This window comes from Vreelandella salicampi, assembly GCF_013415105.1.
GTDB lineage: Bacteria > Pseudomonadota > Gammaproteobacteria > Pseudomonadales > Halomonadaceae > Vreelandella > Vreelandella salicampi.
The window spans coordinates 169,809-400,494 of sequence record NZ_JACCDF010000002.1; the positions used below are offsets into that span (position 1 = coordinate 169,809).

General features: G+C 57.3%; 199 protein-coding genes, 7 tRNA genes and 2 pseudogenes (2 of these 208 only partly in view). 108 read left to right on the forward strand and 100 right to left on the reverse strand.

What is annotated here, in order from left to right; all coding sequences use genetic code 11:
* Positions 1-2,059, forward strand: the 3' portion of a protein-coding gene (polA, locus tag HZS81_RS03625) for a DNA polymerase I (protein ID WP_179929197.1). 707 nt of this gene lie to the left of the window's left edge; only the last 2,059 of its 2,766 coding nucleotides appear in the window; its start codon lies beyond the left edge, outside the window; the stop codon is at positions 2,057-2,059.
* 98 nt (positions 2,060-2,157) lie between these two features.
* On the opposite strand, the gene HZS81_RS03630 is transcribed toward polA, so the two are convergent.
* Positions 2,158-3,183, reverse strand: a complete 1,026-nt coding sequence (locus HZS81_RS03630; RefSeq protein ID WP_179929451.1) for a Fe(3+) ABC transporter substrate-binding protein — start codon at positions 3,181-3,183, stop codon at positions 2,158-2,160.
* Positions 3,184-3,415: 232 nt separating this feature from the next.
* Between HZS81_RS03630 and HZS81_RS03635 the strand changes: the two genes are divergently transcribed.
* Positions 3,416-4,555 carry an ABC transporter ATP-binding protein gene (locus HZS81_RS03635; protein ID WP_179929198.1) on the forward strand — a complete coding sequence of 380 codons (1,140 nt, stop codon included), beginning with the start codon at positions 3,416-3,418 and terminating at the stop codon, positions 4,553-4,555.
* Here HZS81_RS03635 and HZS81_RS03640 read toward each other — a convergent pair.
* The 4 genes from HZS81_RS03640 to dctP form a co-directional block, all read right to left on the reverse strand.
* Positions 4,508-6,196, reverse strand: coding sequence for an ABC transporter permease (locus HZS81_RS03640; protein WP_179929199.1), 1,689 nt, complete (start codon positions 6,194-6,196; stop codon positions 4,508-4,510). The two genes, HZS81_RS03635 and HZS81_RS03640, sit on opposite strands and share 48 nt — an antisense overlap.
* Before the next feature lie 183 nt (positions 6,197-6,379).
* On the reverse strand, positions 6,380-7,705 hold the full coding sequence (locus HZS81_RS03645) for a TRAP transporter large permease (protein ID WP_179929200.1): 1,326 nt from the start codon (positions 7,703-7,705) through the stop codon (positions 6,380-6,382).
* Positions 7,702-8,205 (reverse strand): TRAP transporter small permease subunit, encoded by a 504-nt coding sequence (locus HZS81_RS03650; protein ID WP_179929201.1) that lies wholly within the window; start codon positions 8,203-8,205, stop codon positions 7,702-7,704. Before HZS81_RS03650 ends, HZS81_RS03645 begins: the two co-directional genes overlap by 4 nt.
* 81 nt (positions 8,206-8,286) lie before the next feature.
* Complete coding sequence (gene dctP / locus HZS81_RS03655) at positions 8,287-9,390, reverse strand: TRAP transporter substrate-binding protein DctP (RefSeq protein WP_179929202.1); 1,104 nt, start codon at positions 9,388-9,390, stop codon at positions 8,287-8,289.
* A gap of 366 nt (positions 9,391-9,756) precedes the next feature.
* On the opposite strand from dctP, the gene HZS81_RS03660 reads away from it, so the two are divergent.
* Positions 9,757-11,883, forward strand: a complete 2,127-nt coding sequence (locus tag HZS81_RS03660) for a tRNA(Met) cytidine acetyltransferase TmcA (protein WP_241697355.1) — start codon at positions 9,757-9,759, stop codon at positions 11,881-11,883.
* A 52-nt stretch (positions 11,884-11,935) separates the two neighbouring features.
* On the forward strand, positions 11,936-13,390 hold the full coding sequence (locus HZS81_RS03665) for an aminoacyl-histidine dipeptidase (RefSeq protein ID WP_179929203.1): 1,455 nt from the start codon (positions 11,936-11,938) through the stop codon (positions 13,388-13,390).
* Positions 13,391-13,615: 225 nt separating this feature from the next.
* Here the strand turns inward: HZS81_RS03665 and HZS81_RS03670 are convergent, their stop codons facing one another.
* Positions 13,616-14,092: a Dps family protein gene (locus HZS81_RS03670; RefSeq protein ID WP_179929204.1), complete on the reverse strand. Its 477-nt coding sequence runs from the start codon at positions 14,090-14,092 to the stop codon at positions 13,616-13,618.
* Positions 14,093-14,283: 191 nt separating this feature from the next.
* The gene (locus HZS81_RS03675) at positions 14,284-15,420 is read right to left on the reverse strand and encodes a glycerate kinase family protein (RefSeq protein WP_179929205.1); all 1,137 of its coding nucleotides are present in this window, start codon (positions 15,418-15,420) and stop codon (positions 14,284-14,286) included.
* A gap of 99 nt (positions 15,421-15,519) precedes the next feature.
* On the opposite strand from HZS81_RS03675, the gene HZS81_RS03680 reads away from it, so the two are divergent.
* Together HZS81_RS03680 and HZS81_RS03685 are read left to right on the forward strand one after the other, a co-directional pair.
* Entirely contained in the window at positions 15,520-16,158 is a 639-nt protein-coding gene (locus HZS81_RS03680; protein ID WP_422141485.1) for a DUF1007 family protein, read from the forward strand.
* Complete coding sequence (locus HZS81_RS03685; RefSeq protein WP_179929206.1) at positions 16,149-17,192, forward strand: nickel/cobalt transporter; 1,044 nt, start codon at positions 16,149-16,151, stop codon at positions 17,190-17,192. The genes HZS81_RS03680 and HZS81_RS03685 overlap by 10 nt, the downstream gene beginning before the upstream one ends.
* On the opposite strand, the gene HZS81_RS03690 is transcribed toward HZS81_RS03685, so the two are convergent.
* A complete protein-coding gene (locus HZS81_RS03690) occupies positions 17,189-17,626 on the reverse strand; it encodes an HIT domain-containing protein (RefSeq protein WP_179929207.1) in 438 nt (145 codons plus the stop codon). The genes HZS81_RS03685 and HZS81_RS03690 overlap by 4 nt on opposite strands.
* Positions 17,627-17,806: 180 nt before the next feature.
* On the opposite strand from HZS81_RS03690, the gene HZS81_RS03695 reads away from it, so the two are divergent.
* Positions 17,807-17,938 carry an entericidin A/B family lipoprotein gene (locus tag HZS81_RS03695; protein ID WP_179929454.1) on the forward strand — a complete coding sequence of 44 codons (132 nt, stop codon included), beginning with the start codon at positions 17,807-17,809 and terminating at the stop codon, positions 17,936-17,938.
* A gap of 81 nt (positions 17,939-18,019) precedes the next feature.
* Here HZS81_RS03695 and HZS81_RS03700 read toward each other — a convergent pair whose 3' ends face one another.
* The 6 genes from HZS81_RS03700 to HZS81_RS03725 form a co-directional block, all read right to left on the reverse strand.
* Positions 18,020-18,544 carry an acyl-CoA thioesterase gene (locus HZS81_RS03700; protein ID WP_179929208.1) on the reverse strand — a complete coding sequence of 175 codons (525 nt, stop codon included), beginning with the start codon at positions 18,542-18,544 and terminating at the stop codon, positions 18,020-18,022.
* Positions 18,545-18,647: 103 nt separating this feature from the next.
* On the reverse strand, positions 18,648-19,964 hold the full coding sequence (locus HZS81_RS03705) for a short-chain fatty acid transporter (protein ID WP_179929209.1): 1,317 nt from the start codon (positions 19,962-19,964) through the stop codon (positions 18,648-18,650).
* Positions 19,965-20,048: 84 nt separating this feature from the next.
* Positions 20,049-21,353, reverse strand: coding sequence for an MATE family efflux transporter (locus HZS81_RS03710; RefSeq protein ID WP_179929455.1), 1,305 nt, complete (start codon positions 21,351-21,353; stop codon positions 20,049-20,051).
* Between the two features lie 37 nt (positions 21,354-21,390).
* Positions 21,391-21,639, reverse strand: a complete 249-nt coding sequence (locus tag HZS81_RS03715; RefSeq protein ID WP_179929210.1) for a YfhL family 4Fe-4S dicluster ferredoxin — start codon at positions 21,637-21,639, stop codon at positions 21,391-21,393.
* Between the two features lie 81 nt (positions 21,640-21,720).
* A complete protein-coding gene (gene coaD / locus HZS81_RS03720; protein WP_179929211.1) occupies positions 21,721-22,200 on the reverse strand; it encodes a pantetheine-phosphate adenylyltransferase in 480 nt (159 codons plus the stop codon).
* Positions 22,200-24,059: a beta-ketoacyl synthase gene (locus HZS81_RS03725; protein WP_179929456.1), complete on the reverse strand. Its 1,860-nt coding sequence runs from the start codon at positions 24,057-24,059 to the stop codon at positions 22,200-22,202. The genes coaD and HZS81_RS03725 overlap by 1 nt, the downstream gene beginning before the upstream one ends.
* Positions 24,060-24,279: 220 nt before the next feature.
* Here HZS81_RS03725 and trmB point away from each other — a divergent pair, with 220 nt between their 5' ends.
* The 6 genes from trmB to HZS81_RS03755 all read left to right on the forward strand — a co-directional run bounded on the left by trmB (position 24,280) and on the right by HZS81_RS03755 (position 31,035).
* Positions 24,280-24,945: a tRNA (guanine(46)-N(7))-methyltransferase TrmB gene (gene trmB, locus HZS81_RS03730; protein ID WP_179929212.1), complete on the forward strand. Its 666-nt coding sequence runs from the start codon at positions 24,280-24,282 to the stop codon at positions 24,943-24,945.
* Positions 24,942-25,271, forward strand: coding sequence for a DMT family transporter (locus HZS81_RS03735; RefSeq protein ID WP_179929213.1), 330 nt, complete (start codon positions 24,942-24,944; stop codon positions 25,269-25,271). Before trmB ends, HZS81_RS03735 begins: the two co-directional genes overlap by 4 nt.
* 101 nt (positions 25,272-25,372) lie before the next feature.
* Positions 25,373-26,752 (forward strand): D-alanyl-D-alanine carboxypeptidase/D-alanyl-D-alanine endopeptidase, encoded by a 1,380-nt coding sequence (gene dacB / locus HZS81_RS03740; protein ID WP_241697375.1) that lies wholly within the window; start codon positions 25,373-25,375, stop codon positions 26,750-26,752.
* A 34-nt stretch (positions 26,753-26,786) separates the two neighbouring features.
* Positions 26,787-27,158: a diacylglycerol kinase gene (locus tag HZS81_RS03745; protein WP_179929215.1), complete on the forward strand. Its 372-nt coding sequence runs from the start codon at positions 26,787-26,789 to the stop codon at positions 27,156-27,158.
* Positions 27,159-27,186: 28 nt separating this feature from the next.
* The gene (gene glnE, locus HZS81_RS03750) at positions 27,187-30,141 is read left to right on the forward strand and encodes a bifunctional [glutamate--ammonia ligase]-adenylyl-L-tyrosine phosphorylase/[glutamate--ammonia-ligase] adenylyltransferase (protein WP_179929216.1); all 2,955 of its coding nucleotides are present in this window, start codon (positions 27,187-27,189) and stop codon (positions 30,139-30,141) included.
* On the forward strand, positions 30,142-31,035 hold the full coding sequence (locus HZS81_RS03755) for an AEC family transporter (RefSeq protein ID WP_179929217.1): 894 nt from the start codon (positions 30,142-30,144) through the stop codon (positions 31,033-31,035). It abuts the gene before it with no gap.
* Positions 31,036-31,042: 7 nt separating this feature from the next.
* Here the strand turns inward: HZS81_RS03755 and HZS81_RS03760 are convergent, their stop codons facing one another.
* Entirely contained in the window at positions 31,043-31,396 is a 354-nt protein-coding gene (locus tag HZS81_RS03760) for a hypothetical protein (RefSeq protein ID WP_179929218.1), read from the reverse strand.
* Between the two features lie 279 nt (positions 31,397-31,675).
* Between HZS81_RS03760 and HZS81_RS03765 the strand changes: the two genes are divergently transcribed.
* From HZS81_RS03765 to HZS81_RS03790, 6 genes are all read left to right on the forward strand, one after another.
* Entirely contained in the window at positions 31,676-31,897 is a 222-nt protein-coding gene (locus HZS81_RS03765) for a hypothetical protein (RefSeq protein ID WP_179929041.1), read from the forward strand.
* Positions 31,898-31,919: 22 nt separating this feature from the next.
* Entirely contained in the window at positions 31,920-33,263 is a 1,344-nt protein-coding gene (locus tag HZS81_RS03770; RefSeq protein ID WP_179929219.1) for an MFS transporter, read from the forward strand.
* A 19-nt stretch (positions 33,264-33,282) separates the two neighbouring features.
* The gene (locus tag HZS81_RS03775) at positions 33,283-33,828 is read left to right on the forward strand and encodes a retropepsin-like aspartic protease family protein (RefSeq protein WP_179929220.1); all 546 of its coding nucleotides are present in this window, start codon (positions 33,283-33,285) and stop codon (positions 33,826-33,828) included.
* A gap of 111 nt (positions 33,829-33,939) precedes the next feature.
* Positions 33,940-34,119 (forward strand): PLDc N-terminal domain-containing protein, encoded by a 180-nt coding sequence (locus HZS81_RS03780; RefSeq protein ID WP_179929221.1) that lies wholly within the window; start codon positions 33,940-33,942, stop codon positions 34,117-34,119.
* A 185-nt stretch (positions 34,120-34,304) separates the two neighbouring features.
* Positions 34,305-35,063, forward strand: coding sequence for a winged helix-turn-helix domain-containing protein (locus tag HZS81_RS03785; protein ID WP_241697356.1), 759 nt, complete (start codon positions 34,305-34,307; stop codon positions 35,061-35,063).
* Between the two features lie 48 nt (positions 35,064-35,111).
* Positions 35,112-36,719, forward strand: coding sequence for an ATP-binding protein (locus tag HZS81_RS03790; protein ID WP_179929222.1), 1,608 nt, complete (start codon positions 35,112-35,114; stop codon positions 36,717-36,719).
* Here HZS81_RS03790 and HZS81_RS03795 read toward each other — a convergent pair.
* Positions 36,682-37,620 carry a LysR family transcriptional regulator gene (locus HZS81_RS03795; protein WP_179929223.1) on the reverse strand — a complete coding sequence of 313 codons (939 nt, stop codon included), beginning with the start codon at positions 37,618-37,620 and terminating at the stop codon, positions 36,682-36,684. The genes HZS81_RS03790 and HZS81_RS03795 overlap by 38 nt on opposite strands.
* Positions 37,621-37,720: 100 nt before the next feature.
* Between HZS81_RS03795 and metE the strand changes: the two genes are divergently transcribed.
* The gene (gene metE, locus HZS81_RS03800) at positions 37,721-40,018 is read left to right on the forward strand and encodes a 5-methyltetrahydropteroyltriglutamate--homocysteine S-methyltransferase (RefSeq protein ID WP_179929224.1); all 2,298 of its coding nucleotides are present in this window, start codon (positions 37,721-37,723) and stop codon (positions 40,016-40,018) included.
* 85 nt (positions 40,019-40,103) lie between these two features.
* Here metE and ppk1 read toward each other — a convergent pair whose 3' ends face one another.
* Entirely contained in the window at positions 40,104-42,296 is a 2,193-nt protein-coding gene (gene ppk1 / locus HZS81_RS03805) for a polyphosphate kinase 1 (RefSeq protein WP_179929225.1), read from the reverse strand.
* Between the two features lie 90 nt (positions 42,297-42,386).
* Positions 42,387-43,406, reverse strand: a complete 1,020-nt coding sequence (gene hemB, locus HZS81_RS03810; protein WP_179929226.1) for a porphobilinogen synthase — start codon at positions 43,404-43,406, stop codon at positions 42,387-42,389.
* A 318-nt stretch (positions 43,407-43,724) separates the two neighbouring features.
* Here hemB and elbB point away from each other — a divergent pair, with 318 nt between their 5' ends.
* Complete coding sequence (elbB, locus tag HZS81_RS03815; protein ID WP_179929227.1) at positions 43,725-44,384, forward strand: isoprenoid biosynthesis glyoxalase ElbB; 660 nt, start codon at positions 43,725-43,727, stop codon at positions 44,382-44,384.
* Positions 44,385-44,461: 77 nt separating this feature from the next.
* On the opposite strand, the gene tatC is transcribed toward elbB, so the two are convergent.
* From tatC to HZS81_RS03880, 13 genes are all read right to left on the reverse strand, one after another.
* A complete protein-coding gene (tatC, locus tag HZS81_RS03820) occupies positions 44,462-45,244 on the reverse strand; it encodes a twin-arginine translocase subunit TatC (RefSeq protein WP_179929228.1) in 783 nt (260 codons plus the stop codon).
* Positions 45,241-45,690 carry a Sec-independent protein translocase protein TatB gene (gene tatB / locus HZS81_RS03825; protein WP_179929229.1) on the reverse strand — a complete coding sequence of 150 codons (450 nt, stop codon included), beginning with the start codon at positions 45,688-45,690 and terminating at the stop codon, positions 45,241-45,243. Before tatB ends, tatC begins: the two co-directional genes overlap by 4 nt.
* Positions 45,691-45,693: 3 nt before the next feature.
* Positions 45,694-45,969, reverse strand: coding sequence for a Sec-independent protein translocase subunit TatA (gene tatA, locus HZS81_RS03830; RefSeq protein ID WP_179929230.1), 276 nt, complete (start codon positions 45,967-45,969; stop codon positions 45,694-45,696).
* A 71-nt stretch (positions 45,970-46,040) separates the two neighbouring features.
* A complete protein-coding gene (locus tag HZS81_RS03835) occupies positions 46,041-46,406 on the reverse strand; it encodes a phosphoribosyl-ATP diphosphatase (RefSeq protein ID WP_179929231.1) in 366 nt (121 codons plus the stop codon).
* A 67-nt stretch (positions 46,407-46,473) separates the two neighbouring features.
* Complete coding sequence (ubiB, locus tag HZS81_RS03840) at positions 46,474-48,096, reverse strand: ubiquinone biosynthesis regulatory protein kinase UbiB (RefSeq protein ID WP_179929232.1); 1,623 nt, start codon at positions 48,094-48,096, stop codon at positions 46,474-46,476.
* A complete protein-coding gene (locus tag HZS81_RS03845; RefSeq protein ID WP_179929458.1) occupies positions 48,093-48,776 on the reverse strand; it encodes a ubiquinone biosynthesis accessory factor UbiJ in 684 nt (227 codons plus the stop codon). Before HZS81_RS03845 ends, ubiB begins: the two co-directional genes overlap by 4 nt.
* Positions 48,777-48,855: 79 nt before the next feature.
* Entirely contained in the window at positions 48,856-49,611 is a 756-nt protein-coding gene (gene ubiE, locus HZS81_RS03850) for a bifunctional demethylmenaquinone methyltransferase/2-methoxy-6-polyprenyl-1,4-benzoquinol methylase UbiE (protein ID WP_179929233.1), read from the reverse strand.
* Positions 49,612-49,740: 129 nt separating this feature from the next.
* Positions 49,741-50,124 (reverse strand): gamma-butyrobetaine hydroxylase family protein, encoded by a 384-nt coding sequence (locus HZS81_RS03855; RefSeq protein ID WP_179929234.1) that lies wholly within the window; start codon positions 50,122-50,124, stop codon positions 49,741-49,743.
* A 138-nt stretch (positions 50,125-50,262) separates the two neighbouring features.
* On the reverse strand, positions 50,263-51,585 hold the full coding sequence (hslU, locus tag HZS81_RS03860) for an ATP-dependent protease ATPase subunit HslU (RefSeq protein ID WP_179929235.1): 1,323 nt from the start codon (positions 51,583-51,585) through the stop codon (positions 50,263-50,265).
* Between the two features lie 3 nt (positions 51,586-51,588).
* Positions 51,589-52,107, reverse strand: coding sequence for an ATP-dependent protease subunit HslV (gene hslV, locus HZS81_RS03865; protein WP_179929236.1), 519 nt, complete (start codon positions 52,105-52,107; stop codon positions 51,589-51,591).
* Positions 52,108-52,266: 159 nt separating this feature from the next.
* Positions 52,267-53,022, reverse strand: a complete 756-nt coding sequence (locus tag HZS81_RS03870) for an SPOR domain-containing protein (RefSeq protein WP_179929237.1) — start codon at positions 53,020-53,022, stop codon at positions 52,267-52,269.
* Between the two features lie 3 nt (positions 53,023-53,025).
* Entirely contained in the window at positions 53,026-54,711 is a 1,686-nt protein-coding gene (gene argS / locus HZS81_RS03875) for an arginine--tRNA ligase (protein ID WP_179929238.1), read from the reverse strand.
* Between the two features lie 95 nt (positions 54,712-54,806).
* Positions 54,807-57,038 carry a primosomal protein N' gene (locus tag HZS81_RS03880; protein ID WP_179929239.1) on the reverse strand — a complete coding sequence of 744 codons (2,232 nt, stop codon included), beginning with the start codon at positions 57,036-57,038 and terminating at the stop codon, positions 54,807-54,809.
* 146 nt (positions 57,039-57,184) lie between these two features.
* Between HZS81_RS03880 and rpmE the strand changes: the two genes are divergently transcribed.
* Together rpmE and HZS81_RS03890 are read left to right on the forward strand one after the other, a co-directional pair.
* Positions 57,185-57,397, forward strand: coding sequence for a 50S ribosomal protein L31 (gene rpmE / locus HZS81_RS03885; protein WP_179929240.1), 213 nt, complete (start codon positions 57,185-57,187; stop codon positions 57,395-57,397).
* Positions 57,398-57,711: 314 nt separating this feature from the next.
* Positions 57,712-58,980, forward strand: coding sequence for a malic enzyme-like NAD(P)-binding protein (locus HZS81_RS03890; RefSeq protein WP_179929241.1), 1,269 nt, complete (start codon positions 57,712-57,714; stop codon positions 58,978-58,980).
* 131 nt (positions 58,981-59,111) lie between these two features.
* On the opposite strand, the gene HZS81_RS03895 is transcribed toward HZS81_RS03890, so the two are convergent.
* Positions 59,112-59,945, reverse strand: a complete 834-nt coding sequence (locus HZS81_RS03895) for an acyl-CoA thioesterase (RefSeq protein WP_179929242.1) — start codon at positions 59,943-59,945, stop codon at positions 59,112-59,114.
* A gap of 76 nt (positions 59,946-60,021) precedes the next feature.
* Between HZS81_RS03895 and tadA the strand changes: the two genes are divergently transcribed.
* Positions 60,022-60,480 carry a tRNA adenosine(34) deaminase TadA gene (gene tadA, locus HZS81_RS03900; RefSeq protein WP_179929243.1) on the forward strand — a complete coding sequence of 153 codons (459 nt, stop codon included), beginning with the start codon at positions 60,022-60,024 and terminating at the stop codon, positions 60,478-60,480.
* Here the strand turns inward: tadA and HZS81_RS03905 are convergent.
* Both HZS81_RS03905 and mltF read right to left on the reverse strand, forming a co-directional pair.
* A complete protein-coding gene (locus HZS81_RS03905) occupies positions 60,477-62,423 on the reverse strand; it encodes a sensor domain-containing diguanylate cyclase (RefSeq protein WP_179929244.1) in 1,947 nt (648 codons plus the stop codon). The two genes, tadA and HZS81_RS03905, sit on opposite strands and share 4 nt — an antisense overlap.
* Positions 62,424-62,435: 12 nt before the next feature.
* Positions 62,436-63,899 (reverse strand): membrane-bound lytic murein transglycosylase MltF, encoded by a 1,464-nt coding sequence (mltF, locus tag HZS81_RS03910; protein WP_179929245.1) that lies wholly within the window; start codon positions 63,897-63,899, stop codon positions 62,436-62,438.
* Between the two features lie 196 nt (positions 63,900-64,095).
* Here mltF and purL point away from each other — a divergent pair, with 196 nt between their 5' ends.
* The 10 genes from purL to nadA all read left to right on the forward strand — a co-directional run bounded on the left by purL (position 64,096) and on the right by nadA (position 74,631).
* Positions 64,096-68,064, forward strand: coding sequence for a phosphoribosylformylglycinamidine synthase (gene purL / locus HZS81_RS03915; RefSeq protein WP_179929246.1), 3,969 nt, complete (start codon positions 64,096-64,098; stop codon positions 68,062-68,064).
* A 17-nt stretch (positions 68,065-68,081) separates the two neighbouring features.
* The gene (gene radD / locus HZS81_RS03920; RefSeq protein WP_179929247.1) at positions 68,082-69,929 is read left to right on the forward strand and encodes a DNA repair helicase RadD; all 1,848 of its coding nucleotides are present in this window, start codon (positions 68,082-68,084) and stop codon (positions 69,927-69,929) included.
* A gap of 62 nt (positions 69,930-69,991) precedes the next feature.
* Entirely contained in the window at positions 69,992-70,234 is a 243-nt protein-coding gene (locus tag HZS81_RS03925) for a DUF4160 domain-containing protein (RefSeq protein WP_179929248.1), read from the forward strand.
* Positions 70,218-70,466, forward strand: a complete 249-nt coding sequence (locus HZS81_RS03930) for a DUF2442 domain-containing protein (protein WP_179929249.1) — start codon at positions 70,218-70,220, stop codon at positions 70,464-70,466. Before HZS81_RS03925 ends, HZS81_RS03930 begins: the two co-directional genes overlap by 17 nt.
* Positions 70,467-70,468: 2 nt before the next feature.
* Positions 70,469-71,410, forward strand: a complete 942-nt coding sequence (locus HZS81_RS03935; RefSeq protein ID WP_179929250.1) for a segregation/condensation protein A — start codon at positions 70,469-70,471, stop codon at positions 71,408-71,410.
* Positions 71,407-72,189: an SMC-Scp complex subunit ScpB gene (gene scpB, locus HZS81_RS03940; RefSeq protein WP_179929251.1), complete on the forward strand. Its 783-nt coding sequence runs from the start codon at positions 71,407-71,409 to the stop codon at positions 72,187-72,189. Before HZS81_RS03935 ends, scpB begins: the two co-directional genes overlap by 4 nt.
* Positions 72,173-73,069: a 23S rRNA pseudouridine(2605) synthase RluB gene (gene rluB / locus HZS81_RS03945; RefSeq protein WP_179929459.1), complete on the forward strand. Its 897-nt coding sequence runs from the start codon at positions 72,173-72,175 to the stop codon at positions 73,067-73,069. Before scpB ends, rluB begins: the two co-directional genes overlap by 17 nt.
* Positions 73,070-73,146: 77 nt before the next feature.
* A tRNA-Lys gene (locus HZS81_RS03950) sits at positions 73,147-73,222 on the forward strand.
* 40 nt (positions 73,223-73,262) lie between these two features.
* Positions 73,263-73,338: transfer RNA gene (locus HZS81_RS03955), tRNA-Lys, on the forward strand.
* Positions 73,339-73,602: 264 nt separating this feature from the next.
* The gene (gene nadA, locus HZS81_RS03960; protein ID WP_179929460.1) at positions 73,603-74,631 is read left to right on the forward strand and encodes a quinolinate synthase NadA; all 1,029 of its coding nucleotides are present in this window, start codon (positions 73,603-73,605) and stop codon (positions 74,629-74,631) included.
* A 36-nt stretch (positions 74,632-74,667) separates the two neighbouring features.
* Here nadA and HZS81_RS03965 read toward each other — a convergent pair whose 3' ends face one another.
* A complete protein-coding gene (locus tag HZS81_RS03965) occupies positions 74,668-76,146 on the reverse strand; it encodes a M48 family metalloprotease (RefSeq protein WP_179929252.1) in 1,479 nt (492 codons plus the stop codon).
* 191 nt (positions 76,147-76,337) lie between these two features.
* On the opposite strand from HZS81_RS03965, the gene HZS81_RS03970 reads away from it, so the two are divergent.
* Both HZS81_RS03970 and HZS81_RS03975 read left to right on the forward strand, forming a co-directional pair.
* Positions 76,338-76,601, forward strand: coding sequence for a sulfurtransferase TusA family protein (locus HZS81_RS03970; protein WP_241697357.1), 264 nt, complete (start codon positions 76,338-76,340; stop codon positions 76,599-76,601).
* Positions 76,598-77,722 carry an AI-2E family transporter gene (locus tag HZS81_RS03975; protein WP_179929254.1) on the forward strand — a complete coding sequence of 375 codons (1,125 nt, stop codon included), beginning with the start codon at positions 76,598-76,600 and terminating at the stop codon, positions 77,720-77,722. Before HZS81_RS03970 ends, HZS81_RS03975 begins: the two co-directional genes overlap by 4 nt.
* Positions 77,723-77,797: 75 nt before the next feature.
* On the opposite strand, the gene HZS81_RS03980 is transcribed toward HZS81_RS03975, so the two are convergent.
* Positions 77,798-78,283 carry a peroxiredoxin gene (locus HZS81_RS03980; protein ID WP_179929255.1) on the reverse strand — a complete coding sequence of 162 codons (486 nt, stop codon included), beginning with the start codon at positions 78,281-78,283 and terminating at the stop codon, positions 77,798-77,800.
* Positions 78,284-78,521: 238 nt separating this feature from the next.
* On the opposite strand from HZS81_RS03980, the gene dapA reads away from it, so the two are divergent.
* From dapA to purC, 3 genes are all read left to right on the forward strand, one after another.
* The gene (dapA, locus tag HZS81_RS03985) at positions 78,522-79,406 is read left to right on the forward strand and encodes a 4-hydroxy-tetrahydrodipicolinate synthase (RefSeq protein ID WP_179929256.1); all 885 of its coding nucleotides are present in this window, start codon (positions 78,522-78,524) and stop codon (positions 79,404-79,406) included.
* 77 nt (positions 79,407-79,483) lie between these two features.
* Positions 79,484-80,482, forward strand: a complete 999-nt coding sequence (locus HZS81_RS03990) for an outer membrane protein assembly factor BamC (protein WP_179929257.1) — start codon at positions 79,484-79,486, stop codon at positions 80,480-80,482.
* A gap of 33 nt (positions 80,483-80,515) precedes the next feature.
* Complete coding sequence (gene purC / locus HZS81_RS03995) at positions 80,516-81,232, forward strand: phosphoribosylaminoimidazolesuccinocarboxamide synthase (RefSeq protein WP_179929258.1); 717 nt, start codon at positions 80,516-80,518, stop codon at positions 81,230-81,232.
* Between the two features lie 15 nt (positions 81,233-81,247).
* Here purC and tsaA read toward each other — a convergent pair whose 3' ends face one another.
* Positions 81,248-81,967, reverse strand: a complete 720-nt coding sequence (gene tsaA, locus HZS81_RS04000; RefSeq protein ID WP_241697358.1) for a tRNA (N6-threonylcarbamoyladenosine(37)-N6)-methyltransferase TrmO — start codon at positions 81,965-81,967, stop codon at positions 81,248-81,250.
* A gap of 139 nt (positions 81,968-82,106) precedes the next feature.
* Between tsaA and HZS81_RS04005 the strand changes: the two genes are divergently transcribed.
* Positions 82,107-82,634, forward strand: a complete 528-nt coding sequence (locus tag HZS81_RS04005; RefSeq protein ID WP_179929260.1) for a GNAT family N-acetyltransferase — start codon at positions 82,107-82,109, stop codon at positions 82,632-82,634.
* Between the two features lie 56 nt (positions 82,635-82,690).
* On the opposite strand, the gene nadC is transcribed toward HZS81_RS04005, so the two are convergent.
* Positions 82,691-83,545: a carboxylating nicotinate-nucleotide diphosphorylase gene (nadC, locus tag HZS81_RS04010; protein WP_179929261.1), complete on the reverse strand. Its 855-nt coding sequence runs from the start codon at positions 83,543-83,545 to the stop codon at positions 82,691-82,693.
* A 100-nt stretch (positions 83,546-83,645) separates the two neighbouring features.
* On the opposite strand from nadC, the gene ampD reads away from it, so the two are divergent.
* The 7 genes from ampD to HZS81_RS04045 all read left to right on the forward strand — a co-directional run bounded on the left by ampD (position 83,646) and on the right by HZS81_RS04045 (position 93,151).
* Entirely contained in the window at positions 83,646-84,263 is a 618-nt protein-coding gene (gene ampD / locus HZS81_RS04015; RefSeq protein WP_179929262.1) for a 1,6-anhydro-N-acetylmuramyl-L-alanine amidase AmpD, read from the forward strand.
* A 388-nt stretch (positions 84,264-84,651) separates the two neighbouring features.
* Complete coding sequence (gene aceE / locus HZS81_RS04020) at positions 84,652-87,324, forward strand: pyruvate dehydrogenase (acetyl-transferring), homodimeric type (RefSeq protein ID WP_179929263.1); 2,673 nt, start codon at positions 84,652-84,654, stop codon at positions 87,322-87,324.
* A 54-nt stretch (positions 87,325-87,378) separates the two neighbouring features.
* Entirely contained in the window at positions 87,379-89,412 is a 2,034-nt protein-coding gene (aceF, locus tag HZS81_RS04025; RefSeq protein WP_179929264.1) for a pyruvate dehydrogenase complex dihydrolipoyllysine-residue acetyltransferase, read from the forward strand.
* Positions 89,413-89,687: 275 nt separating this feature from the next.
* Positions 89,688-90,344, forward strand: a complete 657-nt coding sequence (gene adk, locus HZS81_RS04030; protein ID WP_179929265.1) for an adenylate kinase — start codon at positions 89,688-89,690, stop codon at positions 90,342-90,344.
* Positions 90,345-90,592: 248 nt separating this feature from the next.
* Complete coding sequence (gene tsaB / locus HZS81_RS04035) at positions 90,593-91,291, forward strand: tRNA (adenosine(37)-N6)-threonylcarbamoyltransferase complex dimerization subunit type 1 TsaB (RefSeq protein WP_179929266.1); 699 nt, start codon at positions 90,593-90,595, stop codon at positions 91,289-91,291.
* Complete coding sequence (locus HZS81_RS04040; protein WP_179929267.1) at positions 91,288-91,992, forward strand: class I SAM-dependent methyltransferase; 705 nt, start codon at positions 91,288-91,290, stop codon at positions 91,990-91,992. The genes tsaB and HZS81_RS04040 overlap by 4 nt, the downstream gene beginning before the upstream one ends.
* A 34-nt stretch (positions 91,993-92,026) precedes the next feature.
* Complete coding sequence (locus HZS81_RS04045; protein ID WP_179929268.1) at positions 92,027-93,151, forward strand: phospholipase D-like domain-containing protein; 1,125 nt, start codon at positions 92,027-92,029, stop codon at positions 93,149-93,151.
* Here the strand turns inward: HZS81_RS04045 and HZS81_RS04050 are convergent, their stop codons facing one another.
* Complete coding sequence (locus HZS81_RS04050; protein ID WP_179929269.1) at positions 93,152-93,808, reverse strand: UPF0149 family protein; 657 nt, start codon at positions 93,806-93,808, stop codon at positions 93,152-93,154.
* 83 nt (positions 93,809-93,891) lie between these two features.
* Here HZS81_RS04050 and HZS81_RS04055 point away from each other — a divergent pair, with 83 nt between their 5' ends.
* From HZS81_RS04055 to HZS81_RS04065, 3 genes are all read left to right on the forward strand, one after another.
* Complete coding sequence (locus HZS81_RS04055) at positions 93,892-94,425, forward strand: SprT family zinc-dependent metalloprotease (protein ID WP_179929270.1); 534 nt, start codon at positions 93,892-93,894, stop codon at positions 94,423-94,425.
* A gap of 177 nt (positions 94,426-94,602) precedes the next feature.
* The gene (gene acs, locus HZS81_RS04060; protein ID WP_179929271.1) at positions 94,603-96,552 is read left to right on the forward strand and encodes an acetate--CoA ligase; all 1,950 of its coding nucleotides are present in this window, start codon (positions 94,603-94,605) and stop codon (positions 96,550-96,552) included.
* Positions 96,553-96,794: 242 nt separating this feature from the next.
* Positions 96,795-97,457: a response regulator gene (locus tag HZS81_RS04065; RefSeq protein WP_179929272.1), complete on the forward strand. Its 663-nt coding sequence runs from the start codon at positions 96,795-96,797 to the stop codon at positions 97,455-97,457.
* Positions 97,458-97,488: 31 nt separating this feature from the next.
* On the opposite strand, the gene HZS81_RS04070 is transcribed toward HZS81_RS04065, so the two are convergent.
* From HZS81_RS04070 to HZS81_RS04085, 4 genes are all read right to left on the reverse strand, one after another.
* Entirely contained in the window at positions 97,489-101,430 is a 3,942-nt protein-coding gene (locus HZS81_RS04070; protein ID WP_179929273.1) for a hybrid sensor histidine kinase/response regulator, read from the reverse strand.
* Between the two features lie 170 nt (positions 101,431-101,600).
* Complete coding sequence (locus HZS81_RS04075) at positions 101,601-102,116, reverse strand: hypothetical protein (protein WP_179929274.1); 516 nt, start codon at positions 102,114-102,116, stop codon at positions 101,601-101,603.
* A gap of 130 nt (positions 102,117-102,246) precedes the next feature.
* A complete protein-coding gene (locus HZS81_RS04080) occupies positions 102,247-104,043 on the reverse strand; it encodes a sodium:solute symporter family protein (RefSeq protein WP_179929275.1) in 1,797 nt (598 codons plus the stop codon).
* 6 nt (positions 104,044-104,049) lie between these two features.
* Complete coding sequence (locus HZS81_RS04085) at positions 104,050-104,310, reverse strand: DUF4212 domain-containing protein (protein WP_179929276.1); 261 nt, start codon at positions 104,308-104,310, stop codon at positions 104,050-104,052.
* Between the two features lie 824 nt (positions 104,311-105,134).
* Between HZS81_RS04085 and HZS81_RS04090 the strand changes: the two genes are divergently transcribed.
* The 3 genes from HZS81_RS04090 (at position 105,135) to ttcA (ending at position 108,605) form a co-directional block, all read left to right on the forward strand.
* Complete coding sequence (locus HZS81_RS04090; RefSeq protein ID WP_179929277.1) at positions 105,135-106,952, forward strand: putative nucleotidyltransferase substrate binding domain-containing protein; 1,818 nt, start codon at positions 105,135-105,137, stop codon at positions 106,950-106,952.
* On the forward strand, positions 106,949-107,623 hold the full coding sequence (locus HZS81_RS04095; RefSeq protein WP_241697359.1) for a 3'-5' exonuclease family protein: 675 nt from the start codon (positions 106,949-106,951) through the stop codon (positions 107,621-107,623). The genes HZS81_RS04090 and HZS81_RS04095 overlap by 4 nt, the downstream gene beginning before the upstream one ends.
* A 76-nt stretch (positions 107,624-107,699) precedes the next feature.
* The gene (gene ttcA, locus HZS81_RS04100; RefSeq protein WP_179929278.1) at positions 107,700-108,605 is read left to right on the forward strand and encodes a tRNA 2-thiocytidine(32) synthetase TtcA; all 906 of its coding nucleotides are present in this window, start codon (positions 107,700-107,702) and stop codon (positions 108,603-108,605) included.
* On the opposite strand, the gene fnr is transcribed toward ttcA, so the two are convergent.
* The 11 genes from fnr to ccoN all read right to left on the reverse strand — a co-directional run bounded on the left by fnr (position 108,592) and on the right by ccoN (position 119,728).
* Complete coding sequence (fnr, locus tag HZS81_RS04105; RefSeq protein WP_179929279.1) at positions 108,592-109,344, reverse strand: fumarate/nitrate reduction transcriptional regulator Fnr; 753 nt, start codon at positions 109,342-109,344, stop codon at positions 108,592-108,594. The two genes, ttcA and fnr, sit on opposite strands and share 14 nt — an antisense overlap.
* Positions 109,345-109,470: 126 nt before the next feature.
* Positions 109,471-110,898: an oxygen-independent coproporphyrinogen III oxidase gene (gene hemN, locus HZS81_RS04110; RefSeq protein ID WP_179929280.1), complete on the reverse strand. Its 1,428-nt coding sequence runs from the start codon at positions 110,896-110,898 to the stop codon at positions 109,471-109,473.
* A 152-nt stretch (positions 110,899-111,050) separates the two neighbouring features.
* On the reverse strand, positions 111,051-111,749 hold the full coding sequence (locus tag HZS81_RS04115) for a sulfite exporter TauE/SafE family protein (protein ID WP_179929281.1): 699 nt from the start codon (positions 111,747-111,749) through the stop codon (positions 111,051-111,053).
* Positions 111,746-111,979, reverse strand: coding sequence for a cbb3-type cytochrome oxidase assembly protein CcoS (gene ccoS, locus HZS81_RS04120; protein WP_179929282.1), 234 nt, complete (start codon positions 111,977-111,979; stop codon positions 111,746-111,748). The genes HZS81_RS04115 and ccoS overlap by 4 nt, the downstream gene beginning before the upstream one ends.
* Entirely contained in the window at positions 111,976-114,456 is a 2,481-nt protein-coding gene (locus HZS81_RS04125) for a heavy metal translocating P-type ATPase (RefSeq protein WP_179929283.1), read from the reverse strand. The genes ccoS and HZS81_RS04125 overlap by 4 nt, the downstream gene beginning before the upstream one ends.
* A gap of 11 nt (positions 114,457-114,467) precedes the next feature.
* Positions 114,468-114,974, reverse strand: coding sequence for a FixH family protein (locus tag HZS81_RS04130; RefSeq protein WP_179929284.1), 507 nt, complete (start codon positions 114,972-114,974; stop codon positions 114,468-114,470).
* A gap of 4 nt (positions 114,975-114,978) precedes the next feature.
* Positions 114,979-116,418 carry a cytochrome c oxidase accessory protein CcoG gene (gene ccoG / locus HZS81_RS04135; protein WP_179929285.1) on the reverse strand — a complete coding sequence of 480 codons (1,440 nt, stop codon included), beginning with the start codon at positions 116,416-116,418 and terminating at the stop codon, positions 114,979-114,981.
* 107 nt (positions 116,419-116,525) lie between these two features.
* A complete protein-coding gene (ccoP, locus tag HZS81_RS04140; RefSeq protein WP_179929286.1) occupies positions 116,526-117,455 on the reverse strand; it encodes a cytochrome-c oxidase, cbb3-type subunit III in 930 nt (309 codons plus the stop codon).
* A complete protein-coding gene (locus HZS81_RS04145) occupies positions 117,452-117,670 on the reverse strand; it encodes a cbb3-type cytochrome oxidase subunit 3 (protein ID WP_179929287.1) in 219 nt (72 codons plus the stop codon). The genes ccoP and HZS81_RS04145 overlap by 4 nt, the downstream gene beginning before the upstream one ends.
* 3 nt (positions 117,671-117,673) lie before the next feature.
* Complete coding sequence (ccoO, locus tag HZS81_RS04150; RefSeq protein ID WP_179929288.1) at positions 117,674-118,282, reverse strand: cytochrome-c oxidase, cbb3-type subunit II; 609 nt, start codon at positions 118,280-118,282, stop codon at positions 117,674-117,676.
* A gap of 18 nt (positions 118,283-118,300) precedes the next feature.
* Positions 118,301-119,728: a cytochrome-c oxidase, cbb3-type subunit I gene (ccoN, locus tag HZS81_RS04155; RefSeq protein ID WP_179929289.1), complete on the reverse strand. Its 1,428-nt coding sequence runs from the start codon at positions 119,726-119,728 to the stop codon at positions 118,301-118,303.
* A gap of 164 nt (positions 119,729-119,892) precedes the next feature.
* Here ccoN and HZS81_RS04160 point away from each other — a divergent pair, with 164 nt between their 5' ends.
* The 6 genes from HZS81_RS04160 to HZS81_RS04185 all read left to right on the forward strand — a co-directional run bounded on the left by HZS81_RS04160 (position 119,893) and on the right by HZS81_RS04185 (position 121,289).
* Complete coding sequence (locus HZS81_RS04160) at positions 119,893-120,630, forward strand: alpha/beta fold hydrolase (protein ID WP_179929290.1); 738 nt, start codon at positions 119,893-119,895, stop codon at positions 120,628-120,630.
* 75 nt (positions 120,631-120,705) lie between these two features.
* Positions 120,706-120,781: transfer RNA gene (locus HZS81_RS04165), tRNA-Val, on the forward strand.
* Between the two features lie 86 nt (positions 120,782-120,867).
* A tRNA-Asp gene (locus tag HZS81_RS04170) sits at positions 120,868-120,944 on the forward strand.
* A gap of 41 nt (positions 120,945-120,985) precedes the next feature.
* A tRNA-Asp gene (locus HZS81_RS04175) sits at positions 120,986-121,062 on the forward strand.
* 19 nt (positions 121,063-121,081) lie between these two features.
* A tRNA-Val gene (locus HZS81_RS04180) sits at positions 121,082-121,157 on the forward strand.
* 55 nt (positions 121,158-121,212) lie between these two features.
* A tRNA-Asp gene (locus HZS81_RS04185) sits at positions 121,213-121,289 on the forward strand.
* Between the two features lie 78 nt (positions 121,290-121,367).
* On the opposite strand, the gene HZS81_RS04190 is transcribed toward HZS81_RS04185, so the two are convergent.
* The 5 genes from HZS81_RS04190 to HZS81_RS04210 form a co-directional block, all read right to left on the reverse strand.
* Positions 121,368-121,772 carry a heme-binding protein gene (locus HZS81_RS04190; protein WP_179929291.1) on the reverse strand — a complete coding sequence of 135 codons (405 nt, stop codon included), beginning with the start codon at positions 121,770-121,772 and terminating at the stop codon, positions 121,368-121,370.
* A gap of 62 nt (positions 121,773-121,834) precedes the next feature.
* Positions 121,835-123,067 carry a glycolate oxidase subunit GlcF gene (glcF, locus tag HZS81_RS04195; protein WP_179929292.1) on the reverse strand — a complete coding sequence of 411 codons (1,233 nt, stop codon included), beginning with the start codon at positions 123,065-123,067 and terminating at the stop codon, positions 121,835-121,837.
* A 27-nt stretch (positions 123,068-123,094) separates the two neighbouring features.
* Positions 123,095-124,195 carry a glycolate oxidase subunit GlcE gene (gene glcE, locus HZS81_RS04200; protein WP_179929293.1) on the reverse strand — a complete coding sequence of 367 codons (1,101 nt, stop codon included), beginning with the start codon at positions 124,193-124,195 and terminating at the stop codon, positions 123,095-123,097.
* A gap of 19 nt (positions 124,196-124,214) precedes the next feature.
* A complete protein-coding gene (gene glcD, locus HZS81_RS04205; protein WP_179929294.1) occupies positions 124,215-125,714 on the reverse strand; it encodes a glycolate oxidase subunit GlcD in 1,500 nt (499 codons plus the stop codon).
* A gap of 194 nt (positions 125,715-125,908) precedes the next feature.
* Positions 125,909-127,612: an L-lactate permease gene (locus HZS81_RS04210; RefSeq protein WP_179929295.1), complete on the reverse strand. Its 1,704-nt coding sequence runs from the start codon at positions 127,610-127,612 to the stop codon at positions 125,909-125,911.
* A 368-nt stretch (positions 127,613-127,980) separates the two neighbouring features.
* Here HZS81_RS04210 and HZS81_RS04215 point away from each other — a divergent pair, with 368 nt between their 5' ends.
* The 3 genes from HZS81_RS04215 to HZS81_RS04225 all read left to right on the forward strand — a co-directional run bounded on the left by HZS81_RS04215 (position 127,981) and on the right by HZS81_RS04225 (position 130,367).
* A complete protein-coding gene (locus tag HZS81_RS04215; RefSeq protein ID WP_179929296.1) occupies positions 127,981-128,682 on the forward strand; it encodes a glutathione S-transferase N-terminal domain-containing protein in 702 nt (233 codons plus the stop codon).
* 129 nt (positions 128,683-128,811) lie between these two features.
* Positions 128,812-129,204 (forward strand): phasin family protein, encoded by a 393-nt coding sequence (locus HZS81_RS04220; RefSeq protein WP_179929297.1) that lies wholly within the window; start codon positions 128,812-128,814, stop codon positions 129,202-129,204.
* Between the two features lie 164 nt (positions 129,205-129,368).
* Positions 129,369-130,367 (forward strand): NADP-dependent oxidoreductase, encoded by a 999-nt coding sequence (locus HZS81_RS04225; protein WP_179929298.1) that lies wholly within the window; start codon positions 129,369-129,371, stop codon positions 130,365-130,367.
* A gap of 109 nt (positions 130,368-130,476) precedes the next feature.
* Here HZS81_RS04225 and HZS81_RS04230 read toward each other — a convergent pair whose 3' ends face one another.
* The gene (locus HZS81_RS04230; RefSeq protein ID WP_422141422.1) at positions 130,477-132,519 is read right to left on the reverse strand and encodes a TonB-dependent receptor family protein; all 2,043 of its coding nucleotides are present in this window, start codon (positions 132,517-132,519) and stop codon (positions 130,477-130,479) included.
* 178 nt (positions 132,520-132,697) lie between these two features.
* Between HZS81_RS04230 and HZS81_RS04235 the strand changes: the two genes are divergently transcribed.
* Positions 132,698-132,871: a YqaE/Pmp3 family membrane protein gene (locus tag HZS81_RS04235; protein WP_179929299.1), complete on the forward strand. Its 174-nt coding sequence runs from the start codon at positions 132,698-132,700 to the stop codon at positions 132,869-132,871.
* Between the two features lie 89 nt (positions 132,872-132,960).
* Here HZS81_RS04235 and HZS81_RS04240 read toward each other — a convergent pair whose 3' ends face one another.
* Complete coding sequence (locus tag HZS81_RS04240) at positions 132,961-134,223, reverse strand: dicarboxylate/amino acid:cation symporter (protein WP_179929300.1); 1,263 nt, start codon at positions 134,221-134,223, stop codon at positions 132,961-132,963.
* A 243-nt stretch (positions 134,224-134,466) separates the two neighbouring features.
* Between HZS81_RS04240 and pyk the strand changes: the two genes are divergently transcribed.
* The 5 genes from pyk to HZS81_RS04265 are packed head-to-tail and all read left to right on the forward strand — an operon-like array spanning position 134,467 to position 139,145.
* Entirely contained in the window at positions 134,467-135,948 is a 1,482-nt protein-coding gene (gene pyk, locus HZS81_RS04245; protein ID WP_179929301.1) for a pyruvate kinase, read from the forward strand.
* Between the two features lie 24 nt (positions 135,949-135,972).
* Positions 135,973-136,800 carry a molybdate ABC transporter substrate-binding protein gene (gene modA / locus HZS81_RS04250; protein WP_179929302.1) on the forward strand — a complete coding sequence of 276 codons (828 nt, stop codon included), beginning with the start codon at positions 135,973-135,975 and terminating at the stop codon, positions 136,798-136,800.
* On the forward strand, positions 136,800-137,480 hold the full coding sequence (gene modB, locus HZS81_RS04255) for a molybdate ABC transporter permease subunit (RefSeq protein ID WP_241697360.1): 681 nt from the start codon (positions 136,800-136,802) through the stop codon (positions 137,478-137,480). The genes modA and modB overlap by 1 nt, the downstream gene beginning before the upstream one ends.
* A complete protein-coding gene (locus tag HZS81_RS04260) occupies positions 137,473-138,582 on the forward strand; it encodes an ABC transporter ATP-binding protein (RefSeq protein WP_338401807.1) in 1,110 nt (369 codons plus the stop codon). The genes modB and HZS81_RS04260 overlap by 8 nt, the downstream gene beginning before the upstream one ends.
* A gap of 14 nt (positions 138,583-138,596) precedes the next feature.
* A complete protein-coding gene (locus HZS81_RS04265) occupies positions 138,597-139,145 on the forward strand; it encodes a DUF192 domain-containing protein (RefSeq protein ID WP_179929304.1) in 549 nt (182 codons plus the stop codon).
* Between the two features lie 97 nt (positions 139,146-139,242).
* On the opposite strand, the gene HZS81_RS04270 is transcribed toward HZS81_RS04265, so the two are convergent.
* Positions 139,243-139,977 (reverse strand): ParA family protein, encoded by a 735-nt coding sequence (locus HZS81_RS04270; protein WP_179929305.1) that lies wholly within the window; start codon positions 139,975-139,977, stop codon positions 139,243-139,245.
* Positions 139,978-140,151: 174 nt separating this feature from the next.
* Positions 140,152-141,012: an EamA family transporter gene (locus tag HZS81_RS04275; RefSeq protein WP_179929306.1), complete on the reverse strand. Its 861-nt coding sequence runs from the start codon at positions 141,010-141,012 to the stop codon at positions 140,152-140,154.
* Positions 141,013-141,252: 240 nt separating this feature from the next.
* On the opposite strand from HZS81_RS04275, the gene HZS81_RS04280 reads away from it, so the two are divergent.
* The 10 genes from HZS81_RS04280 (at position 141,253) to HZS81_RS04325 (ending at position 154,127) form a co-directional block, all read left to right on the forward strand.
* Positions 141,253-142,263, forward strand: coding sequence for a DctP family TRAP transporter solute-binding subunit (locus HZS81_RS04280; protein ID WP_179929307.1), 1,011 nt, complete (start codon positions 141,253-141,255; stop codon positions 142,261-142,263).
* Between the two features lie 84 nt (positions 142,264-142,347).
* Complete coding sequence (locus HZS81_RS04285; RefSeq protein ID WP_179929308.1) at positions 142,348-142,827, forward strand: TRAP transporter small permease; 480 nt, start codon at positions 142,348-142,350, stop codon at positions 142,825-142,827.
* On the forward strand, positions 142,817-144,118 hold the full coding sequence (locus HZS81_RS04290) for a TRAP transporter large permease (protein ID WP_179929309.1): 1,302 nt from the start codon (positions 142,817-142,819) through the stop codon (positions 144,116-144,118). Before HZS81_RS04285 ends, HZS81_RS04290 begins: the two co-directional genes overlap by 11 nt.
* A 267-nt stretch (positions 144,119-144,385) precedes the next feature.
* The gene (locus tag HZS81_RS04295) at positions 144,386-145,774 is read left to right on the forward strand and encodes a KamA family radical SAM protein (RefSeq protein ID WP_179929310.1); all 1,389 of its coding nucleotides are present in this window, start codon (positions 144,386-144,388) and stop codon (positions 145,772-145,774) included.
* Positions 145,775-146,085: 311 nt separating this feature from the next.
* The gene (locus HZS81_RS04300; RefSeq protein WP_179929311.1) at positions 146,086-147,066 is read left to right on the forward strand and encodes a TAXI family TRAP transporter solute-binding subunit; all 981 of its coding nucleotides are present in this window, start codon (positions 146,086-146,088) and stop codon (positions 147,064-147,066) included.
* Between the two features lie 135 nt (positions 147,067-147,201).
* A complete protein-coding gene (locus tag HZS81_RS04305; protein WP_179929312.1) occupies positions 147,202-149,796 on the forward strand; it encodes a TRAP transporter permease in 2,595 nt (864 codons plus the stop codon).
* Between the two features lie 13 nt (positions 149,797-149,809).
* Positions 149,810-150,238 (forward strand): universal stress protein, encoded by a 429-nt coding sequence (locus HZS81_RS04310; RefSeq protein WP_179929313.1) that lies wholly within the window; start codon positions 149,810-149,812, stop codon positions 150,236-150,238.
* 230 nt (positions 150,239-150,468) lie between these two features.
* Positions 150,469-151,290, forward strand: a complete 822-nt coding sequence (locus tag HZS81_RS04315) for a DUF2189 domain-containing protein (protein WP_179929314.1) — start codon at positions 150,469-150,471, stop codon at positions 151,288-151,290.
* A gap of 124 nt (positions 151,291-151,414) precedes the next feature.
* Entirely contained in the window at positions 151,415-151,930 is a 516-nt protein-coding gene (locus HZS81_RS04320) for a putative pterin-binding protein (RefSeq protein ID WP_338401808.1), read from the forward strand.
* Positions 151,920-154,127 carry an ATP-binding protein gene (locus HZS81_RS04325; RefSeq protein WP_179929315.1) on the forward strand — a complete coding sequence of 736 codons (2,208 nt, stop codon included), beginning with the start codon at positions 151,920-151,922 and terminating at the stop codon, positions 154,125-154,127. Before HZS81_RS04320 ends, HZS81_RS04325 begins: the two co-directional genes overlap by 11 nt.
* Positions 154,128-154,157: 30 nt before the next feature.
* On the opposite strand, the gene dauA is transcribed toward HZS81_RS04325, so the two are convergent.
* The 4 genes from dauA to HZS81_RS04345 all read right to left on the reverse strand — a co-directional run bounded on the left by dauA (position 154,158) and on the right by HZS81_RS04345 (position 160,234).
* The gene (dauA, locus tag HZS81_RS04330; RefSeq protein WP_179929316.1) at positions 154,158-155,897 is read right to left on the reverse strand and encodes a C4-dicarboxylic acid transporter DauA; all 1,740 of its coding nucleotides are present in this window, start codon (positions 155,895-155,897) and stop codon (positions 154,158-154,160) included.
* 129 nt (positions 155,898-156,026) lie between these two features.
* Positions 156,027-157,205, reverse strand: coding sequence for an AAA family ATPase (locus tag HZS81_RS04335; protein WP_179929317.1), 1,179 nt, complete (start codon positions 157,203-157,205; stop codon positions 156,027-156,029).
* A 407-nt stretch (positions 157,206-157,612) separates the two neighbouring features.
* Positions 157,613-159,649, reverse strand: a complete 2,037-nt coding sequence (gene betT, locus HZS81_RS04340) for a choline BCCT transporter BetT (RefSeq protein ID WP_179929318.1) — start codon at positions 159,647-159,649, stop codon at positions 157,613-157,615.
* 201 nt (positions 159,650-159,850) lie between these two features.
* Positions 159,851-160,234 carry a hypothetical protein gene (locus tag HZS81_RS04345; protein WP_179929319.1) on the reverse strand — a complete coding sequence of 128 codons (384 nt, stop codon included), beginning with the start codon at positions 160,232-160,234 and terminating at the stop codon, positions 159,851-159,853.
* A 178-nt stretch (positions 160,235-160,412) separates the two neighbouring features.
* Between HZS81_RS04345 and HZS81_RS04350 the strand changes: the two genes are divergently transcribed.
* Positions 160,413-161,333, forward strand: a complete 921-nt coding sequence (locus HZS81_RS04350; protein ID WP_179929465.1) for an alpha/beta hydrolase fold domain-containing protein — start codon at positions 160,413-160,415, stop codon at positions 161,331-161,333.
* Between the two features lie 45 nt (positions 161,334-161,378).
* On the opposite strand, the gene HZS81_RS04355 is transcribed toward HZS81_RS04350, so the two are convergent.
* From HZS81_RS04355 to HZS81_RS04390, 8 genes and pseudogenes are all read right to left on the reverse strand, one after another.
* Positions 161,379-161,879 carry a hypothetical protein gene (locus tag HZS81_RS04355; RefSeq protein ID WP_241697362.1) on the reverse strand — a complete coding sequence of 167 codons (501 nt, stop codon included), beginning with the start codon at positions 161,877-161,879 and terminating at the stop codon, positions 161,379-161,381.
* A 152-nt stretch (positions 161,880-162,031) separates the two neighbouring features.
* Positions 162,032-162,355 carry a type II toxin-antitoxin system PemK/MazF family toxin gene (locus HZS81_RS04360; RefSeq protein WP_179929320.1) on the reverse strand — a complete coding sequence of 108 codons (324 nt, stop codon included), beginning with the start codon at positions 162,353-162,355 and terminating at the stop codon, positions 162,032-162,034.
* Positions 162,352-162,471: pseudogene (locus tag HZS81_RS18260) on the reverse strand (antitoxin MazE-like protein); the annotation flags it as partial. The pseudogene HZS81_RS18260 and the gene HZS81_RS04360, both read right to left, overlap by 4 nt.
* A 15-nt stretch (positions 162,472-162,486) precedes the next feature.
* Positions 162,487-163,182, reverse strand: coding sequence for a response regulator (locus HZS81_RS04370; protein ID WP_179929321.1), 696 nt, complete (start codon positions 163,180-163,182; stop codon positions 162,487-162,489).
* A 30-nt stretch (positions 163,183-163,212) separates the two neighbouring features.
* Positions 163,213-164,601, reverse strand: coding sequence for an ATP-binding protein (locus HZS81_RS04375; RefSeq protein ID WP_179929322.1), 1,389 nt, complete (start codon positions 164,599-164,601; stop codon positions 163,213-163,215).
* Complete coding sequence (locus tag HZS81_RS04380; protein WP_179929323.1) at positions 164,598-167,693, reverse strand: efflux RND transporter permease subunit; 3,096 nt, start codon at positions 167,691-167,693, stop codon at positions 164,598-164,600. Before HZS81_RS04380 ends, HZS81_RS04375 begins: the two co-directional genes overlap by 4 nt.
* Positions 167,690-168,865: an efflux RND transporter periplasmic adaptor subunit gene (locus HZS81_RS04385; RefSeq protein WP_179929324.1), complete on the reverse strand. Its 1,176-nt coding sequence runs from the start codon at positions 168,863-168,865 to the stop codon at positions 167,690-167,692. The genes HZS81_RS04380 and HZS81_RS04385 overlap by 4 nt, the downstream gene beginning before the upstream one ends.
* 231 nt (positions 168,866-169,096) lie before the next feature.
* Positions 169,097-169,849: an SDR family NAD(P)-dependent oxidoreductase gene (locus tag HZS81_RS04390; protein ID WP_179929325.1), complete on the reverse strand. Its 753-nt coding sequence runs from the start codon at positions 169,847-169,849 to the stop codon at positions 169,097-169,099.
* 153 nt (positions 169,850-170,002) lie between these two features.
* Here HZS81_RS04390 and HZS81_RS04395 point away from each other — a divergent pair, with 153 nt between their 5' ends.
* Positions 170,003-171,856 carry a sensor domain-containing diguanylate cyclase gene (locus HZS81_RS04395; RefSeq protein WP_179929326.1) on the forward strand — a complete coding sequence of 618 codons (1,854 nt, stop codon included), beginning with the start codon at positions 170,003-170,005 and terminating at the stop codon, positions 171,854-171,856.
* Positions 171,857-172,079: 223 nt separating this feature from the next.
* Here HZS81_RS04395 and HZS81_RS04400 read toward each other — a convergent pair whose 3' ends face one another.
* From HZS81_RS04400 to HZS81_RS04415, 4 genes are all read right to left on the reverse strand, one after another.
* A complete protein-coding gene (locus HZS81_RS04400) occupies positions 172,080-172,613 on the reverse strand; it encodes a winged helix DNA-binding protein (protein ID WP_179929327.1) in 534 nt (177 codons plus the stop codon).
* A gap of 31 nt (positions 172,614-172,644) precedes the next feature.
* Positions 172,645-173,940: a TRAP transporter large permease gene (locus tag HZS81_RS04405; RefSeq protein WP_179929328.1), complete on the reverse strand. Its 1,296-nt coding sequence runs from the start codon at positions 173,938-173,940 to the stop codon at positions 172,645-172,647.
* Between the two features lie 16 nt (positions 173,941-173,956).
* Complete coding sequence (locus tag HZS81_RS04410) at positions 173,957-174,508, reverse strand: TRAP transporter small permease (protein ID WP_179929329.1); 552 nt, start codon at positions 174,506-174,508, stop codon at positions 173,957-173,959.
* Positions 174,509-174,569: 61 nt separating this feature from the next.
* Positions 174,570-175,574, reverse strand: a complete 1,005-nt coding sequence (locus HZS81_RS04415; protein ID WP_179929330.1) for a TRAP transporter substrate-binding protein — start codon at positions 175,572-175,574, stop codon at positions 174,570-174,572.
* Between the two features lie 204 nt (positions 175,575-175,778).
* Between HZS81_RS04415 and HZS81_RS04420 the strand changes: the two genes are divergently transcribed.
* The 8 genes from HZS81_RS04420 (at position 175,779) to HZS81_RS04455 (ending at position 182,001) form a co-directional block, all read left to right on the forward strand.
* Complete coding sequence (locus HZS81_RS04420) at positions 175,779-176,549, forward strand: 5-oxoprolinase subunit PxpA (protein WP_179929331.1); 771 nt, start codon at positions 175,779-175,781, stop codon at positions 176,547-176,549.
* On the forward strand, positions 176,546-177,268 hold the full coding sequence (pxpB, locus tag HZS81_RS04425; RefSeq protein WP_179929332.1) for a 5-oxoprolinase subunit PxpB: 723 nt from the start codon (positions 176,546-176,548) through the stop codon (positions 177,266-177,268). Before HZS81_RS04420 ends, pxpB begins: the two co-directional genes overlap by 4 nt.
* A 61-nt stretch (positions 177,269-177,329) precedes the next feature.
* On the forward strand, positions 177,330-178,274 hold the full coding sequence (locus HZS81_RS04430; protein ID WP_179929333.1) for a 5-oxoprolinase subunit C family protein: 945 nt from the start codon (positions 177,330-177,332) through the stop codon (positions 178,272-178,274).
* A 113-nt stretch (positions 178,275-178,387) separates the two neighbouring features.
* Positions 178,388-178,873 (forward strand): hypothetical protein, encoded by a 486-nt coding sequence (locus tag HZS81_RS04435; protein WP_179929334.1) that lies wholly within the window; start codon positions 178,388-178,390, stop codon positions 178,871-178,873.
* Between the two features lie 53 nt (positions 178,874-178,926).
* Positions 178,927-179,367, forward strand: a complete 441-nt coding sequence (trxC, locus tag HZS81_RS04440) for a thioredoxin TrxC (RefSeq protein ID WP_179929335.1) — start codon at positions 178,927-178,929, stop codon at positions 179,365-179,367.
* A gap of 524 nt (positions 179,368-179,891) precedes the next feature.
* Positions 179,892-180,425 carry a hypothetical protein gene (locus tag HZS81_RS04445; protein ID WP_179929336.1) on the forward strand — a complete coding sequence of 178 codons (534 nt, stop codon included), beginning with the start codon at positions 179,892-179,894 and terminating at the stop codon, positions 180,423-180,425.
* A gap of 56 nt (positions 180,426-180,481) precedes the next feature.
* Positions 180,482-180,955, forward strand: a complete 474-nt coding sequence (locus HZS81_RS04450) for an NfeD family protein (RefSeq protein ID WP_179929337.1) — start codon at positions 180,482-180,484, stop codon at positions 180,953-180,955.
* Between the two features lie 20 nt (positions 180,956-180,975).
* On the forward strand, positions 180,976-182,001 hold the full coding sequence (locus HZS81_RS04455; protein ID WP_179929338.1) for an SPFH domain-containing protein: 1,026 nt from the start codon (positions 180,976-180,978) through the stop codon (positions 181,999-182,001).
* Between the two features lie 113 nt (positions 182,002-182,114).
* Here HZS81_RS04455 and HZS81_RS04460 read toward each other — a convergent pair.
* Together HZS81_RS04460 and HZS81_RS04465 are read right to left on the reverse strand one after the other, a co-directional pair.
* Positions 182,115-182,697, reverse strand: a pseudogene (locus tag HZS81_RS04460) (IS4 family transposase); the annotation flags it as partial.
* Positions 182,698-182,761: 64 nt separating this feature from the next.
* Positions 182,762-184,366 (reverse strand): GMC family oxidoreductase, encoded by a 1,605-nt coding sequence (locus HZS81_RS04465; protein ID WP_179929340.1) that lies wholly within the window; start codon positions 184,364-184,366, stop codon positions 182,762-182,764.
* 150 nt (positions 184,367-184,516) lie between these two features.
* Between HZS81_RS04465 and HZS81_RS04470 the strand changes: the two genes are divergently transcribed.
* A complete protein-coding gene (locus HZS81_RS04470) occupies positions 184,517-185,524 on the forward strand; it encodes an AraC family transcriptional regulator (protein ID WP_241697363.1) in 1,008 nt (335 codons plus the stop codon).
* Positions 185,525-185,539: 15 nt separating this feature from the next.
* Here HZS81_RS04470 and HZS81_RS04475 read toward each other — a convergent pair whose 3' ends face one another.
* Genes HZS81_RS04475 through HZS81_RS04495 form a run of 5 tightly spaced genes read right to left on the reverse strand, consistent with a single transcriptional unit; the run spans position 185,540 to position 192,423 of the window.
* Positions 185,540-187,192 carry a fatty acid--CoA ligase gene (locus HZS81_RS04475; RefSeq protein ID WP_179929341.1) on the reverse strand — a complete coding sequence of 551 codons (1,653 nt, stop codon included), beginning with the start codon at positions 187,190-187,192 and terminating at the stop codon, positions 185,540-185,542.
* A 29-nt stretch (positions 187,193-187,221) separates the two neighbouring features.
* Positions 187,222-188,409 carry a beta-ketothiolase BktB gene (bktB, locus tag HZS81_RS04480; RefSeq protein WP_179929342.1) on the reverse strand — a complete coding sequence of 396 codons (1,188 nt, stop codon included), beginning with the start codon at positions 188,407-188,409 and terminating at the stop codon, positions 187,222-187,224.
* Between the two features lie 48 nt (positions 188,410-188,457).
* On the reverse strand, positions 188,458-189,564 hold the full coding sequence (locus tag HZS81_RS04485; protein ID WP_179929468.1) for an acyl-CoA dehydrogenase family protein: 1,107 nt from the start codon (positions 189,562-189,564) through the stop codon (positions 188,458-188,460).
* Positions 189,565-189,608: 44 nt separating this feature from the next.
* Positions 189,609-191,147, reverse strand: a complete 1,539-nt coding sequence (locus HZS81_RS04490; protein WP_179929343.1) for a fatty acyl-CoA synthetase — start codon at positions 191,145-191,147, stop codon at positions 189,609-189,611.
* Between the two features lie 52 nt (positions 191,148-191,199).
* Positions 191,200-192,423 (reverse strand): ABC transporter substrate-binding protein, encoded by a 1,224-nt coding sequence (locus HZS81_RS04495; RefSeq protein WP_179929344.1) that lies wholly within the window; start codon positions 192,421-192,423, stop codon positions 191,200-191,202.
* A 435-nt stretch (positions 192,424-192,858) separates the two neighbouring features.
* On the opposite strand from HZS81_RS04495, the gene pyp reads away from it, so the two are divergent.
* From pyp to HZS81_RS04520, 5 genes are all read left to right on the forward strand, one after another.
* Positions 192,859-193,236 carry a photoactive yellow protein gene (gene pyp, locus HZS81_RS04500; RefSeq protein WP_179929345.1) on the forward strand — a complete coding sequence of 126 codons (378 nt, stop codon included), beginning with the start codon at positions 192,859-192,861 and terminating at the stop codon, positions 193,234-193,236.
* 50 nt (positions 193,237-193,286) lie between these two features.
* Complete coding sequence (locus HZS81_RS04505; RefSeq protein ID WP_179929346.1) at positions 193,287-194,423, forward strand: AMP-binding protein; 1,137 nt, start codon at positions 193,287-193,289, stop codon at positions 194,421-194,423.
* A gap of 183 nt (positions 194,424-194,606) precedes the next feature.
* Positions 194,607-194,978 (forward strand): thiol-disulfide oxidoreductase DCC family protein, encoded by a 372-nt coding sequence (locus tag HZS81_RS04510; RefSeq protein ID WP_179929347.1) that lies wholly within the window; start codon positions 194,607-194,609, stop codon positions 194,976-194,978.
* A gap of 160 nt (positions 194,979-195,138) precedes the next feature.
* A complete protein-coding gene (locus HZS81_RS04515) occupies positions 195,139-196,125 on the forward strand; it encodes a diguanylate cyclase (RefSeq protein WP_179929348.1) in 987 nt (328 codons plus the stop codon).
* The gene (locus tag HZS81_RS04520; protein ID WP_179929349.1) at positions 196,125-199,631 is read left to right on the forward strand and encodes a response regulator; all 3,507 of its coding nucleotides are present in this window, start codon (positions 196,125-196,127) and stop codon (positions 199,629-199,631) included. The genes HZS81_RS04515 and HZS81_RS04520 overlap by 1 nt, the downstream gene beginning before the upstream one ends.
* Here the strand turns inward: HZS81_RS04520 and HZS81_RS04525 are convergent.
* The 4 genes from HZS81_RS04525 to ftsH all read right to left on the reverse strand — a co-directional run bounded on the left by HZS81_RS04525 (position 199,628) and on the right by ftsH (position 206,039).
* A complete protein-coding gene (locus HZS81_RS04525; RefSeq protein WP_179929350.1) occupies positions 199,628-200,764 on the reverse strand; it encodes a lipocalin-like domain-containing protein in 1,137 nt (378 codons plus the stop codon). The two genes, HZS81_RS04520 and HZS81_RS04525, sit on opposite strands and share 4 nt — an antisense overlap.
* Positions 200,761-203,253, reverse strand: a complete 2,493-nt coding sequence (locus HZS81_RS04530) for an ABC transporter permease (protein WP_338401809.1) — start codon at positions 203,251-203,253, stop codon at positions 200,761-200,763. The genes HZS81_RS04525 and HZS81_RS04530 overlap by 4 nt, the downstream gene beginning before the upstream one ends.
* Positions 203,250-203,915 (reverse strand): ABC transporter ATP-binding protein, encoded by a 666-nt coding sequence (locus HZS81_RS04535; RefSeq protein WP_179929351.1) that lies wholly within the window; start codon positions 203,913-203,915, stop codon positions 203,250-203,252. Before HZS81_RS04535 ends, HZS81_RS04530 begins: the two co-directional genes overlap by 4 nt.
* Before the next feature lie 135 nt (positions 203,916-204,050).
* Positions 204,051-206,039, reverse strand: coding sequence for an ATP-dependent zinc metalloprotease FtsH (gene ftsH, locus HZS81_RS04540; protein WP_179929352.1), 1,989 nt, complete (start codon positions 206,037-206,039; stop codon positions 204,051-204,053).
* A gap of 188 nt (positions 206,040-206,227) precedes the next feature.
* Here ftsH and HZS81_RS04545 point away from each other — a divergent pair, with 188 nt between their 5' ends.
* Genes HZS81_RS04545 through HZS81_RS04555 form a run of 3 tightly spaced genes read left to right on the forward strand, consistent with a single transcriptional unit; the run spans position 206,228 to position 208,405 of the window.
* Positions 206,228-206,797, forward strand: coding sequence for a GbsR/MarR family transcriptional regulator (locus HZS81_RS04545; RefSeq protein ID WP_179929353.1), 570 nt, complete (start codon positions 206,228-206,230; stop codon positions 206,795-206,797).
* Between the two features lie 15 nt (positions 206,798-206,812).
* Positions 206,813-207,493: a cysteine hydrolase family protein gene (locus tag HZS81_RS04550; protein ID WP_179929470.1), complete on the forward strand. Its 681-nt coding sequence runs from the start codon at positions 206,813-206,815 to the stop codon at positions 207,491-207,493.
* A 30-nt stretch (positions 207,494-207,523) separates the two neighbouring features.
* Entirely contained in the window at positions 207,524-208,405 is an 882-nt protein-coding gene (locus HZS81_RS04555) for a glycine betaine ABC transporter substrate-binding protein (protein ID WP_179929354.1), read from the forward strand.
* A 116-nt stretch (positions 208,406-208,521) separates the two neighbouring features.
* Here HZS81_RS04555 and HZS81_RS04560 read toward each other — a convergent pair whose 3' ends face one another.
* Genes HZS81_RS04560 through HZS81_RS04595 form a run of 8 tightly spaced genes read right to left on the reverse strand, consistent with a single transcriptional unit; the run spans position 208,522 to position 219,250 of the window.
* The gene (locus HZS81_RS04560) at positions 208,522-209,994 is read right to left on the reverse strand and encodes a sensor histidine kinase (RefSeq protein ID WP_179929355.1); all 1,473 of its coding nucleotides are present in this window, start codon (positions 209,992-209,994) and stop codon (positions 208,522-208,524) included.
* 23 nt (positions 209,995-210,017) lie between these two features.
* Complete coding sequence (locus HZS81_RS04565; protein WP_179929356.1) at positions 210,018-210,443, reverse strand: response regulator; 426 nt, start codon at positions 210,441-210,443, stop codon at positions 210,018-210,020.
* A 12-nt stretch (positions 210,444-210,455) separates the two neighbouring features.
* A complete protein-coding gene (locus HZS81_RS04570) occupies positions 210,456-211,784 on the reverse strand; it encodes a sensor histidine kinase (protein ID WP_179929357.1) in 1,329 nt (442 codons plus the stop codon).
* Positions 211,784-214,753 (reverse strand): PhnD/SsuA/transferrin family substrate-binding protein, encoded by a 2,970-nt coding sequence (locus HZS81_RS04575; RefSeq protein WP_179929358.1) that lies wholly within the window; start codon positions 214,751-214,753, stop codon positions 211,784-211,786. The genes HZS81_RS04570 and HZS81_RS04575 overlap by 1 nt, the downstream gene beginning before the upstream one ends.
* 40 nt (positions 214,754-214,793) lie before the next feature.
* Positions 214,794-216,125, reverse strand: a complete 1,332-nt coding sequence (locus HZS81_RS04580; RefSeq protein ID WP_179929359.1) for a diguanylate cyclase — start codon at positions 216,123-216,125, stop codon at positions 214,794-214,796.
* A gap of 23 nt (positions 216,126-216,148) precedes the next feature.
* Positions 216,149-216,571, reverse strand: coding sequence for a response regulator (locus HZS81_RS04585; RefSeq protein ID WP_179929360.1), 423 nt, complete (start codon positions 216,569-216,571; stop codon positions 216,149-216,151).
* The gene (locus HZS81_RS04590) at positions 216,555-218,390 is read right to left on the reverse strand and encodes a sensor histidine kinase (RefSeq protein WP_179929361.1); all 1,836 of its coding nucleotides are present in this window, start codon (positions 218,388-218,390) and stop codon (positions 216,555-216,557) included. The genes HZS81_RS04585 and HZS81_RS04590 overlap by 17 nt, the downstream gene beginning before the upstream one ends.
* A complete protein-coding gene (locus HZS81_RS04595) occupies positions 218,387-219,250 on the reverse strand; it encodes a substrate-binding domain-containing protein (RefSeq protein ID WP_179929362.1) in 864 nt (287 codons plus the stop codon). Before HZS81_RS04595 ends, HZS81_RS04590 begins: the two co-directional genes overlap by 4 nt.
* 446 nt (positions 219,251-219,696) lie before the next feature.
* Here HZS81_RS04595 and HZS81_RS04600 point away from each other — a divergent pair, with 446 nt between their 5' ends.
* The 7 genes from HZS81_RS04600 (at position 219,697) to HZS81_RS04630 (ending at position 223,606) form a co-directional block, all read left to right on the forward strand.
* Positions 219,697-219,906 (forward strand): zinc ribbon domain-containing protein, encoded by a 210-nt coding sequence (locus tag HZS81_RS04600; RefSeq protein WP_179929363.1) that lies wholly within the window; start codon positions 219,697-219,699, stop codon positions 219,904-219,906.
* Between the two features lie 71 nt (positions 219,907-219,977).
* A complete protein-coding gene (locus HZS81_RS04605; RefSeq protein WP_179929042.1) occupies positions 219,978-220,178 on the forward strand; it encodes a hypothetical protein in 201 nt (66 codons plus the stop codon).
* A gap of 49 nt (positions 220,179-220,227) precedes the next feature.
* Positions 220,228-220,464 (forward strand): hypothetical protein, encoded by a 237-nt coding sequence (locus HZS81_RS04610; protein WP_194249269.1) that lies wholly within the window; start codon positions 220,228-220,230, stop codon positions 220,462-220,464.
* A 117-nt stretch (positions 220,465-220,581) separates the two neighbouring features.
* Positions 220,582-221,442 (forward strand): ABC transporter substrate-binding protein, encoded by an 861-nt coding sequence (locus HZS81_RS04615; protein ID WP_179929364.1) that lies wholly within the window; start codon positions 220,582-220,584, stop codon positions 221,440-221,442.
* A 62-nt stretch (positions 221,443-221,504) separates the two neighbouring features.
* A complete protein-coding gene (locus HZS81_RS04620) occupies positions 221,505-222,173 on the forward strand; it encodes an amino acid ABC transporter permease (RefSeq protein WP_089706938.1) in 669 nt (222 codons plus the stop codon).
* Between the two features lie 20 nt (positions 222,174-222,193).
* Entirely contained in the window at positions 222,194-222,934 is a 741-nt protein-coding gene (locus tag HZS81_RS04625; protein WP_089706937.1) for an amino acid ABC transporter ATP-binding protein, read from the forward strand.
* A gap of 3 nt (positions 222,935-222,937) precedes the next feature.
* Positions 222,938-223,606: an amino acid ABC transporter permease gene (locus HZS81_RS04630; RefSeq protein WP_089706936.1), complete on the forward strand. Its 669-nt coding sequence runs from the start codon at positions 222,938-222,940 to the stop codon at positions 223,604-223,606.
* A gap of 100 nt (positions 223,607-223,706) precedes the next feature.
* Here HZS81_RS04630 and HZS81_RS04635 read toward each other — a convergent pair whose 3' ends face one another.
* Positions 223,707-224,285, reverse strand: a complete 579-nt coding sequence (locus tag HZS81_RS04635) for an antibiotic biosynthesis monooxygenase (RefSeq protein WP_179929365.1) — start codon at positions 224,283-224,285, stop codon at positions 223,707-223,709.
* A 397-nt stretch (positions 224,286-224,682) separates the two neighbouring features.
* Between HZS81_RS04635 and HZS81_RS04640 the strand changes: the two genes are divergently transcribed.
* The 3 genes from HZS81_RS04640 to HZS81_RS04650 all read left to right on the forward strand — a co-directional run bounded on the left by HZS81_RS04640 (position 224,683) and on the right by HZS81_RS04650 (position 228,814).
* A complete protein-coding gene (locus tag HZS81_RS04640) occupies positions 224,683-226,212 on the forward strand; it encodes a diguanylate cyclase domain-containing protein (protein ID WP_206679529.1) in 1,530 nt (509 codons plus the stop codon).
* A gap of 78 nt (positions 226,213-226,290) precedes the next feature.
* Positions 226,291-227,451: a nitric oxide-sensing protein NosP gene (gene nosP, locus HZS81_RS04645; protein WP_179929473.1), complete on the forward strand. Its 1,161-nt coding sequence runs from the start codon at positions 226,291-226,293 to the stop codon at positions 227,449-227,451.
* A 10-nt stretch (positions 227,452-227,461) separates the two neighbouring features.
* Positions 227,462-228,814, forward strand: a complete 1,353-nt coding sequence (locus tag HZS81_RS04650) for an ATP-binding response regulator (RefSeq protein WP_179929366.1) — start codon at positions 227,462-227,464, stop codon at positions 228,812-228,814.
* Positions 228,815-228,828: 14 nt separating this feature from the next.
* Here HZS81_RS04650 and HZS81_RS04655 read toward each other — a convergent pair whose 3' ends face one another.
* Entirely contained in the window at positions 228,829-229,539 is a 711-nt protein-coding gene (locus tag HZS81_RS04655) for a LuxR C-terminal-related transcriptional regulator (protein ID WP_179929367.1), read from the reverse strand.
* 120 nt (positions 229,540-229,659) lie between these two features.
* On the opposite strand from HZS81_RS04655, the gene exaC reads away from it, so the two are divergent.
* Positions 229,660-230,686 carry the 5' portion of an acetaldehyde dehydrogenase ExaC gene (exaC, locus tag HZS81_RS04660; protein WP_179929368.1) on the forward strand. The gene runs 494 nt beyond the window's last position, so the window shows 1,027 of its 1,521 coding nt (coding positions 1-1,027); the start codon lies at positions 229,660-229,662; its stop codon lies off the right edge, out of view.

A 230,686-nucleotide genomic window follows, 5' to 3' on the forward strand; every position in this document is an offset into this window, starting at 1 on the left:
ACACCGCGATCAGGCGTTTCTCTCTTATCAGCTCGCCACCATCAAAACCGACTGCGACCTGCCGGTAGGGCTCGATGATCTGGATATCGCCCACCCTGACCGCGAGCGGTTGCTTGAGCTTTACCGCACGCTTGAGTTCAAACAGTGGCTCGCCGAGCTTTTAGACGGCAGAGACGAAGGCGTTGACGATGTTGCGGGCGGCGCGCCGATTGATGACGCGGAAGAAGAAGCGGGAACCCAATCTCCCACTGCGCGCCAGGATCACGTCATCACCGAGCAGCGTGAACTGGACGCCTGGCTTGAGCGGCTAGAAAAGGCCGAGCGTTTCTGCGTCGACTTGGAAACCACTAGCCTGAACTATATGGAGGCCGAGATCGTCGGCGTAGGGCTCGCGCTTGAGCCCGGCGAGGCGGCGTATATTCCGCTGGCGCATGATTACTTGGATGCCCCCGCGCAGCTGGATCGCGACGCGGTGTTAAACGCGCTCAAGCCGCTACTCGAAGACAGTACCAAAATCAAAATCGGCCAGAACCTTAAGTACGATATGTCGGTGCTCGCCAACGTCGGCATTACCCTTGCCGGGCCGCTGGCCGACACCATGCTGGCGTCCTACGTGCTCAACTCCACCGCCACGCGTCATGACATGGATTCACTGGCACTGAAGTACCTAGGTGAGACAACCATTTCGTTTGAAGACATTGCCGGCAAAGGGGCGAAACAGCTCACCTTCAACCAGATCGCGCTGGAGCAAGCCGCGCCCTACGCCTGCGAAGACGTGGATATTACCCTGCGCTTGCACGAGATGCTGCGCCCGCAGGTGGAGCAAGAAGGCGAGTTGGCCGCAGTGCTCGACGCGCTTGAGCTGCCGCTGGTGCCGGTGCTTTCGCGCATAGAGCGCAATGGTGTGTCGCTGGATGCCGAGCGTCTGCATACCCAGAGTCACGAGCTTGCCGGGCGTATTCGCGAGCTTGAGAGCGAGGCGTTTAAGCTCGCCGGGCGCGAGTTCAATCTCGGCTCGCCCAAGCAGCTTGGCGAGATTCTGTTCAACGAGCAGAAGATTCCGGTGATCAAGAAAACGCCCAAAGGCGCGCCATCCACCGCCGAGGCGGTGCTCGAGGAGCTGGCGCTGGACTACCCGCTGCCCAAAGTGATCATGGAGCACCGCGGGTTATCCAAGCTGAAATCGACCTACACCGACAAGCTGCCGCGCTTGATTAACCCGCGCACCGGGCGTGTACATACGAGCTACCATCAGGCGGTGACCGCTACCGGGCGGCTCTCTTCCTCTGATCCTAACCTGCAAAATATCCCCATTCGCACCGAAGAGGGACGCAAGATCCGCCAGGCGTTTACCGCGCGCCCGGGGTATCGCATCGTCGCCGCTGACTACTCGCAAATCGAGCTGCGCATCATGGCGCACCTGTCGGAAGATAAAGGGCTGTTGAACGCCTTCGCGGAAGGCAAGGACATTCACGCTGCCACCGCCGCCGAGGTGTTTGGCACCTCGCTTGAGAAGGTCTCCGGCGATCAGCGCCGCAGCGCCAAAGCGATCAACTTTGGGTTGATCTACGGCATGAGCGCCTGGGGGCTATCGCGGCAGCTGCATATCGAGCGCAATCAGGCTCAAACCTACATCGACCGCTACTTCGACCGTTATCCGGGGGTGGCACGTTACATGGAGCGTATTCGCGCCCAAGCGGCAGAAGATGGCTATGTCGAGACGGTGTTTGGCCGGCGCCTCTACCTGCCGGAGATTCACTCGCAAAACCGCAACCGCCGCCAGGGGGCAGAGCGCACGGCGATCAACGCGCCCATGCAGGGCACTGCGGCGGATATCATCAAACGCGCGATGATCGACGTCGATGGTTGGCTTGCTGAAAGCGGCTTCGACGCGCTCATGGTGATGCAGGTTCACGATGAGCTCGTGTTTGAAGTCGCCGAGAGCCAAGTCGAGGAATTTATCGCCGAGGTGCAAAAGCGCATGCAGGCTGCCGCCGAGCTTAAGGTCGAACTTACCGTGGAAGCCGAAAGCGGCGCTAACTGGGATGAAGCGCACTAATGCATCGCGTTTGATCGTTAGTAAACAAAAGCGCCCGCTGCCATGGCAGCGGGCGCTTTTTTTACAGACGTTGCGGTACGCGTGGTAACGCGCCCAGCTTAACGCCAGCCAACGCGATCAAAGATGCGGATCGCTTCAGGGTTGTTTTCACCCAGTTCGCTGATGTTCAGGTTATCTTTTTTGAAGTTGCCCCAGGATTCCAGTACCGGGTCTTTCTTCACGCCGTCAACCACCGGGAACTCATTGTTGCCGGAAGCGAAGATTTCCTGGGCGGTTTCGGAGGACAAGAACTCCAAAAAGCGCACGGCGTTCTCGCGGTTGGGTGCACCTTCAACGACACCGGCACCGCCGACGTTCACGTGAGCGCCACGGCCGTCTTGGTTGGGGAAGATGATGCCCACTTTGCGCGCGGCTTCACGGTCATCGTCGTCGTCCGACTTAAGCAAGCGCACGTAGTAGTAGTGGTTGGCAACGGCTAAGTCGCACTGGCCGCTTGCGACACCGCGGATTTGGTCGGTATCACCGCCTTCCGGGTCACGCGCCATGTTATCGACCACGCCCTGCGCCCACTCTTCAGCGCCTTCTTCGCCGTGATGGGCGATCATCGATGCCAAGAGCGACTGGTTGTAGATATTGTTAGACGAACGAATGCACACGCCGCCTTCGAATTGCGGATCGGCCAAGTCTTCGTAAGCGCTGATCTGGCTGGGGTCAAAGTTTTCGCGGTTATAGTAAATGGCGCGAGCGCGCTGGCTAAAGCCAAACCACAGACCTTCCGGGTGGCGCATTGATTCCGGCAAACGTTCGGCTAGTACATCCGATTCAACGCCTTGGAAGATGCCTTCTTGTTCAGCACGCCATAGGCGGCCAGCGTCGACGGTCAGCATGACATCGGCGGGGCTTGCCACGCCTTCGCGCTGGATCCGCTCGATAAGCTGATCGGAATCGCCTTCGAGCACGTTGACTTCAATACCGGTTTCTTCGGTAAAGGCGGTGTAAAGGCGCTCATCCGAATCGTAGTGGCGAGCGGAATACAAGTTGAGCTCGTCAGCCAATGCTGTGCTGGCAAAAGCACTACCCACCAGAACGGCAGCCACCGGAGCGGCGAAGCGTATTGTTTTCATCATTGAACGTCCTTCTGATAGTTAATGATAATAAGTTGCATTACTAAACTCTTTGTATTTAAGCGCTTAGCGCACGCTACGTCAAGCCAATGAGAAAGAAAACCATCTAATGCAATCGATAAAGTCATTGATAACGGCGAGAAAAGCTATCGGTAAAGACGAGAAAGGTGCATTGGCGGCCAATAAAAAATAGAATGCGAATAGCTTTCAATTCTCTCATTGGCGGAGTGTCATGACGGTTACGATGAATACGGCGGAAGTTGCAGCGCCAGTCAATGCGCTGGCACTGCACAACGTGTGCCATACGTTTGATGGCAACACCGTAGTAAAAGGCATCGACTTGGAGGTCGAGCCCGGCGAAGTGGTGTGCTTATTAGGGCCTTCCGGGTGCGGAAAAACCACCCTGCTGCGCATTGCGGCCGGGCTAGAAGTGCTGCAAGAGGGCAGCGTGTCACTTGAAGGTGACGTGATTGCGCTACCCGGGCAGCGTCATATGCCGCCGGAGAAACGCAATGTGGGCCTGGCATTTCAGGATTCGGCGCTGTTTCCTCACCTAACCGTGCTGGAAAACGTGATGTTTGGGCTCAAAAAGCTGTCGGGTCCTCAGCGGCGTAAACGCGCCAAAGAGCTGTTAGAGCAGCTTGGCATGGCACGTTATACGGATACCTATCCGCACATGCTCTCGGGTGGGCAGCAGCAACGCGTGGCGCTAGCGCGGGCATTGGCCCCCGAACCGCGTCTCATGCTGCTGGATGAGCCGTTTTCGAGCCTGGACGCGCGCCTGCGCGACCAAATCCGTGACGATACCCTTCACGTGCTAAAAAAGGTTGGCGCAGCAACGCTTTTGGTCACCCACGACCCTGAAGAGGCGATGTTTATGGCCGACCGCATCGCCTTGATGCGCGACGGCAAGATCATCCAAGTGGGCACGCCGCGAGAGCTTTACTGCGCGCCTAACGACCCCTTTGTGGTGACGTTTTTTGGCGAAGTGAATGAGCTCGATGGGACGGTAAAAAATGGCAAGGTGGCGACGCCGGTAGGGAGCGTCGAGGCCGGCTGGCTGCCGGAAGGTAGCCAAGCGAAAGTAATGATTCGCCCTGAGGCGTTACGGATTGCTGAGTGCGACGCAGACCTCAGTGCGCACGACCATAGCCATGTGATTATGGCCAAGCTGTTAGGCCGTACCAGTCTGATTCACCTGTGCGCCCACGGTCAGCAGGGCGACGAAGCGCACCTGCACGCCCGGGTGCCGGGGCTTTTTCTTCCCGGCGAAGGTCAGCCCGTGGATATTCACCTGGATCTGTCCCAGGTATTCGTTTTTGCGTCACCTGGCGCTGCTGCCGGGGCGAGCACGTCGCATCGCAACGCTTAACAAAATCACCGGGATAATCCCCACCGCCACAATCGCTAGCGAGGCCGTTGAGGCCTCCGCTAGGCGCTCATCAGCGGCGAGGTTGTGCGCGCGTACAGCCAGCGTATCGAAGTTAAACGGGCGCAAAATAATCGTGGCCGGTAGTTCTTTCATCACGTCGACAAACACCAAGATCCCGGCGGCCAATAAGCTGCTGCGCATCAGCGGGGTATGGATGCGCCGTAGTGTGCCGCCCGCCGTTTGGCCCAGCGTGCGCGCGGCGGCGTCCATGCTTGGTGTAACTTTGCCCAGGCTCGCCTCTACCGCGTTAAACGAGACCGCCAAAAAGCGCGCCACATAGGCATAGATCAAAATGAACGCCGAACCGCTAAAAATCAGCCCGATGATGTGGCCGTAGTTGGCTTGAAGCCAGGTGTTAATGGCGTTATCCAGCCAAGCAAAGGGGATTAATATTCCCACCGCGACCACCGAGCCAGGAATGGCGTAGCCCATTGCCGCAATGCGCGAGCTGACCCGCGCAAACGGCGTATTGTGAATGCGCACGCCATAGCTTAAAAGCACCGCCATTCCCACCGCGAGCAGAGCGGCAATGGTGGCAAGTGAAAGGCTGTTGAAGGCAAAACCGATAAAGCGTGTGCCGAAAAGCGAATCCCCCTCGGCGATGGCCATTTGCAGCAAAATCGCGCTCGGGAGTAAAAAGCCGATGAGTACCGGTAGCAAACAGGCGACTAGAGCACTTGCCGCACGCCAGCCATAGAGCGGATATTCCGGCAGCTGTTGATAGCGGTTGGTGCTGTGGAAGTAGCGCCGTTTGCCCCGCGAGGCGCGTTCAAAAAGCACCAGGGCGACCACAAAGGTAAGCAGGCAAGCCGCGAGCTGTGCGGCGGCGACCGGCTCACCCAGGCCGAACCAGGTACGATAAATCCCTGTCGTGAACGTATCGACCCCGAAATACTGCACCGCGCCAAACTCGTTGAGTGTCTCCATCAATACTAGCGACACACCGCCCACCAACGCCGGGCGTGATAGCGGCACCGCGACCGTGGCAAACAGATGCCAAGGCCCGCGGCCCAAAGTGCGGCCGACATCCAGCACGCAAACTGACTGCTCTAGAAAAGACGCCCGCGCGAGTAAGTAGACGTAAGGGTAGAGCACCAGCGTAATCAGCGCCGCCGCGCCACCCAGCGAGCGAATATTGGGGAAAAAGTAATCGCCATACTCCCAGCCGAAAGTGTCGCGCAAAAGGCTCTGCAAGGGGCCGGCGACTTGCAGAAAATCGGTGTAAGCGTAAGCAATCACATAAGTCGGCACTGCCAGCGGCAAAAGCAGCGCCCACTCAAAAATGCGTTTACCGGGGAAGCGACACATCACCACCAGCCACGCCGTGCCGGTGCCGATCACCAGCGAGCCGATCCCCACCATCAGCACTAGCCAAAACGTATTGGTTAAATAGCGCGGCAGCACGGTGCTGGCAAGATGCTGCCAAACGCCCTCGGTGGGCATAAAAATGTGCGCAAAAATGACAATGACGGGAAGCGCCACGATTAACGCAATCAAAAAAAGCGTCACTGACCACACATTGACGCGGTTAGAGAAGCGCTCGGTGAGGGCGGAAAGCCCGCGACTGTCAGAATGGGACAAGGGACCCCTCCTTGAAAAGCGACTGGCGTGCGATCATAACGCGGCAATAATGCGATGAAATATCAGTCGCAAATAATATCACTTGAGCGCTGACCGTGTACAAAGCACCGGCATGAAAAGGCCTTCGCCTGCGTTGGAATAACGCAGGCGAAGGCGGGAGACACAAAAACAGAAGGGTGTCGGCTAGTTGAGCAGTATCGCCGGTAGGCCGGTGACCAGCGCAGGGAAAAACGCCATCAGCGCGCACGCGAACAGAATGATCGCCACAAAGGGAACCACCGCTTTGTAGAGGTCAACGATTTCCACCCCAGGCGGCGCCACCCCTTTGAGGTAGAACAGCGCGTAGCCAAACGGCGGTGTGAGGAAGGACGTCTGTAGCACGACGGCCACCATCACTACGAACCACAGCACATCGATGCCCATCGACTCAACAATGGGCAGCATGATCGGGAAACTCAACAGCACGATCCCGGTCCAGTCGAGGAACATGCCCAAAATAAACACCAAAAAGAGCATCAATAGCAGGGCGCCGAAGGTGCCACCGGGCATGGCGAGAACGAGTTCGCTGATCACGGTCATACCGCCGCCAAGGGAGAAAACCCCGGTAAACGCGGTGGCGCCGACCAAGACCAGCATTACCATGGTGGTGGTTTTGCCCGCCTCGATCATCGTGCTGTAGCAGGTGGAGAGCTTACGGTCACCGAAGATCATAAACAGGATAAAGGCGATGAAAACGCCAATGGCCGAGGCTTCGGTCGCTGTCGCGATACCGGTAAACAATGCCCCCAATACGCCAAGAATCAATGACATCGGCGGTACGACGTATTTCGCCAGCATGATCAAAAGCCCCTTGGTGCTGACTTCTGCCTGCTCTGCCGCCGGCACTTTAGGGCCGTAAGAGGGCTTCACAAAGCAGATGATCAACACATACAGCGCGTACATCACGCCGAGCATTAAGCCGGGGACTAATGCGCCAGCAAACAGCGCGCCGACCGACACGGGTGAGTAGCTCGCCATCAAAATCAGCATGATGCTGGGCGGAATCAAAATGCCCAAACAGCCGCTTGCCATGATGACACCGGCGCTTAACTCTTTGTTGTAGCCGTACTTCAACATCGGTACCAGGGCAATCATGCCCATCACCGCAATGGAGGCGCCGACGATGCCCGTGGTAGCGGCGAGTAGCACCGAGACCACGACCACCGTCAGCGCTAACCCGCCGCGTAGGTTGGCGAGCAATAGGCGCATGGCGTCGAACATTTTCTCGGTGACGCCCGAGTCGTTCAGAAAGCGCGCCATCAAAATAAACAGGGGAATCGCCACCAGGACGTAGTTGTCCATGGCGTTGCCGTAGACGTTATTGATAATAATGCCGAGGGTATTGGTACCTGGGCCTAGAAAGGCGCCAATCACGGCCACACCACCCAGCACAAACGCCAGCGGATGCCCCATAAACAGGCCAACCAGTAGGCCACCAAACATCACCAGGGTGAGTAATTCTGCACTCATGCGTGGTTCTCCTCACGCAGCTGAATAATAGCGCGCAGCACGACGGCAATGGCCTGCAGCAAGATCAATACTGCGGCCAGCACGATCACGCCTTTCACGGGGTAAACGGGAATCGCCACCATACCGTAGGTGGTTTCGCCACGGCTGATGGAGCGCTCGAAAAAGGCCCAGCCGTAGGTCAGCATCAGCCAGATAAAAGGCACGAAAAAAACCGCGTAGCCGATAAGCTCCAACACCGCCTGCTTTTTGCGTGATAGCAGCCGCTTTAACACATCGACTTCCACATGGGCGTGATGACGTAACCCGTAGGCGGCCATGAGCATAAAGTGAGCGCCGAATAGCATTTTAGTGACATCAAATGCCCAGTCGCTGGGGCGCCCGAGGAAAAAGCGCATCGCGATGTCATATAACACAATCAGGGTGATGATCCCGATAAGAGGCGCCACAATTCGTCCAAAGAGCTCATTGAACGAATCAATGGCTTTTGCGATCACATGCATGGGAAGTCTCCCGGTTCTCAATGAAGGCGCTTGACGAAAAAACCGCCCCGACGCAAGGGTCGGGGCGGTTACGATGGCAGATTACATGCAGGCTTCGATTTCTTCTAGCGACGGCAAGTTGTCGATAGAGCGGCTCATGTTGAACGGCACGGTCACATCACGCCAGTTAGCGTAGTGCTCCATGTAGCTGATCATGGAGTGATAGACTTTTGCGTGCATCGGGTCTTCACAGGCACCGCGCAGAATCACTTCGTTGGTCGCGTCTTGAATGGTCGCGAGATCGGCTTCGTCGAGTGAGGTGATTTCAACGCCGTCTTCTTGGAACTTCACCGTGGCTTCGGTGGACTGACGCTCTGACCACGCCAGCGACCACGCCATGGTAGCGTCGGCGGCGATTTTCAGCGTTTCCTGAGTTTCTTCGGGCAGTTCGTCCCACGCATCTTTGTTGATCATGACGCCGAAGACGCTGGCGGATTGGTGCCAACCCGGCGTTGACCAGTAATCGGCGACTTCGGAGAAGCCGGCATTGTAGTCGACGCCTGGCGTGGAGAATTCACCGGCGTCGATCACGCCCCGCTCAATCGCTTGGTACACTTCGCCACCGGCGAGTGTCACCTGCGAGCCGCCAAGTTTCTCTAACACGCGACCTTGGTCACGGCCCGAGAGACGCAGGCGCTTGCCTTCGAGATCGGCGATGCTTTCGATGGGGGTGTTGCCCATAAAGCCGGATTCGTTGTTAGTAATACCGTAGGGCAGGTACACCATATTGTAGTTGCCGTAGACTTCCTGGTAGAGCTCAAAGCCGCCCCACTGCTGAATCCAGTTGAGGTAGTCAACGCCGTTGAACAGGCTGGTGGTGGTGGCGAGCGGCGAGAATGCGGGGCTAAGGCCTGCCCAATAGCCTGGCCAATCGCCTGAGGCTTGAATGGCGCCGGTTTGGGTAGCGTCAAACACCTCGCTGCCGGGCATCAGCGTGCCGCCAGCGCGGAAGTTGATCTGCAGTTCTTCGCCGGCGAGCTTGTTAACCAATTCGACCCAGTGCTGGTCGATTTTGATCAAATCCAGGTTATCCGGCCAGGTGGTGGTCATGGTCCACTGTTCCTGGGCATGTGCGGTAGTGGAAAGCGCGGCGAGGGCGATGCCGGCAGCAAGACCGGTAACGGCAAATTTGGTCATCTTTGTCATTTTTAACTTCCTGATGAGGTTGGCGTTTAGCGTTATTGGGTAACGGGTTGTCATCGATGATTAACTACGACGACGGCCCTCCTACCCTAGTGTAGCGCCTTTTTAGGCAAGCAAAGTTTACGTTAACGTAAGTTTTGCTTGCTGTTGCAGAAACAACCTAGCACAGACGTCCGGTTGCAGCGCAATATCAGTAAAAAACGGCGGTCAACGCCAATGCGCGCCGGAAATTATTTAAAAAATGATTTTTATCATGAAGTTACGCATCGATAGTGACGGCCCGCACGGCGAAAAATGGGAATAAAGCGTTGAAAAATCTGCATTTTTACAACCAAAGTCGTAACCGATCTGCCTGGTTTCAGGTGCGATATGATGACGCACGTTAAATCAGCATCTCCTTTATCCCGCGCGCTTAGCGCCGTGCTTATGCACACGCAACGGCTTAAACGGCGTGGCTGGCGGCAGTGGCTGTGGCTTCAGGGTGACCCGGAGCACGCACGCCGCGAGGCACGCACTCTTTGGCACGCCCACGCGTGGCAGGCACCACTGTGGGTGGGGGAGCACCCCCTTTGCGAGCCTGCTCTGCCCGTCTCGCAAGCGCGCACGCGGCTCGGCCAAGAGCATCAACTCATTGTTTACGATGCCATAAGCGGCGGATTTGACCCGGATGCGCTCGGCGCGCTCGGCGGCACGCTGATGGCCGGTGGCTTGTTGGTGCTGATCACCCCGTGCGACTGGGGCAGCGCGCCAGATCGCGATTATCGCCGCATGGCGGATTACCCTTACGCCTGGGTATCGCTGACGTCTCACTACTTAGCCCGGCTTGCCCGTTTGTTGCGTGCTGACGTGAGCGTCATCCACTGGCGAGTCGGCGAGGGTGTGCACTTGCCGCGCTTACCCCCCAGCGCTCAGCGGCCAGCACCGCCGCCGGATGCGGACTGCCTTACGCGCGATCAAGCCCGGGCAGTGGCAATGCTCGCCGGGCTTAAGCGTCGCCGCCCGCTGGTTATCACCGCGGACCGCGGCCGTGGGAAAAGCGCGGCGCTCGGCATCGCTTGCGCGCGGCTGCTGGATAAAGGCATTGCAACGATTTGGGTGACCGCGCCGCGCCCGGCTGCCGTGGCGCCACTTTTTGAGTGCTTGGCGACGCTTTGCCCGCAGAGTGAGCGGCCCTCGCCCCATGAAGTGCGCCTGGCGAGTGGCCAGCGCGTGGCGTTTATCGCGCCGGATGCGCTGAGTGCCAGCGTTGAGCGCGCTGAACTCGGCGGCGATGGCAGCTATTTGCTGGTGGATGAAGCCGCCGCCATTCCTGCGGTGCTGCTCGGCCGCTGGCTGCAAGCCTTTCCACGGATCGCCTTTGCGACGACGGTACACGGCTACGAAGGCTCCGGACGCGGCTTTGCACTGCGCTTTCGCGACCAGCTTGACCGTTATACGCCGCAGTGGCGCGAGCTAACGCTAAACACCCCCGTGCGCTGGCGCGAAGGTGATCCGTTGGAGGCCACGCTCAACCGTCTTCTGCTGCTCAAGGCGCCGCTACCGCCGCGAGTCAATGACGTCGGCCCGTCTTGTCGCGTCACGCAAGCAGCGCTCGCTCAGGATGAAACCGCGCTAAACGCACTCTTTGGGCTGCTGGTGCAGTCTCATTATCGCACCACGCCTGCGGATGTGCGTCAGCTGCTGGATGGCCCCGCCACGCAGATTCGCGTTCATGGGTCAATTCATGCCCCGCAGGGCGTAGTGGTCACCCGCAGCGAAGGTGGGTTTACGTCTGAGCTTGCCGAGCAGGTTGCTCGTGGCGAGCGCCGCCCTCAGGGGCACTTACTGGCGCAGTCGTTGGCCGCGCATGGGGGGTGTCGCCGCGCTTTAACTGCCCGCTGGCGCCGGGTCACGCGGATCGCCGTTCACCCTGACGCGCGACGTCATGGCAATGGCCAGGCGCTGTTGACGGCGGAAATGGCGGCTGCCCGCGACGAGGGCATTGATCTTTTCGGGGCCACGTTCGGGGCCGAGGCGGGGCTTGTTCGCTTCTGGCGCCAGGCCGGTTTTATGCCGGTGCGGCTGGGGATTGCGCGCGATACGGCCACCGGCGAGTTCGCTGTCATGGTGACCAAGGCGCTTAACCCCCGTGGCGAGCGCGTGCTGGCCGAGCTGCGTCAGCGCTTTCAAGAGGCGCTTTTCAACCTGCTGGCGTTTGAGCTACGCGAACTGCCCGCTGGTGTACTGGTCCAGCTACTGAAAGGTTGGCCGCGACTGACGCTGAGTGAGTCGCAGCGACAAGATGTCGAGGATGTGGCCTATGCCAAGCGCGACCCGCGTTTAGCTCGGGCCGCGTTGCAAGCGTTTTCGGTTATCGCCGCCCAACAAGCGCTAACGCGCGAACAACAGGCAGCGCTTGTCGCCCTTGTCGGCTGGGCGTTTCAAAATCGGCCGCTGGAAAAAGGCCACAAGGCCGCCGTTGTGGCGCTACGCCAAGCGGTGGCGGCGCTGCTCTAGCGGTGCTAGCGCCATGGCGGTAAAGTGGCCGGGTGAATTTTTTGGAGTTGTCATGAACGAACATCTTGAAGCGCTCGACCCGGCGCCGCTATGGCGCCATTTTCGTGCTTTGTGCAATACACCGCGCCCATCTGGTGAAGAGGCGGCGTTGGTGGCAATGCTGGAGGCGTGGGCCGATGCACAGGGCCTTGCGCATGATCGCGACGCCTTTGGCAACCTGCGAATCAAAAAGCCTGCTTCGCCCGGCAGCGAAAAGGCGCCTGGGGTGATTCTGCAAGGGCATTTGGATATGGTCGCGCAGGCCAATGCAGGCACTGAGCACGACTTCAGCCGCGACCCCATTCGCACGTATGTCGAAGATGGCTGGCTGCACGCCGATGGCACTACGCTCGGCGCGGACAACGGTCTCGGCGTGGCGGCGGCATTGGCCGTGTTGGAAGATAAAACGTTAACCCACGGCCCGCTGGAAGCGCTGTTTACCCTGGAAGAGGAAACCTCAATGGGCGGCGCGCTGAACCTGGCAGCAGGCTGGCTTGAAGGCGAGCGACTGATCAACCTGGACTCCGAAGAGCGCGGCGAGGTATACATCGGCTGCGCTGGCGGCAGCGACGTGGTGGTGGATGCCCAGCTGCCCACCAGTGAGGTCAGCGATGACGAGCGCGGCTTGCGTGTGGCGCTTACCGGGCTGAAGGGTGGCCACTCGGGGATGGATATCCACCAACCGCTGGGCAATGCCAACCGCCTGCTGATTAGGGTGCTGCGCGCGCTGGAGCCGCTAGGGGCACGGCTTGGCGACTACGCGGGTGGCACGTTGCGTAACGCCATCCCTCGCGAGGCGTTTGCCACGTTGTTGCTGCCCGCCGACACCGTCGAGGCAGCCGTCGTGACGGTCAACCAACTCGAGCAAACGCTGAAACGCGAACTCGGCAGCACCGATAGCGGCCTGCAGTTGTCGGCAGAACCTGCGCATTTTGAAGGCGAAGCCTTGAATCGTGATGCCAGTGCCATGCTGGTGGCAACGCTCCACGCCGCTCCCTGTGGGGTGGAGCGCATGAGCGCGGATGTGCCCGGCGTGGTCGATACCTCGAACAATCTAGGTGTATTAAGTCTAGAAGCAGGGCGTTTTCATCTCTGCGCGCTGGTGCGCTCGCTTCACGATAGCGCCGTTGAGGCCATGGTCGATCGCTTTCAAGCGTTGTTTGGCTTGATGGGCGCACGGGCAAAAGCCGAGCACGGCTACCCTGGCTGGGTGCCCAACCCCAAGGGCGAGCTTCTGGCCGCGTTTAAGGCGCAACATCAAGCGCTTTTGGGCCGTGACGCCGGCGTTAAGGTGATCCATGCAGGACTTGAATGCGGCATTATCGGCAGCAAGTACCCGCACCTGGACATGATCTCGTTTGGGCCGTCGATCCGTGGTGCCCACTCACCGGATGAGCGGGTGGAGCTTGCGTCGGTCACGGAATTTTGGCACATGCTTTCAGCGCTACTGGCTGCCACAGCACGCTAGGGTTTGACGAAAACTGTCTGCGCTCGCCAATACGGCGTTAAAAATCATCTCAAAATGCTCATTTACACTTTGTAAACTCCGCTTTTTCGTTGATTTTTGCCTTGTCTAGCCTTCGCTCGCCAACTTTTCGTACAAACCCAAAATAGTGTAATGCAAAGAAACGGCGCCTCTTGGGAGGCGCCGTTTTGCGCGTTACCGGCTTAGCATTATGTTCCTAGCGAGGCGTTATTTACCTAGATAGGCGTTAAGCATCCACACCGTTTTTTCCTGCTCGCGGATGTAGTCGCCTGCTTGGGCTGCGGTGCCTTCGTCATCAGCATCGGAGGCCAACGCCAGCAATTCACGCTGTAGTTCAATCAGCGCCTGATAGCCTTGGAGCACGCCCTTTACACAGGCTTCGCCGTCTTGAACGTCTTTATCTTCTTGAATGCGGGAAAGTTTCACGTAATCGGTGTACGCGTGAACCGGCTTATGGCCAAGGGTTAGAATACGTTCGGCCACTTCATCCACTTTGGTCAGCAGATCGGTGTAGAGCTCTTCAAACTTGGCGTGCAGCTCAAAGAAATTGCTGCCTTTTACGTTCCAGTGGTAGCCGCGTACATTCATGTAAAAAATCTGATAGTTGGCCAGTAGGTCGTTGAGCTTTTCTGCGAGCTGGCTGGCGCTGCCAGAATGTAGGCCAATGCTATTGGTATCGGTCATACATGCCTCCTTGTCAGTGCCGCTTGGGGGCGGCGAGTGCGTCTGCATCTTAGTAAAGCTTTTCTAAGCTTAGCGTTATTAAGCATAGAGGTTCTGAGCGACGCTAGGAAAAAGAACGTTTATATGGCGCTTATAGTGTTAGCGCATCACCTTAAACAATAAGTCCTTTATGCTGTCAGCGACGGGGCTTTTCAAGAGCCTGCTGCCTGCCACAGCCGAATTAAACTCTCGCAACGTGCTTCCAGCAGCGGGGCGGTGCGCGCGACGGCATCGTCGAGCGAGATTGGGCCGTCGGCGAGCGCAAACGCGGCGGTCACGCCCTCGGCGTAGCAGGCTTCCCAGCCGTCGCCTAGGCTGCCCGTAAGCAAAACGACCGGCTTGCCTGCCTTGCGCGCGGCGCGGGCGACGCCAATCGGCGTTTTTCCGCCAAGGCTTTGACCATCGAGGCGGCCTTCGCCGGTGATGACAAGATCCGTGCGTTCCAGTCGGCGCGACATATCGGCCTGCTGCATAATGAGCTCGATGCCGGGCTTGAGCGTGGCGGAGAAAAAGGCGCGTGCGGCAAAGCCCATGCCGCCAGCAGCCCCCGCACCGGGCAACGCACGGTGATCCTCGCCTAAAGTGTGCGCGGTTATTTCGGCAAAATGAGCAAGCGCACGGTCGAGCTCAGCGACGTGTTCGGGGGTGGCGCCTTTCTGTGGGCCAAATACGGCGCTTGCGCCGTGGCTGCCGAGTAGCGGATTATCGACGTCGACGGCAGCTTCCACATGAAGGCGCGCAAGGCGCGAGTCGAATTCGCTAAAATCGAGCGAGTGCAGGCCGGCTAATGCCGCCCCGCCGGGGGCGAGCGGCTGGTTGTCGCGATCCAAAAGTTTGGTGCCAAGGGCTGCCAACATGCCGGCGCCGGCATCGTTGGTGGCGCTGCCGCCAAGCAGCAACAGGGCTTTCTCGGCGCCAGCATCCAGGGCTTCACGAAACAGCTCGCCGACGCCATAGGTGGTGGTGGCGCGGGCATCGCGCTCGTTGGCGTTAAGCGACTGTAGCCCACTGGCTTCTGCTAGCTCGATAAACGCGGTACGCTCCTCCCCAAGCCAGCCCCAAGCGGCCTGGGCAGGTCGGCCTAGTGCGTCATGCACGTGAGCAGTGCGCCGCTCGGCGCCGGTGGCGGCAATCAACGCTGCAAGGCTGCCTTCGCCGCCGTCCGCCAATGGGCACAGATCGACCTGCGCGTGGGGCGCGGCGCGTTGTATTCCGCGTGCCATCGCCTCGGCGGCCATCTGGCCGCTTAGCGCATCTTTAAAACTGTCGGGGCAGAGTAGAAGGTGCATCGGGACTCCATCATGATCGCAAGGCATTAGTAGGCGAGAGAACGTCTTATGAAGAGCGTAACGCAAAACGTGAGAACACGCTGGTTAGCCCGAGGGCTGATGTGGTGGATGAGTGGCATGCTAGCAAGCGCGCTGCCGAGCGCTGCCTTGGCGCACCCACATGGCTGGATTGACCTGAGCGTGGAGGTCGTCACGGATGCTGACGGCAACGCCACGGCGCTACACCAAACGTGGCGAATGGACCCTTTCTATAGTCTTGTGGTGTTGGAGGAACTTTCACGGGGGGAGGAGGCAAACTTAGACGAAGAATTGGACCAACTCGGTCATGAAATTCGCGACAATGTAGCGGCCCAGCACTACTTTACCGAGGTGCGGCTTAACGGCGAGCGTCAGGCACTTGGCGAAGTAACCAATTACACCGCCTTGGCGCGAAATGGGCGGTTACATTTTATGTTTCGGCTGCCGTTGGCGGAACCGCAGCCGTTAGAAGAGAACGAGCTAACGTATCAAGTTTTTGACCCGACCTATTATCTGGAAGTGGTGCACGAAGCGGAAGATAATATCATCCGTGATGACGCGCTTACGCTGCACGGTGAGCGCGAGTGCTCGTTAAGCGTCGAGCCTGCCGACCCGGACCCTGAGCTCATCATGCGTGCGACAATGTTGGATAAAGATGAATCGGGAGAGCCTGGGCTTGGGCGGCATTTTGCTGAAACGGGGGTGGTGGCGTGTCGTTAAGCTGGCGTCAATGCATTGTGGCGGTAGGGCTGGCTGCGCTTCTGGCGGTGCTGGCCTACGCCGCGTTATCCGGTGCCTTTCAGGTGCTGAGCTATCAGCTTTTGAGCTGGCAGCGTGACTTGCACCGCGCGCTGACACTGACGATCACCGAGCTTTCCCAAACACCCTCCGCCGCGACCTGGATGATGCTGATCGGCGTTAGCTTTGGCTATGGCGTGTTCCACGCGGCAGGCCCGGGGCACGGTAAAGCCGTATTGGCAACGTACCTTGCCTCCCACGGTGGCGCGACGCGCCGGGCGCTGGGGCTTTCGTTTGCCGCCTCGATGCTGCAAGGGGTAACCGCTATCGCGCTGGTGGTGGTGCTGGTGCACGCGCTGGGTTGGGTCACGAGACAGGCCATGGGGAGCGTCACGGTGGTGGAGCAAGCGAGCTTTTTGCTCGTGGCTCTGCTCGGTGTTTGGCTCTGTGTTCGCGCCCTCAAGCAGCTTTACGCGGCGTACCGCTTGCCGAGTGCGCAAGCGCATGATCACTCCACTACCCATCAGTTCCATCATCACCATGAACACACGCATCAACATGACCACCACCAACACGATGCGTCATGTGGCTGCGGTAACGCCCATCATATCGCTCCGGCGAACGCCTTGGATTGGCGCACGGCGATAATGACGGTGGTTTCCATCGGCATGCGCCCGTGTAGTGGTGCGGTCTTGATGCTTGGCGCGGCGAGCCTGCTGGGGCAGTTTATGTTGGGCATAGCGGCCGTGGTGGCGATGTCGTTAGGGACGGGACTGACGGTGTCAGCATTGGCGTTGGCGACGGTCTTTGCTCGTGATTGGGCCAAACGGCGGTTGGTAAGTCAGCGCCAACGCCAGCGCGGACACAAAATTGCCGCTTGGCTAGCGCTGACCGGAGGCGTGGTGATTGTTGCGCTGGGCGTATCGCTAAGTCTGACGGGGGCCGCGCAGCCTAGCGGCATGCCGCTGCTCAACGAGCCGGCTACGCGGCAAGAAGGTAATCCGTTAAGAGGCTAAACGTTGTTCTCGGGGTCTAGGTCGAGCCCTTCAATTAGCGCTAATAACCTGTCGCGCACGTCGCCTTGGTGCTCAAGGTCATACGATATCGGCTCGCCCACGCCCCATACCGGGCCGGGCCAGGCGGCGTCGCTATGGTGGCGCACGATGATATGGATATGTAGCTGGCTGACCACGTTGCCGAGGGTGGCAATGTTCATTTTGTCGCCCTCAAACCCCTCTTTCATGGCGTCGGCTAGCGCGCCGGCTTCTCGCCAGAGCTGCGTTTGATCATCAGCGCTAAGCTCGAACACTTCGCTTACATTGGGTTGGCGGGGCACCAGCACCACCCAGGTAAAGCGTGTGTCGTCCATTAACAGCACCCGGCATAGCGGTAGTTCGGTCACCGGGAAGGTGCCCGCTTCCAAGCGCTCATCCAAGGCGATATCGTTCATGCTAGATTCCTTTGTTCTGGCGTGAAGCATGAGCATAGCAGCCTTAATGAGCGTAAAACTATTATTGCTGTTACGCTGAGATAACGCACGTTTTGGATAAAGTCAGCCATGAACGGCGCCGATCAATTTTTAATTGATGAAACGTGAGAAGGGAAGGAGAGAGTAATGAAACGATTCAACATGAAAAAAGCCCTTGCAGGCAGCTTTATCGCGCTATTGGCCATGGGCGCACTAAGTGGTTGCAATACCATGGCCGGCATGGGGCAAGACGTGGAAGAGGGCGGCGAAGCCGTTCAGGAAGCGGCAAGCTAAATTTGCCAGTCCCCGTGTCGCGAGTCGTTTTGCGCCACGGGGAGTCTTTGTAACGGACCGTCTTAATATCAAGACGCGCGTTTAGCTCGATGCTTCGTGTTGCTGTTGCGTCAAAAGCTCTTCTCGCTCGGCTTGTTTGCGCAGTTTCTTGCGCAGTGCAGCCTTTTCAAAACGCAGCTTTTGCAGCGGCGTTTCTAAACTAAGCGGCGGTACGCGCGCTGGTTTTCCGTCCCCATCTACCGCGACCATGCTGAGATAGCAGCTATTGGTATGGCGGATGACCTTTTGACGAATATCTTCCGCCACCACTTTGACGCCGACTTCCATAGAAGATCGCCCGACGTGGTTGACGCAGGCGAGAAATGTCACCAACTCCCCCACGTGAATGGGTTGCTTAAACAGCACCTGATCCACCGAGAGCGTAACCACGTAGTGGCCCGAGTAGCGGCTGGCGCAGGCAAAAGCGACTTCATCGAGCTTTTTGAGAATCGCGCCGCCGTGAACCTTACCGCTGAAGTTGGCCATGTCCGGCGTCATTAGCACGGTCATGGAAAGATCGCGTTGTCCCGGCAGCGGTGCGTCATGGGCATCGTTGGAAGAGGACATGAAAACTCCCATTGCGGTAGGTGGCGATTTAAAAGCCGGCCACCCTAACGGCAACGCCCACGGCTTTTACCGTGAGCGCGGCGTACTCTCACTGAGTGAGCGTTTAGAACCACACTAAGCCTACGGAAATGATCGCACCGGTGATGAATAGCTGCACCAAGCAAAAGCCCATAATGTCTTTGGCTTTTAGCCCGGCAATGGCCAGCACCGGCAGCGCCCAGAACGGCTGCAACAGGTTGGTCCAGGCATCGCCCCAGGCGACCGCCATGGCGATACGCGAGACATCCGCGCCCAGTGCTTCAGCAGCGGGCAACATCACCGGCGCCTGCACCGCCCACTGGCCGCCGCCGGAGGGTACGAACAGGTTGACGATACCGGCGCTAAGAAATGTCCAGAACGGCAGCGACGTCTCGGTGGCAAACGAGACCAGCCATTCCGACATGCTGGCGGCGAGCCCTGACTGAATCATAATCGCCATGATGCCGGCGTAGAACGGGAACTGGATGACGATGCCGGCACCGCCTTTGACCGCTTCGTGCAAACTGGTCAAAAGGCTACGCGGCGTGCGGTGGAGCACAATGGCTAAGAACAGGAACATGAAGTTAACCACGTTCAGGTTCAGGCCACCGCCGCGTAGCAAGAAGTGGTCGAGCAGGAAGATAAGCCCCGGGATCCCCACCATCCAAGCGAGAATAACGCTGTTTTCCATACGCTCTGCCGGGCGGGTAATGCGCATAGGACCTTGCTCATCGGTGGCGTCTTCTAGCTGGTCGCGTTCAACGTAGACGCTGTCTTTCTCGTCCGGCAGCATCATGCGGTTAACCAGCGGCATGACGATAAACAGGCACGCCACAATCGCCAAGTTGAAGAAGGCAAAAATGGTAGAGCCGGTGCCGATCACGCCGATCTGGTCTGCAGTAAAGTGGCCGTCGGTGGCAATGGTCAGAGGGATAGAGCCCGCCAACCCCCCGTGCCAGATCACAAAGCCCGAGTAGGCACTGGCAACCAGCAGGCGGTAGTCGACTTTAATCAGCTTGGCGAGCTCTTTGGCGAACAGCGCGCCCACCACCAGGCCGAAGCCCCAGTTGATCCAGCTGGCGATAAGCGAGACATACGTCACCAGCAAAATCGCACCGCCGGGGGTGTTCGCGAAGCTGGCGATTTTTTGCAGCAGGCGCTTAACGGGGGGTGAGCTTGCCAGCATAAAGCCGGTCACCAGCACCAGCAGCATCTGCATCGAGAAGGTAAGAAGGTTCCAAAATCCATCACCCCACATCCGCATGACGGCCAGTGGCGTCTGGCGTTCAACGGCAATCGCCGCGACGGCGGCAATAATGGTGAGGAGGAGAACGAAAATATACGGGTCAGGCAAATAACGCTCGACCAGCTTAACCGCCGGCCTTGAGATCATCTTTAACATGAGAGGCTCGCTTTTATTGGTTATACGTTACGTGCACTACCAATATACGGTCTTTGAAGAGAATTTTGCAGCCTTTGCACGTGCTTAGCGCCAACGAGTTAAACGGTAGCGGCGATAGTAGGCGATCAAAACGCCCGAGCGCACCAGGGTAAACAGCGTAAAAGCGAACCAGAGCGCGTGGTTATGATACCGGTCGCTCAACATCTCGGTGGCGAGCCACCAGGCAGGCAAATAGGCCGCGAGGCCGATAAAAATGCTGTTACGCATTTCTTTGACGGCCGTGGTGCCGATAAACACACCGTCAAGCAAATAGCTCCATACCGCGATAAGCGGCATGGCCACCATCCACGGCAGGTACATCGCCGCCGTGGCGCGCACTTCCGGCAGCCCCGTGAGCAGGGCGATGAGCGCGTTACCCCCAAGGGCAAACGCCAGCGATGCGGCAAGGGTCGTCCACAGCGAAAAGCGCGCCGCCGCTTTTACCGTCGCTGCAAACGCTTGCCAGTCGCGGCGGCCAAAGGCGCGCCCAATGAGCGACTCGGCGGCGTGGGCAAAGCCATCCAAGGCGTAACTCACCAGCATAATGAACTGCAGCAGCACGGCGTTGGCGGCTAGGATGGTATCGCCTTGGCCCGCGCCCTGAGCGGTGAAAAACGCCATCGCGAACAGAAGCCCGAGGGTGCGCACGAATAGATTGGCGTTAACGTGAAAAATCGCGCGGTAAGCGTTAAGGGAGGTAAGTTCTCGGCGCAGAAAGCGCCCTTCGAGATAGCCGAGTTGGCGTAGTACGAGCGTGGCGCCAAAGATAAGTGCTGCGTAGTCGGCCAGCACGCTCGCCCAGGCGACGCCGTCGCTGGTCATTTTAAGCCCTACGACAAACCATAGGTCGAGCACGATATTGACGCTGTTGGTCAGCACCAAAATCATCAGCGTAACGCGTGAATTCTGCTGGCCGAGAAACCAGCCCAAAATGGCGTAGTTCGCCAACACCGCCGGGGCCGAGAGAATGCGGATTTCGGCGTATTGCCGCGCCAGCGGTGTCGCGGTCTCGCTGCCATCAAGAAGCCACAGACCCAGCGAAATCAGCGGCGAGCCAAAAACGATTAAGAGCACGCCAATGACGGCGGCCATGATCAACGCCTGGCCGAGCAGGTTGCGCACCTGTGTATCGTTTTCACGCCCGACCGCTTGGGCGGTGAGCCCGGTGGTGCCCATGCGTAAAAAGCCAAAGCCCCAGTAGAGAAAGCTAAATAGCGTCGCCCCGAGCGTAACGGAGGCTAAATAGCGCGAGTCCGGTAGGTGGCCGACCACGGCCGTATCCACTAGCCCCAGTAGCGGGACGGTAATGTTGGAGAGAATAATCGGCCACGCCAGCGCCCAGATGCGCAGACGTGGTGGGGAGGCGGCAGCGGACACAGAAGCGAGGTTAGCTCGAGGTGATCCGGTGGTACTTTTCCATTAGCTGGTCGTGGGTTTCAGGTCGCTCAGCGTCGAGAGGAATGCAATCCACCGGGCATACTTGCTGGCACTGCGGCTCATCGTAATGCCCCACGCACTCGGTACACAGATTGGGGTCGATCACGTAGATCTCCTCGCCGGGAGAAATCGCATCGTTGGGGCATTCGGGTTCGCAGACGTCGCAGTTAATGCACTCGTCGGTAATCATTAAGGCCATGGGTATACCTCGTGTATGGCGTCGCCACTCGGCATTGCGGCGGGCAATACCTGAGTGTTTTACTCAACAATTGGCACTTGGCTAGCTATTGTAGTGCTTGTAAAGCGCCTGCGCGACCTGTGAGTGCACCATCAGCGAAATATCGCCGCCAAGTTTGGCGATTTCGCGCACCATGGTGGAAGAAATATACGAGTTTTCTAACGCCGGCGTGAGAAACACGCTCTCAAGCTCGGGGTTTTGGGTGCGATTCATATTGGCGAGCTGCAGTTCGTACTCAAAGTCCGACATCGCGCGAAGCCCGCGAAGAATGATATTGGCCTGCTGCTCGCGCATGAAAGTGGTCAAAAGCGATGAGAAACCAACGACCTCGATATTGGGCAGCTCGGCGCAAACCTTCCGAGCGAGCGAAATACGCGTGTCGAGATCCAGCGAAGGGCGCTTGCCGGGGCTCTCTGCTACGGCCACCACGACCTTATCGAACATGCGTGCGCCGCGCTCGATCAGGTCAAAGTGGCCGTTGGTAATGGGGTCAAAGGTGCCAGGGTACACGGCGATATTCATCACGCTTCCTCGTCATCCGGTGTCTCATCGTTCAGGCGGCCAAAAGGGTTGTCGACGCTTAGCGAGACGGCTTTATCGTAGCCGGGAATATGAATCCGGTCAGCGTGAATCTCAAGCTCGGGGCCTTCCAGTACCTGCTCGCCGAATTGATAGCGCGGCTGGTAGTGCCCGCGGTCAGCTTGCTCAAGGAAGGTGTTGGCGGCTTCGCGCACGCCGTCGCGGCGCTTTTTCCAGGCGTTGACGGCGCGTGCGCCATGGCGTTGAGTCAGCAGCCGCTCGGTGACCTGCGGCGAGAGCACCACACCGGTCGCGTTATTGCCGCCAAAGCCCTTAGCGTTAATGAAAGCGGCATCGGCGTGAAACGCTTGCGCTGACTGTGAAAAGCGTAGACGGCTGGCATAAACGTCATCGGCAACGGCATCCAGCGTTGGGATACCCGGCAGCATGCCGTGAGCGAAACTCCCCAGCGCGCTCATAAGCTGATCGCCCGCCGACGAGCCCTGCGAGTGGCCGATAAACGCTTTAATCGCCACGACCGGCCAATCCGAAATCCCATTGGCGCGAGCAATTTCATCGAATACGTGGGATTCGGTGATGCGGTTTTTTGGCGTGCTGGTGCCGTGGGCGTGGAGGAACGTCCGCTCTTGTAGCGCGCGTTCGCCGAGCAGGCTGCGTGTTAACGACGCAGCCTTGCCCAACGTGATGTAATTACCGATGCCAGGCGCGGAGATAGAGCGTTTGAAACCGTCGGCATTGACGAATACATCTGGCACCGCGCCGAGGATATCCGCGCCGGTTTCCAGCGCCAGCGCATCGTCCATCAGCATCACAAACTGGCTTGACTCGGCCATTGTGAAGCCACAGTTGCGCGCAAACGGGCGGCAGGCGCGCTGGTAGTCAGCGTCGGTTAGCATTTCCAGCGCGTCTAACGCTTTCAAGCCCGCGTCATCGGCCAGTGCGCCCATGGCGCGAAAGCCTTCGATGATTTCCGGTGTGATCGGCGCATCCGAGGTGCCGACCATCACCACCCGGCAGCGCCCGGCACGAATGTCATCAATGCCTAAGCGCAGGTTATACAGAAAGCTGGCGCAGGCGCCGAGCGCAGTGCCGGTGCCGCCTACGCTACCGAGTACATAGGCGTTCAAAAAATCAGCCGGCATCTGCGCGTAGCCAAGCGGCATTTGTTTGGACGTCGCGCGCTGCCCGCTGACCAGGCTTTTGATCAGCCCACCCCAGCCTTGATCATCCAGCTGCCCGATGGAATTGCCGGCATACACGGCAATCTGGTCTGGGTCGAGCTGCTGGCGCAGGGTCTCCCAGGTGAAGCCGCTCGCCCCGATGCAGTCGCTGGCGCTAAAAATCGCCATGGAAAGCCCGCGCGGATGGTGAACGCTGCGGTAAAGCGCCGCTGGATCAAAACCACTGGGCAGCTGGGCCGCCGTTGAGACTTTGGGCGTCTGGGCGTCGGGTAGCAGCACGTTGAAGTCACCCGCGGGCACGCTGACTTCCACCTGGCGCGCATCAAGTTCGCGCACCTCCCAGTGATCGGGAATGTGCTCGGGGAGTTGGCGGCGGCGCAGCTGAAAGCGCAGCGGCTCACTTAGGCTAAGCGAGGCTTGGCGGTTGGCGGGCAGCCCCGGGGGGGTAAAGCGCGAGTCTTCATTGCGGCGCACCAACGTGTGTTTGAGCACCGTCTCACGCAGCGCCTCAAAGGACGGCAGGGCGTCGGCGTTAAGGCGCATGAGTGCGGCCAGGCTCTCTAAAGTCTGGCGTTGCTGATCGGTAGAGAGTGCATCAAGCACGGTGCGGCGAAAGGCCTGATGGCCCGAGGTTCTGCCGGCGGGATTGATGCCGCCCATGCCGACAATCACCGGTAAGTGTGACAAGCCGGGTTCCTCGTGGTGCGGTGGTGGTCAAAATCGTTTTATCGACACGTGGTCACGGTAATGTGATTGTCACGTGCGCTTCATCATTTTCTGGGGTGTGATCATAGCACCAGGCGTGCAACGCCGTCATGCTACAAGCACACGAGCCTGATAGAATCTGCCTCTTTTGGACTAATGATGGGTGAAAAACGCCATGCAGACGCGATCACGCGCGGTGGAATCGAATCAGCCAGGGCCGCACCCAGACGTATCGCGCTGGGTGGCGCGCGCGCTTGCGCACCCGCTGCAAAAGCCCATCGCCGCGCACACGCAAACCGCGTTTGAAACGGCTGAGACTTGGCTAAGCAAGCGGCGTGCCCCGCTTATTTTGGATGCCGGCTGTGGAGTAGGGCTCTCCACGCGGCGCTTAGCGGCTACCTTCCCCGACCATGCGGTGATCGGGGTTGATCGTAGCGAAGATCGCCTGGGGCGTGACCACGGCGCACCGCCGGATAACGCCTTTCTCGTGCGCGCCGATTTGGTCGATTTCTGGCGCTTGGCACAACGTGCGGGCTGGTCGCCGTCGCGACACTATTTGCTTTACCCCAACCCATATCCCAAGGCGGCGCATTTGAACCGTCGCTGGCACGGGCACCCGGTCTTTCCCACGCTGCTGGCGCTTGGAGGGCGGCTGGAGTTGCGTTCGAACTGGAAAATTTACGTCGAAGAGTTTGCCCAGGCCGTGACGCAAGCTACGAATAAGTCGCCGGACGTTGCGGCGTATTCCCCCAACGGCGACTATTTAACCCCGTTTGAAGCGAAGTATGACCATAGCGGCCAGGCTCTCTGGCGTCTCACCGTGAATCTGGAGCGTGTATGACCTTTGTCTATTTAGTGCTCGCGATTGTGGCCGAAGTGGTGGCCACCAGCGCGCTTAAAGCCTCGATGGGCTTTACCCGCCCGCTGCCGAGTATCGTGGTGGTAGTGGGCTACGGCGTGGCGTTTTACTTGTTAAGCTTGGTGCTGCGCACGCTGCCGGTCGGTTTGACCTACGCGATTTGGGCGGGCCTGGGCATTGTGCTGGTCACCCTAGTGGGCATTGTGGCGTTCGGCGAGCGGCCCGATTGGCCCGGTATGCTGGGTATCGGGTTCATTGTAGCCGGCGTGGTATTGCTACAGGTATTTTCCAAAATGAGCGTGCATTAAGGATGCGAATTGTGACGAAAACGTTATTGAAAAGGCGCCCCCGGCTTATCGTCGGCTCGCTAGTGGCAGCAGCACTTGCGCTGTTGTCGAGCCCCACGGTGATGGCGGATTTTTCACGTTTGGCCGAACTGCAAGACAGCGGTTTTGCGATTAGCGCTGAAGCGCGATTGCTGAACGCCCCCGAGGTGACGTTGGCGAGCATTAATCCCAACGCCGAGCGCTCGCCCGCTTCTGTTACCAAAGCGTACCTGGGGGCTGCGGCGCTTAACCGCTTTGGCCCCCAGCATCGCTTTACCACGCAATTGGTTAGCACCGGCGAGATCGATGCCAACGGCGTGTTGCAAGGCGATTTGGTGTTTGACGGCGGCGGTGACCCCGGGCTTACCAGCGAGAATTTATGGCGCTTGGTACAACGGCTACAGCAGGCCGGTGTACGCGACGTCGCGGGCGGCTTGGTAGTGAGTCAGTGGCGTTTTGGCCCGGTAGAGTGCATCACGACCGACCGCTGCGATGCGCTATCTCGGGTGGCGAATAGCTACAGCGCGCCGCTTTCATCGGCTGGGGTTAACTTTGGCAGCTGGTGCGTCAACGTCGCACCAGCAAGCACGCCGGGAGAACCCGCGCGTATCACCCACTGCGACGGTCCGTCGTCGCTTACGCGGGTGGATAACCGCGTTACGACCCGCCCCGATAACAGTGGCACCAAGCTCAACGCCGAGCGCATTACCGACGAGCGCGGCGATATCATGCGCATCAGCGGGCAGATTTCCACTAACGCCTGGCCGCGCGATGTTTACCGGGCGGCTAGCGACAGCGCCGCGCAAACCGCGCAAACGCTTCACGCCATGCTCATGCGGGCGGGCATTGTGATGGGGAGCGAACCGCGGGTGACAGCCGAGCCGCCGCCCCAAGGCGCAAGCCGACTGGCGGCGGTAGACAGCAAGCCGCTGCAGGAGATTTTGTTGCGGATAATGAACTACTCCAATAATTACATGGCCGATGTGCTGGCGCTAAATTTGGTGGAGACACCCAAGGCGCAGCTGCGCCAGGCCGGTGAGGCGTTAGAGACGTACGCCACAAGCCTGCCGGGGCACGGTCCGGTCACGCTGGAAAGCGGTAGCGGCTTGACCACCGGCAACCGCACCAGTGCCCACAGTATCAACGTAATGCTGGAATCGATGTTTCACCAAGCGTCGTTGTTCCCAAGCTTTGTGGCCACGTTTCAATCGCCTGCCAACGGGGTAATGCGATTTATTCGCCGCGGCCCTGATGTCTTCCAAACTAACGTGATGATAAAAACCGGTACGCTCAATCAACCGTTTGCGGTACGCGCCGCGGCGGGCTATTTCCGTACCGTTAGCGGGCGTTGGGGGGTGTTCAGTGTGTTGGTAAACGGCGATTCGAGCACGCCATACCTCAACTGGACCAAAGTGCTAGAGCCGCTGGCGCAAGATTTGGATGAAATGATACGGGCTCATTAACCACCAAAATGGGCTTGCCACGTGAGGACGCACGATGAAACCTGGCCATACGGGCTTAAAGCACTTAAAGCACTCCACGCGCTACTCGCTAAAAGGATTAAAAGCGGCGTTTCGCCACGAAGCCGCGTTTCGTCAGGAAGTTGGCATCACGCTCGTGCTGCTACCGTTTGCCTGGTGGATCGGCGAGGGGCCGCTCGCCTGGTTAATGCTGATTGGCAGCTGCGTACTGGTGTTGATTACCGAGCTGTTAAATAGCGCGATCGAAAACGTGGTCGATCGCATTGGTTCTGAGCACCACGAGCTCTCCGGGCGGGCCAAGGATATTGGTTCGGCCGCAGTGATGCTTGCGCTCATACTCGCCGGGCTAACTTGGGGCCTGCTAGGCTGGCAAAAGTTCTTGGGATAAGAAACCACCAACGACCAACGAGGGCGCTATGGAACTCAATGACGACGTGTTACCGCTGGATTTTCTGCCCGCGCCTCTAAAGGCGCCAGCGCAACAGGCCCGCGAGCGCTTAAATGAAACGCTGGCGCAGGCGGATAACATCGCGTCCATGAGCGATCAGGAATCGCCTTCGGAAAGCTGGGAAGCGCTCAGCGCGTCGCGGCGTGAGGCGCTTGCCAAGGTCATCACGATTTCCACCTTTGCGCTGGATGTCCTGGTGCGCACGCCGACGTTACTCGCCGAGCTCGATGCCGCTGGTGAGCTGGACGCGACCCCCAGCCGCGAGGCGCAGGAGACGTGGCTGGCTGATCGTTTAGACGGTGTCGAAGATGAAGCCACCATGCATCAAGCGATTCGTCGCTTTCGCCGCTCGCGCATGCTCGGCATTGTCTGGCGCGACCTTAATCGCCCCGAAGGCTACACGATGTGGGACACCGCTGCGGCGGTGTCGGCGCTTGCCGAAGTGTGCCTGGAAGGCGCGCTTGCTTGGTTGGAGGCGTTTTTGCAGCCGCGCTGGGGGTCGCCTGCCCAGCGCCGCGACGAGAGTGAGCAGCGCCTGGTCGTGCTGGGGATGGGCAAGCTCGGCGCTGGGGAGCTTAACCTTTCCTCGGATATCGATCTGATTTTCGCCTTCCCGGAGAACGGCGATACCGCGGGGGGGCGCAAGTCGCTTGAGCACCAGGAGTACTTTACCAAGCTAGGGCAAAAGCTTATTGGGGCGCTGGACGCGGTGACCGCCGACGGTTTTGCGTTTCGCGTGGATATGCGCCTGCGTCCGCTAGGCGACGGCGGCCCGCTGGTGGGCAGTTTCTCGGCGCTTTCGGCCTATTATCAAGATCAAGGCCGCGAGTGGGAGCGCTATGCCATGCTCAAAGCGCGCCCCGTCGCGGGGGATCTTGACGCGGGCTTTGAACTGCTCGCCAGTTTGCGTCCCTTTGTGTACCGCAAGTACCTTGATTTTGGGGCCATTGAGTCGCTGCGCGAGCTGAAAGCGATGATCAATCGCGAAGTGAAGCGCAAGGGTATGGAGAGCAATATTAAGCTCGGCCCGGGCGGCATTCGCGAGGTCGAATTCGTGGTGCAGGCGTTTCAGTTGATCCGAGGCGGCCGCGATACCGAGCTGCAGGTCACCTCGCTGCACACCGCGCTCAAACGTCTGCCGGAGCTGGGGCTGTTGCCGGAAGAGGTGGTGGATGAACTCATCCCTGATTACGCCTTTCTGCGCGATGTCGAGCACGCGCTGCAGGCGCTGGAAGACCGCCAGACACAGCGCCTTCCGGATGATGATCTTAACCGTGAGCGCGTGGCTTTGGCGCTCGATATGGAAGATTGGCCCGCGGTCAGGGCGAAATTGGACGAGGTACGCGAGCGGGTGCGCCGCCACTTCGATGCCGTGATTGCCGACCCGGAAGATGACGTTGAAGAGACCAACGACAGCGAGGCGGGCCTTGAACAGTGGCGTTTGGTGTGGCGCGGCGAGTTAGACCAGGACGAGGCCGAAAACTATTTGGCGGATGCCGGTTTCGTTGAGCCGGCCAAGGCGCTCAAGCGCCTTAGCGGGCTTTATCATTCGCGCGCGGTGCAGAGTATGCAGCGGATCGGTTATGAGCGCTTGGATGCGCTGATGCCGCTGCTGCTCGACGCGCTGGCGCAAAGCGAGACACCCGATGCCGCGCTACCTCGGGTGCAGCCGCTGATTGAAGCAGTGCTGCGGCGCACCGCGTACCTAGCGCTGTTGCGTGAAAATCCGCAGGCGCTCGAGCACCTGATGCACCTGTGTTCGGCAAGCCCTTGGATTGCCGAACAGCTCGCGCGCTACCCGATTTTGCTCGACGAGCTGTTGACGCCGGAATCGCTCTACACCCCGGCGGATAAAGACCGGCTCGCCGATGAGCTGCGTCAAGCGTTGAACCGCCTTCCCGAAGACGACGAAGAGGCGCAGCTAGAAGCGCTGCGGGTGTTCAAGCACGCCCAGACCTTACACGTCGCCGCTTCCGATATCGCTGGCACGCGGCATCTGATGAAAGTAAGCGATTACTTAACCTACATCGCCGAGGTGATACTCGACGCCGTCATTGCCATGGCGTGGAAGCACTTAACGCGCAAGCACGGTACGCCGCCCGGAATGAGCGCCGAGCAGGCCGCGTTTCTGATCGTTGGCTACGGCAAGCTAGGCGGTATCGAGCTTGGCTACAGCTCCGATCTGGATCTGGTCTTCCTCCATGACAGCGACGGCAAAGGCGCCACCGATGGCCCGCGGGCGTTGGATACACCGGTGTTTTTCACCCGCCTCGGCCAGCGCATTATTCATCTATTAACGGCTGTGACACCTGCGGGCTCGCTTTATGAGGTCGACATGCGTCTGCGCCCCTCGGGCAACGCCGGGCTTTTGGTCACCTCGATCAATGCCTTTGCCGACTATCAACGCGCAAATGCCTGGACCTGGGAGCATCAGGCGCTGGTACGCGCTCGCGTGGTGGCGGGCAACGAGGCGCTCGCGGAGAAGTTCAACGCCGTGCGCGGGGAGATTTTGGCGCAGCCCCGTGATAGAGAATCGCTGCGCGAGGATGTGGTCAAAATGCGGCATAAAATGCGTGACCATCTGGCGAGCAAAAAAACCGGCACTTTCAATCTCAAGCACGACGCCGGTGGCATGGTGGATATCGAGTTTCTGTGCCAGTACGCGGTGCTTTCGCTGGCCCATGAAACGCCGGAGCTTCTCACCTACAGTGACAATATCCGCATTCTGGAAACCCTGGCAACGAGCGGCCACGTGCCGGAAGACGAAGCCGAGCGCTTGCGTGATGCGTACTTGGCCTACCGCAGCACCACCCATCGCGCGGCCTTGACCGGTGACAAAGCGAGCGTGGACGAAGGCGATTTTCAGGCCGAGCGCGATACCGTGAAAGCGCTGTGGGAGCGCTTTTTGGGGGCCGAGAAGTAAATGATCGGGCAGATTCTCGCCACGCTCTTGCCGGTGTTTTTGATTGTTGGCTGTGGCGCGGCCTACGGGCGCTTTCGCACACCGGATATTAGAAGCCTCAATACGCTCAACATGGAGCTATTCGTTCCGCTTTTGGTGTTTGCGGTGCTTGCCGACCGGCAGGCGCCGCTCGCCGACTACGCTTGGCTGGCCGCAGCGGCGGCCGCAGTGGTTTTAGGGTCAGGTCTTGTACTCTGGCCGCTCGCCAAGTGGCTCAAGCTCGATACCAAAGTGTTTTTGCCGCCGATGATGTTCAACAACTCTGGCAACATGGGCGTGCCGCTTCTGGTGCTGGCGTTTGGCGAACAAGCGCTGCCGGCGGCGGTGGTGGTGTTTATCGTCGAGATGTTGCTGCACTTTTCGGTGGGGCTTTATATGCTCGACCCGCGCACCTCGCTTTGGCACTTACTGCGCATGCCGATTGTGTTCGCAAGCCTTGCCGGGCTTACGGTGAACTTGGGCGGGGTGCCGCTGCCGGGCTGGCTTCTTGAATCGATGCACATGCTGGGTGGGGTGTGCATTCCACTCATGCTGTTCGCCCTCGGCGTGAGGCTTTTGGAGATCGACTTCAGCGACTGGCGCAGCGGTTTGCTCGGCGCGCTTTTGTGCCCGCTATCAGGTCTCGTTATTGCGCTGCCGCTGATGGTGCTGCTGCCGTTGAACCCGTTACAACTGGCGGTGCTTTTGGTGTTTGCCGTGCTGCCACCAGCGGTGTTGAACTATCTGGTTGCCGAACAGTACCAGCTCGCGCCGCAGAAGGTCGCTTCCTTGGTGCTGATCGGCAACCTTGGCAGTCTCGTGGTCATGCCGTTAACACTGGCCGCCGCTTTCGCATGGCTATTTCCGCCGGTGTAGCGATGTATCAGGCGCGTCGGTCTTTTTCTTTGACCTCGTAATGACCTTCTAGCACATCTTGCCGGTGGCGCGACTGTTGGTAAGCGTGACTGCCGCCGATATCCTGCGCTTGGTTAGCCCGCATCGCCTCCATGCGCTTTTTCATTTTGTGGCGCACAAACGGCATCATGGCCCAGCCCACCAGCAAAAATAAAAGCCCTAATATCACGCCGACGATCATCAGCACGCCAAACGCGAGCCAAGTGAAAAATAGCTTAATAGTGCCCATTAAGCCATCAGGGCGCGTTTGCGCAGCCCGGGCACGCCATTGATGGGCAGCCTGCCAAGCGGCGTTGCGTTGATCGTGGTTTGGGTGTGGCATGTAAGCCTCCAAAGAGTCGTGTTAGCTACCCGATTGGAACACACTTATCTTGTCGAGTTCACTGCTGCCCGCCGAGTTCACTGCTGCCCGCCGAGTTCATTGTTGTTTCGTAATTCTGAGTTGTTCCACAATTCAGAGTTGTCAGCCCTGACTGTATGGTGGCGGATACCGACGAGGGTGAATATCTAGGGCACAACGAATCGCATATTACCGGTGCAGGACCCAACGGAAGTTGATAGCATCGAAGCGTTAAGCGTGTAACTTCCGATGAAGACTGTGATGGAAGATTGTCTTGGTGCGCAGGCCGCGACGCTAACGCGCACCTCAAGGGGAGCGACGTATGGAGGCAATCGTCTGATGAAGGGGCAGAACCGCCACGGCGCCACGCGGCGCAACAAAGATGCCGCGTTTGACCGCTGGCTGAACCTTGCGGTGAGTGTGGCGGTCACCACGGCGATACTGGTGGGGTTAGCCGCCGTACTTGCCCACTGGCTTTTATAGCCTCCAACGACCGAGTCTTACTATGCTCACCGCCGCTGCCGCTGATTCCCGCTGTTACGCTTCTCGCCGTGAAATATTCGGCTGGGCGATGTTCGATTTCGCCAATCAAGCTTATACACTGCTGATTATCACCGTCGTGTTTGGTGAGCTTTTCACCACGGTTATCGTGGGGGATCGAGGCGACGGCTACCGGCTGGCGAACTTTCTGTGGAGCATGGCGCTTGCCGCCAGTTATTTGTTAGTGGTGTTAACCGCTCCGCTGTTGGGCGCTGTGATGGATTACCGCGCACAGAAAAAGCGGTTTTTGTTTTTCAGCTACATCGCCACCGTCGTCGCCACTGCGCTTTTGTACTTTGTCGCGCCAGGCTATATATGGCTGGGCGTTGTGCTTATTATCCTCTCCAACTATGCCTACTCCATGGGCGAATCCTTTATTGCCGCTTTTTTGCCCGAACTCGGGCCGCCTAGCGCGCTGGGTAAAATTTCCGGGTTCGGGTGGGCGCTTGGCTATATCGGCGGCCTCTTTGCCGCAGGGTTTACGCTGGTCGTGCTGGGTGAGGCGACGGCGGATAACTTTGAGCGCATCCGTTGGGTGGGGCCGTTTGCCGCGGGGTTTTTCCTGATCGCGGCGATACCCACGTTTTTGACGTTGAAAGAACGCGGCCAGCCGCAGCCGGTGGCAGCATCTTATCGCCACATCGCCCGTTTGCGCGTCGCGGCTACGCTGCACGATTTGCGCTATTTTAAAGACCTGAGCGTGTTCCTAGTGTCGTTGCTCTTCTCGATGGCCGGGGTCTACATCATTATTGCCTTTGCCTTTATCTATGGCGCGCAGGTGATCGGCTGGGATGAGGGTGTGCGCAATCTCATGTTTATTATCGTCCAAGTCACGGCGGCGGCGGGCGCTTTGGCATTCGGCTGGGTGCAAGATCGCCTCGGGGCAAAAGTGACGTATCTCATCACGCTGGCACTTTGGGTCTTGGCAATTGTCTTTATTTGGGCGACACCGGGTATCACCGAGATAGCGAATCGGCACTTTGGCTGGCAGTGGCAGTCTCAATATGTGTTTCTGGTGGTGGGCTGTTTGGCGGGGTTGAGTTTGGGCTCCAGCCAATCGGCGAGCCGCACGCTGGTGGGGCTTTTTGCGCCGCTTTCCAAAACGGCCGAGTTTTTTGGCTTTTGGGGCTTAGCCAATAAGCTGGCGGGGGTATTGGGTATTGTGTTGCTCGGTACGCTGCAAACGCTGGTAGGGTTGCAGGCATCGATTTTACTCTGCGCGGTACTGTTTATTACGGCTATGCTGCTGTGTATACGGGTGAATGAGCCCCGTGGGCGAGACGCCGCCGAGCAATGGCAGGCGCCTTAAAGGGCGCGGGAGGTGTCGGATGACCCAGCGCGACGGCTCCAAGCGCAATCGGGGCAGTGGCCTTGTGATGATGCTGCTGTTTTGGGTGCTGCTGATGGCGGTTGGCACATGGTGGCTGCACGGTGGGTTAGAAGCGACGCTGCGCCCCAATGCTCACATCGCTCAGAGCGACAGTGACGGTGAGCCGCTAACGCTTAAGCGCAACCGCGCGGGACACTTTCAAGCGCCGGGGTCTATCAACGGCGAGCCGGTGACGTTTTTACTCGATACCGGCGCGACGTATGTTGCCGTACCGCAAAACATGGCCGATAGGCTGGGTTTAGAGCTTGGTCGTAGCGCTTGGTTTAACACCGCTAACGGGCGTGTGGAAGGCAACATAACGCAACTCGATGAGGTGCGTTTGGGCGGCATTCGAATTGAAAATGTACAAGGCTCGATTGGCCCCGGCATGGAACGCGATACCGTGCTTTTGGGCATGAGTTTTCTCAACTTACTCTCCATTGAGATGTCACAAGGGGAGATGGTGCTGAGCTTGCCGGAAAAATGCGCGGATCAGTCTTGTTAAGCGGTCGACCTTGTTAAGTGGTCGATCTTGTTAAGTGATTGTGCCTGTGCTTAGCTTTCATAATATTAATGTCATACGGTTAAATTTGGATTTCCGGTTTAAGGAGTTTTTATGGGAATTGAAGTTGGGGGGCTGTTAGGGCTCATTTGGCTCGTTATCGTGATTTGGGCGATTATCAAAGTAGCGAAAAGCTCAGCCGGTGGGATTTCCAAGCTGCTGTGGATTTTAGTGCTGCTATTTTTCCCCTTTATCGGTTTGCTGATCTGGCTGTTGCTCGGACCAAAAGGATAGCCACCAACACTCAGCAACCTGAGTTCAAGTCATAAAGACAAGTCGTAAGACTTGCCTGCTAGCTCGTTCTACCTTCAGACGCAGTTGAAGCTGCTTTAATAAGGTATTCTGGCGAATTACATCACCACCCGTCTCAGTTCAGGGAAGCGGGAAAAGCGCGTACTAAAGCGGAGTAACGAAGACGCATGGTCGACCACTTAGAAAAACAGTTTGAAGCGCTTGGCGCCCAAGAGCCCACGGTGCCTGATTATCCCGATCAGGATCACATTTTGATTATTGAAGATGACCAGCGCCTGGCTGAACTCACGCGTGATTACTTGGAAGCCAACGGCTTTCAGGTCACGTTAGAGGCTGATGGTTCTAAAGGGGTTGATCGTATCTTAACCCTGCAGCCTGACTTGGTGATCCTGGATTTGATGCTGCCTGGCGAAGACGGTTTGGCGATCTGTCGTCGCGTCCGGCCCAATTTCGCCGGTCCGATCATGATGATGACCGCGCGCACCGATGATTTAGATCAGGTGTTGGGGCTAGAAATGGGGGCGGACGATTACGTGCCAAAACCGGTGCAGCCGCGGGTGCTGCTCGCGCGTATGCGGGCGCTTTTACGCCGTGCGGATGGCCCCGCCCCCAGCGGCGAGATGCGCTTAAGGTTTGAAAACTTAGACATCGATAACGCGACCCGTGAGGCGTGGTTATCCGGTGAACGTATTGATCTGACCAGCGCCGAATTCGATCTTTTGTGGCTATTGGCCAGCAATGCCGGCCGTGTGCTCACCCGGGAGGAGATTTTTAGCGATTTGCGTGGCATTAAGTACGACGGCCAAGACCGCTCTATTGATGTGCGGGTTTCGCGGATTCGACCCAAAATTGGCGACGACCCCAACCAACCTCACCGGATTAAAACCGTGCGCAGTAGGGGTTATTTGTTTGTTAAAGACGGCTAATCGTTTGTTAAATAAAGCTAATTTCGCCTTGAGTAAGGCGTGAACACGATGCGCTGGGTGCTAAACCATAGCTCTTTTTTGCGTTTTTATCTGCTTCTCGGCGTGGCGTTATTGGTGCTTTTTATGATGGCGCTCGGCGGGCGGATGCTGATTGAGAAAATACGCCACGAGGCGTATTACGAGCAGCTCGTCTCGCTACCTATGTCGTTGCTGGTCGCAGAGCTCTCGCCACTGCCCCCTTGGCAGCGCGAAAAACGCATGGCGGTCTTGGCCGAGCATTTTGGCGTATCGCTAGCGCTAACGCCGCTGGCTGAGGCAGACCTGAGTTACTTTGAGCGTGCCCGCCTTGAGCGGGGTAAAGTGCTGGTGGAAAAGTCCCCTTGGCGGGTGCGCAAACGCCTTGTTGATTCGCCTTGGTTGATCCACGCAAGTGTTGGCGAGTGGCGCGATCAGCAGTGGCACGCAAGCCTTGCGTTGGCCGCCGAGCATCTTGTAGCGATACCGGTTTCCGAGCGCGAGAGGCAGCTTGACGCTTTGGATAGTGGCAGTTGGCCGCTGCACCTGCTGGATTCGCCCCCCGAAGAGCTAACGGCGACGCAGCGCGCTCAGCTTGCTCAAGGGGAAATCGTGACTCGCCTAAGCGGTGAGGAACTTAACGTGTCTCTTCTTATCGCGCTGCCTCGCACTGGCGAAGGTACTTCTCAATGGCTAGAAGCCGGGCCGATGCGGCGCAGTGACCTGCTGCCACTCAACTTGCACCTGCCGCTGCTGATCGGGGTGATGGTGGTGCTGACGCTGGTGATCTACTTGATTATGCGCAGCATTGAAGCGCGCATGGCACGCCTTGAGCTCGCGGCGACACGGATCGCTAGCGGGCGCTTGGAAACCCGCGTCAAGGTGGAAAGCGGTGACTTTCTGGGCCGAGTGGGGATGGCCTTTAACGGTATGGCCAGCCAAGTGCAGTCGCTTCTGCGTGGCCAACAAGAGATGATCCGCGCAGTATCGCACGAGCTGCGTACGCCGGTGGCGCGGATTCGCTTTGCCGTACAGATGGTCGAGGACATGACCGAACAGCCTGCCATCCGCCGCCAGCTGCAAGGAATTGACGCCGATATCGCTGAACTTGATACGCTAGTGGATGAGATTCTCACCTATGCGCGCTTGGGGGGCGAAACCATCAATGGCGCAGAAATGGAAATGTCGCTCGTTGATTGTCGCGCGATGGCCGAGCGGGTGATCGATTCGCTGTCGCCGCTGCATGAGGGCTTAACACTAACGCTTGCGCCCGGACCCGACATTGAGCTTCTCGCCGAGCCACGTTATTTACAGCGCGCGCTACAAAACCTAGTGAGTAACGCCTGCCGCTACGGTCACTCCCAGGTGGTAGTGCGCCTTTGGGATGAGCCGAATCTGGTACGTATTGACGTCGAAGACGACGGTCCCGGTGTGCCCGTGGAGTCGCGTGGTGATATTTTTAAGCCCTTCTCCCGCTTGGACGATAGCCGCACGCGTAGCTCTGGCGGCTATGGGCTCGGGCTTTCGATCGTGCATAAAATTATGTCAGGCCACGGCGGCAGCGTGACCGTGGATATCAGCCCGACACTGGGCGGCGCGCGCTTTACTCTGCTGATTCCGCGTCGCGAGTCGCTGGCTTAATGCCTGAGAGCACTGCAAACGAGGTCTCGCGTGCGGTGCGTAAAAAATCCTGCATCCAGGGTGCTTCCAGACTATCTTCTCGAATAGCAGCGTAAAGTGTGCCCCACACGCCTTCCTCCCCAAGTTTTACCGCGCTCACGTAGGCGCGCTCTAAATATTCGGTTAACGCCCAGTTGGGCAGCGCACACACGCCACGGCCGCTCGCCACCAGCTGCATCATCATAATGGTGAGCTCGGCGGTACGAATCTCTTTCGGTCGCACATTGGCCGGGTTCAAAAAGTGGGTAAACACATCCAGCCGTGATTGCTCTACCGGGTAGGTGATCAGGGTTTCCCCTGCGAGCTCTTGCGGGGTGACGGCGCTTTTTTTGGCAAAGGGGTGCTGGCGGGAAACTGCCAAAAGTCCCTCGTAGCGAAATAGCGGCGCATAGTGCACCCCGTCAAGCGGCTGCGGGTCAGCGGTGATGACCAGATCAAGTTGCTCGCGGGCAAGCGCCGGGAGCGGGTCGAAGTGATGGCCGCTGGGAATATCGATCTCCACTTCTGGCCAGTGATCGCGAAAGTAATCCACCGTCGGCATCAGCCACTGAAAGCAGCTATGGCACTCAATGGCCATGTGCAAACGCCCCTGCTCGCTGCCGGTGAGCCGGGCAATATCGCGCTCGGCGCGGCGCACTTCTGGGAGTACGTGGTCGGCGAGCGTGAGCAGGCGCAAGCCGGCGCGGGTGAACTCGACCGGGCGGGTTTTGCGCACAAAAAGTGGGCTCTCTACTCGGCTTTCCAGGTCTTTTAGCTGATGCGACAGCGCCGACTGCGTAAGGTGGACGCGCTCGGCGGCTTCCACTAGCGAACCGGTTTCGCGCAGCGCAAGTAGGGTGCGGAGGTGGCGAAGCTCAATCATGGTGATGTTATTTCATGTTGTGTATTAAAAATATTAGTTTGATTCACTTATAGCCGAGGCTCAGACTGTGTGAAATCATTCACGTTAACGAGCATTTATCATGACAGTTTCTCATATTCTTGGCTATCCGCGTATCGGCGCTCAGCGCGAATTAAAAAAAGCCACCGAAGCTTATTGGGCCGGTGAGCAATCCCGTGAGGCGCTAGAAACCCAAGGCAAAACGCTGCGTCAAGCGCATTGGCAAGCGCAGTTTGACGCCGGTCTCGACTATGTCAGCGTCGGTGATTTCGCCTTCTATGATCAGGTGCTAAACGTCTCTGTTTTGTTAGGGGCCGTACCCGAGCGGTTTAACGCCAGCGATGAGATCGCGCGTGGTGATATTGACCTCGACACTGCGTTTCGTATGGCCCGCGGACGGGCGCCGAGCGGTGAGCCCGCCGCGGCGTGTGAAATGACCAAGTATTTCGATACCAATTATCACTACCTAGTCCCTGAGCTACATCAGGGGCAGCGTTTCGCGCTGGCTTGTGAGCGACTCTTTGAGGAAGTCGATGAAGCGCAAGAAACGGGTTTCGCACCGAAAGTCACGCTTACCGGCCCGCTGACCTGGTTGTGGCTGGGGAAGACGAAAGGGAACTCATTTGATCGCCTGACGCTTTTGGAGGGCGTGTTAGACGTTTACGTGGAAGTGCTAAATCGCCTGGCGAAACAAAATATTGAGTGGGTACAACTGGATGAGCCAGCGCTGGTGCAGGATTTGCCGCTCGCCTGGCAGCAGGCATATGAACGCGCCTATCATCGCCTGCAGGCCGCGCCGGTGAAGCTGATGGTGGCGAGCTACTTCGGAGGCCTCGGCGATAACCTATCGGTTGCCACTCGGCTGCCGGTGGCGGGGTTGCACGTGGACGCCGTGCGCGCGCCGGAGCAGCTTGAGCTTGTGATCGACCGGTTAAGCCCGCACCAGGTGCTTTCCATCGGTATGATCGACGGGCGTAACGTCTGGCGGTCGGATCTGGCCGTGCTGCGTGAGCGCTTGATGCCGTTGAAAGTGCGCTTGGGCAACCGCCTGTGGCTGGCGCCAAGCTGCTCGTTATTGCACGTACCGGTGGATCTGGAAGCCGAAACCGAACTGGATGAGGAATTGAAAAGCTGGCTTGCGTTTGCACGTCAAAAGCTCAATGAAGTGGTGACCCTGACGCGGCTTCTCGACCACCGTGCCACGGCCGAAGACGAAACGCGCTTGGCCGTTGCCACGCAGGCATTGGATGCACGCCGGGCTTCAGCACGCATTCATCGTGGCGTGGTGAAAGAGCGCCTAGCACGGCTTAGTCCGGCGGATAGCCAGCGCACCTCACCCTATGCCAAGCGCGCAGTGGCGCAGCGGCGCGAACTGGCGCTGCCACCTTTTCCTACCACCACGATTGGCTCGTTTCCGCAGACAAACGCGATACGCGCAACGCGCCGGGCGTATAAAAACGCCGAGCTCGACGTCGATACGTACGAAACCAAAATGCGTGAAGAAATCGCCTACGCGGTGGCCCGCCAAGAAGCGTTGGATATTGACGTGTTGGTGCACGGCGAAGCCGAGCGTAACGACATGGTGGAGTATTTTGGCGAGCAGCTCGATGGCTTTGCCTTTACCCGCTTTGGCTGGGTGCAAAGTTACGGCTCGCGCTGCGTTAAACCGCCGATTATCGTCGGCGATGTCTCGCGTCCCACGCCGATGACGGTGCGCTGGAGTGAGTATGCGCAATCGCTTACCGATAAGCCCATGAAAGGCATGCTGACCGGGCCGGTGACGATTTTGCAGTGGTCGTTTGTGCGCGATGACCAACCGCGAGAAACGACCTGTAAACAGATTGCCCTGGCGCTTCGAGATGAAGTGGCCGACCTTGAGGGCGCTGGGATTAGCGTGATTCAAGTCGATGAGCCGGCGCTGCGCGAAGGCTTGCCGCTACGCCAAAGCCAGTGGCAAGCGTACTTAAATTGGGCGGTCGAGAGTTTTCAGTTAAGCGTTGCCGGCGTGGAAGACGCCACCCAAATTCATACCCACATGTGCTATTCGGAGTTTAACGACATCATTGGCGCGATTGCAGCACTGGATGCCGATGTGATCACCATCGAAACCTCGCGCTCGGATATGGAGCTTTTGGAAGCATTTCAAGACTTCGCTTACCCCAATGAAATCGGCCCCGGGGTTTACGATATCCACACCCCCAACACGCCGGATGTGGCGTGGATGGTTACCCTGATGGAGAAAGCGCTAGAGAAAATACCCGCCGAGCGGCTGTGGGTGAACCCGGATTGTGGGCTCAAAACTCGCCGCTGGGAGGAGGTCGAGCCGGCGCTTGCCAACATGGTGGCCGCAGCGAAAGCACTGCGCAAACGCTACGCGTAACACCTGCCCAAGAATGCCAACGCCCCGCTAAAGTGCGGGGCGTTGTCGGTTGCAGTAGGGTAAAGAGTGTTTGGTAGAGAGCCGCTTAGCTTTTGGTGGCGTAAGCGTAAAGCAGCGTTTCTTGTGCGCTGATCGGGGCGCTGTCACCAGCATCTTGTTTACGGTAACTGCCATCCGGCTGCAGCAGCCAGCTTTGGCAGTTATCCACCAAGTAGGTTTCCAAATCCTTACGCACCCGAGTGGCGAGCTTTTTGTCCAGCAGAGGGAAGCAGGTCTCTACCCGGTGGAACATGTTACGCGACATAAAGTCGGCGCTAGAGCACCAGGTCTCAGGCTTGCCGTCATTATGGAAGTGAAAAACGCGCGTGTGCTCCAAAAAACGGCCAATAATCGAACGCACGCGAATGTTGTCAGAAATTCCTTCCAGACCGGGTTTTAAACAGCACATGCCGCGAATGATCAGGTCACACTCTACGCCTGCTTGCGACGCACGATAGAGCGATTTTATCAACCTAGGCTCGGTCAGCGAGTTGCACTTGATAATGATATGCGCGCGTTTGCCTTTGCGTGCATTTTGCGCCTCGCGCTCGATCATTTCGGTGAGCCGCTCGTGAAGGGTAAAAGGTGCGTGCAGTAGCGTATCGATTCGCCGTGCGCGCCCCATTCCTGAAAGCTGCTGGAATACTCGGTGTACATCGGCACATAGCGTTTCGTTGGCGGTGAACAAGCTATAGTCGGTGTAGAGCTTGGCCGTTTTGGAGTGGTAATTGCCGGTGCCGAGATGAGCGTAGTGGCGCAGCTCGCCCTTTTCCCGGCGCACGATATGTAGCATTTTGGCGTGAGTTTTGTAGGCCATTATGCCGTAGATCACGATGGCGCCGGCCTCCTGGAGGCGCGAGGCGAGCTGTAGGTTGTCGGCTTCATCAAAACGTGCGCGCAGCTCAATCACCACGGTGACTTCTTTGCCCTGGCTGGCGGCATCCACCAAGGCGCTGACCATTGGCGAATCGGCACCTGTGCGGTAAAGCGTCTGTTTGATGGCCAATACGTTTGAGTCGCGCGCCGCCTCGCTAAGCAGGTCTTCAATCGGCGAGAACGACTGGAACGGGTGGTGGAGTAACAAATCGTTTTTACGAATGGTATCGAAAAGACTACCGTTTCGAAGTGCTTTGGGGATGCCGGGAATAAAGGGCCGGTAGAGTAACTCGGGCCGGTCAACATCCCCGAGTACCGACATCATGCGGGTGAGATTGACCGGTCCTTCGACGCGATAGAGATCCTCGGCTTCCAGGCTGAACTGGCGCAGGAGAAAGTTGGTAAGGTCTTCAGGGCAATTATTGGCGACCTCAAGGCGCACGCCACTGCCGTAACGCCGGGCCAACAGCTCGCCGCGCAGGGCCGAGGCGAGATCCGACACTTCTTCCGGGTCGACGGTCATATCGGCGTTACGCGTTAAGCGAAACTGGTAGCAGCCGCGCACGCGCATGCCGGGAAATAACTCCTCGGCGTGAGCATGAATCATCGACGACAGAAAAATATACTCCGAGAAGCCTTCTTCGCAGAGCTCCTTGGGCAGCGCCATCAGGCGCGGTAGCGAGCGTGGTGCGGGCAAAATGGCCATGCCGCCGGCCCGACCGAAGGCATCTTTGCCTTCTAGCTCGACGATAAAGTTAAGGCTTTTGTTGACCAAGCGTGGGAAGGGGTGCGAAGGGTCAAGCCCGATTGGGCTGATCACCGGCATGATTTCATTATCGAAAAACGCGCGCACCCACTGTTTTTGCTCTTCGGTCCACTGATTGCGGCGGCGAAACCGCAGCCCTTGTGCCTCTAACGCAGGCAGAAGAGTGTCGTTGAGAATCTGGTACTGGCGGTTGATTTGCTCGTGAGAAATCTGGGAAATTTCACTCAGCACGGCCTTGGGAAGACGACCATCCGCGCCGGTAGTGTCATCGCCCAGCGCGATCTGGTGCTTGAGACCCGCGACGCGGATCTCAAAGAACTCATCCATGTTGGACGAGAAAATCAGCAAAAACATCAGCCGATTGAGCAGCGGGTGCGCTTCGTCTAGCGCCTGCTCTAACACGCGAATGTTGAACTGTAAGTGGGAAATTTCGCGGTTGAAGTAAAGTTGCGGGTCGTCGAGATCGGTTTCGGCTTGGTTATCCCGTGCTTGTACGCCTGTTGGCGTGCGGTTAACGCGTAGCGTCGGCGCTTCGCTTTCGGTCGCGACTTGGTCGACCCCTTGTTTGGGGGATGCGTCTGAGGCTTGAGAGTCCATTACCGTTCCTTCTCGAAAGACAAATACATAAGGCAATGCTTTCAGTATGGCGGATAAAGATGACAGAGAGGTGTCATCCTGTTGTCATCTTTAAACTATGCGTTGAGCACGCAGCAAGCGTGCGGCATCAAGCGCGAAGTAGGTCAAAATGCCGTCGGCCCCGGCACGTTTGAAACACGTAAGCGACTCGAGTATCACGCTATCGGCATCCAGCCAGCCGTTATCGAAAGCGGCGCGGTGCATGGCGTACTCCCCACTTACCTGATAGGCGAAGGTGGGGGCGTGCAGCTCGGTTTTGATCCGGCGTACCACGTCAAGGTACGGCATGCCCGGCTTTACCATCACCATATCGGCACCTTCGGCAAGGTCGAGCGCGACTTCGTGCAGGGCTTCATCGCTATTCGCCGGGTCCATCTGGTAGGTACGCTTGTCCGCTTTCCCCAGGTTGCCCGCCGAGCCCACCGCATCGCGGAAGGGGCCATAATAGTGCGAGGCATACTTGGCGCTGTAAGCCATGATCTTGACGTTGTGCAGGTGCTCTTGCTCCAGTACCTGACGAATCGCACCGATGCGGCCATCCATCATATCCGACGGTGCCACGATATCGGCGCCGGCTTCCGCGTGGGAGAGCGCTTGCTTGAGCAGGGTATCGACGGTGCGGTCGTTCAACACATAGCCGTGCTCGTCGATGATGCCGTCCTGGCCGTGGCTGGTATAGGGGTCAAGCGCCACGTCAGTGATGATGCCCAGCTCCGGCAGCGCTTGTTTTAGTGCACGAACACTACGCTGCACCAGGCCGCCCGCGTTGTAGGCTTCTTCGGCGAACTCCGACTTCAGCGCTGAACCGACCACCGGGAAAAGTGCCAGCGCCGGAATCCCAAGCGCAAAGGCTTCGCGTGCCTGCTCGATCAAAAGGTCCAACGAAAGACGCTCAACGCCAGGCATGGAGGGGACGGCTTCGCGCTGGTTTTCGCCTTCTAGGACAAAGACCGGCAAGATGAGATCCGACGGTGTCAGGGTATTTTCCTGCATCAGGCGGCGGGAGAAATCATCGCGGCGCATACGCCGCATACGCGTGGCCGGAAAGTGGCGCGGGGTCGGGGTACTCAAGGCATTCTCCTCGCTGTCATCAAAGTAGGTTATCGCTTTCAGTGAGTATATCAGGCCCTATGTTTAGGAGAACATGCTGAGGAGAACATGTTGGGGGCGTGAGGGATATATGGTGAGGGGGAAGATGTGCGCCGAAAGCTATGTTGTGGAGAGTCGGCAAACTGCATAAAGTGAAGCGCAACAGGCAAGCCGTATTGAGAATGCCTACCAAGAAATCGTACTGAGAAATCGTACGCTGAAACCGTACTTTGAGATATTACTTTGAGATAGTACTTTGAGATAGTACTTTGAAATAGTGCTGATAAAAAGGGGAATAGCATGACCAAACAGGTGGCGGTGATTCTGGCCGGTTGCGGCGTCTTTGACGGCTCGGAAATTTATGAAACCACGCTTACACTCCTGCGCTTAGATCAGCTGGGCATTGGCTATCGCTGCTTCGCGCCGGATATAGAGCAGCACCACGTGATTAACCACGCGACCCACGAGGTGGCCGAGGGGCAAACTCGTAACGTGTTGGAAGAAGCTGCGCGGTTGGCACGCGGTGACATCAGCCCGCTGAGCGAATTAGATGCCGATGAATTCGATGCGGTTATCGTTCCCGGTGGTTTTGGCGTGGCGAAAAATCTCTCAGACTTCGCGACTGCCGGTGATGGCATGGACGTCATCGAGCCGCTGAAAGCGGCGTTGGTGGGTTTTCGTGAGGATGCCAAACCCATCGGCTTGATATGTATCTCCCCAGTGATGGCGCCTCGCTTGTTAGACGAAGGCATTGCCGTGACGGTGGGCCATGACCCCGGCGTATCCGGCGCCATTAGCGCGATGGGTGGCCTGCACCGCAGCTGCGGGGTCGACGATATCGTGGTGGATTTCGAGAACCGCGTTGTCTCCACGCCCGCCTATATGCTTGCCACGCGCATCAGTGAAGCGGCGACCGGTATTTTTAAGTTGGTCGACCGTATCGATGAAATGATGGGGTAAGCGATTACGTTTTAGCCGTTCATAACGCAAAACCTCCACTGTGTATGGCGGAGGTTTTTTAGCGCGCTTAACGGTTTCTAGCCTTCGATGTCAGAACTTTTTTCAGCGTCTTCGCGGCGCTTACGCCGAACTAAGCGACCAAACAGCAGACCAACTTCGTAAAGCAGGTACATCGGTACTGCGAGTAAGCTTTGCGATACCACATCAGGCGGGGTGAGCAACATGCCCACCACAAAACAGCCCAAAATGATGTAAGGCCGCTTTTTGGCAAGGCTCTCGACGGAGGCGGCGCCGGAAAGCACGAGTAAGAATGTGGCAATGGGGATTTCAAAGGCCACGCCAAAGGCAAAAAAGAGTTTCAGTACGAAGTTCAGGTACTGATTGATATCGGTCATTATCGTGATGTCTTGCGGCCCGGTTTGGGTGAAAAACGCAAACAACAAGGGAAATACCGCGTAGTAGGCAAACGCAGCGCCGGCATAAAAAAGCCCCACGCTTGAAGCCAGAATCGGAATCGCTAAGGCTTTTTCGTTATCGTAAAGCCCTGGGGCCACAAACGCCCACGCTTGGTGAAGGATGAACGGCACCGCAATAAACACGGCCACGACGAGTGTTAGCTTAAACGGGGCTAAAAAGGGCGAAGCCACTTCAGTGGCGATCATCTGCGAGCCTTCCGGTAGCAGTGCCATTAGCGGCTGTGCCACAAAGGTGTAGATGTCATTGGCAAACGAGTACAAGGCGAGAAAAATGACCAGCACCACCATGACCGCGCGCATAAGGCGTGATCGCAGTTCGACCAAGTGCTCAATCAAAGGGGCCTGTTTTTGAGCGTTCTGCTCCTGAGAGTCGCCACTGCTCATCGCTGTTCTTCGTCCTTTTGAGATTGAGCTTTTTGGGAAGAGTCCTGTTGCCCTCCGTCCTGCTGACCTGAAGAGGGCGCTTTCGGCGTCTCGGAGGGGGCGTCTTCACGCACGGTATTCAGCGCATCATCTAACCGCGCCGTGGCGTCCGCTAGATTTTTCTCCTCTTTTTGAGAGGCAGGCGGCGCCTCGGCTAGGCTTTCAACGTCTTGTTTGGCCTTTTTGAGGCTGTCATCGAGCGATTTCTGCTGATCGTTCAGCTTTTGCCTTAGTTCTTCGGCCTCAAGCTGAGAGCTGATTTCGCGCTGCATGCCCGATACCGTGCGTTTGATCTTGCCAACCCATAGCCCTGCCGTGCGTGCCGCACGCGGCAAACGCTCGGGGCCGAGCACTAAAAGCCCCACCACCGCAATGATCAACAGTTCGAGAAAGCCGATATCCAGCATGGTTTATTTGCGCTCGTCGCTTTGTTCAGCCTTTTTTTCTTCTGCCTGAACGTCGTAGGTGTTGCCAGCCTCTTCGTGGCTGACTTTTGCCTGCGGTTTGTCGGCGTCCGCGTCTTTTTTGTTTTCACCCTCTTTTTCTTCGTCGTGTATGGCTTTCTTAAAGCCTTTTACCGCACCGCCTAAGTCAGTGCCCACGTTGCGCAATTTTTTGGTGCCGAAAATCAGGATGATGATCCCCAGAACAATCAGCAGCTGCCAAATACTGATACCACCTAACATATGCGTGTCCTCGTTTTGTATGCGACAAGGGAATCTTGCGCTATTTAAAAGTACTCTTTAAGCGAGCTTTTTTACCGAGCAGCTTTTTCATCGTGGCCCGATACCCCAAAGCGGCGCGCCAGTTCATCCAGTACATCTTGGTGATCCATCCCTAAGTGGGAGAGCATCACAAGCGTATGAAACCATAGATCGGCGGTTTCAGCGATAAGCGCTTGGTGTTTCGTCTCATCGCCACCGTCGGCGTCTTTGGCGGCGAGCAGTGTTTCGGTCGCTTCTTCACCGACTTTCTCGAGTATCTTGTTCAAACCCTTATGATGCAAGGACGCGACATAAGAGTCTTCCGGCGCGGCATGACGCCGCTGCTTGAGAACGTCGGCGAGCGTCTCTAGCACGGTGTCCGTGGCAGGCGACGTATTGGGTGGTGCCGTGTTTGTCATCTCGTCAGTCCGTGTTTTTTGCTAAGAGCTCTTGGCCAATGTTGCTTCGTCAATATCTGCGTGCGCGCTAATGCCACGCCAGTAGCAGTAACCCGATCACCGCCGCGACGAGCACTGGCCACTCCTGGGTGGCCGCCCACTGGCTGAGCGGCTGCCACGCCAGTGCGATGGCGAGCAGAATCAGCCCTAAGCGAAGGCGATAGGATCGCTTGCCTTGGCGCGTTAGGTGGTGACGAATCGAGGTGATCGCGCTGGATTGTTGGTGGCGTTGACGATGCTCATACTCCATGCGGCTAAGCGCCTTGTGAGCTAACACCGGTAGCTCCGGTAGCTGGTGGGAGAGCTCGGGCGCCTGGCGTTTGAGAGAATCCCACAGCCCGCGTGCGCCCGCACGCTCTTTCATCCAGCGCTCTAAAAACGGCTTGGCAGTGCTCCACAGGTCTAAATCTGGGTAAAGCTGGCGGCCAAGGCCTTCGATGTTGAGTAGCGTTTTTTGCAACAGTACCAGCTGCGGCTGCACTTCCATATTAAAGCGTCGCGCCGTTTGGAATAAGCCGAGCAAAACTTGGCCAAATGAGATGTCTTTTAACGGTTTTTCTAAAATCGGTTCGCACACGGTTCGAATCGCTGCGGCGAATTCGTTGGCGCGGGTGTTTTCACCCACCCAGCCAGACTCGATGTGCAGCGCTGCGACTTCATAGTAATCCTGGTGGAAAAACGCCAGCAGGTTACGCGCCAAGTAGTCTTGGTCCTCGCGGGTGAGGCTGCCGACAATGCCGCAGTCGATAGCAATGTACTGGGGATTTTCGGGGTCATCGCAGTTAACGAAAATATTGCCCGGGTGCATGTCGGCGTGAAAGAAGTTATCGCGAAAGACTTGGGTAAAAAATAACTCCACGCCGCTCTCGGCGAGTTTTTTCAAGTTGGTGTTGCAGGCAGTCAAGGTGGCCATATCGGCCACCGGCACGCCGCGAATACGCTCTTGCACCATGACGTGTCGCCGTGTGTAAGGCCAGTGAATGGTGGGCACGAACAGCAGCGGCGAGTCTTTAAAATTGCGTTTAAGTTGCGAGGTGTTGGCCGCCTCTTTGTAGAGATCAAGCTCATCAAACAATGTCGATTGGTAGTCGCGGATCACTTCCACCGGACGCAAGCGTCGCGCTTCGGGCACTTTAGATAGCAGCTTGGCGATCTGGTAGAGCAGCGCGATGTCTTGGCGCATGATGCGCATAATGCCCGGGCGAATGATTTTGACCACCACTTCTTCGCCGCTGTGAAGCGTGGCGGCGTGGACTTGGGCAATTGACGCCGAGGCCAGCGGAACGCGATCAAAACTGGCAAACGCATCGCTAAGCGACATATCGAGCTGCTTTTCTACCCGTGCCACGGCCGCATCGCCGGGGAAGGGGGGGACTTGATCCTGTAGGCGTTTGAGTTCGTCGGCGATATCTTCGGGGAGTAAATCGCGGCGCGTTGAGAGCATCTGGCCGAGCTTGACGAAAATCGGCCCCAAGCCTTCTAGCGCTAAGCGCAAGCGCTCGCCGCGGGAGCGCTCATCCCGAGGGAAAAGTTTTAGCGGCGAGAACCACAGCAGCGTACGCATCCACCAGGGAAGGCGCTCCAGCGGGATTAACGTATCCAAACGGTGGCGGGCAATGATCCAGCCAATGCGCACTAAGCGTAGGCTCATGTCGGCGTCTCTCCCGAACTGTCCGTCACACTTTTTTCTTGGGCCTCGCTATTTTGCTGGGTTAAGCGTCGGTGTAAGCGCTTTAAGCGTGCCTCTAAGCGGTCGGTAGCGACCTCAAGATCGGTGAGATGATCGCGTAGTACCTCGCGCTGCTGACGCCCGGGTAGCAGCCGCGCCTCTTCAAATACGTATTCGGAGACATCCGCCATCAACTCGTCTTTGGCGCGCAGGCCCCAGCGCGCCGCGCGGCGCAGACCCTCGGCCAGCGAATGGGCGGGCGTTGCTCCCAGCCAGCGAGCGAGCTCGCTTTCCCAGTCGATATCCAGATCTGTTAGAAGCTCACGGGTGGATTCCAGCAGGTGCGTGCGGCCACGCACCGAGAGCTTGCCTTCAAACATTAGTCGCTCAACGGAAGTGCCGCTGATCCACTCGGATAGCGCCTCCGGCGTAAGCTCAACCACTGCATCGGCGCCGGCTTCGTCGAGCGCCTCGGCGCGGAGCAAATCGATGCCGCCGCGATGAAAGTGCAGCAAGAGCTGAAGGTGTGGCTGCTCTAAGCGAATCAGCAGCCGGCTGCCTGCGAGGGCTTCAAGGCGTGCTGGGGCGGCAGGGTCACGGGCTAGCAGCGCGTTTAGCGTGCGCTCGCAGCCAGCCAATAGCAGGGCGGGCGTTACCAGCATGCTGACCTCGTCGTCGCTGCGCATATCGTCGCGGAGTCCTTCGTGGCTAACCTCATTGATACTGGCGTTGTCGATTGCTTCATAGTTTGATGCCGCGGTGCAGCGCGACAATACCACCGGTCAGGTTGGTGTACTCAACGCGGTCAAGTCCCGCAGTTTCCATCATGCCTTTGAGTGTTTCTTGATCCGGGTGCATGCGGATGGATTCGGCCAGGTAGCGATAACTTTCTTCATCGCCGGCAACAAACTGACCTATTTTCGGCAGCAAACGGAACGAATACTCATCGTACGCCTTGGTGAGCAGCGGGTTGTCGGGCTTGGAAAACTCCAGCACGAGAAGACGCCCGCCGGGTTTTAGCACGCGGGCCATGGAGCGCAGAGCAGCGTCTTTATCGGTGACGTTGCGCAGGCCAAAGGCAATAGTGATGCAGTCAAAACTGTTATCGGGAAACGGCAAGCACTCGGCATTGGCCTGCACGTACTCGACATTGCCGCCCACGCCGTTATCCATCAGCTTGTCGCGCCCCACGTGCAGCATCGAGGCGTTGATGTCGGCGAGTACGACCTTGCCGCGCGGGCCCACCATGCGCGAAAACTTAAGTGTTAAATCGCCCGTGCCGCCGGCGATATCCAACACGTGATGACCGGGGCGAACGCCCGAGCGCTCAATCGTTAGACGCTTCCATAGGCGATGAATGCCCATCGACATCAGGTCATTCATGACGTCATAACGGGCGGCAACGGAGTGGAAAACATCGGCGACGCGCGAGGCTTTCTCATCGACCGACACTTCTTCGTAGCCGAAGTGGGTCGTGCGCTTTTCCGTGGGGCTCATGGGGCGGTAGCTCCCGAAGTCGAGACGGTTAAACCGTGGGTGAAGTCGTAGTTAACACTGTCGTAAAAAAGTTGAGCGCCATTGTAGCCTTGTCTGCCCCGATTTGTCTGCGCTGCTGCGGCGATTCACCTAGACCGGCTTAACCTCAATGCCTAGCGGCTCGCGGGAAGCGCCAGCGTCTTCAAGCCGCTGCAAATAGTCGCGCCAGTAATCGTCTTGGTGAGTGGCAAGCTCGTAGAGATAGTTCCAACTAAATAGGCCGCTGTCGTGGCCGTCGTCAAAATGCAGCTTGAGGGCGTAGTTGCCCGCCGGGGTAATGTTTTGCAGGCCCACGTGTTTTTTGCCAACTTGCAAGACGGCCGTGTCGCCGCCGTGGCCGCGCACTTCCGCAGAAGGCGAGCATACACGCAAAAGCTCAATCGGTAGCCGATAGCTTTCGCCGTTGGCATAGCCGAGTTCAAGTTCGCGGGCTTTCTTATGGTAGTGAACGCGGGTAGGCGTATTAGCGCTCATGACGGTGCCTCATGGCTGGGAGCTAACATGGAAAAGGACGAACGAACATAGATAAGAGCTAGCATAGATAAGAGCTAGCGCAAACTGCCCAGCGGAGCCGGGCAGTTTGTAGGCGCGAATTACACAACGATTTACATGTTACAAGATATAGCGTGAGAGATCTTCGTCAACGGCAAGTTCGCCAAGCTGCGCGTTGACGTAGTCGGCGTCAATTGAGAGCGGGCTTTCCATATCGCCACCGCGGAACGACGCTTCTTCCAAGAGTCGCTCCATTACCGTGTGTAGGCGGCGTGCGCCGATATTTTCGGTGCCTTCGTTAACCTGCCAAGCAATCTCGGCGATGCGCTCGATGCCGTCTGGGGTGAAGTCAATATCCAGCCCTTCGGTGGCCAGTAACGCTTGATATTGCGCGGTCAGCGATGCCGACGGTTCGGTGAGGATGCGTTTGAAATCCCCCGGTGTGAGCGCGTCGAGCTCAACGCGAATCGGCAGGCGGCCCTGTAATTCGGGAATCAAATCCGACGGACGCGACAGGTGGAATGCCCCCGAGGCGATGAACAGAATGTGGTCTGTCTTGACCATGCCGTGCTTGGTCGACACGGTGGAACCTTCGATCAGCGGCAATAAGTCGCGCTGCACACCCTCGCGGGAAACCTCGCCACCGCTGGATTGGCCGCTGCCCTTGGCGACTTTATCGATTTCATCCAGGAACACGATACCGTGCTGCTCGACCGCTTCCACAGCGCGCGATTTGATATCCTCCTCGTTGACCAGCTTGCCCGCTTCCTCGTCGCGCAGCAGGCCAAAGGCGTCTTTGACTTTGACGCGGCGCGTTTCGCGCTTTTGTTGGCCCATGTTGGAGAACAGGCTCGACAGCTGCTGGGTCATCTCCTCCATGCCCGGCGGCGTCATGATATCCACGTTCGGCCCCTGCTGAGATAGCTCGATATCGATCTCTTTATCATCGAGCTGGCCTTCGCGCAGTTTCTTGCGGAAGGTCTGGCGTGTGCCGTTATCTTCGCGGGGTTGGTCTTCCTGACCGCGGGGCGGCGGCAGCAGCGCATCGAGGATGCGGTCTTCCGCCGCGTCTTCGGCGCGGTGACCCACTTCCTCTTTGGCTTGCTCGCGCACCATTTTGATCGCGGCTTCCATCAAATCGCGGATGATCGATTCGACATCGCGGCCCACGTAGCCCACTTCGGTGAACTTGGTCGCTTCCACCTTGATAAAGGGCGCGCGGGCAAGCTTGGCCAAGCGGCGGGCAATTTCGGTTTTACCCACGCCAGTCGGGCCGATCATCAGGATGTTTTTGGGCGTCACTTCTGCGCGCAACTCGTCGTCGAGCTGCATGCGGCGCCAGCGGTTACGCAAGGCGACGGCGACGGCGCGCTTGGCATCTTGCTGGCCGATGATGAACTGATCTAACGCGTGAACGATCTCGCGGGGAGTCATCTGAGTCATGGCTTATAGCTCTTCCATCGTGACGTGGTGGTTGGTGAACACGCAGATGTCACCGGCGATTTCTAGCGATTTCTCGGTAATCTCACGCGCCGAAAGGTCGGTGTTTTCCAACAGCGCCCGGGCGCTTGAAAGCGCGAAGTTGCCGCCGGAGCCGATGGCGATAATGCCACGCTCGGGCTCAACGACATCGCCATTACCGGTAATGATCAGCGAGGCGCTGTGGTCGGCTACCGCCAAGAGCGCCTCTAAGCGGCGTAGGGCACGGTCGGTACGCCAATCTTTCGCCAGCTCCACGGCGGCCTTGGTGAGGTGGCCTTGGTATTTCTCTAGCTGCGCTTCAAAGCGCTCAAACAGCGTGAAGGCATCGGCGGTGCCGCCGGCAAACCCGGCCAGCACTCTTCCGCGGTAGAGGCGGCGGACTTTACTGGCGTTGCCTTTCATCACGGTGTTGCCCAGTGACACCTGGCCATCCCCTGCCAGCGCAACTTGGTCACCGCGACGCACGGAAACAATCGTAGTCATGGAGATAACTCCTTGTGGGAGGCGAGCTCCCGATGACGAACCGGCCGCCAAGGCGGCGGCCGCTGAAAAAAAGCGAGTCCCAACAAAATGCGGGCAGCCGATAAAAAATCAACCGCCCGCTGAGCTGTGCTGGCACGTTTTTCAGTTCCGGTGTGTGTTTTAGTTCTGTAGCTGGATCAAAAGCGGCTCAATGCCTTGCGTGCCCATCAAATCCTGCGCCCGCGTGAGCTCGCGGGTGTCTTCGTAAGGGCCTACTTGCACCCGGTGCCAGGTATTACCACCGGCCTGTACTTCGCTAATTTGCGCCAACAGGCTCAAATTACGCAGTCGGCTGCGTAGCTTTTCGGCATCGTTGAGCTCGCGAAAAGACGCTGCCTGCAGCATATAGCGCCCCGGCGGCGGGGGCTCCGTTTGTGCGTTAGTTGATGGGCTGGTGTCGGTGCTATTGGCCGCGATCACTCGGGCGATGGGGTCATCCTCGCTGACCGAGGGGGTGCTATCGCTTGGCACCGATTCATTCACTGGCGGTTCCGCGATGACTTCGGTCGCATCGGCGGTTGCCTCTGGGCGATTGACGCTAGAAGGCACGGTGCCTCCCGGGGCGATAACTTCGGTTTCCGGCAGCAGCGTGTAAAACTCAAACGTCGGCATCGAGGGCTCGTCGTCCTGCTCGGTTTCTCGGGCGGCGTTTTGCGCCTCGCGCTGCTCTTTGGAGATCACCGTGGCTTGGGGTGTGTCGTCCGGCTGCTCCTGCCACGGCGCGGTGCCATGCTGATGCTGTGCCAGGAAGAACCCCGCCGCCATCCCGGCCAACCCCCATAGCCAGCCGGGTAGCCGAAAACCCGCCTGCTTTTTAGCTGGCTTTTTGCGCTGCGAGGTGGCGCCACGGGTGGGTTTCTTGCGCGGGGTGGCCATGGGTTACATCTCCTCTGGCGCGCTAACACCCATCAAATCGAGGCCGTTGCGCAGCACTTGGCGCGTCGCCAGGCCTAAACTCAAGCGGGCGTTACGGGTGGCATCGTCATCGACCATTACCTTCACCGCGTTGTAGCAGGTGTGGAAATCGCCAGCAAGGTCCAGCAGGTACTGCGCGACCTGCTGCGGCTCGCGGTTTTTGGCGGCATGTTCGACCACTTCAGGAAAGCGCGCTAAGCGATTGAGCACGGCTTTTTCCTGATCGCTGTCTAGCAGCGCCAAGTTTTCCAGCGCCAAGTCGTGCATAAACGGCTGATCGGCGTCTTGGGCTTTACGCAGCATACTGCACACCCGCGCGTGGGCGTACTGAATGTAGTACACCGGGTTGTCGTTAGACTGCGAGCGGGCGAGATCAATGTCGAAAGTCAGCTGCGAATCGGCGCGGCGGGCGGCGAGGAAAAAGCGCGTCGCGTCGCGGCCGACTTCATCGATCAAGTCGCGCACGGTTACGTAGCTGCCCGCGCGCTTGGAGAGTTTTACCTCGACGCCTGAGCGGGTCACCATCACCATCTGGTGCAGTACGTAATCCGGCCAGCCCTTGGGAATGCCGACTTCCAGCGCCTGCAGGCCAGCACGCACACGGGTCACGGTGGAGTGGTGGTCGGCGCCTTGCTCGTTGATCACGGTTTTGTAGCCGCGCTGCCACTTATCGAGGTGGTAGGCGACATCGGGCAGGAAGTAGGTGTAGCCACCTTCGCGCTTGCGCATCACGCGGTCTTTGTCGTCGCCGAAATCGGTGGTGCGAAGCCACAGGGCGCCGTCTTCCTCAAACGTGTGGCCGCCATCGATCAGTTTCTCAACGGTGGCGTCGACCTTGCCATCCTGGTAGAGCGACGATTCAAGGAAGTAGACGTCGAATTCAACGCCGAACGCCTTGAGGTCGAGGTCCTGCTCGCGGCGCAGCCACGCTACGGCGAACGCTTGAATCGCATCGAGATCATTTGGGTCGGTCATGGCGGTCACTTCGCGGTCGTCGGCGGTGACGGTCTTGCCCGCGAGGTAGTCGTTGGCGACATCGGCGATGTACTCGCCGCGATAACCCTCTGCGGGCCAGCTGGCGTCGTCGGGACCGAGGCCCTTGGCGCGCGCTTGCACCGAGAGCGCGAGGTTTTTGATCTGCGCGCCGGCATCGTTGTAATAAAACTCGCGGGTGACGTCATAACCGGTTGCTTCGAGCAGCCGGCACAGGCAATCGCCAATCGCCGCGCCGCGGCCGTGGCCCACGTGCAAGGGCCCGGTGGGGTTGGCGGAGACAAACTCGACCTGCACCTTTTCGCCTTTGCCGAGCATGCTGCGGCCAAAGGTGTCGCCGCAGTCGAGCACTTGCGCCACCACCTGCGCGGCGGCATCGGCGGCGGCGAAGAAGTTGATAAAACCGGGGCCGGCAATCTCGGTTTTTTGCACGGCATCGCTTTCCGGTAGGGCGTTAATCACGGCGTCTGCCAGCTCGCGCGGTTTCATGCCCGCCGGTTTGGCCATCGCTAGCGCCAAGTTGGTGGCGTAATCGCCGTGGGCTTTGTCTTTGGTGGGGTCGACTTTGATCGTCGGGGACATATCGTTTGGCAGCACGCCTTGGTGCTTGAGCGCGGCAACGGCGCCTTCGAGCAGAGAAACAATGGTGTCTTTCATGGGCAGTATCCGGGTAACGTCGGTGGCGGCGTGCGCGGGCGCCTGTAACGGGCGCGCATCGTAAAGGGCGTATTATCGGCGATTGTTGCCCACTTTCAAACCAGTGTCTGTGGGTCGATGTCCAGCGACCAGCGAACGCGGCGTGCGTCGCGGCTTTGCTCCAACCACTGCACCAACACGCTGGCGGCCTGGTGGAGCTGGCTGCGTTTGTCGGCGCTAAGCATGATGTGCAGGTGGTAGCGGTTTTGGCGTCGCTCCATGGGCGCTGGCACCGGGCCTAAACAGCGCACCGGGCTTTGCTGGGTGTTGACCCACTCGTGCAGGTAAAGCGCGGCATCTTGGGCCAGCGTCGTGGCGGCATCGATCTGCGGGCTTTCCACGCGCAACAGCGCCATAAAGCTAAACGGCGGCAGCTGCGCGATGCGGCGCTCTTCGAGTAAATGGCGCGCCAGCGCTCCGTAGCCGTGTTCGGCCAGTTGGCTAAGATGCGGGTCGTCGGGGTGGAGCGTTTGCACCAGCACACGGCCGGGGTCGGCAGCGCGCCCGGCGCGCCCCGCGACTTGCTCCAATAATTGCGCGCTGTGCTCCAAGGCGCGAAAGTCGGCCGCATACAGCCCGCCGTCGGCATTGATCACCACCACCAGTGTGACATGAGGCAAGTGGTGGCCCTTGGCCAGCATTTGTGTCCCCACCAGAAGACACGGTTCGCCGCGCTGGATGTCTTTGATGATTTGCTCGAAGCTATCTTTGCGCCGGGTACTATCGCGGTCGATGCGATATACCGGCGTTTTGGGGAATAAGCCCTGCAGTGTCTCTTCGGTGCGCTCGGTGCCAGCGCCGAGCGCGCGCAGGTCACCGCTGCCGCAATCGGGGCATGCATCCGGCAGTGCACGGCGGCTATCACAGTGGTGGCAGGCCAACAGCGGGGGGTGGCGGTGGAGCGTCATGCGGGCATCGCACGCGTCGCAATCGGCGATCCATCCACAGGCGTGGCAGGCCAGTGTCGGGGCAAAGCCGCGACGGTTGATAAAAACCAGCACCTGCTTGCCCGCTTTGAGCGTGTGTTTAATCGCCTTGATAGCGCCGGGCAGTAGTCCACCCTGGCGCGGTTGATGGCGCAGGTCGGTCAGTTCGATTTTCGCCGGCGGGTGGCGGCTGGCACGCTGGGTCAAGTGTAGATGACGGTAAGTGCCGTCGAGCCCGCGCTGCAAGCTCTCTAAAGAAGGCGTGGCGCTGCCCAGCACCACTGGGATTTGGTGGTGATGGGCGCGGGCGACGGCGAGATCGCGGGCGTGGTAACGTAGGCCATCCTGCTGTTTGTAAGAGCCGTCGTGCTCTTCGTCGACGATGATCGCGCCGGGGTTGGCAAGCGGGGTGAATATCGCCGAACGGGTGCCGATGATGATTAGCGCGCGACCGCTGGTGGCGGCTTCCCATACGTCAAGGCGTTCGGGGTCGGTGAGGCCCGAGTGCAGCGCCAGCACCGGCACGTTAAAGCGGCGGCGAAAGCGTGCCAACGTCTGCGGCGTGAGGCCGATTTCCGGCACCAGCACTAGCGATTGCTTGCCCTTGGTGGCGACGGCTTCGATCAGCTGTAAATACACCTCGGTTTTGCCGCTGCCGGTGACGCCTTCGATAAGGCAGGGGTGAAAGCCATCAAGCTTCTCGTGCAGCGCAGCAAGCACCGCGGCTTGCTCGCGATTAAGCGGCAGCGCCGGGGAGGCGAGTAAGTGCCCGCTCGGCGAGGCGGGTGCGGTGAGCGTAATCTCGCGGGACTCAATCAGCCCTTTTTGCGCCAGCCGTGTGAGCGTGTCGTGGCTGAAACCGTGGGCGCTAATGGCCCGCCCCGGCATACCGTGCGGGTGCTGCCCAAGAAGTGCCCAAAGCTCGGCTTGGCGTGTGGCGCGGCCAAAATTCGGCTCCGCAGGTGACGTGGGTGAGCGCTGCCACAGAGTTTGCGTGCGCCCGGCCATGGGGTGGCCTTGACGCAGCCGGGCGGGCATGGCATTGGCGAGTGTATCGCCCAGGCTGTGCTGATAGTAGCGGGCAGTAAAGCGGCACAGCCACCGCCAGTCCGCCGGTAGCGGTGCGTCGTCGAGGGCCTCGCTTACCGCGCGAAGCTGCGCTTGCGGCAGTTCGCTCTTCTCGGCTAACTCCATCACCACACCGATGACCTCGCGGCGCCCAAGCGGCACGCGCACGCGTAATCCCGGCTGCCAACCGCAGGCAGGCGCTGACGCGGCGGGCAAGTAGTCAAACAGGCGCCTTAGCGGGGAAGGAAGCGCCACGCGTAAAATAGGCGAGGCGATAGAAAGGGTACGTGGCAATTGGCCTCCGGCGTTAGGTTTGCTAGAATGTGCGGCCGCTTGAATCCAGGCGATTCGAGCGATTAACCGGTTAATCGTTTTTCAAAACCCGTATGCGGTGCCTGGCATGTGATCAGGTGGCGGCATACAGCTCAACGAGGCTCAAGATGAAACAAGGTATCCACCCAAAATACAACACGGTCACCGCCACTTGTTCGTGCGGCGCTGAGTTCCAGGTTGGCTCCACGTCTAACGAAGGCTTTAGCTTGGACGTCTGCTCTAATTGCCACCCGTTTTACACCGGTAAGCAGAAGCAAGCGACCACCGGTGGCCGTGTCGAACGCTTTAACAAGCGTTTTGGCGCCGCAATCAAGCGCTAAGTCGCTCGACTGCATCGCTTAAGTACGCTACGTGTTGATCTAAACCCCTGGCTTTGGCCGGGGGTTTTTTATAAAAAACGCGTTGGTTTTGGAATAAGTTTCCATAAATGTTACCCAAAATCGCTAAGGTATGCGTTATGGCGGGCGTGTTTTTATATAAGTTTCAGCAAATAATGCCGAAATGACGTGAAAAAGAACGAAAAGTCTATTAAACGGCCGTTTTGTGCTGCTGCGAGCCTCATGCTTGAGGCGCTTGGCGTTTTTCTATACTCTGAAATAACGATTTGATTTCTACGTTAACTTGGACCCTGACCATGACGGATGCATTTAAGCAGGCTGCTTTGGATTATCACGCCAAACCCATTCCCGGTAAGCTCTCGGTAGAGCTGACCAAACCGACCGCCACCGGGCGGGATTTGGCGTTGGCGTATAGTCCTGGCGTGGCGGAGCCGGTGCGAGAAATTGCTCGTGATAGCGAGAATGTCTACCGCTATACCGGGAAGGGTAATCTCGTTGCCGTTATCTCTGATGGCAGCGCCATTTTGGGTTTGGGAAATCTCGGCCCGATGGCGAGCAAGCCGGTGATGGAAGGTAAAGGCGTGCTATTTAAGCGTTTTGCCGGAATTAATTCGGTGGATATCGAAGTCAATGCGGAAAGCCCACAAGCGTTTATCGACACCGTAGCGCGCATCGCCGATACCTGGGGCGGCATCAACCTTGAGGATATTAAAGCGCCAGAGTGCTTTGAGATCGAAAAAGCCCTGATTGAGCAGTGTAATATCCCCGTGTTTCACGATGATCAGCATGGCACCGCGATTGTTACCGCTGCCGGTATGCTCAACGCCTTGGACATCGCCGGAAAAGCGATTGAAGACGTGAAAATCGTCTGCATGGGCGCCGGGGCCGCCGCCATTGCTTGCATGCGCCTGCTGGTGGCCTGTGGCGCGAGCCAGGACAAACTCGTGATGCTCGACCGTCGTGGCGTTATCCATAAAAGCCGAGAAGGCATCAATGCGTATAAGGCCGAGTTTGCGCTGGATACCGATATGCGCACTCTGGATGACGCCATCGATGGCGCCGATGTGTTTGTCGGCCTTTCCGGCCCTGGACTGCTTTCCGCCGATCAGGTGAAGAAGATGGCGGCGGACCCGGTCATTTTCGCCTGCACCAACCCCGACCCGGAAATTCACCCGGATGTCGCCCGCGAAGCGCGCCCGGATGTGATCATGGCCACCGGTCGGTCGGATTTCCCCAATCAAGTCAACAACGTGCTGGGCTTTCCGTTTATCTTCCGCGGAGCGCTGGACGTTCGCGCCAGGCGTATCAACGAGGCAATGAAGGTTGCTGCGGTTCACGCACTAAAAGATCTCGCCCGCGAGCCGGTACCGCAAGAGGTACTCGATGCCTACGAGTGCGACGAAATGAGTTTCGGCCGCGAGTACATTATCCCTACACCCGTGGATATTCGCCTGTTGGATCGTGTCTCTTCGGCCGTCGCGCAGGCTGCGGTGGAGACTGGCGTGGCGCGCAAACCTTACCCGGCGCACTACCCGCTGCAAAGCATCAACGACGTTTACGGTTAATGGCGTAATGCGCGCGTGACGCGCGTTATCGATCAAAACGACGATGCCCGCTTTTTGCGGGCGTCTGTCTTTCTAGCAGAACCGTTTTAGCAGAATCGTTTTTCGCTGACTCGCTTGTAGCAAAACCCGCTTTAACGGATCGGTTCATCATGCAGGCGCATTAAGCCTTCCTGCGCCGTGGAGGCGATCAGCAACCCTTCGCGGTTATAGATGTGTCCGCGCGCGAGCCCGCGTGCGCCACCGGCCCAAGGGGAGTCGGTAGCATATAACAACCAATCATCCAGGCGAGCGTCGTTGTGTAGCCATAGGGCATGATCGAGGCTGGCGATACGCAGTTTGGGGTCGGTGTATTCTACGCCTTGGGGCAGAAGTCCGGTGGTAAGCAAATTGAAATCCGACGCGTACGAGAGCAGGTGACGGTGCAGCGGCGCATCATCGGGAAGCTTCCCTCCGGCGAAGCGAAACCATAGGCAGCGTTCGGCGGGTAGATGGCCGTCGAGTTTGCCGGGCAGGTATAAAAACTCGCTTGGATGGCCCTTAAAGCGCGAATGGTGCGCTTGACCGTTTTCCAGGAGCATTTCCGGCGTGGGAACATCCGGCATCCGGCACTGATGGGCAATCGGGTTGGGCTCCGGCGTATGAAAAGAAGCACTGCAAAAAAAGATCGGCCGCCCTTTTTGAATCGCGGTGACCCGGCGGGTGGTAAAGCTTCCGCCGTCGCGCACGGTGTCGACTTGGTAGACCACGGGGCGGTGGGGGTCGCCGGGGCGTAAAAAGTAGCCATGTTGCGAGTGCGGGTGGCGCTCGCCGGGCACGGTGCTGGAAGCGGCCGCGAGCGCTTGCCCGAGAACTTGGCCGCCGTACAGCTGAGGGAAACCTAAATCCTGGCTCTGGCCGCGAAACAGCGTTTCTTCTAGTGGCTCTAGATTGAGCAGGTCAACAAGCTGGTTCAGTGCGTCAGTCATAAAAAGCGGGTTCCTTGAACGGTATCCTTATCGCTATCATACGGGCGTTTGGCCTACCATAACGGAGTTTGCCACCATGCGCAGCGATGAATTTTACATGCACCGGGCGCTCGATCAGGCGCATTTGGCTTTTGCGGCAGGCGAAGTGCCGGTGGGCGCGGTCGTGGTGGCACCCGATGGTGAAGTGCTCGCCGCCGCTTACAACACCCCGGTGGCCGGCTGCGACCCTAGTGCTCATGCGGAAATTCTTGCCCTGCGTCGCGCCGGTGAAAAAGCCCGCAACTACCGCCTGGATGGTTGTACGCTGTTTGTGACGTTGGAGCCGTGCATGATGTGCGCTGGCGCCATGGTCCACGCGCGCATTGCGCGGCTAGTCTACGCCGCCCCAGAGCCGCGTACGGGCATGGTGGAGTCAAAAGCCAACTTGCTCGCTCAGCCGTGGTTCAACCACCAAGTGGCGGTGACGGGTGGCGTGCTAAAGGCACCGTCAAAGCAGCTGCTGAAAGCTTTTTTTGCCGACCGCCGTTCAGACTAATCGGTTTTAGCGCTTGCTACGCGGTTGCGTCCCTGCGTTTTGGTGCGGTAAAGCGCCTCGTCAGCGGCCTGCATCAAGCGCGGCATATCGACCTCGCCTTGAGTATGAGTGACAACACCCGCGCTTAGCGTCAACGGCGTGTCGTCAGCGTGGGCCAGCGAGAGCGCCATCATTTGGCGTCGCAGCTGCTCGGCAATCGCCAAGGCGTGTTGATGATCGACCCCCGGTAGCCACGCGACAAACTCCTCACCGCCATAGCGCGCAAAGATGCCGCCGTGCTGTTCAATAAGAGCTGCACCGAGCTTGGCGGTGGCTTTTAAATAGTCATCTCCTACTAGGTGGCCAAGCTGGTCGTTGATGCGTTTGAAGTGGTCAATATCACAAAGAATCAGGCTTAGCGGGAGCGCCTGTGTGTCATCGCGAGCCCGTTCTAAAAAGTGGCGGCGATTGGCGATCCCAGTGAGTTCGTCGTGGCGCGCAAGCCACTCCACCTCTTTTTGCAGTTGGCTGCGCTTTTTAATTTCTCGCTGCAGCATATGGTTACTAAAGCGCATGGCGCGATGCTGTTCACCGAGGCGCTTGAAAGTATAGAGCACCAGATAAAGCAGATACGCCAGTACAAGCGCAATGCTTAAGCCAATGGAAGGCAGTCGCTGCATTTGGCTCAGTAGGTAATCGCGGTTGGGCTGGCGGGAGAGCGTGAGTGGTTCTTGGCCGAGGGTCAGCGTGTAATGGTGCTGCCAAGGGCCAGGGTGAGTCGAGGTGCCAAAGCGCGCGAGAACGTTGCCGTTATCGTGCCAGCGCAGCGCCGCATGCTCAGGAGTGAGGGGAGCAAATAAAATGTCCGCGAGCATCGGGATGCTCACCGCCATCGCGGCCGCGCCGACCGGGGTTTGGTTGGCGGTTTTGATCGGCCAATAATAAATGATACCGGGTCCGCCTTGTAACAGTTCCACCAGCCCCGTGCTGCCTTTGCTTTCCCCCTGGAGCGCCGGCGCTAACGCTTGTCTACCGCTCGGCTGAGCCTCAAACAACCGTTGCCCCTGGATATTGCGATTGAGCAGCGTGGGTGGGTAAACGTGGGTGACTTGGCTGTCGTTCGCGATAAAGGCGATATTCAGGAAGTAACGAAAATCAGCGTGGTAATCTGCCGCCTGACGCGCCCATTGTTGCGCGCTAGGTGCTTCATCGAGCAGTTGCCAAAAGCGCGAGAAACGGCGCATGGCTTGGCGGTGCGCTTGGATATCGGACGTTAATCGGCTGATCAGCTCCTTGCCTTCGGCGTGGGTGCGTTGATAAAGCGCCGATTCCATATAGCGATGCTGCTGTTGCCATAGCAGTAACGCCAATAGCATTAGGGTGATCGCGGGCCATAACGCGCTGCCAATGTAGCGCTTGTCGCGCCAGTGCGACCAAACAAACGCGATGTGGGTAGCGATCATCAGGGTCAACGTAAAAAGGGCGCCGCCGCTTGCGTTGTAGTGGAGCAGGGTAGGTGGGTCGTGGCCAATGATCCGGTCAATTAGCTGGGTGCAGAGCAACAGTAGCGCGGCAGCCAGCAGCACAGGCGCCCCAAGGCGGGCTAGCTGGCGCAGCAGCAGGCTAAGCGCGAGCAGTGCAAGCGTTAGTGTTACCAGTAGCGGCGCGCGCCACGTTTCAAGCCGGCTGTCGGATAGAACCCCGCTGGCCCAGGCTTGCCATTGTGCCGTGCTGATCCATCCTTCCGGCGTGATGTAGCTTAAAAAACCCGGTAGCAGTAGCACCAACGTGAGCCCAGCGAGGCTACGCGCCAACACCTCGCGTTGGATAAGTGACGCCCATAACGCGAGTGTCGAGGTGATTAAGGTGACCGTGCTGATGCTAAGGGCGTTGGCAAACCCAACGGCCGCCGCTGCGCTGGTTAATATCAGCCACCATGTGGCGGGGCGGGTGGGTAATCGCATGAAGCCCTCGGATTAATTAAGCGGCGGCACAGGGTCAAAGAGTAGCAGACCCTCATCGTTGACCGTCGTTTGCTCAAGTTGGAAGAACTGCCGCCGGCTACGCTCAATGTACTCGATCATTTCATAGTAGCGACGGATGTTACGCACATAGATCACGGGTTCCCCACCGCGGGCGTAGCCGTGGCGCGTTTTGCTATGCCATTCGCGCTGTTGCAAAAGGGGCAGTGCCTCGCGCACATCCGCCCAGCTATCCGGGTTGTCGCCGCGCATTTCCGCGATTTTACGCGCGTCATAAAGATGCCCCAGGCCGACGTTGTACGATGCCATCGCCATATACAAACGGTCATCGCCGGTAATGCTCTCAGGCAAGCGGTCGTGAATGCTGCGTAAATAGCGCGCGCCGCCGTCGATACTCTGTGCCGGGTCGCGGCGGTTTTCGATCCCCACCTCTTTCGCCGTGGGGCGGGTAAGCATCATCAGCCCGCGCACGCCGGTGGGGGAGACTGCATCCGGGTCCCAGTGCGACTCTTGATACCCGAGGGCGGCAAGCAGCTTCCAATCAAAGCCGGTCTTGCGGGCGGCTTGCTTGAACAGCCCCTCATAGCGCGGCAGGCGCGAATCTAGGTGGGATAAAAACGTGCGGGTGCCCACGTACTCCAAATAATCGTCGTGGCCGAAATAGCGCGACTTGAGACGATCGAGCATGCCGCTCCCCTGAAGGTCTTCCAGGAAGCGGTTGGCAGCTTGTAAAAAGCCCAGCCCACGCCCACTGGGTACCGCCCACGCCATGGAAATGGGTTCGCCAATGAAAAAGCCTCGCTCGACGTTGGGAAAAAAAAGCCGGTTGAGACGAAATTGATGATCATAGATCACCGCCGCATCAAGGCTTTCGTCTTCGATTTGCGCCATGAGCTCGGCCACTTCGAGCTCGTTGGACTCTTTCCAGCTCAGCGCAGGGTAATCGGCCTGTAACTCGCGCAGGTTGGCCGATGTGCCCGAGGCGCTTAAGGTACCGATTTCCAAGCCGATCAAATCGGCTGGCTCGTCAATGCCATAAATCCCCCGGCGATAGACCAAAAGCGGCTGCATGTTAATAATCGGCCGGGTGAAGTGAATGCCCGGTGTGTCAGGCGCAAGCGGCAGCCCCGCCGCGCCAAGATCGCCCCGTTCACGCACGGCAGGGAGCACGCTGTCCACGTGGTGGCTCGCGTCGAGGTTTAGGCTCACTCCTAAATAGTCGGCGAAGCGGCGCATCAGCTCGTACTCAAACCCCGTCGGGCCGCGGCGCCCCTCATAGTAGGTCGTGGGTGAGGTGCGGGTGTGCACCGTCATAAAATCGCGGTCGTGAATTTGGTTTAAGTGCTCGCCGGGCGGGGTGAGCGAAATCGTCGGCACCATCACCAGCAACACGACGGCAATAAGCGCGTAGTAGAAGCTGGACAGGGCCGAAAAGTGGCGGTAAATCAGCGTTGTCATGGCATCTTATCGGCATGGGTCATGACGTCACGATACCCAGGCCGAGCCTGGCTGTCATCTTGCCGATTTCGTGTGTTCCACGCTTTCCAGTATCATAGGGCTCAATCAGTGTCATAAAAGAGGGTCGCCCTGCGGCCTGGTGATTTCCTGCTTGAACGTTACCCAGAACCTTTTCCTGCTTTAGAGGCTCCCTGATATGCTCGAACTGCGAGGCGCGCCCGCCCTATCTGCTTTCCGTCATGCTCGGCTACTGGAAACGCTGCGTGAACGTGTGCCCGAGGTTGAGGCGTTTACAGCGGACTACATCCATTTCATTGACCATCACGGTGAGTTAACCGAACCCACTCGCGAGCGTTTGGTACAGCTGCTGGATTATGCCAAAGACGATGGCATACACAGCAGCGAGCCGGTTGAGCCACTAAACGGCGCGCAGCGTTTTCTGGTGGTGCCGCGCATCGGCACGCAGTCGCCCTGGTCATCGAAAGCGACCGATATCGCCCACAACTGTGGCGTGAGCGACGTGGCCCGTATCGAGCGCGGTATCGATTACCGCATTGCATTCAGCTCGCCGCCGGATGAAGACGCGTTCAACGCCCTGGTGGCGCTTTTGCACGACCGCATGACCGAAACCGTGCTGTTTGACGCCTCTGATGCGGCGAAGCTCTTTGCCCATCACGAGCCGGCGCCGCTGGGCCGGGTGGATGTGCTCAATGGCGGACGTGAGGCGCTGGCAACCGCCAATCGTGAGTTGGGCCTTGCTCTCGCCGATGACGAAATCGACTATCTGGTGGAGGCGTTCATCGAGCTTGATCGCAACCCCACCGATGTCGAGCTGATGATGTTTGCTCAGGCTAACTCCGAGCACTGCCGGCATAAGATATTCAACGCCGACTGGGTGATCGACGGCGAAGCGCAGTCGCATTCGCTGTTCAAGATGATCAAGAATACCTTTGCTTCCTCGCCGGATAATATTCTTTCCGCCTACAGCGATAATGCCGCGGTGATCAAGGGCTCTCACGCGGGGCGTTTTTTCCCCACGCCGTTAACCGGTGCGGATGATGAGCGCGCGCAGTACACCACCCATCAGGAGCCGATCCATATCCTGATGAAAGTAGAGACCCACAACCACCCCACGGCGATTGCGCCGTTTCCGGGGGCGGCGACCGGCTCCGGCGGCGAGATTCGCGACGAAGGCGCCACCGGTATCGGCGGCAAGCCCAAAGCGGGTCTTTCGGGCTTTACCGTCTCCAACCTGCGTATTCCTGAGTTTGTTCAGCCGTGGGAGGCGTTTGATTACGGCAAGCCAGAGCGGATGGAGTCGGCGCTGAACATTATGCTCGAGGGCCCGATTGGCGGCGCGGCGTTTAACAACGAGTTTGGCCGCCCCAATCTCACCGGCTACTTCCGCACCTACGAACAGGAGTCGCTCAACGAAGGCGGTATCGAGCGGCGTGGCTACCATAAACCCATCATGCTCGCTGGCGGCTACGGCAATATCCGCCCTCATCACGTTCAAAAGGGCGATATCCCGGTGGGCGGTAAGCTGATCGTGATGGGCGGCCCGGCGATGTTGATTGGCCTCGGCGGCGGCGCGGCCTCGAGCATGGCCTCCGGGGTATCGAGCGCCGATCTCGATTTTGCCTCGGTACAGCGCGAAAACCCCGAAATCGAGCGTCGCGCCCAAGAAGTCATCGATCGCTGTTGGGCATTGGGGGAGCAAAACCCCATTCGCTTTATCCACGACGTCGGCGCCGGTGGGCTTTCCAACGCCTTGCCGGAGTTGGTGAAAGATGGCGGCCGCGGCGGATTATTTGATATTCGCGCCGTGCCTAACGCCGAGCCCGGCATGAGCCCGCTGGAAATTTGGTGCAACGAGTCGCAAGAGCGTTACGTACTCGCCGTAGCAGCGGAAGATATCGACACCTTTGACGCCCTTTGCCAGCGAGAGCGCTGCCCCTACGCCGTGGTGGGTGAAGCGCTGGAAGCGCACCACTTGGAAGTCCGCGATGGCCACTTCGAGGCGCAGACCGACGAGACCAAGCCCGTCGATCTCCCCATGAGCGTGTTGTTCGGCAAGCCGCCCAAAATGCAGCGCGAATTCAGCCGCCACACGCCCGAGCTTTCCGGCGTGATGCTGGATAACTTGGATTTGCGCGAAGCGATGGTTCGCGTGCTGCGCCTGCCAACGGTGGCGTCCAAAAGCTTTTTGATCACCATTGGCGACCGCTCGATTACCGGCCAAGTGGCACGCGACCAGATGGTCGGTCCGTGGCAGGTGCCGGTGGCCGATGTCGCGGTGACCACGGCAAGTTTCGACACTCACGCCGGTGAGGCGATGGCGATGGGCGAGCGCCCGCCGGTGGCGCTGATTAACCCGGCGGCGAGCGCGCGTCTCGCGGTGGCGGAGGCGATCACCAACCTCGCCGCCGCGCCGATTGCCAAGCTCAGTGATATCAAGCTCTCCGCCAACTGGATGAGCGCCGCTAACCACCCCGGCGAGAACCAGGCGCTGTATGACGCCGTGCATGCCGTGGGGATGGAGCTTTGCCCGGCGCTGGGCATTGCCATTCCGGTGGGCAAGGATTCGATGTCGATGCGTACCGCCTGGCAAGCGGAGAACGCCAAAGGCGAAACCGAGGAGAAAAGCGTCACCTCGCCGCTCTCCCTGGTGGTGACCGGCTTCGCCCCGGTAACCGATGCCATGGCCACGCTCACTCCCCAAATCAACTTGGATCAGGAAGAATCCGACCTGATCCTGATCGATTTGGGCAACGGCCAAAACCGCATCGGCGGCTCGGCCTTGGCGCAAGTTTACGGCCAAGTTGGCAATGAGTGCCCGGATGTCGATGACCCGGAAGATATCAAAGCGTTTTTCGAGGTGATTCAGGGCTTAAACCGCGACGGCAAGCTGCTCGCCTACCACGACCGCAGCGACGGCGGCCTGCTGGTGACGCTGTTGGAGATGGCGTTTGCCTCTCACGCGGGCCTTGAGATCAAGCTCGACTGGCTGATCGACGAGCCGGTAGAAGCCTTCAATGCGCTGTTCTCGGAAGAGCTGGGGGCGGTGATTCAGGTCAAGCGTGCCGATACCGAAGCGGCGTTGACGCAGTTCGCCATGGCAGGGATTGAAACCTGCGGCGTCATCGCCCGCCCGCGTTACGACGATCAGGTACGCGTGACGCTGTTTGAAGAACCGCTGCTCGAAACCACTCGCCAGTTGACGCAGCGCACTTGGTCGGAGACCAGCTACCGCATGCAGGCGCTGCGTGATAACCCCGAATGCGCCAAGAACGAGTTCGATAACTTGCTGGATGCTCGCGACCCCGGGCTTTCGGCGACGCCAACGTTTGATGTCGACGAGGATATTTCCGCGCCGTTTGTCAACACGGCCAAGCCGGCGATGGCGGTGTTGCGCGAGCAGGGCGTCAACGGCCAGGTGGAAATGGCCTGGGCGTTCGATAAAGCGGGCTTTGACGCGGTCGACGTACACATGAGTGATATCCTCGAAGGCCGAGTCTCGCTGGACGAGTTCAAGGGCTTGGTGGCGTGTGGCGGCTTCTCCTATGGCGACGTGCTCGGCGCTGGCGGTGGCTGGGCGAAATCGGTGCTGTTTAACGAGCGTGCCCGCGAGCAGTTCGCCCGCTTCTTCCAGCGCGACGACAGCTTCTCGCTGGGCGTATGTAACGGCTGTCAGATGTTATCGCAGCTGAAGTCGCTGATTCCCGGCGCGCAAGATTGGCCCACCTTCTTGCGTAACGAGTCCGAACAGTTTGAAGCGCGGGTGGCGATGGTGCGCGTAGAGCAAAGCCCGTCGATTCTGCTCGCTGGCATGGAGGGCTCCCAACTGCCCATCGCCGTCGCCCATGGCGAGGGCCGCGCTGCGTTCCGCGACAGCGCCCATCTGCGCAACATGCAGTCGAGCCAACAGGTGGCGCTGCGCTACATCGATAACTATGGCCAAGCCACCACACGCTACCCGGCTAACCCTAACGGCTCGCCCTCGGGGATTACCGGCCTAACCACCCCCGACGGCCGCGTGACCATCATGATGCCGCACCCAGAGCGCGTGACCCGCGCGGTCACCAACTCCTGGCGCCCCACTGAGTGGACCCAAGACGGCGCTTGGCTGCGGCTATTCCGCAACGCCCGCGTTTGGCTCGGCTAACGTGGTTAACTAACACGATGCCTGTCAGCCACGACCAGAAGGCGGCCATCGGGCCGCCTTCCCTGTCTTCGTCATCTACGTCTTCGCCACCATGCTTGCGCCCTTACCAGCGCGAGGCGGTTAAGCGTGTGGTGAAGCATTTTCGCGAATCGAGCGACCCCGGCGTGGTGGTGCTGCCCACCGGGAGCGGAAAATCGTTGGTGATCGCGGAGCTTGCGCGTTTGGCGAAGGGGCGGGTGTTGGTGCTGGCCCATGTGCGTGAGCTAGTGGAACAGAACCACGCCAAGTTTGAGGCGTACGGCTTAAAGGCGGATATCTTTAGCGCCGGGCTAAAGCGCAAAGAGGCCGCGCGCCAAGTGGTGTTTGGCTCGGTGCAATCGGTGGTGCGCAACTTGGCAAGCTTTGAGGACGCTGGCTTTACCCTGCTGGTGATTGACGAATGCCACCGTGTCTCGCTGGATGACAACGCCAGTTACCGCCAAGTGATCGATCACCTGCGCGCCCAGAACCCTACGCTTAAGATTTTGGGGTTAACCGCGACGCCCTTCCGGCTGGGGCAGGGGTTTATCTACCATCGTCACCACCACGGCATGGTGCGCGGAAGTGACGACTGCTTCTTTCGCGACTGCGTGTTCGAGCAGCCGCTGCGTCTGATGGTCAAGCAGGGCTATCTGGCAAGGCCCGAGCGGCGCGATATGGCGGTGGCGCACTACGATTTCTCGGCGCTGGCGCCGGGTAGCCACGGCGTTTTTCGTGAGGAGGATTTAAACCGTGTGGTCGCGGGTAACCGCGCCACGCCGCAGATTATCGCTGATATCATTGAGCACGCGCGTGAGCGAGAAGGCGTGATGATCTTTGCCGCGACGGTCGCCCACGCCGAAGAGATCATGGGCTATCTGCCCAGGGAACAAGCGGCGCTGATCACCGGTGGAACGGCGTCTGAAACGCGCACGCGCTTGATTGAGGCGTTTAAAGCGCGAGAACTTAAGTACCTGGTTAACGTCGCCGTGCTTACGACCGGGTTCGATGCGCCGCATGTGGATTTGATTGCCATACTGCGGCCCACCGAGTCGGTGAGTCTCTACCAGCAGATTGTCGGGCGCGGCCTGCGTCTTTCGCCGGGCAAGGAGGAGTGCCTGGTGCTCGACTACGCGGGCAACCCTTGGGATCTTTACGCGCCGGAAGTGGGCGAACCCAAGCCCGATGGCGACAGCGAACCGGTACAGGTGGAGTGCCCTAACTGCGGCCACGCCAATCTGTTCTGGGGCAAACGCGACGGTGAACTCGTAATTGAGCATTTTGGCCGTCGCTGCCAAGGCTTGGTCGAGAGTGACAGCAACAACCTTGGCGCGGCATCGGGCGCTTATAAAAAGCAATGTGAGTTTCGTTTCCGCTTTAAGGTTTGCAGCGACTGCGGCGCTGAAAACGACATCGCCGCGCGGCGCTGCCACGGTTGCCAACAGCTTTTGGTGGACGCCGACGACAAGCTCAAAGATGCCTTAAAACTTAAAGACGCCCGGGTGCTGCGCGTGGCCGGCATGCAGCTAGAAACCACCGCCAACGGGCGGGGGTTGCCGCGCTTGAAAGTGACGTATTTCGATGAAGATGGCATCACCCTCGCCGAGTGGTTTGCGCTGGAGACGCCGGCCCAACGGCGTGCGTTTTACGTCGCTTTTCTGCGCGACCACCTACGTGCCCCCGGGAGTGGATGGCAGCCAACGACGCCTGAAGAGGTGTTAAGTGAGCAGCGCCGTTTACGCCACCCGGATTTTGTCGTCGGCCGCAAGGTAGGGCGGCATTTTCAAATCCGCGATAAGCTGTTTGACTACCAAGGGCGCTTTCGCAAAGCGGTGGAGGCAAGGTAGCATTAAAGCTAGTTTTGTATCACCTTCGTTCCAAACGATAGCCATTACACAGGGAGTACACCGTGCCCGTGGTTCTGCGCTTGCAAGGATTCAAGTTCTTTTTCTATTCAAACGAAGGTGACCCGTTGGAGCCTGCCCATATCCATGTTTTCAAAGCAGGTTCGGAAGCGAAGTTTTGGCTGTCGCCTGACGTACAGCTGGCGCAAAATGATGGGTTTGATGCCAAAGAGTTGCGTAACATCAACTCAATGGTAGTACAGCACCGTAACCGCCTGGAGGACGCCTGGCATGACTACTTCTCCTAAAAGCGTGACCTTCGATGACGATAATTTTTGGGTAGCGTTAAGTGACGGACGAACCCTCGGTGTGCCACTCGCCTGGTATCCGAGACTGCTTAATGCAACGACAAACCAGCGAAGGCAATACGAGTTGAGTGCCCGAGGGATTCATTGGGATCTGCTAGATGAAGACATTTCCGTCGACGGTTTGTTGGCTGGGCGCGGTGATATGACGCGCCATCGACAAGCTGTTGCATAAGCGTGAGCGAGACGCCTGAGATCAGTGAACCGATAACCGACAGCGACGCCGCTGTGACACAAGCGGTGGCGCGGCTGTTTGATGAGCCTATTACAAAGCTACCGGAGGATTTGTATATTCCGCCGGAAGCGCTGCGGGTGTTTCTGGAGGCCTTCGAAGGGCCGCTGGATCTGCTCTTGTACCTCATCCGGCGCCAAAACCTGGATATCCTTAACATTAACGTCGCCGCTATTACCCATCAGTACATCGAATACGTCGAGCTGATGAAGGCGATGGAAATTGAGTTGGCCGGTGAGTACCTGCTGATGGCGGCGATGCTCGCCGAGATCAAATCGCGCACGCTACTGCCGCGCCCGCCCAAGGAGGAGGGCGACGACGAGGAAGACCCCCGCGCTGAACTCATCCGGCGGTTGCAAGAGTACGAACGCCTCAAAGAAGCAGCGGAATCGCTCGATACGCTGCCGCGCATGGGGCGCGATTGGTTCAGCGTGCAAGCGGGGCTGCCGCCATTGGAATCACGCGTCGTTCACCCCGAGGTCGAGCTGGACGAGCTTCTCGGCGCACTCGCCGGGCTTCTCAAACGCGCCGAGCTGACCCAGACGCACCATATCACCCGCGAAGTGCTCTCCACCCGTGAACGAATGCTTGCGATCATGGATCAGCTGCAGCGTGCGCCCAGCCGCTATACGCCCTTTGAAGCGCTTTTTACTCTGGAAGAGGGCCGCGCTGGGGTAGTGGTCACGTTTATGGCCATTTTGGAGCTGGCCAAAGAAGCGATGATCGAAATTGTACAAAATGCCCCGCTTTCACCCATCCACGTACGAGCACGGCAAGTGGCGCCAGAAGGACCTATCGAGGTGACGGAAAGCGGTGAAGGCGTTGCTGATGAAACCTCTTTTGATGAAAGCCCCTTTGATGAAACCCCGTTCGAGGACATGACATGAGCGATCACGGGGCAACGACCTTAGACGATATTCTCGAAGCCGCGCTGCTCGCCGCCGGTGAGCCGCTAGCGCTTGAGCGGTTAGAAACGCTGTTTCTGGATGCCGAATGCCCGCCGCGAGGCGATATCAAACAGGCGCTTTCGCGCTTGGAACGCCGCCACGCTAACGGCGCGTTAGAACTCATCGAAACAGCCTCGGGCTATCAGCTGCGCATTCGCCCACGGCTTTCCCCCTGGGTATCGCGGCTGTGGGACGAGCGCCCACAGCGCTACTCGCGGGCGCTATTAGAGACGCTGGCGCTGATTGCCTACCGCCAGCCGGTGACCCGCGGTGATATCGAAGAGGTGCGCGGGGTAAGCGTGTCGAGCTCGATTGTTCGCACGCTGATGGAGCGTGGCTGGATTCGTGTGGTAGGGCATCGCGATGTGCCGGGTCGTCCGGCGGTTTACGCCACCACGCGCGGTTTTTTAGACGACTTCGGCCTGAAAACCTTGGACGCGCTGCCGCCGATGCATGCGCTTACGGCAGCGGCGACGGTGGATGGCGAAAGCCCAGACAGCGGCGCTGCAGAATTACCCCTAGACGCCGACGATAAAACGGGGCAGGATGCGCCCCCTGAGACGGCCGAGAAGGCCGACCCACACGCCGAGACGGCGTTAAACTCGCCGCTGAGCTTTGCCGATTTGGAAGCACGGCTAGCGGCACGTGCGCAGCGCGGCGATGAGCCCGAACGCACGTCGACAGAAGAGACATCAGATGAGCATGAATCAGGACAGTAACACCTCCCCCGTCACCAGCGAAAAGCTGCAAAAAGTCCTCGCACGCGCGGGGCTAGGTTCGCGCCGTGAGATGGAAAAAGCCATCGCCGACGGCCGGGTGCGGGTGAATAATCAGGTCGCGAAACTCGGCGATCGCGTCGAGCTGCGAGACAAGGTGACCTTTGATGAGCGCCCTGTCACCCTGCGCACTGAAGAAGAAACGCCACGCCGTGTGATCATGTACAACAAGCCCGAAGGCGAGCTGTGCACGCGCAAAGACCCAGAAGGGCGTCGCACCGTGTTCGACCGCCTGCCGCGCTTGAAAGGCGAGCGTTGGATTGCCATTGGCCGGCTGGATATCAACACCAGCGGCCTGTTGCTCTTCACCACCGACGGCGAGCTAGCCAACCGGCTGATGCACCCCTCTACCCAGGTCGAGCGCGAATACGCCGTGCGGGTAATGGGCGAGGTGAAAAAAGAGCACCTCGTCGCAATGGTCGACGGTGTAATGCTGGAAGACGGCCCCGCGCGCTTTACTGACGTGCAGGAATTCGGCGGCGAAGGCATTAACACCTGGTTCCACGTGGTCATTTTGGAAGGCCGCAACCGTGAGGTGCGCCGTCTGTGGGAGTCGCAAGGGCTGACGGTGAGCCGCTTGAAGCGCGTGCGCTACGGCAACATCTTCCTCGATAAGCGCGCCAAAGCGGGTGAGTGGGTGGAGCTGGGTCAGGATGAAGTCGATGACCTGGCCACCTTGGCGGGTCTTGAATCGCGCAAAGTGCCGGAATTGACGCCGGATGAGAAAAACCGCTGGAGCCGCGACAAGAACAAACGTCGTCCGGTTCAAGCCATGCGTAAGCCCGGTATGCATAAAACGACGCATAAAAATAAGCGACGCTAAGCAATAAAAAGCAAAGAGAAAGACGAAAAGGCTTGCGGATGCCACGCCGTATCCGTAAGATATGCATCCGTTCGGGCGGGTCGTTAGCTCAGTTGGTAGAGCAGTTGACTTTTAATCAATTGGTCGTAGGTTCGAATCCTACACGACCCACCAATCCCGGATGTTGCAAGACTTTATGTAAAGAAGCTCGAAAGGGTCGTTAGCTCAGTTGGTAGAGCAGTTGACTTTTAATCAATTGGTCGTAGGTTCGAATCCTACACGACCCACCAGATTCAACGCCCCTGGCAGCTTGCTGTCAGGGGCGTTTTGCTGTGGGGACGGAAAACGTAGGGTCGTTACGTGACATGCATATGACAATTGCCCTTGCAGCATGCAACATTTTGCTAGCAGAATAGTCTAAAATCACGAAACGATCAGGCCATCCATCGCGAGAGACGCAACGGCTGGCCGCTTAGGCGTGGCGCGTGCGGAGTGCATACGCTGCGGTCGATGTTCAGCAGGGGGATTCCCTGTTTGTCACAGTGGTAGACACGATGACGATTATGACTTCTCAAGCGGAGCTCGATACGCAGCTCCCTAGTGCATATTGCCCCACGCGGATTCCCGCGGAAGATGAGGCGCGTGTTGAAGAAATTAAGCGCCTGCTAGAAGCGCACAACGCCGTGCTGGTAGCGCACTACTATACCGACGATGCCATTCAGCAGTTGGCCGAAGAGACTGGCGGTTGTGTGGCGGATTCTCTCGAAATGGCACGCTTTGGCGCCCGCCACGACGCGACGACCTTAGTGGTCGCGGGTGTGCGCTTTATGGGCGAGACAGCCAAGATTCTCTCCCCGGAAAAGCGCGTGTTGATGCCCACGCTAGAGGCGACTTGCTCGCTGGATATCGGCTGCCCGGCGGATGAATTCAGCGCCTTCTGCGATCAGCATTCTGACCGAACCGTGGTGGTCTACGCCAACACGTCGGCGGCGGTTAAGGCGCGCGCGGATTGGGTGGTGACCTCTTCTATTGCGGTGGAGGTGATCGAGCACTTGCAGGCCAAAGGCGAAAAAATCCTGTGGGCACCGGATAAACACCTGGGTGGCTATATCCAGAAAAAAACCGGCGCCGATATGCTGATGTGGGATGGTGCTTGTATCGTCCACGAAGAGTTTAAAGCCAAAGGTGTAGAAGATTTAAAGCGCCTTTACCCGGACGCGGCGGTGCTCGTTCACCCCGAATCGCCCGAGTCGGTGGTTCAGCTTGCCGATGTGGCGGGTTCGACCTCGCAGCTGATCAAGGCCGCACAAACGCTGCTCAACGATAAGCTGATCGTGGCCACCGACCGCGGTATCTTCTTTAAAATGCAGCAAGCGGTGCCGGAGAAGACGCTGTTTGAAGCCCCCACCGCCGGCAACGGCGCGACCTGTCGCAGCTGCGCGCACTGCCCGTGGATGGCGATGAACGCGCTGGACAATCTCGCTGGCTCGCTGCGCGAAGGCACCGGCGAAGTGTTTGTCGATGACACGCTACGCCAACAAGCGCTCAGGCCGTTAGAGCGCATGCTTAACTTTCAGCGCTAATCGCTATCAGCCTCTAACCCCCAGCGCTCTAACCCCCTAGCGAAACTTATCGAGCGCCTCGCGGTATTGAATAAATGCCTCGCGGCGCTGCTCGATGCGCCCCAACACTCGTGTGTCGTTCTCTTGCTCGGCGGCATCGCGTGCGATATCAAGCTGACGAATACCGCGGTCCACACGGCCGGTGAGTTGTAAATACTCCGCGCGGGCTAAATGCCCCCAACCACTATGATTGCTGCGCCCGGCGGCTTCGGCCAGCAAGTTGAAGGCTTGCGGCGACTCAGGGTGCTCGGCGGTAATGTCACGCAGCAAGTCAAACGCCGCAGATGGGTCGCGCTGCAGCTGCGCCTCGGCAAGAATCAGCTGAGCCGGCAGGTAGCCTGGCATCAAGCGAAGCAAATGCTGGCTGCGCTCAATGGCATCCTCAAAGCGGCGCTCTTCTAAGGCAACTTGGGCAGCAGAGGCGGGCAGGGCGGTATAATCTGGGTGCGTGCGCGATAGGCGGTCGAGTGTTTGAAGTGCCTGATCGGTGTGCCCGTTACGTGCGGCAATGAGCGCGTCAAGGTAGGTAATGGCGGCACCGTCGGCGTTTTCTTGGCGCAAGCGTGTAATGGCTTGCTGCGGGTCGTTGGCGTGAATATGCAAAAGTGCCCGGCCGCGCATCATGTCATAGAGCGTATCGCTACGGCGCGAATCGGTCACGTCAAGTTGCGCGGCACGGGCCTGTGTATCGCTTAGGCGGTTTTCACTGATGGGGTGGGTGAGCAGAAACTCAGGCGGGGTGCCGCCTTGCAGTCTTGCCATGCGCTGCATTTCACGAAACATCCGCACCATCGCATCGGGGTCGTAACCTGCAGCCGCAAGTGCTTGTAGGCCGACGTGATCAGCTTCTTCTTCATAACGCCGCGAGTAGGTGAGCTGATCTTGCAAAAGCGCTGCCTGCGAACCCATCGCCGCCGCAATACCCGCATCGCCTGCGCCACTGGCAGCAATTATCATGCCCGCAAGCATGGCCGCCATGGCGGGGATTTGGGTTTGCTCGGCGCGGGCCGTACCACGCGCGTAGTGGCGCTGGGCGATGTGGCCCAGCTCATGGGCGATCACCGAGGCAAAGGCGCCCTCATCTTCAGCAAAGGCGAATAGCCCCGCATTTACGCCAATCACTCCGCCCGGCACGGCAAACGCATTCAGCGAGGGACTATCGACCATCACCGTGACAGTATCGATACCGTTAATATGGCTGTGTGGGGCCAAGCGTGCGACTAAGCGATCAAGGTAGTGATGGACGATAGGGTCCTGCCATTGCGGCGCTTGAGCGCGGAACTGCCGCAACCAAGCGCGGCCTAAGCGGGTCTCTTCGCTGGTTGCCGTTGATGAAGCGGTGCTTAACGTGGGCAGTTGGTAGTCGCCTGATGGATAGACACCCTGTGCCGCGCCGCCTGTGCTGTAAAATAGCGTACTGGCTGTCAGGGCAGCGGCACAAAGCCACCCATAGCGAGCGAGACGAAAACGTGGCATAGCATCCTCTTGCATGATGATAAGCAGCTCGGTTACGTCAGCCGTGTTGACGACGACGTAGCCAACAATGTGACATTGATTCACGGTGAGAAGTGCCGTTAAATCGTAACCGTTTGGCTTTGGGTATTGATGTCTCGCATCATGCCACATAAATGCACAATATAGCGGGGTTGGGAATGTCGAAAGAGACGATGACGGAATCACGTAGTATCGGCGAGCCTGATGCGCTGTTGGATGCGAGCGGTTTGCACTGTCCGCTGCCGCTACTCAAAGCAAAACAAAAGTTGGCTTCTTTAGAAGAAGGCAAGCTGCTTGAGGTTCGCGCAACCGATGCCGGGTCATGGCGCGATATGGCATCATTCACTGAGCAGAGTGCACATACGTTAGAGGCACGCGAGGAGCGTGAAGGCGTCTATTATTACTGGATTCGTAAGGCGGGGGTGAGTGCGTCATGACCATGCGCACCATCTTTAAAAGTTGGATAGAGCGCTATTTTTCTGATGAAGAGGCGATCATCCTGCTGCTGGTATTGGTCGCAGGTTTTGCGGCCATTATCTGGTTTGGTCGCATGTTGGCACCTTTTTTTACTGCACTCATTATAGCCTTTCTGTTGCAGGGGGCGGTGAGCGCGTTAACGCGCCGACGTGTGCCGCACCTGCTGGCCGTTGTGATCGTCTTCTTGGCTTTTATCAGTGTCTTGTTGACCTTGGCGTTCATTCTCATGCCGTTAATTTGGAACCAGCTGGTGGGGCTGGTGCAAGAGACGCCCAGAATGTTTGCCAGTGGCCAAGATTGGTTGGATGAGCTGCAGTCGCGCTACCCCAACTTGATCACGCCGGATCAAATGCAGAGTTGGATTGGCGTTGCCAGCCGCGAAATCAGCCAGCTAGGGCAGCGGGCATTAACGCTTTCGCTGGCTTCGCTTGGCAACATTATGGCGCTGATCATCTACCTTGTTTTAGTGCCTATTCTGGTCTTTTTCATGCTCAAGGATCGCGACAAGTTGGTGGGGTTTATCCTCTCATTGCTGCCGCAAAAGCGCGATTTAATGACGCGCATCTGGCACGAAATGGATGCACAAATCGCCAACTATATCCGCGGTAAGTTCATTGAAATCATTATCGTGGGGTCGGTTGCGTTTTTCACCTTTGCCTATTTTAGGTTGCCGTATTCGGCGCTTTTAGCCGTATTAGTGGGGTTTTCCGTGCTTGTGCCCTATATCGGCGCGGCAGTGGCCACGCTTCCGGTGGCGGCGGTTGCAGGGTTTCACTTCGGTATTAGTGATGCGTTTGTTTATGTGTTGATTGCCTACGGTGTCATTCAGGCGCTCGACGGAAATGTGCTGTCGCCAATTTTGTTTTCGGAAACGAACAATATTCACCCAGTCTCGATTATTGTCGCTGTGCTATTTTTTGGCGGTATCTGGGGCTTTTGGGGCATTTTCTTCGCCATCCCGCTGGCAACGCTGCTTAAAGCGCTGGTATATGCGTGGCCGCGTGGGTTACATGACCGCGGCGAAGGGCGAGGAAAGGAGGTGCCTCAACGCGTAAAAGAGGATGAGTCGGCAGCGCTTTAGTGCGGTCAACGTGCGGATGCTGTCGCACGCTGACCGCTGAGGGTATAAAGGACTGTGTGCTTCGTTGTTGAATGCTTAGTTGTTAAGTGATCCGTTGTTGAGCGCTTTCGCTGCGTCTAACACCTCATCCACGTGGCCGGGCACTTTGACACCGCGCCACTCTTGCGCAAGTTTGCCGTCCGAGTCGATCAAGAACGTGCTGCGCTCGATGCCGAGATGCTCTTTGCCGTACATCTTTTTGAGCTTGATGACGTCAAATAGCTGGCAGACGGTTTCGTCTTTGTCGGAAATCAGGTCAAAGTTAAAATCTTGTTTGGCTTTAAAATTTTCTTGGGCACGAATGCCATCGCGCGAGACGCCGATAATCACTGTGTTAGCGGCGTCAAACTGTGGTTTTCGGTCGCGAAAGTCGCCGCCCTCCGTGGTGCAGCCAGGGGTGCTGGCTTTAGGGTAGAAATACACCACGGCCTGCTGACCGCGTAGCTTGGATAGCGTAACGGTTTTATCGCCGGTAGCCGGGGCGGAAAAATCAGGAACGGGGTGGTCAATCTCAACGCTCATAGCGGACTCCTCATTAAGGTCAAAGACCGTATGATTACACGCAAGGAGCGTTGCGCTGTCAAAGAGAGGCGCGCAAAAATAGCAGGTGCGCGTGGGCAAAATACAAGCGCGACAGTGAAATATGCTCAAGCCGGCCGCTTTGCGCTGTACAGGGTCGAGCCGCCTGAGTACCATTTGTACTTATTGTTCGTCGCACGCGGCGCACTCATACTCCTATTTGACGTTGAGGAAAAAACGGATGATCACAGGCAGCATTGTCGCCCTAGCGACGCCGATGAAGGTCAATGGCGACATCGACTGGGAGGCGCTTCGTCGTCTGGTGAACTTCCACCTTGAAAACGGGACCGATGGCATTGTGGCCGCGGGGACAACCGGCGAGCCCACGACCATGTCATTTGCCGAGCACTTTGACGTGATTCGAAGCGTCGTGGAGGAAGTCAACGGACGTATTCCCGTGATTGCCGGTACGGGAGCAAACGCCACTTCCGAAGCGGTGGAACTGGCGCGTTACGCTTCAGAGGTGGGCGCGGATTACTGCCTTTCGGTTTGCCCGTACTACAACAAGCCGACCCAAGAAGGCTTGTACCAGCATTTCAAAGCGGTAGCCGAAGGCAGCAAACTGCCGGTGATTATGTACAACGTGCCGGGCCGTACTTGCTCCGATCTCTACAACGAGACCGTGGTCCGCTTGGCCGAGGTAGAGAATATTATCGGCCTGAAAGACGCCACCGGTAACCTGGAGCGCGCTGAAGATTTGATCAGCCGCGTGAAAGGCAGTGGCTTTATGCTTTACTCCGGTGACGATGCCACCGCCTGTGATTTCATGCTGATGGGCGGTCATGGCGATATTTCGGTGACGGCCAATGTCGCCCCTAAAACGATGCACGATCTCTGCGCCGCCGCGGTGTCCGGGGACGCTGACAAAGCGCACCAGATCAACACCCGTTTAATGCCGCTGCACACCAACTTGGGTATTGAGTCCAACCCGATTCCGGTGAAATGGGCGCTCAATCGCATGGGCTACGCCGATGCCGGCATCCGCTTACCCCTGACGTGGTTGTCCGAAAAGTACCACGCCACCGTGAGCGAGGCACTTCAGCTTGCCGGTGTGGTTGAGGAGTAATCCTGTCGAGGCGTTCACGTTGGCTTGGTGCTAAAGCGTGTGCCTGGCCTCCATTTTTTGAATACTAAGGTGGCTTGATGAGTTCTGCGCTTAAAATCTCGGCGTTTAAAATCCCCGCGCTTAAATGGATCCCGCTGGCTCTGGTAACGGCGATGGCGCTGTCAGGCTGCGCGCGCGAAGGCTTCTATGATGATCGCAACCTCGATTATGTTGATGTCGAGCCAGGACCCCCGCTGAGCCTGCCCGAAACCCGGAACTCCCAGCGCTACGGTGATGCGCTGCCGGTGCCCGAGGTGACGAGCCCATCGCGTTTAAGTGAACCCAGCGACGTGCGCCCGCCGCAGCCGCTCACCCTTGCCGGCGGCATCGAGTCAGCGTTTGTTGAGTCGCGGGAAATTGGTGATCGGCGCTGGCTGGTGGTTGCGGCAGACGCGGGCACAGTTTGGCCGCTGCTTGAGTCGTTTGTGCGCTCCCAGCCGGTTGATGTGACTCGGGTCAGCCCCTCGCAAGGGGTTATCAACCTGGCGCAGGGGCAAATCAGCCTGCAAAGCGCATTGCGTGCTGGGCACAGCGAAGTGCGTTGTGAACAACAAGGCACTCCGCTTGCGAACTGCCTTAACGCGCTTGACGACTACCTCAGCGCGCGCGCGAGTACAAAGGGTACGCTGTCATCGTCGCTCAATGCCCAGCGCTATGCCGATCAAAAATCGCTGTCGTTCCGCCAAGAAGGTGGGCAGTGGGCGGTAAACATTCCGTATCAGGCCGACCGTGTTTGGGCAGAGCTCGACCATTTTCTTGCGTTGGATTTTGACGTCGAGGGTCAACGCGAGCTGATTGAAGCACGCCCATCTGAGTATGCCTTTGTGGTGGATTACACGCCGCGCGAGCTGCGTGATTTCGGTTTGTGGACGCGGATGATGAACCCGCTGACCAATACCTCGCCCTACCGGGTGCGCCTGGCGCTTGAACCCCGTGGCGAACAGGTTGTACTGCGTGCGCAAAATGCTGGCGAGCGTGATCTCAGCGCCGAGCATCAGCGTGAGTTGTTAGAGCGCGTGGCTGGTTATTTACGCTAAATTATTTACCCCTTCGACTCTCTCGGAGCCTTCATGGAAAAGCGCCAAGAACTTTATGCCGGTAAGGCAAAGTCTGTATATACCACCGATGATCCTGATTTGCTGGTACTCCAGTTTCGCGATGATACCAGTGCATTCGATGGTAAAAAGAAAGAGGCGCTTGCGCGAAAAGGTTTGGTCAATAATGTCTTTAACGCCTTTATTATGGAGCGCCTAGAAGACGCTGGCATCCCGACGCACTTTGAAAAGCGCCTCTCCAGCACCGAAAGCCTGGTGAAGAAAATGGAGATGATTCCGGTGGAATGCGTAGTGCGTAATATTGCCGCCGGTGGCCTGGTAAAACGCCTAGGCGTGGAGGAGGGCATGACCCTAACGCCGCCTACGTTTGAGCTGTTTTTGAAAAACGACGAGAAAGGCGACCCGATGATCAACGAGTCGCTCGCTGAAACCTTCGGTTGGGCCAAACCGGAACAGCTGGTCAAAATGAAAGACCTCACGTTTAAGGTCAATCACGTGCTTAAGCAGCTATTTGCCGAAGGCGAGATGCTCTTGGTGGATTACAAGCTGGAATTTGGCATTTTCAACGGCCAGGTCATTCTGGGCGATGAGTTCTCGCCCGACGGTTGCCGCCTATGGGATGCCAACACGCGGGAAAAAATGGATAAAGACCGCTTCCGTCAGGGGCTCGGCGGCGTGATTGAAGCTTACGAGGAAGTTGGTCGCCGTCTTGGCATTACCTTTCCGGCATAAGTGGGCTTGTCTATTTCACACCGCTTCAATGGCCACAACCGCTAAGGTTGTGGCTTTTTTGTTGTCGGCGGCGTTGTGATCCCATGCCTGAAACTTAACGTCCACATCGCGCAGCCTTACCCCGTAGATGCGCTCGCTTGTGGTATCTCGCTGGTACGCCGGGCGTGGGTCTTGGCTAAGCACTTGCGTAATCAGCGCTTGTAGCGAGTCGCAATCATCGCGCTGTGCTAGCACGTTTCGCGCTTGTGGCTGAAAAACGACTTCAACATTGGGCGGTGGGGTTGGGGCAAACCCGGCGCTGGCCTCCGGCTTGGCTTCTGCCCATGGTAGATAAGGCTTGATATCCACCACCGGGGTGCCGCTTACCAGGTCGCATCCGGCAAGGGTAAGGCGGACGCCGCGCTGAGTATCAATGTGCTCAAGCGCGAGAAGGGAGAGCCCCAAACGATTGGGCCGGTTGGGGCTACGGCTGGCAAAAACCCCCACCTTCCGGTTGCCGCCTAAGCGCGGTGGCCGTACCAGCGGGCTCCATGTGGGCGGGTTGTGGTGGAAAATAAAACTGACCCAGAGGTGACTGACCGCTTCCAGTCCGCGCACGCTAAGCGGGTCGTTATAGGGCGCGACGAGCGTCAATGTGGCACTGGCCGCGGGGGCAAGGCCGGGCTGGCGCGGCACACCAAATTTATCCGGGTAGTCGCTATCGATGTAGCCAATCGGCGAGAGGGTAAAATCCATTGCTACGTTCATTCCGTTGTTAAAGGGTAAAGACGTCAAAGTAGGGAGTGGAAAATAAGTGCAAAGGGGTGTGAAGCGTGTGTCAGTATAAGGTAAGTTGGGTTCTTCTATCGGATAGGCAAGATACAACGAGGCAATTATGACCGAAGCGTTAGCACCGTCTTCTTCGACGGTCGCGCCGCGCGTCGTGTATCGACAAGCGCTGGTGCGTGATGCCGCCGATCAAGCTGAAGTGTTCTACCACGCGGTGATGCAAGGCGCTGCGAATCACTACTCGCTAACCGAGCGGCGTGCCTGGGCGAATGTGCTACCGCGGGAAGCCAGCGCCTGGGCGGCGCGGCATCCGCTTTACACGACCCTGGTGGCAACCTGCGATGGTCGCTGTGTGGGATTCTTGGAGTTTGATACAAGCGCTGGGCGCGTCGAGACGCTCTACGTTTGGCCATCGCTTACCGGGCGTGGTATCGGCACCACCCTACTTATCCACGCCGAACGGTTGCTGTTAGAGGCCGGGTGCAGCGCGATCGAGATTGAAGCGAGCCTCTTGCTGTATGAGCGTTTAGAGCGGCGCGGCTGGCAAAACCTCGGCGAGCGTTGGGTAGAGCGCGGCGGCGCGCAGTTAAAACGGTTTCACTTGCGCAAGCCGCTGTTCGCCGTGGAGACCTGATTCTCTCAATAACGGCCTCAGCCAGAGACCTCCACGACGCTTTTATAAAAGTCGGCTTAGGGAGAGTAAGTGCGCGTGATACGCATGGAGAGATCGATCGACGTTACGTCTTTGGTCAGCGCGCCGCTCGAAATGCAGTCCACACCAGTGTCCGCAATCGCTTTGAGTGTCGTGGCATTGACGTTGCCTGAGGCTTCTAGGGTGGTGCGCCCATTTCCCCGCTTGACCGCTTCGCGCAGCTCGTCGAGCGAAAAATTGTCGAGCATGACGATATCGGCGCCGGCATCAAGTGCTTGGTCCAACTCGTCAAACGTCTCGACTTCGACCTCGACCGGTACATCGCTGGCTAGCTTGCGCGCCTCCTTCACGGCATCGGCAATGCCGCCGCAGGCGGCAATGTGATTTTCCTTAATTAAAAACGCATCCCATAGCCCAATACGGTGATTATGTCCGCCACCGCAGGTGACGGCATATTTTTGCGCCAAGCGCATATTGGGTAGAGTTTTGCGTGTATCGAGTAGGCGCGCGCCGGTGCTGGCTATCAAATCGACATAGCGCCGCGTGGTGGTGGCCGTGCCCGAAAGCGTTTGCAACACGTTAAGCGCCGCACGTTCGCCGGTCAGCAAGCTTCGTGCCGGGCCTTCCAGGCGCAAAAAGCATTGGTCAGCGGCTAAGCGGTCGCCATCGGCGGCTTCCCACGTCAGCACTACGCGGCTATCCAGGCGACGGAAAATCTCATCCACCCAGGCAACGCCGCAAAGCACAGCATTATCACGGGTGATAACGTGCGCTTCTGCCCATTGGGATTCAGGAATTAACTGAGCGGTAATATCGCCGGGCCCCACGTCTTCAGAGAGCAAGTGGGCGGCGTTAGCGCGGATCTCTTCGGCAAGAGCGGTATAGTAGTGCATAGAAGGTGTGAATCCCTGGGTGGGTTTGCATATAACGCTATTATAGTGAAAGAACGCACGTAACGTCACAGGCGTGCGAAATAGGGAACAGGAGTGCCGAGTGGCAAGTTCTTCACAAGACAGTTCTTCACGAGAGAATCCTTCAAAAGACGATTTTTCACAAAGCGCGACGTGGTGGCCCAAGGCGCGGGTTGTGGAATCACCTAACGCGGATGAGCGTCCCAATGGCGAAGTTTCGTTGGTTGTGTTGCACGCTATCAGTTTGCCGCCGGGTCAGTTTGGTAGCGATGCCATCGAGGCGCTGTTCACCAATCGCCTTGCGCCTAATGATCATCCTTTTTTCGCCAGCATTGCATCGCTTCGCGTGTCGGCGCATTTTCTGATTCGCCGCGAGGGTGAATGCGTGCAATTTGTGGATACCCCGCGCCGCGCGTGGCATGCGGGGCGATCACGCTGGTGGGATGCGCGGCAAGGGGAAAAGCGCCAAGCGCTCAACGATTTTTCGTTGGGTATCGAGCTTGAAGGCGACGACGCGACGTCCTTCACCAAGGCGCAGTACACCACGTTAGCGCAGCTCGTTACTTGGTTGATGACGCGCTATCCCGCGCTTGATCCTACACGCATCACCAGCCACGCACACGTTGCGCCGCTGCGTAAGACCGACCCCGGCCCTGCGTTTGATTGGGCGTACTTCCGTCAACGGCTGGCGCAGGAGTAATGAATGCATGCAGTCGATAATAAAACGGTAGTTTAACTACATTTGTTGCCTAAGCGGCGGGCTGTCGAGATTACGTTAAAAAGTGCTTATGCTGCGGTGCAATATGTTGTTTTTGGTCAGATTTTGCCGTTTTTTGCAATTGGCAGCGCGGCCACTTTGCGGTATCTTCAGCGATACAAAAGGCTAATTTTAACCAACATTATGTAGCTTAACTACATTCAAGATGCATTAAACACTACTTAATGTCTTGAATGTAGAGAAGAATCTTCCTCACGCTGGCCACTGTGCCGGTGGTGATGGGTTTGCGGCAGCCGATGAAGGCCGCATGCCTAGACCCCTAGCGGTTAGCGGGGGTCACTGTCATTTATCGTCATTCGGAGAGACCTCTATGAGTCTGGAGACAAGAGAAGATCTCGATCCGACCGAAACCACGGAGTGGCTAGAATCCCTGGAATCGGTACTGGATCGTGAGGGCGAAGAGCGCGCCCGCTACCTGATGACCCGCTTGGCGGATCGTATGCGCCGAGATGGTATGAAGGTGCCCTTCTCAGTGACGACCCCGCACCGCAACACGCTTCCCGTTCACCGTGAAGCGCCGATGCCGGGCGATCTGTTTATGGAGCGCCGCATTCGCTCCTTAATTCGCTACAACGCGATCGCGCAGGTCATTCGTAATAACCGCGCCAAACCTGGTTTGGGCGGACATATTGCCAGCTTTATGTCCTCCGCGACGCTTTACGATGTCGGCTTTAACCACTTCTTCCGCGCCCCCAACGGCGATTTCGAAGGTGACCTGGTTTACATTCAGGGGCACGTTGCGCCCGGTATCTACGCGCGCTCGTTCTTGGAAGGTCGTCTAAACGAAGAGCAGATGGACAAATTCCGCCAGGAAGTTGACGGCGGTGGTCTTTCGTCTTACCCGCACCCGTGGCTGATGCCGGATTACTGGCAGTTCCCCACGGTGTCCATGGGCTTGGGGCCAATCATGGCGATCTACCAAGCCCACGTGATGAAGTATCTTGATTCGCGTGAAATGAAGGATATGCAGGATCGCAAGATCTGGTGCTTCATGGGCGATGGCGAGTGCGACGAGCCGGAATCCCTCGGCGCAATTTCGCTAGCCGGGCGTGAAAATCTCGATAACCTGATCTTCGTTATCAACTGTAACCTGCAGCGTCTTGATGGCCCAGTGCGCGGCAACTCGCGCGTGATGGACGAGTTGGAAGGTGTCTTCCGCGGTGCGGGTTGGAACGTGTTGAAGGTCGTCTGGGGTCGCCATTGGGATCCGCTATTCGAGCAAGATAAAAAAGGTGTGCTGCAAAAGCGCATGGACGAAGCGGTCGACGGCGAGTACCAGAACTACAAAGCCAACGGCGGTGGCTATACCCGCGAGCATTTCTTCGGCAAGTACCCCGAAACCGAAGCAATGGTCAACAATATGTCCGACGAGGACATCTGGAAGCTCAACCGTGGTGGCCACGATCCGTTCAAGGTCTATGCGGCCTATCACGAAGCGGTAAACAACGCCGCAGGCAAGCCGACGGTCATTCTGGCGCATACGGTGAAAGGCTATGGCATGGGTAGCGGCGATGGCGAAGCGGCCAACGAAGCGCACCAGGTCAAGAGCATGGAGCACGAAGCGCTGAAGACATTCCGTGATCGCTTCGGTATTCCGCTCACCGATGAGCAGCTCAAAGAAGTGCCGTATTACAAGCCGGATGATGACTCCCCCGAGCTTAAATACATGCACTTGCAGCGCGAACGTCTTGGTGGCTACCTGCCTCAGCGCCGCGCGGACTTTGAGTCGCTACCGATCCCGGCGCTGGAAGATAAAACCTTTGCCTCGCAGATGGGGGGCTCCAAAGGGCGTGAAGTCTCGACCACTATGGCCTTTGTGCGGATTCTCAACGGCTTGGTCAAAGACAAGAAAATCGGTAAGCAGGTGGTGCCCATCATTCCCGATGAAGCGCGCACCTTCGGCATGGAAGGCATGTTCCGCCAGCTCGGCATCTACACCTCAGAAGGTCAGAAGTACGAGCCGGTCGATAAAGGCCAGATCATGTTCTACCGCGAGGATAAGCAGGGCCAAATCCTCGAAGAAGGCATCAGTGAAGCCGGGGCGATGTCAGCGTGGATTGCGGCGGCGACGTCCTACAGCAACCACAATTTGCCGCTTCTGCCGTTTTATGTGTACTACTCCATGTTCGGCTTCCAGCGTATTGGCGATCTCGCTTGGGCGGCGGGTGATCTGCAGGCACGCGGCTTTATGGTCGGCGGCACCGCCGGGCGTACTACGCTCAACGGTGAAGGCTTGCAGCACCAAGATGGTCACAGCCTAATTCAGGCCTCTACCATCCCCAACTGCCGTAGCTACGATCCGACGTACGGTCACGAAGTGGCGGTCATCATGCAGGATGGTTTGAAGCGCATGTTCACCGAGAAGGAGAACTGCTTCTACTACCTGACCGTGATGAACGAAAACTACGAGCATCCGGCGCTCGACGACGTGCCTGCCGACGATATCGTTAAAGGCATGTATCTGCTGCGCGAAACGAAAGGTAAAAAAGGCCGCGTTCAGCTGATGGGCTCTGGCACCATTCTGCGTGAAGTCGAAGCGGCCGCCGAGCTCTTGGAAAACGACTGGGGCGTGGGCGCTGATATTTGGAGTGTGCCCAGCTTTAATGAGCTGCGCCGCGAAGCGCTGCTGATTGAGCGTACCGCTTTCTTAAACCCAGACGATGAGGCACCCAAGCCACACGTTACCCAGTGTTTGGAAGGTCGTGATGGCCCGGCGATTGCCGCTACCGACTACATGAAGCTCTATGCTGATCAGGTACGCGCTTGGGTACCCACCGACTACAGCGTGCTTGGCACCGATGGCTTTGGCCGTTCGGATACCCGCGAGAAGCTGCGCTACTTCTTTGAAGTGGACCGCTACTTCGTCACCGTGGCGGCGTTGAAAGCGCTGGCGGATCGTGGCGATATCGAGCGTAAGCGAGTGGGTGAGGCGCTGAAAAAGTACGCCATCGACCCATCCAAGCCCAACCCGCTGACCAGTTGATCCTTGCCTGCGGGGTTGCCCGCAGGCTTGTGACGAGTTGAGAGGAGCGCGACCTTGAGTAGCGAAATCATCAAAGTCCCCGATATCGGCGGCGACACCGATGTCGAAATCATTGAGATTGCGGTGTCGGAAGGCGACGTCATTGAGGCGGAAGACACCTTGATCACGCTGGAATCCGACAAGGCCAGCATGGATGTCCCGGCGCCCAAAGGCGGCAAGGTCATTAAGGTGCTGGTCAAAGAGGGTGACACTGTCTCGGAAGGCGACGACATCGTCGAAATCGAAGCGGAAGGTGAAGGCGGCGGCGAGAAAGAGACGGCATCAGCCGAATCTGCGCCAGAGCCTGACACTTCATCAGCGTCGTCATCGCAACAGCAAGAGGCGCCAAAATCCGCTTCTGGCGGCGGTGGCAAACAGACCGTGGATATCATCGTGCCGGATATTGGCGGCTCAGAAGACGTCGAAATTATCGAAGTGGCCGTCAGCGAAGGCGATGAGGTCAGCGCGGAAGATACGCTGATTACACTGGAGTCTGACAAAGCCTCGATGGACGTCCCCAGCCCGCATTCGGGCAAGATCGTGGCGTTTACGGCGAAAGAGGGCGATACCGTCTCTGAAGGAGATGTGATCGGCCAGATGGAAATCGCTGGTGAAGGTGGTGGTAGCGATCAAGCCGATAACGCGCCTGAACCCAAAGCGCCCGAAGGGAAAAGCGCTGACGCCGAGCCGCAGGAAGAGCAAGAAGAAGACGCTTCCAGCGGCGAGCCGGAGCGCAAAGAGATTCGCGTGCCGGATCTTTCCGGCTCTGCGGATGTGCCGATTATCGAAATTGGTGTTGCCGCCGGTGACGAGGTCAACGAGGAAGACCCGCTGATCACGCTGGAGTCCGATAAGGCGTCGATGGACGTACCGAGCCCGTACAAAGGCAAGCTTTTGGAACTTACGGTGAACGAAGGCGATACCGTCTCTGAAGGCGATGTGATCGGCTATATCGAAGTGGCCTCGGCCGGCGGCGCGAAGAAAGCGGCACCAAAAAAGGCTGCACCTGAAAAAGGCCAGTCTGAAAAAGCTTCATCCGAAAGAGCTCAGTCGAGCAAGCCTGCTGAGTCTCCGGCGGGAACCCCCAGCCCGGAAGCCCAGATGGCATCTCATAAGCCACGTGATGGCAAGTTGGTGCACGCTGGACCCGCGGTACGGATGCTGGCCCGCGAGCTGGGGGTCGATCTCGCCCTGGTTAAGCCAACCGGCCCCAAAGAGCGCGTGCTGAAAGAGGACGTGCAAAACTACGTCAAGCAGGCGCTGGCCAAAGGCAGCGCGCAAGCGGCGGCTCCTGCGGCAGCGGCGAGCGGTGGGGGTATCCCGCCGATTCCGGAAGTCGATTTCAGCCAGTTCGGTGAGGTCGAAGAGAAGCCGATGGGTCGTCTGCTCAAGATGGGCGCGACCAACCTGCACCGCAGCTGGCTCAACGTGCCGCACGTGACGCAGTTCGACGAGGCGGATATCACCGAGCTTGAAGCCTTCCGCAAGTCGATGAAGGCCGAAGCAGAAGCCCAAGGGGCCAAGCTCACGCCGCTGCCGTTTTTGGTCAAAGCGTGTGCCTTTGCGCTGCGTAAGTTCCCGCAGTTTAACGTCAGTCTAAAAGGCGACGGTGAGACGATGGTGTGGAAGAAATACGTTCATATCGGTATTGCCGTAGATACGCCGGAAGGCTTGATGGTGCCGGTTCTGCGCGACGCGGACAAAAAGTCCTTGATTGAGATCGCCAAGGATATGGCCGAGTTGGGCAAAAAAGCGCAGAACAAAAAGCTCAAACGCGAAGAGATGACTGGCGGCTGTTTCACCATTTCGAGCCTTGGCTCGATTGGCGGCACAGCATTTACGCCGATCGTCAACGCACCGGAAGTGGCGATCTTGGGCGTGTCGAAATCGCAGACGAAACCGGTTTGGGATGGTAGTACTTTCCAGCCGCGTTTGATGATGCCGCTGTCGCTATCCTACGATCACCGGGCCATTAATGGGGCAGACGCGGCGCGTTTCACTGCCTTCTTGGCCGATGTGTTGACCGATATCCGACGTTTGCTGCTGTAGACCCGGTACTATGCCCAGTACTATGTATGCATGACCCACGCATACCATTGCACGACCACCAGCGGCGCCTTCGGGCGCCGTTGGTGATTTTATCTGTACCAATACACGACCAAAGCGTTACGACCAAAGTGCAGCGTTAGCGGTAGATGGCTGTTTTGGAAGCGTAAAAGGTAGCAAAAAACATGGCTCTCAGGCTTTTGGGGAGTTGTGTCGCCTCATTGGCGCGGGTATTGTCGTGAATCTTATTTTTTATTCGTCATTCAAGGAGCAGTGCCATGCGTTTGATCCTGTTAGGCGCCCCGGGCGCAGGCAAGGGGACTCAGGCTCAATTTATTTGCGAGCAGTACAACATCCCGCAAATTTCCACCGGGGATATGCTGCGTGCAGCGATTAAAGAGGGCAGTGAGCTCGGCCTTAAGGTCAAAGAGATCATGAACACGGGTGGCCTAGTTTCAGACGATATCATCATCGACCTAGTGAAAGAGCGTATCGGCCAGCCAGATTGCGATAATGGCTTCCTGTTTGATGGTTTCCCCCGCACCATTCCGCAGGCGGATGCCATGAAAGAGGCGGGCGTTAAGCTGGACCACGTGCTGGAAATCGCCGTGCCAGATGAGGAAATCGTCAATCGCCTAGCGGGCCGTCGTGTCCACCCGGCATCAGGTCGCGTCTACCACGTGGAACACAATCCGCCCAAAGAGGTAGGCAAAGATGATGTCACCGGCGAGCCGTTGATTCAGCGTGACGATGATCAAGAATCGACCGTGCGTAACCGCTTAGCGGTTTACCACGAGCAAACCGCACCGCTGGTCGATTACTATCAGCAGTGGGCAAAAGAGGACCCCGACGCTGCGCCTAAGTATCATCGTGTGGAAGGGGTTGGCAGCGTGGACGATATTACGCGTCAAGTAAAAGAAGCGCTAAGTGCGTGAGTTGTGAATAGTGAGTGGTGAATTGTGAGAAGTGAGAAGTGAGTGGTGAGAGGTGAGAGGTGAGAGGTGAGAGGTGAGAGGTGAGAGGTGAGTGGTGAATTGTGATAAGTGGGGGTGATAAGTAAGTTGTGGTAGGTACGTTGCGATGACGTGCATGTGATGATGGCCCGCTGCGTGCGGGCCATCGTCGTTTAGGGATGGCGTGGGTATAATCTCAGCGGTTACTGGCTTTTAAGTAGGTACACTATATGTCGCTACACCTATTGGCGTTAGACGCCTCTTCCAGCGCGTGCTCGGCGGCGCTGTTGCGCCGTGATGGCGAGCACGAAACCTGCCTTGCGCGTTTCGAAATGACACCGCGCGCGCATACCCGGCGCCTAATGCCGATGGTGAATGATGTGCTCTCTGAAGCCGGTGTGACACCCGCTCAGCTTGACGCCGTGGCGTTTGGCCGTGGGCCGGGGTCTTTCACCGGTCTTCGAATTGCGGCGGGAACCGCGCAGGGCTTGGCTTTTGGCTTGGACTGTCCGCTCATCGGGGTATCTACATTGGAAGCGCTCGCATTGCAGGCTCACCGGCGTTTCCACTACCGCTACGTTGTGACGGCGATAGATGCCCGCATGGGGGAAATCTACGCGGCAGCGTGGCACTGCGCCGATGGACGTATCTCGGCACTAAGCGACGAAGCGGTGCTGCCGCCCGCGCGCTTTTCACTGCCACGCCAAGATACCGACTGGGCCGGTGTGGGCACAGGCTTTACGCTATGGGAGCAGTTTGCCGCCGAGGTACACGTTGCGATGTCGCAGCACTTAAGTGATATAGAGCCGCGCGCTGAAGAAATGGCGTGGCTAGCCGCGCGTGACTTTGACTCAGGCCTCGGGCAGTCGGCATATGACGCCCAGCCGGTCTACCTGCGTAACGACGTTGCTTGGAAAAAACCGGCATGACGCAGGACGGTATTTCTTTGCCGCCAGGGCTTGCCCTCGAGTCGCGAGAGGAGGGCTTGGTGCTGGCGGCGGATGAGGCGCGTTACGGCAAGCCTCTGCAGGTGGATTTTGTCGGCGGTAAAGCCGGGCATCGGCGTCGGTTCGGCGGTGGGCGCGGGCAGCTCGTGGCAAAAGCGTGTGGGTTGGCAAAAGGCGTGACCCCTAACGTGGTGGATGCCACCGCAGGGCTCGGTCGTGATGCGTTTGTGTTGGCTAGCCTGGGCGCCAAGGTGCTGCTTATCGAGCGGGTCGCGGCGATTGCGGCATTGCTGGAGGATGGCCTTAAACGCGCTTCAGAGCACGACGAAACGGCGGAGATTGCTGCCCGCATGACGCTACGTCACGGCGACGCAGCGCAATCGCTGGCGGAATTAGTGGCCGGCGCCCAGTTTGCGCCTCAGGTGATCCATCTGGACCCGATGTTTCCCCATCGCGAGAAATCGGCGCTGGTGAAAAAAGACATGCGCTTGTTTCGCGCGCTGGCCGGCGACGATAACGACGCTCCGCGGCTGCTTGAAGCGGCGCTCGATGTGGCCACTCACCGTGTGGTGGTCAAGCGGCCCCGTAAGGCGCCGCCTATTGCGGGGCCGGCGCCGCAGCATACCCTTGAAGGTAAAACCAGCCGCTACGATGTGTATGTGCATTATTCGTTAAAGCGCTAAGCTGGGGGTTAGCCAAAATGGTAAGGAGCCCACTATGCGCCACGGCTGGCATGCTCATAACCGCTTTACGCTGCTGCCGGAATCTAAGCGGTTTTTACCCGCGATGTTTACCGCGATTGAGCAGGCAGAGCACTATGTGTTTCTCGAGCTTTATCTCATGGAGTCTGGAACGCTTGCCGAGCGGGTCATTGATGCTCTAACACGAGCGGCACGCCGTGGCGTTCACGTTGCCCTGTTGTTGGACGGTTATGGCGCGATGGGGCTTTCAAACGCCGATCGTCGGCGTCTACACGAGGGAGGTGTGGCGCTGCGCTTTTTTAACCCCTTGGGCTTTCACTCTTTGGCGCGCAATTTAAGCCGTGACCATCGCAAAATCATGCTAGTGGATGGCCAGATGGCGTTTGTGGGCGGTTTTGGTGCCGTGGATGCGTTTCTTAATGCTTGGTATGAAATCGCCGTGTGTGCCGAAGGGCCGGTAGTGACGGATTGGGAGGCGCTCTTTCGCCAACTTTGGGATTCACGCATGACGCGCGATTATTTAATCGACAAGCCCGCTATGACGCTCCCGTCATCGCGTGTCGATCCACAGCGCCCGAAGGGAGAGATGCGGGGGCGTTCCATGGACGGACGCGGCTATCGCTATCAGGCCATTCGCCGCTCGTTGCACCAACGTGTGGATGGCACCGCAACGCGGTTATGGCTCTGCACTCCTTATTTTGTCCCCACGTTTACTCTACGGCGGCGCTTGGCCCGGGCCGCCCGGCGTGGCGTCGATGTGCGTTTGCTGCTACCCGGCAGCGAAAACGATCACCCAGGCGTGCGTTACGCGTCGCAGCGCTTTTATCACGCACTGCTGAAAGCGGGCGTGCGCATTTTCGAGTTTCAGCCGACCTTTATTCATGCCAAATTTGTCTTGGCTGACAACTGGAGCAGCATTGGCTCGTGCAATTTCGATCACTGGAACTTGCACTGGAATTTAGAAGCCAACCAAGAAGTGGATGATCCGCACTTTGCAGAGGAAGTGCGCGAGCTGTTTGAACGTAACTTTGCCACCAGTGACGAAGTGGATTCGGCTGCGTGGGCAGCCCGCCCCTGGCCGCAGCGAGCCAAGGAGTGGCTATACGGCACCCTTGATAGCTTGGTCACGCGCCTTAAATGATTAGCATTTTTTGCCCTTGGCCGGGGTTTTCTTGCGCGGTTTGGGCTTCGGGGTTTCCGGGGGCACGCGGTAGTGCAAGTAAAGGTCGAGAAGAAGCTCGGGAAGTTGAACGACGAATGCCTCTTGGCGGGTACCGTCGCTTGCCAGCTCGGCCATATCGGGCTCATCATCAAACAGACTTGAGAGCAGCATAAACGGCAGCAGAAGTGTGGCGGCGGCTTCTTCATCGTCGGCAAACCAGGCGCTTTCATCGCAAAAGACGCCTTCCATGAACCCTGCACACCAGTCACCAATGGGGGTTTCTTCCGCGGGGAGGCCGTCGAGCGTCAACTCAAACGGAAGCTCCGGCAGCCCTCCTTGCTCAAGCACGGCCATAGCGTTGTCGCGCAGGGCGGCAAGCAAGCCGATAATCTCGTTGCGTTCGGCATCGTCAGTATAACGCGGCTCGCCTTGAAAGAGTTCGGCTAGCCACTCGGCATTGGGAAGCTCGCTGGGCGCCACGGCCAGCGCGACCATAAAACCATGGGCTGAAATCAGATCGAGCGCGTCGTCATCGACTTGCTCGGAGTCGAGAAAGTCATCTAAGCGGTCAAGCTGCTCGTCGTCGAGTAGCGGCTGTGGGGGCGTCGCTTCGGGGGCGTTGTCGCGCGGTGACATACAGAGCCTCTAGCAGAAAAGTCAAAGGGTAGGATGTGAGCAGTTTATCATCAAACGGATATCTTCAAACCCAGGCGGCGCCGATGCCAGCGTGGCCGGCAGAGCAGCTTGCGGCACTGGGTGAAGCGGCGCTTATCGATGCGGCCAGGGCTCGTGTTGAGCAGGCCTGGCAGCGCTGTCGTGAGGTTTATCCGGCGCTGGTGCAGCCCAAGGTGTGGTTTGATCTTAAAGGCGCCTCAGCCGGGCAGGCGCATCTGGGCCGCGGTGGCTTGCGCTTCAACCCGGTGCTGCTCAGTGAGAACCGCAGCGCGTTTTTTGACCAGGTGATTCCCCATGAAATGGCCCACTGGATGGTCTTCCATCTTCAGAATGGCCCGCGCTTAAAGCCGCATGGCCGCGAATGGCAAGCCGTTATGCGCGACCTTTTTGGCTTACCGCCTGATGTGACTCACCGTTTCGATATTAAACGCGCACAACGAGCGCCATACCGTTATGCATGCGCGTGCCGCCAACACGCCTTTACCACGCAGCGCCACGCACGCGCCCAAGGAGGGCAGCGCTATCGTTGCCGCCATTGCGCTCAGACCTTGGTCTATTGCGGCCGTGAAGCGCCGTAAATAGTAGTATAAGTCTTTGTTATTTCAATAAAAAATGTTAATACCAATGTCTAAAGGGAAGGGCGCGCTTTGGGGTTTATGCTAGGAGGACATTCATAATAGTAATGCCGGTGCAGTAAATAACAATTCCGGCTACATTCTTATAGAGAGTGCATTTCCACGGACAGAGGCAATTTCATGAGCGAACAACAGAATGTCTATCCGGTGCGCGACGATATCGCCGCCAATGCTTGGGCCGATGAAAAAACGTATGCGGCCATGTACCAGCGTTCGGTAGATGACCCGGAAGGCTTCTGGGCCGAACAGGCAAAGCGCCTTGACTGGATTAAAGCCCCGAACAAGATCAAAAGCACCTCGTTTGATCGTCATAACGTGGACATCCGCTGGTTCGAAGACGGCGAGTTGAACGTGGCAGCAAACTGCCTAGATCGCCATCTTGAAACGCGCGGCGACCAAACCGCGATCATTTGGGAAGGCGACGACCCTAACGACACTAAGCATATTTCCTACCGTGAACTCTACGAGCGCACCAATCAGCTGGCGAATGCGCTCAAAGAGCTAGGCGTAAGCAAAGGCGATACCGTCACGCTTTACATGCCCATGATTCCTGAGGCGGCTATGGCCATGCTGGCTTGTGCCCGTATTGGTGCGGTGCACTCGGTCGTTTTCGGTGGCTTCTCGCCGGATGCCGTGGCACAGCGCGTGATCGGTGCTAACTCCAAGCTCGTCATCACCGCTGATGAATCCGTACGCGGCGGTAAACAGGTGCCGCTAAAAGATAACGTGGACGCGGCTTTGACTCGTGATGGCACTGATGTGTGCAAGAACGTGTTGGTCGTGAAGCGCACCGGCGGCGATATCGACTGGAAAGAGGGCCGCGACCTATGGTTCGGTGATCTGGTCGATAAGCAGTCTACCGAGTGTGAGCCCGAAGCGGTGGGCGGGGAAGATCCGCTGTTTATTCTATACACCTCGGGTTCTACCGGCGCGCCGAAAGGCCTTAAGCATACCACCGGCGGTTATCTCACCTTTGCTGCGATGACCCACCAGTATGTTTTCGACTATCAAGATGGCGAAGTTTTCTGGTGCACCGCCGACGTGGGCTGGGTAACAGGGCATAGCTACATCGTTTACGGCCCGCTCGCCAACGGCGCTACCACGCTAATGTTTGAAGGCGTGCCGAGCTACCCAAGCCATGGCCGTATTGGCGAGATTGTCGATAAGCACAAGGTCAACATTCTCTACACCGCGCCGACTGCCGTGCGTGCGCTGATGGCCCACGGTGACAGCGTGATGGATTCGAGCTCACGCGAAAGCTTGCGCCTACTCGGTTCGGTCGGTGAACCGATCAACCCCGAGGCGTGGGAGTGGTTCTACCGCGTGATCGGCAACGAGAAGTGCCCGATTGTCGATACCTGGTGGCAAACCGAAACCGGCGGCATCATGATTTCGCCGTTGCCGGGCGCCACTGCACTGAAGCCGGGCTCCGCAACCAAGCCGTTTTTCGGTGTGCAGCCTGCGCTGGTGGATAATGAAGGCAACATGCTTGAGGGTGCCACCGAGGGTAACTTGGTAATCCTCGATTCCTGGCCGGGCCAGGCTCGTTCCATTTGGGGTGACCATGACCGCTTCGTACAGACGTATTTCTCGACCTACGACAACATGTACTTCACCGGCGACGGCTGCCGTCGCGATGAAGACGGGTATTACTGGATCACCGGCCGCGTAGACGACGTCCTCAACGTCTCTGGACACCGCATGGGTACCGCGGAAATCGAATCGTCGCTGGTAGCACACGATGCGGTTGCCGAAGCGGCCGTGGTGGGCTATCCGCACGATATCAAAGGCCAAGGTATCTACATCTATGTCACCCTCAACGATGGCATTGACCCCACCGATGAGCTCAAAAAAGAGCTGACCAAATGGGTGCGTAAAGATATCGGCCCAATTGCCTCGCCGGATGTGATCCAGTGGGCGCCGGGGATGCCGAAAACGCGCTCGGGCAAGATTATGCGCCGCATTCTGCGCAAAATCGCCGCCAATGAGTGTGATGGCCTAGGGGATACCAGTACGTTGGCAGACCCGAGTGTGGTCGATGAGCTTATTGAGCACCGCGTTAATCAGTAATTGTTAATGCTGAAATAACGCACGACCACTCACCGTTCAGCGGTTATTACTGTGCCGGCTCTTGAGCCGGCACAGTTGTTTCTAAGTTATCGCCGTAAATGCGACAAATTGTCCACGCTAGGCTTGGGAATAGAGAAGGGCATGGGGTACCATGCTGCCAACGTATACGTTCCAAGCGTATGGCCTAGCGTCGCGGCGGGTAGCTTGTTGTGACTGCTGCATAAGAAACCGGAGGAACATCCATGGCAATCGCCCATAAATTTATCGTCGCAGACGACCATCCCCTGTTTCGTGCTGCGTTGACACAAGCATTGCGTCAACTAGCCCCGCAGGCTGAAATTGTCGAAGCTGACACAATGGAAGCAACGACGGAGGTGGTGAATCGCCACCCAGACGCTGATCTGATTCTTCTGGATTTACACATGCCGGGCGCTCACGGCTTTTCTGGGCTGATTCAACTGCGTGGGCAAATGCCCGATATCCCGGTTGCGGTGGTATCGGGCAGCGACGAGCCTTATGTGGTACGCCGTGCGATTGATTACGGTGCCTCGGGCTTTATCCCTAAGTCCTCCTCGCTACAGTTGATTGCTGAAGCGGTGGGTGAGATTTTAGATGGGGAAGTATGGTTGCCGGAAGCCTTAGCGGGCGTACTCGATGAGACCAACGAAGAAGAAACCCGCTTTGCTGAGGCGATTGCTTCTCTTACGCCGCAACAGTTCCGCGTGCTGAACATGCTCACCGAAGGACTGTTAAACAAGCAAATTGCCTACGAGTTGAGTGTGTCTGAGGCGACTATTAAAGCGCACGTAACGGCGATTTTGCGTAAGTTGGGCGTGCACTCGCGCACTCAGGCCGTCATTGCTGCGCAGAAGCTGGAAGTTGAGCCGCCTAAGGTAGAGTCTTAAACGGCCCTTAAAGCAGGCGTTAACGTAACGATTATTGTGCTGCCCGGTTGGCTTGCAGTGTGCGTGTCAGCAGGGCACGCAGCGCCGCCGGGCGCACTGGCTTGAGCAGCAGCTGGTAACCAGCACGTTTTATCTCCTCCGCCACATCTTCCGTTCTATCGGCAGTAATCACAATCCCCGGCACTACGCCTTCAAATCGCTCGCTCAGCGCTTCTAACGCCATTAGCCCGGTGACTTCGTTATCGAGGTGGTAGTCGGCCAGAATAGCGTCGGGGTCGCCGTCCATATTGCGCAGAATGGATTTAGCGCCGCCAATGCTGGTGGCGGTAAATACTTCGCAGCCCCAGCCACTTAGCATAGCCGTCATGCCTTCGAGGATCAGCGTCTCGTTGTCGATACAGACAATACGTGTGCCGGCGAGCTTCTTGTTGGCGCGGCGGGTCTTCGGCTCCTGATCGGCCTCGCTTATCTCTCTGGCTGCGACGATGGGGACGCTGACGGCAAAGACCGTTCCGCTTCCTTCCCACGAACGCACTTTGATTGGATGGTCAAGCACGCGGCTCATACGGTCGGCAATCGAGAGCCCCAGCCCTAAGCCTTTCTCGCTTTCTTTATGCCGTGAAGTTTGATCCAAACGGCGAAATTCCTGAAAGATTTCGGAAAGTTTGGAGTCAGGTATCCCAGGGCCGGAATCCCACACCTCAATACTCAAACGCTCGCCATGACGGCGACAACCGAGTAGCACGCGGCCCTCTTGGGTGTAGCGCAGTGCGTTAGAGAGAAAGTTTTGAATAATCCGGCGCAGCATTTGCGGGTCGGAATCGACCCACTGTTTCGTCGTGACGACGTCTAAATCCAACCCGCGATCATCCGCCATGACGTCAAACTCCGCACGCAGCGGCTGAAAAATATCGGCGAGTGCGAAGTGACTGCGTCGCGGGGTTAGCGCGCCAGCATCGAGCTTGGAAATATCCAGCAGCGTACCCAGCAGCTCTTCAGCGGCTTGCAGCGAGTTATCGATATGGCCGATGGTGCGCTGATGGTTTGCGTCTTGCATATCGTGCAACAGCGCGGAGGTGAATAGCCGCGCGGCGTTAAGCGGTTGCAGTAGGTCGTGGCTCGCCGCGGCCAGGAAGCGCGTTTTCGATGCGTTGGCATCTTCGGCCACCTGCTTGGCTTGGCGTAGTGCCTGCTCCGCTTCGGCGCGCACGCGGTTCTCCTGGCGTAGCGCCGCGTTAGCTTCTGAAAGCGCTTGTGTGCGCTCGCGCACCCGCTCTTCCAGCGTTTCATTGGTCTCTTTGAGGGCGATTTCGGCCTGGCGACGTTCGGTAATGTCTTGGTATAGGGCAAAAAAGCCGAGAATCGACTGGCTGTCGCCAAAGTGCGGCGTATAGGTCACCAGCATATAGCGCATCGTACCGTTTAAACGCAGGGAGACCTCAAAGCTGACCCGCTCGCCCTGTAGGGTTTTGTTTACCCAGGGTGCGCGTTCTTCGGACTGTTTCAGCGGCAGAACGTCTTCGTAGCGTTTGCCGATTACCGCGTTGCGGTCGATGTTGAAGGCCTGTTCGTAGGCCCGGTTGGTAAACAGGTAGCGACCTTCTTTATCAAAATAGGCGATCAGTGCCGGGACGTTGTCGGTATAAATACGGATATTGTTTTCTGAGCGAATCAGCGCCTCTTCGATACGCTTTTGCTGGGTAATGTCCTGGTACGTATAGACAAAACCACCGCCAGGCATCGGGTTGCCCTGAACTTCGAGCACGCTACCATCTTGGCGGTAACGCACGTAACGGTGAGGTTGCCCTTCGCGGATATTATCGAGCAACAGTTGCACGTGCTCTTCCGGGTCGCCGGGGCCGTATTCACCGTTGTGGGCGTTATAACGGAAAATACGATCTATCGGCGCGCCGACACGAATCAGATGATCAGGGAAGCGGAAGAGCTCTAAATAGCGCTGGTTCCATACCACCAAACGCAGGTTTTGATCGACGACGCTGATGCCCTGGTTGATGTTCTCGATCGTGGCTTGTAGCAGCGCGCGGTTGAACTCCAGCACCTGCGATGCTTCGTCAACAATCGAGATAACATCGGAAATACCGATGCCGCGCCCCTGAAGCGCCGAGTTGACCACGATGCGGGCCGAGGAGGCCCCGAGCACCGAGGCCAAAAAGCGTTCGGTAAACTGGATCACGTCAATAGACGCGCGGGTGCTCTCCTCCAGCGGTTTGCCGGTGCGTCGTGCGTAGTCGGCGAAAGCGCGCCCCACTTGGCCGGCGCCTAAAAAGCGCTCGCACAGCACTTTTAAGTCGCCCACGGTGGTTGCGCCTGTCCACGGGCGGTTGACCGACGTTTGGCGCGTCTCAACGCTATCAACGAATAAAGAGGCTTGAATGCGCTCAATCACGCGCTGTGACGTCACTTGGGAGACAAAGATATAGCAGAACAGATTGACGCCGAGAGAAAGCATCACGCCGTGGGTAAAACTGTCGCCGAGATTAAGGCCAAACAGCGCTGTCGGCGCAAGCCACGCTAAGCCGAGTGGGCCACCGTCAAACCACGTGCTTGGCAGCACACCGGCATTAATCATAGCCGGCATGAGCAGGCTATAGGCCCAGATAGCAAAGCCGGTATTCATGCCAGCAATGACCCCCAGGCGGTTGCCACGCTTCCAATAAAGCCCCCCGATGATGGCCGGAGCAAACTGTGCCGCAGCGGCAAAGGAGAGCATGCCGATGGCGGCCAGTGAGGAGAACTCGGCAATCAAATGATAGAAGCCGTATGCCATGGCGAGTACGGCAACGATGGTCAACCGGCGTGCGCGCAGCACCAAACGGCCGTAGTCGCGAGCTTTGGTGTCAAACCAGCGTAAGCGGAACAGCGCCGGAATGACGATCTCGTTAGAGATCATGATCGACACCGCGACCGCTGCCACAATGACCATGCCGGTAGACGCGGAGAACCCGCCGATGAAGGTTAAAAGGGTTAGCCAATCCTGACCCGAGGCCATAGCCAAAGCGAGGACGTAACTGTCAGGCTCCACCGAGGTATCGGCGAACAGCCATAAACCCGCTGCCGCAAGCGGAACGACAAAAAACGCGATAGCGACAAGGTAAAGCGGGAATAGCCAGCGTGCTTTGCTGGCGTCGTCAGAGTGCGTGTTTTCTACCACCGCGACATGGAATTGGCGTGGCAGGCAGAGAATTGCCAGCATTGCGAGCAGTGTTTGCGCCCAGAAACCCTGGCCAAAATCTTGGTTTGCCAGCTGCCGCTGAAGTTCCAGTTGGGTTTCGGCAAAGCCCATTAACTCGCCGAGCCCGTCAAACATCCCCCAGGTGACAAACGCGCCGAGCACGAGAAACGCCACGAGCTTAACCATTGATTCAAACGCGACGGCGTGAATCAGCCCTTCGTGGTGCTCGGTTGCATCGGTATGACGGGTGCCGAACAGAATGGCGAAGGCCGCCATCACAATGGCGATGTAAAACGCTGTATCGCCGAAAAGCGGCGTATGCGTAACATCGGTGGCATCGGTTAACACGCTAAACGAGGTGGAGACCGCTTTCAGCTGCAGGGCGATATAGGGCAGGGTGCCGACGAGGGCGACTAGGCTAGCAAAGGCGGCAAGCGATTGGGCTTTGCCGTAGCGCGAAGCGATGAAATCGGCAATGGACGTTACGTTTTGGTGCTTGGCGACACGGATCATTTTGGCCAGTACCGGCCAGAAAAGTAAGAAGGTAAGAATGGGGCCGACGAAAATGCTGGCAAACGACCAGCCCTCTGTGGCGGCTTGCCCCACGGCGCCGTAAAACGTCCACGACGTGCAGTAAATCGCCAGTGCGAGGCTGTAGATAATCGGCCGACGGCGGCTGGCGCCATGGAGTCGCGCCCGGCGGTCACCGTACCACGCGATACCAAAAAGCACCGCGATGTACAAAAGCGATACCGCGACCAGTAGCCCACCATGAAACATAAGACGCTCCCGCGCAAAGCCTTAAAGCAACGTTGTGTTACTCATTGCCGCTCAAAAAGGCTCATTCTAGGGGAAATTGCCCCAAGCGTCAGTGCTAAAGGGCGGGTGTCGTTTTGCGAAAGGTTTTATCGCGTAGTGGTGTGTCGCATAGCTGTTTATCGAGAAGTGGTTTAGCTTGATGCGTTGCAAATAGCGGTATAAATGCCTGAGTCGCTGCGCAGCGTGCGCATTGCCTCAACATCGGGTTCGCCAGTGTCGCTAGCCAGCGGCATAAGTTCGCGCGAGCGACAGTTCAGCACATACGCTTGTGGGGTAACCACATCGGCATGATGGTGCTCAAAATGGTAAAGCATGAATTCGGCCAAGACGGGCGTGCCCTCGCTCAAGCGCACACTGTCTCGGTCGATCACGGTAAACTCTTTGGTGATCGGGAAGGCAAAGGTCCACGGGCGCCAAACCGCGCTGCTTTTTTGGCTTGAGACGACTTCTGCCGATGCCGGAAGTTGCTGCTGCTTGTACTCAAACCAGCTGTATTCTGTATAAATTTGATAGCTGAGCATCCCCAGCCCGCCAAACACCGGCACGATCCATTTAGGTAGCCGCTTGGCGCTTACGTTGCGTAGCAGTAGGCCTATCCCTGCAGCTGCCAGGCCAGCAAAGACGGCGGCAATTAAGTGCCAGATCATACTCTATCCTTTCCAAAAGAAGCTTTCTGAAAGCACTCGGGCCTCCCTAAGGAAGCCCGAATCGTTGTCGAACCGGGCGCGGTATGTATGCCGCGCCCGGAAACGTGGGTGACTAGATCACTATTAACAATTAGTGATCCACGGCACCACCAGCACCTTTCGGATAGCGAACGCTTTCCACCAGGTCCTGAATTTCTTGCGGAGGTTCCTCGGTGACGCTGGCCACGGCGAAGGCTACCGCGAAGTTGATCATAGCACCGATTGCACCGAAGGAGAGCGGCGAGATGCCAAAGATCCAGCTATCCGGTGTGTTCGGCAGCATGTTAGTTTCCGGCACAAAGAACCAGCCCAAGTAGGTGAAGATATACAACAGGGTGGTAAGAAGGCCTGCTAACATGCCGGCAACGGCGCCCCTGTTGTTAATGCGCTTGGAGAAGATCCCCATCATCAGTGCCGGGAAGAGCGAAGCACCGGCGATACCGAAGGCAAGCGCTACGGTTTGCGCGGCAAACCCGGGTGGGTTGAGGCCAAGGTACGTTGCCACCAGGATGGCGCCCGCCATGGAAATACGCGCGGCTAACATTTCGCCTTTCTCGCTGATCTTCGGATTGATCATGGTCTTGATCAAGTCATGACTGATCGCCGAAGAGATCGCCAAGAGCAGACCGGCAGCAGTTGAGAGCGCGGCAGCGATACCACCGGCGGCAATCAGACCGATAACCCAGGGTGGAAGATTTGCAATTTCCGGGTTGGCAAGTACGAGGATGTCGTTATTGACGGTCAGCTCGCTACCTTCCCAGCCACGTGACTCAGCAATATCAGCATATTCTTCATTGCTATCGTTGTAGACCTGAACGCGACCATCGTTGTTCTTGTCTTCAAAGTTGATTAGGCCGGTTTCTTCCCAAGTGCGGATCCAGCCAGGACGTTCTTCGTAGACAAGTGCCTGTTCGGCAGCGGCGTCATAGTCTTCTACTTGGCCCGCCATTTCAGGATAGACCGTCGTGGCGAGGTTCAAGCGCGCCATGGAGCCAACCGCCGGTGCGGTGAGGTAAAGCAGCGCGATGAACACTAGCGCCCAGCCTGCCGACCAGCGTGCGTCAGCGACTTTCGGTACGGTGAAAAAGCGAATGATAACGTGTGGCAGACCCGCGGTACCCACCATCAGCGACAGGGTGAACAACACCATGTTGAGCTTGTTGTCGACATCGGCGGTATAGTCGCGGAAGCCAAGCGCATTCACTACCTCATTGAGCTTGGTTAACATCGGAATACCGGATTCCGTGTGGGTGCTGAACATACCAAACATCGGGATCGGGTTGCCGGTCAGCTGCATGGCGATGAATACCGCCGGAATGGTGTAGGCAATGATCAGTACAACGTACTGCGCCACCTGCGTGTAGGTGATACCTTTCATACCACCGAAAACGGCGTAGAGGAAAACGATCAGCGCGGCAATCCAGATACCGGCGGTGTTAGGCACTTCCAGAAAGCGCGAGAACGCAACACCTGCACCGGTCATCTGGCCGATAACGTAAGTGACCGAGGCCACGATCAAGCAGATAACGGCGACAAGGCGCGCGGTACGGCTATAGAAACGGTCACCGATAAAATCGGGTACCGTGAACTTGCCGAACTTACGTAGGTAAGGCGCGAGCAGCATGGCCAAGATGACGTAGCCACCGGTCCAGCCCATCAGGAAGGTTGAGTTAGCGTAACCCCCTGAAGCAAGCAAACCTGCCATAGAGATAAACGATGCCGCAGACATCCAGTCAGCAGCAGTGGCCATCCCGTTGGTAATCGGGTGGACACCGCCGCCTGCGACATAGAAATCTTTGGTTGAGCCGGCGCGCGCCCACACGGCGATGCCGATGTAGAGGGCGAAGGATGCGCCGACGAACAGTAAGTTAATTGCAAACTGACTCATGTTGGCTTACTCCCCCAGTCCGTATTTTTCGTCGAGCTTGTTCATCTTCCAGGCGTAGAAGAAGATCAACACGATGAAGGTCAGAATGGAGCCTTGCTGAGCGAACCAAAAGCCCAGGTCGGTTCCCCCGACGGGGATACCAGCGAGCAGCGGACGAAACAGGATGGCACATCCATACGAGACAAATGCCCAGACAGCTAGGCACCCGGCGATCGTGCGAACGTTAGCCTTCCAGTATTCAGCAGCATTAGATTTATCGTCTGCCATTGTGTTGCTCTCCACTTGTGATTTTAAGGTTTGGAAAGTTAACCCAAAATAGCGTATGACCCACCAGGGTAATCGCACGTTTGGAAGTCACTCATTGTTCACATCTACTGCCTGCGTTTTTGCACCACTGGCTTTATGTGTTCAGTCGATGGCACCGAGGTCGTTAGTGACGTGCGATTAACCTGAATGACTCGTAAATCATAGTGGGCAATAAATGCTGAAATTAAATCCCAGACTTTGGTATCAAAGTGGATTGGAAGTAGGGTGTGTTGCTATAAATATATGAAATATAAGTAATTTTATTATTTCAATGAAGGCGGTATTAAGGCTTGTTTGCACTATCGGATAATAGCCTTTTGGGCGCATCTAGGCACATTGTTACGCTGTTCGTCGTGCTATTGAATGTAATGAAGTTGTCAGTAACACCGTTGATGCGTCAGCTGAAAAACCGTCTTTTGTTTAGGCATGGTTTTTTGTTTGTCTTTAGTTGTATACGCCATACTAAACGTTAGTCGTATTAAAGTCGCTTAATATTAAGCCCAACGAAAGGATAATAGCGCAAGGTATAAGGCAAATAAACTTGCTTAGTACGCCGGAAAGTCGGTATACCCAACTATATAGGTGTTAACACCATTATGTCTGTGTCAATGCCGTTTGCTTGAATTCAGGCTTCAAAACCGCATCGCAATATCTCGCGTTACAAAAGTAATAACTAGACGTGGAGTCGTTCTCCTGATGGTAATCATCAGCATTATCCAGCGCCGGATGATAGTGCTAAAGCCGCCGCGCGCTCTCTGCCACGCGCAAAATAAGAGGTGACCGTCATGGTCGAAGTGGATCTTTCGCAACCCCCGTTCACGCTGCTTGATGAAGCGGGTAGGGAGCACGTGCGCCGCGGCATGGACATGGCGTACTTCGACCGCGACGAGGTGATTTTGGAAACCGGTCAGGCGGGTGAGTACGTATTTTTGATTCATAAAGGCGAAGTGGCCGAGGTTGACCCCACATTGCCGTCTTCAACCGCGCGTATTGGCCACTATACTGCCGGCGATCTGTTTGGGGCGATCAGTATTATCAACGGCAAAAGCCGCTACCGTTTTATCGCCGAGCAAGAATGTCTGTGCTACTTACTGCCCAAAGTCCTGTTTCAACAGCTGTGCCGCACCTACTCTGAATTTAACGACTTTTTCCGCCAGTCGCTTGCCCACAAGGCAAGGCTACTGACGGAAAAACGCGCCGAAGGGGGCGTGACCATGGCAGGCTTTATGCTCGCGAGGGCGAGTGAGTGCATGCGCGAGCCGCTGTTAATGGAAGCCAAAACGGACATTGCCGGCGCGGTTCGCGAGTTGAATGCCAGCCATGCTGATAGCCTGTTAGTACGCCGAGACGACGCCTTGGGTGTGGTAACCAAAACGGATCTGTTAAACGCACTGGTACTCGATGGGTTGCCGCAAAGTTGCCCGGTAGTCGACATAGCGCATTTTTCTCTGGTCACTGTCGCGCCTACGCAGTATCTGTTTGAAGCGCTGGTGCAGATGACACGGCATAAAGTCTCGCGGGTGGTGGTGATTGAGCGTGAGGCGCTGAAAGGGGTGGTGGAGCTCACCGATGTGCTGAGTTACTTCTCCAGCCGCAGCTATGTGGTGAGCCTGCAGGTAGAGCAGGCCAATGACCTTGAGAGCCTCTCTACCGCCAGCCACCGCACGCCGGAGCTGGTCAACGCGCTTATGGCCCAAGGCGTAAAGCTGCGTTTTGCCATGGATCTGCTTGCTGCGCTCAACGGCCGTATCATCAACAAAGCGTGGCAATTCACGGTGGATGAGCGCTATTTTGGCGACAGCTGCATGATGGTCATGGGCAGTGAAGGGCGCGGAGAACAGATGCTAAAAACCGATCAAGATAACGGTCTGATTCTTGATGATGATTTAGAGTGGCCCGACATACAAAGCGATATGCAGCGGCTCACCGATACCCTGGTGAAGCTGGGTTATCCGCCTTGCCCAGGTAACATCATGGTCTCAAACCCCGAGTGGGTCGGCACGGTTAGCCAGTGGACAAACCGCATTGCGCATTGGGTAGAGGCGCGTGATGGCGATAGTTTAATGAAGCTTGCGATTATGCTTGATGCTCATGCCGTTGCCGGCAACCCAGTGCTGCTGGAGCGCGTGCGCAATGTACTCTTCGAGTACGGATCTAAGGACGAGTTGTTACTGTCTTATTTCGCTCGCACGGTGCTACGTTTTTCTACGCCACTGACGTTATTTGGGTCATTAAAAAAACCTCAGCACGGGATCGATATCAAAAAAGGCGGTATCTTCCCCATTGTGCATGGCGTGCGTGTGATGGCGCTGGAACGGCGTATCACGGCCACCTCAACGTTAGACCGGTTGGATGCGTTGGCGGAAGATGGCCGCTTAAAGCGTCGTTTTGCCGATGACCTAGGCGAAGCACTGGCGTTATTTACCGAGCTACGGTTAAGGCAGCAGTTGGCTCAGGAAAGCGCGAATGGCCATAAACGCTCTGATCGCGTGGTGGTGCAGGAACTCTCATCGTTAGAGCGTGACCTTCTGCGTGAAGCGTTGCACATCGTCAAAGATTTCAAGCAGCGTTTATCCCACCGCTACCATTTGGAGTATTCATGACAGGGGCGTTGATGAGCTATATGGCGCTGCTAGATCGGCACGTGACTTTTTTTAACGGCTCGCTGCGGACGTTATTGCGTCGCGAAAGTGATCGCCGACGCTATGCCAACTCGCCCTACGCGTGGTTATTTCAGCCCTATATGGGAGAAGAGCTAATCGCGCTTGCCTGTCATGCTGGCCGAAGCGGGATTTTCAGCGTCGCGGCAGTCCCTTTTACCCAGCAGGCGATTAAAACCAGCGACGCTTATGTGATGACACTGTTGCCTTCTGAAACGGCTGCTCGTCAAACATCCCTTGTGCCGTCGCAGCGCCAGCACCAGCTCCAGCATGCGCCGCAGCGTACCGAGGTCATGGATGAAACAAACCTGAGTGAGCTAGTTGCCCACATAGGTAACCGACCGATTTTGGGGTGGGGATTGCGCCGTCAGCTTAGTGGGCTAAACCGGGCGCTAAATGCCCATTTAGGCTTTGCCCTGCCTAACGCGCAGGTCGATCTTGACTTGCTCAACCGGCGCGAGTTGCGGCGGCGTCAGCCTTATGTTGACCCACCGACCAATCTTCGGCACGCAGCGGCACGCTATCGTATCCCACTTCATTCCTTCAGTAGTGTGCTGGATCAAGCGACCGCCAGTGCACTGCTTTATCAACGCTTGCAGCGCTTGGTAGATTAGTCGGTGATGTCTGCGTTTGGCCTAGAGTGCTGTTAGAATAGCCGCCGTTTTCTCCCTACCGACAGTGATACCGCTTATGCAACACGTTGATCATTTCGACCCTACCGATTACGCAACGCCTCACGCGGCGCCTGGTAAGCCCAATGTGGTGGATGCCAAACAGAAGCGCGAATTTAATAAGCTGCAAAAGCGTTTGCGTCGTGAAGTCGGTAACGCAATTATCGATTACCGCATGATCGATGAAGGCGACAAGGTCATGGTATGTTTGAGCGGCGGTAAGGATAGCTACACCATGCTTGAAATTTTGCGCAATTTGCAGCGCAATGCGCCGGTTAACTTCTCGTTGGTGGCGGTGAATCTGGACCAAAAGCAGCCCGGTTTTCCTGAACACGTCCTGCCTGAATACCTAGACCAGCTAGGCGTTGCGTATCATATTTTAGAGCGTGATACCTATTCGGTGGTGAAGGAGAAAACCCCCGAGGGAAAAACCACGTGCGCGCTTTGTTCGCGTCTGCGGCGCGGTTCACTTTATGGCTTTGCCGAAGAGATTGGGGCGACGAAAGTGGCCCTGGGGCACCATCGTGAAGATATTTTGGAAACGCTTTTTTTGAATATGTTTTTCGGAGGCAGTTTAAAAGCCATGCCGCCCAAACTACTCTCGGATGACGGTAAAAACATGGTCATTCGGCCTTTGGCGTACTGCAAAGAAGCCGATATCGCTGAATTTTCCCGCCTAATGGAATTTCCCATTATTCCCTGCAACTTATGCGGTTCGCAGCCCAATATGCAGCGTCAAATCGTCAAAGAGATGCTAACCGAGTGGGATAAAAAGCACCCGGGGCGCTTGGAAAGCATGTTTAAAGCAGTGACGAACGTGTCACCGTCACAGCTTGCTGATCGTGAACTCTTCGATTTTGCTGGTTTGGAAGCGAAGCAAGCCGATCTGATGGCCGACCGCATTCGCGCGTTTAATGTGAGCTAACGTCCGCCTCTTCTTCCTCGGCGAGGCCGATTAAACGCGGCATATCGAGAATGTTGACCTCCCGACCGGAGACGGCAACCACGTTTTGGTTTTGAAACCGGCTCAAAATGCGGCTAACGGTTTCGACGGCGAGGCCGAGGTAGTTGCCGATATCGGCCCGCGACATTGAAAGTCGAAAGCTGTAAGGCGAGTAGCCGCGGCGCCGAAAGCGGTCTGAGAGCGTAATCAAGAAACTGGCTAGGCGCTGGTCGGCGGTTTTTCGTGAGAGCAAGCGCATCATGCGACGATCATCACGCAGCTCTTTACTCATGCTGCGGTAAAGCTGCCCCCGCAGTTCCGGCAGTTCTTCTGAGAGTAGGTCCAAACGATCAAACGGGATTTCACATACCGTTGTGGTTTCTAGGGCGACCACGCTGCCGGGGTAGTGCTCTTCATCAATACCGTCTAGCCCGACAAGCTCGCTGGGCAAATAAAAGTTGGTGAGTTGATCATTGCCGCCACCTTCCGTGGTGAGCTGCTTTAGGCTGCCCGAACGCACAGCAAATACGCTGGTAAAGGTATCGCCTTGGCGAAATAGTGGTTCGCCTTTCTTCAGCGGTGCCCGGCGTCGAATGATGGCATCGAACTGACTGACATCGTCTAGTTCAAGTGCTAGGGGTAAACACAGCGAGCTCAAGCTACAGGTTTGGCAACGTGCCTCATGTAGCAAGGGGCGCCGACGGCTAATAGGTTCCGACATGTGTTCCTCCATGAAAAAATGATCCTTCTCATTATGGGAGGAACGACACGCTGACGACAAGCGTAATCCTCTAATCATCTATTCGACTTATCATCAAGAGGCTGTGTGGATCGGTGTAATACCACATCACAAAATACGTGAGTAGCGTTTCGTCGTATCGCTGGGTAAATGCGTATCAAAGGCCATGGCCAGGTGACGAATCAATAAACGCCCAATGGGCGTTGCACGCAGAATGTCGCCCTCACGCACCACTAAGCCGTCGCGCTCAGCGCCTGCTAGACGTGCAAGCGTATCGGCAAAATAGCGTGGCGCATCAATGTTCCAGCGCTTGCTGATGGCCGCAAGGTCGATCTGCATATCGCACATCAAACGTTCAATTACATCGCGACGAATCAAATCGTCTTGGCTTAGGCGTAAGCCTTTTACCGTGGCGAGCTGCCCCGCATCCAATGCCTGTTCATAGCGGGCAAGATCGGTAGGGTTTTGTGCGTATACGTCATTCACACGTGAAATTGCCGAGACGCCAAGACCCACTAGGTCACACTGTGCATGGCTTGAGTAGCCTTGGAAATTGCGTTGCAGAGTGCCTTCGCGCTGCGCCACGACGAGACTATCATCTGGGCGAGCGAAGTGGTCCATGCCGATATGGACGTAACCGGCCTGCGTCAGCATGTCGATCGTGGCATGCAGAATCGCAAGTTTCTCTTCTGCGCTTGGCAGATCATCGTCTTTGATGCGCCGTTGGGGGGCAAAGCGCTGGGGCATGTGGGCGTAATTAAAAACCGAAAGGCGCGCAGGGTTTAATTCAATAACTTGGCGCAGCGTATCGGCAAAGCTTTCCTGGGTTTGATGCGGCAAGCCGTAAATCAAATCCAAATTGAGCGAGCGAAAGTTCAGCCGGTGAGCTTCATCCATCAGTGTTTCGGTGAGTACTCGCGGTTGAATGCGGTTGATGGCTTTTTGCACCACGGGGTTTAAGTCCTGAACGCCGAGACTGATACGGTTAAAGCCCAGTGTCTGCAAATGGCGTAGGGTAAAAACGTCCGCTTCTCGCGGGTCAATCTCGATGGCGTAGTCACGATCAGGCGAAGAGGAGAGGCCAAAGCGAGCATCTAGCCGGTCGATCAAATCACTCATTTGATCCAGGGTAAGAAACGTTGGGGTACCGCCGCCCCAATGTAGCTGCTCAACGCTGCGCGATGTGTCGAGGTGACGTGAGGTGAGCACCATTTCGCGATCAAGCCGTGAAAGATAGGGCTCTGCCAGCTGCGTATTTTTGGTCGCTATTTTGTTGCAGGCGCAATAAAAACAAATTTTATGGCAAAACGGGATATGAACATAGAGCGATAGCGCGCGATCCGTCTGATTGCTGCGCTCAAGGGCGGCGGTGAAGTCCTCAGCGCCGAACTGCTCATGAAACGAAAGCGCTGTCGGGTAAGAGGTATAGCGCGGACCGCTTTTATCGTAGCGGCGCACTAACTCTTCATCCCAGGCAGCATGTTGGGGCGCTGCAGTGTCAAAAGGCGAAGAAGCAGCGTGGGCGTAAACGGCCATGAAGAGGGCTCCAGTGCTAGGTGAATATCGTTATACTAGCCCTGCTCAGCCATGAAGGAGTTGCGCCACGTCAATGAAGCGTTGTGGAACACGCTTTTTACATGCATTTGCGTACGTTTTTGTTAGGGTGTTAATGATCGCTCACTCGGTAATTAGTGCGTTGCGCCTGGAGCAAAGAGCGTGAACAGTTGCCATAAGGCAAACGCAATGATGCTCAGTGCCGCGATGGTGCGCGTGGCCGGGTGGCGTATCAAATCGCGTAATTGCCGTGCGGCAAGGCCTGTGGCCAGCAGCGCCGGAAGAGTCCCTAAGCCAAAAGCCCCCATAAGCAAAGCACCGCGTAGTGGGTCAGCGATGGCCAGGCTCCACGCTAGCATTGAATAGACCAGCCCGCAGGGTAGCCAGCCCCAGACCGCCCCTAGCGCAAACGCCTGCGGCAGCTTAACCACGGGCATTAGCCGTCGCCCTAAGGGTTCGATATAGCGCCAAAACCGCCTCCCAACGGCTTCAACCTTAAGCAGGCCTTTCCACCAGTTGGCGATATAGAGCGCCATTAAAATCAGCATCACAGCGGCAAACGCTTGCAGCGCCATACCCGCGCTAGGGGAGAGGGACAAAAACGTGCCAAGGGAAGCGACGAGGGCACCAGCAAGCATGTAGCTCATCACGCGGCCAATGTTATAGCTTAAAAGCAGCCCCCCCAAACGCGCCGGTTGGCGCATGCTCGGTGGGACGGCAAACGTCAGCGCGCTCATGATACCACCGCACATGCCAATGCAATGGGCGCCGCCCATTAGGCCAAAGACAAAAGCGGCGAGCAGAGGTGGCAAATCAAGGCCGGTCGGATTCATGGGGAATCGCTATCGTCATTAGAGGGCGTTGCCGCTTTTTGCTCGCGGGCTTGCCGGCGGCGTTTGCGCTCTTCGGGCGGAAGATCGTTTTCGTCTTCATCAAAAAGAATGCGGTGTGCCGGCCCTTCTAAATCATCGAACTGATCATTTTTGACCGCCCAGAAAAAGGCCCAAACGGCTAGACCCAGCAACACCAAAGAAAGCGGAATTAACAAGTAAAGAATTTTCATGCGGACACCGGCGCAGAGGGTGAAACCTTAGCAGTCGCGTGGTCTTGACGCTTCCAGCGTGATAATCGTAGGGCGTTACCCACCACCACCAGCGAGCTAAATGACATACCAAGGGCAGCTAGCCACGGTGGCACCAATCCTAGTGCCGCCAAAGGTATAACGGTAAAATTGTAACAGACCGACCAAGTCATGTTCTGGCGCATAATGCGTCGTGTTGCGCGGGAAATATCAATTGCATCCGCAATGCGGCTCAGCCGGGGGCTAAGCAGTACCGCGTCGGCGCGGGTGCGGGCAAGGTCGGTGGCGCTGTTCATGGCGATAGCGACATCCGCTCCGGCAAGCACCGGCACATCGTTAATACCATCCCCTACCATAACGACGCATTCGCCTTCGGCCTGCAGCGTTTGAATTCTCTCCAGTTTGCCTTCTGGGCTTGTGCCAGCATGCCATGTGGCAATCCCCAGCTGCTGAGCAAGCTCCTTGACTGCGTCAGGCGTATCGCCGGAGAGTAGTTCAACCGCCAATCCACTTGCCTGAAGTGCTGAGATGGTCTGCGCTGCGTCATCGCGCACGCCATCGTGCAGGCGAAACCAGGCTCGCGGCGTGTCATCTTCGCTAAGCAGCAGCCACTGGCCCTCTCCGGGCGAGGCTGGCGGCTGCGAACAGGAAAATTGGGGTTTGCCTAGGCGCCAACGATGTTGCGCCAACGTACCTTCCAGCCCATGGCCCGTCACGCTACGTAGGTGGTGTGCCTGCAGTGTTGCATCGCGGAAAGGGCGAAAAGCCCGGGCGATGGGGTGCTCAGAGCGGGCTTCAAGTGCTGCCGCTATCGCGCGGGCACGTTCGGCGCTAAGGGAGCTTGCACAAGGGAGAGTGTCGACTAGCTGCATTTCACCTCGAGTCAGGGTGCCCGTTTTGTCAAAAATTACCCGCGTAGCGTTAGAGAGCGATTCCATCGCATCGGCGCGGGTAATCAACACGCCGCGCTTGCGAAGCTGCCCATGTCCGGCGGTAAGCGCCGTAGGCGTGGCTAGCGCTAGCGCACAAGGGCACGTCACGACGAGAACCGAGAGCATGACCCAAAGCACTCTCGATGGGTCAATCCACCACCATACCGCCGTGACGCAGACGGTGACGATTAATAAACGCAGCACAAACAGGTGTGCCATCCGGGCAGCCATTTGGGCTAAGCGTGGACGGCTGGCAAAGGCGCGGTCGGTGAGATCGACAATATTGGCCACACGGGCATCATTGCCTGCGTGGGAAACCCGCATAATCAACGGGTTTTCCATATTTTGGCTACCCCCGACAATGCGTTCGCCTACACCTCGGGTAACGGGGAGATATTCGCCGGTAAGCATGGATTCGTCGAGGCTGGATTCGCCATCCTCAATCACTCCATCGGCCGGTACGCCGTGCCCGGGTTTGATCAGCACCCGATCCCCGGCGTGGAGCTCGCTGGCAGGCAGAATGCGCTCGCTACCGCTGTCATCCAATCGCGTGGCAGAGACCGGTAGCACGCCGCTCAAGGCGTTACCACTCTGGCCATTACGTCGCCGCGCGCGGGCTTCGATATAGCGGCTAAAAAGCAGAAAGAAGGTGAACATCGCCACCGAATCGAAGTATACCTCGCCCATATTAAAGATCACCGCGTAGGCGCTGGCCGCATAGGCACAACCAATCGCCAACGACACAGGGACATCCATCCCCAATATGCCGGTTTTAACATCGCGCAGCGCATTGCGGAAAAAAGGCGAAGCGGAGAAGAACACCACTGGTGTTGCCAGCGCAAACGAAAGCCAGTGAAACAGGACGTAGAAATCTTCCGACATGCCCTCTGGCCCGGCGACATAAATAGGGATCGAGAACATCATTACCTGCATCATACCGACGGCGGCAATAATCAGGCGGCGCACATTCATGCGCTCTTCGCGCTGTAAACGCGCTTGGGCTTGGTCCGGTTCGTAAGGCTGCGCGGTATAGCCAATAGCGGCGAGTTCGGCGAGTAGCTGCGAGAGCTTAATGACCGCAGGGTCCCAACCAATACGCACGCGGTGGTGAGTTAAATTGACAGCGCTGGATTCAACCCCCGCTAACGCATTGAGGCGATGCTCAATCAGCCATGCGCATGCGGCACAGGTGATACCGTCAACCGCAAGAGTGGCGTGAACATGGCCGCTATCCCCCTCTGGGTGGACAAATTTCGCCTGCAGCCCCGGGTCATCAAAGACTTGCCAGGTATCGGCGTTTGCGGCCTGGCGTTCGTCAGGCCGGTCGGGGAGTTCGGTGCGATAGCGGTAGTAACTCTCTAAACCGCCATCGACAATGGCGTGGGCAACCGCCTCGCAGCCCGGGCAGCAGAGAGGGCGCTGGGTATCATCAATCTGAATACGCCACGGAGCCCCAGAGGGCACCGGGTTGCCGCAGTGGTAACAAGAAGTTGATGCTTGGGATGTTGCTTGAGTGCTGGCGGTCATTTATCGGCAGCCTAAATGCCGGGAACTAAATCGAATTCCTCTTCACTGGGGAAGCGGGCTTCACCGGTGAGGCGCCACTCGGCCGAATCGCCGGTTTCGGGTTGTAATTGCAAATACCAGCGGTACTGCAGGGGTTCTTCTATGGTGGTGACGTAGCGACCATCGCGTACGTGAGTGAGTGTTAACTCACGATCAAAGTCACTGTCGGTTGGGAAAATGAGCGCCAGATGGAGTGTCTCAGGCTGACGCTCACCGGTTAAATCAATTACCACGTCACCAGTGAGGTTATCGATCTGCAACGTAGCAGATAGCCCAAGGTCGCTGGCATGCTCTTGCTTGGCTAACTGCTGGTTGATGCCTAAGCCGCGCTCATAGTAGTCACCTGAAATCGACCCGTCGTAGTAGCGAATCGAAAAAAACAAAAAGAGCATGCTAAACGCAATGGATGAAAACAGAAGGCCGAGCAAAAACCAGGGCCAGAACTGCTTGTACCAGGGTGTCACCGAAGAGGATGACATAGTGCTATCTCCTAAGATCGCCGATAAAGCGCGAGTCGCGCTCCAGGCGAATGCTGTTGTCGATTTCAGACTCAATGGTTAATACAATTTCATGGCTTGGCTGGGTGATCGCATCTGCGTTAGCGGTCACGGTAATGGCCTCAGAGCGTGACTCACCCGCCGGCACGCTAATCGTGTCTTGGTCTAGGCGCAAACCTTCAAGACCCGAGGCACTGAGGCGGTAGGTGTGATCACGGTCATCGAGGTTACGCACCGTAAGGCTGTAAGAATTGCTGATGCGACCATCGCGCGTGACTTGGTAGAGCTGAGTACGCTCGCGCTCAGCTTCGACATCAAGCGGCATACGGTCGTTCACCGCCCAAGCGAACGCGCCAACCATCACCAGTAAAGCAGCCAAATAGCCCATCAGACGAGGGCGCAGAATATGCGTGGGCTTGCCCTCTAGAGCATTTTCCGTGGTGTAGCGAACCAATCCACGCGGGTATCCCATTTTGTCCATCACGCTGTCGCAAGCATCAATACAAGCGGCGCAGGTGATGCACTCGTACTGTAGGCCGTCGCGGATATCGATTCCGGTAGGGCAGACCTGCACACATAGGTCGCAATCGATACAGTCGCCGTGCCCGGCAGCGCGAGCCTCTTCATGGCTTAGGCTTCTTTTACGCCTACCACGCGGCTCGCCGCGATCCGCATCGTAAGAAACAATCAGGGTATCGCGGTCGAACATCACCGACTGGAAGCGCGCGTACGGGCACATGTAGATGCACACTTGTTCGCGCAGCCAGCCAGCATTTAAGTAGGTGAACACCAAGAAAAAACCGACCCAGAAGTAAGACCAGCCGTCAGCTTGCAGGGTGGCTAAATCAATGACCAAATCACGGATGGGGGTGAAATAGCCAACAAATGTTACGCCCGTGGCGAAGGCAATAAACAGCCACGCGGCGTGTTTCACTCCCTTGCGCGCGAATTTTTCTTTTGTCAGTGGCTGTTTATCGAGTTTGATGCGCTTGTTGCGCGGTCCTTCGATGCGGTGCTCAAGCCAAATAAACAGAAACGTCCAGACGCTTTGTGGGCAGGTGTAACCACACCAAACGCGCCCGGCAAACACGGTGATTAAGAAAAGGCCAAAGGCGCAGATAATCAGCAACCACGACAGCAGAACAAACTCCTGCGGATAAAACGTCGCAGTGAAAATGTGAAACTCACGGCCCGGTAAGTCAAACCAGATGGCCGGTCGACCGCCAATGTTGATCCAAGGAAGAAGAATAAACGCGAGCATCAACGCCCAGTTGGCACTGCGTCTCACCTTTTGAAAGAAGCCCTTAATTTCACGCACGTAGATATGCTCGCGTTCGGCATACATACTTTGCGTGACGGCTTCGCCCTTAGATGAACGCTGATTTTGCGGCTTAGGGGTGACGTCTTTACTGGGTATCTTTTCCATAACAAAATCGCAACTCAAGGAGGCGGGAGAGCAATAGTCTAACGGTTTAGCCGTCAAAAAAGGGTGCGGCCTGCGGCCGCACCCTTTGATCACACATCAGCTAGTGCTTAGTCATTAAAGCGTAAGCTGTAGACGTAGGCAGCAACTAGGTGCACGCGCTCTTCACCAATGTAAGCAGCCTGGGCCGGCATGTGCCCATTACGGCCATTACGCAGCGTTTGGCGGATCGAGTCAGCTACCTCTTGCCCCGGCGCTAAATAGAGCCAGGTATCGTTGGTCAGGTTAGGCGCGCCCAACGCGGTATTGCCCGTTCCTTGCGGCGTGTGACACGCAGCACAGACCGACATAAAGGTGCTTTCGCCTTGTTCAGCACGGTCTTCGTCATGCTCTAGGCCTGAGAGAGACAGCACATACTGAGTGAGATTCTCAATGTTGTTTTCACCCAGCTGCTGCCAGGACGGCATCAAGCCATTACGCCCGTTGTTTAGCGTAGTCACGATGTTTTCCGGTTCACCACCGTAAAGCCATTGATTGTCGGTGAGGTTGGGGAAACCATAACCACCTTGGGCGTTAGAACCGTGACAAACCGCACAGTTGTTTTGGAAGATACGCTCCGCCACCTGCATGGCTTCCTGGTCTTTCGCCAGCTCTGGAATAGGAACTTCCTGATACTGGGCGAAAATCGGTGCAAAACGCTCTTCCGCCTGTGCAACTTCTTTTTCCCACTGCCCTTCTTGAGACCACCCTAGAACACCCTCGAAGTTACCGAGGCCAGGGTAAAGAATCAGGTAGCCGATAGAAAAGATAACGGTACCCACGAACAGCTGGAACCACCATTTGGGTAGCGGATTGTCATACTCTTCAATCTCATCGGCGGCATGGCCTGTGGTTTCCACATTGCCTTCACTATCGGGCGTTTTGTCTGTTTTGCGGTTCGCAAACAACAACCAAGCGCTGATCGCAATGGTGCCGAGTGTGATAACAATGATCCAGGCACTCCAAAAGCTGGATAAGGAGTCGCCCCATAAATTATTCATGTGTTCTTATCTCCCCTGTCGTGGCGGGAATCTGCTTTATCTTGCGGTGAGGTAGGCTTGCCACGGGACGGTTGCTCATCGTCATCGGCGAAGGGTAGGTTAGCTGCTTCGTCGAAGTCCGGTTTGCGACGCTTCGAATAGGCCCACCAGACAAGCCCCAGAAAAGCGATAAGTAGCACCAGCGTGATAAGCCCGCGAAAAGTTCCCATATCCATAACTTAACGATTGTCCTTGAGCACGGTTCCTAACTGCTGTAAGTAAGCGATTAGGGCAGTAATTTCCTGCGTGCCGCGTACTTCAGCCGTTGCGTTGTCGATCTGCTCATCGGTGTACGGTACACCTAAGCTTTTCAGCGTGCTCATCTTGGCTGGCGTATCTTCACCGTCGATCGTGTTTTCGAACAGCCATGGGTAAGCCGGCATAATCGATTCTGGCACTACGTCGCGCGGGTTATACATGTGCGCGCGGTGCCAATCATCGCTGTAACGGCCGCCGACACGGGCGAGATCCGGGCCAGTACGCTTGGAACCCCACAGGAAGTTGTACTCGTAGACCTGTTCGCCGGCGACGCTGTACGGGCCATAGCGCTCGGTTTCAGCGCGGAACGGGCGAACCATCTGCGAGTGACAGCCAACGCAGCCTTCGCGGCGATAGATGTCACGCCCTTCAAGCTCCAGGGCGGTGAGGGGCTCAAGCCCCTCAACGGGTTCCGTGGTCTGCTTTTGGAAGAACAGTGGGACGATTTCGGCCAGGCCACCGAAACTGATCACAACCAGTATCAATACGGCAAGTAGGCCAACGTTCTTTTCAACAATTTCGTGTTTCATTGGTCTCAACTTCTCCGTTTAAGCAGCTTGCGGTGCCGGCTGCTGACTAATGGCTTCGTTGCGTTTGATCGTACGGTAGACGTTGTAGGCCATGATCAGCATACCGGTGACCCAAAACAGACCGCCGACCAAGCGAACAAAGTAGCCCGGTGCGCTGGCCTCGACCGCTTCAACGAAGGTGTACATCAGCGTGCCGTCTGGGTTGATGGCGCGCCACATCAGGCCTTGTAGGATACCGTTGACCCACATAGAGGCGATGTACAGTACGGTGCCGATAGTGGCCAGCCAGAAGTGAACCGCAATCAAATTAACCGAGTGCATCTCAGTACGGCCGAACAAGCGTGGAATGAGGTGGTACATCGAGCCGATGGTGATCATGGCAACCCAGCCAAGCGCGCCAGCGTGCACGTGACCAATCGTCCAGTCGGTGTAGTGCGACAGAGCGTTCACGGTCTTAACAGCCATCATTGGGCCTTCAAACGTCGACATGCCATAGAAGGAAAGAGCTACGACGAGGAAGCGCAACGTCGGATCGGTGCGCAGCTTATGCCAAGCGCCGGAGAGCGTCATCATGCCGTTGATCATGCCGCCCCAGGAGGGTGCCAGCAAGATAATGGACATTACCATACCGAGCGACTGTGCCCAGTTGGGCAGCGCGGTGTAGTGCAGGTGGTGGGGGCCGGCCCACATGTACACCATGATCAGCGCCCAGAAGTGAACGATAGAAAGACGATAAGAATAAACCGGACGCTCGGCTTGCTTAGGCACGAAGTAGTACATCATGCCGAGAAAGCCTGCTGTCAGGAAGAAACCTACGGCATTGTGGCCATACCACCACTGAACCATTGCATCGATGGTGCCAGCGTAGATGGAGGTGGAGTACATGGCGGTAACGGGGATGGCGGCATTATTAACGATATGCAGCACGGCAATCGTTAAAATGAACGAAGCAAAGAACCAGTTAGCCACGTAGATATGCGAGGTTTTACGCTGCTTAATCGTCATTAAGAAGATTAGCGCGTAAGTAACCCATACGACGGCGATCAAAATGTTGATCGGCCACTCCAGCTCGGCATATTCCTTGGTGGTGGTATAGCCCAACGGAAGTGTGACAACGGCGGAGAGAATAACCGCTTGCCAACCCCAGAACGTAAATGCCGCAAGCTTGTCGGAGAACAGACGAGTTTGGCAGGTACGCTGAACAACATAATAAGAGGTGGCAAAAAGCGCCGATCCGCCAAACGCGAAGATAACGGCATTAGTGTGGAGAGGGCGGAGACGCCCAAAGCTTGTCCAAGGTAATCCGAGGTTCAGTTCTGGCCATACCAGCTGTGCGGCGAGGATGACACCGATCGTCATTCCCACGATGCCCCACACAACAGTCATGATCGCGAACTGCCGAACTACCTTGTAGTTGTAGGTCGGGTGTTCAATTGCTGTGCTCATTTCATGTTCCCATCGAACGCGGTTAAGGGGGTAACCCGGTGTTATTGTGCCCGGGTGCGACCACCCGCTTGATGATGCAGGTCAATATCCGTTAGGGATTCTAGCGCAGCTAACGCATAACCTGAACACACCAATTGGTTTAGCCAGCATTACTGAGATATCTCATGCGCCATTATGCCGAGCAAGGTTACGCCGAAATCAATCGCACTGTATTTCATCGAGAGTTACAAAAAGGGGGTAGTGGCGCCTTTTATATCGAGGGCCGCGGTCCTGTGACGCTTCAAGGCGAGCCTATTTTGGGGCATTTGCTATTTGCCCATGGGGCGGGGGCGGGGCAAGATTCTGCTTTCATGCGTCAATTTGTCACCTCCTTGGCACGCTGCGGGGTGCAAGTGCTGACGTTGGATTTCAGCTATATGCAGCAGATGCACGAAAGCGGTCGTCGACGCCCACCGCCTAAGGTCGATAAGCTTGTCGACGAACTGGCCCAATGGTGCCGCTTTGTCGAACAGGTTTTACCCAGCCCCCTCTGGGTCGGCGGCAAATCGATGGGCGGACGAGTGGCGAGCATGCTGGCGACTCAACAGTCGGTTGCAGGCGTTATTGTGGCGGGTTACCCGTTCCATCCGGCGCGCACGCCTGAAAAACGTCGACTTGCCCACTGGCCGCAGGTGGCGTGCCCTGCGTTAATTATTCAGGGCGAACGCGACCCTCTTGGCACTCGCCAAGAAGTTGAAGGTTATACGCTTCCCGCCAATGTGAATGTTGAGTGGTTAACAGAGGGTGATCACGACTTTAAACCGCGGCGCTCAACTGGACTATCTCAGCAAGTTTTAATTGACGAGGCTGCATTACTTGCGGCATCCTTCGTCCGCGCTTGCACAGCAGCTAGCGGTGGGTGAGAAATCTACACCGAGATAAGAAATAGGGTTGACTTATCAAGCCGCTTAGGTAGAATGCAGCGCCACGTGACCAGCGGGTGGTTAGCTCAGTTGGGAGAGCACCAGCCTTACAAGCTGGGGGTCACTGGTTCGAACCCAGTACCACCCACCACTTTGTGGTTCCCTGTTCGCGTTAGTAATAGAAAGTCGAGTAAAAGAGACAGTAAGAGAAAAGCAAATGCTTTTGATGTTTTATGTGGACCGGTAGTTCAGTTGGTTAGAATGCCGGCCTGTCACGCCGGAGGTCGCGAGTTCGAGTCTCGTCCGGTCCGCCAACATCACATGCCAATCGTTATTTCTCACTTTATCGTTATGTGGACCGGTAGTTCAGTTGGTTAGAATGCCGGCCTGTCACGCCGGAGGTCGCGAGTTCGAGTCTCGTCCGGTCCGCCACGATAAACCTGTACTCCCTGGGTGGTTAGCTCAGTTGGGAGAGCACCAGCCTTACAAGCTGGGGGTCACTGGTTCGAACCCAGTACCACCCACCATTTAAAAGATCTTAATTGAGTTCTTTTAAACGGTAGCAACAAACGCTTTGTCTGCGGACCGGTAGTTCAGTTGGTTAGAATGCCGGCCTGTCACGCCGGAGGTCGCGAGTTCGAGTCTCGTCCGGTCCGCCATTAAGCGATATCAGCATTGCTGACAGAATTTATAAAGCCCCAGGCCATTGGTCTGGGGCTTTTTCGTCGTTGATCCTTTTAGCCGGGAATTACGCTAACCGCGGCCTTAGCCACCTGCACATCCTGGTCGGGTTTGACGCCGGAAATGCCCACGGCACCGACGACATTACCGTCGACGATGATAGGGACGCCGCCAGACAGCAGCCCTTGCAACGGGGCGGAAACAAACGCCGTGCGTCCACCGTTGATCATCTCTTCAAATACTTGCGTTTCCTTGCGCCCCATTGCAGCGCTACGGGCTTTTTGCGTGGCGACGTCGGCGGTAAACGGTGCTGCACCGTCAAGGCGGCGCAGGGCAAGCAAGTGGCCGCCGTCGTCAGCTACGGCAACGGTGATCGCCCAACCTTCGCGTTCGGCTTCTTTTTGGGCAGCGTCGAGTACGTGGTTGACGTCGGCTTGCGCTAAAACGGCTTTGGTTTGCATGGTGATATCCTTTTGATTTCCAGGGGGTTTTAGATAATGGTTCAGGCTATTATTGAGCAATATCAGGCTAGCGCCGTATCGACGACTTCGATCCAGTGGCGTACCGGCGTGCGGTTAGCGCCAGCCAAATGGGTCTGGCAGCCGATATTGGCGGTGACGATCATTTCCGGGTTACCTGCTTCCAGCGCGTTGAGCTTGTTATCGCGAAGTTCGGTGGCCAGTTCCGGCTGCGTGATGGAGTAGGTGCCCGCCGAACCGCAGCATAAGTGAGCGTCTTGCACCGGTGTCAGCGCAAAGCCGAGTTGGGTAAGAACGCCTTCCACCGCGCCATTGAGTTTTTGCGCGTGCTGCAAGGTGCACGGGCAGTGAAACGCCAAGCGCTGGCTGGTTTTAATTTGCAGTTCGTCTAGCGGCTCGTCGCGCAATATCTCAACTAAATCTTTGGCCAGCGCGCTGATTTTCTGCGCTTTGTCGGCATACGCCGGGTCGTTTTTGAGCATCTCGCCATACTCTTTAACGAAGGCACCACAGCCGCTTGCGGTTTGCACGATAGCTTCAGCACCGTGTTCGACGTGCGGCCACCAAGCGTCTATATTGGCGCGAATGCGCTCGCGGCCCTCTTCCTGGGCGTTCAAGTGAAAATCAATCGCGCCGCAGCAGCCAGCTTCGGAAACCGGCGTGACGCTAATGCCCAAACGGTCGAGCACGCGTGCCGTCGCGGCATTGGTGTTGGGCGAAAGTCCGGGCTGAACGCAGCCCTCAAGCATCAACACCTGGCGCGAATGGCGGTCGGCGGCGGGACGCATGCCTGCATCCACCGGCGCTGGTGGCATCTTATCGCGTAGCTTACCCGGGACGAGCGGCTTAAACGTTTGGCCGAGCTTTAACAGCGCGGCGAAGCGCTTCGGATCTACCAGCATTTTGCGCAGTGCATAGCGCTGCGCGCGCTCGGCGGCCGGGCGCGGCACGCGGCGTTCGATTTCAGCGCGGCCGATATTGAGCAGCTTGTGATACTCGACGCCAGACGGGCAGGTGGTTTCGCAATTCTGGCATGTCAGGCAGCGGTCGAGGTGAAGCCGCGTCTCTTCGGTGACTTGGTCGTCATCTTCGGGGCTCTCTAACAGCTCCTTCATTAAATAGATGCGCCCGCGTGGGCCGTCGCGCTCATCGCCTAGCAACTGATAGGTGGGGCAGGTGGCGTTGCAAAAGCCACAGTGTACGCAGGTGCGAAGAATGCGCTCGGCTTCCTGAATATGCGGCTTCTGGCGGTCAGCGTCGGTAAAGTGCGTCTGCATGTCAGCTCTCCTCAATAAAGCGCGGGATTAAAACGCCGCATAAAGACGACCGGGGTTGAAGATGCCGTGGGCATCAAGCTCCGCCTTCAGGTTGCGGTGATACTTCTCCACCACCGGGTTGAGTGGGGTGAAGGGGTCGGCCGCGCCGCCGTATGCCGCTGGCGTATAGCAGGTGGCATGGCCGCCAGCGTGTTGACACGCCTGGCGCAGCGTCTCGGCGTCGAGTGAGGTTTTGACAAAACGCTGGCTGCCGGCCCAATCGTAGAAGATATCGCTTTCGGGAATATCCAGCGCTAACGGCGGGGTGTTGGGGGGTAGCGACAACCGCCATAGCGCCTTGTCGTTATTTTGGGTGAAGAAGGCGTGCTCCAAGTCGCGCAGCTCCCGCCAGAAATCTGCGTCGAGCGCTTCGCCACCCAGGCGGTCGCGGGTCGCGTTTATCGAGCTTTTGCCGCCTTCCAAGCGCAGGAATAACTCGCCATCGTGCCAGGCGGCGGCGGTAATCGGCAGCGGCTGGCGGCCGAGTTCCGCGAGTTTTTTGAGCGCGTCGCTCAAGGGTAGTGAGAGCTTCAGGCTGTGGCTCGCGGTGGGTTTGGGCAGCACCTTAAAGGAGATATCCGCCAGCACACCGAGCGTGCCCTGCGCGCCGGCCATTAGGCGTGACATATCGTAGCCGGCGACGTTTTTCATCACCTCGCCGCCAAAGCGCAAGAGTTTGCCTTCTTGGGTAATCACGTGGGAGCCGAGAACGAAATCACGCACGGCCCCGGCCCAAGGGCGCCTTGGACCGGAGAGACCGGTGGCCACGGCGCCGCCGATGGTGCTGGCCGCGCCAAAGCGCGGCGGCTCGAAGGCGAGCATCTGGTTATGCTCGGCGAGCGCGGCTTCCAGCGCACTGATGGGGGTGCCTGCGCGCACGGTCACCACCAGCTCAACCGGGTCGTAGTGAACAATGCCGCTGTGCTCGGCGATGTTAAGGGGCTCTCCCTCCACGGGGCGGCCGTAAAAGGCGCGGGTATCGGCGCCGACGATGCGAAGCGGCGTGCGCTTCGCGTGGGCTTTTTTCACCTGCTCGCACAAGGCATCGGCGATATCGTGCTCGGCAGTCTGTGTCGTCGTGTCGGTCATGATCTTTCCTGCGGGCCAATCAGAAACGGGGCAGTTCCGGGTGCGGAAGCTCGTTATTGTGCACGTGCATGGCGCCAAACTCTGCGCAGCGGGCGAGTGTGGGGATGTTCTTGCCCGGGTTAAGCAAACGATCCGGGTCAAACGCTGCCTTCAGCGCGTGAAACACCGTGAGCTCATCGGCTTGGAATTGGCTGCACATCTGGTTGATTTTCTCGCGCCCAACACCGTGCTCACCGGTGATAGAGCCGCCGGCGGCCACGCAAAGCTCGAGGATTTTGCCGCCCACGTCCTCGGCGAGCTCGAGTTCCCCTTCCCGGTTGGCATCAAACAGAATCAGCGGGTGCATATTGCCGTCACCGGCGTGGAAGACGTTGGCGACTTTCAAGCCGCTCTCTTCCGAGAGGGCGGCGATGCCTTTGAGCACGCGAGGCAGCTCGCGGCGCGGAATCGTGCCGTCCATGCAGTAGTAGTCCGGCGACATACGGCCTACTGCGGGGAAGGCGTTCTTACGCCCGGCCCAGAATCTAGCGCGTTCGGCTTCGTCGCGGGCCTGCTGAATATCGGTGGCGCCGGCTTTTTCCAGCACCGCGCGAACAGTCTCGCAGTCGTCGTCGACGTCCGCTTCGACACCGTCAAGCTCGCACAAAAGAATCGCTTCGGCATCGACCGGGTAACCGGCTTTGACGAAGTCTTCGGCGGCTTTGATCGCAAGCTTATCCATCATTTCCAGTCCGCCGGGGATAATGCCGGCAGCGATAATCTCGCCCACGGCGCGGCCGGCTTTCTCGACGTCGTCAAAGCTTGCCATCAACACCTTGGCGGTTTCCGGCTTGGGCAAAAGCTTCACGGTGATTTCGGTAACCACGCCGAGCATGCCTTCTGAGCCGTTCATCAGGGCGAGAAGATCGAACCCCGGCGCGTCGAGTGCTTCTGAGCCAAGCGTCATGGTTTCGCCTTCAATAGTGACGATATCCACACGCATGACGTTGTGAACAGTGAGGCCGTATTTCAAACAATGGACACCGCCGGCGTTTTCCGCCACGTTGCCGCCAATTGAGCAGGCGATTTGCGAAGAGGGGTCCGGCGCGTAGTAGAGCCCGTAGGGCGCGGCGGCCTCGGAGATTGCCAGGTTGCGGACACCCGGCTGTACACGCGCCATGCGGGCGTCCGGGTCGACGCTCAAAATCTGTTTGAAGCGCGACATCACCAGCAACACGCCCCGCTCAATTGGTAACGCCCCGCCGGAAAGGCCGGTGCCCGCCCCGCGTGTCACCACCGGTACGCCGAGGGCATTGCAGCGTTTGAGTAGCGTCTGTACCTCGTCGAGGGTTTCCGGTAGCGCGACCAGCATGGGCAGAATGCGGTAGGCGGCAAGGCCATCGCACTCGAAAGGGCGCAAGTCTTCTTCACGGTGCAAAAGCGCAAGAGAGGGTATGGACGTTTGTAGATCGCGTAAGACGTCGGCTTTTTCAAACGACTTCAGCTCGCCATCAAGGCGTTCATCATAATGAATGTTCATGGCTGCTCCTGAGCGGGAGGAGGGCGTAGGAAAGTAGTGAATCCAATCTTATGGAAAAGGTTTCCATAAATCTACTTCTAGCAAACAATCCGAAAACCTTTTGCATATAAAGTGGATTAACACCTCACCAAGATAGCTCAACCTCACCGAGAAAGGTTCCCGGTGAGGCGAACGTGTTCGACTAACAGATGCGTTTAACCACTTAGCGCACGCATAAGCGGATCGCTAATACCGATGACATAGAAACCAATTAGTGCGATCAAACCGGTTGCAACAAGATAGTAGATGGTCGGCAAGATGGTTTTACGGATGGTGGTGCCTTCTCGTCCCAGCAGCCCAACCGTTGCCGATGCCGCCACCACATTGTGAATGGCAATCATGTTACCGGCGGCCGCGCCGACGGCTTGCAGCGCTACCATAAAGGCCGTGGAGACGCCGAGCTGGTTCGCTACGTTGAACTGGAAATCTGACAGCATCAGGTTAGAGACGGTGTTTGAACCGGCAATAAAGGCCCCCAGAGCGCCCACCATCGGCGCAAAGAACGGATACACACCACCGACACCGTCGGCCACGAAGCGTGCCATGGCAACCGGCATGGAGACAAGATCCGAGCCGTTAACGCCTGAGTTGATCAAAATACGCACCATCGGGATGGTGAAGATCAACACAAAACCGGCGCCTAGAATGGTTTTCGATGAGTCACTAAACGCCGCTTTTAGCTCGCCGAGTTTCATGCGGTGTAACACTGCGGTCACCAATACCACGGCCAGCAGGATGCCACCCGGCAGATAAAGCGGCTGAATGCTACCGCCAATGCCTTCGCCAAGGATATCGTTCCAACCAAACGCGAAGGAGGTCAAAGCACTTTTCAGCGGCTCGATTACGCGCGACGCGACCAAAAAGACCGCCAGCAGCACGTAGGGCAGCCAGCCCATGAAGGTAGAGATCGGCGCTTTGCCAGCAATGTCGTCCATTTTGAGTTCGAGCTTGCCGATCCACTCGTCAGGCCAAGACGTCGACTCAGGGAAGTCCCAGGTGTCTTTAGGAATCAAGAAGCCACGACGTGCGGCAGGTACCACGATGGCAAGGCCGACCATAGCGCCAATCATTGACGGGAACTCCGGCCCGAGCAACACACCTGCCAGCATATAAGGCACCACGAAGGCAACGCCGGCAAACAGCGCGAACGGCGTGATCGAAAGGCCTTCTTTCCAGGAGCGATTAGCGCCGAAGAAGCGCACCATGATGACGACCATGATCAGCGGCATCAAAACGCCCACGATGCCGTGGATCACTGCCACTTCACCCGCAATCAAACGGAAATACTCCATCCAGGTATAGCCGCCGGTTTCCAGCGCTTCGGTGATGCCACCACGGTCCAAGCCGCCGGTAACCCCCACGACAATCGGCGTACCGACCGCGCCAAAGGAGACCGGTGTAGACTGAATCATCATACCCACGACGACAGCAGCTAGCGCCGGGAAGCCTAACGCTACCAATAGGGGCGCGGCGACGGCGGCCGGTGTACCAAACCCGGAAGCGCCTTCGATAAAGCAGCCAAATAGCCACGCGACGATAATCGCCTGTACCCGGCGGTCAGGACTGATGCCCGAAAAGCCTTTGCGAATAGCCGTAATACCGCCCGAATGCTTAAGCGTATTCAGCAGTAGAATGGCGCCGAAGATAATCCACAGAATTGCAACCGTCAGAATGAGCCCTTGGAACGTTGACGCCAGAATACGCGAAAACGCCATGTCCCAAGCGAGAAGGCCGATCAGTGCGGTGACCATGAAGACAATCGGCATGGCTGTTTTGGCTGCCATCCGAAACCCGATCAACAGCACGCCTGCCAGTACCAGCGGCACGAAAGCAAAAAGTGCAAGAGTTGTTTCATTCATGGGAGGAACGTCCCTTCGTTATTGGTGATGTGCTCCAGAAAGACTTTTAGCCGCCAAAGCGACTCGCATGTCGCAGCGAAAGATACGGAGTCGATGGAGGAATGACTACCGATGGATAATTGGTCTTACCAATAATTTATTGTAAGGAATGCAAAAAATCTCCGCGATTATGGCGCTAATATATTGTTTTTTATAAGTATTTATTCAGGATAGAAAAGTGGCCGCTGGAGGAGTCGTTAGACTAATAGACAATTATGGGTTGCAGCGCTACACATGGGTTGGCTTGAGCAGGCGCTGACCCACTTGCTAACGTCGCGAAGTGCGGCCATGGTGAAACGCTTACTAACAAGAGTAATAAGGATACTGCGATGACACGTACGCTCTATGATTTGTGTGGCCGCGATGAACGACTACGTTTTTCCCCTTACTGCTGGCGCGTGCGGATGTCGCTCGCGCATAAAGGGCTAGAGACCCATTTTAAGCCTTGGCGGTTTTTGCAAAAAGACGAGCTCGCCTTCGCTGATTACGACAAAGTGCCGGTGTTATGCGACGGCGATAAGGTTGTGACCGATAGTTTCGAGATCATGCGTTACTTGGATGCCGCCTACCCCGAGGCACCGCTTTTAGGCGAAGGAGTAAGCTATCAGCGTGCGCTGTTTTTTAAGCATTTTGTTGAACGTAGTGTCACACCCTCTCTCTTTCGCATCGTGGCGCTGGATTTGCTTGCCGCCATTCACCCTGATGATCGCGCCTATTTTCGGGAAACCCGTGAAGCCCGTTTTGGCTGCACACTAGAAGCGTTCCATCAGCCGGAACAAGGGCGTCAGGCGCTGCAGAAAACGTTGGCGCCGGTACGCGAATTATTGCGTGAAACGCCCTTTCTCGATGGCGAGGTGCCCAGCGGTGTCGATTACTTGTTGTTTGGCAGCATGATGTGGGCGTATTGCGTGTCAGAACAGGCGCTCGCGCCCCCAGACGATGACGTCGCGCACTGGTTTGAACGCATGCTAGCCCAGTATGACGGGTTGGCGGCTAGGGCCTTCACGGTGCGCGATTTGCCGGCAGGCTAAGGAATGAAAAAAATCATGTTGCACTGCACAAAAAGCCCTGCTAGCTTGAATATCAGAAGAGGTTAACGCCTCTTGAAACCGCTAGCAGCGCTGCTGCTGACGAGTTAACTCACTGCAGGAGAACGTGCCATGAATAAGGCCGCTGAAAAAAACACGCAACAGCTCAATACTATTTTTGTTTCGCCCATGCGCAGCTACACGATTGCCGCGCTTGATTATTACGATCAGGTAGTGAGCGCTCAGCTCGACGCTGCTCGTGCTTACACCGATATGTCGGTTTCGCAGATGCGCACATGGCTAGATGTCCAAGACGCCGACAGCCTGAAAAAAGCGGTGGATAGCCAGCAGAAAGCCGCAGGCGACATGGTCGAGCGCTTTAAAGGCGATGCGGAAAAGCTTACCTCGCTGGGGCAAACTTTCATGCAGGAAAGCCAAAAGATGACGGAACAAAACGTGAAAAATGCCACTGAAGTAACGCAGAAAGCGGCTAACGAAGCGACGCAGAAAATCGCTAATCAATAAGCGAGATTTGTTGTCCACAAACGCCACGGCCTAACCGCCGTGGCGTTTTTGATTGTGCCCTCTTGCGTACACGTTACCGAACTTGCAAGCAGGCTAATGATCTCTATGCTGAAGGCGTTCCATACGCCATGTATTCGCATGATATGTATTCGCAGGAGGCATTTATGCAGTCGCAATTTTATACGCTTACCGATTATCCTGACGGCCTACCCGACCGCGCGCTTTTTAAACGGGAAACGCAAACCCTACCCGACCTAGCCGAGGGCGAAGTACGGATTCGTAACCGCTGGCTTTCCGTTGACCCTTACATGCGTGGCCGCATGAGCGGTGTGCGCACCTATGTGGAGCCGTTTGAAATAGGCAAGCCCATGGAAGGCGGCGCTATTGGCGAGATTGTTGAGTCCAAGGATCCGAGCCTCAACGTGGGCGACAACGTCAGCCATATGGGTGGCTGGCGTGATATTGCCCAACTGCCAGCGCAAGGCGTTACCCCGCTACCCGATATCGACGTTCCCGAACAGGCTTACTTGGGTGTTCTGGGGATGCCCGGTATGACCGCCTGGACCGGTCTCAACGTCATTGCCGAATGCAAACCGGGGGATAACGTTTTAGTCAGCGCCGCGAGCGGTGCCGTCGGCTCCCTGGTCGTACAGCTGGCCAAAGCTAAGGGCTGCCATGTGGTCGGTATTGCGGGCTCGGCTCATAAGCTCGCTTGGCTGGAATCCTTGGGTGTTGAACCGGTTAGCTATCGCGAGCGTACCGCGCAGGAGCTAAGCGACGCCATCAAGCTTGCCAGCCCCAATGGTATCGATGTGTATTACGAAAACGTCGGCGGTATATGCCTTGAGGCAGCGCTTAGTCAGTTAAATGAAGGCGCGCGCATCGCCGTATGCGGCATGATCGAAAGCTACAATGCCAAAACGCCTACCCCTGGCCCCAGCAATCTATCTCAACTGGTGGTGCGCAAAGCCAAGATGCAGGGTTTTATCGTTGCTGACCACTGGTCGAGCTATCCGGACTTCCTGAACGAAGTAGCCCCGCAAGTAGCGGAAGGCAAGCTCGACTATAAAGAGACGGTTAAAGAAGGGCTTGAAAGTACCCCTGACGCTTTTCTCGCCCTGTTTGATGGTGGCAACACCGGTAAAATGCTGGTCAAGCTATAGCGTTTTTGCCCTTATCTCCAGCCTCAACACTATCTCATAATGGGTGCCGTTGATGTCTCTTTCACAAGGGGCGCCCGCTTTTATTGATAAAGCGCCTTACATAAAGCGTTTAAAAACGTACCTCTAACCCGCTATACACGCTGCGCCCTGGAGCGGGTTCGTAAAAGCGACCAAAGCTGCCGTTTAAGCGCACGTTGGCGTAGTGCTCTTCATCAAGCAGATTACGCACGCCAACGTAAGCCTTCAGCCGGGTATCGCTGCCTAGCGGCCAACCATCCCCCACGCGCAGGTTTACCAGCCAGTAGCTATCCACCTCGGTCTCGTTGGCGTTGTCCGCTACCATATCGCCCACGTACTGGGTTTCCAGGGTCGCGAAACGCTCATCAAGGTTTTCCCAAGTAAGCTGGTTCACCCAGGTCTGCTCAGGTAGGCCGGGGATGCGGTTACCACCAAAACTCTCAGAAGGTGTCGCAAATTGATCGAATTCGTAGCTTGCCAGCGTCAGGGCACTATCCAGCCGCCACTGATCAGCAAGCTGCCAGCCCAACGCCAGCTCAATGCCGTCGCGGCCGGTATCGCCCGCATTTCGATAGAGAGTGCGCCCCCCATCTTTTTCGTAAGGCACCAACTCATCGCGGACACGCACCGAAAACAGCGCCAAATCGTAATCCATCGACAATGCTTCAACGAAGCCCCGAAGCCCTATCTCACGGCTCCAGGATTTTTGTGGCGACACCGATGGATTAAAACCGCCGCCCGAAGGGTTAGCAAACTCCGAGAACGCGGGGGTTTCAAATGCCGTGCCGGTGTTGATATAGGCCTGATGCTGCGGACGATAACGGTAGCTTAGCCCCGCCGAGCCGCTCCACTCGTTGAAGGTTTGCTCCTCACTTTGGTCGCCATCGTTCTGGTAGCGATCATCTATTTCCAATTCAACCCGGTCAAAGCGCGCACCCAGCGAGAGCGTTACCTGCTCGGTCAATGCTAAATCACCCTGTGCAAACACCCCAGTGGAAGTTGCCGTCTGGGTCTCTTCCGCCAGCTGCTCGCCAACAACGCCTTGGCCATTTACATCGTTCCGAAAGCGCTCGTCGTCTTGGCGGGCCACATCAACACCGGTGATGTAGCTTAGCGGCAAGCTACCCAGGCTGATCTCGTGGTGATACTCGGCGCTCGCGCCCATGTAGTCACGCTGATAGCCAATGCGGCTATCGCCCACGTAAGGCAGTTGCTGCTCAAAATCACGCTGAGAGACAAAACCTTTTAGATACATTTCGCCAGGGCCGGCGGACAAATCTTCGTATTGCAAACCGAGAACCTGTTGATCAACGGTTTGGCCCGCGTCCAGCGCCAATGAGTTCGGCGCCGCCTGGTCGCGGCCGTTCGCCACTTCTTCTGCGTTCAGCGCACCGGGATCTTCAGAGCGGGGGTTGTCCAGCAGGTTGATAATCGCGGTTAACGCCCGGTCGCTGCCTAACTCGCGGCGCAGCTTGGCATTCAGCAGGTATTTCTCGGTGGAACTCTGCTCCCGGTAACCATCCACATTGAGCGCCGAGAGGCTGACGTGATGCGACCAATCGCCTTGGCTACCACCGGTTTGCAACGACGTTTTACGGTAGCCATCGCTGCCTGCTTCGGCGCGCAGCCGTGTTCCGGGGTTATCGCGCCCATCGGCAGTGGTGACATCGATCACACCGCCCGCTGCGTTACCGTAAAGCACCGAAGAGGGCCCGCGGATCACTTCAATGCGCTCGGCGCTGTCCAGGTCAATGGCATCTAACTGTGCCTGACCGTCGGGCAGCGTGTAAGGGATACCATCGACCATTACGGTAATACCGCGCACCCCAAACGGCGCCCGGGCGCCAAAGCCGCGGATAGCAATTCGCAGGCCTTGGGCAAAATTATCGCGATTCTGCACGAATACCCCTGGCACACGTACCAGTGATTCATCCAAACGCGTGCGCTGCTGGCCCTGGGCAATCGCGTCGCGGTCAAGTGTTGAAACCGCAGCGGGGGTGGCATAAAGCTCACGGGCAAGCCGGGGGGCGGTCACTTCAAGCGTTGCCATTTCTTCTGTGTCAGCGGGCTGCGCCCAGCTTGGCGCTGATATAAAGCAGCTTGCCAAGCAAACCGAGGTCGTTAGTTTTTTCACGGGGTCCCTCCCAATATATTAATAAAAACTTAAATAAAGCATTGTATAACGCTATGGAACGTTTTTGCTCTTTCTGCGTCTCAGGTGAACACGGGTGTCTACACTTCTTTACGTTATAGTAAATAACTCTAGTGTAGGTGGATTTAAGCGTTATGCACTTAAAAGCAAAGGAGGCTGCATGGCATTTACTGCGACTGACCCCATCAAGATGATTTTTGCGGTCATTTTACCGCCCCTCGGTGTATTCTTTGAGGTCGGTTTTAAAGGACATTTCTGGCTGAATATTATTCTAACGCTCTTTGGCTTCATACCTGGCATCATCCATGCGCTTTATGTGATATTGAAGCATTAGGGTTTGATAGACGCGTTTAATAAATATAAAGCCGCCTAAACTAACGCTTAGGCGGCTTTTGTGATTGCCTTGATTTAGCTAGTGCCCGCTCAACCTTTTACCGCGACTGACGTTTCTTTGACAGGCTCTTCACTCAACTGCTCGCCTTCACTACGGGCAATGACGGAGGTACCGACTAAGTCGCCCGTCACATTTAGCGCCGTACAGCCCATGCCCACCAGCGCATCTATTGCGGTAAGCAGCGCGACGGTTTCAATCGGCAGGCCGACTTGGGCAAATACCGTGGCAATCATAATGATCCCGGCCCCCGGCACTCCCGCCGTGCCCACCGATACCAGCGTGCCAATCAGCACTATCTGCACCATGCTGATAAAATCCAGCGGTGCGCCAATCACGTTGGCGGCAAATACCGCCGAGATGGCGATACGAATCGCCGCCCCGTCCATGTTTAACGTGGCGCCTAGCGGCAGGCTGAAACCATAGATGCTTTTGGAAATCCCCAAGCGATGCGCGGCATTAATAGTGAGTGGCAACGTACCCGAGCTGCTTTGAGTGGCAAACGCCGTTGCCATTGGCGTGCGGGCCTCGCGGAAGAAGTTGCGTAGTTTGACGCCAAACAGGCGCATGATGCCGCAATAAATCAGCAGTTGGAGGCCTAGAGCGACATACAACACAACCACCATATCGCCAAGCGACAGTAGTGTTTTCACCCCCTGCTGGCTCACCGTTCCGGCGACAATGGCAAACACGCCAATGGGCACGTAATGCAATACCCCCGACATCACCTTGAGCGTGACCGCATTGAGCGCCTCGATCACTTCAAAAAGCCGTTCACCCAGCGCATGCTGTCGTTCCGACTGACGCATTTTAAGAAGCGCGATACCAAACACCAGCGCCGTGAAAATAATCCCCAGCATATTGAGTTCGGCAAAGGCACCGATAATATTATCCGGCACTATATTCAGCAACGTATCGACAACACCGGGATTCTCGGGCACCGAAAAACTAGCGCTCTCATCCAGTATCATCCCGCTCCCCGGGCTAAACAGCGTGGCAACGGTTAAACCCACCACAATCGCCAACGCCGAAGACACGAGGTAGTAGCCGAACACCTTGCCGCCTATGCGGCCCGCACTTCCCTCCCGCGACTGGTTCACCCCCACCATTAGCGTAAACAGCACGATGGGCACGATCAGGAAGGTGAGTAGCCGTAGCAGTAGGTCACCCAGCGGCGCCAGCCAGGTCGCTACGGTCTCACCGCCGACTGACCCGACGACAACGCCCAGCACCAGCGCGATGGTAACGCGTAAGGTCAACGACGCCTGAAAGTAGGCCTTCCATATTCGTCTCATTTGATTCCCTAAAGGTTTGAAGAAGTTGGTAGGTCTAATGGGATAAGCGTACATCACAGCTTATTAGTGTGGCACCGCGATATCGACCAGGTTAACTGAGGCCTTATTCGGCATGAATGTCTACTCGATGAAGCTGATTGATTTAAGCGCATGGAAATATCGCCCCTCTGACTGTCATGTGATGTGCTTTATACTGGTAATCTATTAACACCGTTACGTTTACCTGCATGGCCCGGGAGCACTATGAACGCACTGCACTACTCTTCCATTCGTCGTACTAAAATTGTCGCCACCCTTGGCCCTGCCAGCGACCGCGAGGGCGTACTCGAAGCGATGCTGGCTGCCGGGGTCGACGTGGTGCGTCTTAATTTCTCCCATGGCACGCCGGAAGACCATCGCCGCCGCCTTAACAGCGTGCGTGAAATCGCCGCCAAGCTCGGGCGCAGTGTGGCAGCGCTGGGCGATTTGCAAGGCCCCAAAATCCGTATCGCGCGCTTTAAAGACGGCGCGGTCACGCTTAAAGACGGCCAGCCGTTTATTTTGGACATGGCAATGGACGCTGATGCCGGCGATGCCGAGCACGTTGGCTGCGACTACAAAACCCTCGCGAATGACGTCGTCGCAGGCGACCGGCTACTGCTCGACGATGGCCGCTTGGTACTGGATGTGACAGGTGTCAACGGGCAGCAGGTGCATACCACAGTGGTGGTGGGCGGTAAGCTTTCCAACAACAAAGGTATCAACAAGCAGGGCGGTGGCCTATCCGCACCGGCGCTGACCGAAAAAGATAAAACTGATTTGAAGACCGCCGTCGATATCGGTGTGGACTATCTCGCCATCTCCTTTCCCCGCAACGCCGAGGATATGTTCGAGGCGCGGCGCCTACTTGGCGAAGCGGGTAAAGACATTGGCCTCGTGGCCAAAATTGAGCGCGCCGAAGCGGTGGCCGATGAAGCGACAATGGATGCAATCATCGAAGCTTCTCAAGCGGTGATGGTGGCCCGTGGTGATCTCGGCGTGGAAATCGGCGATGCCAAGCTGGTGGGTATACAAAAGCGCTTGATCAAGCGGGCGCGGACACTCAATCGCGCCGTGATTACCGCCACGCAGATGATGGAAAGCATGATCACGGCCCCTCTGCCCACGCGGGCGGAAGTGTTTGACGTCGCGAACGCCGTGCTCGACAGCAGTGACGCGGTCATGCTCTCCGCTGAAACGGCGGCAGGGGATTACCCACTGGAAACCGTGGAAGCGATGGCGCGCATTTGCCTCGGCGCCGAGCGCGAAAAAGTTGCCCAAGAGTCCGGCCACCGCATTCACGAGGGTTTTACCCGCCCCGATGAAACCATTGCGCTCTCGGCGATGTACGCGGCGAACCACATGGAAGGTGTGGCCGCGATTGCCTGCATGACCGCTTCCGGCTATACGCCGTTGATCGCCTCGCGCATTCGCTCGGGTTTGCCCATCGTTGGCTTGGCCCATAACCCGGTTGCCCAGCGCCGCATGGCGCTCTATCGCGGCGTGGTTTCGCTGCCGTTTGATACCACGGACCTGTCGGCTGCCGAGCTTAACGACCGCGCGCTGGCGCTGTTGGTTGAGCAGGGTATCGTCGCCCCGGGGGATCATGTGATTCTCACCCGCGGCGATCATATGAACGCTCACGGTGGCACCAACACCATGAAAGTGATGGCGATTAGCGAAAAACACGCAAACCTCACCGCGTAATCCACGCTGACAAGGAGTCCGCCAATGCGTGCATTACGATGGCTAGCTACCTTCGCGTTGAGTGTGATGTTCACTGCCACGGCATCGGCCAAGCCACCGGTGGTGGCGGCGGCGTCGGATTTGCAATTCGCGCTAAGTGAAGCCGCTGAAACGTTCGCCCAGCAAACGGGCGAACGGGTGAGGCTCAATTTTGGTTCGTCGGGCAATTTTCGCCGCCAAATCGCTCAGGGAGCACCGTTTGAGCTTTATCTCTCCGCCGATGAGGCATATGTCCTAGCATTGCACGAAGAGGGACATACTCGCGATAAAGGTGTGCGCTATGCCACCGGTCGGTTGGTTTGGCTGCAGCCTAAAGGCGCTGGCACGCTACCGAGCGAAGACGCTCCCTTGGCCGCGATAGAAGCGGCGATTGCTGCGCAAGCGTCTGGCAAGCGCCAGCGTATTGCATTGGCCAACCCCGAGCACGCGCCTTACGGCGTGGCGGCGCAGCAGGCGTTAGAGCACGCCAAGCTCTGGCATGAGACAGCGCCGCTGCGGGTGCTGGGAGAAAATGTTTCTCAAGCAGCACAGTTTGCGCTCTCATCGGATACCCGTGGTGGGTTAGTGGCGTATTCGCTCGCGTTAGCGCCGGGGCTTGCCGACAAAAGCGACTATGTGCTGATTCCTGCCGACTGGCACGCGCCGCTCAATCAGCGCATGGTGCTAACGCAAAACGCCAGCGAAACGGCCACCGCTTTTTATCAGTGGCTACAGGGGGAAAAGGGGCGCGCCATTTTGCGCGACTATGGTTTTCAAGAGCCGGGTTTTCAAGAGCCGGGTTTTAATGTACCGGGCTTTGGCGAACCGGAGTAATGGCAGAGCTTATGGATTGGGCAGCGCTCTCGGTTTCACTACGCCTGGCGGCGTTGACCTGTTTGATTCTGCTGCCGTTGGGTATCTGGCTGGGTCGCACGCTCGCCTATGCGCGCTTTCGCGGCAAAGGGCTTTGCGAGGCGCTGGTGGCGCTGCCGCTGGTGTTACCGCCGACGGTGCTGGGTTTTTATCTCCTGCTCAGCTTTAGCCGCGATGCGCCGGTTGGTGCCTTCTGGGCAGAGCTGACCGGTAGCGGGCTGAACTTTACCTTTACCGGCATTTTGCTCGCCTCGCTGGTCGCTAACATCCCCTTCGCCGTGCAGCCTATTCAGCGCGCATTCGAAAGCATACCTCGCAACCTGCGCGAAGCGGCCTGGTGCAGCGGGCTTGGCCCGTGGCAAACGCTTTGGTGCATTGAGCTGCCGCTGGTGTGGCCGGGGCTGCTCTCGGCGTTTGCGTTAACGTTCGCCCATACGTTGGGGGAATTTGGCGTGATTTTAATGGTCGGCGGCTCTATCGACGGCGAAACCCGAACCCTGGCGATTGCCATTTATGACCGTATGCAGGCATTCGACGAGCAGGGCGCCGCGCTGATGTCGGCGTCGCTGCTAGCTGTGTCGTTTATCACCCTGGGTATTGTGTATGGGCTGGCCGGACGCCGCAGGGGGGCACGTGGCTGATTTGCGCGTAGTGCTCGCACAGGCGGGGCCGATCCCGCTTGCCGCCGATTTTGTCTGCCGGCGCGGGGAGTTACTCGCATTGGTCGGCCCGTCCGGTAGCGGCAAAACGACACTTTTACGCTCGATTGCGGGGCTCTATCAGCCCGCAGAAGGGCACATCGTCTGCGGCGAAACGCGCTGGTTTGATGCCAAGAGTAAGCACTCACTTTCGGCACAAAAGCGCCGTGTCGGCATTGTGTTTCAGGATTACGCGCTGTTCCCGCACCTCACAGCGCTGGAAAATATCGCGCTCCCTTTGCGGCACCACCCCAAACCGACCCGGCGCGACCGAGCCGAACAGTGGCTGGCGCGCGTGCGCCTGGAAGGGCTGGGGCGACGCTACCCCGATGCGCTTTCCGGCGGGCAACGTCAGCGGGTGGCGTTGGCGCGAGCTTTGGCCCGCGATCCCCAGGTATTGCTCTTGGATGAGCCTTTTTCGGCGGTGGATCAAGTCACCCGGCGGCGTTTGCAGCGCGAACTTGCGCTGCTGCGCCAGCAAATTTCCATTCCCATTGTGCTGGTCACCCACGACCTGGAAGAAGCCACGGCGCTGGCCGATCAGATTTGTGTGTTGCATAACGGCCAAAGCCTACAGCAAGACAGGCCGGAGCGGCTTTTTCGCCAACCGGCAACGCCGGAGGTGGCGCGCCTTCTTGATCGTCATAATCTGTTTAACGCAACAGTCGTCGAGATTGACGGCCAGCGCTATCTGCAATGGGGGCGTTTTCAGCTGGAGGTAGCCGAAGGGCTCGACACTTTTTCCCTCGGCGAGGCGGTCACCTGGTACTTGCCGCCATCGGATATTGTGCTGCACCGGCGAGACCGACCCTCCAACGGCGAGCGCGAAAATCCGGTGCCCGCGCTGGTCAGCGAAGTGGTCGCGCTGGGCGGAATGACATCGGTTACGCTGCGTGTCGCCCACGGCGATATGCTACGTTTTGATATTGCCACCCATGCCGCCCGGCGCAATCAACTTGTCCCTGGTTCTATGGTGAATGTGTCGCTTCTGGCGGCCGGGATTCATATCATGCCAGGGACACATACCCTTGCGCGTGACGATTAAAAGAGGAAAAACCGATGAACACGACACGTCGCGCGTTACTCAAGGCGTCGCTTGCGCTTCCACTGGTGACATTAGCGCCGCTAGCGTGGGTGGGCCCGGCGCTTAGTAGCGAAGGTGTTAACGGCGAAGGGGATACACCGCCATTGGCGCGGCGTATGTTAGTCATTCACAGCGCGCAAGGCCCGCACCGGCTGAGTGTGGAATTGGCGCAAACGCAGGCGCAGCGGCAAAAAGGCTTGATGGGGCGTGAGGTGCTGCCCGCTGATCACGGCATGCTGTTTACGTACGAGCGCGAGCAATCGGCTCACAATGGATTTTGGATGTATCGCACATTGATTGCGCTGGATATCGCCTTTATCGACAGCGACGGCACAATTGTCGCTATGATGACAATGCCGCCGTGTGAATCCTCATCGCCGAGCGATTGCCGCGTCTATGCGCCGGGTAAGCCCTACCATGCTGCGTTAGAAGTCAACGCCGGTTACTTTGAGCAGAGCGGCATCAACGTGGGCGACTGTGTGTCCATCCCAAGCGAAGCCGGTTCCTGCCAACCCACGAATTAAACGGAGCGAGGCTGTCGGCTAAAATTAAGCATAATCAGGGCGGTGTCCGCGATCACTAAGCTGTCGCCCCGGCCTTGAGTCAGCTTGTTGCAGACGGTCATTGCAGACGCTGCGCGATCTCTCGCCACAGCGCGGCGTAGGCGCGGCCACCCCGACTGCTGCGGGCAAAATGCCCGACCGGGGCGCGTTCGACACCCATGCGCTCGACCGCACTGGCGTTAGGCACGTTCGTCGACAGGCGCCTCGGCCAGCGTTCGCTGAGCGTCTCCATCACCTGGCGGTGCAGGGTCTTGCGGCGGTCGGCGAGGGTCACGAACGGCCAGATCGGGCAGGCATGGTCGACCTCGTCGAGATGACCCTCCAGTTGCTCGAGCGTGCGCAACGATAGAGTAGTCGGCACCACCGGCACTAGTAGTGCATTGACACTGGAGAAAATCTGCTCGGCGAGCGCTGACAGGCTCGGCGGGCAATCGAGTATCACCAGGTCGTAACTATCCATTACCGGCTTGAGGATCTTGCGCAGCCGACTGGGCTTGCGGGTTTCCATTGCCGCTTCCAGATCACGCGAGCCCAGCGCCGCCGGCAGCAGATCTAGCCCCTCGATGTCGGTCTCGCGGATCGCCCGATCAAGATCGGCCTTGCCCTTGACCAGTTTGTCGACACCACCGCGCACTTTGGGTTTGCTGCGCAGGTAGAAGGTGGTGGCGGCCTGAGGGTCGAGATCCCACAGCAACACTCGCCTGCCGTCGCGTGCGGCTTCGGCGGCGAGATTGACGGCGGAGGCGGTCTTGCCCACGCCGCCCTTGATACTGTAAAGCGCGAGCATCTGCATAGGGAACTCCCGGTTTGGTAACTGTTTAGTCTAACTGATTGGCCCGCGCGGATATGTGACGTTTCGATGACGGCGCTGCTGTCGATGTCGCTACGCTGATTTTCCTCGACATTGCCTTTATCAATAGCGACGGGCGGATCGCCCTGAGATCGTCGGTTTCTGCCAACCCGCGAATTAAACGGAGCGAAGCTGTCGGCTGAAATTAAGCACAATCAGGGCGATACCCACAACCACTAAGCCGCCACCCACCAGTTTATGCACACCTAGGCTGTCGCCCATTAACAGTGCACCAAGGCCGACTGCTAATACCGGCACGAGTAGCGTCATGGGCACCACGCGATTCACCGGGTGGCGGCGCAACAGCGCGTACCAAATCCCATACGCGATAATTGACGACATCACGGCGGTGTAAATCATTGCCCCCCAGCCCAACCAGCTCGCCTGCTTTATTGCCAGCCACTGGCCGCTTTCAAATAGCCATGAACCCAACGCTACCTGAGGCACCGCAAACAGCGCCATCCAACCTGCCAGCGCCATCGGCGCAATCGGCGGGCCGCGTTTGATCAATAGCTGCGACATTGCCCAGCCCATCGCGCTGCACAATAGAATCACCAGGGGCACTGGTGTCGGTAAGGCAGGCCCGCCCGCCAACACAATAATGCCCGCAAATGAGAGCAGTAGCCCGACAATACGTTTGAGGCCTAGCTTTTCTTTTAGAAAGATCACCGCCAACAGCGTGGCAAAGGGCGTCCCCATCTGTACCAAAAGCGCGCCGGTGCCCGCTTCGGCCTGCTGTAAGCCAATAAACAGCAAGGCGAAGTGCATGCTACCGAAGGTAAAGGATAGCAGCAGTAAAAACGGCAGCTGCGCCCGCGCCACCGGGTAGAAGGGCACCAGCAGTACGGCGACCAGCGTAAAGCGCAACGTGGTTAGCAACAGCGGGGGTAATTCCGTCACGCCGAGCTTGATAACAATGATATTTAACGCCCAAATGGCGATAACCAAGAGACCGAGCAACAGGTCGCGTAGTGGCACGTTGATGTCCGTTGGTAGCAAAGGAGACGAGGTTAGGGTATCAGGTGCCAATATTATCGTATAAGCCCCGTTGGCAGCCTCTGGGGTTCCCTATTGATCTTCCATAACCGTTTGGATGGGTTCCTTTCAACAGAAGAATACCTACAATGGGGACCTTATCGCCAATATAAGTCGAATCCGGTGGTAAGGGCTGACCCCTATAATAAAGTCACCACAAAAACCGATAAAAAAGGATCTATCATGACGCTGACACGCTCAATGGCTCGTTTAACTGCCAGCTTGGCCGGTGCGGCACTGCTTTCTGCTTCGCTTTCTGCACAAGCACGTGAACTCTCGGTTTCTACTGTTTTGTCTGATGCCTTTCCCTGGGGGCAGGCGGCGGAAAAGTGGGCGGAATTGGTGGAAGAACGCAGCGATGGTGAGTTGACCCTACGGGTGTATCCCAACTCGCAGCTGGTATCCGGCGACCAGACCCGCGAATTTTCCGCGATGCGTTCGGGATTGATCGACGCCGCCGTGGGCTCGACGATTAACTGGTCGCCGCAGGTGCCGGAGCTTAATCTCTTCTCGCTGCCGTTTTTCATTCCCGATGAAGCCGCCGTGGATGCGGTCACCGGCGGTGAAGCCGGGGAAATGGTGTTTGAGGCCATCGAATCGCGCGGTGTTATGCCGTTGGCCTGGGGCGAAAACGGCTTTCGCCAGCTATCTAACTCCCAAGGCCCCATCAGTGAGCCTGCCGACTTGGAGAATCTGAAAATCCGCGTGGTTGGCTCGCCGCTTTTCCAAGATACGTTTAGCGCGCTGGATGCCGATCCCACGCAAATGAGCTGGGCGGATGCCAAACCAGCGCTCACCACCGGCGCGGTGGACGGCCAGGAAAACCCCCTCTCGGTGTTTGACGTGGCGCGCATTGATCAAGTGGGCCAAGAGCATTTGACGCTTTGGAACTACATGAACGACCCATTGATTTTCGCCGTGAATCAGCAGGTGTGGCAGACGCTTAGCGAAGACGAGCGCACGCTGCTGCGTGAAACCGCGGTAGAAGCCGGCGAGTGGGAAATCGCTATGACCCGCGACCAGGAGAGCGAGCGCCTTGCCGCCATTCAAGAACGCGGCGTAACGGTAACAGAGCTGAGTGATGCCGAGTACCAAGCGTTTGTCGACGCGACACAATCCGTCTACGAGAAGTGGGCGCCGCGGATTGGTGAAGACCTCGTTGAAGCGGCGCAGACAGCTATCGACGCGCGCTAAACCGACATCATCGTGTTTGTGGTCACCGCCCTTGAGATGAGGGCGGTGACGTCTGTGGGGCTGTTTTCTAATAAGGTACGTCTGATGCAAGGGAGACCTGATGCGCGTCCGGAACGCTGGTTGGGGGCGATTGCCTTAATCATTATCGCGTCGATCAGTTTGGCGAACGTGGTGACGCGCTACGTGACCGGCGGTTCGTTTTCTTTCACCGAAGAATTTTCGGTGTTTCTTCTCGTGGTGCTGACCTTCGCTGGTGCTTCGGTGGCGTTGCGACGTAACCGCCATATTCGCATTGGGCTGTTAGAGCGTGCGTTATCACCCGGGCCGCGTAAGGCCTTGATTGTGTTTCAAGCGCTGTGCGGCGCTGCCGTGCTGGGGCTGATTACCTGGTATGGCGCTAAGCTTGCCTGGCAAGAGTACCAGTGGGAGTCGCTCTCGCCTGGGCTGGGGTTGCCGCAGTGGTGGTATATCGTTTGGCTGCCGCTGTTGTCTGGCGCCATGCTATGGCGTTTATTTGAGCAAACCCGCGACCGTCTGACCGGGAGTCTCACCGATGAGCCCTGATGTTTGGATGATTCTGGCCTTTGCAGGCTTTCTGATCGCCGGGGTGCCAGTGGCGTTTTCGCTGGCGCTTTCCGGGGCGGTGGGCATTTTGGCAGGGCTTTCGCCGGATATGCTGGCAACGCTTGGGACCAATACCTATAACAGCATTGCCAAGTACCCGTTGATTGCGATTCCGCTTTTTATTTTAACCGGGCTGATTTTTGAGCGGGCCGGGGTGGCACTGCGTTTAGTACGCTTTGCTCAGGCGCTGATCGGCCCGCGACACGGGGGCTTGGCGTTGGTGGCGGTGATGGTGTGCATGATCATGGGCGGCATGAGTGGCTCTGGTCCGGCCGATGCGGCCGCGGTGGCGATGGTGATGCTGCCGAGTATGACCAAAGCCGGTTACCCCAAGCCGTTTTCGGCCACCTTGATTGCGGCGTCGGCTTCTACCGCCATTCTTATTCCACCTTCTGTAGCGCTGATTCTCTACTCGATTGTAGTGCCGGGGGTGGATTTGCGCGCGCTGTTTGCCGCCGGTTTATTTCCGGGTATCTTGGCGGGTTTGGCGCTTTTGCTCCCGGCGCTGTGGGTATCCAAACGCTACGGTTGGGAAGGTTCACCAGGGGAGGGCACCGAGCGGCTAAGCGTGCGGGGAACGTTTAAGCAGGCGCTGCCGGCGCTGTTTGCCCCGGTGCTAATTCTGGGTGGCCTGCGCTCGGGGCTCTTTACTCCTACCGAGGCGGCGGTCGTGGCGGTTGCCTACGGTGCCGTCGTTGGGCTTTTTTTTACCCGCGAGCTGGCATGGCGTGATCTGTGGGAGCTGTTCGGCGAAGCGGCGATTATCTCCGGCGTGGTGATGCTGATTATCGCGCTGGCGGGCATTTTTGCCTGGGCGGGCACGATGTTAGGCACCTTCCGCCATTTGGCGGAGTGGGTGATTGGCTTGACCGATAACGGCGTGCTGCTGCTGATTTTAGTCATGTTGGCGGTGCTGGTGGCGGGCATGCTGTTGGATGCCATCTCGATTTATCTGATCATGATGCCGATTTTGATCCCCGTGATGCAGCACTTTGAGTGGAACCCGGTTTGGTTTGGCATTCTGCTCGCCATGAATATCGCCATTGGGCAGTTCACCCCGCCGGTGGCGGTTAACTTGATGGTGACCACCGAAGTGGCAAAAATCCGCCTGGAGCACACGCTGGGCTGGGCGCTGCTGTTTGTGCTCGCGATGGCGTGCGCTTTGGCGCTGGTGGCGGTTTTCCCTGCCATAGCGCTATGGCTGCCGACGATGCTGGGCTACAACGTTTGAAAAGCGTCGGGAGGCGTTGTATTGGGCTTAATGTTGCTTGGAGGTGCCTCAACTGCAAAAGGTGACCGCAAAATTACTCAAAGAACCAAGCAATTGATGAATCGTTTGTTCCGAAAGTGCAGTTTTTTGGCGACGATCGTTGCAAATAGCGGCAAAAGCTTGCAACTCCCTCCCTAGGTCTGTACCAATAGCCATCCCTTATTTCCCGTGTGAGCAGGCACCGCTCCTTGGCGCCTGCGGTAACGGGGCGATGTCGAGGAGATGGTTATGAATCAGCGTGTCAATATTGAGCTGGGCGACCCCAGTGCCGAGGCGTTTGAAGCACGTCAATTCAAGGTCTACACACACCGCCAGTTGGACAAGATCGAGGCGCTTCAGTCTCTGCCTGAGGACCTGCAGTTTGATATGCGGGTGGTCAGCCAGGTGCTGCCGTTTCGCGTTAATGAATACGTGATCGACGAGCTCATCGACTGGAACAATATTCCCGCCGACCCGGTCTTTCAGCTCACCTTTCCTCAGCGTGGCATGCTGCTTCCCGAGCACTATGACGAGGTCGCTGAGATGATGCGCCAAGGCGCTTCAGCTGCCGAGATGAAACCGGCCATTGAGCGCATCCGCGGCGAGCTCAACCCTCACCCGGCGGGGCAGATGGATCTCAACCTGCCGTTGCTCGACGGTGAGCCGCTGCCCGGCATGCAGCACAAGTATCGCGAGACGGTGCTGTTCTTCCCCAGCCAGGGGCAGGTGTGCCACAGCTACTGCACCTTCTGCTTCCGCTGGGCGCAGTTCGTCGGCGACAAGGACCTCAAGTTCGCCTCCAACGAAGCGGACTCGCTGCACCGTTACCTGGCCGAGCATACCGAGGTCACCGACCTCTTGATGACCGGCGGCGACCCCATGGTGATGAAGGCCAAGCACCTGCGCCAGTACTTGGAGGGGCTGATGGCGCCGGAGCTGGACCATGTCCAGGACATCCGCATCGGCACCAAGAGCCTGACCTTCTGGCCGTACCGCTTTGTCACCGACCCGGACGCTGAGGATATCCTCGAGCTTTTCCGCGAGCTTACCGTTGCCGGTAAGCACGTGGCTTTCATGGCGCACTTTAATCACTGGAAAGAGATGGATACGCCAATTTGCCGTGAGGCGATTCGCCGTATTCGTGCCACTGGCGCGGAAATTCGCACCCAGGCGCCGCTGTTAAAGCATATCAACGACGATGCAGCGCAGTGGGCCAAGATGTGGACCCAACAAGTGCGCCTCGGGATGATCCCGTACTACATGTTTGTCGAGCGCGACACCGGCGCGCGCCACTATTTTGAAGTACCGCTGGTGCGTGCCTACGAGATCTACCGCGAGGCGATGAAGCACGTGCCGGGCTTAGCGCGTACCGCCCGTGGGCCGTCTATGTCCGCCGACCCGGGTAAGGTGGAAATTCAAGGCGTTGCCGAGATCCACGGCGAGAAAGTTTTCGTGCTGCGTTTGATTCAAGGCCGCGATGCTGATTGGATCCAGCGCCCATTTTTCGCCAAGTACAACGAAGACGCGACCTGGTTGCACCACCTGGAGCCGGCCTTTGGCGAGAGCGAGTTCTTCTATGAAGCCGAGTTCGCCGCCATGAAAGACGAAAAACAAGAATTGATCATGAAGGTGTCGTGATTTTTTAAAGCTTGATCGCCTAAAGTGATGCGAGTGTTACGCCTTATGTCATTTGCGTTTAGCAATAAACGACTTCTAAACGCTACGAGCCGCTAGACTGCTTACACGATGTAAAGCACTAGCGGCTCTTTGTATGCTTCGCTAAAAATCGTTTTTTTCGCTAAAGTAGTCATAGCCGGTGTAAAGCCGATGCGTGTAATAGACTGTCTTGAAAAGACTTTGGTGCCCTAGCAGGGAACCCCGCAGATATTTCAATGCTAACGGTTACCCGGCGTATAACACTCATAACATCAAGATTAAGAGGTGTACCCATGAAACGTCATGTATTTTCTACCGCAGCTTTTTCCGGCGCATTGCTGGGCGCTGCGATGTTCGCATCACCGGCCATGGCTCAGGATGAAGAGCAGTTCATTACCATCGGCACAGGTGGTCAGACCGGCGTCTACTATGTGGTCGGTCAATCCGTCTGTCGCCTAGTGAACCGTTTGGACGACGCGAATATTAAGTGCAACGCGCCCTCCACTGGCGGTTCGGTAGCCAACATCAACGGCATCAAGTCCGGCCAGCTGGATATGGGTGTGGTGCAGTCTGACGTTCAGTATCAGGCTTACCATGGCACCGGCAACTTCGAGGGAGATGCCTTTGAGGATTTGCGTGCCGTTTTCCGTGTTCATGGCGAGCCGCTGACGCTGCTGGCCCGAGCCGATTCAGGCATTGAGACGCTCGACGACCTGGAAGACAAGCGCGTTAACATCGGTAACCCAGGTTCCGGCCAGCGCAACACCATGGAAGTGGTGATGGAAGCGAAAGGCTGGACCGAAGACACCTTTGCGTTGGCGTCTCAGCTGGATGCCGCCGAGCAGGCCGCTGCCTTGGCTGACAACAACGTCGATGCGATGGTCTATGTCGTGGGTCACCCCAACGGCTCCATTCAGGAAGCCACCACCACCGTCGATTCACGCCTGATCCCGATGAACGACGAAGATATTGACGGCATCGTCGAAGAGTATCCCTACTACTCGAAGTCTGTCATTGCCGGTGGCCTCTACAAGGGCAACCCGGATGATGTCGAGACCTTCGGTGTTGCGGCCACCTTCGTGACCGATGCCGACACCAGCGATGAAATGGTCTACCAGACCGTCAAGGCGATTTTCGACAACTTTGATCGCTTCAAGCGCCTACATCCGGCCTTCGAGAATCTCGACCCGGAAGAAATGGTTAGCGAGGGGCTTTCCGCACCGCTGCACGAAGGCGCCGCGCGCTATTATCGTGAGCAGGGCTGGATTGAGTAATACGGCTCGTCTGAGGTGAGCACACCTCGGTGAAGAATGCGCGGTCACCCGAGGGGGCCGCGTATTTTATTTGGGATGTCGAGTGGCATCACCCAAGAGAATTCCAGGTCAAACATTAAAGAGCAGGGCACGCTTATGACTGAGGATAATAAGAAGGCCTCGGGATCGGAGGTTGATCTAGAGGATATGGTCGCTTCGACCGATTCAGGGTCGCGCAAACCCGCTGGCATGCCCGGGAAACTACTGGTAAGCATCGCGGCAGCGTGGTCGCTCTTCCAGCTGTGGATCGCTTCTCCGGTGCCTTTTATGTTGGGTTTCGGGGTGTTCAGCGCCACTGAATCCCGTTCTATTCACCTGGCCTTTGCGCTGTTTCTGGCCTATATGGCCTATCCTGCCCTAAAGCGCTCGCCGCGGGACCACATCCCTATCCAGGATTGGGTCCTGGCGGCGGTAGCGGCTTTCTGTGGCGCCTACATGTTTATGTTCTATGAGCAGCTATCACAGCGCCCTGGCGCGCCGATACTGCAGGACGTGATTATCGGCGTGGTGGGAATTCTGTTGCTGCTTGAGGCGACACGCCGAGCACTCGGCCCACCGTTGATGATCGTGGCATCTGTCTTTCTTCTCTATAGTCTAGCGGGCCCGTGGATGCCCGGTATTCTCTCACATGGCGGGGTCAGCCTGTATGGTCTGGTCAACCACCAATGGCTGACCACTCAGGGCGTATTCGGTATCGCGCTGGGGGTGTCGACCAGTTTTGTCTTTCTCTTTGTGCTTTTCGGCGCCCTGCTCGACAAGGCCGGGGCTGGCAACTACTTCATTAAGGTCGCCTTCTCGCTGCTGGGCCACTACAAGGGCGGGCCGGCTAAGGCCGCCGTGGTAGCGTCGGGCATGACTGGCTTGATCTCCGGCTCCTCCATTGCCAACGTGGTGACGACCGGCACCTTCACCGTGCCAATGATGAAACGGGTCGGTTTCTCCGCCGAGAAAGCTGGGGCCGTCGAGGTGGCGTCCTCGGTTAATGGCCAGATCATGCCGCCGGTCATGGGGGCTGCAGCCTTCTTGATGGTTGAGTACGTGGGCATCTCCTATGTGGAAGTGATCAAGCACGCCTTTTTGCCAGCACTGATCTCCTATATTGCGCTGATCTATATCGTCCACCTTGAAGCTCTCAAGGCGAACCTGCAGGGTCTGGAAAGCAGCAATCCGCCCAAGCCTCTGGTACGCAAGGTGATAGGCTTCCTCGGCGGTCTGTTGCTAATGATGGTGACTGCCCTAGCAGTTTACTATGGCCTGGGCTGGCTCAAGCCGGTGCTGGGTGAAGCGACTCCTTGGGTGGTGGCCGTGGGGCTCACGGTGGCCTATATTGCGCTGCTCAAACTGGCCGCGGGTTACCCCGAGCTTGAACTCGACGATCCGGATGCCCCTATCTACAAGTTGCCTCAGACTCGCCCAACAGTGCTGGTCGGGCTACAGTATATTTTGCCGGTAATCGTGCTGGTCTGGTGCCTGATGGTGGAGCGCCTCTCTCCCGGACTCTCCGCTTTCTGGGCCACGGTCTTCATGGTTTTCATCATCCTCACCCAGCGCCCCATCACCTCGATCTTTCGTAACCGCAGCGATCTGCGTGCGGATCTACGCGAAGGTGTTATGGATCTGTGGAGCGGGCTGGTCACCGGTGCCCGCAACATGATCGGCATCGGTATCGCTACGGCCACCGCCGGCATTATCGTTGGGGCCGTATCGCAGACCGGCGTGGGGCTGGTATTGGCCGAGGTGGTGGAAACCCTCGCTATGGGCAACCTGATATTGATCCTGTTGCTCACCGCTGTGCTCAGCCTGATCCTTGGGATGGGGCTACCTACCACGGCCAACTACATCGTGGTATCGGCGCTGCTGGCCCCGGTGATCGTCAATTTGGGGGCGGAGAACGGCTTGCTGGTGCCGCTGATTGCGGTGCACCTGTTCGTGTTCTACTTCGGGATCATGGCGGACGTCACGCCGCCGGTGGGGCTTGCTTCATTCGCCGCGGCGGCAGTCTCGGGTGGCGATCCCATCCGCACCGGTTTCCAGGCCTTCTACTACAGTCTGCGCACGGCAGCCTTGCCGTTTTTGTTCATCTTCAACACCGATCTGCTGCTCATCGATGTGACCTTCCTGCAGGGCATATTGATCTTCGTGGTATCGACTATCGCCATGTTGATCTTCGCCGCGGCGACCCAGGGCTTCATGATCACCCGTAACCGCTGGTACGAATCCATCGTGTTGCTGCTGATTGCGTTCACGCTGTTTCGCCCCGGCTTCTGGATGGACATGATCCACAATCCCTATCGGGAGGTGCCTCCGGCGCAGTTCACCGAGGCGCTGGGCAATGTTGGAGAGGACGCCACCTTGCGTCTGCAGGTCAGTGGCTTGGATGCATATGGCGATCCGATGACCACCTACATGCAACTGCCGGTGCCGGAGGGCGAAACTGGCGAGGAGCGCCTGGAAAACTTGGGGATTGAGTTGATCATCGAGGATGAGCGCGCCGTGGTCGACATGGTGGCCTATGGTAGCCAGGCAGCGAACATGGGCTTTGACTTCGATCAAGAGATTATCTCGGTGCAAGCCCCGGTGGATCGCTGGACCAAGGAGCTAATGTGGATTCCGGCCTTCTTGGTATTCGGTCTGATTGTAATGATGCAACGCCGGCGGCGTGATCGCAGTGCCGCCGTGGCGTCAGCCTAAAGGAGAGCGCGTCATGTACCAAAAGATCATGTTGCCGGTGGACCTCAATGAAGAGGCCTCTTGGGAAAAAGCTTTGCCCACGGCCATTACGTTGTGCCAAACGTTTGGCGCCTCGTTACACGTAGTGACGGTATTGCCGGACTTTAAAATGCCGATGGTGGGCGCTTACTTTCCCAAAAACTTCTCAAAGAAGGCCCACGAGGCAGTACAAGAGGCGCAGCATGCGTTTATCCAAGAGAACGTGCCGGAGGATATCCAGACGCAAAGCGTGATTGTGGATGGGTCACCGTGGGAGGCAATTATCAAAGCCGGCAAGCAGCTTGATATCGACCTCATCGTGATGGCCTCGCATAATAAGCGTAAGTTTGTCGATTACGTGCTCGGCCCCAATGCCGAGCACGTGGTGCATCACGCCAAAATGTCGGTGATGATCGTGCGTTAAGCGCAGCGGCAGTAAGAAATAAGCATAATCAATGCGTTAAACCCCGGGCTCTGCCCGGGGTTTTTTATTACGCATTGCTAACGCATCAATTTTTTTGTTGCAAAAGCCGTCGCTCGTGGATTTTTTGTACATCAGACGCTTTTCAGCCGCGCTAGCTGACATAAGTCAACTACAGTAAAAATAAGCTGAGATTAAGGCAATATTACGACGCTGACAGAAGGAGTCATGCGATGACGGCAACAACAAAAACACACGAGCATGCAGAAGGTGATATGCCGACGGTAAAAATCAGCATTAACCAAGTCGGTATGGATCGGCCCAAAGCATGGCTAATCGCTGGCATTGAAGACTTTCGGCGGGCACCGGTCATTAGCCTTGCCTACGGCATGTTTTGGGTGGGGTTAAGTATTGCGGTGACCGCAGGTGCGCTGACGCTAGGTTATTGGCACTGGTTATTGCCGCTGATTGCTGGTTTTATGTTCATTGGCCCGCTTGTGGCAGTGGGTTCGTACGGTGTAAGCCAAGCGATTGAGCGAGGGCGTCCGCCTAATCTGGGCGATGCGTTCGGTAGCTGGAAGCCGCATGTAGGGCAACTGGCCATGATGGGCGTGATGATGATGATCTTCTTTCTCGCCTGGATTCGGCTTGCCACACTGCTGTTTGCGTTATTTTTTGGCATGGAGGCGCCAAGCGCTGACATGCTTTATGCATCACTACTCACCACACCCCAAGGGCTTGGTATGCTCGCCGTAGGAACGGCGGCAGGCGCTGTATTGGCCTTTGGCGCTTTTGCGATTAGTGTTGTGGCGATTCCTACGCTGATGGATGAAGATTTAACTTTTATGGAAGGCATTGAAGCGAGTATCCGCAGTGTGGCGCGTAACTTCCGCCCGATGCTGCTGTGGGCGATGATTCTCACTGGCTGTGTCATTATCGGCGTATTGACCTTCTACATTGGCCTTGCACTCATCTTGCCGATGTTAGGCTATGCCAGCTGGCACGCTTATGAAGACTTGGTGCGTTGCGAGCCGGTTGAAAAGCGAGAGCATTAATTCAACTTTCGCCTCCGCCCTGTTTACCCATATCTCTAACTGACCTGAATGACGAGATGGCGTATTCTTAACGCCATCTCGTTTTTTATCGTCAGCTCGTTGGGCTGCAAGTGGGGCGTTTGTGGTGAAAGCGTTATTCTTTGGGCTTGTCGCACTGATGTTCAGCACGGCGAAATGGGGGCTGGCGCACGAGCAAAACGATGCGCTAGCGTTGCCGCAAGGCCCGGTAATGTTAAAAATTGGCGGGGCTATCGACCGGACCAATGTAGGCGACGAAGCACATTTTGACCGCGCCATGCTCAACGCATTGCCGCAGCACGAGGTGCGCACGGATACGCCGTGGACTGAGCAAGCCCACGATTATCGCGGCCCACTCATGCGCGAACTGTTAGCGTATGTCGGCGCACAGGGCGAGTATGTCTTCGTGGCTGCGCTGAATGGCTACGATGTGAAAATCCCCTCGGATGATTTTGTCGCTTATGACGTGCTATTGGCGATAGAAAGTGAAGGTGAGCCGATGCCCATTCGCGAATATGGCCCGCTCTGGGTGCTTTACCCCTTTGATTACCATGAGGCGCTGCTAAGCGAGAAAATGCGTTTTCGTGCGGTATGGCAAGTAATGCGAATCGATGTTCTCTAAGGTGTTATTCCCGCGCTCGGCGAAACTTTTACGCTACCCACGACGGTTGACCGTGGTGACGATTGTCGCGGTGTTACTGCTGGCCTCTGCGCTGGTGGTGGCTACGCTAGCCGCTTGGCGGCAAGATCACTTGACCCAGAGTTTGCGCGAAGATATTTCCTGGGTGATCTACAAACTCGACCGCGATACCGTGCAGCTGTTGAATCAGGTACTGATAGCGACCCCCACGCCGCTGGAACCGGCAACGCAAGATCACCTCAATCTGCATTTCGAGTTGCTTTACAGTCGCTTAAAAGTGCTTAACGAAGGCGAAATCACCAGCTTGCTCAATCAAATGCCTTCCGCCCGTGCGTTGTTAGACCGCATTGAAGCGCAGCTTGACGTGCTCGACCCGATGTTTGAGCCGCATGAGGATATGGCCCAGCTCCCGGTTCTCGCTATTGAAGACGAGTTGCAGGCGCTTGCGCAGCTCACCGAGCGTTTGATTATCACCACTAACAAGTATTTAGCCGAATCGGCGACCGAAGAGCGTGCCCACCTCAGTCAGCTTTATCCTCTTTTGCTCGCGCTTATCGTCGGGATGAGTTTGGCTGCATTGCTAATCATCCTCTTTTTGGTGCGTGAGATGCGCGAGAGTACGGCGGCTCGACGCGATCAAGAGCAACTGAGTCGACAACTTGAAATTACCGCAAAGCAAGCGCAGTCGGCCAACGAGGCCAAATCCGATTTTTTGGCCATGGTCAGCCACGAGATTCGCACTCCGCTCAATGGAGTGTTGGGCCTGAGTGAGATGCTGTGCCGGCCACTGCCCCGCCCGCAGTTAGAAGACTACGCGCGCACCATTCACGATAGCGCCACCCAGCTCTTGGAGATGATCAACGAAATTCTCGACTTTTCCAAAATTGAAGCCGGCCACTTAACGCTTAATCCTGCGCCGACTGAACTTGCCGCGCTGTTGGATCGGGTGGTGGCGCTTTTCGAGCCGAGGGCGACAGCCAAAGGTGTCGCATTAAAAACGCACATTGCCGCTGACGTACCGCCCTGGATTAACATTGATGCCACTCGGTTGCGGCAAATTTTGCTCAATTTGATGGCCAATGCGGTGAAGTTTACCGATCAAGGCAGCGTGACGGTCACGATTGACACCTCCTACCAGCGCCTGCTTATCCGTGTTGTCGATAGCGGCTGTGGTATTAGTCACGCGCAGCAGCAGCACCTGTTTGAGCCGTTCCAGCAAGCTGATGCCAGTGTGGCGCGACGCTACGGCGGCACTGGGCTTGGGTTGGCGATTTGTAAGCGGCTTGGCAATGCCATGCAGGGGCAACTTGGCGTTGAGAGTGAACTCGGCAAAGGCAGTACCTTTTGGTGTGAACTGCCACTAGAGCCCGCCACGCCGGTTGATGTGACCATGCCACCTGCGCCCCAAAATGGCTTTAGCGGTTTGCCGCTGTTGCTGGTGGAGGACAACGCGGTCAACCGTAAGGTCGCCGTCGGTATGCTGCAGCACTTAGGCGCAAACGTTTGCTGTGCCGAAAACGCCGCGCAGGCGAAAGATCAGCTTGAGCATGGCCGCGTTGCGGCGATTTTGATGGACATTCAACTACCTGACCAAGACGGCTTAGCGCTCACCCAGGCGTTGCGCCAGCGCGGCGGCTGGCTAGCCGAGGTGCCGATTGTGGCGATGACCGCGGGCGGCATTGACGGCGACCGCCAACGCTGCCTGGCGGCGGACATGGACGACTATCTCACTAAGCCGCTATCGCTTGATGCGCTAAGCCAAATGCTCCAGCGCCAGCTAGGGGCTACCGAAGGCGCAAGCTACCCGCCGACGAGTGAAAAAAACGCATCAACGGCCACTGCCCCGCTGGTCGATAACCGCGTCCTGCAACAACTAGAGGCCGCGATAGGCCAAGATAGCGTTGAACAACTGATCGCCCTGTTTCGACAACAGGCTGAGATGTACCTGCAAAAGCTTGGCGCCTCGCTTGAAGATCCCGCGCGGGTGGCGCATTTAGCCCACCAGCTGCGCGGGGAAGCGGCGAGCATCGGGGCGCAAGCCCTGGCCGGTGCCGCCCTGAACGTGGAGCGCCAAGCCGTTGCGCACGCACCGCTTACCGCCGCTTGGCAAGCGCTTACCCGGGTGTCGACCCAAACCCACGACGTATTCAATACGCGATCCCCTACGTACGGTGGTTGATGCCACCAACATCGCCTTCACTGGGTTTGTCTAACGGGTTTCCAGCCAGCGCCTCGCCAGCCTTGTAGCGTGGTCGAGCGTTTTGACGGCGGCCAGCTGCCCGGCTTGGCGCTTTATGCCTGCCCGCTTGAGCTTAAGCAGCAAGTGTGTGGACAGGCCGACAAAAATCAGCCTGATGTGCCGCTCGGCAAGCTCACGCTGCAGCGATTCAAGCGCCACGATGGCGGTCGCATCGAGGCTGGGTACCGCGCGCATATCCAACATGACGACGTTAATGTTGCGGTCGACCACGCGCAGTGTCGCGATGGCTTTTTCTGCGGCGCCAAAAAATAGTGGTCCACTAACCTGATAAAGCGCTACCCCGTCAGGCAGGGGCGCATGCGCTTCATCAAAAGCGTCCAAACGCTCGGCGGAGGTGAGCTTCGCCATGCGGCGGATAAAGAGCGCCGCGGCGAGCCCAATGCCCACCGCCACCGCGAGCACCATGTCGAAAATGACTGTCAAGGCAAAGCAGATGACGAGCACCGCCACATCGCTACCCGGGGCGCTTTTGAGCGTATGGACAAAATGGCGGGCTTCGCTCATGTTCCACGCCACGATAAAAAGTAGTGCCGCAAGGGCGGCCATAGGGACTTGCCCTAGCACGCCCGCTAGCGCGACCACCGCCAGCAGCACGACCAGCGAATGCACCACGGCGGCAAGCGGCGAAAACGCCCCGCTTTTGATGTTGGTCGCGGTGCGCGCCAGCGCAGCGGTGGCGGTAATGCCGCCAAAAAACGGCACGACAATGTTGCCAAGCCCTTGGCCAATGAGCTCGGCGTTGGGATCGTGGCGCGTGCGGGTGAGGCCATCGGCGACAACCGCGCACAAAAGCGACTCAATGGCCGCGAGCAACGCGATGGCCAATGCCGGGCCGAGCAGCGATTGGATGAGAGCAAAATTGACCTCAAGCGGCTGGCCATCCGCGCCAGGTAGCTGCCACGGTGCGCTGAAACTGGGTGCAAAAGGCGGAATACCACTGCCGCTTTGGCCCTCGATCTGCCATTGAAAGCGCGATGCGATGGTATCGACTTCAACGCCGAGCGCGGCAAGTAGCATGGCCAATAGCGTACCGACCATCAGTCCGGCCAGCGGAGCGGGAATGGGCGTGTTTAAGCGCGGCCAAAGTAGCAGCGTGGCGAGGGTGACGCCGCCAATACATAGCGCGACAGGTGAGAGGGAGGGTAATGCCTGAAAAATCAGCAGCAGGTTGTGCGGTGTGCTATCGCTTAGCGCGACACCTGAAAGGCCGAGAAAATCGGGAATCTGCAACAGCGCAATGACCACGCCAATTCCGGCGGTGAAGCCAAGAATCACGGGGTAGGGCACGTATTGAATCAAACTGCCGAGCCGAGAAAGCCCTAGCGCGACGAGAATGATGCCCGCCATAAGGGTGGCAATTAACAGTCCACCGAGACCGTGCTCGGCCACAATGGGGAACAGAATCACCACAAACGCCGCAGTTGGCCCGGAGATATTAAAGCGCGAGCCGCCGGTTAGCGCGATAATGGCACCCGCCACGATGGCGGTGTAAAGCCCATGCTGCGGCGGTACGCCGGTGGCGATGGCCAGTGCCATAGAAAGCGGCACCGCGACAACGCCAATGGTAAGCCCTGCCATTATGTCGCGTTTACACTTGGCCCAGGTGTAGCCCTCGCGCCAGGCGTCCATCAGCGCTCGGCCAGGAAGAGGAAAGGTGAAATCCAACGACGAGCGGCGTTGACGCGACATGGTCACTCCCTTGAAGGCGGAAAAGCAGGCAAAATCGACGCCTATACGCTACGCCTACCCGGGGCTTCTCACAACAATTAGATAGGAAAGGGGCTCACCAGGTAGCGGTGATTGCTTGACGAACCGCCGCTACAAGTCTTCGCTGTCATGCTCGCTTACTCGATTGAGCCATTGCGCCATGCCACTATCTTCAAACGCATAGTTGCCGCGTCCGGAGCGCCAGACCAGTTCTTTCTCTCGTAAGCTTTCCAGTGCCTTCTGAATATTAGTGGCCGTGGGAGTCTTGGCGTGTGGGTCTCTCTTTCGAAGAAACGATTTAATGGCTTTTTGCGTCTCATCTTTGTAGGCTGCAAAGGGTGCTTTTGAGAGTGATTGTTGCGCTATCGCCTGCAACACGGCTTTCTGCACATTGGGCAGTGGATCATACGCCAGAAGGTAGTCTGTCCAGATTTCCTCTTGAAAATCATGAGCATTACGCTCAAGCAGTTCTCCCAGGTTGGGGGCATCACCCATCTCAAGCGCTACCCGCTTGACGATGCTGGCCAATAGCTCTGGCCGGTGGCCCACTAGAGAAAACGCTTTATACATGTCGTCTTCCTGAAAGTGGTTGTTCTGCGCCAGCTTTACGTTTAAATCTTTGGTATAGGCCCGCACAAAATCTCTGTCGAGTAATGGAAAGGGGGTAATCTCCGCGCCGAAAAAGGGTTGCTTCGTGTTAAGAACCAGTTGTGCGAGTTTATCGCGGCTAGAGCCCGTAAATACCAGGCGTAATCCCTGGCCCTGCCCACCTTGATTGAGTGCGTCCCGAGCGGCTTTCAGCGCGAACATTGAACTCATACCTTGCTCGCTATTCAGTGCGTGTTGGGCTTCATCAATGATTAACACGACTAGCTTGTCTGTTGCCGCTGAGAGCAATTGAAGCGCATCACCCAGGGTTGCGCCGGCGGGTAGCTTGCCAGCGGTAAAATCCCAGGTGACGGTTCGCAGGATGCTCACTCGGGATACGCCGCTGGACTTCAGCAGCTTGGTGACAAGGCTCTCATTATCGTAGAGCTTAGCGACTATTGCGCTTTCAATCAGGGAGGCAGGGTCAGCATCGCGGTTTGACCATAAATCGACGTAGACCGTCTCCCAGTCGTTGGCCTGACATGCGGGGATGAGGTCTTCTTTCAGGAAGGTACTTTTTCCTGTACGACGAGGAGCGGTGAGGAACATGCCGCTGCTAAAATCAATGATGCTTGTACCGGCCATTCCATCTACCAGCGATTTAGCGAGCGCGTCACGATGGTATACAAAAACAGGTAGCATATTACCACCAATTATCTTTATGAGTATGATTTATACTTTATCAGATAATTGGTGATAAAAGGAGTCTACATTTGGTTCTTCGTGACTCCTTATGAAATCATCTCCGCTAGCCAGATAATGGCACCCGTGGGAAGGCGCTTCCGCGCGCGATGATTTGGCGGTCTTGCTGCGTCCATTTTCCAAATGCTGTGCCTTTTCTGAGAATAATTAATCAAGAGCGAGTGCGGCGGCAGGATGTTCTCGAGCGATATATTTCCGGATTTCCTGTCGATCCTGTGACGCTAGACGTGTTGATACCATAACGAGTTTGACATCCTCTCCTTAGGGACTGTCGAAGCTCCGATGTTCGCGCACAAAAAATCCCGGCGCATGCCGGGATTTGTCTTTTAGCTTTGAAGCAGACGCCGTTACAGCTGGGCGTTTTCCGGCGGTTCGCCGATAGTGCCCGGCATCGCATGTTGATGGCCGGCCAGCGTTAAGAAGTGCAGGTGGCGTTCATACTCGGCGACCAAGTCGCCAATGACCTGTCCACGCGTGTAGCCGTTAAGGTCCTTGTCTTGCCCGCCTTCGGCAAGGAAGACATCCAGCCGCACGTAGTAGTCATCGTCCGCCGGGATAAAGCTCGGCGTGCGCATGCGGTGGGGGCAGACCTGATAGACAAAGCTGGTCGCATCGCCTAAATCAACTTGTAGCATCAGGTTGGGCAGTGACTCACCCTCTACATGCTCTTCGGTGACGTTGGCGGTTTGGCCACGGCTTTCAAGCTCTTGGGCAAACTGGGTCATCGCCGGGCGGATAGAGTGCTCAAGGGTCGCGGCGGCACCGGCGCGGTTCGAGGTATCCAGCGCGCGGTCCAAACGCTCTTTCCAGTCGCCACCTGAGGCACCGCCCGCAATCATACGGCGCGCGTCAGCTTTGCTGCCTTCAAGTTTCAGCGCTTTATACATGCCCACCATGATGGCAAAAATCACCACGGAGAACGGTAGCGCGGTGATCACCACGGCACTTTGCAGTGCAGCGAGCCCGCCGGCCATCAGCAGTGCAATAGTGATTAAGCCGATCACCGCCGACCAGAAAATGCGCAGCTTCACCGGTGCATCGTGGTTCACGTCACGAATAATCGACGTAAAATTGGCCAGTACCAACGCGCCAGAGTCGGCCGAGGTAATAAAGAACACAATGCCTAGAATCGTGACCACGGCTGCGGTAATGCCCACATAGGGAAAGTACTCAAGCAGCGTGTAGATGGTCGTCTGCGGAGAGTTTAATGCCTGTTCGCCCAGGGCTGCTGCACCTTGGTTGGCCACCAGCTCGATACCGGTGTTACCGAATATCGACATCCAAACCATCATAAAGGCCAGCGGAATAAACAAGGCACCGGTAACAAACTGGCGGATGGTGCGACCACGGGAGATACGCGCCAGAAACAGACCCACAAAGGGTGTCCAGGCAATCCACCAGCCCCAGAAGAAGATTGTCCACCACATCTTCCATTGCTGGGCGTCTTCACCGTCAAAGGCGTAGGTATTGAAACTAGCCGCTACAAAGCCAGATAGGTAATCACCGGCGTTATTGACCACTTTATCCAGCAGCACCAAGGTATCGCCTGAAAAGAGCACAAACAGCAAAAGTGCCAGTGCCAACAGCATGTTGAACTCAGACAGACGACGGATGCCTTTCTCAACGCCGGTCACTACAGAAATCGTCGCTAATATCACCACCAGTACGATCAAAATCACCTGTACGGTGAGGTTTTCCGGCACGTCGAACATATAGTTCAGGCCGTAGTTGAGCTGCATCACGCCGATGCCGAGACTCGTCGCGATACCGAATACCGTCGAGATCACGGCGGTAATGTCCACGGCGTTGCCGATTGGGCCGTGAATACGCTTACCCAGTATCGGGTAAAGCGCGCTACGGATCGCCAGCGGCAGGCGGTGGCGGTAGCTAAAGTAGGCCAGCGCCATACCCATCAACACGTAGAGCCCCCAGCCGGAAAGTCCCCAGTGCAGATAGGTTTGAACGACGGCATTACGCATCGCCGCTTGGCTTTCAGGCGTTAGGTCGGGCGGTGCCAAATAGTGGGCCACCGGCTCGGCAACGCTGAAGAACAGCAGGTCGATACCGATGCCTGCAGCAAACAGCATCGCCGACCAAGAGAGCAACGAAAACTCCGGCCGCGAGTGATCTGGCCCCAGGCGGATGCTGCCAAAGCGGGATAGGCCAATAGCGACCACAAATACCAGGTACGCCACAATGGCGAGCATGTAGTACCAGCCGAAGGTTTTACTTACCCAGGCAAGGCCAGCATCAAAAAAGGCACCCGCTTGCTCGGTAAAAAGCATCGTAAGTACGAGAAAAACCAAAATCCCTGCGACACTACCGTGGAAAACCACGGGGTTTAATCGGTCGCGTGCAGGGGACGTTATCGTGTTGTTCGCCATAAAGGCGGCCTCCTCTAGCCGTATTGGTGTATTTTTCTATTTTGAATGAACGTTCAAATAAAATACGCGGTTTACGCTCTGGCTTCAAGGGAAGGGCAAAGACAAACGCCGAATAGAAAACAAATGATGACGGGGATAAACGTAAAAACGCCCGGAAATCCGGGCGTTGGGTGAAAGCTTAAAAGCGCGAAGTCAGTGGTATTATTCGGCGGTTTCAGGTGCCATGCTGCGATCACCACGCTTATTGCGATATTCCTTTTGCATATCGCGCATCGCCGCTTTCAGCGCGTCACGCTCTTCTTCGGTGAGAATTTCCTGCATGCGGCCGTAGTGCTCTTCGCGCAGCTCGCGCATGGCGTTGTAGTGAGATTCCCGCGCCTCGTTGAGCTGGGTTTGTTTCTCTTCACTGATACCCGCTTGCTCGTAAACCGCCTGGAGGCGCTCTTCCATACGCTCTTGCATTTGTTCCGGCATACCGCGCTCACCGGCTTTACCGCCGTGGTGGTCGGCGCTTGCCGTGGCAGCGAAGGGCATGAGGGCTAGGGCAAGCAGGGTTGGGGCGAAAAACGAACGTGTAAGCTTCATGGTGAACTCCTTTATGTTGACGCTGACAGTATTGCCGGTCGGCGTGCAAACCGTTTGCAGAGAGTGTGCAACAAACGTGACGTTACGCTTTAATCTCCCCTGACCCTACAGGTGACGTTCCACGGTTAAGGAGCCGACCACGATGAAACCAAGCAAACAAACGCGGGCAAGCACTAACATGGCCCTGACGCTCTCGCAGCGTGTGCGACGCTATTCCAGTATCGGCGCGCTTATGCTGCTGCTTAGTGGATGCGGTGTCACCCATCGGGTGAGTGAAGGGGAGCCTGCGTCGACACAAGAGGCGCTGCGCGAGCCGGTGCCCTTTAGCCGCCAAGCGGCGCAGCGCTATACCCCGGACGACTGGCCCGAGGTATTACGGGCTGATGTCTACCTGCCGGAAACCTTAGGCGAGCAGTTGCGCCCGGCGGCGCTGGTGGTGCACGGCGGCGGCTGGCGCAACCGCGGCCGGGAGGATATGCATGCCATTTCTGAAAAGCTCGCCGCGCAGGGCTACGTCACCGTCAATATCGAGCACCGCTTTGCCCCTGACGACCACTTTCCGGCGCAACTTTACGATCTTCAGCAAGCCATGCGTTGGCTGCACGCTAACGCCGCCGCTTGGCAAGTGGATACCGAGCGCATTGTGGGGGTGGGGTTCTCCTCCGGCGCGCACCTGGTAAGCCTCTTAGCCGTGGCGGGGGCTGAAGGGCCGCTGGCTGAGCCCTACGGCGGTGAGCAGAGCCGTTTAGCGGCGGTTTTGGCAGGAGGGCTTCCCAGTGACTTGTTGAAGTTCGACGATGGGCGCTTAGTGGTGGATTTTATCGGCGGCACGCGGGCGGAAAAGCGCGAGGCTTACGTGTTGGCATCCCCCGCCCGGCAGATCACCGAGGCCGCGCCGCCGCATTTTCTCTACCACGGCACCTGGGATCAGCTCGTGCCGGTAGATCACGCCACCGATTTTTATGCCGCGCTCGTCGCTCACGATGTGGAAAGCGAGCTGTACCTGCTGCACGGGCGCGGGCACATCGCCAGCTTCTTGCTCAACGGCCAAGCGATTGAGGCCGGCATTGCCTTTCTTAATCGGCAGATAAAACCTTAAGGGAATATGATGGCCTTCGGCACGTTGGATAGTGACCTTACGTTGTTATGACATAGCCAACGACATCATTTCGATAACAGCGCCATCATCAAGATCCATCTGATCGACGATTTTGTTTAATTGACTCATGGCTTCCTGAAGTGCGCTATTAAGGCTATTGATTGCCTCTTGCAGGGCGTTGAGCTTCGCTTGGCGTTGTTCATCGCCCAATGATTGGTCTTGCATAACGTCCTGCAACTCCTGCTGCTTCTCCTTTAATTTTTCTCGATACTCGGCTATGCGCTTTAGTAGCTCTTGTACTTCGGGGGGAAGACCACTTTCCTCGATTTTGGTGTTCTTCGCTTCCAGTGTGTTGCCAGCTTTTTCTGAAGAAGAGGCGATGCCTTTGGCCAGGGGTGAAAGATCCAAATATACGCTGGTGTTGGCACCCGCCAAGTCAGCGTCAGACGTGACCGGTGTGGTTGTTACCTTCTCGGCATTTAACGGCTCACTACGTAAGGGAGATGCGTCTAAAGAGACACTCCCGGTAGATAAAGAGATGGTCATGGCAATCTCTCGCGATAGTGTTAAGGGCTATTTTTAAGCAGACGCTGCAGCGACTACATAGGCTTGCTTAGGGAGGTAGGTTATAAGCAGGCTAATAGAGTTATCGACAGCCTGAGCCGATACTTTAGTTCACGCTGAAACACCAACAGGTGTTAAGCACATCCCAGGAAAAGGGCTAATAGCCGATTCACCGAGACCATCACTTCATCTTCGAGGCGGCCAAACGACGCGTTTACTTTGTCGCGTTTCAGCGTCATCGCCTTGTCTACCATGACCTGAGATGGCCTCCTCAACCCGTTTTCGGGTGTGGGCTCTACATCAACACGGATCAGCGGCGCATCAACTCTTGCACTGGATAACGGCAGAACCGTAATACTGGCCGTGTTGCTGAATTGATCTAATTGGATAACAAGCGCTGGTCGCGGCTTCCCAAAGTCACCCTGCAACGAGACGGTTACCAAATCACCACGTCTCATGCATCCCACTCATCGATGACGTCATTGAGGGCGGCTTCCATAAAGCTGTCCAGTTCATGGACAGCGGCGTCAGCTTCAGCCACTCGCCTGCACTGACAGCTGACCTCTTCGGCGAAGCCAGGGCAGCGCGACTAGCCCTCCGGCTGGTACTTGTAACCAACGCCGTAGACCGAGCGGATAATGTCTTGCTCGGGCAGTACGTCAGCGATTTTCTTGCGCAGTTTTTTGACGTGGCTGTCGACGGTGCGCTCGGAGACGATGCGGTTATCGCGGTACATGTGATCCATCAGCTGTTCGCGGCTAAAGATACGCCCTGGTGCATGCATCATGACGCGTAGCAGTTGAAATTCCACCGCAGTCAGGCCGATATCCTGGCCGTTAGCGAGCGCTTGCCAGCCGTCGTCGTTCAATGTGACCGGTGACGGCGGCGGCCCCTGTGTGGCGGCATCCGTCGCCTGGCTGCGGCGCAGCACCGCCTTGACGCGGGCGACCACTTCCCGCGGGCTGAAAGGCTTGCAAATGTAGTCGTCGGCGCCGAGTTCGAGCCCGAGCAGTCGGTCGACTTCTTCGACCTTGGCGGTCACCATGATGATGGCGATATGCGGGTAGTGCTGACGTATCTCGCGGCATAGCGTTAGACCATCGACGCCGGGCAGCATCAAATCAAGCAGAATCAACGCGGGCGCGTGCTGTTCCAGCCACGGCATCACTGCCTCGCCGTCTTCCAGCGTGGTGACCGCAAAGCCGTTGGTTTGCAGATAATCCGCCATCAAGCGGGCAATCTTGGGCTCGTCTTCCACAATTAATAAAGAGGCGTCGTTGGGCATACGGTATTTGTCTCTTGCGGTGTTTGTCTTTTACGTCGATAAAAGCGGGAAGCGCAGCGTCCAGCGTAGTCCGCCAAGTGCTGAGTCGCTGGCTTCAAGCGTGCCGCCATGGGCGTGAATCAGGGCGCTGGCAATCGATAGCCCGAGGCCACTGCCGCCGCTGGCGCGGTTGCGCGAACCTTCCACCCGGTAGAGACGCTCCGTCAGGCGGGAAAGTTCGCTTTTCGGCACGCCAGGGGCGCTATCTTCCCACGTCAGCACCGCCTGTTGCCCTTGGCGTTTAAGCGTGATGTGTAGGCTTCCGGGGCTATCGGTATAGGCGCAGCTATTATCCAGCAGGTTGCTCCAAAGCTGGCGCAGGCGTTGGGCATCACCGTGAATCATCACGCCATCATCAATCTCAATGTTTAAGCGAAGCCCGCTGTCATTAAGCCAGCGCTCGGCGTCCGCGAGGCGGTTTTGTAGGCTGTCGCTCAAGTTCAGCGGGGCTAGGTGAATATCCAGCGCCCCGGCGTCACTTTGCGAGAGTAGGCGTAAATCGGCGACCAGCCGTTCTAGCTGTTCGACTTCTTGTGCCAGCGAGGTTAAGTTTTCCTGGTTGAGCGGGCGAATGCCATCCTGCATGGCTTCGATCTCGCCGCGCAGCACGGCAAGCGGCGTGCGTAGCTCGTGAGCGGTATCTGATACCCAGCGGGCGCGGGCGTCGCGGCTGGCTTCTAGTGTGGCGGCGAGGACGTTGAAATCCCGCGCCAGGCGCGACAGTTCATCACGGCCGCGTTCGGGCAACCGGGTGTGGTAATCGCCACGGGTTAAGCGCAGCGTGGCGCCGGCCAACGCCCGCGCGCGCCGCCCCAGCCACCACGAAAGCCCGCCGGCGAGCAGCAACGAGGCAATGCCCAGCGAGACGACGATGATCAGCAGGTTGCGCTGCTGGCGCTCCAAAAAGCGGCTTTCCATACGCTCCATCATTTGCTGTGGCGGGCGAAACCCCAGCATGCCGATAACGTGCTCGTCGGCTTTTAGTGCCAACCAGTGCCAGTCGCCGGTGCGCTGCGCTTGCTGGGGGATGATAAAGCGACCATCGCGGGCGCGCAGGGCAAAATCGCGCGCTTCCCCCAGCGGTGACGGGCGGTCGCGATGGGATCGACCCAACGCGTGGCGGACCACAGCGGGCCAGCGCTCGGGCTCGCGCTCTAACCACTCCCAGCTTTGATGGTACTGCCAACGGTTGACCAAGCCATCCGCCAGCACAAGGGCACGGCGCTCCTGCGCTTGGTTGAGGTAATCCAGAAAGCCACGGTCGATGCTGTAGGAAACAGCCATGAACACGCCGGCTGAAATCGCCACGTTGACGCTTAAAATGATCGCAAAAAGCTTAAGCCCGAGCCGCGACGGTTTCCACGTGAATGTTTCGCTCATGGTGTGACCTTGGGCGCCTGACGGGCGGGTTGAAAGCGCTCGCGCAGGTTCTCAAGGCCGAGATAGAGGCACGGCACCAGCACTAGCAGAATCAACGTCGCGAACAGCATGCCAAAGCCGAGCGAGATCGCCATCGGGATCATAAAGCGCGCTTGGCGGGAGGTTTCCAGCATCATCGGCGCAAGCCCCAGAAAGGTCGTTAAGGTCGTCATCATAATCGGCCGCAGGCGGCGGGTCGCCGCGGCCACGATTGCCTCGCGGGCGGCCATGCCCTCGCGGCGCTTGCGGTTAGCGTAGTCGATCAGCACCAGGGCGTCGTTGATCACCACGCCCGAGAGCGCCAGCATCCCCAAAAGGCTGATAATCGAGAGCCCAAAGCCCAGGATCACGTGGCCCCCAATGGCCCCAACGATGCCGAACGGAATCGCGGCGAGCACCAAAAGCGGCTGGGTGTAGCTGCGAAACGGAATCGCCAGCAGGGCGTAGAGCGCACCGAGCAATAACCACATGGCCGTGCGCAATGCGGCAAGGTTATCGGCGGTGTCTTGCTGGCGCCCACCCAAGCTGACCTCCAGCCCGGAAAATTCGGCTTTCAAACGCGGGAAAACGTCTTCCTCTAAGGTAGCGAGCACTTGGTTAATCGCGGTGTCGCCCTGAGTATCGGCGGTGACGGTGATAATCCGCCGCCCATCGATGCGTTGCAGGCTACTTGATGCCTGGCTTAGCTCGATATCCGCCACCCGCGAGAGCGGTACGCTCAACCCATCGGGGGTGCGCACCGGCAAACGGTAGAGCTCATTGAGGCTGTCGCGCGCGTCCATCGGTAGGCGCACTTCCACGCTGATTTCGTGGCGGCCGACGAACTGCTCGACGGCAGTGGCGCCTTGCAGCGGCCCGCGCAGGGCTGACGCCAAATCGCGGCCGGTGAGGCCCAGCGCACGCCCCTCGGTGGAGAGGCGCATTTCCAGCTGGGGCTTACCATCACCCAGGCCGCTGTCGATATCGATTAAGTCATAGTCGCCAAGTTCCGCAGCCAGGCGTTCGGCGGCGTTTTCCAGCACCGGGGTGCTCGGGTGCGAAAGGCGTAAACTCAGCGCAGCCCCGCTGCCCGGGCCGCCAGCGTCAGACTCAAAGCGCACCGACTCGGCGCCAACCAGATCACCGCTTAACTCGCGCCACTGGCGGGCGATCCGCGAGGGCGGCCAGTCGTGCAAGCTGTCAGTGGCGATATCCAGACGCACGTTTAGGCTTTCGCCGTCGAGCTGAGTGCGCGTGCTGCTAAAGGCAAGCCCGGCTTCGCGTGCGGCAAGCGTCTCGGCGGCGTCTAGGAGCTGTTGGCTTAAATCGCGGCTTAGGCTGATATGGCTGCCGATGGGCACGGTGACGCTGGCTTGTACCTGGTCAGATTCCACCCGTGGCATAAGCGAAAACCCCAGCCGGCCGCTCATCGCCCAGGCCAGCGTGACCACCAGCACGGTGATACCCACCGCCACGGTGAGTAGGCGTTGGTTGAGTGCGCGCTGCAAAAACGGCTCGAACTGATGGTAAGTGGCGTGGTGTAGCCCCGCCTGCATACGTTGGCGCACGGCCTCGAGCGGTCGCTGCCAGGCAGGCGTTTGGCGTGGCTTGCGGGCGTGGGCTAAGTGGGTGGGGAGGATAAACAGCGCCTCCAGCCAGGAGATCAAAAATACCGTGATCACCACTACGGGCACGGTGGCAAAAATCAGCCCTAAAAAGCCGGGGAGGAACAGCAGCGGCAAAAACGCGACGATATTGGAAAGAATCGCAAACGTTAGCGGGGTGGCGATTTCCCGCGCGCCGCGCACCGCCGCATCGCGCAACGAATAGCCTTGCTCGCGGTAGCTGTAGATGTTTTCCCCCACCATGATGGCGTCATCCACCACGATGCCGAGCGCAATAATAAAGGCAAACATCGATATCATGTTGATCGACACGCCAAGCCAGGGCAGAAACACCATGGCGCCCAAGAACGCGGTGGGAATCCCAAGCGTCACCCAAAACGCCAGGCGTGCTTCTAAAAACAGCGCCATCAACACCAACACCAGCGCCAAGCCCATCCAGGCGTTTTTCAGCAGCAGATCCACGCGGCCTTGATATACCTCAGAGGTGTCGCGGGAAATATCCATGCTCACGCCCTCGGGCAGCCCCGCGCGCAGGCGGTCAAGCTCGCCTTGAACGGCCTCGGAGATTCCGGTGGGCGTTTGGTTGCCGATTTGATAGACATCCACCGACAACGCAGGCTCGCCGTTATAAAAAATTTCGCGGTCAGTTTCAGCAAAACCCGCGCTTACCTCAGCGATATCGCCAAGGTGTATAGGTGCGCCCTGGGCGCTGGTGATGATGGGCACGTCAGCAAAGGCCTCAACGCTATCGCGGCGGCCCTGGTAGCGAATCAGCCACTCGCCTTCTTGGGTGGTTAGCTGGCCGCTAGCCAAATCCAATGCCTCGGCGCCGATGCGCTCAGCCAGTGCTTGATGATCCAACCCGAAGCGTTCGATGGCTTCGTCGTCTAGGCGAACTTGAATCTCGCGGGCGCGATTGCCGGAAAGCTCGGCGCGTGCAATGCCACGAGTCGCCTGTAATTCGGCGCGGACGTTTTCGGCGGCGTCGTGGAGGGTTGGTAGCCCCACGTGGCCGTACACTTGCAGGCTCAGCACGCTGCGCGAGCGGCCAGAAAGAGTAAAACGCGGCGGGTCGGCGGCGCTGGGCAAAATGGTGATGGCGTTGACCGTCTGCTGAATATCCTGATAAACGCGCATCACGTCGACACCATCGGTGAGCTCGGCCCGCACTTGGCCGCTGCCCTCATTGGCGGTAGCGGTAAACTCATCAATGCCTTCTACATCGGCAAGCGCGGCCTCCACGGGGAGCAGCAGGCTCTGCTCGATATCCTCCGGGGTGGCGCCGGGGTAGCTGATACTGACGGTGACGATTTCCATCTCGAAATCGGGGAATAGCTCTTTTTTGATCGACAGCGACGTTATCAGGCCACCGGCTATCAGCAGTATCATCAGTAAGTTGGGCGCGACGCCGTGGTCGACCATCCATGCTAGCGGGCCACGGCGGATCATTGTGCGGCCTCCCGCACGCGTACGCGTTGGCCTTCACTGGGCTGGGCGAGGCCCGTAACCACCACGCGTGCATCCGCGTCAATGCCGGCGCGCACCAGCGCCTGTTCTTCGCCGCGGTAAGCCAGGGTAACTGTCGTTTGGCGCAGTTGGTCGTCGTCATCGACCGTCCATACCACGTCCCCCGGCTTAAGCGCCGACGATGGCAGGGCGATCAGCGCCTCTCGCGGTTTGGGGTGAAGCGTCGCGCGGACGATATCGCCTAAACGCAGCGCCGGGCCATCGCTTTCAAGGGCGAGTGGGTCGTCCACGGCGATTAAAAGCTGCGCCTGCAGGCCGTTCTCTTCCAGGTTAGGCAGGATCGATATCAGCTCGCCCTGGCGTTGCTCACCCGCCGGCCAGCCACGGCTGGTTAAAGTGGCGCGATCCCCCACCGCGAGCCACCCTAACCATTCACCGGGCAGGGAAGCGCGCAGCCAAAATTGCTCAACCCCGACCAAGCTAATCACTTCGGTGCCCTGGCTTAACAAGCTGCCGGCGCCGACCAGGCGCTCTTGCACCATGGCGCGCCAAGGGGCAGAGAGGTCGGCGCGGTCAAGATTCAGCGCGGCCTGATCGCGGGCGACGCGGGCTTGGGTCACCCCAGCCTGGGCTTGGCGTAGTTGCGGCTCGCGCAGCACCAGTGCCTGGCGTTCAGGCGGGAGGTCGCGGCCAAACGACTGATATTCACTGCGCGCGCGCTGTTGTTCGCCCTGCTCAAGCGCCAGTTGTGCTCGGGCATTGGCAAGCTCAGCCTCGGCGTCTTCTAGTGCCAGGCGTAAATCGGCCTGGTCGATGGTGGCGAGTGTCGCGCCTTCTTCCACCACGTCGCCAGGCACCACGTTTTGGCCGAAACGGCTTAGCTCGCCGGCCACACGGCTAGCGATATTGGCTTGCTGCTCTGGCTCGACGCGGCCAAAGGCCTCTAGCGTTGGCGCTTGCTCGATGCGTTGGGTGTGAATCACATCCACCAGCGGCGGGGTGGGTGCTGGCGGCGGGCGACGCTCAATACGCGGCGGCTGATTCAGTAGCCACCACGCCAGCACGAGCCCGCCAGCAAGCACCAACAGCGCCGCCAGCGCGCCGAGGTGAAAACGGCCCGTTTGGTGAGAAAAGCGAAAGCGAGGGTCAGTCATTGGCGTGGCAGCGTCCCTGTGGCGTAGAAAACATCCAAGAGAATAGCGTTATTCTCACTATAAAAACGACGGCAACGTCAAAGGCCGGCGAGGAGCGAGAGCGTAGCATCGCAGGTGTAAGTGAAGCGATTAGGCACACAATGTGGAAAGTCTGTGCAATAAGCGGTGCTTGCTTGAAACGGAAGGAGGCGGCAGGCGTATAGAGCCCGCCGCGAATACTGAGAGAAAGGGTTAGGATTTACCCGCGGTAAAGCCCCCATCAACCAACAGGTGAGCCCCAGTGACAAAGCTGGCTTCGTCGCTGGCGAGGAACAGGAAGGCGTTGGCGATCTCTTCCGGGCGGCCTAGGCGGCCGATGGGGTGCAGCTGGATTAACCCTTGAAGCATGTCGTCGTCGAGCGCTTCGAGCAGCGGCGTGTCGATATAGCCAGGGCCAATCGCGTTTACCCGCACGCCTTTTGGCGCAGCTTCGATGCCAAGCGTGCGGGTCATGTTGACCACGCCGCCTTTAGCTGCGGTATAAGCCGCGGTTTGCGACTGACCGAACACGCCAAGGATAGAGGCACAGTTAACGATACTGCCGCTTCCCTGGCGGTACATCACCCTAAGCGCGGCACGGGCGACGCGAAAAACGCCATTTAGGTTGATATCGATGATGCGCAGGTATTCGTCGTCGCTGACGTCATCGGAAGGGCAAAGCCCACCAATACCAGCATTGTTGAACACGGCATCGACGCTGCTTAGCTCGGCCACGGTGTCATCAAAGAGCTTGTCGACCTGGGCGGTGTTGGTTACGTCGCACACCTTGAACAGGCAGCGGCCGCTATATTGGTTATCAAGCTTCTGAGCGTGGGCCGCGCCGTCGCTATCTTCTATATCGGCGATCACCACGCTCGCGCCCTCTTCCAGACATCGCTTGACACTCGCCAGGCCAATGCCGCTGGCGCCGCCGGTGACAATGACGTTTTTTTCTTCTAGTAGCATATTGAATTCTCCTTAATGCGGCAATGTCGCGTAAATGTATCTCGGTGGTGTGGCCAAAACTTGTCACAGGCCGCTGAAATGCCGTCCAAACATCGTTACCATAGAAGCTAATTTAACTATCCTTATATCGCGTTTGACGCCCACTTCCGCCTCATGCATCTATTGCTACAGAAACGTCGTATTATCACGACCGCCATTATCGCCGTTGTCGCCACCGGCATTACGATAGCGGTGTTAGTCGCGATACCGCTGATTAATCAGTTGCACACGCAAGCCGAGCAGATGGCCAGCCGTGTTGTCGATACCAAAACGGCGAATATTCAGGCCATTTTTGACCAGCATCAAAAACTGGCCGCCCAGACCGCTAGCCGTACCGAGATTGCTCGCCGACTCGCTGCGTACGTCAATGGTGAACAACCCTTGAGTGTGCTCCAGCCTTATATAAAGCCGCGCTTAGAGGATGCTGTTCTTAGCATAGACAATCTTGCCGCCCTTGTGCGTTTTGACGCCTCAGGCAATGAAGTGGTGCGCGTGGGGCCAATGGCAAACGAGCTTCCCGGTTCGATTCCGCTGTTAAAAACCGTCGATATCAAACCGTACGCACAGACAACTGGCGAGGAGAGTCGCCCGTTATTGCATACCTTTAGCCCGATCTACGTGGAGGGGGAGCGCGTGGGTTACGACCTGCTGCTATTCTCGTTGGCGCCATTGCAGCGGGTGTTCCAAAGTGTCGAAGGCTCGTCCATTTGCTTGTTAAACAGCGACAGAACGCGACGGGTCGCGTTGAATGCCGAGACCGGTGTGTTAGACGTCATGCCGCCCAACAGCTGTTTGGTCTCGCAAGTGAGTCGCGAACGTTTAGCGCAAGACGGTTTTTTTCGCGCGGTAGATGAAGAGGGGCATCGCGTTTTGGCCTTTTTGCGCTCGTTGGAAGGGTACGATTGGGACGTGCATGTGCGCTCAAGAATTACCCAAGTGTTTGGCGACGTGATACAAGAAATTATCGTTACAATCCTGGTGATCATCTTTTTATCGGCATTGGCAGGGGTGGTTGTATGGCGCGCGCTGAAACCTATTGTGCACGCCATGTCAGAGCAGACGGAAAAGATTGCCCGCTCCACGGAAGAGTTACGGTTGGTGTATCAGGTGTTTGAGCACACCCACGAGGCCATCGTGATCGCCGACGCGACGTTTCATATTATCCGTGCCAACCCCGCATTTATCGACATAACGGGGGCTGACGAGGGAGCGCTTGATCAGCAGAGCATAAAGGCCTTTTTCGCTTACCCCGATGATCACGATCCGCTCCCTGAAAGCCTTCATCAACGCCTGCTCGCTGAAAACGCATGGCAAGGGGAGGTGTGGCTCAAAGGTGCCGATGGTAATGCGTTTCCCAACTTGCTCACCGTTTCCCCTGTGATAAATCGGCGACGTCAGGTCTTGCAGTTCATCATGACCTTTAACGACATTACTGAACGGGTAAAAGCCGAAAAACAGATGCGCCGTTTAGCCCACTTTGATGAGCTCACCGGACTACCCAATCGCACGGCGCTGGAAAACCATTTGCAGCAATCGATCCAAAAAGCTCGCGAAGAAGATGGCTCTTTTGCGTTGATGTTCCTCGATTTGGATAAATTTAAACCGGTCAACGACACCTACGGCCACCATTTGGGCGATGAGCTGTTGCGCCACGTGGCCACACGGCTCAAGCGCTGCCTTCGCAGTAATGATGTGGTGGGCCGTCTCGGCGGCGATGAGTTTGTCGTCATTACTGCGCCGCTTCAAAACGAAGACGATGCCAAGGCGATTGCGGAAAAAATTGTCGAGGTACTGAACGACACTTTTGAGATTAAAGGCCATCACATCGAAATCGGTGTGTCTGTCGGGATTGCCCTCTACCCGAAAAACGGGAAAACGGCGGAAGAGCTTTTACAACAAGCGGATAGTGCGATGTACGCGGTCAAATCCCACGGGCGCAATAACGTGGCAGTGGCTTCTCAGGTGTAGACCGGCACTTGCTTGGCTACTGCCGAAGTTGAGCAAAGGGAAGATGAGCCTAATTGCCTTTTGCAGCGTGAGTTAACTGGGCGTGGGGCAACTGCCAGGGATAGTTGTTTTTGCCTTATCCCTGGCCGCGTCCATGCTAACCAGTTTTGCGTTGTTTATGTTTAGCCTTTGGCGGGCGCGATGAGGCGTCGCGGTAACGCTAAATGTCTTTATATAAGTGTCTTTATAAAGACGCCGCAGCGCGGGCGGCTTGGTCGTAAAGCCCCGACATAGCGCGCAGTAAACCCGCCAGCCGTCGCATTTCGTCACGTTCAACGCCCATGGAGGCGAGTGAATCCACCAAGCAGGTTTCGCGAATTTCCGCGTACTGACTACACGCATTGCGCCCGGCGTCGGTGGTACGGAAGAACGTCTCTTTGCCTTGCTTTTCCCCGCTGACCAAGCCCAACCGCGATAATTTCTTGAGGGCGTAAGTGACCGTGTGCGTGTCCTCCACGTTTAGCACCAGACAAATATCGGCTTGGCGCTTGGCACGCTCGCGATGGTTCACGCTGTGCAGCACCAGAACATCCAACGCGCCGAGTTCGGGATAGCCGGTGGCGGTCATGCAGCGCACCATCCAGCGGTCGAAGGCGTGGTCGGCGATGATCAGCCCGAACTCAAGTTCCGAAAGCTCTAGGCTGCTGCGTGATAAATGCTCCGACGATACGATGGGTCCGTAAGCCGGGCGTGTGGGCGCTGTTGGTTCATGTTCCATATTGTTGCGCTCTCCTTAAGGGGTGACCTTATCAATTGCTCATTGCCTGGGGTAACCAGGTGACAATGCCGGGGAATATGCTGATTAGCACCACGCCCAGCATCATCAGGAAAAAGAACGGCATGGCCGCCCAGGCGATGGAGAGGATGTTGCGCCCCGTCATGCCTTGCAGCACAAACAAGTTGAAGCCGACCGGCGGTGTGATCTGAGACATTTCCACCACAATCACGAGATAAATCCCAAACCAGATCAAGTCGATATTGGCCGCTTCCACCATGGGTAACATGATCGAGGTCGTCAGCACGACAACCGAAATACCATCCAAGAAACAGCCCAGCAAAATGAATAGCACCGTGAGGGCCGCCAGCAACATCCAGGGCGATAGGTTCATCGTGCCAATCCAGGCAGCAAGGTCGCTGGGCAAGCCGGTAAAGCCCATGGCCGCAGTGAGAAAAGAGGCACCGGCGAGAATAAAGGCAATCATGGTGGACGTGCGCACGGCTCCCATCAACGCATCGCGGAACATGCTAACGCCCATGTTGCCTTGAACTCGCGCCAGTACGAGCGACAGCACGACACCTACCGCGGCAGCCTCGGTGGGTGATGCCAAGCCCGTGTAGATGGAACCAATCACGCCGATAATGAGTGCCAACATGGGGATCAAGCGGCGCGTATGGCGTAACTTTTCTCTCAGCGGCATGCCACTTTCAGCGGGCGGCACACGATCAGGGTGGCGCCAGGACCAAATCATTAAGTACAGCGCAAACAGGGAAATCAGCATGAGGCCGGGGAAGATACCCGCCATGAAGAGTCGGGCAATCGATTGATCCGTGGCCACGCCGAAGACAATCAAAATAATGGAAGGTGGAATCAAAAGCCCTAGCGTGGCAGAACCGGCCAGGGTGCCGATCACCAAACTCTCGTCATAGCCGCGCCGGGTTAGCTCAGGGATGGTCATTTTACCCATAGTGGCGCAGGTGGCAGCCGAAGAGCCGGAGACAGCGGCAAACAGCCCGCAGCCAACGACATTGGTATGTAACAGTCGACCAGGAATACGCTGCATCCAGGGAGAAAGCCCAGTGAACATGTCATCGGCGAGGCGCGAGCGGAAAAGAATTTCTCCCATCCAGATGAACATGGGGAGGGCGGTGAGCTCCCAGCTGTAACTGGAGCCCCAAATGTCAGACGCCATCACATCGCCGACAGGGACAGAAGCGAATTGCGAGAGCCCGAGCCAGCCCAGCCCCAGCAGTGAAAAGGCGACCCAAACGCCACTGCCGAGCAGCACTAAAAGTGCGCCGAAGAGCACGGTCATCATTACTAACATAGTTAATCTCCGAGGCTTACTCGTGGCCGCTGTCGTCGATGGTAAAGCTATGCGGGTGCTTGATTGCTGCTGTCAGGGTTTGAAAGAGACTCTCCAGAAGCGCCAGGCAAAAAAGCGCGACCCCTGTCAGCATGGCAGATTGAGGAATCCAAAGCGGAATGCGTAAAAGCCCGTAAGAGGTCTCGCCAAATGCAATGCTGTCGTCGAGCAGCCAAAAGAGATTCCAGGCCAGGTAAAGGCAAAGTATTAAGGCGACGGTAAGGCAGAATACTTCGACCCAGGCGCGCGCTGCAGCGGGAAAGCGGCCAATTAACAGGGTGACGCGAATATGGCCGCCGTGGATAAAGGTATAAGCCAGCCCGAGAAAGCTCGCCCCAACGAGTAAAAAACCGGAAATTTCCGACAACCCTGGTATAGACAAACCAATACGATCACCACCGATAGTCGTGGCAACGCGATCAATGATGCGACCGAGAATTTGGGTCGTGATCAGCACGCAAATGAAGCTTAGGCAAATAGCGGCCATATAGCCGCCGAAGTTATAAAGTGGGCGAAGTCGATACGTCATGATGAGATCCGCATGTGGTCTTGAAGCACCCCAGCCTCAACGGCCGGGGTGGCTTGGTAGGTTACTCACGGGTTTTTTCGTAAGCTTCTAAGATGGCTTCGCCCTGTTCGCCAGCGCGTTCTACCCACTCGTTTGTCATCGTTTCGCCTACTTCCCGGAGTTTTTCGGACAGCGCTTCACTTGGCTCGCTGACCTCGATGCCGTTTTCTTTGAGTATCGCAATGGCGTCATCGGTTTCCTGGCGGCTCATTTCCCAGCCACGCTGTTCGGCTTTTTCGGCGGCTTCGAGTACGGCCTCTTGGGTGGCTTCATCGAGGCGGGAGAAGGCTTTCTCACTCACAATCACCATGTTTTTCGGCAACCAAAGCTGAGCATGGTTGAAGTGGCTAAGGTAATCCCACGCTTTGGTATCGGCGCCGGTTGCAGGCGAAGTGATCATGGCATCAACGCGGCCGGTGCTAAAGGCGGTAGGGATGTCGGGAACTTCCACCTGAGTCGGAACGGCACCGGTCAATTGGGCAATACGTTCGCTTGAGGTGTTGTAAGCACGCATGCTCAAGTTTTGTAGGTCGTCACCGGACTCTAGCGCTTTGTTGGTGTAAATACCTTGCGGCGGCCAAGGGACTGAGAAAAGCAGGCGTAGCCCCTGGCCCTCTAACTCTTCGGTGATGATGTCGCGCGAGGCTTCCCACAGCGACCGAGCATCTTCATAACCTGTGGCCAAATAAGGCACGGAATCCACTTCGTAAATCGCGTTTTCGTTGGCCAAGCGCGACATAATGAGCTCGCCCATCGGGACGATCCCCCGGCGTACCGAGTTCTTGATTTCAGCGTGACCGATAAGCGAGCCGTTAGAGTGGACGGTGATATCCAGCTCACCATCGGTTGCCTCGCGGATATCATCGGTAAACTCGCGGATATTGACGGTATGGAACGTGCGGTCGCCGTAAGGCGTTGGCATATCCCATTCAGTGGCCGCTTGGGCACCGGTGCTCATGACAGTGAGGCCCAAAACAAGGCTTGCTGCCGTAGCGAAATGGGGAAGGCGGGGTTGGTGAAATGTCATAAGTCGGTCCTCATGCAAATAAATGATTGTTTGCCTGGCAACATAATCAATGTCACCGGCTACGCTATGTGAGTGTAGACGGTCAATGAGAGTGAGGTTAGGCGCTGCTTAATCGTTTAGTCAACGATATATAGACGAATGGATGGTGAATTGACTATAAAACGTTGATAAATTGTCGTCATGGATAACGCTAAGGAGACCTATATGTCGTCACGTTCGTTACGACTCAATGCCGACATGGGGGAGAGCTTCGGCCCCTGGGTGATGGGGATGGATCACGAGGTGATGCCGCATATCGATCTGGCTAACGTGGCCTGTGGGTTTCACGCTTCCGACCCCGATGTGATTCGCATGACGGTGCGGTTGGCGCGCAAGCACGGTGTTACCGTAGGCGCGCACCCGGCTTATCCGGATATGGTCGGGTTTGGTCGCCGCTCGCTGGCATGCTCGGCGGATGAAATCGAGAACCTCGTGCTCTATCAGTTGGGGGCGCTTGCCGGGGTGTGCCGCGCGGAGGGGTTAACGGTAGGCTACGTCAAGCCCCACGGCGCGCTTTATAACGACATGGCCCGCGACCCAGAAATCATGACCGCCGTCATACGGGCGATTCTGGCCTTCGATGCGTCGCTCCCTTTGATGACCATGGCGACCCGCCATACACAATCCGTTCGCGCGCTTGCCGCCGAGCACGGCGTCACACTGTGGTTCGAGGCATTTGCTGATCGTGCTTACGACGAAGAAGGGCGCTTGGTGTCGCGGCGTGAAATGGGGGCGGTGCATCACGACCCGAATGTGATCGTCGATCAGGCGGTACGCATCGCCCGGGGGCAGCCGCTAACCGCCCGCGATGGTAGCGAGTTGATACTCGAGGCGGACACGCTGTGTGTGCACGGCGATAACCCGGAATCTATCGCTGCTGTGAAGGCCATTCGCCAGGCGCTCATCGGGCATGCTCGGCAGGAGTCAGGTAAGTGAGTGCTAACGGTCAACACCTTCCCCGTATTGAGGCAGCCGGCCTGGATGGCTGGTTAGTGCGGCTGTTCGACCGCATCGAGGAAGATAATCTGGCCTGGATCAGCGCGCTGGCGCGCGAGTGCGAGATGGCTTTCGGGGCCGCGCTTATCGACCTGGTGCCGTCTTACACCACGCTGCTCGTGGTGTTCGACCCCATGCAGCTAACCCCGCTAGCCGCGCGGGAACGTTTAGTGGAACGGCTTCGCCAACTGCAGCCCGATGAAGCGGCGCTGGCGGGCGAGGTGCACGAGCTACCGACTTGGTACGACACCAGTGTCGGCCCCGACCTAGAGCGCGTTGCTGAGCACGCGGGCTTAAGCGTTGAGCAAGTGATTGATTGCCACGCCAGCGCGACGTATCGCGTGTTTGCGCTGGGCTTTGCGCCGGGGTTTGCGTTTATGGGGCTGTTGGATGAAAAGCTTGAGGTGCCGCGGCTCGACACCCCGCGTAAGCGCGTGCCGGTGAACAGCGTAGCGATTACTGGGCGCCAGACGGCGGCGTACCCTGCGGCCACACCGGGCGGCTGGAATCTATTGGGCCGCACGGCGGCAACGCTCTTCGACCGCGAGCGTGAGGGCTTTAGTCTGTTAAACGTCGGTGATCGCGTGTGTTTTGTGTCGGTGGATCGAGACACCTTCGCCAGCAAGGGCGGCGATACCACACCCGTCGACGACACCTAACGACCCGGGAGGCCAGTCAACCAGTCAAGGAGTGAGGTAGGTCCATGAAAGAGGTAGGTCTATGAAAGAGACAAGCCGCGTAGGGTTTCGTGTCGAGCGCGCTGGGCCACTGGCGCTTTTGCAGGATGCCGGGCGTTTCGGCGTGCGCCGCCTGGGCGTGACGCAAGGCGGCCCGGCGGATTTACACGGCTGGGCGTGGGCCAACCGCCTCGCGGGAAACCCCTGGGGCGCGGCCGCGCTTGAAGTTACCTTCGGTGGGCTAACGCTTGTGGCTGAGTGTGATGTCACCATAGCGGTCGCCGGGGCCGATCTGGGGGTGACACTCGATGACACGCCACTGCCGCTTTGGCAGCCGGTCGTCGTGCGTGAAGGGCAAACGCTGCGCTTCGGGTCGCCGGTGAATGGCCTGCGCGCTTATTTGGCGCCCGCCGGGGGCTTTTACGCCGAGCCGGTACTCGGTAGCGTCAGCTGTGTGGCACGCGAGGGGCTCGGTGGCTTTGACGGCCACGGCAGCAAACTCGCCGATGGCGACCGTTTAACGGTGAGCGAAAAGGTCGGTCAAGCGGTAGAGCAAACCCAGGCGCCTGAAAGGGAACGCATCGACTACCGCGAACCGGCAACGCTCGCGCTGCTGCCCGGCGCGCAGGTGAGGGATTTCACCGGCGCGAGCCTTTATGCTGCGTTCAACCAGACATGGCGGGTGGACGACCGCGCCGACCGTATGGGCGTGCGTCTCACAGGCCCGCCCCTTGCGTGCCGCGTGACGTCGATGATCTCCGAAGGCATTGGCCTGGGAGCCGTTCAAGTGCCGCCGGATGGCCAGCCGATTGCGCTGCTCAACGACCGCCAAACCATCGGCGGCTACCCACGCCTAGGCGCGCTAACACCGCTTTCCGCCGCACGCTTGGCGCAATGCTTACCCGGCCAGGAAGTGCGCCTCAGCGCTACTTCAACGGAAAACGCGCTGATGGCGTACCGGCATTTTAGGTGCAGTTTCGGCACCTAGTTGGGCGAGCTTGCAGCGCGATTAATTTCTCTTTATTTATTTAGAGTATATGGTTATTCTTTTATTAGTTGCGTTGATTTAAGTGCAGTTTTACTCAGCTAGGAGCGACTACCATGCGTTATGTTTCATGTTGTGCCTTACTGATTGGTCTATTGTTTTCGGCGGTGAGCTGGGCACAGACTCCGATAGCGGTGGAAGACACACTGTCTGAAGTGACGCTACCTGATGCTCATGGCAATGCTTATCAGGTGCCTTACCCTGGTCTGCGCCATTTACTGTTTAGCGATGATATGGATGGTAATGAGCTAATGGAGCGGGCATTTGGCGATTTGGATAAAGGCGAGTTCACTGCCGCAGGCTTAGCCTATGCGGCTGATATCAGTGGTATGCCTAGCCTTATTGCACGCTTTTTCGCCATTCCGTCACTGCGTGATTATCCCTTCCGCGTATTACTCGCAAGAGATGAAAGTACGCTTGCCCACATTCCCCGAGAAGCAGGTAGCGTCACCGTGTTAACGCTTTCTTCGCACGGTACCGTGACACAAACACGTTTTGTGACACGCATAGACGAGCTCACGGCGCTCCTACCTTCTCGCTAGCGCTGTTTTGTTTGCCGTGTGCTCTCTAAACAAAATATCCTTCGGAGAAGTCTATGTCTGATGCGCTAACGCTTGGCTGCCCAAACTGCCTAGCAATCAACCGTGTTAACCCCACGCGGCTGAGGGATAATCCGACGTGTGGTAAGTGTAAAACCCTGCTTTTCACCGGTGAGCCGATTACCTTGACATCGGCCAACTTCCCCGCGCTGGTCGAGCGCAGCGAAATGCCGATTGTTGTGGATCTATGGGCGAACTGGTGTGGCCCGTGCAAAATGATGGGGCCCATTTTTGCTGAGGTGACTCGCGAACTGGAACCGCGCATGCGCTTTGCCAAACTCGATACCGAAGCGGAACAAGCCCTCGCCGGACGCTTCAATGTTCGCAGCATACCCACGCTCATCGTTTTCAAAAATGGCCGCGAAGTGGCGCGCCAAGCGGGAGTAATGCAGCAGACCCAGTTGCGTCAGTGGTTAACCCCCCATCTTATCGAGTAGCTTTTTTATCGAAAAGCGCGAAATACCCTACCTAATCCACGCATTGGGTGGGGATGGGTAGCGCGGCGTCCGGCTAGGCGCCTTGTGTTTCTGGTGTTCTTACATAATCGGCGCCATACCGTAAGATATGAAAGCCGAACGCGCTCACCAATACCGTTTCTATTGTTTAAGCTATACCCCCTTCGAGCGCAACCCTCTCTAGGATAGCGAACTTCACGACGCGCTGGCGCAGGGGTGTGCCTGTCTGTACCGGCTGTGCGGCTCAGAAGGGCAGTGAGGCATCGGTCAGCCTCCATACGCAGCGCGACTTCGCCTATGCTGTTAAATACCGTGCGCGGTTTACCCGCCACGCGGATGGCCAGCAAGGAAAGCCTTGTGGTGGCTGGTGCCAAGCGGTTGAACGACGTAACGGCGCCCCCCGACCTAATAAAGGCATAACGGATTTTGCTGGCGCTCGCGGCGCTGGCTTAAACGGGCGGGCATGGGGTCCGCCCAGCTGTACCCACCCAAAAGGAGAAAAGACAATGGGTAAAACACGACGTTGGCTGTGTGTGGCGCTCGCCATGGTGCCGATGATGGCTCAGGCTGGGCCAGGGCCGTTCGGCCTATCCGTGGGGGAAACCACCATGGAAGAAGCGCGTACCGAGCTATCGGGTAAAACGTCTTTGCAAAGCAAGGGCACTAACAAGTGGTCGAACGGCCCCATGCTAAGCAGCGCTGGCGCGGGGCTGGGCCTGGATGGACTGCAAGAAGCGCTCTTCATTTTCGACCAGGAGAACACCCTCACCAGTGTCGTTCTCTCGCTTCATAAGAACCGCTACGAGGACATGCGCAAAATGCTTGGTAATCAGTATCCGTTGATTGATGAGCAGGCGCCGTTTGTGGGCAATAAGATCGCCACCTTCCGTGAAGAGGGCGTCACCATCGAGGCTAAGTCGCCTCACATGAGCTTCACCATGACCTTGAGCTATCTAAGCGAGGATTTCTCTCGCCAGTATCAGTTAGCCAAGGAGCGAGAGCAGCAAGAAAAAGCGCAGCGGGAAAGTTCTCAGCTGTAACTCGCGTCGGGGTGGTTGCCGCCGGTGATCGCCCCGCACCCAATTGGAGCAACCCAATGTTAGAAGCGCATTTTTGGTGGATATTGATTGGCTTGTGCTTGGTGCTTGCCGAACTCATGACGGGCACCGTGTTGCTGATCGCGCTGGCGATGGCCGCGTTTTTAACCGCTGCCGTGGCCTACTTCAATATTGGCATCGTTGGACAGCTAATTGCGCTAGGCGTCAGCGGCGCTATCTTCGTGCCCGTCGCCATTAAGGTAATACGCCCCTACTTTTCACCCGCTGGGATTCATTATGGGTCGGTGGGTGCTGGCGCGGAAAACGGCAAGCTCTTTGAGATTGTCGAGCGGGATTTTGACCATGCCCTTGGCATCAAGATTCACGGTGATTTCTTTCGCGCCGAGCTGGTGAATGCGCTGTCTTCTGATGACGCCTTACAAACTGGTGATCGCGTTATCTTCGATCACTTCGACGGCACGACCGCCAAGGTTCACCGTCACCCATCTAATGGCAAATCGCCAAGAGATTAACCAACACAAAGGAGTACGACATGGAACAAACGATTGGCGCCAGCCTTATATTGAGCGGCATTATCGCCATTATCGCCATCCTCATCATCGTAAAGGGACTGGTCATCGTTCAGCAGTCCGAATCCGTGGTGATGGAGCGGCTAGGCTCATTCAATCGGGTGCTCGAAAGCGGGGTGAATATCATCATCCCGTTCATCGACAAACCCCGCCCTATTACCATGACACGTTACAAGCGTGTGGAGGGGCAGTTCATCCCTCAGACCAAGGAAGAGACGCGCATTGACCGGAGGGAGACAGTCATGGACTTCCCGGGCCAGCCGGTCGTCACCACCGACAACGTCACTGTCCAAATTGATGGAGCGCTCTACTACACCATCGTTAAGCCAGAAAACGCTGTCTACCAAGTGGAGAATATGTCCCAGGCGGTGGAAACCCTGGCGAAAACATCGCTGCGTAGCGTGGTGGGCCAAATGGAGCTGGATAAGCTCTTTGCCAGCCGTTCCGAAGTCAATGCTGATATTCAGCAGGCAATGGAAGAGCCAGCATCCAAGTGGGGGATCAAGATTAACCGCGTGGAACTCCAGGATATTCAAATGCCGGAGGAAGTCGAAAACGCCATGCGCCTGCAAATGGCAGCCGAGCGTAAACGCCGTGCCACCGTAACCGAAGCCGAGGGTGACAAGGCAGCGGCTATCGCCCAAGCGCAAGGTCAGCGTGAGTCTGCCATCTTGAACGCGGAGGGCGATAAAGAATCCGCCATCCTTCGCGCCCAAGGCGAGCAAGAGTCCATCAAGTTGGTGCTGGAAGCGCTCGGAGATACCGACAAAAACAAAGAAACCGTGGTCGGCTACCTGCTAGGCCAAACCTACATCAAGACGCTGCCCGACATGGCGAAAGAGGGTGAGCGCGTATTCGTACCTTACGAGTCGAGTGCACTCTTGGGCTCTATGGGGATGTTCCGCGAAATGGCGGGCAACCCAAGCGACCAAATGGCCGCTAACGCGTTAAAAGGCGGCGTCATGGGTGGCGCTGGCGCGCAAGCTTAACCACCAACCGGTTATCTTCCCAAAAGCCTGGCGTCGAGTCTAATGCCAGTCAGTTAAGCCTGACTGGCTTTTTTCTAGCCGCATATTTTTGTGGTTGTACCCGGACAGTACGCGGGTAAGCCTGGCCATTTCGCTCGCGCTTGTGGCGATGTCGTCAGGCGAACAAGTCGATCTTGACGACCCAGCGAGTCGATTTCTTCATACTGTGTTCCTTTGCGTAGCGGAATAAGCCAGTGGCGCTGCTCACCTGCCTGCTGCCAGGCATGCAGCAACCCCAGTGAGTAAAATCCGCGATCAAATAACGTCAGGGAGTGGACAGGCGTGCTGGCTATCAGGTCGGTTGTTAGCGCCACTTCGCCAGTCGACACACTATCAAGTGCGGCGCCGGTAATGAGGTGGTTCGTCAGCTCCATTTGGCACACTTGAGGATAGCTTGCCTCCCGATGAGCATTACGTGTTCTCGCAAAGGCCGCTTGATTATCAGGCGAGTCTGGCGTTCGCCATACCACACCGTCCACTCCCAGGAGGGTTAGCCCACACCAATGAGGATGCGGCGTTTGCTCATGCCACAGTGCCTGCGTTTGCTCAAAGACCTGCTTGACAGCCTCGCCCCCAAGCGCTAACACGCCTGAACAACCGCACTGGGGCCACGAAAGGACGTTTACCTGGCAAGACAATATCAAGCTGATTGACGACCTGGGAATCCCGTTCCACAAGCGCCTTAGCACTGATGTTGGGGGAAGATGTCAATGCAGCCGTTCTAACAGCTCTTATGTAAGATCAAATCGGCGGCGCGGCTGGCGATGGCGGTGACCGGCATGGTGGTGTTGCCGCTAATCAGCGTCGGCATAATCGAGGCATCGACCACGCGCACGTTGTCCAAGCCGTGTATCCGTAGCTCGGGGTCTACCACGGCCAGCGCATCGCTGCCCATCCGGCACGTACCCACGGGATGATAGATACTTTCGGCGCGATGACGAATGTCACGCTCCATGGCGCTTTTATCTGTCACGCCGGGGCCGGGTTGCCACTCTTTTTTGCCCAGCGTGCTAAGCGAGGGCTGGTGCATGATTTCCCGCGCGGTCTCCAGCGCCCGCAGCATCCCCGCCATGTCTTGAGGCTCGCTCAGGTAACGCGGGTCAACCCGCGGGCTATCACTGGGCTTAGCCGATTGCAGGCTAATATGGCCGCGGCTAGCCGGGCGTAGCAGGCAAGCGCGCAGGGTATAGCCGAAATAACGTATCGTGGGGCCAAGCTTGCGGCCGTGTTTGACCTCCACGGCGGGGAGAAAATGCAGCTGTACATCGGGGCGAGCACTATCAGGGTCGGTGGCGACAAAACCACCGGCTTCGGCCAGGTTGGAGGTGAGCTCACCTTGGCGCTGATTCAGATATTCCTTCAAGGCGTGGTAGCCTCTTGGCCAGTAGCGCGGGTGCAGCGAAATGCTTTGCTGGCGCTGCTCGTGCCAGATCACACTGATATCGAGATGATCCTGCAAATTGGTGCCCACACCGGGCAGTTTCAGCTTTACCGGAATGCCGTGCTGAGTGAGTTCCTGTTCGGGACCAACCCCCGATAGCATGAGAAGCTGTGGGGTATGAATCGCCCCGGCGCAGAGCAGGGCTTCCACCGCTACCGGCACGCGGTGGTGTTTGCCACGGCTTACATAGTGCACGGCGGTGCAGTGCTGATTTTCCATTTCCAGCCGCTGCACCTGGGCGCCGGTTAGAACGTGGAGATTGGGGCGATCAAGCGCTGGATGCAAAAACGCGTGGGCATTGCTGCAGCGCTGCCCGTCGCGCTGCATCACATGGTAAAACCCTGCGCCTTCCTGTTGTGTGCCGTTGAAATCGCTATTGGCTGGCAATTCCGCTTCTTGCGCCGCCTTAACAAACGCATGGCTGAGAGGGTTGGTGCTACGGAGCTTGCTGATGGTGACCGGGCCCCCTTCACCGTGCAGGGGAGAAGGGCCTAGCGGGTGATCTTCAATCGCCCGAAAGTGGGGCAGTAGCGATGGAAAGTCCCAGCCGGAAAGTGCTTTGTCTCCGGCTGCCCAGTCGTCATAGTCTTGCGGCTGGCCTCGTGTGCAGCACATGGCGTTGATGGCGGTACTACCGCCCAGGGTTTTGCCTCTGGGCCAAAAAAGGCGCCGCCCATTGAGCTCCGATTGCGGCGTGGTGTGCAGCGCCCAGTTCAGCCGGCGGCTATGCATTAGCGGCAGAATGCCTGCGGGGGCGTGAATGAGTGGGCTGGTATCCGCCGGGCCGGCTTCGAGAAGGCAAACGTGGCAGTCTGGGTGGCGGCTAAGACGCTCGGCGAGTACGCAGGCGCTAGCGCCTCCTCCGATAATGATATAATCCATCATTTTGATTCCGTTGTTGTTTTTCTGTATTCGACGAGTCGGCTATTGCGTCTCTTTAACGATAGCTGGTATTAAAAACGCTAGCCAAACCGCATTCATTTAATCGCAAAACTGGCCTGCCAAAGGAGACGCATTCTGACAGCGACTATTTCGATGCACTTTGTCAGGTCACTGTTTGATGGCTTGCCGCAAGAGGCCACATTGCAAAAGCGTTGGCTCAAGCGTGCGGGTATTTCACCTTTTTTACTGGGTTCATCGCACGGTCGAGTGACGGTTGAGCAATTTGCCACCCTGTATCGGCTGTTGGTCAACGAGTACGACGACGAAACGCCGGGTTTTTTTGCCCGCCCACTGCGCGGTGGCACGCTCAAGCTGTTGTGTTTAAGCGTATTGGAAGCGCCGACGCTCAAGGTGGCGCTGCATCGCTACACGCTTTTTTTCCATATTCTGCTCGACGATTTTGCCTACGACTACCGCGTGGAAGGGGATCTTGCGCGTATTGCCCTGGTCGAAAAGCAACCGCTAAACGGCAACCGCGTGCTGATCCACGAGCTGATGCTCAAGCTTTTTCACGGCATCGCTTCGTGGCTGATTGCGCGCAAAATTCCCCCGGCGATGATGGAGTGCGCTTATGCGCAGCCTCCCCATAGCGCGGATTATTTGTACTTTTATCCGGGGAAGGTCGCGTTCGATTGCCCGCAGACGGTGCTTTATTTCGACCGGGCGCTGCTGGAAGAGCCCATCCGACAAACCAAACGGCATTTAGGTGAGTTTCTCAAACGGGCGCCGGCCGATTGGTTTTACGTTTCCTTTGAAGACCGTTTGTTCTCGCATCGGGTGCGTGAGTATCTGATGAACGAGTATTTGGCGCCCCAACAAAGCGCGACGGCCAACGTGAAAGAGGTATCGGAGGCGCTGAACATGTCGGTGCGTACTCTGTCGCGGCGTTTGACCGTGGAGGGCACGCACTTTCAAGCGGTCAAGGACGAGCTGCGCCGCGATATGGCCGTTGAGGCCCTGACCCGCAGCGACGAGCCGTTGGTAAGCATCGCCGAAGGTCTGGGCTTTGAAGACCAGGCTTGCTTTAGCCGCGCGTTTCGCGCCTGGACCGGCAACTCGCCCGCCGCGTATCGGCGGGCCACCTTGATGCCGATTTCCTAACAGTCTCGCTCCCCGTCACACATCCTGGCGGATGCGCTTTTTGTCGAGCTTGCCCACGCTGGTTTTAGGTATCTCATCGACGATACGAATAAAGGAAGGCAGCGCCCAGCGGTTGATCTTGCCTTGCTCGATAAACTGCGTGAGAAACGCCTGGATTTCATCGCTTTCGGGCGGTGCGTTGAGGTCGCTAGGCACCACAAGCGCGGCAGGCCGCTCGCCCCATTTATCGTCAGCCACACCGATCACTGCGACTTCGGCAACGCCAGGGCACTGAGCAATCAGGTTTTCGAGTTCAAGCGAAGAGACCCATTCACCGCCGGTTTTGATCACGTCTTTGATGCGGTCGCGGATCTGCAGAAAGCCGCGAGCATCTAGCGTTGCCACATCGCCGGTGTGCAGCCAACCGTCTTGCCACAGCGCTTCGCTGCGCTCGGTCTCTTTGTAGTAGGCCTGGGTGAGCCAGGGCGCGCGCACGCGGACTTCGCCGACGCTTTCGCCATCGTGGGGCAGCGGTTCGCCGGCTTCGTTGACCACCTGCATATGCACCAGCGGAATGGGTAAGCCCGCCTTGCAGCGCCACGGCAGCTGGGTGTCGAAGTCGGCGTCGTTGATGTCCTGAGGCAGAATATCCGCAGTGAGAAGCGGGCAGGTTTCCGACATGCCGTAAGCGCTGCGGGTATCGATACCCAGCTCCCACGCGCGGCGCGACAATGCCTGCGTGAGCGGGCTACCGCCGACCAGCACTTTCCAGCCACTAAGATCCACCTCGCCTGAGTCAATCGCCTCGGCGCCGACCACCATGCCGAGCAGCGTCGGCACGCAGTGGGAGAAATCGACCTTTTCCGTGACCAGTAGCTTGATCAGCATTTCGGGTTCATAGCGCCCGGGGTAGACCTGAGTGGCACCGAGCAACGTCGCGGTATAGGGCACGCCCCACGCGTGAACGTGGAACATCGGCGTAATCGGCATGTAGACCTTGTCGCGGTTGAGTAACTCAAACCCCGGCGCCTGTAATGTGCTGGCCTCGGTCAGGGTGTGCAGCACCAGCTGGCGGTGGGTGAAGTAAACACCCTTGGGGTTGCCGGTAGTGCCGGTGGTGTAGAAAAGCGTGGCCACCGCATTTTCATCGAAGGTGGGGAAGTCGTAGTGGGTGGGTTGCTCAGCCAGCAACGCTTCGTATTCGCCCACGAGGGGCAGCGTCGTGTTGAGCTCGCTTGGCTCGTCCTGGCAGAGCAGGTAGCCGTGAACGAGCGGGAGGCGCTCTTGAAGGGGCTCTAACAGCGGCACGAAATCCGGGTGGATGAGCACGAAGGCGTCTTCGGCGTGCTCCATAGTGTAGTGGACCTGCTCGGGGGAGAGGCGCACGTTTACCGTGTGCAGCACCGCGCCGATCATCGGTATGGCAAAAAAGGCTTCCAGGTAGCGGTGGCTATCCCAGTCGAGCACCGCGACCACATCGCCCGCCTGCACGCCTTGCGTGGTCAGCAGGTGAGCCAGCTGGTGAACCCGCTCTTGAAAGCGGGTGTAGCTGTGGCGGCTTAGATCGCGGTAGACGATCTGGTTATCTCCCGCCATACGCACGCCGCTTTCTAACAGCTCGCTGATCAAAAGCGGCGGATTGGTGGCGGATGTTGTCGCGGGTAAAATTTTGGGCGTGACGGTTGTCATAACGGTGTGTCCTTTTTTTGGCGTATGAATTAGCAGCGCTCGATCAGCAGGGCAATGCCTTGGCCGCCGCCGATGCATAGGGTAATTAGCCCGTAGCGACCGCCGGTGCGCTCAAGCTCGGCCAGCGCCTTTAGCGTCAGGATAGCGCCGGTCGCGCCGACTGGATGCCCAAGCCCAACCGCGCCGCCGTTAGGGTTGAGGCGTTCGGCGGGGAAGTCGAGTTCGTCGGCCACGGCCATGGCCTGGGCAGCAAAGGCCTCGTTGGATTCAATCACGTCGATATCGCCGATGGAGAGCCCGGCCTGCGAGAGGCAGCGGGTGACCGCAGGAATCGGCCCCAGCCCCATCAGATGCGGTTCGACGCCAGCGGTGGTGCCCACCAGCAGCCGCGCCCGGGGCGTTAAACCGCGTCGGTTGGCCTCGTCGGCATCGGCAAGCACCAAGCTTGCGGCGCCATCGTTTAAGCCCGAGGCGTTGCCAGCGGTGACAATGCCATCTTTCTGAAAAGCCGGCTTGAGCCGGGCCAGGTCGTCTAGCGAGACGCCTTCGCGCACGTGCTCGTCCTGATCGAACACGCGCTCCTTTTTGCCTTCGCGCACCGTGACCGGCACGATCTGCTCGGCAAAGCGCCCCTCGGCGATGGCGCGCGCCGCTTTGTGGTGGCTCTCCATGGCGAAGCGGTCCACCGCCTCGCGGCTTAAGCCGTAGCGGCTGGCGATGTTCTCAGCGGTGCACCCCATATGGCCGCTGTCGAAAGGGTCGCTCAGGATGCCGAGCGTCAAATCGGTGACGGACGCGTGGCCCATGCGTAGGCCGGTGCGCGCCTGCGGCGGCAGCAAATAAGCGCCGCGGCTCATGGATTCCGCGCCGCCCGCCAGAGCAAAGCGGCTATCCCCCAGGGTGATTTGTTGGGCCGCGGAGAGCAGCGCCTGCACCCCAGAGCCGCACAGACGGTTGACGTTTAACGCACCCGCGCCGTCGGGTACGCCGGCCTCGCGGGCGATATGACGGGCGAGGTAGGCATCCTGCGGACCGGTGGTGATGATATGGCCGTAGACCGCGTGGTCGATGGCGTCGGACTCGACGCCTGAGCGGCTAAGTGCCTCCCGAGCGGTAAGGGAGCCGAGCTCAAACGGCGCAAGCCCCGAAAGGCTGCCGCCGAAGCTGCCAATGGCCGTGCGGGCGCCACCTAGGATGACAACGGAATCAAGACGCATGCGAGTAATCCTTCTGTAGCGGAATAGAGGCTGAGATTGAATGACAAATTAGGCTTTGCCCAGCAACGAGCGGGCCACGACTTCCTTCATGATTTCCGACGTGCCGGCGTAGATCGTCTGTACGCGAGCATCGAGATAGAAACGTGAAATCGGGTATTCGCGGGTATAGCCGTAGCCGCCAAACAGCTGCAAACAGGTGTTGGCGGTGGCGCACTGCATTTCGGTGAGGCGCAGCTTGAGAACCGCCGCCTCGGTGGGGCCCATGTTGCCGTGGCGATACTGCGCCATGCACTTTTCCAGATAGGCGCGGCCCATTTCGATATCCGCCTGCACCTCGGCGAGGGTAAAGCGGGTGTTTTGAAAATCGCCTATCCGCTGGCCGAAGGCGCGTCGTTCTTTGACGTAATCCAAGGTCAGCGCGAGCGAGCCCTCTATGGCACCGAGCGCCTGCGCTCCGACACCCAAACGCTCGCGGGGCAGCTCCTGCATCAGGTAGGCAAAGCCTGCACCTTCTTCGCCGAGCAGCGCATCGTCGGATAGTTCGATGCCGTCGAAAAAAAGCTCGGCGGTGTCGCTGGCATGCTGGCCGATTTTCTTGATCGGCTGACCGCGGGAGAACCCGGGTAGCGTGGTATCCAGCAAAAACAACGAGACGCCTTTGGCCCCGGCGCTCGGGTCGGTTTTGGCGCAGACAATCACCATATCCGCCACTTGGCCGTTGGTGATAAAAATCTTACCGCCGTCTAATTGCCAACCGCGCTCGGTGCGCTGAGCGCGGGTTTTCATGGCGGCCATGTCACTGCCGGCGCCCGGTTCGGTCATGGCAATGGCGCCGATCACGTCACCCTTGGCCATGGCCGGTAGCCAGCGCTCTTGCTGCGCGGGCGTGGCGATATGCAGCAGGTAAGGCATGACGATATTGGCGTGGATGTTGTAGGCGCTGGCCAGCCCGCCAAAGCCGCGCCGCGAGATTTCTTCGATGGCAAGCTGGGTAATGGTGAAATCAGCCCCGGCCCCGCCGAGGGTATCCGGCATATCGATACCCAACAGCCCCGCTTCGCCCATGCGTTGCCACAGCGCGCGCGGCACCTCGCCGGCCGTTTCCCAGGTGTCGTAGTGTGGCGCGACTTCCTGCTCCAGAAAGCGGCAGATCATGTCGTGAAACAGCGGAGTCAGTTCATCTTCGGGCGTATTGATGCTCACGCGTGAAGCTCCTTGCGCAGGTGACGCTTGAGAATTTTGCCAGCGGTGCTCTTGGGTAAGGCGTCGGCGAAGTGCACCTGCTTGGGCACTTTGTAGTGCGCCATAAGGCCTTTGGCATGCTCGATCAGCGCGGCTTCGCTCACTTCTTCCCCTTCTTTGAGCACCACCACGGCGGTGATCGCCTCGATCCATTTGTCATCGGGCAGGCCGATCACGGCGACCTCGGAAACAGCGGGATGCTGGAACAGCGCTTCTTCTACCTCGCGGCTAGCCACCACGATGCCGCCGGTATTGATCACGTCCTTGATGCGGTCGACCACGTAGAGATACCCCGCCTCGTCGACGTATCCCACATCACCTGAGTGAAACCAGCCGCCGATAAACGACTCTTCGGTCATCTCGGGCTTGTCCCAGTAGCCAGTGAGCAGCTGTGGGGAACGGTGGACGATCTCGCCGTGCTCGCCTGCGGGGACGTCATTCATCTCGGCGTCGACGATGCGTGTCTCGACGGTAAGAATCGGTCGGCCCGCCGAGGACGGGCGGTCGTCGTGCTCCTCAGGCCGCAACACGGTGGCAAGTGGGGCAATTTCGCTCTGGCCGTAGCAGTTGTAGAGTCCCACGCCAGGGATGCGCTGGCGCAGCTCCTCGAGTACCGGCACCGGCATGATCGAGGCGCCGTAATAGGCCTTTTTCAAACGGCTTAAGTCGTGGCGGTCAAAATCGGGATGGCGCAGCAGGCTGATCCACACCGTGGGCGGAGCGAAAAACGAGACGATGCCGTGGCGTTCGATCTGCGCCAAACAGTCGTCCGGTGTGGGCGCTTCGCGCAGGTGCAACGGCGCGCCCAGCAGCAGCGCCGGCATCAAGAAAACGTGCATCTGTGCCGAATGGTAAAGCGGCAGGGCGGCAAGCATGGGCTCGTCGTCCTTGATATCCAGCGCCACCATGCAGGCCATGTACTCGGCAAGCAGCGCCTGGTGGGTCATCATCGCCGCCTTGGGGGCGGCAGTAGTGCCGGAGGTATACAGCAGCTGCGCCAGACTTTGGCCGTCGAGCTCTATCTCGGGCTCATCGTCGTCGCCTTCCGCCAGGGCGATCTGGAGCACATCAAAGCCTTCGCTCTCCTGGGCGTGCAGCGTGCCGGAGAGGGTTAGGTTGACCGAGCGGCAGGCGGCGTCGACTTTATCGGCCAGGCTGTTATCGCTTAATAACCCGCTGGCGCCGGACTGCTCAAGGATGTAGCTAAGCTCTTCGCTACTCAGGGCGAAGTTGATCGGCACGTGGACCAAACCGGCGCGGGTGGCGGCCAGCCAGGCGATCACGTAGGCATCGGAGTTTTTGCCGTAAACGGCCAGGCGGTCTCCCGGTTTGAGGCCGTGGGCCAAAAGGCGGTTGGCGACGCGATTGACGGCCCGGTTTAGCTCGTCGTAATGCCACTGGCGGTCATTGAATGCCAGCGCCAAGCGGTCGGCGTTTTTACTGGCGCTGCGCGCAAGCGCGGCGCCGATAGTGTTTTGTTGGATGCGGCTCTGCATGGTGATCTCATCTCCTGTAATGATGTTGTTGTAAGAACGTTAGGGAGACGGGTTAGCTGTCGTTATTCACCAGATGACAATCGCTTTCGCTTAGCGGGCGGAAGGCCTCTTCAGCGGGAATGGTGCGCACCAGCCGGAACAGATCGTCTTCGTCGGTGGACTCTTCTGGGGTTTTTACTTCCACCAGGTACATGTCATGAACCATGCGGCCGTCTTCACGGATATAGCCGCCGGTGGCGAAAATATCGTCAATCGGCGTGGCGGCCATTTGCTCACGCACCGCCTGCGCTTCATCGGTGCCGATGGCATCGACCGCCTGCAGGTAATGAAGGGTGCTGGAGTAGAGGCCCGCGTGAACCTGGGTGGGCATGCTGCCGGTACGCTCTTTGAAGCGCTCGGCCCAGGCGCGCGCCTCGTCGTTCAGGTCGTAATACCAAGCAGTGGTGAACTGTAGCCCTTGAGCGGCTTCCAGCCCGAGGCTGCGTACATCAGTGCTAAACAGCACCATGCCTGCCAAAACTTGGCCCGCCTGGGTGATGCCGAACTCGCTTGCGGTGCGAATCGCGTTGGTGGTATCCGAGCCTGCGTTGTTAAGCGCAATCACATCAGCACCGGAGGCCTGCGCCTGCAGCATAAAGGAGGAGAAATCATTGCTGGGGAAGGGGTGGCGAATGCTGCCAACGATATTACCGCCGTTTTCTTCCACCACACGGGTGACATCGCGCTCAAGCGCATGGCCGAAGGAGTAGTCGGCACTGAGCAGGAACCAGTCGGTATTGCCTTCTTGGGTGATGGCGCTAGCGGTGCCGTTGGACATCGCCCAGGTGTCGTAGACCCAGTGGATATGGTTGGGCGAGCAGCTTTCATTTGTCACTCCGGAGGAGACGGCGCCGTTGACCAGCCCCAGGCGGTTTTCTTCTTCTAGTAGCCTGACAGCAGCCAGGGTGACCGACGAAGCCACAAGCCCCGTCACCATGTCCACGTTTTGTTCGTCAATCCAGCCGCGCACGATGCTGGAGCCGACATCAGGGCTGTTGCGGTCGTCGGCGCTGAATAGCTCAATCTCAGCGCCGGCGACGCTGCCGCCCATATCCTCAATGGCCATCTCGATGGCGTCTTGGCCCAGCGGGCCGATGGGGTCGCGGTAGGCGCCGCTCATATCGGCTAAGTAACCGATGCGGATTTCGTTGTCGGTAATCTCATTGGCGTCTGCTTGGCTAGCCAGCATGACGGAAGCAGCGAGGGTGCTGAGCGCGAGACATTGCGTTAGTTTCATTGTGAAGCCTTTGCTGTTGTTATTTTAGGCAGCTGATGTGGTCTTCAGCTGTGGAGTTAAGCCGCTATTGTTGACGGGCTGTCACACCATGCTAGAAACAAACGCGCTCGCTGAGTTGACTGATCCGGTCAATTTTTTTGCAATTCATGCCAACTTATGGCGGTTAGTAGTTCACGTAAACAAGCTTATCGCCAAGAAAGCCACATTTCAGGACAGCTTGCTAAGGGTTAAGACAAGGGGGAGGACAAGGTAGTAGGACAAATGGGTAAGACGAAGTGGTAAGGCAAAGTGCTCAGGAAGCTATCATCCGAAAGATTGAGTTTTATTGTGCAGTAGTTATACATTTTGTTGTTTAATTATAAGAGTGCTGCTACTTTATTTGTGCGGTAGGTGTTATGACCTAATAAGTAACGCGATTTTTGCAAGGAGTCAGTTATGGAAATGGTGAAGTTTGGTAGCGATGATATCGAAAATAGCTTAGCGAGCATGGACGAAAAAAATCTGGATGAACTTGCCTTTGGCGCTATCCAACTAGATAAAGATGGCAAGATTCTGCAATACAATGCCGCAGAAGGGGGCATCACCGGTCGTGATCCCAAAAGCGTGATTGGTAAGAACTTTTTTAAAGAAGTCGCACCCTGCACCCAAGGCAAAGAGTTTGAAGGTCGCTTTAAAGACGGGGTGAAAAGCGGCAATCTCAACACGATGTTCGAATACGTATTTGACTATCAAATGCAGCCGACCAAGGTGAAGGTGCACATGAAAAAAGCCATTTCTGGCGATACGTATTGGGTCTTTGTTAAGCGGCTCTAAGCGCCCTCCTTGTTCATGTTGTTGTCCCTCTATTTGAAGGAGCGTAATCCGTGCCAACATGGATGACTCCGACGCTGATCCGCCCGTTACTGTGTTCGCTATTACAGTCAGAGTTGAGTGCTTATCGGGATGTTTCGCTTGCTTCCCTGCCTGACGCTCCTGCAATTGATTCGCTGGAGCGTCTCTATTTAGCATCGAGCGTGGCGGCGTTTTTCTGCCTGCATGAGACCGGCGTTGAAGATCGTCTGCTCATGGAGGAAAGCGTGGAGGCGTGGGCGGCGCTGATTGCAAAAGCAGTAGCGCACACCTCCGGCTTGGTTTTTCGCACTTCAGGCAGCTCCGGCGAGCCCAAGGCCTGCCACCACCGCTGGGCGGATATCGAGGCCGAAGCGAAAGCGCTGCATCAGCGTATTAGCGAGCGCACTACGCCTAAGCGCGTTGTGGCGTGGCTTCCTTTGCACCATCTTTACGGTTTTATGTTGGGCGTGGCTTATCCCGCCTTCAATGGCATAGACGTGGTTATCGCCGACAAAACGCTTCCTCCGCTGTTAGAAGGTGATGTCGTCGTCACTGTGCCGCCGCGCTGGGCGTATCTTGCCAAGGCGCGTACCGACTGGCCTTCCAGCGTGCTTGGGGTGAGTTCAACCGCGCCGCTACCGGGCGAAGTCGCTGAAACCCTCTCGCGCCAGAACATGGCGGCGGTGATGGAAATTTACGGCAGTTCAGAGACTGGCGGCGTGGCCACGCGTTTTCGCCATGACGCGCCTTTTACGCTGCTTCCCCACTGGCAAAGATCGACAGCCGATACGCTAACAGCGGCAGACGCGCGTGCTCATGCGGCGAGCCTGCCTGACCGCGTCGCATGGGAAGATACGCGCTGTTTTACCTTGGCGGGACGACACGATGATGTGGTGTCGATTGGCGGCGTCAACGTCAGCCCTATCGCGGTCGCTCGCGAGATGGAAGCCCTGCCCGAAGTGCGCCAGTGCGCGGTAAGATCCACCTCGGCCGGTGACGGTCAGATGCGCCTCAAAGCCTTTGTGGTGCCAGCAGAGTCCTCACGCCATGATGTAGGCGAGCGTATCGACGCGATGCTCAACGATTGGCCTGCCGCCAAGCGGCCGGTTTCTATCATCTACGGTGATGCGCTGCCTACCAACGCCATGGGCAAGGTAACCGATTGGTAGCGCCACCCGCGCCGCTCAAGTAGGGACATATAAAAAGGACATTGTTTTCTCACCCTTGAGCGGCTCGAAGCCGTCGCCCATGCGCTGCGCGATGCAGACCAGGTCGCGCCACTTTTAGCACCGCTGGAAAGTACGCTACCTTGATTTGGGCTTATCTGTGTTATTGAGAAAAATGGTGACAATATGTCAGAAGAATCCCGCCTAAAGGTCTATTACGACGGTGCCTGCCCGGTGTGCCAGCGTGACAGAACCCGCTATGAGCGCTGGGCGGGTGAAGCCGGTAGCAGCGTAGAGTGGTGTGATCTAAATCAATACCACGAGACCTTGCGCGCCAAAGGTGTCGACCCGCAAGCGGCGCTGCTGTCGCTGCATGTCGAAAACGAACAGGGCGAAATCCGCGAGGGGATAGAGGCCTATATCGCGTTGATGCGTCGCGTTCCCCGCCTGAAACCGCTTGCGTGGCTAATCGGGCTACCCGGGCTCAAACCGTTGCTGCGGTTTTTCTACGATCATTGGGTCAAACGTCGCCTAAAGCGCGAAGGACGTCTGCCGTGATGATTGCCGTTTTCTTGCGGTGAGGTGCTTTTTTGAGCCACAGAGGCCTATCAACTTTTGGCCGATGTCGGTTGGAGCAGAATATTTGTTATGATTATTCGCTATTTATATCGCACTTTCCCGGATTCCGGCGCAAGGAGGCGGGAAAAAGGAGCAGCGAATGCAGCAACCCGACGTGTCCTCGGCAGGGGGCGGTAACGAGGCCCAGGACGAGACGGTAATACTGATCGTTGACGACGTGCCCACCAATATCCAGATTCTGGCCGATATCCTCAAGCAGGACTACCGCGTCCTCTTTGCCACCTCCGGGGAGCAGGCCTTGACCATCGCTGCAACCCGCGAGCCGGATCTGATTTTGCTTGATGTGATGATGCCCGGTATAGATGGTTTCACCGTCTGTAAGCGGCTCAAGCAAGACCCGCTACTACGCGATACACCCGTCATCTTCGTCACCGCCATGGGTGAGGTGGAGGACGAGACCCGAGGCTTCGAGGTGGGGGCTGTGGACTACCTGACCAAGCCCGTGAGCCTGCCGATTGTACGCGCCCGGGTGCGTAACCATATCGAACTCAAGCACCAGCGGGACTTACTGCGCCGAATCGCCCTGGTCGATGGCCTGACCGGCATCGCCAACCGCCGCCAGTTCGATGAAGCTCTCGACCGTGAATGGCGTCGTACCCAGCGCCAGGGCGCACCGCTCTCGCTGATCATGGCCGACATCGACTATTTCAAGGGTTACAATGATCACTACGGTCATAGCGAAGGCGATACAGCCCTGCGAGCGGTCGCCCAGGCCTTGAAAGCCCAGATGCTTAGACCGACGGATCTCGCGGCACGCTACGGCGGCGAGGAGTTCGTCTGTATCCTGCCGGAAACGCCTTTGGCGGGCGCCGAGGAAGTCGCCGAGCGTATTCGACATGCCGTGGAAGCCCAGACCATTCCCCATGCGACCTCGCCCGATGCCCCTCACCTGACCTTAAGCCTCGGTGTGGCAACGGCCCTGGAGCCGACGAGCGCGTCTCGGGAGTCGCTTTTGACCCTGGCCGACCGGGCCCTCTACAAAGCCAAAAAAGCCGGACGCAACCGGGTGTGTTCTGAAACCCTCGCCTCGTCGGCGCCGCCAGAAGCCAATGAGAAAATATCCTGATGTCCGAATGTTCTCAACGCAGCAGCCTCCACCGCCCAACAAGGCAGAAAGGCGGCGTTGATCGTTTTTTGCTGCTGGGCCTCGGCGCGATCATTACGGCCATCGGGCTGATTGGGGTGGATATCTGGCGAGAACATGAAAAGACGTTGGACAACGCCTACCAGAACCTGGAAAACCTAGCCCGCATCGCTGACGGCCAGGTTACCAACAGCCTGCGCGCGGTAGCGCTCAGCTTGCAGGATATCGCCCACGAGGTGGAAAGGCCGCTGACGCAAGCCGAAGCACATGACTTGTCTCTCTTTCTCAAGGCGCGGGCAAGCGCATTTCCCGAGGTCAATCACTTCTCGATTACCGATGCACAGGGGATTATTAGCTTCAGTTCCTTGCCCGATGTGGAAGGTTTTGATGCCTCGCAGCGCCCTTATTTCTTAGGTGCGCAGGAAGCCGGGCCCGGCACCATGATCACTACGCCCCCTACCCAGACAGTTAATGGCAATCTGATCGTTTTCGCTGCTCGTGGTTTTTCCAGCAATGGCGCCGATGATGGCGACCTTGATGGCGTGGTGCTCGCTTCGCTGTTACCCAGCTATTTTGCCGCGCGCCTGGCATCGCTGCATTCTTCACCCGATGCTTTTGCTGCCATCATTGGCCCCGAGGGACAAATTTTAGCGCGAGAGCCCCATGTGGAAGCGTTGATAGGGAAGGACACCAGCCAGCGCCCAAACGTCGTGGAACACCGCGCCTCAGAAAACCAGGTGAGCCGTGTTCGTGAAAATCCCTCTATTGATGGCTATGACCGGCTAATGGTGCTGCGCAGTGTCGAGCAGGGCGACATGCTGATTGCGATCAGCCGCACAACGACAGATGTGCTTGCCGAATGGCGCCAGGACTCTATCGCCAAAACGCTGGCAGGGCTTGGCTTTGTCGTTCTGATTCTTGTGATCATGGCGCGGCTGCGCCGCCGTGACCGCGAGCTGCTCGCCGCCAGGGACTTCGCCGAGAACCTAATCGAAAGCGCCAACGTCATGGTGCTGGGTCTAGATCAAGGCGGGCACATCCGTATCTTCAACGAGTCGGCGGAAAGGCTCACCGGCTATTCACGCGACGAGGTGATAGGACAGCATTGGAATACGTTGATATCAGAGAGTGATGCCACCTTGCATCTGCCTGACGCTCCTCAGAGCCAGCAGAGCACGCTGCTCACCCGGGATAATCAAGAGCGTATTATCTCCTGGCGCAACAGCTTCTTTGAGCCAGAGGAATACGCGGTGAGCCGGGTTTCCTTCGGTATCGATATCACCGCCCAGATCCACGCCGATACGGCCATGCGCGAGGCCCGAGAAGCCGCCGAAGCGGCCAGCCGCATGAAAAGCGAATTTGTCGCTAACATGAGTCATGAGATTCGCACGCCCATGACGGCCATCATGGGCCTTGGGCATCTGCTCGAACACACCGAAATGAGCCCCGCCCAGCGCGATTACGTACACAAGATAAGCATCGCGGCGCGCGCGCTTTTGGCTATTCTTAACGATATTCTCGACTACTCCAAAGTCGAGGCCGGCAAGATGGAGCTCAATCCCGAGGACTTCAACCTGGACGAGCTGCTCAGTACTCTGGCTACAGTGGTCTCAACCACGGCCGAGAAAAAGGACATCGAGGTGCTCTTCCGCGTGAGCCCGGAGGTGCCGCACTATTTGTGGGGCGATGACCTGCGCCTGCAGCAGGTGCTGACCAATCTATTGGGCAACGCCATCAAGTTCACTGAAAAAGGCCAGGTGGTGTTGGAGGTAAATCAGCTTTCCGCCGACGAGGATGACCTCGTGCTCGAGTTCCGTATCACCGATACCGGTATCGGTATGAGCGAGGCGCAGAAGTCGAACCTGTTCCATGCCTTCCAGCAGGGCGATGCCTCGACCACGCGGCGCTTCGGCGGTACAGGGCTTGGGCTTGCCATCAGTCAGCGCTTGGTCAAATTGCTCGGCGGTATGATCGGCGTGGAAAGCGAGGCAGGCAAGGGCTCCTGCTTTGCTTTCACCGTTCCCCTCAAAAAGCCAAAAGACGGGCAAGCTGCGCCGCTAGGGCCGCCTCTAGTGGGGGCTTATCGCGCACTGGTGGTGGATGATAATGACCTTGCCAGGGATGCGCTCGCCGAGACGTGTCGTCGCCTGGAGTGGGAAGTGACAACGGCTTCATCCGGTGAGGAGGCGGTGGCGCTGCATCAGGCTGCCCAGGATGCGGGCAAGCCCTTCGAGGTTGTGCTGCTGGACTGGCGGATGCCGGGGCTTGATGGACTTGAGGCCGCCACCCGCATGCGTTCGGGCCAGACTGCCGAAGACCCCATGATTGTGCTGGTGGTGACCGCCTATAGCCGTGAAATGATTCTCCAACAGGCCGACAACGATACCCTTGACGGCATCATCTCAAAGCCGGCGACACCCTCGCTTCTACGCGCCGCCCTTGCCCAGCAGCTGCCCGTTGAGCCTCAGGGGAAGCTCATGCGCCTGACAGGCCTTCACCTATTGGTGGCTGAGGATAACCCCATTAACCAGGAAGTCGCCCGCGACATTCTCGAGCAAGAGGGCGCGGCGGTTATCGTCGCCACTACCGGACGCGAGGCAGTGGATATTTTGAGTATGGAGGCAACCCTGCCCGATGCCGTGCTGATGGATGTGCAGATGCCAGAGATGGATGGCCTTGAGGCGACCCGCCGATTAAGAAAAGACGCGCGCTTCGCCCGTCTGCCTATCGTCGCCATGACCGCGAATGTGCTTGAATCCGACCGTGAAGAATGTCGCAAGGCAGGCATGAACGACCATCTGGCCAAGCCACTGGATATCGAGAAGATGGTGGCCAAGCTTCTTGAGGTCACCGGCCGCACGCCTGGAGAAGCGCCTTCAGCGGGCATCGAAACTGAGCACGGTAATATTCCGGGCATTGATCAGAAGACGGCGCTAAAGCGCCTGGGCGGTAAGAAACCGCTGCTGTGGAAATTGCTGCAACGTCTGGTGGACGACTTTTCCGACGTGGCTAATGAGGTGGAAGCCGACCTTGCCGCGAGCCGAACGAAAGAAGCTCTCCAACGCCTGCACGCCCTAAGGGGTGCCGCAGGCAACTTGGGCGCCAACGCTATTGCCGCTGCCGCCCTTAAGGCTGAGGCCACTATCAAAGAGGAAGGCAATACCAAAATGGCTGAGGCCCTTGAGGCGCTTTGGCACCAGCTCGAGACCACTTTCCCGGCTATTCGAGAACGCCTCGCCCGTCACGAGCCCGAGCCGCCCGCCAAGGAGAGCGTGAAAAGCGAGGATGTGGAAAAGCTTCAAGCACTCTTGGAGCGCAACGATTTCTCGGCGCTGGATTTGTTCAACCGCCTACGCCCCGCCCTTGCCGGCAAGCTAGACGCCAATCGACTTGGCCAGCTGGACGCGGCCATGTCGCAACTCGACTACCCGCTGGCGAGTCGTATTCTGGCGGGCGTGGCAACAGCCGATGAGGTGACTGGTGATTAATACCCGGTCATCTCTAAATAACCGACGCCGATGCTTTCTTGCGTTTCTGCCTGGCGAACCACCACATCGCCTTCCCAGTAAGGTACTGAGGTTGGCATCCAGCGGTTAGGGTGGCGTGCCTCGACGACAAGCTGCATATCGGCATCGGGTAGCGTGAGTGACCAGCGTGTGGGGATATCTCGTCCCGCTACCACTTGCGTTTCTAGCGGCGTAAGCGTGACGCTATCGGGCCCGATGAGTTCGGTTTGCCCATCAGCGGAGAGTAAATGGCCGAACACGTAGTCGCCGCCTTCTTCACCGCCACCTCTTAACCGATAGGCCATCAGCTTGCGCCCGTCCGTCAGGTGCAGCGAAAACCAGTCCCATCCGGTTTGTTCCGGGGCGAGTAGCTGGCTGCTCCATTCGCGATCCAGCCAGCCTTTGCCGCTAACCTCACGGGCTTCACCGTTCCGCGTGACGCGGCCGGTAATCTGCAAATAGGGCTGGCTGTAGTAACGCGAACCCTGGCCGTCCACGGTTTTGGCATTAAAACCGTTCTTTCCGTGCCAGATGAGCGGGCCTTGCGCGCTGAGGGTAAGCTCGTATCCAAAGCGGTCAGCGCCCTCTCCGCTATAGGCGCTGAGGGTAAAGTCCTCGAAATTGGCGTCGGGCGGGCTTTCCAGTATCCAGTCATCGATCCAGGCTTGAAATGGGACTGCCTTGACGCCTGCTTGGCCGCTGGCCTTTTGGCTATGGCTGCGCGCAAAACGTTCGGCGGCAACGTGGGTTTCCCCTTGGGAAATCCCCAGGTGCGCCATCCACACTTGGTCGGTTGCCCATGGCGTTGGGTCAGGGCGCTCGTCAGGTGGCGTCAGCGCCTGGCGAAACAGCGTCCATTGAAGGCCGAGCGGCTCACCCTGGGCATCTTCAAGGTTGGCGGTCAGGTACCACCATTCGATGCGGTAATCAGGATGAGGGCCATGGTCTTGCGGAAAGCTCAGCGGCGTATAGGCATTTGCTTCGGCAAACGCCGCCGCGTTTTCACCGAGCCCGGCAAACCCTTGAGGTTCAGCCTCAGGCGACGTTTCCTGGCAGCCGGTGAGGATGAGACAACTTATCGCAATAAGCGCAGCTGATAAGCGGTAATAACTCATACGACCCCCTTGTTTAGCATCGCCTGGGGAGAGCTGCGCCATAGCTGAATCGATGGCAGGGCGGCAGCGGCCAACGCTACCCCCAGCGCGGTCAGCAGCGTGATGAATATATCCCATGGAAAAAGGTAGAGCGGCAGCCGCCAGCCAAAGGCGGCCACGTTGATGATCGCCACCAGCGTCCAGGTAATCGCAATGCCCAGGGGAATGGCCATCACACCGGTGAGCAGTACCAGCCCGCCCAGTTGATAAAGCGGCAGCTGAGTGAGCGTTTTGCGCGGCACGCCCAATGCCCAGAGCGATGCCAGCTGCCGCTGACGCTCGCGGGCCTGGGCCAAGAGCGTGGCGAACAGCGCCAGGGCGGCGACGCCAAGGGTGAGGCCGTTCAGCGCCCGCGTAATGGTGAAGGTGCGCTCGAATATCTGCGTGGCCAGCCGTTTAATTTCCTGTTGGTCGACAAGGGCATCGGGGGATACATCAAAGTTATCTGCCAGTGCTTGGCGTAAAGCCTGGCGGTCGGCGCTTTCGTTGACGACCAGTCCTATCGAGGCGATATCGCCACCAAAGCGCTGAACAAGCACATCGGTGGGCATAAGTATCTGCTGGCGCGGGTTGCCGTAATCAGGGTAAACCGCCGCAATTTCAAACGGCATTGCGCCTTGTGGCGTCTCCAGTGTGACCACGTCACCCGGTGCAAGCTGTTTTGCCACGGCCATTTGCTCGTTAATAAACACGCTGCGTGCAGACAGCGCTGACCAGGCAGCGGATCGCCCAGTTTGCGTATCGAGTAACGGCCAGCGGTTGGTGATCGTCGGTGCTGGGGTAATCCCAAACAGCGCAATGCGTTCGCGAGTCGTCTCTTTTCCTCGTGCATTTTTCTCGGCCAGCAGGTCGACGCTGCCTCGGGCGGTGGGCAAGGTTTCGTCAACATCGGGCTGAGCGTCGAGCCAATCCAGCATGGGGGTTAACGTTGACGGTGACGCGTTGATATACAACGGCGCGGCCAACCGCTGATCCAGCCAATCCAGAAAAGTGAGACGAAAGCCACCGACCATGCTGCTAACCCCTAGGTTGGTGGCCAAAGCAATCAGCAACGCCATCATGGCTAACGAAAGGCGCGGTAGCTGTAACTGAATATCCGCCACGGCCCAGTGGGCAAGCGGGCGGCGATGAAGCAGCCGCTGTAGCAAGCGCAGCACGCCGTTAATCAGCGGCGGCAGGCAGAGCGCGCTGCCTAACAGTAGGGCGGCGACAAATCCAAAACTAACCAGAACCCCTTGGCCGGATGGTAGGCGGCTAAGCCATAGCGCTAAGCCAACAGCGATGACGGCGACCACTGCGCCCCCTTGTGTCATCCGTTTTAGCTGGCGCTGGTAGCCAAGTCGCCATGCCTGGGACTGGCCCAGCGCTAATATCTCCAGACGCGCGGCCCGCCACAGCACGCCGCTGCCTGCCAGCAGTAGGCCGCCCAAGGTAATGACTAAGCTGCCCACCCAGTAGTGCCATGGCAATACCAAAGAGCGTTGCACGTCGGCTTGGTAAAGCGAAGATAGTGTCGTCGCCACATCGGGCAATAACTGGCCGGCGAGCCAAATGCCGCTGGCGAGCCCAAGTGCTGAACCCACCAGGCCGAATACCAGCAGCTCAAGCAGAATCGCCATGGTCAACGTGAACGCGGGCACGCCCAGCGCGCGCAGTGTTCGCAGGGTGGTCAGGCGCTGTTCCATGGCAAGCCCCAAGGCGGCTTGCACAATAAATAAGCCGACAACTAACGACAGCAAGGCCAGCGCGGTGAGGTTGAGGTGGAAGCTATCCGTCAGTTGTTCGGGCGAGGCTAACGTAGCGGCTCGGCTTAGCCGGTACCCGTCGGGCGGCTGCGTTAGCGCGCCAGGGGCGGTGACCAGTTGGCTTAGCGTGTTATCGCTATCTAACAACGCGGCGGCAGCGGCAATGTCCATCACCAAGGTATTCGGCGGCAGCTCCGGGCGTAGCGTTAGTGGCGGGAGTCGTTGATTATTGTCGACGGTGGGTGTCGCCCCTGGCGCTTGTCGGCGTGAAAGCCCTAATACGTCAATGGTTTCCGGGGCGAGCTGGGTTTGCCATGGCGGGGTTAGAAAAGCGGTTAATGCGTCACCGTTGCCGCCCAGGGCGTTATCGTTGGGCAAGGTCAGCGGGTCAATGCCGATAAGCGTCAGGCGCTCTTCGCCTATCTCTAGAGTGCCTTCCAGCATGGGCGAAACGGGCAGGCCCGCCCGGCGCAGCGTCAGGTAGTCATCGCGGGTAAGCGATTGACCATCGCGCCGGGTCAGCTGGTCGACCTCCGCGCTAAACAGCGCGTTGGCGCGGGCGTAGCTGTCTTTCGCCGTGGCATTAACCGCCTGGACGCTGCTCCACAGGGCGCTTGCCACCCACAGCCCAAGCAGCAACATGGCAAGCTGCCCCGGATGACGACGGTAGTGGGCAAGTAGGGTCGCCAGCACGCGCCAAATCACGGTCGGGGATCCTCAAGGCGGCCCAGGTGGAGGCGCACCAAGCGATTGAGCGGCGCTGCCACGCGAGCGCTGTGGGTGACCATCAACAGCGCGCAACGGGTTTCTGCCACCAGCTCGAGCAGCAGCGCAAGGACAGTATCGGCACTTTGCTCGTCCAGGTTGCCGGTGGGCTCATCGGCCAGCAGCAGGCTGGGCCGCACGGCCAGCGCCCGGCCAATCGCCAGGCGTTGTTGCTGGCCACCCGAGAGCTGCTCGGGAAAATACTCTTCGCGACCGGCAAGCCCCAGGCGCGCAAGCAGGTGAGCGGTCCACTCGGCGTCCTCGCGTTGTGCAAGGCGTGCCTGGAGGCGCAGGTTGTCGATCACGTTGAGGCTGGGCACCAGGTGGAACTGTTGAAACACCAGCCCGAGATGTTGACGACGAAGCCTGGCGCGAGCAGGTTCCTCCAGACTGGAAAGCCGCTGCCCCTCGATACTGATATGGCCCTGGTCGGGTACGTCGAGGCCGGCCGCCAGATGCAGCAGCGTTGACTTGCCGCTGCCCGATTCCCCCATCAAGGCCAGGCTTTCGCCTTGGTCGAGCGTCAGGTCGATACCGTTGAGCACGGGTAACTCCCCTTGCGGCGTGCTGAAGGTTTTATGTACCTGATGCAGAACCAGCATGGGGGCTCCTTGGCTAATGACCGCCGCTACAGCAAAGCACAAATAGTTATACGCGTCGACATGGATGTGGTGTTATTGTATAGCTATTTTGTATGGCTATTTTTGTATACGGTTTTGTATCGCGCTTTGTGCTGGCTATTCTTTGTTGCCATTGGCGTTGTTGTCATTACCTTTGTGGTCGCCATCCCTTTCCGGCACTAAACCATTAAGCGTCTCGCGAATTTCGTTGGTTTCCAGGGTCTCGTGTTTTTCTAGGGCTGAGGCCAAGGCATCCAATGCCTGGCGGTTTTCCTTGAGTAGTTTGCGTCCACGGTCTTCCAGGCTATTGAGCAGCTCTCGAATTTCCTCGTCGACCAGGCTTGCGGTGGACTCACCGAACTCCCGCTGCTGGGCCATTTCTTTGCCTAGGAAGAAGTGCTCCTGGCTTTGGGCGAAGGTGACAGGGCCGAGGCGCCGGTTCATCCCCCAGCGGGCAATCATGCGCCGGGCAAGCTGCGTGGCCTGCTCGATGTCGTTTTCGGCGCCGCTTGAAACTTCATCAAACACCACCGACTCGGCCAAGCGGCCACCGAACATCACCGTAATACGGTCGCGGAGATAGGCTTCGCCCATGTTGTAGCGTTCCTCGTTAGGCATCTGGGCGGTCACCCCAAGCGCCTGGCTGCGCGGTAGTACCGTGACTTTCTCTAATGGGTCAGCTTTGGGTAATAGATAAGCCAGCAGTGCATGGCCCGCTTCGTGATAGGCAACGATGTGGCGCTCTGCGTTGGATAGCCCCACGTCCTTGGCCTCGCCGAGAAGCTCACGGTCGCGCGCATCGGAGAAGCAGTCCCAGTCGATTTTATCCTGCTTGTTGCGCCCGGCCTCCAGGGCGGCTTCGTTGGCTAAGTTGGCAAGGTCGGCACCAGAGAAGCCCACGGTCATCTCTGCAAGGCGCTCAAGGTCAACGTCATCGGCAAGCGGCATCTTGCGAGTGTGCACCTCAAGTATGCGTCGGCGGGCATCGCGATGCGGGTTTTCCAGGGTTACCTTGCGATCAAAGCGTCCCGGGCGAAGGAGCGCTTTATCCAGCACGTCGGGCCGGTTGGTGGCGGCTAGCACCACGACCGACGCGTCTTTCTCAAAACCGTCGAGCTCGGCGAGAATCTGGTTGAGGGTTTGCTCGCGTTCGTCGTGACCGCCGCCCATACCTGCGCCGCGGGAGCGGCCGATGGAGTCCAGTTCGTCGATAAACACCACAGAAGGCGCCTGCTTTTTGGCCTCTTTGAACAGGTCGCGCACCCGGGAGGCGCCCACCCCGACAAACATCTCGATGAATTCGGAGCCGCTGATGGAGAAGAAGGGTACCTCGGCTTCGCCAGCCACGGCTTTACCCAGCAGAGTCTTACCGGTGCCGGGAGGCCCCATCATTAATACGCCCCGGGGGATCCGCGCACCTAGTGAGCGGTAACGTTCGGGGTTTTTGAGGAAATCGACCACCTCCGTGACTTCGCGCTTGGCGTTCTCCGAGCCGGCTAGGTCATCCAGGCGCACGTTGCTATCTTCACTTTGTACTTGGCGGGCTTGGGATTTGCCCATGCTAAAGGGACCGCCGCCGTTAGCCATCATGCGCTGTTGCATGCGGCCCCAGAACCAAAATAGAAGCCCCAAAAACAGTATCCAGGGCAAGGCGTTGATGAGTATCTGTTGCCACCAGGGCGGCTCTACCGGGCGGGCGGACACCTGGATGCCGTTCTGCTCCAAACGTTCAAGCAGGCGGTCGCTTTCGATGACCGGGCGCGTGGTCTCAAAGGTCTCGGCTTCGCCTGCGTTCATCGCTTCACGGCCGGATTCGGTGAAGCGGCCCTCGACCGACTGGCCACGCAGGGTGACCTCTTCGATGTGCTCACTTTCCACGGCTTGGAGGAAGTCGGAATAGGCGAGATCCACTTGCGTCTGCTGTTCCACGCCCTGCAGGTAATAGAACACCAGCAGAATGGCAAACGTCATCCAAAGAAATAGGGCCCACTGGTTCTGAGGCGTCCCCTGGGCGTTTTTGCGTATGGAGAAAGGATCTTTGGGGCGTTTCGAATCGTTTTTTGAGTCGTTCGAGGTGTCAGTCGAGGAAAGGTGTGGTCGGGTCATCGCAGGCTCACAGGAAATAAATTTCTATTTAAGGTGGTACTTTCCGCTGAGCATTACAAGGTCGGCGCGGGCAAACCAACTCAGGCACACGGCGCCGGCCGTTGGTTTTTATCGCGGGTTTTGACAGTCACTACTCGGTTGTTTATTTTGTTCAATATATTCAATATAAATTGAATAAAGGTGAGGCTATGCAGAAGACCGATACTCAGCGCTTGGAAGAAGCGCGCGATGTCATGATCAGCGCCATTGCGCAAAGCATGGTGGCGTACGGTGTCACGCCTTCGGTAGGACGGATTTATGCCGTGCTGTATTTCGCCGAATCGCCGTTGACGCTGGACGACATCAAAGACGAAGTCGCCATGAGCAAGGCGAGCGTGAGTATCGGCATTCGTGAGCTGATGGATACCGGCATGGTGGTGAAGGTGTGGAAGAAAGGCGATCGCAAGGATCACTACATCGCCGAGAAGGACTTCTTCAAAAATTTCTTGAGCTTCATGGTCAAGATGCTGCGCCTGGAACGTGGCGTCATTCACAAAGCGATTGAGCAGACCGAACCGGTAATGCAGGCGCTGGCGCAGCAGTCGGACGACGAGAGCGTGAGAGACGCCGCCGCTAAGGATCTATCTCGCGTGAGCGGCTCCAAAGCGTATTTGGAATGGATCATGCAGCTGGCCAATGCCATGGAGTCAGGGGAGGTTTTTGCGCATTTCCCCCGGCCTGAACACGACGAACGCCCCACGGGCCGTGCCCCCAACTAAGAGAACGCATTGACGATGAAGAAAAGTGAAACCGCCCTGGTGGTGATCGATCTACAGAAAGAAAGCGGCTTTGGCATTGTCGGGTTGGATGGCGTGGTGCGCAACACTCAGCGCACTATCGACGCCTGCCGCGCGGTCGGCATCCCGGTGATCTATACCCGCCAGATTAACCGCCATGATGGTGTGGGCCTCTCGCTTGATGAGCCGCGCCACGCCAACGGTGAACCGCAGTTCTACGCGGATAACCGCGACAGCATCGAGATTCTGGAAGCCGTTAAGCCGCTAGACACCGATATCGTGATCGATAAGTACCGCTGGAGTGCCTTCTTCGATACCCGTTTGGATTTGATGCTGAAAAGCCTCGGCGTGAAGCACCTGATTATTGGCGGTGTCGTGACCGATGGTTGTCTTATGACGTCGGTGTTTGACGCCTATTTCCGCGATTACCGCATTCAGCTGGTACACGACATGTGCACCGCTTCCAATGAAGGCGCGCACATGGCCGCGCTAACGATCATGGCTAACTGGGTCTACGCCCTCGAAGTGCTGGATACCGACAACATGATCCAGTGCCTGGAAGGCCAAGACTACGCCGCTTGGCACGCCGATGAGGCCGACGCGCTTCAGTTCACCCCGGACACCCTGCGCGACACCTTTGGGAAGCTAACCGCACCGTCCTCGTCATCGCCAAAGTAAACTCAACTGCAAAATAGTAAAGGAGAGCGTATGAAATTCCTAAACGTATCCACCACGTTTTTAGTATCTTCCCTGATCGCTGCAGGTGCCCATGGCGCTGATCAGCCGCCGCTGACGGGTGAGGGTGTCGATGACACCACCATCACGTTTGGTATGCCAGCCTGGACAAGTACCGAAGCGCCCACTGCGATTGCCGAGCAAATTCTAGAAGAGGCAGGCTATACGGTAGAGAAGAAACTGTTGGCGCAGCCGGCGATCTTTCAAGGCATGCAGATCGAGCAAATCGATTTCTTCATGGATGCCTGGTTGCCCTACACGGAGCAGGCGCTGTGGAATGAATATAAGGACGATTTGCAGAAAGTGGCCACCAGCTATGAAAATGTGCCACTTGGTTGGGTCGTCCCCTCCTACGTCGAAGAAGAGACGATTGGTGACTTAGCCGGAAAGGCGGAAAAGTTTGATGGCCAAGTGGTCACCATTGGTGCTGGCGCGGGTATCGTGGATATTTCCGAGCAGGTCATGGCCGATGAAGATTACGACCTTGAGGGCTATGAACTTGCTTATACCAGTGAAGCGGCCATGATGGGCGTGATCAGGGATAAAATGCCCAAAAAAGAGCCGTTCATTATTACCGGCTGGCGTCCGCACTCCATGTTTTCCCAGTATGACCTGAAGTTTCTGGAAGACACGCAAGGGCACTTCAACTACGACAGTGTCTTCGTGCTCTCCTACCAGGGCATCGAAGAGAAGTATCCGCGCGCCTACGACATCATGTCTCAGTGGAGCATCAGCGTCGCTGAGCTGGAAGCGATGATGGCTGCCTACGAAGATGACGGCACGTCATTTGAAGCGTCCGCCGCTGCGTGGATTGACGACAATCGCGAGCGCGTGGACCAAATGCTCAATCAGTAAGACGAGTACTTGTCAGGGGCTCCCTAGCAGCAGGGCATGTCACGGCTGCGCAACAAAGATGAAAAACTGGCGCCTTCACCGCATCATCACTAACACTTCGCGCCTGTAGGAGCCCGTTAATCCTGGTAGTGTCGCGTGATTGGCAGGGTAAAGGTAAAGCAGCTGCCATCACCTTCGCCGGGGGAGGTGACACTAATCTTCCCCTCATGGTGTTCGACGATGCGTTTGCAAATAGCGAGCCCGATGCCGGTGCCTTCAAACCGGCTGCGTGGCTGCAGGCGCGTAAAAACACCAAAGAGCCGATCTTGTTGTTCCGGTGCGATCCCGATGCCGTTATCTTGCACGTCTACCTGCCATTCGCACGCTTGCTGGTGACCGGTGATGGTGACGTCTGGGGTGGTGCCTTTTTCTACATACTTCAGTGCGTTATCCAGCAGGTTCTGCAGTAGCCGCGTGAGCTCGTCGCGGCTAGCGTACACCTCGGGCCAGTCGCCTTTGATGTGAACGTGGCCGCCGCTTTCTGTCAGCATGGGTTTAAGAAAGCCCATGACGTCATCTAGCACGGCGCGACTGTCGACCCATTCCATCGGGGATGTTTTACGCCCCACGCGCGAGTAGTCGAGAATCCCCAAAATCATCTTGTCCATGCGCTCAGCGCCCTCGCGGGCAAAATGAATCATCTCTTGGGCGTCATCGCTTAAGTCGTTGCCAAGCTCGCGGGTTAAAAGCTGCAAGTAGCTGTTGACCATGCGTAGTGGCTGTCGCAAATCATGCGAAACCGCGTAAGCAAACTGCTCCAATTCTTGGTTTGAGCGTGACAGCTCTTGCTGTACAGATTTGAGCGATTGAATATCCAGATGGGTACCGATCAGACGCAGCGGTGCCCCAGATGTATCGCGTTCGAACACTTGACCGCGCCCCTGTACCCAGAGGTAGCCACTCGCTGTTTGGTAGCGAAACTCAATGATGAACTCGTTCCCTTCAAGCAGCTGCTCGTTTACTGCCTTGCTGCAGCGTTCGACATCGTCGGGGTGCAACCGCGATAGCCATTCGGTGAAAGTAAGGGGTTTATCCGAAGGTGAAAGCCCAAGCATGCGGTAGCATTGTGCATCCCAAACAATTTCATCGCGTTCAGGATGCCACTCCCAGACACCGAACCCTGCAGCTTGCTGAGCAAGCGCGTAACGCTCTTCGTTTATTTCCAGGGCGGTACGGGCCTCCATGCGGGCGGTCACATCAATACCGACGGCTTGAATGAACATAAGCGAGCCGTCGTCGCCGAAAAACGCCGTATTGGTCCACTCTATCCAGTGGGAATCACCCTTTGGCCCTCCCACGCAATTGATCAGCTGGTGGCGTGGTGCCTCCGGGGTAAATTGGGCGTAGTGCTCATGCCACTGACGGCGTTCTTCTTCACCCACCATGTCCAACCAGCGTTTGCCAATCAGTGCGTCAGGGTTAGCCTCAAAAAAGGTGGCCATTGCCGAGTTGACGTAAACCAGCGTGGTATCCGGCAAAAAACGATTGAGCATAAACGGGTGGTGCTCAACCAGCGTGGCGTAATCGGCGTGCTCGGGGCTATCACTCATCGATGTTCTCGCAGTGTGTTCAGCTAAGGCCGTTTGACCAGCGTTAACCAGTAATCTTCGACGTTCTGTATGGCCTTCAAAAATTGCGTAAGATCCACAGGCTTGGTGACGAAACCGGCGCAGCCAAGGTTGTAAGAATCCATAACGTCCGTTTCTGCCTCTGACGTGGTAAGGACAATGACAGGAATACGTTTTAGCGTTTCATCCCGTTTTAAATGATCGAGAAGGGTCTTGCCGTCCATTCGCGGCATGTTGAGATCTAGCAGGATAATATCCGGCCATGGGGCATCATGGTACTTGCCTTCACGGCGTAAAAAGGCCAATGCTTCAACCCCGTCACCGACATCGTATACGTTGACCAGCAGCCGGCTCTGCTTGAAGGCCATCCTTGTCAGGTGGACATCAGCCGGTTCGTCTTCAACAAGAAGAACGGTAAAATCACTTTCCATTGTCAAAACACTTCACCTTGCGCGTGGTAGGTCGAAAATAATGGCGGTGCCGCCTGAAATCCCTTCTTCGATAGCGATATGCCCCTCGACATTGCGCAGGGCTTTTACCACCAGGGCGAGCCCCATCCCGGTGCCTGGGTACTGTTCGCTATGCGGTACTAAGCGCGAGAATATTTCTAATACCTGTTTGCGATACTCAGGGGCAATACCGCTGCCGTTGTCCTCGACGCGAAATTCTACGCGTTCATCGAGCGTACGTGCCGTGATTCGAATCCTAAGGGGGCGTTCAGGGTCGCGGTAAAGCCAGGCATTGTGCAACAGGGCGCGGAAAATCATTTTGAGCTGGCGCGCATCCGCTTGTACCGGCGGCAGAGGCTGAGGAATTTCCACTGCGCCGGCACGACTGATCTCTGTAAGCTCTGGGTCACGATGGCAGACGGTTTCAATCACTTGGACGGGATCCAGTGTTTCGGGCTTTGGTGTGATATCGAGGCTGAGGTAGCGCTGAATCTCACTGACCAGCTCCTTGAGCTGTTTGGCCTGACGCTCAATAAAGCCCGTGGCCATCAGCATCTCTTCGTTATCCTCGTCGGCCATCGGACGAGACGGTTTTCGAGAGAGTTGCTGAGACAGCTGCTGGGCGAAGCTGACGAGCCGCCGGCTGGGTTCCTGAAAGTGATGCGCCATCACATGGCTTAAGTGCTCAAGCTCCTGATTGCGAAAGGAAAGTTCGTTGATCAAGCGGCGTTTTTCCCGCTGAGAGCGACGTAAGCGTTGCAAAATCACCAAGAGAATGGCGATGACCCCAAGCTGCAGCAGCGTCGCTCCCATCGCCAGCCAAAGCGTCCGTTGCCGTGAAGCTTGAAGTTGTTGCGTTTGTAAGTCGACCTGCTCCTCCACGCGTTCGATATAATGCCGCTCAGCGGAGCTTTCAAATTCACTGGTATCGTAAAGCGAAGAGATCATCACCTCACGCCCATCGACGTTGTAACGATCAGTATATACGCCCATTACCTTGACTTCGCCATTGGCGAGACGATGGCGAAAGTAAAGGTGATTGCGCTCGGCTTGCGCAACACGCTTTAGTTCTTCTTCTAATTGCTCCGGCGTCAGCATGTTGATTTGATCAATATGCATGCCCTCTAGCTGCTCGAAGCCGTAAAAATCTTCTGCTGCCCGATTAGCTTCCAAAATTTCCCCGTTATCGACAGAAAGCATCCACATCGGCGTCGAGTGTTCCTCGAAAAAAGTTCTAAAGTCCAACATGGCCCAACCTGTCACCGGCAGCCACGAGAGGGCGATGGCACTCGCGACGAGGCATCTACGAATAATACGTCGCATTATGCTTTACCTTCTTTGGTAGGGGACATCGGCAGTGTTAGCGTGAAGCGGCTTCCTTTGTCTTCCCCCTCGGATTCCACCCAAATTTGCCCGCCGTGGCGCTCGACAATTTTGCGGCATACGGCCAAGCCCACACCGGTGCCCTCGTACTGCTCTCGGGTGTGTAGGCGCTGAAACACTTTGAACAAGCGCTCAATCTGATCTGGGGGGATGCCGATGCCGTTATCCGTCACGCTGATTTGCCACTGTTGTCTATCGGTCAGCGCTTTGCTGTCGATGGTGACGTCCACGGCGTTGCTGTCTGGTGAGCAATATTTCAGGGCGTTGCTGACCAGGTTTTGGAATAGCCGCGTCATCTCATCAGGGCTGGCATTAACGGTGGGCCAGTCTCCCGTCACTTTGATGGCGGCATTGGCTTGCTCGATATCCGGTGTCAAAAAATGCAGCGCTTCATCAAGGGCATCCTTTAATGGCATATCCTGCATGGGTTGCCCCTTGCGCCCCACGCGCGAGTAGTCCAGCAGCGATAGCAACATGTCGTCCATACGCTTTGCGCCATCGCGCATATAGTGCAGCATCATTTCGCCGTCTTCATCGAGCCCGCCGAGGTGGCGTTCCAGCAGTTGGGCGTAGCTGGTCACCATACGCAGCGGCTGGCGAAGGTCGTGCGACGCGGCGTAAGCAAAGTGCTCAAGCTCTTTATTAGAGCGCTCAAGCGATTCGCGATACTGCTCAAGCTGCAACTGGGTCGTGTGCTCATCGGTGACGTCGCGTAAGTAGCCATGCCACATGGTGCCGCCATCATCCAACCGCTCAGGCGTGGCAATGCCTTCGACCCATATTTGCTGGCCGTCGGGGTGGTTGATGCGATATGTCTGTCGCCATGTGGTTAGTTCAGTGGCCGAGGTGGAAATACTGTCGGCTACCGCCGCGACGTCTTCAGGGGCAATGACATCGAATACCGCGCTGGCATCTTCTTGCACCTCCTCGGGTGTAAAGCCATAGATATCTTGAATACCAACGCTGGCGTAGGGGAAGGCGCTGCGTCCATCGGGGTGATGCCAGAACTGGTACAACATGCCCGGCAGCAGCGCCGCATGCTTGCGTGTCTGTTCCATGGCGGCGTTGGCGCGTGCTTCGGCCTCTTTGCGTGCGGTGATGTCCGTATGCGTACCGGCGACCCATAGCGGCTCACCGGCCTCGGTGCGTGTAATGACGCGGCCACGATCTTGCACCCAGATCCAGTGGCCGTCACGGTGTTGCATGCGTGCTTCAAAATCGTAGGCATCACGCTTGCCTTCAAAGTGCTCGGTTAGTAACGCTTCCGAACGCTTGAGATCGTCGGGGTGGCAGAATGACATCCACGTATCAATGGTGGTGGGTACCAGTTCATCAAGGCGATATCCCACCATCTCGGCCCAGCGTTCGTTGAAGCGTGTTTCGCCCGTTTGAACGTTCCATTCCCAGGTGCCAGCCGCGGTGCCCCATAGGATGTTTTGCAGCGCATTGCGTTCTTCTTCTAGTTTGATACGGGCATTCTCGTGTTCGGTGATGTCGTGTAGGGCTACCAAAAATGTTGGTTTTTGATGCAACACATCCAGTAACGTGTTGTGTGTAAACTTAATCAATACGGCTTCGACCAGAATGGGCGCGCCCTGTAGGTCTTTGTGCTCCCAGATGAAACGCTGGCGCTGTTGGGAGGCTTTTGTTAGTAGTTCTCTCACGCGAGCGATGGAGGATTGGCCGTTAGGCTGCGTGTTAGGCGAGAGATCGATAATGTCCTTGCCAAGTAAGTCGTCAGTGTTTTGCGCTTTAAACAGCGACAGTGCTGCGTAATTGCTTTCTGCAATGACAAAACGACCCTGTTCGTCGGTATGCAGCAGTAACTTGGCACTCGGTGAGTAGTAAAACAGAGCAGTAAAGCGTTCAAATAGCCGAGATTTACGAATATAAAGCCCGATAAAAAGCGCTAGCAACAATATGCACGCCGCTGCAAGAGCTATCGGTAGCCATATGGCATTGCCGAAGCGAGATTTCAGCTGCTGCCAAAGCGTTTGAGGCGTTGCCGCGAAAGGCGCAACGCCGAGGGCGCGCGCCGCCAACTCAACCGAGAGATAGTCCTGCGGAGGGTCGAATCCGACCGAGTTATTACCATTCGGCACGACGCCATCAAGGTGCAAGAGGGCGTTGCTGACGCGGCGGATATCTTCCATTGGCACATGCGGCATGGCAGCTAGAGCCCACTCCGGATAGAGCCGGGTGGAATGTGCCAGTGGGAAGCGTGTATGCGAGTGCAAAGGGTGTGTGTGTATGACATTAAGCGTATTCGGCGCTAAGCGTCCGCTCGCTAACCAATCTTCCAAAATGCCGCTGCGCACAAAGCCAGCTTCGATCTCGCCGTCCAGGAGTGCCTGCATGACGGCGTCGTGGGAACCTAATTCTTGATAGTCGGCAAAGCGCTCTGGGTCGTACCCTTGCTGATGTATTTCATAGGCTTGGGTAAGAAACCCGCCAAGAAAACGTTTGCCGGGCACGCCGATGATGCGCCCCTCGAGCTCAGCCAGTGTTTCTATGTTGGCTTCAGCTGGGGCAAGTATGGCGCCGGCGAGCGAGCTTAGGCTACGGCCGCCCTGGTATGCCTTGAGCGTCGCCAAGGCGCCACTGACATTATATTGCTGCCGCACGGCTAAAAAATGGCGCGGATTGGTGAGAATAAAGTCGATGTTGCCCGCTTCGAGCGCGTCATCCAGCGCCTCAAGTGACAACACCTGCATGTGCACCTGATGACGCGGAAGCGCCCGCTGCATCGCCTCAATCGCAGGGGCGAACTGCTCGCGAACCGTTTCAACGTCGCGGTAGGCAAAAACACCCAGCGTTGTCGAGGGGGCGGCCACCGCAGCCTGTGAAAGTATTAGCGTCGCGGCCAATAACCCCCGTATCAGCGAACGGAGGCAAGCAGGTAAGGGCATTGAGGTGTCCTTTGCTGTATCAGTGTGCGATATCAATACGTTATTCCGATGCTATGGGTGTATCGGCTGAGCTTTTTGCCTGTTCAACCCGATTACGTCCATTTTGTTTCACACGGTAAAGCGCGGCATCCGCACGGGCGAGGGCACCGTCGGGCCGTTTGTCGTTGGCCGATAGCATGGCTATGCCGACGCTGGTGGTGATACGGATCGTTTCCCCTTCCGCTTGTACGCGCATGGCCTCGACAGCGGCCCGCACTTTTTCTGCCACATGAGCGCTACCGCTTTGGTCGGTATCTGGCAGCAAAATGGCGAACTCTTCGCCGCCTAGGCGACCGAATACGTCATTCTCGCGCAAGTTGTCGTCTATCGTGTTGGCAAACGTTTTGAGAATGTCATCGCCCGCCGCGTGGCCGTAGATGTCGTTGACGTGCTTAAAGTGATCGATATCCAGCACCAATATGCTGGTGTAATAATCGTTACGCCGTTTGACCCGGCCGTATTCGCTGTCCATGGTTTCCATGAAGCTGCGGCGGTTGAAAAGCCCTGTTAAGGGATCGCGCATGGCAAGCGTGCGCAGCTGCTCTTCCATTTCCTTGCGAGAAGAGATGTCTTGCAGGATGCCCACCATTCGCTCCGGGTTGCCTTCTGCATCACGGCTGACTAAATGACCGGACTCAAATACCCAGACCCAGTGCCCTTGTTTGTGCTTGAGTCGGTACTCGCTTTCATATCGCTTCTCTTCACCCTTCACATGGCGCTTGAGCGCCTCATCGATAGCGTCAGTATCGTCAGGGTGCGTTCGCGTCATCCACTCCGATAATGTTTGCGGCGCGGTGTCATCATCTACATTGAATCCTACGTTTTTCCGCAAGCGCTCGCTGGTGTAGCAGGCATCCGTTTTTAGGTTCCACTCCCAGATACCTAGGCCGCCTCCTTCGATGGCCGCTGTCATCAGCTCTTCGGACTCTTTTAAGCGCCGTTCGAGCTGGTGGCGCTCCATGGCGTAACGCATCGCACGTAAAAGCGCGTCCGCTTCGACATTATTTTTGATCAGGTAATCTTGGGCCCCCGTCTCCAGTGCTTTAAGTGAAAAGTCCATATCATCGTGGCCGGTCAATACCACAATGGGTATACCGCGCGCCATTGCTTTGCAGCGTGAGATGGTGTCAAGCCCACTAGAGTCAGGCAGGTTCAGGTCGAGCAGAATGACGTCAGGAGCCGACGTTGTCGCTCTAAGGTGCGTATTGAGTTCTTCCAGGCTGGTGAACCAGTGGACCTCGTGATCTCCTTTAGAAAACTTCAGGCTATACTGGATTAAACCGGCATCGCCTGGCTCATCCTCAACCAGTACGACGGATAATTTTTGCATCATGGTTACCTATAAGAAATCGTGTCCTAATCGGGCCGCTTAACCAAGCTGAACCAGTAGCCGACTAACCGCTGCATGTAGTGCGTGAAGTCATCAATGCTGCTTGGCTTGACCACATAGCCTGCCGCCCCGAGGGCATAGGCACGGTCAACATCCCCTTGCGATGCCGATGTGGTCAATACCACCACGGGAATTGAACGCAGTCTCTCTTGCCCTTTGGCCTGCTCAAGAAAGGTAAAGCCATCCATCCTTGGCATGTTGAGGTCCAGCAGGATAAGGTCGGGCAGCGTGCCTTCTTTTTGGCGCGTCGCTAGCCATTCCAGCGCGCTTTCGCCCGTTTCTGTATGCGACAGGGCGATATCTTCCGCAATATCGCGAAACACCTTCTGCGTGATGTAGGCATCAGCCTGGTCATCTTCGACCAATAGCACGCTATTTGCCTGACTCATGGTTTGTATCCTTGGAAAACAATAGAAGAAACACGGTACCGGCGGGGCCACTGGCATCGACGGTGATGTCGCCATCGACTTGGCGCATGATTTGGCGTGCCATGCTCAATCCCAAGCCGATACCCGGGTAATGATCGCTTGTCACCAGGCGCCCGAACAGGGAAAAGGCTTGTTGATGATGCTCGGGCGCCATACCCACGCCGTTATCTTTTATGTACACCCTGTTACGCTCGGTATCTTCAGCTGCCCAAATTTCGACAAAAGGTACCCGTTCGGGATGGCGATAGCAAAGCGCGTTGTCAACGAGAAGTGTGAATAAGGTGCCGAGGTGTGATGCGTCAGCCTGTACGCGCGGCAATGTCGCCACATAGATGTTGGCGTTTACCCGATTGATGCGTTCATGCATGGCGGGCTCGGCCAACACTTTATCTATCACCTTGTTTAAATTGACCGGCTCGATGCGTGGTAGCGTGCGCGATAGTTCTAAATAGCGCCGAGCTCCATCCACTAACGCAGATAGGCGCGTAGATTGTTGGTGAATAAAGTCTGCCGCTTGGCGATCTTCGTGCTGACAGGTATCAGACGCTTGCAACTGTTGAGAGAACAACATGAGGCGCCTTGAAGGCTCCTGAAAGTGGTGCGTCATGACGTAGCCCAGGCGTTCCATTTCGTGCGCGTAGCGTTTGAGCCGTGTTTCCCGGCGTTTAAGCTGCTCGGACATGGCGTTGACAGCGTCGGCAAGTTGCCCTAACTCATTGTTGGGGAACGTGTCGGTCATCGGGCGTTTATCGCCATAACTGATACGGTTGACACCATGCATCAGCTGATTAAGCGGTGCCACCATAAAGCGGCGCACCAGCCAGAAACTGATCGGCAGTACAAACAGGGCCGTGATCAGCACGGCAAAGAGTACCCCCTGGCGGGTGGCTTGTTGTTCAACGCGATAATGCTCGGACGGATAGTGCAGCATGAAGGTGAGGCCATCTGTGTAGGTACTGCCTACCGTAATACGTCGCCAGAAGCCATCGTTATCGTGTTGCCAGCGTGTTGATGCATCTTTCTGAGTAACCGGCTTCGCTTCCCCTTCTGCCATGAAGGCTTGCTGCTTGGGATGGTAAAGATACGCCTTAACGTTGCTAGGTAGCGTTGTGTGGAGCATCTCATGGGTAAGCTTGCGCGCGAGAACCAGGGTTCCAATGGCGTTTGTTCCCTCAAAGTTTCGATACGACTTAACGAGAAACGGGGTGCCGTCGACAAAGTAATAGCGCTCATTCACCACGTTTTTCGGGTGCCAAGGTGTAATGTCCTGTGGATATCGTAGCGAAGGTGTATCGCTAGTGGCGCTGTTGATAACGAGTTTAGGCTGTGCGTTTTCATAACTGAGAAAACCCGATTCAAAGTGGTGGGCTCCCTGTTGGGCATAGCTGATCAGCTCATTGTTACGATCAAACAGAAAAATGGCCGATGCCGTACCGTTTTGTACCGTATTGAGCAACTGTTCAGCGGCTATCTGCTTTTCGGGATTAAACACAAAGGGTTGGTAGTCTTCAGCCCTTTGGAAGTTGTTAACCAACGCCAGGGTTGCCTGCAAGCTCTCAAGCTGTAACAGCCACTGGCCTTCATCAAATAGCTCTGTCTCTGCCTGCCACAGCACGTCTTTAATACGTTTGACACTCTCATCGATCAGGTCGCTCGCCGTTTGGCGGTGGTAGCTAATTAATCTGTGGTCAATCAGGTAGGCACTGAGTAAAAGAGAGGCGCCTACCGTCACCAAGACAAAAGCAGGTAACTTAAAGGCGAGTGAATTTAGCCATATCAAAAAATAACCTCCACGTCCCTGGCGTTGTCTTTCGTGACCTTAACGGTGGGTAAAAGCAGATGTTTAGGCACGGCTTCATCGTGTAGCAAGCGCACGGCGAGTTCAGCGGCTTTACGGCCCCCTGTTGGGTAAGTGAAACTAACGGATTGTGTGCCATCCAGAATGGCGGTTTTCGCCTCCTGAATGTAGTCGACACCGATAATGGGAATGCGCGAAGGGTCGAGGCCGGCATGCGTCATGGCCATACGAGCGCCCGTGGCCATGCTGTCACTTTGGGCATAAACGGCATCAAATGTTATGCCATCATCAATCACCTGTTGCACGGCGCGCAGCGCATCAACACGTAAGTAGTTCCCTGTTCGCGCTATGATGCGCATACTAGGATACTGTTTGATGACCGTCTCAAAGCTACTGCTGCGCGCTTCCGTCGCACTGGCGCCTTCCACACCTTTGAGCATCAGCACCGTACCGGATTGCCCCAACGCTTCGACGAGGTGTTGGGCGGCAGCATTACCGATGACGGTATTGCTGGGCCTCACAAAGCTGGTGAAACGTTGGCTATCTATTCCCCTGTCCACCAATATCACGGGTACTCCGGCATCATAAACGTCTGCTATTACTTGGCTTAGCACCGCTTTCACTCGGGGACTGACCAGCAACACATCGACTTCATTGGCAAGTCGGCGAATATGCAAAGCCTGTTGAGCCACGCTTCCGTTGGCGAGCGTATCTTGAGCAAAGCCCACGCGCATAGAAGAAAAGGCAGCGTCTTTCGGTGAAGTCGCGAGGCTGGCTAACGGCCACAATAAGCACGATACCAGCATCAAAAAGCAGAGGGAGAAAAACCGAAGCTGCATCATGTTTGCTACCTTTTTACTGCATTGCGCTGGCGTGAGGGTGTTGAGGCAAATTAGTTGTAATCATACTCAACATCTTACTAAGCATCTAATAGCTGAAACCCGCTTAATTTAAACGCTAAGGCGTTTCGTCCCTTAGTACTGAGTAATTAGTGCTTGCGTATTAAGAACCTGTCACACCTAGCTTGCCTGAGAGATAGGCGATGCGGTACATCCACTATTTAACTAATCGAAAAAGCTTAGCCCTCACTCTGAGGCTTTGCGTTTGCACGTATTGTATAAGAAATGTGTGCAGCTACTGTGGACTCAAGGCGGGTATACGGTTGGGCAGGTCTCGAATCGCGTGCCTTCGCATAGGGAAAAACGTGTCTACGCAGAGGCGAATAGCCTGCTAAAGTTAAGCGATAAGCCCGAATAACCCCTCTCATCCCTCATTTTCAGGAGACAGCATGCACGATGATGCTCTGGTTCCTTACGACTTTCACTGCCCCTACTGCGACAGTCCTTTGTCCTTTCTGATCGACACCTCACAGGGCAGCCACATTACGTGGGAAGACTGCCATGAGTGCTGCGCGCCTATCCAAGTGGCGGTCGATATCTCGCCGATCAACGGCGAACTGGAAAGCGTGCGTACCGGCAGCGACGATGACGTGCTTTAGCTCTTTATTAGCTCACTATTTCTAGCGTCGGCGAATATGATGCTGCCTGCGCCAACGAGGAGACGCCTTTCATGAACACCCCTAACGACCCTGAGACGCCATCAGCGTCGGGCGATATGGAGACGGATTACGTCGTTGGCCAGGATAATATAGAAGGTCAGCTAGGTCCCATCGGCTTTGATATACACAACCGCGTTTTTATGATTTCGGCACTGATGTTCTTCATCACCTCGTCAGATTCCGGTTCCTTGGTGATCGATACCCAGCCGTGATCTAAAGGCGCCTAGCCCTTACCTTATCGGCGGGGCCGTTGACGTGACCTTGAGCGATGCCGATGGCTTGCCGTTGAATATGGGCACCCTATTTGACGAGGCCGTGCCAGCGTCTCATACCGCTTACTATGAAATGTTGGATTTACTCAGCAAACATCAGCATCGTGCTCGTCACAACCGGTGGCTGGTGTATGGGCTCATGAGTGATGCCGGCTTTTATTCCAGCAGTTCCTGGTCTAATACTTTGTTTGGTAATGTATTTTTCTTTTTTTGGGTTTTGGAATAAGTTGATTTTTGAAAAGAAAATAGTAATTTGAAGTACGATTGAACGGTTTGACAGCGGTAACTTTTGGTGCCCATATTGATAGAGCTGGAATAAAAAATTCATTAAGCACGAGGGTTAATGATGAAAAAATTAAAAGCATCGCTCTTACCTGCCACGTTGCTGAGTACCATGGTTATCGGCAGCGGATTCGCAACGACGACCTACGCACAAGATCCTTATACCGTCGGTGTAGAGGCCTCCTTTCCACCTTGGGCCTACGTGGAAGGTGGCGAATTTAAGGGGATTGCCATCGATGCGATGGAAGCCATCGCCGAAGAGGCTGGCATGCAGATTGAGTTTCGGGACATGCCGTTTCCGTCGCTCATCCCGGCGCTAGCTGCTGAGAAGATCGATATCCTCGCCACGGGACTCACGGTTACCGAAGAGCGCAGCGAGAATATCGACTTCACCATTCCTTGGTGGGAAACCAACGATGTGGTGCTGGTACCGGAGGATTCAGACCACAACGTGTTCACCGCCGTCTGTTGTGGCGCGCGTATTGGTGTACAGGGTGGGTCTTCCCAGCAGGCCTGGATGGAAGAAAACGTGGTGAATTCCAGCGATATCGACGTCGAGCTGGCCAAATACGACAATTATGTTACTGCCGTTGATGATATGGCGATCGGTCGTATCTCTTCGGTCATCGTTGATGACACCTCGGCTCAGGAATATATCAACGCTGGTAAACCAGTGAAGATGGCCGGAAAAATCTATATCCGTGCTCCCTTGGCGCTGGCAGTGTCCAAGGATGATCCCCAGGAAATATTGGGTGACCTTAACCAGGGCATTATGGCCATCTACGACTCTGGTGAATGGGGTGAAATTGTGAATGAGTACATCCCAGGTGTCACCGTACCCGCCATCCCGGGGCATATGCCTGATTTCGTGGACACTTACCAGAAGCCGGTAGCTGGTCTTCCCGAGCTTGGTAACGAATAAACCGTTGTGATGCTGGGCATCTCACCATTAGGTGAGGTGCCCGCCTTGCTAGGGAAGTCGCCATGGATATATACGACGTATTGTTACGAGATTTTCCCTTCCTGTTGAAAGGGTTGGGGGTTGCCATCGTGCTTTTGGCGGCTCTCCTATCGATCGGCTTTGTGTTGGGCATGGCGATCTGTCTGACGCAGCTATATGGCCCCAAGTCTCGGTTCGTACAGTGGCCGCTGGTGATATACGAGCGCATCTTCAGGGGCGTGCCGATTATCATCATGCTGTTTATCTTCTTTTACGGCATCTCGGGTGTTGTGGATATTTCAGCTTTTGGCGCTGCGATTCTGGCGATGGGGCTTCGCTCAGGTGCCTACCAATCACAGATCTTTCGTAGTGCCTTCCAGTCGGTGCCAGCCGGGCAGATGATGGCGGCTCGCGCTATGGGCATGTCTAAGATGAGCGCTATTCGCAATATCATTTTTCCTCAAGCAGCTAGGCATGCCATTGGGCCTTGGACGAATGAATTCTCTTCAGAGATCAAAGAAACGTCTTTGGCCTATGTCATTGGTGTCGTAGAGCTGACCCGCCAGGCGCACTACATCATTACCAGTACCCAAGGCAATATCCTGACCGTCTTCGCCGTAGTAGCGCTGTTGTATTTCATCCTTAACCGGACAGGCAATAGCCTGCTGTATGCCTTCGAGCGCAAGCTGGCCGTGCCGGGGTTCGAAAAATAACGCTAGAGGGACGCCAAATAATGGCCAACGATCTGATTTTGGACGTGCAGGACGTTAGAAAGGCCTACGACGGTCTGGAGGTACTTAAGGGCATTAGCTTCAGTTTATGCAAGGGTGAAACCAAGGTGTTGATTGGTCCTTCAGGTTCAGGCAAGAGCACCCTGCTTCGATGTATCAATTACCTCACGGTGCCGGATGCTGGGCGAATTTACCTCAACGGTGAGGAGGTTTTAGACACCAATATTGATGCCATACGCGCGCGCATAGGCTTCGTTTTTCAAGACTTTAATCTCTTTTCCCACCTGACGGTGCTCGACAACGTGCGTATCTGCCAGATCAAAGTGAATGGCAAGCGTAAAGACGCTGCCACTGAGCGAGCACATCAGGAGCTTGAGAGAGTCGGCTTAGCTGACAAGGCGGGGGCATATCCGGCCGAGCTTTCGGGTGGCCAGCAGCAGCGGGTTTCCATCGCCCGCGCCTTGGCCATGGATCCAGAGGTACTGTTGTTCGATGAGCCCACCTCAGCGCTTGACCCGGAATTGACCGGTGAGGTGGTTAGGGTGATGCAGCAATTGGCCACAGAAGGCATGACGATGGTTGTCGTGACCCATGAAATGAGCTTTGCCCGCCAAGCCGCCGATGAAATCATCTTCATGGAGAATGGATACATCGTCGAGCAGGGTTCGCCGGAAATCATGTTCACCGATTCCAGGCAAGAGCGGACCCGAGCTTTCCTCAACGTCATCGCAGAGCACGGGTGAGCCATGCTGGAATTTATCGAATTCGGTATCGAGTGGTTGCCTGAGCTGCTCAAGGGCGTGCCGATTACGCTGTCGCTGTGGGTGATTGCCATTACGTTGGGTTTTTTCCTGGGCTTAGTTCTGTGCTGGGCAAGAGTCTATGGCAATCGACTGTTTTATTGGATCAGCACTGTCTACGTGGAGCTTTTCCGTGGTACTCCGATGCTGGTGCAGATGTTTTTTATCTACCTGGGGCTGCCTCACGTGGGTATCGTCTTTGATGCCTTCACCGCCGCCGTGATTGCCATCACTCTTAACAGTGCCGCTTATCAGGCCGAGTATTTTCGTGGTTCGGTGCTTTCGGTACCTAAGGGACAACTGGTCGCGGCAAGGGCTTGCGGCATGACGCAATGGCAGTCGATCCGGCATATCATGCTTCCCCAGGCACTGCGCCGAGTGATTCCTCAGTGGTCCAACGAGGCGATCATCGAACTCAAGTTCACCTCGATCGCCTACACCATTGGTGTGGTAGAAATCACGTCCATTGCCTCGGACATTGGTTCGCGAACCCTGGATTTCTTCCTGGTATTTCTCTGGGCAGGCATCATCTACTTGGTGCTCACCTCAACAGTCGCTAGCTTGCTGGGGCTTCTTGAGCGGCGTACCTACGTACCCGGCGTCACAAATGTGTGAGTTGGCGGTGTAGAACACTGGCATCGCTCAAATCGTTGAGCTCAATGTTTCCCACCGCCTTATGCACCCAATGGCGTCATCGCTTTCCTTCCGACGACGTCTATGCCTTGCGTTGGTGCAAGCGTCGTACTAGGCATCTTATGATGGACTGCTCTCCGCGCAACCAAGGCCCCAGCATCCGCATGGAAAGTGGGATGAATAAGAACACCATTACCGGCGTCAACGCTAAGGTGCTGACTAGCACTTTGGGCACAATCGCCATGCCAGCCAGCAGGCCGCCGAACAGCACCTGGAAGCTCAGCGACACCGGGAAGAATGCCAGCCAAATCGCGATTGCCTGCTTCCAGCGTGGCGGCGTCTGGCCGGTGGCTTCTTGGAACCAGCCATCCAGGCCGATGGCGCGGTGTTCGTGGGGCGCCACATACAGCCCCTCACCGCGAGAGAGCCAGGTCCGACGCGAGGCCGAGTGCTCCCAGGCAGCCATGGTCTGCGCGTCGCGGAAGCGGAAGATGATCTGATACTCGTCGTCGCCTGGCGGGGGGTCTAGCACGCCAGAGCCCAGATAGCCGTCAAAATCGCTGGCCAGCTCGCGGCCTTCTTCCAGCCAGGCAGTAAAGTCGCGGTAGCGGCCAGGGGGGACGCGGCGAGCGACCATCAGCGTCACGGGATTAGGGGACATTGTGTATCTCCTCGTTTGTGGCGCCAGGGTAGGGCGCCGACTCTCACTTAGGCCGGGTAGGCCCTCGTGATGAATTAAGCAAGAAGTATACCACTCTACCTAGCGAATCTCGTTTAGCGTTGAAGCTACCTCTGTCATTGGCGATAAAGAGCCTCGGATTAACGTGTTTTTCGCCCGCCTAGCTTTGTGGCGTGGCTTACTTATTGGCTCCGAGGGGCAAGTGCCATCGAAACGGCCGGGATTGGGCTTTGCTCATCAGGCACCATCGCCGTGTGCGGGATCAAAATGTCGATCAAAAACAGCAAAGTTTTCACAAAGAGGGTGTCAAAAAGACCGAAATAATGGGACAAGTGGGTATGAAAGTGCGTTTTCTTGGCAGGCGAAGAGAGGGGGCAAAGTGAAGCTGCTGCCACACGAATTTGCTGAAAAGGCCCCTGGCGCCTCAGAAGCTGAACAGCGAGAAGCGCCAACGTTTTTTGCCCAGGAGGCATCCGGTTGGCACAACAGAGTTTGGTTGCTGCTTTTTGGGGTGGAAATCGCTCTGGCCGTCCTTTACATCTTCCTACCTTACGGCAGACTTGCCGGTGCCCTCTATATCATTGCCACCGTGCTTGCGGCCGGCAGTGTTTTCTTTGCGGTACGCTTTCGACGACAGCTTTTCTCGCCACTGGCCTGGGGGCTCATCGCTGGTGCGCTGGCCCTCGCCGCCACTGGGCATGGCATCTGGTACTGGCTTGACCTTCATGGTCTAGAGCCTTTTCCGTCACTAGCCGATTTCTTCTATCTTGCCGTCTACCCGTTGTTTGGTGTTGCGCTATGGCAAATCGGGCGCCATGGCCGAGATTACGAGGCGCTGGGTGATGCGCTTATCGTGGGTATTTCGGCAGCCGTGTTGGCTTGGGCCTTGCTAATTGCCCCCTATAGCTATGATCCCAAGCTGACCTCGATGCAGCTGCTGGTATCTGCGGGCTATCCCGTGGCGGATCTCATCCTGCTGCCGTTGATCTTGCGGCTGGTTTTTCTGCAACGGACCCGTATCCCGGCCCACTTCCTGCTGCTCATGGGAATGTTTGCCTATCTACTGGCCGATATTCTCTATGCGTTAGGTAACTCCAAGGGCTGGTATGCGCCGGGGAGTCTTGTCGACGGTCTGTGGCTACTCGCTTATGCGCTTTTTATGGCGGCGGCATGGCATCCTTCTGCGAGGGTTGAGCCCCGCTCTTACAATTGTGACGCCGAGTTCTCAATGAGACGGCTTTACGTTCTGGGTACGGCATCCGTCCTTGTGCCCATGATGATGCTGTTTGCTTCGGGGCCGGAGATGGAAATCGTGCGCGTGGCGGCTATCGGCTCGATTCTTCTCTTTCTGTTGGTCATGTGGCGCATGGCCGGCCTGCTGCAAAGAACGCACCATCAAGCCCAGACACTGGAAACGCTTGCCAGCACTGACCCGCTTACCGGTGCTGCCAATCGCCGCTATTTAGAACAGCAGTTGGCGGTGGAAATGGCTCGCGCCGAGCGCAATCTTTCTTCGTTGGGCCTTGCCTTTCTCGATCTGGACTATTTCAAGCGCTATAACGATACTTACGGGCACTCGGCCGGGGACGTGCTACTTCAGAAGCTGGTAGCCGGCTGGGAGGAAATCCTGCGCACTCAAGACGTGCTGGCACGCTTCGGCGGTGAAGAATTCGTTGTTCTTCTTCCCGATACGACCACCACTCAGTGCCAAGCGGTGCTTGAACGTTTGCGCAACAAGGTGCCCTTTGGTCAGACCTGTTCGGCAGGGCTGGCCATCTTCCAGCCGGGGGAAACCGCCGATGCGCTAATCGGACGTGCTGATGATGCGGTGTATTCCGCCAAACACCGCGGTAGAGACCGTGCCGTGCTCGCCGAAATGAGTCGAGAAAGTCAGTCTGTCATTGAGTAAGTGTTGAATAACCGCTTTTTTGCCGAGTGCGGCTATTTCGCTTCCACCAGTTTTCTGCGACAGGAGCTCCTATTGGATATTTCCGCTGTCACTTCTGCGGCGACTACGCCGGTTCGTACGGCGGCTAGCCGTCGCCAAGACCCTGAATGTGCCGCTGAGGAGCTGGCCAAGGCCCTTAAGCATGAGGAGCTGGGTTTCGTGCTGTTTTTCTGTAGCGCTGAATATCCGCTTGAAGCCTTGGGGCGCGCGCTGGAGTCGGCATTTGCCACCGTAAAGGTCAGCGGCTGCACTACCGCAGGGGAAATCACCCCGCAAGGGTACGATCGGGGGTGCGTGGTCGCTATCGGTTTTGATCGGCGTTATTTTGCGGTGGATTACGCCTTGGTCGAGGACTTGGCGCGTTTCGATCTTTTGCGCGCCCAACGCCTGGTGGACCAGTTGCTGGAGAATTGCCGCGCTCGGTCACTTGCATCGATCAATGAGCACAGCTTCGCCCTGACGTTGCTTGACGGCCTTTCCAGCAGTGAAGAGCAGGTGTTGGCCACCCTGGATGCCGCCTTGGGGCGTATCCCCAGTTTTGGTGGCTCGGCGGGGGACGATAACCGCCTGGCGCACACGCATGTGTATGCCCAGGGGCATTTTTATGCCCGCGCTGCCGTGGTGATCATGATCAATACACCTTTACCGTTCGAGGTATTTTCCACCCATCATTTGCTGCCGCTTGAGCATAAGTTGGTCGTCACGCAAGCGGATCGTGAAAGCCGGCGCGTGCTGGAGCTCAATGCCATGCCTGCCGCTGATGCTTACGCGCAAATGGTCGACGTGCCCAAAGCGGCGCTAGGGCCGCAGGTGTTTGCTCGCCACCCCGTGGCGGTGAAGCTGGGCGATCAGCACTACATTCGCTCCATTCAGCGGGTTAACGAGGATGTCAGCCTGAGTTTTTACTGTGCGGTGGAAAATGGCATCGTGCTCACCGCCATGCGGCCCGCCCCTTTATTGCATGACTTGCATCACATGCTCGATTCTCTGCATCAGCGGCTAGGCACACCCAGTTTGGTGATCGGCTGTGACTGCTTTTTGAGACGTCTGGAGCTTGAAGGGCTGGGAGAGCTGGGCCAAGCGTCGCAATTGTTTAAGCGTTCCCGCGTGGTGGGGTTCAATACCTACGGCGAACAGCATCACGGCATGCACGTCAACCAAACCTTTACCGGGGTGGCTTTTGGATCTCTTGCGCGATAGCCCTGACATTATGCCCGAGACACCTTCCGAACGCGCATTGGCGGAGGAAAACCGGCGGCTACGGCGTATCTGCCATGCATTGATGGAGCGGGTGGAATCGGGAGGCGCCGCTAACGGCGCGCCTTATGCTGCCTTCGAACATGCCGTGTTGCTGGCGGAGCAAGTACGCGAGCGCACGGAAGCCTTGCATCGCACTCTGGATGAATTGGGCCAGGCTAATTCACAGCTTCACGAAGCTAAGGCGGATGCCGAGGCTGCTAACCTTTCCAAGACCAAGTTTCTTGCCGCTGTCACGCATGATCTTTTGCAACCGCTGAATGCGGCAAGGTTATTTGCCAGTGCCCTGGAAGAACACCGCTTACCCCAGGATTCGGCGCTACTCGTGGGGCATATCGGCCGTTCGCTCAAAGATGTCGAAGCGTTGTTGGGCACCTTGGTAGATATGTCGCGCCTGGATGCGGGGATTCTCAAGGCGGATATTGCTCCCTTTCAGATCAATGGGTTACTTGATGCATTGGCCGAGGAGTACCGTCAGGTAGCGGGGGTGCGTGGCTTGACGTTGCACTACGTTCCTTCAAGCGTGGTCGTGTCTTCCGACTTTACCTTGCTGGCCCGGGTGATTCGCAACTTCCTCAGTAATGCCGTGCGTTATACCGAGCAGGGCCACCTGCTGTTGGGGTGTCGGCGGCGTCCTGATGGGCTTGACATCATGGTGGGAGATACCGGCCCCGGTATCCCTGAGCTTCAGCAAGAAGCGATTTTTCTGGAGTTTCGTCGCGCTCAACCGAACCATGAATCGCATAGCCGCGGGCTAGGCTTGGGGTTAGCTATCGTGGACCGCATCAGCACGATCCTTGATCATTCGGTTTTATTGAAATCGCTCCCAGGGCGCGGGGCGCTTTTCTCCATTAAAGTTCCTTATGGTCAACTTACAAAGCGCTCGTCGGAGCTCACAGTGGAGGCCGCTCAGGTCGGGCAGGGGCCGTTGCAGGGGGCGGTGGTCTGGGTGATCGACGACGATCCGGCGATCCTCGAAGGGATGCAGGCGCTACTAAGAGGCTGGGGGTGCCGTGTGCGAACCGCTGCGTCGCTAAGCGCATTGGAGGCGGCGAGTGATGGTGAAGAACCGGCCGTGCTATTGGTCGACTATCATCTGGGCGATGCAGGAGAGGATGGGGTGGCGCTTGCCTTGCGTCTGAGGCGGTGTTATCCCGCCTTGCCGGTGGTGGTGATCACGGCAAATCATGATGCCGAGCTTAAACGCTATGCGCGGGAGTTAGACATGAACTGCTTGCTCAAGCCATTGAAACCGTTGCGGCTGCGTATGCTGCTAACGAGCCTATTGGAAGAGCGCGCCACCTAGCGTTTCTCTCGGCTTTATTCCTCCCCGGGGTTTTGACGGCTGCCTTCATCCTGGCGACGCTGCCGGATGTAGCCGTTGAGATCCGCTTCGGCCGCCATGACAATTGCCTGAACCCGGCTGGCGGCGTCGAGTTTACGCAAGATTGCGGAGACATGCGTTTTGACGGTGGTCTCGGCAATGTTCAATTCACGTGCAATCAGCTTGTTGGAGATACCGGTCGTCATGCAGCTGAGTACATCCAGCTGCTTGGCGGTAAGGTAGGTCAAGCGCTGGCGTAACTGGGTATCGGGTGACGTTACGGCTGGCTCGGATGGCGTCTCGGGTGGTTGGCGCATGATATCCGGCGGCAAATAGACTTGGCCTGCGAGTATTTGATCGATTGCCGCGAGCAATTCCTGGCGTGGCGTAGATTTTGGAATATACCCCACGGCCCCCAAGGTGATGGCATCCAGTACCAGCCGGCGCTCTTGCTGGGCGGAAACGATGGCCACCGCCAAACCGGGAAACCGCTGACGAAGGGTCTCTAAGCCGCTCAGGCCTTCGGCATCGGGAAGGCCGAGATCCAGAAGCAGCAAGTCCAACTCCTGATTTTCCTCAGCCAGCACCAGTGTCTGGGAAAGACTCGCGGCTTCCAGCAAGGTACTACCGGGTAACCCGGTGGTTATCACCGCGCTTATCGCATCTCGAAACAGCGGATGGTCATCCGCCACCATTAGGGTATACATGCTTACCTCCTACCAAGGAATGAGGGTATTTCCTCCTATTGAGGTATATCGCCGCGCGCTTATCTAACCAACACTGGTGTGGCACCTCATCCAATAATGATAATACTTAGGAGCATTACCATGATCTATACCAATCCCGGTCAATCCGGTTCCGTCGTATCGTTCGAAAAGCGCTACGGTAACTATATCGGGGGCGAATTCGTCGCGCCGGTAAAAGGCCAGTATTTCGATAATATCAGCCCCGTTAACGGTGACGTATTTTGTGAGATCCCCCGTTCCAGTGCCGAAGATATCGATAAAGCACTGGACGCGGCACATCAAGCCGCACCTGCCTGGGGCAAGACCTCCGCTGGGGAGCGCAGCAATATTCTGCTCAAGATTGCTGATCGTATGGAGCAGAACCTGGAAATGCTCGCCGTGGCGGAAACCTGGGACAACGGCAAGGCGGTTCGAGAAACCCTCAATGCTGACCTGCCCCTGGCGGTCGACCATTTCCGCTACTTTGCCGGTTGTATCCGCGCTCAGGAAGGGACCGCGGCAGATATCGATGCCAATACCGTGGCCTACCATTTCCACGAGCCGTTGGGCGTCGTGGGGCAGATCATTCCCTGGAACTTCCCCATCCTGATGGCGGTATGGAAGCTCGCGCCAGCGCTTGCCGCCGGTAACTGCGTGGTACTCAAGCCCGCCGAGCAAACCCCGGCGTCGATCCTAAAGCTGGCCGAGCTGGTGGGCGATCTTTTGCCACCTGGCGTGCTCAATATCGTCAACGGCTTTGGCGCTGAGGCTGGGCAGGCGCTGGCCTCCAACAAGCGTATCGCCAAAATCGCCTTCACCGGCTCCACCCCGGTGGGCTCGCACATTCTCAAGTGCGCCGCTGAGAACATCATACCCTCTACCGTGGAGCTGGGCGGCAAATCACCCAATATTTACTTCGCCGACATCATGAATGCCGAGCCACAGTTCATCGACAAAGCGGTGGAGGGGTTGGTGCTGGCGTTCTTCAACCAGGGTGAAGTATGCACCTGCCCTTCGCGGGCACTGATTCAGGAGTCGATGTACGACGACTTCATGGCTAAGGTGATCGAGCGCACCCAGACGATCAAGCGCGGCAACCCGCTGGATACTGATGTTCAGGTGGGCGCTC

Bases quoted from the DNA above. Each gene is read 5' to 3' on its own strand.
- HZS81_RS03630 (WP_179929451.1), bottom strand. From the start codon at position 3,183: ATGAAAACAATACGCTTCGCCGCTCCGGTGGCTGCCGTTCTGGTGGGT.
- HZS81_RS03635 (WP_179929198.1), top strand. From the start codon at position 3,416: ATGACGGTTACGATGAATACGGCGGAAGTTGCAGCGCCAGTCAATGCG.
- HZS81_RS03645 (WP_179929200.1), bottom strand. From the start codon at position 7,705: ATGAGTGCAGAATTACTCACCCTGGTGATGTTTGGTGGCCTACTGGTT.
- HZS81_RS03650 (WP_179929201.1), bottom strand. From the start codon at position 8,205: ATGCATGTGATCGCAAAAGCCATTGATTCGTTCAATGAGCTCTTTGGA.
- dctP (WP_179929202.1), bottom strand. From the start codon at position 9,390: ATGACAAAGATGACCAAATTTGCCGTTACCGGTCTTGCTGCCGGCATC.
- HZS81_RS03660 (WP_241697355.1), top strand. From the start codon at position 9,757: ATGATGACGCACGTTAAATCAGCATCTCCTTTATCCCGCGCGCTTAGC.
- HZS81_RS03665 (WP_179929203.1), top strand. From the start codon at position 11,936: ATGAACGAACATCTTGAAGCGCTCGACCCGGCGCCGCTATGGCGCCAT.
- HZS81_RS03670 (WP_179929204.1), bottom strand. From the start codon at position 14,092: ATGACCGATACCAATAGCATTGGCCTACATTCTGGCAGCGCCAGCCAG.
- HZS81_RS03675 (WP_179929205.1), bottom strand. From the start codon at position 15,420: ATGCACCTTCTACTCTGCCCCGACAGTTTTAAAGATGCGCTAAGCGGC.
- HZS81_RS03680 (WP_422141485.1), top strand. From the start codon at position 15,520: ATGTGGTGGATGAGTGGCATGCTAGCAAGCGCGCTGCCGAGCGCTGCC.
- HZS81_RS03690 (WP_179929207.1), bottom strand. From the start codon at position 17,626: ATGAACGATATCGCCTTGGATGAGCGCTTGGAAGCGGGCACCTTCCCG.
- HZS81_RS03695 (WP_179929454.1), top strand. From the start codon at position 17,807: ATGAAAAAAGCCCTTGCAGGCAGCTTTATCGCGCTATTGGCCATGGGC.
- HZS81_RS03700 (WP_179929208.1), bottom strand. From the start codon at position 18,544: ATGTCCTCTTCCAACGATGCCCATGACGCACCGCTGCCGGGACAACGC.
- HZS81_RS03705 (WP_179929209.1), bottom strand. From the start codon at position 19,964: ATGTTAAAGATGATCTCAAGGCCGGCGGTTAAGCTGGTCGAGCGTTAT.
- HZS81_RS03715 (WP_179929210.1), bottom strand. From the start codon at position 21,639: ATGGCCTTAATGATTACCGACGAGTGCATTAACTGCGACGTCTGCGAA.
- coaD (WP_179929211.1), bottom strand. From the start codon at position 22,200: ATGAATATCGCCGTGTACCCTGGCACCTTTGACCCCATTACCAACGGC.
- HZS81_RS03725 (WP_179929456.1), bottom strand. From the start codon at position 24,059: ATGGGCGGCATCAATCCCGCCGGCAGAACCTCGGGCCATCAGGCCTTT.
- trmB (WP_179929212.1), top strand. From the start codon at position 24,280: ATGCAGACGCGATCACGCGCGGTGGAATCGAATCAGCCAGGGCCGCAC.
- HZS81_RS03735 (WP_179929213.1), top strand. From the start codon at position 24,942: ATGACCTTTGTCTATTTAGTGCTCGCGATTGTGGCCGAAGTGGTGGCC.
- dacB (WP_241697375.1), top strand. From the start codon at position 25,373: ATGGCGGATTTTTCACGTTTGGCCGAACTGCAAGACAGCGGTTTTGCG.
- HZS81_RS03745 (WP_179929215.1), top strand. From the start codon at position 26,787: ATGAAACCTGGCCATACGGGCTTAAAGCACTTAAAGCACTCCACGCGC.
- glnE (WP_179929216.1), top strand. From the start codon at position 27,187: ATGGAACTCAATGACGACGTGTTACCGCTGGATTTTCTGCCCGCGCCT.
- HZS81_RS03755 (WP_179929217.1), top strand. From the start codon at position 30,142: ATGATCGGGCAGATTCTCGCCACGCTCTTGCCGGTGTTTTTGATTGTT.
- HZS81_RS03760 (WP_179929218.1), bottom strand. From the start codon at position 31,396: ATGCCACACCCAAACCACGATCAACGCAACGCCGCTTGGCAGGCTGCC.
- HZS81_RS03765 (WP_179929041.1), top strand. From the start codon at position 31,676: ATGGAAGATTGTCTTGGTGCGCAGGCCGCGACGCTAACGCGCACCTCA.
- HZS81_RS03770 (WP_179929219.1), top strand. From the start codon at position 31,920: ATGCTCACCGCCGCTGCCGCTGATTCCCGCTGTTACGCTTCTCGCCGT.
- HZS81_RS03775 (WP_179929220.1), top strand. From the start codon at position 33,283: ATGACCCAGCGCGACGGCTCCAAGCGCAATCGGGGCAGTGGCCTTGTG.
- HZS81_RS03780 (WP_179929221.1), top strand. From the start codon at position 33,940: ATGGGAATTGAAGTTGGGGGGCTGTTAGGGCTCATTTGGCTCGTTATC.
- HZS81_RS03785 (WP_241697356.1), top strand. From the start codon at position 34,305: ATGGTCGACCACTTAGAAAAACAGTTTGAAGCGCTTGGCGCCCAAGAG.
- HZS81_RS03790 (WP_179929222.1), top strand. From the start codon at position 35,112: ATGCGCTGGGTGCTAAACCATAGCTCTTTTTTGCGTTTTTATCTGCTT.
- HZS81_RS03795 (WP_179929223.1), bottom strand. From the start codon at position 37,620: ATGATTGAGCTTCGCCACCTCCGCACCCTACTTGCGCTGCGCGAAACC.
- metE (WP_179929224.1), top strand. From the start codon at position 37,721: ATGACAGTTTCTCATATTCTTGGCTATCCGCGTATCGGCGCTCAGCGC.
- ppk1 (WP_179929225.1), bottom strand. From the start codon at position 42,296: ATGGACTCTCAAGCCTCAGACGCATCCCCCAAACAAGGGGTCGACCAA.
- elbB (WP_179929227.1), top strand. From the start codon at position 43,725: ATGACCAAACAGGTGGCGGTGATTCTGGCCGGTTGCGGCGTCTTTGAC.
- tatC (WP_179929228.1), bottom strand. From the start codon at position 45,244: ATGAGCAGTGGCGACTCTCAGGAGCAGAACGCTCAAAAACAGGCCCCT.
- tatB (WP_179929229.1), bottom strand. From the start codon at position 45,690: ATGCTGGATATCGGCTTTCTCGAACTGTTGATCATTGCGGTGGTGGGG.
- tatA (WP_179929230.1), bottom strand. From the start codon at position 45,969: ATGTTAGGTGGTATCAGTATTTGGCAGCTGCTGATTGTTCTGGGGATC.
- HZS81_RS03835 (WP_179929231.1), bottom strand. From the start codon at position 46,406: ATGACAAACACGGCACCACCCAATACGTCGCCTGCCACGGACACCGTG.
- ubiB (WP_179929232.1), bottom strand. From the start codon at position 48,096: ATGAGCCTACGCTTAGTGCGCATTGGCTGGATCATTGCCCGCCACCGT.
- HZS81_RS03845 (WP_179929458.1), bottom strand. From the start codon at position 48,776: ATGCTGGTAACGCCCGCCCTGCTATTGGCTGGCTGCGAGCGCACGCTA.
- ubiE (WP_179929233.1), bottom strand. From the start codon at position 49,611: ATGAGCCCCACGGAAAAGCGCACGACCCACTTCGGCTACGAAGAAGTG.
- HZS81_RS03855 (WP_179929234.1), bottom strand. From the start codon at position 50,124: ATGAGCGCTAATACGCCTACCCGCGTTCACTACCATAAGAAAGCCCGC.
- hslU (WP_179929235.1), bottom strand. From the start codon at position 51,585: ATGACTCAGATGACTCCCCGCGAGATCGTTCACGCGTTAGATCAGTTC.
- hslV (WP_179929236.1), bottom strand. From the start codon at position 52,107: ATGACTACGATTGTTTCCGTGCGTCGCGGTGACCAAGTTGCGCTGGCA.
- HZS81_RS03870 (WP_179929237.1), bottom strand. From the start codon at position 53,022: ATGGCCACCCCGCGCAAGAAACCCACCCGTGGCGCCACCTCGCAGCGC.
- argS (WP_179929238.1), bottom strand. From the start codon at position 54,711: ATGAAAGACACCATTGTTTCTCTGCTCGAAGGCGCCGTTGCCGCGCTC.
- rpmE (WP_179929240.1), top strand. From the start codon at position 57,185: ATGAAACAAGGTATCCACCCAAAATACAACACGGTCACCGCCACTTGT.
- HZS81_RS03890 (WP_179929241.1), top strand. From the start codon at position 57,712: ATGACGGATGCATTTAAGCAGGCTGCTTTGGATTATCACGCCAAACCC.
- HZS81_RS03895 (WP_179929242.1), bottom strand. From the start codon at position 59,945: ATGACTGACGCACTGAACCAGCTTGTTGACCTGCTCAATCTAGAGCCA.
- tadA (WP_179929243.1), top strand. From the start codon at position 60,022: ATGCGCAGCGATGAATTTTACATGCACCGGGCGCTCGATCAGGCGCAT.
- HZS81_RS03905 (WP_179929244.1), bottom strand. From the start codon at position 62,423: ATGCGATTACCCACCCGCCCCGCCACATGGTGGCTGATATTAACCAGC.
- mltF (WP_179929245.1), bottom strand. From the start codon at position 63,899: ATGACAACGCTGATTTACCGCCACTTTTCGGCCCTGTCCAGCTTCTAC.
- purL (WP_179929246.1), top strand. From the start codon at position 64,096: ATGCTCGAACTGCGAGGCGCGCCCGCCCTATCTGCTTTCCGTCATGCT.
- radD (WP_179929247.1), top strand. From the start codon at position 68,082: ATGCCTGTCAGCCACGACCAGAAGGCGGCCATCGGGCCGCCTTCCCTG.
- HZS81_RS03930 (WP_179929249.1), top strand. From the start codon at position 70,218: ATGACTACTTCTCCTAAAAGCGTGACCTTCGATGACGATAATTTTTGG.
- scpB (WP_179929251.1), top strand. From the start codon at position 71,407: ATGAGCGATCACGGGGCAACGACCTTAGACGATATTCTCGAAGCCGCG.
- rluB (WP_179929459.1), top strand. From the start codon at position 72,173: ATGAATCAGGACAGTAACACCTCCCCCGTCACCAGCGAAAAGCTGCAA.
- nadA (WP_179929460.1), top strand. From the start codon at position 73,603: ATGACGATTATGACTTCTCAAGCGGAGCTCGATACGCAGCTCCCTAGT.
- HZS81_RS03965 (WP_179929252.1), bottom strand. From the start codon at position 76,146: ATGCCACGTTTTCGTCTCGCTCGCTATGGGTGGCTTTGTGCCGCTGCC.
- HZS81_RS03970 (WP_241697357.1), top strand. From the start codon at position 76,338: ATGACGGAATCACGTAGTATCGGCGAGCCTGATGCGCTGTTGGATGCG.
- HZS81_RS03975 (WP_179929254.1), top strand. From the start codon at position 76,598: ATGACCATGCGCACCATCTTTAAAAGTTGGATAGAGCGCTATTTTTCT.
- HZS81_RS03980 (WP_179929255.1), bottom strand. From the start codon at position 78,283: ATGAGCGTTGAGATTGACCACCCCGTTCCTGATTTTTCCGCCCCGGCT.
- dapA (WP_179929256.1), top strand. From the start codon at position 78,522: ATGATCACAGGCAGCATTGTCGCCCTAGCGACGCCGATGAAGGTCAAT.
- HZS81_RS03990 (WP_179929257.1), top strand. From the start codon at position 79,484: ATGAGTTCTGCGCTTAAAATCTCGGCGTTTAAAATCCCCGCGCTTAAA.
- purC (WP_179929258.1), top strand. From the start codon at position 80,516: ATGGAAAAGCGCCAAGAACTTTATGCCGGTAAGGCAAAGTCTGTATAT.
- tsaA (WP_241697358.1), bottom strand. From the start codon at position 81,967: ATGGATTTTACCCTCTCGCCGATTGGCTACATCGATAGCGACTACCCG.
- HZS81_RS04005 (WP_179929260.1), top strand. From the start codon at position 82,107: ATGACCGAAGCGTTAGCACCGTCTTCTTCGACGGTCGCGCCGCGCGTC.
- nadC (WP_179929261.1), bottom strand. From the start codon at position 83,545: ATGCACTACTATACCGCTCTTGCCGAAGAGATCCGCGCTAACGCCGCC.
- aceE (WP_179929263.1), top strand. From the start codon at position 84,652: ATGAGTCTGGAGACAAGAGAAGATCTCGATCCGACCGAAACCACGGAG.
- adk (WP_179929265.1), top strand. From the start codon at position 89,688: ATGCGTTTGATCCTGTTAGGCGCCCCGGGCGCAGGCAAGGGGACTCAG.
- tsaB (WP_179929266.1), top strand. From the start codon at position 90,593: ATGTCGCTACACCTATTGGCGTTAGACGCCTCTTCCAGCGCGTGCTCG.
- HZS81_RS04040 (WP_179929267.1), top strand. From the start codon at position 91,288: ATGACGCAGGACGGTATTTCTTTGCCGCCAGGGCTTGCCCTCGAGTCG.
- HZS81_RS04045 (WP_179929268.1), top strand. From the start codon at position 92,027: ATGCGCCACGGCTGGCATGCTCATAACCGCTTTACGCTGCTGCCGGAA.
- HZS81_RS04050 (WP_179929269.1), bottom strand. From the start codon at position 93,808: ATGTCACCGCGCGACAACGCCCCCGAAGCGACGCCCCCACAGCCGCTA.
- HZS81_RS04055 (WP_179929270.1), top strand. From the start codon at position 93,892: ATGCCAGCGTGGCCGGCAGAGCAGCTTGCGGCACTGGGTGAAGCGGCG.
- acs (WP_179929271.1), top strand. From the start codon at position 94,603: ATGAGCGAACAACAGAATGTCTATCCGGTGCGCGACGATATCGCCGCC.
- HZS81_RS04065 (WP_179929272.1), top strand. From the start codon at position 96,795: ATGGCAATCGCCCATAAATTTATCGTCGCAGACGACCATCCCCTGTTT.
- HZS81_RS04070 (WP_179929273.1), bottom strand. From the start codon at position 101,430: ATGTTTCATGGTGGGCTACTGGTCGCGGTATCGCTTTTGTACATCGCG.
- HZS81_RS04075 (WP_179929274.1), bottom strand. From the start codon at position 102,116: ATGATCTGGCACTTAATTGCCGCCGTCTTTGCTGGCCTGGCAGCTGCA.
- HZS81_RS04080 (WP_179929275.1), bottom strand. From the start codon at position 104,043: ATGAGTCAGTTTGCAATTAACTTACTGTTCGTCGGCGCATCCTTCGCC.
- HZS81_RS04085 (WP_179929276.1), bottom strand. From the start codon at position 104,310: ATGGCAGACGATAAATCTAATGCTGCTGAATACTGGAAGGCTAACGTT.
- HZS81_RS04090 (WP_179929277.1), top strand. From the start codon at position 105,135: ATGGTCGAAGTGGATCTTTCGCAACCCCCGTTCACGCTGCTTGATGAA.
- HZS81_RS04095 (WP_241697359.1), top strand. From the start codon at position 106,949: ATGACAGGGGCGTTGATGAGCTATATGGCGCTGCTAGATCGGCACGTG.
- ttcA (WP_179929278.1), top strand. From the start codon at position 107,700: ATGCAACACGTTGATCATTTCGACCCTACCGATTACGCAACGCCTCAC.
- fnr (WP_179929279.1), bottom strand. From the start codon at position 109,344: ATGTCGGAACCTATTAGCCGTCGGCGCCCCTTGCTACATGAGGCACGT.
- hemN (WP_179929280.1), bottom strand. From the start codon at position 110,898: ATGGCCGTTTACGCCCACGCTGCTTCTTCGCCTTTTGACACTGCAGCG.
- HZS81_RS04115 (WP_179929281.1), bottom strand. From the start codon at position 111,749: ATGAATCCGACCGGCCTTGATTTGCCACCTCTGCTCGCCGCTTTTGTC.
- ccoS (WP_179929282.1), bottom strand. From the start codon at position 111,979: ATGAAAATTCTTTACTTGTTAATTCCGCTTTCTTTGGTGTTGCTGGGT.
- HZS81_RS04125 (WP_179929283.1), bottom strand. From the start codon at position 114,456: ATGACCGCCAGCACTCAAGCAACATCCCAAGCATCAACTTCTTGTTAC.
- HZS81_RS04130 (WP_179929284.1), bottom strand. From the start codon at position 114,974: ATGTCATCCTCTTCGGTGACACCCTGGTACAAGCAGTTCTGGCCCTGG.
- ccoG (WP_179929285.1), bottom strand. From the start codon at position 116,418: ATGGAAAAGATACCCAGTAAAGACGTCACCCCTAAGCCGCAAAATCAG.
- ccoP (WP_179929286.1), bottom strand. From the start codon at position 117,455: ATGAATAATTTATGGGGCGACTCCTTATCCAGCTTTTGGAGTGCCTGG.
- HZS81_RS04145 (WP_179929287.1), bottom strand. From the start codon at position 117,670: ATGGATATGGGAACTTTTCGCGGGCTTATCACGCTGGTGCTACTTATC.
- ccoO (WP_179929288.1), bottom strand. From the start codon at position 118,282: ATGAAACACGAAATTGTTGAAAAGAACGTTGGCCTACTTGCCGTATTG.
- ccoN (WP_179929289.1), bottom strand. From the start codon at position 119,728: ATGAGCACAGCAATTGAACACCCGACCTACAACTACAAGGTAGTTCGG.
- HZS81_RS04160 (WP_179929290.1), top strand. From the start codon at position 119,893: ATGCGCCATTATGCCGAGCAAGGTTACGCCGAAATCAATCGCACTGTA.
- HZS81_RS04190 (WP_179929291.1), bottom strand. From the start codon at position 121,772: ATGCAAACCAAAGCCGTTTTAGCGCAAGCCGACGTCAACCACGTACTC.
- glcF (WP_179929292.1), bottom strand. From the start codon at position 123,067: ATGCAGACGCACTTTACCGACGCTGACCGCCAGAAGCCGCATATTCAG.
- glcE (WP_179929293.1), bottom strand. From the start codon at position 124,195: ATGACCGACACGACGACACAGACTGCCGAGCACGATATCGCCGATGCC.
- glcD (WP_179929294.1), bottom strand. From the start codon at position 125,714: ATGAACATTCATTATGATGAACGCCTTGATGGCGAGCTGAAGTCGTTT.
- HZS81_RS04210 (WP_179929295.1), bottom strand. From the start codon at position 127,612: ATGAATGAAACAACTCTTGCACTTTTTGCTTTCGTGCCGCTGGTACTG.
- HZS81_RS04215 (WP_179929296.1), top strand. From the start codon at position 127,981: ATGACACGTACGCTCTATGATTTGTGTGGCCGCGATGAACGACTACGT.
- HZS81_RS04220 (WP_179929297.1), top strand. From the start codon at position 128,812: ATGAATAAGGCCGCTGAAAAAAACACGCAACAGCTCAATACTATTTTT.
- HZS81_RS04225 (WP_179929298.1), top strand. From the start codon at position 129,369: ATGCAGTCGCAATTTTATACGCTTACCGATTATCCTGACGGCCTACCC.
- HZS81_RS04235 (WP_179929299.1), top strand. From the start codon at position 132,698: ATGGCATTTACTGCGACTGACCCCATCAAGATGATTTTTGCGGTCATT.
- HZS81_RS04240 (WP_179929300.1), bottom strand. From the start codon at position 134,223: ATGAGACGAATATGGAAGGCCTACTTTCAGGCGTCGTTGACCTTACGC.
- pyk (WP_179929301.1), top strand. From the start codon at position 134,467: ATGAACGCACTGCACTACTCTTCCATTCGTCGTACTAAAATTGTCGCC.
- modA (WP_179929302.1), top strand. From the start codon at position 135,973: ATGCGTGCATTACGATGGCTAGCTACCTTCGCGTTGAGTGTGATGTTC.
- modB (WP_241697360.1), top strand. From the start codon at position 136,800: ATGGCAGAGCTTATGGATTGGGCAGCGCTCTCGGTTTCACTACGCCTG.
- HZS81_RS04265 (WP_179929304.1), top strand. From the start codon at position 138,597: ATGAACACGACACGTCGCGCGTTACTCAAGGCGTCGCTTGCGCTTCCA.
- HZS81_RS04270 (WP_179929305.1), bottom strand. From the start codon at position 139,977: ATGCAGATGCTCGCGCTTTACAGTATCAAGGGCGGCGTGGGCAAGACC.
- HZS81_RS04280 (WP_179929307.1), top strand. From the start codon at position 141,253: ATGACGCTGACACGCTCAATGGCTCGTTTAACTGCCAGCTTGGCCGGT.
- HZS81_RS04285 (WP_179929308.1), top strand. From the start codon at position 142,348: ATGCAAGGGAGACCTGATGCGCGTCCGGAACGCTGGTTGGGGGCGATT.
- HZS81_RS04290 (WP_179929309.1), top strand. From the start codon at position 142,817: ATGAGCCCTGATGTTTGGATGATTCTGGCCTTTGCAGGCTTTCTGATC.
- HZS81_RS04295 (WP_179929310.1), top strand. From the start codon at position 144,386: ATGAATCAGCGTGTCAATATTGAGCTGGGCGACCCCAGTGCCGAGGCG.
- HZS81_RS04300 (WP_179929311.1), top strand. From the start codon at position 146,086: ATGAAACGTCATGTATTTTCTACCGCAGCTTTTTCCGGCGCATTGCTG.
- HZS81_RS04305 (WP_179929312.1), top strand. From the start codon at position 147,202: ATGACTGAGGATAATAAGAAGGCCTCGGGATCGGAGGTTGATCTAGAG.
- HZS81_RS04310 (WP_179929313.1), top strand. From the start codon at position 149,810: ATGTACCAAAAGATCATGTTGCCGGTGGACCTCAATGAAGAGGCCTCT.
- HZS81_RS04315 (WP_179929314.1), top strand. From the start codon at position 150,469: ATGACGGCAACAACAAAAACACACGAGCATGCAGAAGGTGATATGCCG.
- HZS81_RS04325 (WP_179929315.1), top strand. From the start codon at position 151,920: ATGTTCTCTAAGGTGTTATTCCCGCGCTCGGCGAAACTTTTACGCTAC.
- dauA (WP_179929316.1), bottom strand. From the start codon at position 155,897: ATGTCGCGTCAACGCCGCTCGTCGTTGGATTTCACCTTTCCTCTTCCT.
- HZS81_RS04335 (WP_179929317.1), bottom strand. From the start codon at position 157,205: ATGCTACCTGTTTTTGTATACCATCGTGACGCGCTCGCTAAATCGCTG.
- betT (WP_179929318.1), bottom strand. From the start codon at position 159,649: ATGGCGAACAACACGATAACGTCCCCTGCACGCGACCGATTAAACCCC.
- HZS81_RS04345 (WP_179929319.1), bottom strand. From the start codon at position 160,234: ATGAAGCTTACACGTTCGTTTTTCGCCCCAACCCTGCTTGCCCTAGCC.
- HZS81_RS04350 (WP_179929465.1), top strand. From the start codon at position 160,413: ATGGCCCTGACGCTCTCGCAGCGTGTGCGACGCTATTCCAGTATCGGC.
- HZS81_RS04355 (WP_241697362.1), bottom strand. From the start codon at position 161,879: ATGACCATCTCTTTATCTACCGGGAGTGTCTCTTTAGACGCATCTCCC.
- HZS81_RS04360 (WP_179929320.1), bottom strand. From the start codon at position 162,355: ATGAGACGTGGTGATTTGGTAACCGTCTCGTTGCAGGGTGACTTTGGG.
- HZS81_RS04370 (WP_179929321.1), bottom strand. From the start codon at position 163,182: ATGCCCAACGACGCCTCTTTATTAATTGTGGAAGACGAGCCCAAGATT.
- HZS81_RS04375 (WP_179929322.1), bottom strand. From the start codon at position 164,601: ATGAGCGAAACATTCACGTGGAAACCGTCGCGGCTCGGGCTTAAGCTT.
- HZS81_RS04380 (WP_179929323.1), bottom strand. From the start codon at position 167,693: ATGATCCGCCGTGGCCCGCTAGCATGGATGGTCGACCACGGCGTCGCG.
- HZS81_RS04385 (WP_179929324.1), bottom strand. From the start codon at position 168,865: ATGACTGACCCTCGCTTTCGCTTTTCTCACCAAACGGGCCGTTTTCAC.
- HZS81_RS04390 (WP_179929325.1), bottom strand. From the start codon at position 169,849: ATGCTACTAGAAGAAAAAAACGTCATTGTCACCGGCGGCGCCAGCGGC.
- HZS81_RS04395 (WP_179929326.1), top strand. From the start codon at position 170,003: ATGCATCTATTGCTACAGAAACGTCGTATTATCACGACCGCCATTATC.
- HZS81_RS04400 (WP_179929327.1), bottom strand. From the start codon at position 172,613: ATGGAACATGAACCAACAGCGCCCACACGCCCGGCTTACGGACCCATC.
- HZS81_RS04405 (WP_179929328.1), bottom strand. From the start codon at position 173,940: ATGTTAGTAATGATGACCGTGCTCTTCGGCGCACTTTTAGTGCTGCTC.
- HZS81_RS04410 (WP_179929329.1), bottom strand. From the start codon at position 174,508: ATGACGTATCGACTTCGCCCACTTTATAACTTCGGCGGCTATATGGCC.
- HZS81_RS04415 (WP_179929330.1), bottom strand. From the start codon at position 175,574: ATGACATTTCACCAACCCCGCCTTCCCCATTTCGCTACGGCAGCAAGC.
- HZS81_RS04420 (WP_179929331.1), top strand. From the start codon at position 175,779: ATGTCGTCACGTTCGTTACGACTCAATGCCGACATGGGGGAGAGCTTC.
- HZS81_RS04430 (WP_179929333.1), top strand. From the start codon at position 177,330: ATGAAAGAGACAAGCCGCGTAGGGTTTCGTGTCGAGCGCGCTGGGCCA.
- HZS81_RS04435 (WP_179929334.1), top strand. From the start codon at position 178,388: ATGCGTTATGTTTCATGTTGTGCCTTACTGATTGGTCTATTGTTTTCG.
- trxC (WP_179929335.1), top strand. From the start codon at position 178,927: ATGTCTGATGCGCTAACGCTTGGCTGCCCAAACTGCCTAGCAATCAAC.
- HZS81_RS04445 (WP_179929336.1), top strand. From the start codon at position 179,892: ATGGGTAAAACACGACGTTGGCTGTGTGTGGCGCTCGCCATGGTGCCG.
- HZS81_RS04450 (WP_179929337.1), top strand. From the start codon at position 180,482: ATGTTAGAAGCGCATTTTTGGTGGATATTGATTGGCTTGTGCTTGGTG.
- HZS81_RS04455 (WP_179929338.1), top strand. From the start codon at position 180,976: ATGGAACAAACGATTGGCGCCAGCCTTATATTGAGCGGCATTATCGCC.
- HZS81_RS04465 (WP_179929340.1), bottom strand. From the start codon at position 184,366: ATGATGGATTATATCATTATCGGAGGAGGCGCTAGCGCCTGCGTACTC.
- HZS81_RS04470 (WP_241697363.1), top strand. From the start codon at position 184,517: ATGCACTTTGTCAGGTCACTGTTTGATGGCTTGCCGCAAGAGGCCACA.
- HZS81_RS04475 (WP_179929341.1), bottom strand. From the start codon at position 187,192: ATGACAACCGTCACGCCCAAAATTTTACCCGCGACAACATCCGCCACC.
- bktB (WP_179929342.1), bottom strand. From the start codon at position 188,409: ATGCGTCTTGATTCCGTTGTCATCCTAGGTGGCGCCCGCACGGCCATT.
- HZS81_RS04485 (WP_179929468.1), bottom strand. From the start codon at position 189,564: ATGATCTGCCGCTTTCTGGAGCAGGAAGTCGCGCCACACTACGACACC.
- HZS81_RS04490 (WP_179929343.1), bottom strand. From the start codon at position 191,147: ATGCAGAGCCGCATCCAACAAAACACTATCGGCGCCGCGCTTGCGCGC.
- HZS81_RS04495 (WP_179929344.1), bottom strand. From the start codon at position 192,423: ATGAAACTAACGCAATGTCTCGCGCTCAGCACCCTCGCTGCTTCCGTC.
- pyp (WP_179929345.1), top strand. From the start codon at position 192,859: ATGGAAATGGTGAAGTTTGGTAGCGATGATATCGAAAATAGCTTAGCG.
- HZS81_RS04510 (WP_179929347.1), top strand. From the start codon at position 194,607: ATGTCAGAAGAATCCCGCCTAAAGGTCTATTACGACGGTGCCTGCCCG.
- HZS81_RS04515 (WP_179929348.1), top strand. From the start codon at position 195,139: ATGCAGCAACCCGACGTGTCCTCGGCAGGGGGCGGTAACGAGGCCCAG.
- HZS81_RS04520 (WP_179929349.1), top strand. From the start codon at position 196,125: ATGTCCGAATGTTCTCAACGCAGCAGCCTCCACCGCCCAACAAGGCAG.
- HZS81_RS04525 (WP_179929350.1), bottom strand. From the start codon at position 200,764: ATGAGTTATTACCGCTTATCAGCTGCGCTTATTGCGATAAGTTGTCTC.
- HZS81_RS04535 (WP_179929351.1), bottom strand. From the start codon at position 203,915: ATGCTGGTTCTGCATCAGGTACATAAAACCTTCAGCACGCCGCAAGGG.
- ftsH (WP_179929352.1), bottom strand. From the start codon at position 206,039: ATGACCCGACCACACCTTTCCTCGACTGACACCTCGAACGACTCAAAA.
- HZS81_RS04545 (WP_179929353.1), top strand. From the start codon at position 206,228: ATGCAGAAGACCGATACTCAGCGCTTGGAAGAAGCGCGCGATGTCATG.
- HZS81_RS04550 (WP_179929470.1), top strand. From the start codon at position 206,813: ATGAAGAAAAGTGAAACCGCCCTGGTGGTGATCGATCTACAGAAAGAA.
- HZS81_RS04555 (WP_179929354.1), top strand. From the start codon at position 207,524: ATGAAATTCCTAAACGTATCCACCACGTTTTTAGTATCTTCCCTGATC.
- HZS81_RS04560 (WP_179929355.1), bottom strand. From the start codon at position 209,994: ATGAGTGATAGCCCCGAGCACGCCGATTACGCCACGCTGGTTGAGCAC.
- HZS81_RS04565 (WP_179929356.1), bottom strand. From the start codon at position 210,443: ATGGAAAGTGATTTTACCGTTCTTCTTGTTGAAGACGAACCGGCTGAT.
- HZS81_RS04570 (WP_179929357.1), bottom strand. From the start codon at position 211,784: ATGCGACGTATTATTCGTAGATGCCTCGTCGCGAGTGCCATCGCCCTC.
- HZS81_RS04575 (WP_179929358.1), bottom strand. From the start codon at position 214,753: ATGCCCTTACCTGCTTGCCTCCGTTCGCTGATACGGGGGTTATTGGCC.
- HZS81_RS04580 (WP_179929359.1), bottom strand. From the start codon at position 216,125: ATGATGCAAAAATTATCCGTCGTACTGGTTGAGGATGAGCCAGGCGAT.
- HZS81_RS04585 (WP_179929360.1), bottom strand. From the start codon at position 216,571: ATGAGTCAGGCAAATAGCGTGCTATTGGTCGAAGATGACCAGGCTGAT.
- HZS81_RS04595 (WP_179929362.1), bottom strand. From the start codon at position 219,250: ATGATGCAGCTTCGGTTTTTCTCCCTCTGCTTTTTGATGCTGGTATCG.
- HZS81_RS04600 (WP_179929363.1), top strand. From the start codon at position 219,697: ATGCACGATGATGCTCTGGTTCCTTACGACTTTCACTGCCCCTACTGC.
- HZS81_RS04605 (WP_179929042.1), top strand. From the start codon at position 219,978: ATGAACACCCCTAACGACCCTGAGACGCCATCAGCGTCGGGCGATATG.
- HZS81_RS04615 (WP_179929364.1), top strand. From the start codon at position 220,582: ATGATGAAAAAATTAAAAGCATCGCTCTTACCTGCCACGTTGCTGAGT.
- HZS81_RS04620 (WP_089706938.1), top strand. From the start codon at position 221,505: ATGGATATATACGACGTATTGTTACGAGATTTTCCCTTCCTGTTGAAA.
- HZS81_RS04625 (WP_089706937.1), top strand. From the start codon at position 222,194: ATGGCCAACGATCTGATTTTGGACGTGCAGGACGTTAGAAAGGCCTAC.
- HZS81_RS04630 (WP_089706936.1), top strand. From the start codon at position 222,938: ATGCTGGAATTTATCGAATTCGGTATCGAGTGGTTGCCTGAGCTGCTC.
- HZS81_RS04635 (WP_179929365.1), bottom strand. From the start codon at position 224,285: ATGTCCCCTAATCCCGTGACGCTGATGGTCGCTCGCCGCGTCCCCCCT.
- HZS81_RS04650 (WP_179929366.1), top strand. From the start codon at position 227,462: ATGCCCGAGACACCTTCCGAACGCGCATTGGCGGAGGAAAACCGGCGG.
- HZS81_RS04655 (WP_179929367.1), bottom strand. From the start codon at position 229,539: ATGTATACCCTAATGGTGGCGGATGACCATCCGCTGTTTCGAGATGCG.